Below are 230686 nucleotides of genomic sequence, written 5' to 3'. Positions count from 1 at the left end.
CCAGATTCTGTATCCAGCGTGAACATTACACCAGCAGCACCAGTTTCTGAACGAACCATACGTTGTACGCCAGCAGAAAGGGCAACGATGTCGTGTGCGAAGTTTTGGTGTACACGGTAAGAAATCGCGCGGTCGTTATATAAAGATGCGAACACTTCTTTGATCGCGATCAGAACGTTGTCGATACCACGGATGTTCAGGAATGTTTCTTGCTGACCAGCGAAAGAAGCATCTGGTAAGTCTTCTGCAGTTGCAGATGAACGAACAGCAACAGCGATGTCTGGGTTGCCGTTAGATAGTTCCGCAAATGCTGCACGGATTTCTTGTTCTAGTGCAGGAGTAAGTGGAGTGTCTACAATCCATTGACGGATTTTTGCACCAGTTTCAGCAAGAGCGTTGACATCATCAACATCTAGTTTAGCAAGCTCTGCATTGATTTTAGCGTTTAGGCCGCTTTGCTCGAGGAATTCACGATATGCACCAGCTGTTGTTGCAAAGCCACCAGGTACTGACACACCAGCATTTGATAAATGGCTGATCATTTCACCGAGCGATGAGTTTTTCCCACCAACAAGCTCGACGTCGTGCTTCCCTAATTTTTCTAGACCAATTACGCGCGCTTCCAAAGTTGTTACTCCACTTTTGCAGTATTAATCACTATCTAGGCATGAGAGTATAGCAAATCATAGGTTAATGATTTTACTAAGCGACAGTCATGTAAGATCGGTTTACTATAAAGATTATACCGTGTGATGACAAATATTTGAGGAGAATTTTAATGTCGGAAGGTAAACAGATAAAGCGCAGTGTTTTCTTCATTTCTGACGGTACAGCGATTACCGCAGAGACCTTGGGGCACTCACTTTTGGCACAGTTTCCTCATGTCGATTTTGATATACATATCATTCCGTATATAAGCACCGAAGAAGCTGCGACCAACGTCGTAGCCGAGATCAATGAGCGTGCTGAACTGGATGGGCAGAAGCCGCTGGTATTTGATACCCTGGTTGACCCCTATGTACGTGACATTATTAATACGGCGAATGCTGTAAATCTTGATGTATTTGAAGGTCTTATCAGTAAATTATCAGAAGAGTTAGGGACTGCGCCAACGACATTGGTAGGCCAGACTCACGCAGTCACTAACTCAGAATCCTATAAAGCACGTATTGATGCGGTGCATTTTGCATTGGACAACGATGATGGCGCACGCACCCGCCATTATGACAAGGCTGATCTGATCCTGATCGGGGTATCACGTTCGGGTAAAACTCCAACTTCGATCTACCTGTCATTGCAGTTTGGAATCCGTGTTGCGAACTATCCGCTAACCGAAGAAGATCTGGATGATAACCGCCTGCCAGCCGTGCTGAGACCGCATAAACACAAGCTTTTCGGCCTGATGATTGAAGCAGATCGACTGGTTGCAATTCGCACCGAACGTAAGGCAAATAGTCGTTATGCCAGCTTTAACCAGTGCCAGATGGAGCTGCGTGCAATTGAAGGAATTTATATTTCGGAGGGGATCAAATACCTCAATGTGACGGAAATGTCGATTGAAGAAATCTCGACACGTATCCTGCAAATGACCGGTTTAAAACGTCGGATTGGCTAAGACCTGAAGATGGGGTCAAAGCCATTTTTTGGCTCCATTTTTAAACTGCAGACATCCATTTTTTAAATAAATGATAGAAAATTTCTATCATTCTATTATTAAAAGCTAATTGCATTATTTCGCTACGAAATACCATATAGAAAAAATATAAACGTGATTGAATACTAAAATTGACTAAAAAATAAACGTAGCAAAATTGTCTTATATTCCTTTTTAGCATTTTTTTTGAAATATATATCTAAAAAAAATAAAAAGAATTCGCTTAGTAAGTCTGAATAATCACATCAATTTCATGCTCATCGCCATTTACACAATGGATCGAATGTTCAGAGATTTTCAAAATTGGCCAGGTAATCAGTTCGCAGTTTTCCCGTTGCAGGGCAGTATAAAAATTATCTGACTTTAAATAGGTGCGGTTTGATGCTGCCAGATTGGGCATGAGTTGGCGACGTAACCAAGGGTTTTTGACCTGATGTTCCAGGAAGCGCAATGAAAGTAAACCTTTTATTCGGCTACTGACGAGATTGCGGTTTTTACTGATCAGGGGATGATTGAGCAAGCGTTGCAGGCTACGACTAGTACTTGGGATGACGAATTTTGGTTCGATCTGGAACACTTTAACAGATGCAGCCTGCTGGCAAACCTGCTCCAGATGGCCCACTGCAGCCTGATTCAGTCCGACCACGGCAACGCGTAAATCATGAAAATCAGCATCCTTTAGTTTAGCAGAATCGATGCGTTGCCCGGTGAAATGGGTAAAATGTTCCGGTTGATTTTCAAAAATGCCAACATTTGCATCCTGCTTAACGCCCATGATGTTTTCCTGTAATTGCTTAATTTTTATTCTGATGACACAGATATAAACAATCTCGGCAGGGGCGTAAAGCACCTTTAATAGAATAACAAGTCATCTCTAAAATTGTGTTATAGCTATTTGGAATAGCTGATCTGCAAATTTTGATCTCAATAAGATATTTCAGTTTTCTTTGTCGCCATTGTTATAAAAAAACCGCTGACAGGCAGCGGTTTTTGATTTCTATACTTCTATATAGCAAGTAGTTAAAGACCTTGTTTAATTTGCATCAACAGATCAAAGTTCTGCAGACGCTTTTCGATATCATAAATATCACAGGTAAAGATAAACTCGTCCACCTCATATTTTTCTAGCAGTTGTTCTAGGCCAGCTTTGACTGTGGCTTTGGAACCGATCTGCGCCATGGCATAGAACTGTTGAACCGACATTCTCTCCGCAGGCGACCAGATTTCTTCAATATTATCGATCGGTGGTCTTAATTTGCCTCGCTGGTTACGGAACATTGCAATAATGCGCTGATAAGGGGAGGTTGCTAAATAGTGCGCTTCTTCATCGGTTTCAGCAACGACGGTAGGAACCCCCATAGACACATAAGGTTTATCCAGATATTCCGAAGGCTCGAAGTTTTCACGATACAGCTGAATTGCTTGACCCAGCATGCGCGGTGCAAAGTGTGAAGCAAAGGAATATGGCAGACCGAGTTTAGCTGCAAGCTGCGCACTAAACAGGCTAGAACCCAATAGCCAGACTGGTACATGAGTACTGTGACCTGGCGTCGCGATAATGCGTTGGCCGGGTTCCGGATCTTTAAAGTATTGCAGGATTTCTAAGACATCCTGAGGGAACTGGTCTTCAGTTTCCTGACGACCACGACGCAGTGCACGCATGGTCATCTGATCGGTGCCCGGTGCACGACCTAAACCTAACTCGACACGGTTTGGGTAGAGTGTTGTCAGAGTACCAAACTGTTCAGCAACAACCAGTGGAGCATGGTTAGGTAGCATGATACCGCCGGAACCCACACGTAAAGTTGTAGTATTGGCGAGCAAGTAACCGAGCAGAACTGCCGTGGCTGAACTGGCGATCCCAGACATATTGTGATGTTCAGCTAGCCATAGACGGTCATAACCTAATTTTTCGGCATGGCGTGCCAAATCTAATGCATGGTGCAATGAAGATTGAATGCTTTTATTTTCACGTACTGGAACCAGATCCAGAATAGCAAATTTAGTGTCAGCAAGAGTCGTCATGCGTAATCCAGGTAACAAGTCATTGAATTGAGGATACGACAATCAGTCAGATTTGTATATCGAAAAAAAACGATATAAGTGTAAACAAAAGCAAAGATAAAAACGCGGGCAAAAAAATAAGCATCCGAAGATGCTTAAAAAGAGGGAAGAGTTGTAAAAGAGACTACATTATTTTAACTATTAACGACGATAGCCACGGTTGTTGTAGCTGTAACCTTTAGTGCGGTAGTTACGAGATGAGTTGTAACGACGGTCATAGCGGTCATCATAACGGCGGTCTTCGCTGACTTTTTTACCTAAAGCTGAACCACCAGCAGAACCCAGTGCTGCACCAATCAGACCGCCATTGGTACCTGCCATGTTTTTACCTACGGCATAACCTGCACCACCACCTAGAGCACCACCGATAATGGCGCCATTACGGTCACGTTTGTTTGCAGATACTGCAGCACCTGCACCACCGCCGATTGCTGAACCGATGGTTGCGCCAGTGGTACCACCAATTTTATTACCAACCACACCACCTACGACACCACCGAGGGCAGAAGCCAAAGCTGTGTTGGTTGTATTACCCGCATTTGCAGCAGTCATACCCATGGCTGAAGTGGCAACAACTGCGATCATTAGAGATTTATAGTTCATGAGTACACCTTTTCATTTCTAGCTGTATTTGTCGATGAGTTCAATTTACGGGAGCAACAGTCAAACAGCATGAAGAGTCTGTAGATGAATTGTGATTTTTTTCTCCTTAATTTATTCATAATCATGAAGCTATAAATTTCATATATTACAGCCTATTGGAACTATTTAGAAAGAATTAAAAAAAGCACCCGGAGGTGCTTTTTAAGTCAAATGTAATATTGCGATTTCGCAGAGAACCGTTGACTATTAACGGTGACGTCTCCAGTGTTTTGAGCGTTTTTCAGCAGCTTTGTCTTTAGAGATTTTATTACCTAGTGCTGCACCACCTGCTGCACCTAATGCTGAACCGATGTAACCACCGCTGGTGCCACCCATGCTTTTACCTACAGTGTAGCCTGTACCACCACCTAATGCACCACCAATAGCAGAAGCAGTACGGTTTTTCTTGTTACTTGCTACAGCAGCCCCACCAGCGCCACCTAAGGCTGCACCAATGGTTGCACCGGTATTACCACCCATATTTTTACCCAATGCAGTACCTGCAACACTACCTAAAGCACTTGCTGCTGCCACACGCGCTGTACTGTCTGCGTGTGCGTTAATAGTCATCATTGAGCCAGCAGCCAAAGCGGTACTTAATAAAACTGCTTTCAGTTTCATGTTAGAACTCCGTATCCGTGGTCGGATTGTGTTGTGTTTTGATGCTGGAAAAGGTAACAAAATATTGTCATTACAATGTGAAGAAAAATCTCCATATTTGCCCGCTTTATTTGCGACTTTGTAAAATAAGTAAAGAATAAGGATTGAAACGCTGGAAAAATCAGCAATTATGCAGGGAAAATAGGGGGTTGCCTGTTTTTTCGGCATTCATGTGAGAGATAGAGCTCGATAGCAATAAAGATGTTCTTTAGGGCTGAGAATCGTTAAACTAGGCGCAATTTTTGAATTCGCTGTGCTAAGCCCTTTATTTAGACACAGCCTTATTTTGAGAAACTTTGAAAAATGAAAGAATCGTTACGTTTACGATTAGACCAACTCTCCGACCGACACGAAGAACTGAATGCCTTGCTGGCAGATGCAGAAGTCATTTCTGATAACAAACGTTTTCGCCAGTTATCTCGCGAACACAATGACCTGACTGAAATTACCGAAGTCTGGACCAAGTATAAGCAAGCAGAAGAAGATATCGAGACTGCACAAGCAATGCTGTCTGATCCTGACTTTAAGGAAATGGCACAGGAAGAGATCAAGGAAAATAAAGCACTGCTGGAACAGCTCGAAGCTGACCTAAACATCCTGATGATTCCGAAAGATCCGAATGATGCCAATTCAGCTTATCTGGAAATCCGTGCAGGTACTGGCGGTGATGAAGCAGCGATCTTCTCTGGTGATTTGTTCCGTATGTATAGCAAGTATGCGGAATCTCAGGGCTGGCGTATTGAAATCCTGTCTGAAAATGAAGGCGAACATGGTGGCTATAAAGAAGTCATCTGTCTGGTCAATGGTGAAGGTGTTTATGGTCGCTTGAAATTCGAAAGTGGCGCACACCGTGTACAACGTGTACCTGCAACAGAATCGCAAGGTCGTGTGCATACGTCTGCTTGTACAGTGGCAATTCTGCCAGAAGTGGATGTGGATACTTCCGTGGATATTAATCCGGCAGATTTGCGTATCGATACTTACCGCGCATCAGGAGCCGGTGGTCAGCACATTAACAAAACAGATTCTGCGGTGCGTATTACCCACATTCCAACCGGTACTGTGGTGGAATGTCAGGACGAACGTTCCCAGCATAAGAACAAGGCCAAAGCCATGGCACTGCTTGTTTCCCGTCTGGAAAATGCCAAACGCGCAGCAGCAGATGCAGCGACTTCGGAAATGCGCCGTGACTTGGTCGGTTCGGGTGACCGTTCTGAACGTATCCGTACCTATAACTATCCACAAGGCCGTATGACGGATCACCGTATTAACCTGACTTTATATAAGCTGGATGCGATTATGGAAGGTGATCTGACTGAGCTGCTGGATAGTCTGCACCGTGAATATCAGGCCGATCAGCTGGCTTTACTTGCACAGCAGAATGGTGGCTAATGAATATTGGACAAGCCCTCGCATTGCGGGGCGAACCTGAAAGCTACGAGCGTCAGGAAAATGCCTGGTTGCTGGAACACATTACCAAGATCGATGCTTTTGATTTGATAATGAAAAAAGACCGGGAGCTGACGCCAGAACAGGAACAGGCCTATGTTGAAGGACTAGCTCGAATTCAGGCGGGTGAACCATTGGCCTATGTGACTGGTTCCCAACCATTCTGGACTTTAGATCTCAAAGTCACCAAAGACACTTTAGTACCACGTCCAGATACGGAAGTATTGGTTGAAACTGTACTGAAACTGGATTTACCAGAAGATGCTCGAATCGTCGATTTGGGTACCGGTACTGGTGCGATTGCTTTATCGCTGGCATCGGAACGTCCCCATTGGTCAGTTACTGCTTCAGATATTTACGAGCCAACGCTGGAAGTGGCTAAATTTAATGCTGAACAGCATGGCCTGGATCAGGTGCAGTTTGTACTGGGTTCATGGCTCAAACCCTTTGGTCGCCAGTTTTTTGATGTGATCATTTCCAATCCTCCGTATATCGATGCGGATGATGAGCACATGCGAGATCTGGCAACTGAGCCGGTACGTGCGTTGGTGGCGGAAAAAAATGGTTTAGCAGATTTAGAACAGATTATTCTGCAAGCCAAAAAGCATCTGACCGTTAATGGTTGGGTTGTACTCGAACATGGCTATGATCAGGGTGAAGCTGTACGCCATTTATTTACCCAGGCAGGCTATAAGCAAGTACGGACGGTGCGAGATTATGGGGGTAATGATCGGGTAACTTTGGGGCAATGGCCACATTAATGTTCGTGATTGGCTGAATAAAAAAGCGACCACCTGAGGTCGCTTTTTTATTGGTTAACTTATTACATTGGATAGTCTTGCAGGCAGTCAGATACTTCGATCTGATCCAGTGCATTGGTTTCCATCGCCAGACCCAAAGTCACAATTTTCAATGTGTCTGCGATCAGTTGCTCGCCTTTCAGTGCAATCCCTTGTTTTAGGCTTTCAATACGTTCCGGTGCGATTTCCAGTGCAGCCGCAGCTTCATTGATGTCAATACGGTTTAAAAATGCCACCACAGCATCTTTGAGCGCAGCATCAGAAGCATTCAGAATCTCTTGGCTTAACTGTTCAGAAAGCAGGTCAGCTGAATGAGATAAAGCATTAGAGAAGTTTTGAACCAGATTTTGGCCAAGAACATCAGTCATCTTTAACATAAGAACACCTTAAGCGGGAGAGAAAGCACTTACGACCTAAGCCGTATTGAGTGAAAAGTAATCTAAATTAACTCTAAATACAAAGAGTATAGAATGACCCTAGAGTTTCATTTTTTTTAGTGATAAAGCTTGAAAACAAGATGTATTGGAAAATTAATCCTTTAAGAAATATTTAAATATATTAATCGTTTTTGAATCTTAAAATGAATGAATAGACAATAAATAAACTGTTGTGTTCATAGTTCAATTTGCTTCGGTTTTGGGCAAAGATTAGTCTTAGGAAAACGAAAAAGACTAGGGGTGAAAATGGAAATTAAACAAAAAGTATTTGTAGTCACGGGTGGGGCTTCTGGGTTAGGTGCAGCAACTGCACGTTATCTAGTTGAACATGCTGCCCGTGTGGTCATGGTGGATATGAACCGGGAATTGGGGCAAAGCCTGGCTCAGGAACTTGGCGAAAATGCTCAATTTCAGCAACTGGATGTGACTAATGAAAGCGCTGGTGCAGCCTTTTTTAAGAATCTGGAACAAACTCATGGTCAGCTCAATGGTCTGATTAACTGTGCCGGGATTGCGCCGTCGGCGAAAATTCTAGGTCGTGACGGATTACATGATCTGGCGATGTTCCAGCGTGTGTTAAATATTAATGTCACTGGTACCTTTAATATGCTTCGTTTTGCTGCCGAGCTGATGGCGAAATATGAATTAAAGGAAGGTGAGGAAGAGCGCGGTGTGATTATCAATACAGCATCGGTAGCCGCTTTTGAAGGGCAGATCGGGCAGACCGCGTATTCTGCTTCCAAAGGTGCGGTGGTTGCCATGACTTTGCCATTGGCACGTGAGCTGTCTAAAAATGCGATTCGTGTCATGACCATTGCGCCTGGGATCATGGAAACACCAATGCTGAAAGGCTTGCCACAAAATGTGCAAGATTCATTAGGACAAATGGTGCCATTTCCACCACGTTTAGCCAAGCCGGCAGAATATGCCAAACTGGTCGGGCATATTCTTGAAAATACGTATCTGAATGGAGAAGTGATCCGTCTGGATGGAGCAATACGTATGGCTGCAAAATAGCCTAAGCTTTCAGGGAGTTTCTTTCCTATCTGTTCAGTGACACTTATATAAGAGATTGATCTTAATTATTTAATTTTAGAGTTAATAAAGAACTTTTGGGTATCATGCAACAGATCTACTTATTTGAATTTTCCAAAAATTAAGCCTCTTATTGAAGAGGCTTAATATATTCCCCATACAGATTCTTTTATAAGTTTAGTTTTTCATGTTCTGTATCTGGCTCTTGAGGTTTGCCAGTCACATTGCCCTTCAGGACTTTGAATAGGTGAGTGACCTTATTATCTTTCACATCCCAGTATTCGGCACTGACAGCACGCGCGATGAGTACACGTACACTCGGATCATCTTTACCCTGAAACCAATTTTCTGCCCACGGGTTCCATAACTTATCAATCAAAGCGCGATCAGTACTGATTTCACCATGTGCACTAATTGATATATAAGTATCATCCGATGGTTTGGCGAAAGACAGGCCTAAATGCGTATGACCAGCATTGATTGCTTTTACAATGTCATTGGTATCTTTCATGATGAAATACAGATTTTGACGTTCATTGAGCTGTTCTGAGTTGAGCATGGTCATTGGTTGGGAATGAATTTCCTGCTCCTCAGTCTGATGGCTAATCATGGTAAAGCGTACGTCTTTGATGAGTTCCCATAATTTTTCACGTTGATTATGTTCTATATGTTGTTCTGCCATGAGTAATCTCCAATTTTATTTAAAGTTAAACCTGGATCGTGATAGCAGCTTAAACATAATTGGAAAGGCATGCTGACAGTCTCACTGAACCTATACAGATCCATACGCAAGAGCAGGGAGTTACTACAGAAAACGTGAACAATAGCGTTGTGATTACATGCTGGTAAAATCATTTGGGGATTGAAAATAGTTGTTGGAATAAAATAAATATATGAATGAAATTGAGAGTAAGGCTTCGAAGTTAAAAATTTTAGAATAAAGCTGAATGATGATTAACAAGGATAAAAGAACGAATAGATAAATGATTTACATTTAAGTGTTGTTAATGAAATGACAATGCAATTACATTTTTATAAAGTTTCTCAACTTGGTTATTGGGATTGCATTCGTAATAAAGTCAACCGTCTTTATACATAGTGGATTGAATAAAAACTGGGTGTTATTTGCTAATGGATATACATGTGGATTTAAAGAGGCTGATCATCTTCAGGGATTCAATAACCAAATGCATTGCATGATTAGTGGTTACTGTCATAATTCAGTCAAGGCTATTTAAGAAAATGGCACCTAATCAAACTAAAAATATTCTTTAGCTAAGAGTAGTGACTATGACAAAAGTAGGCCGACCAGTAGTAATGACAGCAGAGGTACGTCGCAAGGAAATATTAAATGCGGCAGAAAAGCTCTTTTGTGAAAAAGGCTTTGAGCAGGTCACCATGTCGGAAATCGCTGAAGCTGCGGGCATGTCCAAGAAAACTCTGTATGTGCATTTTGCCGACAAGCAGGAATTGTTTAAGTCTTTGGTAACGTCTTCTTATGTCTGGTCAGATAATGTTTCGGTGAATATGAGTGATGATCCAGTCCAGCAGTTGAAAGAATGCCTGTATGGGATTGCTAATCATGTGCTCTCAGATCGACATATCAAGTTATGCCGTCTGGTGATTGTTGGTCAACTTGGAATGGAAGATCTTTCCAATACATTTTATGAAGCGGCTATTTCTATTGCTCGGAATAATTTAATTGATTGTATTCAGCGTATTCCGGAAAATCAGCGCCGTATTCAGCTATCAAGTGAAGGCCTAGCCGATATGCTATTTGGTGCGAGTATCAATAAATCATTTATCGATTCTTTATTTATGAAAAAAACTATCGATCCGAAAGAGATTTATGCATTGATTGATCGTTCAGTTGATGCATTATTTCATGCTTAAATCTTGCAACTTGATTCTAAGTACTCAACAAATACTTAGCTGATTAAAAAATTACTTATTTTAATTTATGGACTGGATAATAATTGTCGTTATCCATCTATAAATAAACACGGACGGTATTGTGGTAGACGCTTCAAACGCTGAATATGAACTGAACGATGCAGAAATGCATGTATATGCACGGCAAATCCTTTTAGATGGTTGGGATATTGACGCTCAGGAAAAGCTGAAATATTCCAATGTCCTGGTTGTGGGCTGTGGAGGGATTGGTTGTGCTCTAGCAGAATTATTAGCCCGAGCCGGAGTAGGAAAAATTACCCTGATTGACCCGGATACTATCGAGATCAGTAATCTGCAGCGTCAGCTGGCGTTTACCCCGCAAGATATCGGCTTTTATAAAGCAGAAACCTTGGCCAAGCGTTTACAACAGATCAATCCACATATCCAGGTGGAATATCATAACCAGGCGATTTCCCAAGCTAATGCTCAAGTATTGATTCAACATCAGGATTTGGTACTGGATGGTTGTGATCAGTTTGAGACCCGTTATTTGGTTAATCAAACCTGCCGTCAGTTTGATGTGCCGTTAATCAGTGCTTCTGCGATCGGTTTGCAAGGGCAGCTATTTATGTCTGAAGGCGATTCAGCCTGTTATAACTGCCTGTTCCCGAAGGAAGACCAAACCGATACAGCCATGCGCTGTGCTGATTCCGGAGTATTGGCAACCACGCCAAATGTGATGGCTAGTCTGCAAGCGCACCACGCTTTGTTATATTTAGGTTTAGGTCAGATGCCGCTGCGCCAGAAGCTGTTATTATGGGATGGCAGCACCATGCAGCAACGCATTCTCAAATTTGAAAAAGATGCGAATTGTCCAATTTGTCGGGCAAGATAATCCTGTTAAGCCCGAATATTTGCTACACTCGAGAAAATTTGAAATTACCTAGACATTATGAAAAATAATATCTTCCTTGACGGTTTGCGTTCTGTGAAGCGGGTCGGTGAAACGGCTGTAATCGCGGCGCGTGCAGGCATTAAATATGCCACAGAAAAACCAAGTAATGCCAAGTTGATGCGCGAAACCTTTGAATCTTTGGGCTCGACGTATATCAAGCTCGGTCAATTTATTGCCTCTACACCATCTTTATTTCCTCGTGAATTTGTTGAGGAGTTTCAGGGGTGTCTGGATCAGACGTCAAGCCTGCCATTTAGCTATGTGCAGCAGGTACTGGCATCCGAGTTTGAAGGACGTAACCTGGATGAAATCTTTGCTTCCATTGAAGAAAAACCATTAGCTTCTGCTTCCATTGCACAAGTACATGCCGCCAAACTGGTGTCTGGTGAGGATGTAGTAATCAAGGTGCAAAAGCCGGGTGTAGAAACCATTCTCTATACCGACCTGAATGTACTGCACTGGGCGACCAAGCTGCTTGAAAAAGCAGTGCCTAAAGTCAAATTCGCATCTTTGGCGGATATTGTAGAGGAAATCAAAACACGTATGGTGCGTGAAGTTGATTTTATCGAGGAAGCCAAGAATCTGGATGACTTTGTCAATTACCTGAATATTACCCAGAACCGAGCAGCGACTGCGCCGAAGGTTTATCACCAGTATTCAACCCGTCGTGTGCTGACCATGCAACGTCTATATGGCGTGTCACTGACTGACTTTGAGGTAGTTAAAAAAGTGGCAAAAGACCCATCTCAGGTACTCATCACTGCCATGAATACCTGGTTTGGTAGCCTGATGATGTGTGAAAGTTTCCATGCCGATTTGCATGCCGGTAACCTGATGTTATTGAAAGATGGGCGTGTTGGCTTTATCGATTTTGGTATTGTCGGTCAACTGAAGCCAGAAGTCTGGACAGCATGTATTGCCTTTATGGATGCATTGCAAAATACCAATTACACATCGATGGCAGAAAACATGCTGAAAATGGGCATGACTGCAGTTGAGATCGATACTAAAGTACTGGCAGCGGATCTTGAGCGTCTGTTTAGTGGCGTAATCATGGCGGATCCTCAGGAACTGCTCAGCTCAAATCCGGGCGATTTGAATGACATCATGATGGATATGGTGGCGGTGGGTGAGCGTCATGGTATCCGTTTCCCGCGTGACTTTGCCTTGCTGTTTAAGCAAATGCTGTATTTCGACCGTTTCATGCGTGTGTTAGCGCCATACACGGATATCTATGCGGATCAGCGTTTGCAGATGATTCAGACCATAGATCCAAATCTATTGTTGAAGAATTAATTTTTAAATCCCTCCCAACCTCCCTTTATAAAAGGGAGGAGTTCCTTATTGATCATTAACATCTAAGGGAATAAGTCCCTCTTTATTAAAGAGAGAGTTAGGGAGATTATTTATACTTGCTATACTCCTGAGTGAAAAATGGACGCAATTATCATTGAAGGTTTGAAAGTTGAGACAGTGATTGGCTGTTTTGACTGGGAACGTCAAATTATTCAACCTTTAATGCTCGATCTGGAAATTCAGACCGATCTCGAACAAGCTTCAAATTCAGATGCCTTGGAAGATACGCTGAATTATGCCGAAATTTGTGAAATATCAGCGAAAACCATTCAGCAGGCGCAACCAGAATTGATTGAACATGCGGCAAAATTGGTACTGAATGCACTTTTTACTACCTTTGCAGCAATTGAATCGATTAAGATTACAATTCGTAAGCCTGCCATTATCGCGCAAGCCAATTCTGTAGGGATTCGTCTTGAACGCCACCGAAACGATATTCGCATTAGCACTGGCGAGTAATTGTCATCCTCAGCAACATTTTCAAGCTGCACAACAACGTATTGCTACTTGGGGCGAAGTTCAGTTTTCTCCCATCTATATCATTCCGTGTCGTGACGGGATTGGAGCAGATTACTGGAACTCTGCCTGTCTGCTTAAAACCAACATGACCGAAGATGAAGTGATTGTACAGCTGAAACAGATGGAATCAGATTCAGGACGTATTCGTCCTTCACATCAGATCAGTCTGGATGTTGATCTGATAGCTTGGGGCAGTAATTTAAACGAGATGGAATTTAATCCGAAAAAATTGCCACTGGCTTTGGATGTGAAAATCCCGATGCATGAGATTTGGCGACATCCTGCCTTTGAATATGATCCTCAGTATCAATATCCTCAAGTCCAAACCTAGCTAAAAGTCTAGGGATGAATCCGCCGATTTCCTATGGATGAACTGGTGTAAATCCAATATAGTCTTGACTGAATTAAATATTGAATTATCAATCAGAATTTGGGGATAGTGGATGCGTTTGCTGCCAGTTTTATTGTCTGCTGCATGTGTTGGATTAAGTGGCTGTGCTGTGATGTCGGTCAGTGAATGTCAGGTAGCAGACTGGCTGGATGTAGGGCAGAGAGATGCATTCGCTGGACGCCAAAAACGCTTTGCTGAATATGAAAAAGCCTGTGCCAAAGCCAATATTCAGCCAAATCAGGCACTCTATGACACTGGTTATACCAAAGGTCGTTTTGAATATTGCCAGCCTGAGGTCATCTTTCAGTCCAGTTTAGAAGGTTCGGGTTCTTATCAAATCTGTCCGGTGGCGCAGCATGCTGAACTGAAACCTTATCATGATGTTGCTGCACAATATTACCAGGCGAAAAAAGTCAAAGATCAGCTATTTGATGAATTGGAACGTTATCAAGGTTATTTGCTCGATCCAAAACTGAGCAAGGAAAATCGGGAAACTTATACTCGCCGGATTCGTGAACTGAAAATCAAACAGGAACGGATTGAATTTGACTATTTTGATGCGGAACACAAACTGGCACGATTTAAACGTGAGCGTGGTTTAAAGTAAGGAATAAGATTGATAAAAATCCGATGTGTCAGAGTTGATCTTCAAAAGTTATCAAAATAAAAAGCCCACTGTCTTGTGGGCTTTTATCACATTGTTATCCAATTAAATGTAATAACTGGTTTTGGTCATCAACTTAGAAATGGCAGTCATGGTGATTTTCACCGGCAGAGGTAAGTCAACACCACCTGCAGCCAGAGCCGTGTCACGGTGATGCAGTTCATCTTCATTCATCTGTTCCAGAATACGACGTGAACGTTCATCTTGCGGCGGTAACTGATTGATATGATGTTGCAGATGCAAGCTGACCTGGCGTTCAGTTTCTGCCACAAAACCCAAGCTATATTTATCACCGGCAATACCGGCAATGGCACCCATACCAAAAGACAGGGTATACCAGACTGGGTTGAGCAGACTAGTATGGCTATCCAGTTCTTTCAGGCGATCTTCACACCATGCCAGATGATCCTGCTCTTCAATGGCAGCCTGTTCCATTTCACGGCGTACATTTGGCAGTTTTGCGGTCATAGCCTGGCCATGGTACAGCGCCTGGGCACAGACTTCCCCGCTATGATTAACACGCATCAGACCAGCCACATGACGGGCTTCGGAAACCGCCAGTTGGGCATCAGTTTTTTCAGCAGGATTTTCTCGATGTGCCGAGGTGGTTCCTGGAACAAGACTACGCAATGCCTGGTCAAAAGAATGAATGAGCTTATCGACACCTGAATATTGACGCATGCATTAATCCTCCAATGATGCTGGTGTAGCGTTGAGCATAGGTTTAATTCGAAGCAGTAGCCACAGGGTGAATATGCCGCTCAAGACCGCCGTAATACAGAAAAGTATTTTAAGATCAAAATTTAAGACGCTTAAAATAATAATTGAGAATATAGCAGAAGATACCATGAAAACAGCATTCAGAATGTTATTTGCTGCCACTACTCGCGCACGATGTGAGCGGGGAGAATGCGCCTGCATCATGGCATACAGCGGTACGATATAAAAACCACCACTGATCCCCAGCAAAGTCACGGCAAACATCACGTGATAATAGCTCCAGCCTTGCTGAAACACATCCGCAAGCCCGAGCAGTTCACCCGTGCGGGTTGGAACCATTGCCATACTGGCTGCCAGGTAAAATGCAAATACAGTTAAACCTACTGCACCGATCGGCACCATACGAATATTCACTTCACTACCACCGAGTTTACGGCATAGATATGAACCCAAACCAATCCCGATCGAGAAAAAGGTCAATAGCAGGCTGGCAACATTTTCAGATGCATGCAAGTTTTGCATGGTGAGCTGTGGAATTTGGGTTAGATAGGTTGCGCCGTAGAACCAGTACCATGAATTTCCTAACAGGATCATAAATACCAGTGGCAGGCTTTTGGCATATTTAATCGTCTGAAAACTGGTACGGAAGAAATTCCAGTCCACCTGAAGCTCGGGTGCTGGTGAGTCTTGTTTTAGAATAAAACGACTAGAGAAATAGCCGATGATCGCGATACTCAGGACGGTCAGGCTGATCCATAATAAATTTCCAGCTGATGCAGCAATCACGGCACCACCTAGAATCATACCGAACAGAATGGCTAGTGAAGTCCCCGACTGGAATAGCGCATTCCCCGACATCAGTTCATTCGGCTTTAAGATTTCTGGTAAGATCGCGTATTTAATTGGGCCAAAGAATGTAGACTGCGTTCCCATTAGAAATAGTGCAAACATCAGAATCCATAAATTCCCTGTCAGGAAGCCGGTTGTTCCTAATGCCATCACTACAATTTCTAGAATTTTCAAATAACGAATGAGTTGTGAACGTTCGTATTTGTCGGCAATCTGCCCGGCAGTCGCGGAAAAGATAAAGTAGACGCCAATCTCAACTTTAAATAAGCTTTTCAAATTGAATCGGTGAATAACCACATTTTTTATTCATAACGACGCAGACCGTATGTGACAAAATCTTTCTGATAAAACGATGCGATAAGTGCCATAAATCTCTTGCCCTTACTTTTTGAATATTAAAGCGATCAGTTAATTGACCAATGACCGTTTCAATTTTCCTTCGTGCTCTCATAAGCAACCTCATTGATTCTTGAGATCTAGAGTCCGGCATATTCTTTCTTAAAGGAGTTTGTAGATCAACATACTGAAATTTATAGTATTCTTTCAAGCTGGGTCTTAAGTAACCTTTATCTGCACCTAGTAACCCATGAATATTTTCTGTGATTTCTGGTGCAACATCACGCTCATCTACATTTGCTGGAGCGAAAGTATAGCCAGTAATCATACCCTCCAAATTAATTACAAGATGCCCTTTAAAACCATAGTATTTCTCTTGTTGTGCAGCACAATAACTAAAACCTGCATGTTCTTTGAAATTCTTGTGTCTTTTTGCTCGACTATAACGACAAACAGGTATAGGAAATCCATCAATAAAATGAATATGATCCTGACCATAATGTGCAGTTAATTGGGCTGTGATTTTTTGATGAACTTGCCATAAGTTTGCACAATGCTTACAAAAGTTAGGATATGAACCTAAATGAGGGAACCAACTTAAGTAATTGTTTTTAAAAAACATCCATATGCTTTTATCCGTATCCATTTTGAGACACTCACCAACAATTTGCATTGTGATAATTTCAATATCGGTTAAAGCAGGTGGAAAACCACGTTTTCTTAATGGTTCAGAGACTATAGTTGGGTAAATTTCCTCTATGATTAAATAGACAATGATGATAAATTCTTCAGTGGACATAACTGTAATTTTATTTTCATAGACGGATTTAAAATGAGGTTATGTCCTTTTTATTTCAATGACTTAAAAAGTTGAGATTGGCGTAAAGTAGGGTAAGATAAACAGTAACGCGGCCAGATTGTTCAGGGTGCTGATACTGGCGGTTTGCTGAATCCAGCCATAGGTAATGACAAGCAATAAGGCCTGCTTAAAGACATTATCGTTTAACGCACCAAAGAACTGCGTCATAAACATCGGTAAAAAGCGACGCGTACCGAGTAGGGGTTCATTATTGTTCATGTGGGATGGGCTACATTAAAATTTATTAAGAAATGTCAATGATGCGTAAACATCCTGAAAATTCATGTAAGATACTTTTGACCATGGAAATGGCAAAAACCTATAGATTCGAGTTTCTTAGCTTATATTTTTCGGTCAAATAATCAATTAAAGAATGTATTTGTTTAGAGTTTTCTATGCCTGCAAAGAAAAAATTTAAAGAAACACTGCTCAGCCAGAGTATGAGTATGCTCATACCGGCGCATACGGGAAGCCGTCTATGTATGAGTATGTTTTTCATGATGTTCACCCAGCACAGCATGGCACAAACTCCCCAGACTGAAACGCCGGTGGCGCTTACCCAAGCTGAAATGATCGAAGGGCTGTCTCAGCAAGCCGTTCAGCAGGGGTTGGCAAGTACTGAAAATGAAGCGACTGAGAAAATCGAACAGGCGATTCAGCCAGAAGTGAATGTCGACAGCCTGCAGATGCTGCGGGAGCAGGAGCAGGCTGGTCAGCAATTCGAAGCATTTAAGCCGATTGAATTTGAAGATCTAGAAGAATTGCCTATTCAGGCGGTCGATCAGGCCATGGCAGATGAAATTTACCGTGTTGCTGAAGAAGCCAAGCGAGAAGCACAAGCCTACCGTCAGACTCAAAATACTGAAATTGTAGTGAATGATGTCAGTCAGCAGGAACTGCTGGAAATTAATCAGGCGCCGGTAAATGTCGACCAGCTGATGCAGAATATTGAGTCGGATAGCCAGATTCTGGTACAAGCCAATGAAACTGGCGCGACCTTACCCGAGTTATCACCCCAGCAGTTACGCCCGGAAAATGCGACACAGCCAAATATTTTTAAGCGCTTGTTTTATAAAGTCCGTCCACCACGTCGAATCATGACAGCGAAGGTGCCACGGATTGATGCAGATGTAGTCATTGTCAAAACCAATGGCAATGGTACCAGTCAGCAGCTTTCAGCAGAAGCGCGCGATGAAGCTTATAAAAATTTAGAAGCCAATATTGAAAACAAGCTGTCCAGTTTTACCCAAGAATCCTTTAGTGATTTTCAGTCTGCCTTGCCACAACTACGTACCTTGTCGAATCAGGCAGCGCAAGCAGTCGGTTTCTATAACGCCTCATTCCGCTTTGAAAAACTGTCTGATTCACGTGTCCGGGTCTATGTCACCCCAAATGAACCGGTACTGGTGCAGAGCCAGAATATTGAATTTAGTGGCGCCGGTGCCAATACTCCACAGTTCCAGGTAATTGGGGTATTGCCTGAACTGGAAGAAGGCGATGTGTTTCATCACGGTAAATATGAACGTACTAAAGAGCGTATTGTCGAGGCCGCGAGCAATAACGGTTATTTCGATGCTTACTGGCGCTTGCATGATGCCAAGGTGGCACAACCCCAAAACACCGCTGACATTAACCTGCGTTATGAAACCGGTAATGCCTATAAATTGGGTGCAGTAACTTTCCGGATGAGTGATCCGACTAAAGAATTCCCATTGGATCCAGATGTATTACAAAGTCTGGTGCCGTGGCAAGAAGGTGCAGATTATCGTTTCTGGCGGGTAAACTCCTTAGCCAACAACCTGACCAATACCCGATATTTTAACTATACCCTGGTCGATGCAGTTAAACCGGATCCGATCGAACAACCTTTGGAATTACCACCAGACATTCAGCAGCTTGTGGATGAACAGCTGATTTCTGAATCTTCCTTAGCTGTACAGGACAAAAAGCAGGTGGCTTCTAACGAAGAAGTCACCCAAAACGTGGTCGATGAAAGCCAATTTGCGGGCAGCCAGGAACAGGATCAGGCAAACTTACGCGCATTACGCACAGCCCAGGAAGCCAAAGAAGCTGAACAGGAGCGCTTGAAAGCTCAGGCCCGTGAAGAAAAAGTCATTCCGGTGTTGGTTACTTTGAATGCCGATACCTTGAATAGTGCTGAACTGGGTCTCGGTTATGGTACGGATACCGGTATGCGTGTCCGTGGACAGTATCGCCGTGCCATCGTCAACAAACGTGGACATTCTTTTGATGCTAACGTGGAATTATCAGAAATCCGTCAATCCATTGATGGTCGCTATAATATTCCTTATAAGCATCCATTGAATGATTATTTCAGTATTGTTGGCGGTTATGAGCGTGAAGAACGGGATGATGTCGCACGAGGCAATGGTCTGTTAATTGAGTCTGCAGTTGTAGGTGCAGACCGTTTTATTAAAAATCCACGTGGTAGCTGGCAGCATACCTATGGGGTACGTTATCGTCTGGATCAGTTAACCCAGCAAGGCGAAGTCAATGCCAATAATATTCCAGATGCTTTCCTAGTGAGTGCAGCGGAAACTCAGGAATCTTTATTATTCGGTTATGAGCTTTCCCGAACAGTCAGTGATAAACGGGTTAACCCGACCAAGGGCTTTAAACAAACCTATAAACTAGAAGTCGGTAGTGAAGCTTTACTGTCTGATGCGGATATGGCGATTGCTAATGCTGGCTGGCGTTTTATCTATTCATTAGGTGAAAATGCCGATCATCAGTTTGTGGGACGTGCTGATGCAGGCTATATTTTTACTGAAGATTTTACTAAAGTGCCGTATAACCTGAGATACTTTACGGGTGGTGATCAGAGTATTCGTGGCTTTGACTATAAGAGTCTGTCACCAGAAATTAATGGTTATAAGGTGGGTGGCCAAGCGCAAGCGATTGGCTCATTGGAATATAACTACCAGTTTAAGGAAGGTTGGCGTGCAGCAGTATTTGCTGATGCGGGGAATGCCTATGACAAGGACTTTAGCAATCCGACTGAATATGGGGTAGGTTTGGGTGTGCGCTGGGCATCGCCGATTGGTCCAATTCGTATTGATGTGGCTTCCGGTATTTCCGAGGATAATCATCCGATCCGGCTGCATTTCTTTATTGGCTCACAGTTATAACATTCACTGATTTTAGAATTTTTAGATATTTGGGACGAACATGGTCGAAGAGAACCAGCAACCACAAGACGCAGAACCGGAAAATACGCCGTTGCCGAAAAAACGTCGCATTTTAAGAAGCATCTTATTGTCGGTCCTATTTTCGATCATTTTTCTGCTGGGTGCACTGGCGGTAATGTTCTCAACCGATCGCGGCAGTAAATTCCTGCTGGATCAGGTGCTCGAACGTCAGCAGATTATTCATTATGAATATGAGGGCGGGAACCTGTGGCGCGGGATTATCCTGCGTAATGTTCTGGTCAGTCTGAAACCTGTTGATGTCAAAATTGACCGGGCCGATGTTACCTTGGGGTGGCGCGCCATTATCAAAAGAGAAATCCACCTCAATCGAGCCGATGTACGAAATCTGCAGATCATTACCAAGAATCCGCCAAATGACAAACCATTTGCTTTTAATGATATCCGGTTACCATTTGTACTGCGTGTTGATCATCTGGATTTAGATCATTTGCTGATTAAAACCCATAGCAGTAACGTAGATTTCTATGATGTGGTGATCAATGAAGGCTTATGGTCAGGCACTGAACTGACTTTTGAAGATACCAGCATGAACATGGGCTATCTGTCAGTGCGAGAAGCCAATGGGCGCATGGATTTTCATGGTAAATATCCACTGAATGCCACCGGGATTGTGAATCTACCATCCTTAAATGACAGCCTGAACATTCGTGACATTCACGTGGATGCGCGCGGTTCCCTAGATACCATTCAGGCGGGAGTAGCGACCAATACCCCAGATTTGCTGACAGGCTGGGCGGTGGTTCATCCTATGCGTCCAGATGTTCCCATGTTTGGTCAGCTCAAGTTTAAACAGTATCACTGGCCGATTCTGCAAGATCAAAAACTGTTTACTAAAGATGGTATTGCTGATTTCAAAGGTGATATTAAGCGCCTAGACATTAATTTGAATACAGATTTGAGCGGTCAAAATATTCCGGAAGGTCAATATAGTGTGCTGGGCTATACCGATCTGGTGAATCAGTTGAATATTAGCGATTTTAATGGTCAGCTGATGAAAGGCTCGGTGAGTCTGGCTGGTGTAGTCGGCTGGCATGAGAGAGTTACCTGGGATATTGCGGGACAAGTCAATAAACTCAATCCTAAAGACAAGGTGATTCCGCAAGTGGTACAGGACTTCTTGCCACCTATGCTTGATGCCAAAGTTGCATCGAAAGGGACACTGGAAAAAGGTTTGCATTTAACCGGTCTGATCGATTTTGATAAATATGAAACCTGGAACATCAAGTTGGATCAGGCTGAGGCGAAAAATAACAAAGCTCAGCCGATGTTGATGAATGTGGCCTGGAAAAATATTGATCGGGCTGTACCTTATGTGGGTTGGCTCAAGAGTGAATCTGGGAATGTCAATTTGGCCCTGACTGATGGTCAGCAGGATATTTTTGTGGCCACCGGTGTTTCTGCACATGAAGGGGCTTTACTTCCACCGGGGATGTACCAGGCCAAACTCAATCTAAAAAATAATATCTTAAAAGTTCCAAACTTTAACTACAGTGCACAAAGTGGCAGCCTGAGCGGTAACGCCGTTGTGGAATTGCCCGACCAAAAGCGTCAACTGAAATGGAATGCAGTCCTGGATGCCAAGGATTTAAATACCCAGACTATAGCTCCAGCATTACCAGTCGATCGCCTCAATGGTCGGGTCACTGCCAGTGGTTATGCCAAACCGAACCAGCAGATTATCAATCTTAAAGGGATTGACCTGACTGGTCGATTGGCGGGTCAGAATGAAACGGTACATCTGACCGGAAGCAGTACTGCAGCCTTACTTTTCCATGACGAGAAACAGGGTGGCGGTTTTAAAGGCTATGCGGTGCATTATGATGGTAACCTGAATGCCAGCCAGTTTGCAGCAAGTAAAGGCCTGTTACAGTTCAAGGTTTCTGGCACTCCAAGCTTGTTACGTGTGGATGAATTCAAGCATGATGGTATCGCTGGCAAAATCAATGCCCATGGTCTGGTGAATATGGCCAATGGCATTGGCTGGGATCTGAATGCTTCGCTGGTACGTTTCAAGCCACAATATTTTGCTTCGAGTGTTAAAGGTGAATTGTCTGGAAATGTCAGAACCCGTGGCCTGTGGTCGGATGCACTGAAACGGATTCAGATCGAGAAGCTGAATCTGGCCGGAATGCTGAATAATAAACCGGTACGTGGTACGGGTAACCTGTCGATGATCATTGACAATAAGCAGAGCGGTTTTGTGCCACGTCATTTTGAAGCCAATAACCTGTTCCTGTCTTATGCTAACAACCAGCTGCAGGCGACTGGTAATGCACAGAATCTGCAGTTGAAAGTTAATGCACCAGCATTATATGAGATTTATCCAGGGTTACGTGGTCGCGCTTATGGTTATGTGAATATGCAGGCTCAGCCACGCCTGCGTGCTTCAGCCAATTTGGCCGTGGATGACTTTGCATTTAATAATGTTTTCAGTGTGCAGAAAATCCGGGTACAGGGCCAGTTGCCAACGTCACAAAATACTCCGACCTTGCTGACTGCCACTATGGAGAACTTGCGTAGTGGTAACCGTCAGATTACCAAGGGGCAGATCTCACTGGCGGGTACTCGTGCTGCACATGTGCTGCAATTACAGGCTGAGAACAAGCTGACTAGCTTTTATGTGCAGCTGGCAGGCGGCTTTAACGCGCAAAATAACTGGCTGGGTCAGATCCAGAAAGGGGATTTTGACTCACTACGTACCCGGTTGGTACAGCGTCAAAGTGCTTCAGTGATTTATAACACGGCTCAATCAGATCTGTTTGTCGGTGCACATTGCTGGACCAGCCAGCAAAGCCAGCTGTGTTTTGATCAGCCAATTCGTGTAAATAAAAATCGTGCCAGCGTGTCCTTCCAGACACGAAATGTCGATCTGGATGATTTCAGTGCCTTTATGCCTGAGGGTATTGCGATCACAGGTAAAGTGAATGGTTATGCCAAAGCCACTTGGGCCAAAGGGGCGCGACCAAAAATTGATGCCAAACTAGTGACCCGTAATGGTGTGGTCGGTCTCGCTGCTGAAGATCCACAGTATCTGGGCCAGACCATGAAATATGATGAAGTGGGCCTGGTGGCGAAGAGTGTGGCTGAAGGTCTACAAATTCGTTTGGATGTGAAAGCACCAGAAATCGGTACCGGTTATGCCAATGTCATCATTGATCCATATCGTGACAACCTGCCAATGCGCGGTGAGGTTGCCTTTAACCAGGTTGAGCTGAAAGTCTTTAAACCATTTATTCAGGATGTGCGTAGCCTGAGTGGTACTTTGTCTTATGCCGGAAAGATTAGTGGGACTTTAACCAAACCACTGCTCAATGGTCAGGTGCGAGTCAAAGATGGTGCAATTAGCATGATTTCGCTGCCAGTCAATCTCACCAATGTACAGCTGTATTCTGCAGTGAGTCAGGATCATGCCACAATCAATGGCGCATTTAACAGTGGCCGTGGTGTAGGCCGTTTGACTGGTTCAGTGGACTGGAAAAATGAAATGCGAGTGCAGCTGCATCTGAGAGGCGAGAACCTGTTAGTCCGTCAAGCACCTCTGATCACAGCAGTCGTGACTCCAGACTTAACTCTGGATATGTATCCATTTAATAAAAAACTGAGCCTAAATGGTTCGGTGCAAGTACCACGTGCGCTGATTTCGATGCCGGAAGCTTCGAAACCGGTGGTGGGGGTATCTTCCGATGTGCGAGTGGTACGCGAAGGTCAAGATCAGCTAGCCATTCTTCGCGCAGCGCGTCCTTGGGATATTCGTGCTGATATTTCCGTTTCACTGGGCAATCAGGTGATTTTCCAGGGCTTTGATAGCCGTATTCCATTGTTGGGTCGTGTGAATCTGTCTCAACGTGGTCTGGAAACTGCAATGCGTGCCAATGGTGCAATTGGTGTCTCTCAACGTGTAAAGATTGAAGCTTATGGTCAGAGTCTGGATTTGAACCGTGCCATTGCCCGTTTCAATGGCCCACTCTCCAATCCAACTCTGGATATTGATGCCAATAAATCCGTTCAAGGTAACGTCGTCGGTGTACGTGTTACCGGTTCAGCTGCCAGCCCGGCGATTCAAGTCTATAACGATGCTGGCTTGTCCGAGCAGGAAGCATTAAATGCGCTGATTACAGGTCGTATCAATGAAGGTAGTTCCGCACTGAGTCAGACTGAAAGCTTTAGATCGGATGTGAACAATACTATTGCTGCAGCCGGCATTAGTCTGGGCTTGGGCGGAACACGTGCCTTGACCAACCAGATCGGGCGTACTTTTGGTTTAAGTGGTCTGGCCCTGGATGCGCAGGGTACTGGTGATGATACACAGGTATCCGTAACGGGTTATATTACGCCAGACTTGTTTATCCGTTATGGTGTTGGTGTATTTACTCCGGTAAACAAACTGACCTTGCGTTATCAGATCAATCAGCGTTTATATATGGAAGCCAGTCAGTCACTCGAACGGGCGATCGACTTGTTCTATAACTGGCGTTTCTAAAACAAAAAGCCCTCAGTTGAGTAATGCCAGTCAGTTAAGCAAATATTAGCAAAATGTAGTAAAAATGAGTGTATGTAAATACGCTCATTTTTTTATGTCTTTATCTGAACATTTAGAATCCACTCTTGAACATGCTCTCCCATCACTTAGCCATTTTTGTGAACTTATTGACTTAAATTGGATTGAAACATCTCTGCATCAAACAGGTAAGGCATCGATCAGAAGGAGAAAATTACCTGCTGAGCACGTGGTTTGGCTTGTTCTTGGGCTTGCCTTGTTTCGCAATCAACCCATCAGCTATGTGGTAGAACAATTAAAACTCGTGTTTGGTACAACAGATTATTGTGTTCCTAGTGCAGCTGTCCAAGCTCGACAACGTTTAGGTCGAGAACCCTTAGCCGCCTTATTCTCCTTAATCAGCCAAGCATGGTTTGATGAATCACAACAACAATATTCAACCTTTCAAGGTCTTAGTGTATGTGCTGTTGACGGGGTGGTTTGGTCTATGCCACTGACCAAGGAGAATTTTAATCATTTTGGCTCATCTAAAGGTAAAACTGCTGTAGCACCTTACCCACAAGTTAGAGCCACGTGTCTAGTGAATACCAATACTCATGAAATCATAGATGCCCAAATAGGCAGTATGGATCAAGGTGAACTCACATTAGCAAATCAATTATCTCCTCCAGCACAAAGTATTACTTTGTTTGATCGAGCTTATTTCTCTGCTGATTTTTTAATAGGCTGGCAAACACGTGGAGAATCAAGTCATTGGCTGATGCGAGCAAAAGATAATTTACGTTATGACATAATTAAACGGAATTCCCCACATGATTTTCATATCAGGATGCCAATATCAGCAAGAGCCAAAAAACTTAATCCAGCATTAGGAGATTACTGGGAAGCACGTTTAATTGAAGTTGAGCAGGCAGGAAAAATCAGACGTTACATTACTTCATTATTAGATTCAAAGACATACCCACTTATAGCCTTGGCAAAGTTATATGCTCAGCGTTGGGAAATTGAAATGTGTTACCGAGAAATTAAAAGCAATTTACAGGAAGGTAAGCACTTAAGGAGCAAACAGCCAGACTTAATTTATCAAGAATTATGGGGTGTCTTGATTGCTTATAATGTTCTAAGAAGACAAATGAAATATATGGCTCAACGTGCCAAAGTAAGCCCGTTGAGGATCAGTTTTCATATTGCATCTATTGCCCTTCTTAATTTACTCAGATTCGACTCTTTGGCTTCTGCAGGTAATCTACCCAAACATCTGGAAAGTTTAATGGAGAAATCTAATCGGTATGTTATACCTGAGAGAAGAGTGAGGAGTTATCCAAGGGTTGTAAAAGGAAAACCTCAAAAATACCCAAGAAAAAGCCAGTCAATCTCTTAACTGACTGGCATTACTCAGTTGAGGGCTTTTTTATGCACAAATTTTAGAAACCTTTGGATTGGATAAACATACACAACATTTCTTATCTTGAGCTTATTTCCCAATCTGTCATATCTATGATCTAAATAGAACTAAAAAAGGGAAGGTGTCTATCACTGCTGTCCCATAGTTTGCTTTAAATAAAAAAACCTGAGTCTTAACAGTTAAAATATGAGTGCAAACAAACACTTTAACGACCAGGATTCAGGTTTTGTCACATCAGAATACCGTATTTCATGAGCTAATTAAACCTGTTGTGCGACAGGATTTTGAACAACTTGCTAAAGTACACCATGTTGGACAGAAATTTAGAGCGGCTTCCCGGTGGGATCAGTTTATTGCCATATTGATGTCTCAATTCTCTTGTAGGCAAAGTCTGAGAGATATTCAGTCCAATTTGGAGTGCCAACAGGAAAAGCTAAGTCATCTCGGAGCAAAGTCTATTCCCCGAAGCACGCTGGCACGAATCAATGAGCAGCAGCCTGCTGCCTTGTATCAACAGCTATTTTACAAGTTGCTTAAATACTATGAACACTCAAAAGTAGCTCATAAATTTCGCTTTAAGAATCCCTTGTATTCCTTGGATGCCAGTCATATTAACCTGTCGCTTTCCTTATGTGAATGGGCCAAAGTTCACGACTCAAAAGCCAGCATGAAACTCAGCATAGGATTGAATCACAGCAATGATATTCCTGAGTTTGTTGCAGTTGAAAATGGCAAAGAAAATGACATGGTACAAGGCCGCAAATTCCAGTTTCCTGCTGGCAGCATTGTAGTTTTTGATAAAGGCTATGTCGATTACCAATGGTATGCAAATCTGACTGCTCAAAACATTGGATTTGTCACACGTTTTAGGCCTAAATCTGTGTATCAGGTAATCCAGCAACATCCAGTGCTTGAATCCAAAGGTATTCTAAAAGATGAAACCATTCAGCTGAATAGCGCACATGCTCTAAAAAGAAAAGCCCCAGTGTTAAGAAGAATTGAATATAGAGATCAGCAAAGTGGCAAGCACTTTAGCTTTCTCAGCAATAACTTTCATTTAGCCGCCTCCACCATTGCGGCGATTTATAAAGATCGTTGGAAAGTTGAGCTGTTCTTTAAGGCGATTAAGCAGAATCTCAAATTAAAAGCGTTTCTAGGCCGCAGCAGGAACGCAATTCAGACACAAATCTGGATTGCGATGATCGCCTATTTATTGGTGAGTTTCGCTCAACATTTAGGGAAAACAGGTTGGACAGTTCAACGTTTACTCAGAATAATTCAAGTGAATTTGTTTGAAAGAAGAACTTTAAAAGCTTTATTTTCACCCGATAAAATACCCATAAAACAAGAGGAAGCTCAAATGAGCTTCCTCTTGTGAAAAATTGTGGGACAGCAATGAGGTGTCTATGACCAAGTTATCCGAGCAATCCGACAAAGATGTGACGCCACATAAAGAATCGAATGACGACAAAGGTAACCAATCTTCTTACAAAAACGTCAAGCCAGAAAAGAAACCCAATGCAGAGCCTGAGCATCCATTAAGAGAACAAAAATAGGCATTCAAAAGATAAAAGCCTTCAATAATGGAGGCTTTTTAATGATAGAAAATAGCCTAAGCAGTATTGGCTTTCATTATTGCACTATTAAAAACATAAAAGAGAAATTATTTTATTCCTTAAAAGTTTCATCTAGTGCCTGTTGTACGGCATCCACACGTGTTTTACAGGCTTTATAAGCAGTCATAGATTCCTCAACAATTTTCATCAGATTATCAATATCCGGTTCCTGCTGGGCATCAAGCAGTTCTGCATTTCGTTTTAGGATTTCATAGCCTTCTTTAAAGCTTAAAGTGTTGTCATTGCTCATGGGGATTTACCTGGGTAATGTGGGCTGTAAAGGTACCATCCTGCATTTCGACCTGAACCTCGTGTTCCAATTCCTGCACAGAACGGATGGCATGGCCTTGCTGACGGACAATGGCATAACCTTTGGACAGTACTGTTTTTGGATTCTGAATCAGGGTTTCACGTAGCAGGGCTTCAATCTGCTGTTGTGCCATGCGGGTTTGTTGACGAGCCAGATTGCTAATACTGGTTTTAAGTTGAGAAATTTCTTTTGAAGCTTCCGTCACTTTTGCATTGGCGATACTTTGAATCAATGCCATCAATTGATCATTCTGGCGTTGATAAGCTTGAATTTGCTGCCGGGAAGCACGTTGAATGGTTTGTAGATAGGACATGACTTCCTGCACACGCTCGACGATATGATTACGGATCCCGGCAATCACCTTGCTTGGGGTATCAAAGGATCGATGGGCAATTTCATCCAAAATAGTCCGGTCTTTTTCATGACCGATACCGACCCAGATCGGGACGCTGCGTTTACACAGCAGGGCAGCCAGTTCATAGTCGTTTAGGTATGCCAGATCATTAACTGCACCACCACCACGAATAATCACAATCAGGTCGGGCGCCGTAGCATAGTCTTCCGCCCATTGCTTTAAGCCTTGTGCCAGACTTTGCCGGATACTTTGTGGCGCGGTATTTCCCTGAAAAGTTGCAGAGTGATAAATAAATTCACAAACCTGTGCGGCTGCCAGTGCATCGGCATCCTTTTTAAAGTCACCCAGACCAGCCGCATTTTCCGGTGCAATAACTAGGATTCTATTCAAATCAAATGGTGCCGGGAGCTGTTTATTACGTTCTAGCAAGCCTTCAGCGGTCAGTCGCTGTACGATTTCCTGATAACGCCGGGCAATGTCACCTAAGGTATAACTCGAATCGATTTCAACAATATTTAGAGAAAAGCCATATTGCGGATCAAAATTGGCTTTGACCTTGATCAGGACATTCAGGTCACGACTAAATTCGATGCCACTTTCACGTTCAAACTGGCTAACGATCTTCTGCGCTGCATATTTCCAGATCGTAGCGCGACAGCTGGCAATCACCTGATCATTGTCCGGGTCTTTTTCTGCCAGTTCTAGATAATAGTGTCCGCCCTTGATGTTCAGGTTACGGATTTCTGCCTTGACCCAGACCGGGGTATCAAAGGTGAGTTTGACTACCTCTTGTACGGTCGCGAGGTATTCTTTCAGGGAGAACTGGGGATCTTGCATGGCGGCAGAAAAGTTTAATATTCAAACAAATGGTAGCGCAAAGCAGGGTAGTACTCAAATCTGTTTAATGCGTCATCCTGTAATAAATTTGCCTTAAGTAAATTACCGGTTTAATAGATTGATTTAAAATACCCTTTAGCTTTAATTTTCATACATTTGTATAAAGTTTTTTTAGTATGAATATGCTAAATTGGCCGAAATGATCCTACAGAAGAAGATCAGCCATGAAAAAATTAATGTGTCTAGGCGTACTGGTTACAGCATTGACAGGGTGTGCAGCACAGCCGCAGGAAGAAAAAGCACCGAAAGTGGATATGCCGAATCCAGCCAGTGCCTTTTGTATCGAGCAGGGTGGCAAGCTGGAAATCCATAATGAAGTCGATGGTCAGGTCGGTTATTGTCATCTACCAGATGGTAAAGTCATCGAGGAATGGGCTTTTTATCGCAGTCATCAGGACATCTGCCTGTCTGAAGCGGCACATAGCCTGATCGGTCAGTCTGGCTTAAGCGAAGCAAAGATTAAGGACAAAACCAAAGCCAAAGTTGTGCGTATGGTGCAACCAGGCCAGCCTGTAACCATGGACTTCCGTGAAGATCGTGTCACAGTAACGACTGATCCGAAAACTGGAAAAATTGTACAGGCCACTTGCGGTTAAAACCCCTGAAATAAGAAAGCCCTGTATGGGGCTTTTTTTATAGCTAGGGGGATATGCAAATTAAATGACAAAAGTGTCGTGATCTTTTATATTGACCGGCGTAAGGAGAAGTTCATGAAAAAGTTACTCGCTTTATCTGTCTTGGTCGCGCTGGTTGGTTGTGCCGAGAAAAAACCACTCACCCCTGAAGAGCAGTGGCAAGGCTATTGCCGTAGTGTGGGGAATGCTGCACGTAGTATTATGCTGGATCGTCAGAATGGTATTGAGAAAGACAAAGCTGTTGAACATGCCGACAAGATTGAGGATGAAACCACCAAGGGCTTTATCATGACCATCATTGATGATGTCTATAAAATGCCACTGGCTGAAATCACCAAAGATGTCGATGCTTCCCGTGAAGAAGTTCGAGTCAAATACACCGAAAAATGTACTGCGACACCACACGATGAAATGCCAGATTACAAACCGTTCTAAGGAACTAATGCCAGTCAGTTAAGCAAATATTAGTAAAATGTAGTAAAAATGAGTGTATGTAAATACGCTCATTTTTTTTTATGACTTTATCTGAAAATTTAGATTGCACCCTTCAACATTCTTTACCTTCACTTAGCCATTTTAGTGAATTTATTGATTTCAACTGGATTGAGGAAAGTCTGAATCAAACAGGTAAGGCATCAATTAGAAGAAGGAAGTTACCCGCTGAACATGTGGTATGGCTTGTCATTGGACTCGCTTTATTTCGAAATCAACCTATCGGATATGTCGTAGAACAACTAAAACTTGTATTTGGTACAACAGAATATTGTGTTCCTAGCGCAGTAGTACAAGCACGACAACGTTTAGGATCAGAACCTTTAAATGCGCTATTTTCTTTACTTAGCCAAGCCTGGTTTGAAGAATCTCAGCAGCAATACTCAAACTTTCACGGTCTGAGTGTGTGCGCTGTTGATGGTGTTGTTTGGTCTATGCCTTATACAGATGAGAATTTTGCACACTTTGGTTCATCTAAAGGAAAAACTGCTGATGCTCCTTATCCACAAGTGAGAGCAACCTGCTTAGTAAATACCGCGACCCATGAAATTATAGATGCTCAAATAGGCAGTATGGATCAAGGTGAACTCACACTGGCAAGCCAATTATCTCCTTGTTCACACAGTATTACCCTATTTGATCGAGCCTATTTCTCTGCAGATTTTCTCATCGGGTGGCAAAAACGTGCAGAAGAAAGTCATTGGCTTATGCGTGCAAAAGATAATTTACGGTATGAGATTGTGGAGCGTAATTCGCAACATGACTTTCATATTAGAATGCCGATATCAACAAGAGCTAAAAAACTTAATCCAGCCTTAGGAGATTATTGGGAAGCACGTTTAATTGAAGTTGAGCAGGCAGGAAAAATCAGACGTTACATTACTTCATTATTAGATTCAAAGACATACCCACTTATAGCCTTGGCAAAGTTATATGCTCAGCGTTGGGAAATTGAAATGTGTTACCGAGAAATTAAAAGCAATTTACAGGAAGGTAAGCACTTAAGGAGCAAACAGCCAGACTTAATTTATCAAGAATTATGGGGTGTCTTGATTGCTTATAATGTTCTAAGAAGACAAATGAAATATATGGCTCAACGTGCAAAAGTCAGTCCTTTGAGAATGAGCTTTCATATTACCTCTATTGCTATCCTTAACCTATTGAAGTTTGATTCTTTGGCTTCCGCAGGCAATTTGCCTAAACATCTAGAAAGTTTAATGGAAAAATCTAAAAGGTATGTTTTACCGAAAAAAAGAAGTAGAAACTACCCACGAGTTGTGAAAGGGAAACCACAGAAATACCCAAAAAAATGCCAGTCAATCTCTTAACTGACTGGCATTAGTTCTAAGGAACGGTTTTTTTATGCCGATTTAAAATAAAATACTGCAAATGCCTAATCGAAATATATTCGAATTCGGATTTTAAAAATACAAATAGCCTAAGCAATTAATCAGTACAAAAATCCAACAAAATCTAAATCATAAATATAGAAATGCTTATCTTTATATTGAATAATGGATTCAAGATAAAACAAGAAAAGGAGCAGGATGATGAATGTCGTTGGATATTTACACCATGCTGATCTGCTGCTCGAAGATGAGCAAGGCATGGCCATTATTGGTGGGGGACACTATGTACTCAGTAAAGGCGATAAAGTTAGCCTGAAACGTGTGCTGGATGAAAATAAAAAACTGTATCTGGTGGATATTTCCTTTGCCAGTAATAACCATGAAGGCTCTTATGAAGACGAATGTATCGTCAAATTTGAGGGCTGTCGCGACGCATTACACCAATATTTGCACAGCTGCACTGTCCACTAAGGTGGAGTATCTTTTTCAAAACAATTCAGGCAACATTCGTGTTGCCTTTTTTATAAGAGAAATTCGGCTAAAAGTGCCTCTGTATGGGGTGAATCTATGCAAGAAAATGGAATTCTGATTATCAAATAATCATTATGCACATCATTTATTTACAAAATAATGAGCATCACAAAGAAACACTTTGCTTGCATTAACTTTTAACAGGAATTTTAGTAAAATTTTGGAGTCCATATTATCTGTGAAGCTTTTAGAAAGCTGGAATTCACAGATAATTTTTTAAAAAAGAGGAATAACACCGTGCTAGAAGCTTACCGCCAACACGTTGAAGAACGTGCCGCACTCGGAGTCCCACCGAAGCCACTTGACGATGCTCAAACTGCTGCATTAGTTGAATTATTAAAAAATCCACCAGCGGGTGAAGAAGCATTCCTTGTTGACTTGCTTGAAAACCGTGTTCCTGCAGGTGTTGACCAAGCTGCATACGTAAAAGCTGCGTTCTTAGCTGCTGTGGCAAAAGGCGAAGCGACTTCTCCACTAGTTTCTAAAGAACGTGCGGTTTACTTACTGGGCACTATGCTTGGTGGTTATAACGTTGCTCCTTTAGTAGAACTTTTAGATGACGCTGCTCTAGGTGAACTTGCTGCTGAAGCGCTGAAAAAGACTCTGCTTGTATTTGATGCATTCCACGACGTAGCTGACAAAGCAAAAGCTGGCAATGCAAATGCAAAAGCAGTTCTTCAATCTTGGGCTGATGCTGAATGGTTCACTAGCCGTAAAGACGTTCCTGAAGAAATCAAACTGACAGTTTTCAAAGTAACTGGCGAAACTAACACTGATGACCTTTCTCCTGCGCAAGACGCTTGGAGCCGTCCAGACATTCCATTGCACGCTAATGCAATGCTGAAAAACGAACGTGACGGTATCAAACCTGAAAAACCAGGTGAAGTTGGTCCATTAAGCCAAATCAAAGAACTGATCGCGAAAGGCAACCAGGTTGCTTACGTAGGTGACGTTGTTGGTACAGGTTCTTCTCGTAAATCTGCAACTAACTCTGTACTTTGGTTCTTCGGTGAAGAAATCCCGCACATTCCTAACAAGAAAGAAGGCGGCTACTGCTTAGGCGGTAAAATTGCTCCGATCTTCTTCAACACTATGGAAGATGCTGGTGCGTTACCAGTTGAGATCGATGTTTCAAACATGAACATGGGTGACGAAATCACTCTGAAAATCGATCGCGAAGCAGCTAAAGTAACTGCGTTCAAAGCTGGCGCTCAAATCGCTGAAGCTGAACTGAAAACTCCAGTACTTCTAGACGAAGTTCGCGCTGGTGGCCGTATCAACCTGATCATCGGTCGTGGTCTGACTGCTAAAGCACGTGAAGAGCTAGGTCTTGCACCTTCAACTCTGTTCCGTACTCCAGTTCAACCTGCTGACAACGGCAAAGGCTTCACTCTTGCTCAAAAAATGGTAGGTCGCGCTTGTGGTCTTCCAGAAGGTCAAGGTATCCGTCCAGGTACTTACTGCGAACCTAAGATGACTACAGTTGGTTCTCAGGATACAACTGGTCCTATGACTCGTGACGAACTGAAAGACCTTGCATGTCTTGGCTTCTCTGCTGACCTTGTAATGCAATCTTTCTGTCACACAGCTGCGTATCCAAAACCAGTTGACGTTGAAATGCAACACACACTGCCTGACTTCATCATGAACCGTGGTGGTGTTTCTCTACGTCCAGGCGACGGTATTATCCACTCTTGGTTAAACCGTATGCTTCTTCCAGATACAGTGGGTACTGGTGGTGACTCTCACACTCGTTTCCCAATTGGTATCTCTTTCCCTGCAGGTTCTGGTCTGGTAGCGTTCGCTGCTGCAACTGGTGTAATGCCACTTGACATGCCTGAGTCTGTACTTGTGAAGTTCAAGGGTAAAATGCAACCTGGTATCACTCTACGTGACCTGGTACACGCGATCCCTTACTACGCAATCAAAGAAGGCGACCTGACTGTAGAGAAGAAAGGTAAGAAAAACATCTTCTCTGGCCGTATCCTAGAGATCGACCTGACAGAAATGGAAACTGACCTGACTGTAGAACAAGCATTCGAACTTTCTGACGCTTCTGCTGAACGTTCTGCTGCTGGTTGTGCGATCACTCTTTCTGAAGAGAAAGTTGCTGAATACCTTCGTTCAAACATCACTATGTTGAAATGGATGATTTCTGAAGGTTATGGCGATGCTCGTACAATGGCTCGCCGTGTTGAGAACATGGAAAAATGGTTGGCTAACCCATCACTTCTTAAAGCTGATGCTGACGCTGAATACACTAAAGTGTATGAAATCGACCTTTCAGAAATCACTGAACCAGTTCTTTGCTGCCCGAACGACCCAGATGACGCTAAACTTCTTTCAGAAGTTCAAGGCGCGAAAATTGATGAAGTGTTCATCGGTTCTTGTATGACTAACATCGGTCACTTCCGTGCAGCTGGTAAACTTCTAGACAAAGTACCTGGTGGTTCTTTATCTACTCGTCTGTGGTTAGCTCCTCCAACTCGTATGGACGAACGCCAACTGATGGAAGAAGGTTTCTACAACACTTACGGTAAAGCTGGTGCGCGTACAGAAATGCCAGGCTGTTCACTGTGTATGGGTAACCAGGCACGTGTAGCACCTAACACTACTGTAGTATCTACTTCTACTCGTAACTTCCCTAACCGTCTAGGTCAAGGTGCAAACGTTTACTTGGCTTCTGCTGAGCTTGCATCTGTTGCTGCGGTTCTGGGTAAATTACCTTCTCCAGAAGAATACCAACAGTACGCTTCTCAAATCGACAGCATGTCTGCTGACATCTACAAGTACCTGAACTTCGACAAGATGGGTACTTACACAGACGCAGCTGAAACTGTTGATACTAAGAAAATTGCTGCTGCTCAATTGTCTTAATTGATTAAGTAGTTGAAAATAAGGGCTGATTTATCAGCCCTTATTTTTTATGACAGAAAATTCATTTGCGTTCTATGAAGAACAATTAAATAATTTGAAAAATAAATTGATTGAAGATAATCGTACCAAGCTAGAAATTATAGAAAAAACTTTTTAGCTAAAGGAATAATGGTAAAAAGTTTAGATTACTCTCATGCAACTGGTCTTATACTAAAAACTCATCGAAAAATAGATAAGATAATTTCTCTAAAACAAGATAAAGATGGTTTGTATAATTGGAATGATTTAAAAGAACGAATCCCTAATATTTTTGGAGTGGGTTATTTTGTTTATGAAAATTATTATTTGATGGTTAGTCATTTTTTTCAGAAGAGGATATGATCAATTAAATAATTTTACGCCTTCATTCATTGAGGAGTTTTATAAGCTAGACAAAAAATATATTAATGCTTCTTTATCTTTGGATAATGACATAATTCGTATTGATGAACCAAGACCTTATTTTGAGGCCGATGCTTGGTTTGGTGCTGCGTTTAGAAAAGAAATTTCTATGATTAAGGATGGAATAATTAAATATAGACCACCAATACATGAGAAACCTAACTTTGTTAGACGCTTATACAATAATAATTACTCTCTTGATATGAAATGGAGCACAAAAGGTAATATAAAAACATTTCAATTATCTGAGTTTAAGGATGAGTCAGTTATCATTAAACTAGAAGGGAAAATTAAGCATCCAGTAAGATATATTCATGCAGAATATAATCTAGAAAATAATTCCTTTCAGCATTTTGATGGTGCTATACATTTTTATGATAGAAATCATTATTTGAAAAAAAGAGATAGGGATTTGGATTATGAATCAAAATATGGAGCAAATTCTAAAGCAAAATCGAAGAAATTATTTAGACTAGATGGTTCTATAGTAAGCGTCCGCTGAACCCCATGCCTATTTTTTTAATTTGAGTTGGATTTCCAGCGATGTGGTAGTAATTCTTCTATTTGGGTCGCTTTATGCGTCGGCAGCCTTTTCAGCACATCACTTAAATAGGCATACGGATCCAAGCCATTCAGCTTTGCTGACTGGATTAAAGTCATGATATTTGCCGCTCGCTGTCCACTGCGCAGCGAGCCAGCAAACAGCCAGTTCTTGCGCCCTAAGGCCCAAGGTCGCATTTGATTCTCTACCCAATTATTGCAAATCGGTAGATTGCCATCATCCAAATAGCGGCTTAAGGCTGGCCAACGCTTCAGAGTGTAATTGATCGCCTTGGCGGTGGGAGAACTCGATGGCACCGTCAGATGATGTTGGTTGAGCCATTCATATAGTTGTTGCATCACTGGTTGACTATGCTGTTGTCGGTATTCGCGGCGGTCTTCCGCTGTACCATCGGTCTTTTTCCTGAGCTCTGCTTCTATCGCATACAGTTTCTGAATCAGCACTAATGCCTGTTCAGCGACCTGACTTTTCCCGGTCACATGCAGTTCATGGAATTTACGACGTGCATGGGCCATGCAGCCCACCTCTATGACCTGGCCTGATTTAAAGCGTGCTTTATAACCACTGTAATCATCACAGACTAGATAGCCCTGCCAGCCTTTCAAGAACTCTGCAGCATGCTGGCCTGAACGACTATCCTGAAAGTCATAGATCACTGCCTGAACTGGATTGTACTGTGTAGTGGCATAGGCCCAGACATAACCTTTCTTCGGTTTTTTATCATTCTCACCCATCCGCATGATGGTGACCGGTGTTTCATCTGCATGCAGCACCTGCTGTTGTAGTACCACCTCTTTTAAGGCATTGGCCAGAGGTTCCAGTTCTACACCGCAGCGACCTATCCAGTCAGATAAAGTTGATCTAGAAAGTTCGATTCCCGCCCGCTGATAGATCAGACGTTGACGGTACAGCGGCAAATGATCGGCATATTTCGATACCAACACATGGCTGAGCAGTTCAGGTGAAGCAATGCCTTTATCAATCACATAGGCAGGCATCGCTTGCTGAGTCAGGGTGTCACACTGATCACAGACCCATTTGCCACGGACATGCTGTTCCTTATAGAACTGTGCCGGTCTGAAATGCAGTTTTTCACTGATATCTTCGCCGATACGACGTAACTGGCAGCCACAACTGCATTGGGTTGATGCTGGTTCATGCTCAATACGAATGGTGTGTAGATGATCGGGCAGCAGTCGACGTTTAGGTTTGTTGACTGTGGCTTTCTCTGTCGCTGCATCGGTTTTATCTGCATTTAATCGTTCTAATTCTAGATCAACGGCTGCAATATCTTCTTCGACCGCTTCGTCCCACAGGTGGATTTGTTTGGTCGTTAAGTGTTCATTCTTCTGGGCGAACTTATGCCGTTTAAACAGCGCCAGTTCATGCTCGTATTTTTGATTGAGAATAGAAAGATGTTGAACTTGAGCATCTAATTGCTGATTGGTGACTTCAAGATGTTGAACTCTGGCATCTAATTGCTGGTTTGATTGTGCCAGAGACTGATGCTGCAGCGCCAACTGCCTGGTGAATTCCAGCAGTTGTTCATGGGTCAGTTGGCTTAAGTCAGGCAGCGTATTCATGACCGCAGTATGCCTGAGGTCATGAGAAGAATGAAATAGAACGTTTGGAGAATAGCAGAATGGAACAGCCTGGTTTAAAGCATCGTCACCACCTGCTGTCGTCCAATGCGCTGCCAAGGTAAACCCTGGATCAGTGCCTGTAACTGTTCCGGACTGATCGCCATGCTTTCACCCTGGTGAACCTGCGCCCAGTGGAATTTTCCCTGTTCCAGCCGCCGGGCACACAGCCAGATGCCCAGTCCATCATGTACCAGCACTTTCATGCGATGGCCACGTTTATTACAGAACAGGTAAGCACAATGCGGTTTAATGTAGCCAAAGGCTCTCACCACCTGAGCCATGATAGTATCCATCCCTGCTCGCATATCCAGAGGTTGGGTGGAGAGCCAGATTTCATCAATGCGGATCATGTTGCAAGTACCTTGAGTAATTCTGCTAAAGCAGATATTTCTGATACTTGCCATTTCAAGCCAATTTCTGCTTTTGAGTGGGGTAAAGTAATTTGAACCGTTAACATGTCAGTAGGAGTAGGATCTAATGGTGCAGAGCAAGATAAGGCAATAAATGCAGGTTTATTCGGTAGTGGTGAGCGATCATTCCCTGGCTTACCATCAATTAAGCGAATCCATTTGGATACAAGATTTGTATTCAATCCATGTTGCAAAGCGACCGAAGCAATTGAAACGTCCGGTGCTTTACAAGCCTGAACGATCTGCTGTTTAAATTCAGCACTGTATGTTCTTCGTTTTTTCGCAAGAGATGCGATGGATGTCTGGTGATTTGTAGTCATAAATTTTAGTCCCCACTTGTTTTTAAGTGGGGACTAAATTAAGGCTTATAGGATGAATTCATAAGGTGTGTTCAGCGGACGCTTACGTTCTATATCAGTGGATCAATGGTCAAATTTAATTACACATTTTTTACATGAAAATCCTTTAATTATTGAATATTTTACTGGTGACTACCCACAATATATTAGGAAAATATTGAAGATCTAATTTTAAAACCAAAATTTTCACACTTTAAAAAATAAGCCTTCATTATTATGTTGTGCTTTATAGCTTAATAAATAAATCTTTTAATCCGTACATTGAAAAATGAACTAGAAAGTTGATGTAATAATAATGCTCTTACAATCCCGCTTCCTCTGTATTGGCGGCTTCCTCAACGGAACCCAAATTAAAGACCAAGGCGACAGCTTTGTATACGTTGAAAATGGCAAGCGAATTATCTACCGTAAACAGGTCATTTTCCATCAAGAAGCTTGGGATCATGACTACTATGTGTGTGAAAACGTCACCGACCAACAAGCAAAAGATTGGGTGTTTCAAAAATACGGAGAAACAGTCATATATCGAAAAACAAAGACCATAAAAAAGCCCCGTAATCTCGAAAATTAACGGGGCTAGTCGTACCACTCGCGTGATACTCATATAAGGCTCATCTCATACTAAGTGCATTAGAACATAAAACCCCAGTAAAAGATAATGAAACTTCTGTTCTAAGTAATACTAAATAAAAAGACCATCAGGCCGAATTACGAACCTGATGATATAAAGCACAAATTTGAATAATTATTGAATCGAAGCAATTTCCTGTTCGATCATCGGCCATAAATTCTGGTGGCTGCGTTTAAACATCAGCATATGACCAATCGCCTGATGACCCAAAGCAGCAGGATTCAGTTCCTTATGGCTGGTTTTGGCATTTGGATATAAACGGATCAGATCTTTCACATTGACTTCAGTAGCAATCTCATCATCCGAACTCCATAGGACTGTAATTGGGCAGGTGATCTGTTTATGATGATCTTCTGTTTTTGGCACCGCTTTACCAATCGCATTGATCACATAACCTGGCTTGCTACAGAACTGAGCCCATTGTTTGGCTACGTCTTTCGGCAGATTCTCACCCATGCCAATCTTACTGGTAGGGCCATAACCCAAAGTCAAACGTGATAGGGGAAAGATCACATCAAACATAACCGGGGCGAGCAGTTTGGTACGGCCTTTTAATCCTTTAATATGCCCAGTTGAACCAGATACCGCCACGACTTTGGCAACTTTGTCATAATTCGGCACGATCCCCAGCAACTGACCACCAGCACTATGACCCACCAGAATCACTTTTTCAGCTTGCGTTTTATCCACTAAAGCATCAATCGCAGCAGGAATATCATACTGACCCCATTGTACAATACTGGCAGTCGAATGCTTCAGCGGGCCATATAAAGACTTGCCAATACCACGGAAATCAAAACACAAAACAGCGTAGCCTTGCGCCTGTAGCCATAAATTAAAGCTGTGATAAAACTGTGTGGTAATTCCGGTGGCTGGACAGACCAGCACCGGGTAGGACTTTGCTTCGGCTGCTGAATTGGCTGCATAGAAGCGTGCAGCCAATGGGTAGCCATCCTTGCACGTGATAGTCAATGTTTCGAATTCTGACATGCGTTACACTTATTCTTGGACTTATAACCATGAATAATGTACAGAAGTTCCCAAAAGAAACGTGTGATAACTATGACCCAAAAGTCAAAAAAGAAATGAATGGAATCAGCTATGCAGCCAATTGAACTTAGCCTTGCAGTCAGAATCGCAATTATTTTTAGCGGGATATTTTTATGGGTGGGGATGCTGACGGGCATCTGGAAATACCTGCAAATCCGTAGATCATCGCAGTCACGTGCGCACTATTATGTTGATATTGCTCATCGCAGTAGTCTGCTTTATGCACCGGCAACCCTGATTTTGGCGGTACTGGCGCATTATTCAGCCTTTTCAGAACAGGTGAATCTGATTTGCGTGGTTGCAAATGTAGCCTTTTTTACCTTTGCGATTAGTGCCTATGCACTACATGGCTTTTTAAAGGACACTACCAACCAGTTCAAGCAACCCCATCAATTAGGTAAGTTTCATTTGCCGGGCTTTGTTTTGACACTCTTCATGATTGGGCTGATTGTTGCGGAGTTTGGAGGAACCAGTATTTTACTTTTGGGTGTAATTCAGGGACTTTTTTAGGAGGAATTGGAGATATTTATAGGAGGTGTTTTGCTGGAAATTGGCCTTAAATTTTTTCTACCATATGGATGAGTGGCCAGGTCATCCATATGGCTCAATATTCTTATTGATTAGCGATATTTCTGGTCAATGACCACCCACAGATAAAATGCAGCCGAGACGATCAGCGCATATGCTAAGTACTCTGGCTTTAAATTTCCTTGAATTACGCAGTGCACAATTAAAGTCAACATAAGCGCAAAGGTAGTGCTTAAAAACACCACAAGGTTAGAATTGGCTTTAAGAGCGTCAATGAAGACTTGCTTATTGAAATGTACTGATAACATCTCCATCCCTCCTATTTTTTAGTGTTATTGGTATTCAAAACTGAGCTTTTTAATCAGAATTGAATATACAGTTGTACTTCGAATATCGAAACTTTTCAATAGCTCCCTATAACTGGAACGGCGTTATTGCCTCTCTTTAGTCGTAGATTTAGATGAATTATTTCGACTCTACAGTTCACTTATACTATTTCAGTCTCTAAAAGCATTAAAAACTGATAAGTACACTCAGAAAGAAGCAAATACTACGCCAAGAATGGGCATTGAATGCGAAGGGAATGTAAAAATAGGTATGAGCTCGATAGCAGAAGCTTCACTTGTGTAGGCTTATTACGATAAATTTTTAAAAATAAATAACTTAATCAGGAAATATTTTTATTTTTGTTATTCAGCTCAACCTTTAAAGGCAGTTTATTAAGATGGGTGTATGAGCAAATTAAATTTTTAGACTGAACTTGAAACAGTGATTTGAACCAATAAGTGCCAGTTTGGGTAAAACATGACAATTATTGATCACGCTTAAATCGTATCTTGGGTAAAAATCCGATTTATCGACACTGCACGGAAAGATTAGTTTCTGATGCGGTCAATGACAGCTGTAATCACAAGAACAATCAGGGCAGGGATGAGCCAGGCCATATTTTGTTCAGAAAGCGGTAAATTCTGGAGTGCTGCAGGTAATTCAAATCCAGCGACTTTCAAACCATCAAAAATACCGAAAATAAAGGCAACCAAAGTTGTCGGTGCGACTACATGTGCAGGCTTTTTAAAGAAATGTCCGCAAAAGCTCAGCAGGATCACTGCAATTGCAGGCGGATAAATTGCACTCAGCACAGGCACAGATACGGCAATTAGTTTGGTCAAGCCTAAGTTCGAAATCACCAGTGAAAATCCAACCAGAATAAACACAAAGGCTTTATAAGGGATGCGGGTAATCGACGAGAAATATTCCGCGCAGGCACAGGTCAGGCCAATCGCAGTCACCATGCAGGCAATAAAGATCATGGTTGCAAGGAAATAAGCGCCCATATCACCAAAAGCATGTTGTACATAGGCATGTAGAATAATCGCGCCATTCTCGGCATTTGGAGCAATATCATGACTGCCCAAGCCCAGTTTAAACAGACTCAGATAAACCAGTGTCAGGCCAATACCTGAAATCACGGCTGCATTGACTGCATATTTGGTGATCAGCTTACCGTCAGTCACGCCACGAGATGTAATCGCACGCACAATCACGATCCCGAATACCAGGGCACCCAGTGTATCCATGGTCAGATAACCATTCACAACACCTTCAGTTACAGGACTAGATACATAGTTGCCGATGGCTGCCGGCGGATTGCTTGTCGGTAATACAAAAGCGGTCACACCCAGAATGATCAGGGCAATGATTTTCAATGGAGACAGGAAGTAGCCGACAGTATCCAGAATTTTATTTGGATATAGGGAAACCAGTGTCACGATCGAAAAATAGATCACGCTATAGATCAGCAGGCTGCTGGGTGCCGTACCGAAATGCGATGAGAAACCGATTTCATAGGAAACGGTTGCAGTACGCGGAGTTGCGAATAATGGGCCCACAGCTAGATAGCAGACCACGGTTAGTAGCAGACTGGCTGCCTTACCGAGAGGTGAACTTAAGATCTGGATAGAACCTTCAACACGGGATAATGCCACAATGGTGATGACAGGTAGGCCAACTGCCGTAATCAGAAAACCTAAGGCAGCAAACCATACGTGCTCACCGGCTTGTTGAGCCACAATCGGTGGAAAGATAATGTTGCCTGCACCAATAAATAAGGCAAAGGTCATAAAACCTAAAGCAACAATATCTCGAGTACGGAGACTTGTCATAGAGGGAGATGGATAAAAAAGAAAACGATTTTAGTAGAAAAGGAGTATTTTTTGGAGTCTATTTTCTAGCTGAAAGCCTTGATTTTACTGATCTCCATGATCGAAAAAATGATCATTTAAAATTTGGTAGAAATATATAATTGAAATTTATTAATAATTAAACTTTTAGTAAGTTTCAAGCTTCAAAAAGCTTAAAAGCAGAGAGAATTTAATTGTACAAATCGTCATCGATTTTATCTTTCAGCCGAATCGTGCTACACGATAGTGCTAATTCATGTGCGACATTGTTCACAAAAAAGGACTATAATTCATGGATTCAAATTGAGGATAAGCACATGAGAGTTTCTACGATTACTCTTAAAACTGAACAAGATATCGAAAAACTTCGTATATCTGGCCGTCTGGCTGCAGAAGTTTTAGCGATGATCGGGGAGCATGTGAAGCCGGGTGTCACGACAGAATATCTGGATGATCTCTGTAATGACTTTATTGTAAATACCCTGAAAGTGATTCCTGCGAATGTGGGTTATTACGGTTATACCAAAACCACCTGTATTTCACCGAATGAAGTGGTTTGTCATGGTATTCCATCGCCAAACGTGGTGTTAAAAGATGGCGATATCATTAATATCGATGTTGCGATCATTAAAGATGGTTACTTTGGTGATACCAGCCGGATGTACTATGTCGGTAAGCCATCAGCAGAAGCGAAAAAACTGGTGGAAACCACTTATGAAGCCATGGTGGCTGGGATTCATGCAGTAAAACCTGGAGCAACTTTAGGCGATGTTGGTCATGCGATCCAGTCGGTTGCACATCGTGAAGGTTATAGCATTGTACGTGAATATTGCGGTCATGGTATTGGTAAGGTCTATCACGAACAGCCAAACGTATTGCACTATGGTCAGCCGGGTCAGGGCATTGTGTTGAAAAAAGGTATGGTATTTACCATTGAGCCGATGGTGAACCTGGGTAAAGCTCGCGTGAAAGAGCTGAAAGATGGCTGGACTGTGGTGACTGCCGACAAATCATTATCTGCACAATGGGAACACATGGTCTATGTGACAGATACCGGTTTTGAACTGTTATCTCCATGGCCAGAAGGTACAGGTTCTTATCCTGAGATTTAAAAAAACGTTATAAGTCCAGTTTTAAAAAAAAGCATTGATTTAGCCCAAGTCAGTGCTTTTTTTAATGTAAACGAACCTATACAAACACTTGCAAGAACACACAAAAGCTTACAGGCTGTAGTGGTGTAAATGAGATTCATTCTCTATATTTGAGTTCATGAAGTTGCAACACCTCTCACTGATTCGGTTATTCAATCATGGTGAATGACTAGAAAAGTGAAAGGTTAGAGCAGACATTCACCTTGTCTCCTCCAGAGAAATTGAATTGTTTTAATGCTGTAGTGACTCTGAACGGCTCATCCCTTGTGGATGGGCCTTTTTTGTATTTACGATATGTAGCTGATCTAACCTTTAAGCGTGATGTAAATGTGCTACCAGATAATCAATAAATACCCGCACAGCTGGTAATAGTCCACGACGGGATGGATAGACCATATGGAAAATCCCATGCGCTGCTTTCCATTCCGGCAATACTCGTACCAATTCACCACGTTCCACATATTGCTGCACCACGTTATCCGGTAACAGGGTAATGCCACAACCAGATGCCGCCAGTTGGGCCAGCATGTTTAGGTCAGAGCCGAGGACTGTTGGCGTAATCCGAATCTTTTTCTGTTCCTGCGTGCTGTTATGGAGCACCAAGTATTGTTCAGTATGTTCTTCCGCCATACTCAGGATTTTATGCTCAGAGAGCTCTTCCGGATTTTTCAAGTGACCAAATTCATTCAGATAACCTTGACTGGCAAACAGATGCTGCTCGATCTGGTCGAACTGACGGATCACCAGATTTGGATCATCATCCAGACTGGAACGAACACGTAGGGCAATATCAAAACCTTCATTAATAATATCGACCCGACGGTTGGTGACCATCATCTGAATCTTGATTTCAGGATATTGTTTTAAAAAGGCTGGAAGGATCCGTGCCATTTCGTTTTGTGCGATGGAAACGGGCAGGCTGAGTTTAATCGTGCCGCGTGGTTCTGTACTTAGATGATCGACCAGATCATGGGCTGCTTGGGCGGCATTCAGCATGACTTGGGCATGACGGTAAATATTCATGCCAATATCAGTCACGGCAAAATGGCGAGAACTGCGCTGAATCAGACGGACACCCAGACGTTCTTCCAGATTATAGACCCGGCGACTGAGTTTAGATTTCGGAATGTCTGTGGCACGTTCTGCAGCACTAAAACCGCCATGTTCGACTACTTGAGCAAAACAATAAAAATCATCTAGGTCCGTCAGCATTAGTTCATTCCATTTACGCAACAATGAAGGGATTAAAAATACATTGTTGCGTGGTGTCAATGCAGACTTTGTTTTTTATCACTTATGCAACTTCATTCAGTAGCTTATCTTTGAGATATTGCATGCCCTGAGTCGCTGTCATGGCAATCTTTTCGAACTGAGGAGGTAAGTGCTGCTGATTGGCTTTGGGATCAATATAGTAAGCCGTGCAATTCGGTGGAATTTCCTGCACCAAACCAGCGACCGGATAGACCTGTAAGCTGGTACCTATCACGATAAAAATATCGGCATCCTGTACACAATCCTGAGCTTCTTCATAAGCTGGCACCGCTTCACCAAACCAGACCACATGCGGTCGTAGCGGATAGCCATCCTTGCAGAAGTGTTTATTGAGATCCAGCTCAGCCCCTTCAATTGGATAAAACTCGGTGGTGTATTGGGCTTTCGGTCCGGAAGTTTTCGCAAGACGGATATTGCCATGCAGGTGAATAACATTCGAACTACCAGCACGTTCATGCAGATCATCAATATTCTGGGTAATTACATGCACGTCATAGGTATCTTCCAATTCAGCAATGAGTTGATGTGCGGCATTCGGTTGTGCAGCAAGGATCTTTTTGCGCCGTTCATTATAGAAACGCTGTACCAATGCAGGATTACATCGCCAAGCATCCGGTGTTGCGACATCTTCTACGCGATGCTGTTCCCATAAACCATCACTATCACGGAAGGTATTAATACCGCTTTCGGCACTCATGCCAGCACCTGAGAAGAACACCAGTTTTTTCATTTTGTTTCCTTACGCTTTCAAGCTGCCTGATTGTTTTGGTTCGCATTGCCTTTTAAGAAGGCTGCGATTTCCTTACCGAATTTGACTGGTTCAGTCAGCAGCGGGGTATGCCCGGATTTTTCAAAACGAACCTGTTTGGCGTGTGGGATACTTTGCGCAACTAGGGTTTGGCCTTCAACTGGATAGAGTTTGGATTGTGCACCACTCAGGAATGTCACTGGACATTGCAGTTTCTGAATTGCAGCACGGTAATCTTCCCTGTGATAAAGATAATTATTGATATACCAAGCCATATAATCGACCCGATTCGATGGCAGTAACAGACTTTGTAGACGTGGCTGATTGAGAATCCATTCAAAGGCTTTCAGGCTATATTTATTGTTATTTTGCAGGCCAATAAACTGTAGCCAGAGTCTGGCGATCTGATGACGGGTGTTGCTGTCCAGATCTTTAATGTATTTCACATCCTGATGCTGTGCCAGTAATTCGGAAATCTGGGTCAAAAGAGAAATAAAGACCGGATGATGTTCTCCAAACAGGCCATAAGCCCAGCTGTCATCGACTGGGATTTTTGGCGTCTGGTCAATATGCAGATAGGCAGTCACATGTTCGGCAAAATCTGCATACTGCATGCCATGCATGGCGGTTGTCGCGCCCATCGAATAGGCGATCACAATCACCTTATCCAGATTTAACTGCTGCATTACGGATTGTACATCCAGCCAGTGACTAGAAATCGCATCCATATCGGGAATCTTGCAATCACTGGAAGCGCCAAAACCGCGCCATTCTGGAATAATAAAGCGGAACTGGTGCCGGTGTGGATACAGGAAAGCGGCCCATTGCCAGCTCAACATCCCAAGACCAGACAACACCAGTACGGGCTGACCCTGTCCATATTCGCGTACAAAAAGCATTTCGCCGTCAGGCATTTTGTAATATGACATAGACTGAGTCCTTTTTGTTCTATGCTAGCTAGTAGCTGCATCATTGAATTGTTTTAATTTTGGAATAATGGTTTCTAACCAGGCAATCCAACCTTCTTCCAGGTCGATGCCGAGTTGCAGAATCATTTTATGAATATACAAGGTGCGGTTCTGTTCGTCAGCTGTTGCAAAATCTTTAGTGAAAATTTGCTGGTAAATATTCAGTTTTTCCCGGTGCAGCTCCAGATGACGTTCTAGTTCCGGCAGAATGGTATTACTGCCAAGTTGGGCTTCAGCGCGTAAGCGCACCATCAGTTCTTCGCGTAGCTGGGCTGGTGGACTTTGTTGCAGCATCCAGTTGGCTAGTTCTTCACGCCCGGGACGTTCGACCTGATAGGTCTTTTTGCGTGAGCCACTGTCCTCATCTTCAATGGTCGAGATCCAGCCTTTTTGTAACATGGCATTCAGTTCACGATAGATCTGCTGATGGGTCGCATTCCAGAAAAAGCCCATCGAACGGTCAAAACGGCGTCCTAACTCAATACCGGTACTTGGTTTTTCCAGCAAACTGGTCAATAGAACATGCGATAAAGACATAAACGTCTCAGAAAAAATGACTCAGGATTATTATGCAACATGTTGCATAAAATGCAATTCTGAACTATAAGTTATTGCAACAAGTTGCATAAAAGCCGATGAATGAGGGTATTTCCATATCGGCAAGGATAAAAATAGCCAGCTAAACAGGCACGCTAAGGAGTCAAAATGTCTAAGTATCCGCATTTACTTGCCCCCCTGGATTTGGGCTTTACTACTTTAAAAAACCGGGTCCTGATGGGTTCCATGCACGTCGGGTTAGAGGAAGCGCCGGGTGGTTACGATCGTATGGCGGCATTCTATGCTGAGCGTGCCAAAGGCGGTGTGGCATTGATCGTAACAGGTGGTATTTCACCGAATGATCATGGCGTGACCTTTCAGGGTGGTTCCAAGTTGGACAGTATTGAAGAAGCTGAAAAGCATAAAGTGATTACCCAAGCTGTGCATGAAGCGGGTGGCAAGATCGCCATGCAGATTCTGCATACTGGGCGTTATTCTTATCAGGCACAGAACGTTGCCCCATCTGCGATTCAGGCACCCATTAATCCGGTCAAACCACATGCACTCACATCAGCTGAAGTACAACAAACCATTGATGATTTCGCCAATTGCGCCCGTTTGGCACAATATGCCGGTTATGACGGTGTGGAAATCATGGGGTCGGAAGGCTACCTAATCAATGAATTTATTGCCGCACGTACCAACCACCGTGATGATGAATGGGGCGGGAGCTATGAAAACCGGATCCGTTTCCCGATTGAAATCGTACGCCGTACCCGTGAAAGCGTGGGTGAGAACTTTATTATTATTTACCGTCTGTCAATGCTGGATCTGGTGGAAGGTGGTTCAACGCTAGAAGAAGTCATTCAACTGGCACAAGAAATTGAAAAAGCGGGTGCAACGATTATTAATACTGGCATTGGCTGGCATGAAGCGCGGATTCCAACGATTGCCACTAAAGTGCCACGTGCTGCCTTTACTTGGGTGACTGAAAAGTTAAAAGGTTCAGTCAAGGTGCCTTTAATTACTTCCAACCGTATTAATACCCCGGAAATGGCAGAATATGTCTTGGCTGCGGGTCATGCCGATATGATCTCTATGGCACGTCCAATGCTGGCGGATGCTGAATTTGTGGTGAAAGCCGAGCAAGGTCGTAGTGATGAAATCAACACCTGTATTGGCTGTAACCAGGCCTGTCTGGATCATATTTTCTCGATGAAGATTGCTTCCTGTCTGGTGAATCCACGTGCTTGTTATGAGACTGAACTGGTCTTTAAGGAAGTGTCTACACCAAAAAATATCGCGGTGATTGGCGCAGGTCCAGCCGGTTTAAGTTTCGCGATTTATGCTGCGGGTCGTGGTCATAATGTCACGATTTTTGAAGCATCGAATCAGATTGGTGGTCAGTTTAATATTGCCAAGACTATTCCGGGCAAAGAAGAATTTCACGAAACCATCCGTTATTTTAAACGTCAGATCGAACTGCAGCAACGTATTCAGTTGAAACTGAACCATACGGCGACTTTCGAAGAGCTTAGTTCAACCAACTTTGATGACATAGTCGTTGCAACAGGTGTGACTCCACGTCGGCTGGATATTCCGGGTGCTGATCATCCAAAAGTGCTGTCTTATCTGGACGTGCTCAAAGAGCGTAAGCCTGTGGGACAACGTGTGGCAATTATTGGTGCCGGAGGTATCGGCTTTGATACTGCGGAGCTACTGAGTCATGAAGGTGAGAGTGGCAGCGTCAATCCACAAAAATTCTATGATGAATGGGGGATTGATACCAGTTATGAACATGTCGGTGGTTTAAAACAGCCGAAAGTGGAACAGTCAAGCCGTGAAATTTACCTGATGCAGCGTAAAGCGGCTTCTGTCGGTTCCGGTTTGGGTAAAACTACGGGCTGGATTCACCGTACTGGCTTGAAACATCGTAATGTAAAAATGCTGCCGGGTGTCAGCTATGAAAAAATTGATGACCAAGGTCTGCATATCACCGTCAACGGTCAGCCAACTGTCCTGGAAGTAGATAACGTGATTATCTGTGCCGGTCAGGAATCCTATACTGCAATGTATGATGACTTGAAACAGGCAGGTAAAAATGTGCATCTGATTGGCGGTGCCAAAGAAGCCGGTGAACTGGATGCCAAACGTGCGATCCGTCAGGGTGCTGAGTTGGCGGCGAGAATCTAATTAATAAGTACTTTTATATGATGATGTTTGTTTCCATACTTATTGTAATGTAAGAAAGTTGCTCCACAACGTTCCCTCTCCTTTATCAAAGGAGAGGGTTAGGGAGAGGATTTAACTATTAAATATATGAATCCCCCTAAATCCCCCTTTTACAAAGGGGCACTCTACTTAATTAAAAATACTAAAATAAAAAAGGACCCCAAAAATGACCCTAGAAACTACCCAAACCTCACTTGCACGCTGGCACGAAATGCTAGAGAGCCGTGACATGAATATCCTGAATGAACTGCTAGCAGATGAAGTGGTATTTCGTTCGCCTGTAGCTTTTAATCCATATTTGGGTAAGCCTGTCGTCTTTTTCATTCTGACTAATGTGATCCAGGTATTTGAGAATTTTACCTATCACCGGACGTCCTATTCGGAAGATGGTAACCATATTGTGCTTGAATTTTCGGCAAATGTGGGGGATAAGAAACTAAAGGGTGTTGATATGATTCAATTTAATGACGACGGCAAAATTATCGATTTTGAAGTGATGATTCGACCGAAGTCAGGACTTGAAGCTCTGGCAGCGCAAATGGGTCAACGCATGATGGCCTTTCAGCAAAAAGTCTGAACAGAAACAACTTGAGAATAAAGGTAGGCGTAGTCAGGAGCAATCATACAAACCGGCATGAAATTTGTTAGTCACTGAAGGATAACTGGATGGAAAGACAAATGAAAATGTTGATAAAAAAAGCAGTTCAGCTTTCAGGTGAGTATTTTGATCGTTTGATCGGCGCAGATACGCCCACGCTTTATTACAATCCAAATGGGGTATTTCAGGATCTGATTGATCGTCTTCCACAGTTGAAACAGAAGTACCGACCGACGCCGTGGCTGTCCAATGCGCATGCCCATATTCTGTATTTCGATCTAATTAGAAAGAAACGCATCAAATTAAAATATGATGCACTTGAACAGCTCAATATGTCGGATGGCGGTATTACCGGGATTGCCTGGTATGGGCTGAACCTGCCAGCAGATACACCAACGATTGTGCTGTTACATACGATTACTGGCACGCCAGAATCCATGGGTGAGCTGGTTCGGGATTTACACTTATACACCGGTTGGCGTGTCGCGCTGTGTTTGCGCCGTGGCCATGCTGATTTGCCAATGCCCGTGCCGAAAATCAATCTGTTTGGTTCTACCCAGGATTTGCGTGAACAATTAAGTTATATTCAGAATAAATTCCCGCAGTCTGACTTATATGGTGTCGGTTCCTCAGCGGGTACTGGTTTGCTCGTCCGCTATCTTGGAGAAGAAGGAGAGAAGACACCACTCAAAGCTGCTTTTGCGCTTTGCCCGGGCTATAACACCGAAACTGGTTTTGCCTATGTGCATCCATTCTATAGCAAGTACATGGCCAAGAAACTGTTAGAAAAATTTATTCATCCCTACCAGGAAGTCTGGAAAAGCATTCCGACTTGGGAACAGCTGCTTTCTGTCAAGGATCTGGCAGACTTCGAAAAGCTTTATTTTCAGTTGGCGGGTTATGATGACTATGAGAGCTATACCAAGGCTACCAATCCGATTTATGTGTTTGAAAATGTCAAAATCCCATTGATGATTCTCAATGCAGAGGATGATCCAGTTTGTCATATCAATAATTTAGAGCCTTATAAGGACAAGATTCGCGCGATGCCAAATATCATGGTGATTACCACCAAGAAAGGCGGGCATTGCGGTTTTTATGAAGGTCTGATGAAAACTGAATCCTGGGCGACCCGTCTGATGGCGCAATATCTATTACAACTGTCATCGAAAGCAATAAAGATAGAAAAAGAAGCTGTGCTTGAGCCAGCTGCTAATTCTGAAGAAGAACCTGTCTATCTCGCATTAAAAAACCCAGCATAAGCTGGGTTTTTTTGCATATCTAATTTACTGGTTTTTAATAAATTAGTTATCCAACGCTGGTGTTGCAGCAGCAATAGCGTCTGCCACGGCATCATCTTCAGACTGTGCTGAACTTGAATTGGTTTTAGGCTTGTATTCAGTCTCAGTATCTTTCGCTTTAGGTGCTTGCGCTGGCTGAGACGCTGCTGGTGCTGATTGCGCTGGAGCAGAAGGCGCTTGCACTGGAGCTAAATTTGATTCTGCAGGGCGGGTTTCGCGACGAATTTCAGTCGTTGTATTTGGAGTTTCCTCACGAATGACTTCAACTGTTTCAGGCACTTCTTCAATTAAAGGCTGATCCTGATCTGCGCTTTGTGTTTCTAATGCAGGTTGTTGTACTGGTGTTGCTTCCGATGCTGCAACTTCAGTCTGTTCCTCTTCCTTTGGAGCTTCTTTCTTGACACATGCCGTGAGTAAAAGTCCGGTTGCAAGCGCGCCACAGATTAAAAGTTTCTTATTCATCATTACTTCATACGTAAATGTAGATGGGATTATTCTATTATAGCAGTAATTTGCATGATAGAAATGATCCGAACTTCCTCTAATTTTTTATCGGAAATGCTGTTAGAATAGTCAATTGTTTATTGTTCTTTGAATTGATGCGGATTGACTTTGCTTTCCTGGTGCAAGGTAAAGTAAAATTGCGCAACATTGCAGGCCGATTTAGGCTCGATTGTACGAGAAACCCAATGACCCATTTTATTTTCGTTACTGGTGGTGTTGTTTCATCACTAGGTAAAGGTATTTCAGCTGCTTCTGTTGCTGCACTTTTAGAAGCCCGTGGTTTAAAAGTCACCATGGTCAAAATGGATCCATACATTAATGTCGATCCAGGGACAATGAGCCCATTCCAGCATGGTGAAGTTTTTGTTACAGAAGACGGTGCTGAAACAGACTTAGACTTGGGTTACTACGAACGTTTCTTACGTCGTGCGAAAATGACCAAACTGAATAACTTCACATCAGGTCGTGTTTACCAGGATGTTCTGAATAAAGAACGCCGTGGTGACTACCTGGGCGGTACAGTGCAGGTTATTCCACACATTACTGACAATATTAAAGAACGTGTACTTCGTGCTGGCGAAGGTTATGACGTTGCCATCGTTGAGATCGGCGGTACAGTAGGTGACATTGAATCTCTCCCATTCATGGAATCTGTACGTCAGTTAATGGTTGAACTTGGTCATAAGCGTACGATGCTTATGCACTTGACGTTACTCCCATATATTAAGTCAGCAGCAGAGCTGAAAACTAAACCAACTCAACACTCTGTAAAAGAACTTCTGTCGATTGGTATCCAACCCGACATTTTGATCTGCCGTACTGAACACGATGTTGATGCAGACACTAAACGCAAAATTGCACTGTTCACCAACGTTGAAGCACGTGCAGTTGTGGTGTGTAAAGATGCACGTACCATTTACCAGATTCCACGTACTTTCTATGAGCAGAACGTTGATGATTTAATCTGTGAACGTTTCGGTTATGATCATCTTCCAGAAGCAGACCTGTCTGACTGGGACAATGTGGTAGAAGCTTTACTGAATCCTGAATACACTGTACGTGTAGCGATGGTTGGTAAATATGTTGAACTTCCAGATGCCTATAAATCTGTGAATGAAGCATTACTGCATGCTGGCATCAAAAACCGTGTAAAAGTTCAGATCGACTACGTAAACGCTGAAGAACTGGAAGGCCAGAACGAAGCAGAAGTACTGAAAGATGCTGATGCGATTCTGGTACCAGGCGGTTTCGGTGAGCGCGGTACTGAAGGCAAAATGAAAGCCATCAAGTATGCACGTGAAAACGGTGTGCCATTCCTGGGCATCTGTTTAGGTATGCAGCTGGCTGTGATCGAATACGCACGTAATGTTGCAGGTATTAAAGATGCAACTTCTACAGAATTTAACCGTTCAACTAAATCACCATTGATTGGTTTGATTACTGAATGGTTAGATGAGCGTGGTGAAGTGCAACAGCGTTCTGTCGACTCTGACCTGGGTGGTACTATGCGTCTGGGTGCGCAAAAATCTGAACTGGTACCAGGTACGAAAACAGCTGAAGTTTATGGTGCTAACGAAATTGTTGAGCGTCACCGTCACCGTTACGAAATGAATAACCGCTATATTCCAGTGCTAGAAGAAAAAGGCATGAAGATTTCAGGTTACTCACCAGTGCAACGTTTAGTAGAAACTGTTGAAATTCCTGAACATCCTTGGTTTATTGCGGTACAATTCCACCCGGAATTTACAAGTTCACCACGTGATGGTCATCCATTATTCGCTGGTTTCATTGACGCTGCGAAAAAACAGCATCAGAAAAGCAAATAATTGGTGTTAGGACACAACTAGGAAGTTTAAATGTCGCAATTAAAACCACAAGAGATTGTACGTTTAGGCGATATACAAATGGCAAACCACTTGCCATTTGTATTATTCGGCGGAATGAACGTACTTGAGTCCAAAGATCTGGCTTTTGAAATCGCAGAAACCTATGTGGATATCTGTAAACGTCTGGAAATTCCATACGTCTTTAAAGCCAGCTTTGATAAAGCCAACCGTTCAAGCCTGAACTCTTTTCGCGGGCCTGGCCTCGAAAAAGGTCTGGAGTGGTTAGCGGACATTAAAAAACACTTTAATGTGCCAATCATTACTGATGTGCATGAGCCGTATCAAGCAGCTCCTGTTGCAGAGGTAGCGGATATTATCCAGCTGCCAGCTTTCTTGAGCCGTCAGACTGACCTGGTTGATGCGATGGCAAAAACCAATGCCATTATCAACATCAAGAAAGCCCAGTTCCTGGCTCCACATGAAATGCGCCACATTCTGCATAAATGTCTGGAAGCAGGGAATGACAAACTGATTCTTTGTGAACGTGGTTCAGCATTTGGCTATAACAACCTGGTTGTAGACATGCTCGGCTTCGACATCATGAAGGAAATGAATGTGCCTGTGTTCTTTGATGTCACACATGCACTGCAAACCCCAGGCGGTCGTGCTGACTCTGCTGGCGGTCGTCGTGCGCAAATCACGACCTTGGCACGTGCAGGTATGGCAACAGGACTGGCAGGTTTGTTCCTGGAAGCACATCCTGATCCAGAAAAAGCCAAATGTGATGGTCCTTGCGCTTTGCGCCTGTCACAGCTTGAGCCTTTCCTGGCACAGCTTAAACAATTAGATACCTTGGTCAAAGGTTTCGAAAAGTTAGATACACACTAAGAATGTACCCCCTTGAGCTGCCGTGAAAACGCAGCTCTTTTAATTAACTGAGGAATTGTTCATGAGCCAAATCGTTGACATCCGTGCACGTGAAATTTTGGACTCTCGTGGTAACCCAACCATCGAAGCAGACGTAATCTTAGCATCTGGCGTAGTTGGCCGTGCATGTGCACCATCTGGTGCTTCAACTGGTTCTCGTGAAGCTTTAGAACTTCGTGACGGCGACAAGTCACGCTACTTGGGTAAAGGTGTTAAAACTGCGGTTAACAACGTAAACACTGTCATCCGTGAAGCTTTGGTTGGTAAATCAGTATTCGAACAAAAAGACATCGACAATACGATGATCGCTTTAGACGGTACTGAAAATAAAGAAAAACTTGGTGCAAACGCGACTCTGGCAGTTTCTCTTGCTGCTGCACGCGCTGCTGCTGAAGAGAAGAAAGTTCCTCTTTTCCAATACATCGCAGACCTGCGTAACAACAGCATTCTGACTATGCCTGTGCCAATGATGAATATCCTGAACGGTGGTGCTCACGCAGACAACACTGTTGACATCCAGGAATTCATGATTGAGCCTGTTGGTTTCACTTCATTTGCTGAAGCACTGCGTGCGGGTGCAGAAGTATTCCACTCTCTGAAATCAGTGCTGAAAAAACAAGGTCTGAACACTGCAGTGGGTGATGAAGGTGGTTTCGCACCTAACCTTCGTTCTAACGAAGAAGCAATCACTGTAATTCTGTCTGCAATCGAGCAAACTGGTTACAAAGCGGGTTCTGACATCATGCTTGCGCTGGACTGTGCATCTTCAGAATTCTACAAAGATGGTCAATACATCCTGGCTGGTGAAGGCAATAAAGCATTCACAAGCAACCAGTTCGCTGACTACCTTGCCGGTCTGGTGAACCAATACCCAATCATCTCAATTGAAGATGGTTTGGACGAATCTGACTGGGAAGGCTGGTCTTATCTGACTTCAATCCTTGGCGACAAGATCCAGTTAGTTGGTGACGACCTGTTCGTAACCAATCCGAAGATCCTGCAACGCGGTATCAACGAGAAAGTTGCGAACTCTATCCTGATTAAATACAACCAGATCGGTACATTGACTGAAACTCTGGATGCGATCTACCTGGCTAAAGCAAATGGCTATACAACTGTAATCTCTCACCGTTCTGGTGAAACTGAAGATTCAACTATTGCTGATCTTGCTGTAGGTACTGGCGCTGGTCAAATCAAAACTGGTTCACTGTGCCGTTCTGACCGTGTAGCGAAATATAACCAATTACTTCGTATCGAAGAATTGACTCACGCTGCATATCGCGGTAAAGCTGAATTCAAAGGTTTGAACTAAGCGACTATCGTCAATGTTAAATGTATTCGACTCTTTGATGAGTAAAGTACTGTTGGGCCTTGCGATCCTTGTGATCGCAGGGTTTCAATATTTATACTGGTTTGGTGAAGGTGGTTATCGTGACCATCAGGCACTGACACAGAAAATACAACAACAAATAGAACTGAATGAAGAACTGAAAGAGCGCAATCGCGTTCTGGCAGCTGAAGTGTATGACCTGAAAAATGGGGTAGAAGCCATTGAAGAACATGCACGTCTGGACCTGGGCTTGATCAAGCCACATGAAACCTTTGTTCAGATGAGTACCATCAGTACTCAATATAAACCGATTTATCTCGATCCAAATTCCAAAGTAGACCTGCGTACCAATGAGTCAGCTGAAACTCCAACCACACCATAAATTATGGGCCATTATTCCAGCTGCAGGTTCAGGTAGCCGATTTTCCAAAACAGAGCTTAAACAATACCAGATGATTCAGGAACGATCCGTTCTTGAACATACGGTCGCACGTCTGAATCAATTGCCGCTAACGGGTTATGTATTGGCGATTGGCAGTCAGGATGATGTAGCTCAAACTTTACCATTTTCGAATAAAGACAAAGCACACTTCTGTGCAGGTGGTGCAGAGCGGGTAAATTCTGTCTTAAACGCGTTGAATTATCTAACCGGGATAGCCTCTGAAAATGACTGGGTTTTGGTACATGACGCAGCACGCCCATGTGTTAGCCAAAATTCCCTGATTGATCTGGTGAATACTGCAATTGCAACAGATCAGGCAGCAATTTTAGCCATTCCGGTACGTGACACATTGAAACGTGTAGTACAAGGACATGATATTGAAGCGACAGTCGACCGTTCGACCTTGTGGCAGGCGCAAACCCCGCAAATGGTTAAACTCGGCCAATTGAAACGCGCTATTGAACAGGCATTATTCGATGGTGCTAACATTACCGATGAAGCCAGTGCACTCGAGCATGTCGGTGAAGCGGTGCAGGTCGTACCAGGTCGGTCGGATAACCTGAAAATTACCTATCCTGATGATCTGGAGCTGGCACGGCTGATTCTTGCAGTGCAGTCTTGAATTTAATTGAACAAATACTTAATTAATCGGGCAGTGGTACTCAATTTGCCATTGCTTTCACTTATAATTTCGCCATTGATTATTTTGAAACTTTAGTCCCCATGATACCTTCACAGCAGTATCGTTTTTTACGGCAGTCCGCACGTGACGGATTGAGTATAAAACACGATTCCTCAAGATGGGCCAAACTCCATCTGGACCCTTGGTTGCTTAGCTTCCTGTTACTGAATGCTGCCCTAGGGTTGATGGTGGTCTATAGTGCCACTTCTGAAGATTCTAGTATGGTGATTCGTCAGGCGATCAGTTTTGGGGTTGGTTTTGTGCTAATGTTTATTTGCGCACAAGTACCACCAAAAGTCTATCAGGCGGCAAGCCCATATTTTTATGCTTTCGGGATCTTCATGTTGTTGCTGGTTTTTGTGATTGGTGAGCGGCGACTAGGGGCAACTCGCTGGATTACTTTGCCCGGTGTGGGGAGCATGCAGCCGAGCGAGGTGATGAAATTTGCCATGCCACTGATGATGGCATGGTATTTTGCACGTAAGCCATTTCCGCCAAAATTCCTGGACATTGTCGGATCTTTAGTGATTTTGGGTGTGCCATTTGTGCTGGTGGCTTTACAGCCGGACTTGAATATTGGCCTGATTATTCCAGGGATTTTTGTACTATTCCTTAGTGGAATGTCATGGCGTCTGATCTTGGGAGCGATGGGAGCGCTGGCGGTTGTTGCACCCTTGCTGTGGATGTTCTTGTTACAGGAATACCAGAAGAAACGTATCCTGACCCTGTTTGACCCTGAATCGGATGCTTTAGGTGCAGGATGGAACATTATTCAGTCCAAAATTGCAATAGGTTCTGGCGGGATGACCGGAAAGGGCTATTCACAGGGAACCCAGTCACATCTGGGTTATCTGCCGGAACACCATACTGACTTTATCATGTCGACCTATGCAGAAGAGTTTGGTTTTATAGGGGTGTTCCTGTTATTCAGCCTGTTTATGGCAATTATTATTCGCTGTTTGATGATTGGCCTAAACAGCTTCCATAACTTTGGCCGTCTATATGCTGGTGCTACCGGTTTAACTTTCTTCTTCTTTGTGTTCCTGAACTCAGGTATGGTCAGCGGGATTTTGCCAGTCACTGGTGATCCATTACCGTTGATGAGCTATGGGGGTACTGCGGTAATTGCCATGCTAGCCGGTATGGGCATTGTGATGTCCATTCATACTCATCGTTGATTTAAAACAGAGTAAGTTTAGAAAAAGTCGGACGAGCTCCGGCTTTTTTATTGCTGAACTATTTGTGTTATAAATAATCAAAAATTAAGAAATGAATTGTTGTATTTGCATCTCAAGGGGAAATGGATGAAAAATTTATTTTTAGCAGTAGGAATAATGGGGATTTCAGTTGCTAGTTGGGCAAAACCACTGACGCAAGCTGAGTTTAAGGCACAGGTGAAACAACATTACGATGCTTTGGAGTTAAAACAGACAGCACTGAATGTTTCAGTCGATCGTCGTGATCATCCATCAATCATGATCGCCAAGGCGTGTGATTATTCAAAAGGTTTAAAACAGTTAAAACAGTTCTCTGAACAGAATCTGCATCTGGCTGAGGCTAGAGATGAACTGAAATTTGTGAGCTCACTGGATACAAATTTCAATCAGTCTTTGCTAGACCTGGGTACAACCTATGAAACCGGTTGCCTAAAGAAATAAACAGCAGGAAAGTTTTTATTGTGACCGCATAAGACCGTTAAAAATTCAGTCCTTATAAAAAATAAGCTCTCAAATTGAGAGCTTATTTTTATCTGAATGATTAGGTCAGGAACCAGGTGTAATAGCCCCAGAGCATCAAGGGCCAGGACAGGATCGGGCTAAATAGCCATTTCCAGACTTTATGGCGTGGCACAAAGCCAACACCATGAATAAAGCCTCCTGAAATCCCGATCATAATAAACATTAATGCGCGATGGCTGTAGGTACCTGAATCATCCAGCATCGCTGCAGGATGCACTAACAGTACAGCAGCAAGTGGAAATGCCAGCAAGCAGGAGATCAGCATCGCAAACTTGTTGGGTTTAGACTCGGGAACTGTATTTTCCATCACGTCATTGCTCATAACTTAGTTCTCATCCAGATCTTGATGATTTTCAATATACAGTGCACTCAGTACACCGGCAAAACATGCCATTAATATGCCGAGAATCCATGCAAAATACCACATAATTTCGTCTCCTTAGGACACAGCCTTAGTACAGGCTGTGTGAATTCTCTTGAATGTGTTTGTTGGTGATGACGCCCCACATCTTGTAATAACACCAAGTGGTGTAAGCTAAGATGATCGGAACAAAGATACAAGCAACCACAGTCATTACCGTTAAGGTATTTTTACTCGATACCGCATCCCACATAGTCAAGCTAGCTGTAGGGTTAATGCTTGATGGCATCAGGAATGGGAACAGGGCAAAACCAGCAGTCAAAATGGTACCTACGATTGCTAGAGAAGTTCCTAAGAAAGTCAGACCTGCTTTTGCTTTAGATGCTGCTGCCACGATAATCAAACCACCTAGAATACCTGCGATTGGTGCAATCATAGTAATTGGGTAATTGCTATAGTTGTTCATCCAGCCAGGGTTAGCATTGGTCAGAACTTCTTTCGCCAATGGGTTTGCTACACCATTCGTATCGTATGGAGTAACTAGGGTATAACCTTGGATACCACCGAAGTACAGCCATGCACCGATCAGAATGAAAGTCACTAGGTAAACAATACCCATGATCTTGGCAGTTTTCGCAGAACGTTCACGTAAAGCACCATCAGTACGTAACATCAACCATGCACCGCCGTGTGCACATAGCATTGACACGCTCACCAGGCCACACACAACCGCAAATGGATTGAGCAGGGCAAAGAAGCTGCCAGTGTAAGTTGAACGTACAGTTTCATCTAGGGTGAATGGTACACCCAGGAACATGTTGCCGAATGCTACACCAAACACCAGTGCAGGCACTGCACCACCTACAGCCAGACCCCAGTCCCAGGCATTACGCCATTTGGTATTTTCCAGTTTAGAGCGGTAGTCAAAGCCAACAGGACGCAGGAACAGGGCAAACAGTACCAGTAATAGTGCCCAGTACATGCCAGAAAAGGCAGTTGCATAAACCATTGGCCATGCCGCGAACATTGCACCACCTGCAGTGATAAACCAGACTTGGTTCCCATCCCAGTGTGGGGCAACCGTATTGATTGCCGCACGACGTTCTTCATCTTTTTTACCTACAAATGGCATGATTGCCATTGCACCCATATCGAAGCCATCGGTCAGGGCAAAGCCAATCAGCAGGACGCCAACCAATACCCACCAGATAATTTTGAGCAGTTCATATTCAATCATGATTGAACCTCGCCAGTTGCGCCTTCTGGAAGAGCTGCGTCTTCATCGGCAGTTGCTTGAGAATTTGGTTTTTCGAAATGGTACTTACCTGTATGCAGTGAGCTTGGGCCAAGGCGGGCAAACTTAATCATCAGGTACATTTCAATGATCAACAGGATGGTGTAGAACGCAGCCAGTGCAAGGATTGAACCCATCACATCACCAGTGCTTAAACTAGATGCAGACAGGTGTGTAGGCAGTACTTCACCAATAGTCCATGGTTGACGGCCTACTTCAGCGACATACCAACCAGTTTGTGCTGCGATCCAAGGTAGTGGCAGAGCAAACAATGCAAATTTCAGTAACCAAGGTTTGTTTTCTGCGTTACGTTTCGCAACAGCAAAGGCAGCCAGCACGAACAGCAACAGCATCAGGAATCCAGAAGCCACCATGGCACGGAATGCCCAGAACAGACTTGGTACGTGTGGAATAGTGTCTTTTGCAGCAGCTTTGATTTGTTCGTCAGAAGCATCGACTACATTTGGAGTGTATTTTTTCAGCAGCAAACCATAACCCAAGTCTTTTTGAGTTTGTTCAAATGCTGCTTTCAGTTCAGGAGACTGATCGCCTGCACGCAGTTTTTCCAGTTGTTCATACGCCAGCATACCGTTGCGGATACGACCTTCGTGTTCAGCCATTAGGTCTTTAATACCCATCACTGGTGTATCGACAGAACGTGTTGCAATGATCCCCATCACATAAGGAATTTTCACTGCATAGTCAGTACGCATAGTTTCTTGATTTGGGAAGCCAAATAAAGTGAATGCCGCTGGTGCAGGTTCTGTTTCCCATTCAGCTTCAATCGCAGCCAATTTAGTTTTTTGTACGTCACCGATTTCATAACCAGATTCATCACCCAACAGGATGACAGATAGGGTAGATGCCAGGCCGAAAATTGCAGCGATCGCAAAAGAACGGCGTGCAAAAGGCAGGTCACGTTTTTTCAGCAGGTAGAAACTTGAGATTGCCAGGACAAAGATTGCGCCTGTGACATAACCCGCAGATACAGTGTGAACGAATTTTACCTGAGCAACCGGGTTGAAGATCAGGGCAGCGAAGTCTACCAGCTCCATACGCATGGTTTCGTAGTTGAAAGCAGAGCCAACCGGGTTTTGCATCCAGCCATTTGCCACCAGAATCCACAGTGCAGACAGGTTAGAGCCAAGTGCCACTAACCAGGTTACGCAAAGGTGCTGAACTTTAGAGAGGCGATCCCATCCAAAGAAGAACATACCAATGAAAGTAGATTCTAGGAAGAATGCCATCAAACCTTCAATAGCCAGTGGTGCACCGAAGATGTCACCTACATAGTGTGAGTAGTAGGCCCAGTTAGTCCCGAATTGGAACTCCATGGTTAAGCCTGTAGTAACCCCTAGGGCAAAGTTAATCCCGAAAAGTTTTCCCCAGAACTTGGTCATGTCTTTATAGATTTCCTTGCCGGAAATCACATAGGTGGTTTCCATAATGGCAAGGATAAAGGCCAGACCTAAGGTCAGCGGAACAAAAATAAAATGATACATCGCGGTCATAGCGAACTGGAACCGCGAAAGATCGACCACGCTTTCAGCAATCATCAACGTGTCTCCTTGATTTGGGAAGGACTGCCGGCAATATGCTCGGCAACTTGAGAGTCAAAATTTTTTGGAATCGTAGGCGCATCAAACCAGATATGTTTGATGGTGAGTAATAAAATTACTTTGATAATTAAAATCAGAGTAATCTCACGGACCACTTTTTGATTTAAATTTTCTGGAACTAAGCTCATATATATAAGCCTGTTTTATTGCTTGATGATTTTATTATTGACTTAATAAAACAAAAAATAAATAGACTTTACAGTTTAAATAAATATATATTTATAAATAATTGAAAATAATAGTTTTAAATTTTATTTTTGGAAAATATATTTAAAATTTTTATGATTATTTTGTGTAGCTGAAGTGATTTTTAAATCCGACTTTTTTGCTTATATTTAATTTTTAAAACCCAATTAAAATGCTTGGATTAATATAAAATGGCGGCAAATTAATACCTGATTATTTTGGTTGGTTTATTATATTTTTAGTGAAACTAAATATTGAGTAAAATACTTGGAATTAATAGACCTCTTGCGAAAGTATCTTTTACTTTATTTTTGAACTGGCTAAAACCTTATTAAATGTAGCTTTAGGCTGTTTAAATTTTGACTAACGCAAGAAGTCTAATAAATATCTATCTTAAGAGTAATATTTTCTATTTGTTAGGTGTGATTAATATTTAAGCTGGATTGGTTTAATCATTCAAAAATGAAACAGAGCATACTTGCATCTGTTCTTTAAGTTAGATTAAAGATAGGCACTAAAATGGGGCGTAATTGCTTTCATTTAGTTCAAAAAAGAGAGTCGCTTTATTTGACGTTACTTTGCAACTAAAAAGCTTGAGACATTGGATCGACTAAAATGCAAAAAACAAAAAAATGGAGCCGAAGCTCCATTTTGATAACTGGTCTGAACCTTAAAGCGCAGCTTTGATTTTTTCAGCCAGTTGCTTGATCTTCTCCTGATCACCCATTTGCGAAGCATGCTTGCCCAGGTTGTGCAGAGATGTTGGTACCAGGTGGAAATGCACGTGCGGAACCGTTTGACCTGCAGCTGCACCAGACAGCTGCATCAGCACGATGCCTTCAACACCTAGGCCTTTTTCAATCGCTTTGGCAATTTTCTGAACGATCTTGATGGTATAAGCCGCAGCTTCAGGATCAAGGTCGAGCAGAGTAATTGCAGGCGTTTTAGGAATGACTAAGGTATGACCGTCTGCCTGAGGCATGATGTCCATAAATGCAAGAACCTGGTCGTCTTCATACACCTTGATTGCAGGTATTTCACCACGCAGAATTCGTGCAAAAATATTTTGATCATCGTAAGTCATAAGAGCATTCCTTGAACGTTATTGAATTAAATTATTTACAGTTTAATTCTTTCTGACGTTCTTTGATCGCGTCAAGACGTTGCTGCTCTTTTTCTGAAAATTTTGGCTTGGTTGTATAGCAATTGTCATTACCAAACTTCGCTTTCGCTTCAGGATCTTTGAAGCAGAAGCCTTTAGATGCATAAATGACATCATGATCATTTTTCAGTTTCTTGCATTCTTGTTCAGAAGCTAAAACAGAAGTTGAAGCTCCTAGCAAAGCTGCAAAACTCATTACTGTCGCAACAGTCAATTTTTTCATGAGGGTTTCCTCTGGATGTTCACCATGTGTCTATTGACACCATATTGGGTTTTCTTCTCTCGGTTCAATGGCGAATTATTACTCAATGGTAATTTTACTCCACGATTCATACATTTTTACTGCAGCAGAAAAGTCGCTATTTTCCTCAGCCTGTAGGCTGGCTGCCTGAATCAGATTCTGCGTCAATGCTAGCAACGGTGCTGCTAATTTGGCATCTCGAACCAGATCCACAGCAATACCGGTATCCTTGGCAAGTAAAGGTAAAGCAAATGTTAATGGGAAGCTGCGGTTTAAAATACGCTGTGGCATCACTGTCTCGGTTAAGTTACTTTTACCGCTTGAAGCATTGATACATTCCAGTGCCTCATTCAGGCTAACCCCATGCGCTTTCAGTGTCGTAAAGCCTTCTGCCACGGCACACAGGTTTACCGCCATTAACATATTGTTTACGGCTTTTACTGCAAATCCCGCGCCAGATTCACCGACATGCTTGATCAGCTTGCCGAATGCCTGGATTGCAGGAAGCGCACGTTCAAAACCAACTGCACTGCCTCCAATCATAACAGTTAATGTGCCATTTTCAGCACCGATCGTCTGACCGCTGACAGGTGCATCCAGGAAAATCACGCCCTGATCGGCCAAAGCTTCTTCTAGGCGACGAGCGGCATCCGGTACACCACTGGTGCAGTCGACCCAGATACTGCCGGATTTTAATTCCAGGCCTTGTAATAGATTTTCAACATCGGCACTGGTCGGTAAACAGGAGAAAATGACATCAGCTTGTACAGCTTGTTCTAGACTGACCGCTTGACTTCCATATTCAGCTGCATGTTGCTCTGCCTTGGCTGCGGTACGGTTCCATACATAGACCGTATCGAAATGCTTCGGTAAATGTGCCGCCATACGATAGCCCATCGCGCCCAAGCCGATAAATGCAACTGATTGAATCATGGTAACCCTCAAAAATTATCTTTGGAATGAATGGTCTTGAGTTGTTTATCCCATTATTGCTATTTGGATTGCTCCAGTCGGGTAGAACGCTGCTCAAGCCAGATGCTTAGTTTAGGCCAAAATGTATTGGCTGTCTTTTGATTTGACATTAGACCAAGGTGTCCACCTGGGATCAGGGTAAATGTAACATCCTTGCTACTAGTCAATTTAGTAAGTGGTTCAGCCGCTTTTCGGGTTACGATCTGGTCACGATCACCGGCACCGACCATTAATGAGCAGCTGATATTTTTTAGCTCAATCTTCTTATCCTCTAAGGTAATTGAGCCATGTTTTAATGGATTTTGTAGCCACAGGTTGAGTACCATGTCCTGATTGATTCCACCCGGATAATCGATCATCTTGTTCAGGAAATTGCCCATGGTGGCATGTTCATAAACATGTTCCGGTTTTTCCAGATTCAGCAAAAACTGTTTCTGGCTTTTAAACCAGCCGACTGGATCCAGCAGTTTGAAGCCAATTGCATTCAGAATGCCTGGCGTATGAATATAGTGTTTTGGAATTAGGCCTTTATGTACGGTGTCACGAATGGCTGGATTCTGTGAAATCAGCTTGTTGGTGGCTTCAAACAGCTTGCCCACACGACCAGAAGTATAACTGTCAATTGGACTACCCATCACCATCAGGTTTTTGACATGCTCTGGTGAATGTAGTGCGGTATATAAAGTAACGAAGATCCCGGCCATACTCCAGCCATGTAGAGAAATATAGTCACTTTCAGAATGTTCGCAGATGCGTTCTATTGCTTCTGGAATGGCTTGATCAATAAAAGACAGGAAATTTAGTTCACGGTGCTTGAAGCTGAAACGGTTCCATTCCACAAGATACACTTCAAAGCCACTGTGTTGAAAATGCTTTACCAGTGATCGGTATGGATATAGGTCATAGATATCCATATTGATGGCCAGTGGTGCAACAAAGACCAGCGGTTCCTTAAACTGACGTTCTGGTGCCGGATAATGCCGGACTCTATAGAGTTCAGTTTCCTTGATGTATACAAACGGGGTTTTCTGCGACAGCACCAAGGCAGAACTGTTAAAAAACCGTGCCCCCAAATGCTTAAGTTTTTTTCGTTGGCGTTGCAGATTTTGTTTTAACTGAATCATAAAGATAATTTGTCCGTGTCCGGTTAGGAATGATCGAAGTCTAAGCAATAATTGCGTATTATGCCTTGACCTGAAATAGTATAGGCGCTCAAAATGTTGGCAATTTTTTACAACAGGCAGCCGTCCGGGCTGAATTTAGAGTCATGAGCCAACAAGACGAGATCGAATACCAACTGGATACTTTAGCCATTCGTACTGGCCATACACGTACTGCAGAAGGTGAACACAGCGAACCAATTTTCCTGACTTCATCTTTTGTCTGTGAAAGTGCTGCTGATGCTGCTGCGAAGTTCTCTGGTCAAATCGAAGGCAATACCTATTCACGTTATACTAATCCGACTGTACATACCTTTGAAAAGCGTCTGGCAGTGCTGGATGGGGCTGAACGTGCGGTAGCAACCAGTTCAGGTATGGCGGCTGTGCATGCTGTGACATTAGCTTATCTGAAAGCGGGTGATCATGTGATTTGTTCGCGTGCGGTATTTGGCTCGATTATTTCTCTGTTTGAAAAATATGTGGCGAAATTCGGTGTAGACGTAACTTTTGTCGATTTGGAAGATCTAGAAGGCTGGAAACAGGCCGTTCGTCCAAATACCCGTTTATTGTTTATCGAAACTCCGTCTAACCCATTGGCTCAGGTGGGTGATATGCAGGCGATCGCGGATATTGCTCATGCAAATGGTGCTCTGTTTGCTGTAGACAATACTTTCTGTACGCCGGTATTGCAGCAACCAATCAAGTTTGGTGCGGACTTAATTGTTTATTCATCAACTAAATACATTGATGGCCAAGGCCGTGCGCTCGGTGGTGCGGTAGTTGGTAATCACAAGCTGCTTGAAGAAATCAACGGCGTTATCCGTACTCTGGGTAACTCTATGAGTCCGTTCAATGCCTGGGTATTCCTGAAAGGTCTGGAGACCTTAAGCCTGCGTATGAAAGCACATTGTGCCAGCGCACAAAAACTTGCAGAATGGCTGGATGCACATCCTAAAGTTGAAAAAGTGTACTACGCTGGTTTACCAAACCATCTTGGACATGAACTGGCGAAAAAACAACAATCCGGTTTTGGCGGTGTTGTATCCTTTGTAGCCAAAGGTGGTCGTGAAGGTGCCTGGACTGTGATCGACAATACCAAGTTCCTGTCAATCACCAGTAACCTGGGTGATGTGAAATCAACCATTACCCATCCAGCGACTACTTCACACGGCAGAATGTCGGCTGAAGCCAAAGAAGCTGCAGGTATTAGCGAAGGTTTAATCCGCGTTTCTGTTGGTTTAGAAGATATTGATGATATCATTCGCGATATTTCACGCGGTCTGGATTTAATTTAAATCTATTCAGTTTTAAATAATCATGCTTGGGTTCGCTGTCACTCGCTGAACTCAAGTCATAAAAAAGAATTTATGTTCGGAGATTTTTATGAACATTAATATGTTGATGCAGCAAGCTCAGCGCATGCAAAAGGAAGTGGAAAACAACCTGAAAAAAGCCAAAGAAGAGCTTGCACAAGTTGAAGTTCATGCAGAGGCAGGTGGCGGTCTGGTAAAAGTGACCATGACTGCACGTCATGTAGTAAAACGTATTCAGATCGATCCTGAACTGCTGCAAGATGATCCGGACATGATCGAAGACCTGATTGCAGCAGCGATGAATGATGCATCTCGTCAGGCAGAAGCGGTATCTGAAGAACGTATGAAGTCTGCAAACCAGGGCATGGGTTTACCACCAGGTCTGGCTGGCTTGTTCTAAGGAAAACTGCGCAATGTTTAGTGATCGTTTTGATCAACTCGTTCAAGCATTACGCATCTTGCCAAGCGTTGGGCCGAAATCGGCTCAGCGTATGGCATTGCATCTGATCATGAAAAACCGTGAAGGTGCGATTGGTCTGGCACATGCACTGACCGAAGCGACCAACTATATTCATGAATGTTCCATCTGTCATTCATTGACTGAAGACGAAGTTTGTAATATCTGTACTTCGACGGATCGTGATGATGAGCTGCTGTGTGTAGTGGAATCGCCTGCAGATGTGATGGCGATTGAGCAGAGTGGCAGCTTCCGTGGCAAGTATCATGTCTTGGGTGGGCATCTGTCCCCACTAGATGGCATTGGCCCGGAAGAAATCGGCATTCCGTATCTGCTAGAGCGTTTAAACAAAGGTCAAATTCGTGAAGTGATTCTGGCGACCAATGCGACGGTCGAAGGACAGGCAACCGCACATTATCTGGTTGAAGCCAGCAAGCATTTACCGATTCAGATCACCCGAATTGCCCAAGGTGTACCTCAGGGTGGTGAACTGGAATATGTGGACAGCCATACCTTGAGTCAGGCTGTACATAACCGCATGCGGATGAAATAAACCTGTTTCTCCTCGGGCGTTTTACTAAAGAAAGAATATTTTAGAAAAACAAAAGAATATTCAATATATTTTTCCAATATTGTTATTGCTTAATTTTATAGCTAAATGTTTAATTATTTGTCATAAAAAATAAAAATATCAGTTAAGATAACGATATTTGAACATCCACACACGCTGATTTTGTCATTTATGTTTCAATTTATTCAAGACCAAGCTGGACTCGATCAAGTGCTTGTAGAAATGGACCAAAGCCCAGTTTATGCTTTGGATACCGAGTTCATCAAGGTCGATACCTTATGGCCTAAACTTGGCGTGTTTCAGATTAATGTTGCTGGTAAAGTTTATCTATTAGATGGCGCAGTACTGGATCTAACCGAATTTTTTAAACGCATTTTTGCTGCACAGCAGAATATCTTCCATGCCTGTGGCGAAGATATTGATCTGATCTATCACTATACCCAGCAAAAATCTCTGAGCAATGTGTTCGATACCCAGGTGGGAATGGCATTTTTGGGTCATGGTTTGCAGGTCAGCTACCAGAATGCCTTGAAGCAGATGCTGGATGTGGAAATTGAAAAAGATCAGACCCGATCAGACTGGCTGGCGCGTCCACTCAGTAATGAGCAATTACTCTACGCAGCCAATGACGTGCATTATCTGGTCAATCTGGGTGATCAGATTAAAACTCAATTAAAGCAGAAACATCTGCTGGACTATGCCTTAGAAGACTGCCGTTTCATGACTCAAGAAATCGGGCAGGAAACACCCATGGAGTTGCTGTATCAGGATGTGGGGAATTACCGTCATTCACGTCGTCAATTGATGCAAATTAAGCAATTAACCATCTGGCGTGAAGAGCTGGCCAAAGCACTGAATATTCCGCGCAGCTTTATTTTGAAAAACTCTACCATGATCAATCTGGTAGAAAAGAATCCTAAAAACATGTTCCAGCTCAGCACAATCAAGGATATTCGTTCCAATATTGTGCGTGATCACGGCAAGATGATTCTGGATCTATTGAAATTCCTGCCAGATCAGTCTGAATGGCCACTACGTTTGGCACGTCCAATCCGCCATTCTTCCAACGAAGTAGGGCCGAAAATAGATGCAATTATCCAAAGTGTTGTAGATGAAACCACCATTCCCAAAGAAGTGCTGATGCGCAAGAAATGGATGAATGCCCTGTACCAGCACGTGGTGTTTCATAATGATGAACAGGATCTACCAGATTATCTACTCGGCTGGCGCTATGAGCTGCTGACCAAGCCATTGGTAAAGCTGCTGCGTAAAGATGAAACTTATCTTTCTACACAAATGAAAGTCTTGGATTAATTCCGGGATTTTTAATTTCGTGTTCAAATAATTTGAGTTTGATTAAAGAAAGATCAACTATACAAAATCACGACTGATGCGTTAATTATGGCTAATGTCGTGAGGCGTATTTTGATGTATCCTTGCCACTGATTTTTTAAATAGTTGTCTGAATCAGAACCATGCAAGTGTCTATCTACAAATCCAGCAAAAAGGATGAAATGTACCTTTATGTGGCTCGTCCAGTGGAAGAAAATGAAGCTGAGAATAATGATCCATTAGAAGTACTGCCAGATCCAGTGCGTGTCGCATTCGGTCGTGCGACTTTTGTCATGCATCTGGAATTGCATGAAGAACGTAAACTGGCGCGTGCTAACGTTTTGCATGTCATGGATTCGATTGAAACACGTGGCTTCTTCCTGCAAATGCCACCGGAAGGTCTAATTAATCCGAATGCACCGGCACCAGAAGGTCTACGTGGCGCTTAAACTCAGTTCAGGAGTTGTACAATGAATGGTTATGTGACTGTATTAGATTCAATTCCTGAAGAAACTATTGCTGTCCTGGTTTATCTCATCGGTAGTGCAATTGCACTGTGGTGCTGGTATGGCGTGACCAAACGCCTGCCAAAACCAGCCGGTGGCTTTTTGTGGATTCTGGGTTTTGCTGTTCTACTTACACCAACAGTTTCTGAAGGGCCGAATGCCTCATTGGCACCTGCGATTTTTGGATTGTTGTTTGGTGTGCTGACCAAAGAGCAGGATCTGATCTGGATCAATGCTTCCCTGATTTTATTTGTGATTGGCATCGCGTCTTTGGTGGGTTACTGCTGGTCAACTTATGTCACCAATAAAGCAAAAACTGCTGTAAATACTGTAAAGAAAAATACTTCACCACTGTAAATAGAAAAATAAGGTTAAATCATGTCTGTGGATCATCAACAGTTTTCGGCTACCAGTCAGTACATTGCGACTGACAGTTTAAAATTGGCGGTTAAGGCTGCACGCAGCCTACAAAAGCCGCTACTGGTCAAAGGCGAGCCGGGCACAGGGAAAACCTTGCTGGCAGAGCAGGTGGCTGAAAGTCTGGGGATGAAACTCATCACCTGGCATATCAAGTCCACCACCAAAGCACAGCAGGGCCTGTACGAATATGATGCAGTTTCGCGTCTGCGCGACAGCCAGCTCGGTGATGACAAAGTCTATGACATCAAAAACTACATCAAGCCGGGAAAACTGTGGGAAGCCTTTGCCAGTGAAGAACGCTGTGTATTGCTGATTGATGAAATTGACAAGGCAGACATCGAATTCCCGAATGACCTGTTGCATGAACTCGATAAGATGTCGTTCTTCGTCTATGAAACAGGTGAAACTATTACTGCCAAGCAGCGTCCAATCGTCATTATTACTTCCAATAATGAGAAAGAGCTGCCGGATGCCTTCCTGCGCCGTTGCTTCTTCCATTATATCGAGTTCCCGGATGAAGCAACCATGCGTGAAATCATCAATGTGCATTTCGAGAATATCTCGACCACTTTGGTGAACGAAGCACTACAAATCTTCTTTAAGCTACGTCAGGTGCCAGGCCTGAAAAAACCACCTTCTACTTCAGAGCTGATCGACTGGCTCAGCTTGTTGATGGCAGATGACATGCCGGAAGATATACTGCGCAATGTTGACAAAACCAAAGCCATTCCACCGCTGTATGGCGCACTGATCAAAAACGAGCAGGATGTCCAGCTGCTTGAACGCCTAGCATTCATGTCACGCCGTTAAGGGAGAAGCACGCATGTTTGTGCGCCTGTTTTATACCCTACGCAAATATGGCGTACCTGTGTCGACTCGTGAGCTGATTGATCTGAATCAGGCGGTCGCGGCCGGACTGGTTTTTGCCGATCTGGATGAGTTCTATCAGTTGGCCAAAACGGTGATGGTCAAGGATGAACGTTATTTCGATAAGTTCGACCGTGCCATGAAAGACTACTTTGATGGCATTCAGACGTTTGATATTGATGAACTGATCAATCAAGTACACAAACTGCCAAAAGACTGGTTTAATCTGGAATTGCTGGAAAAGCACCTAACTCCGGAACAGCGTGAAGAACTGAAAAAAGCCGGCTCGCTGGAAGAGCTGATGAAAATGCTGGAAGAACGCCTGCGCGAACAGCATAAAAAGCATCAGGGTGGCAACCGCATGATCGGTACTGGTGGAACTTCACCCTTTGGTGCCTATGGAGATCATCCCGAAGGTGTGCGTATTGGTGGACCAGGGCGTAAACGTTCTGCGGTAAAAGTCTGGGAGCAGCGCCAGTATCGTAATCTGGATGATGACCAGATTCTGGGCAGTCGCCAGATGCAGCTGGCTTTGCGCCGTCTGCGTAAATTTGCCCGTCAGGGTGCCGCCGAAGAGCTGGACATTGACAGCACCATTCGTGAAACTGCCAAACAGGGCATTCTGGATGTGCAGATGGTGCCAGAACGTCGTAACCGCATCAAAGTGCTGATGCTGTTTGATGTCGGTGGTTCTATGGATACACACATTGCTCAGTGTGAAAAGCTATTCAGTGCTGCCAAGACTGAATTCAAGACTCTGGAATATTTCTATTTCCATAATTGTCTGTATGACTATGTCTGGAAAGATAATTTCCGTCGTTCCAGTACCCGCATGAATACTTGGGATCTGTTGAATACTTATGGCCGCGACTATCGGGTCATCGTGGTTGGTGATGCCAGCATGGCACCGTATGAGCTGCATTCGGTGGGTGGTTCAGTGGAATATATGAATGATGAGCCGGGACAGGTCTGGTTACAGCGTCTGCGTCAGCATTTTGAGAAAACTGCCTGGCTGAATCCGGAAGAAGAAAAATATTGGCACTACACTCAGACCATCGGAATGATTCAGCAGATCTTCGAAAATCACATGTATCCAATGACTTTAAAAGGCATTGAAGAAATGACCAAGTATCTGGCACGTTGATTCCATTTATCTATTGCTTACTTTACTTATAATCATTAGTTGTTTAAAACAAAACATCTTAATATAAAGTGACAAGATCAATTAAATCCAGATTTTTAGGGGTCGTGAATGGATCATCAAATTAATGGCATTGCGTTGCCAAATGAAGAGGGTTTTTTTGGGCAATATGGCGGTCAGTTTATTCCGCCTGACCTGAAAAAGGCGATGGATGATATCAATATTGCTTACCAGCAAATCCGTCAGACCCCTGAATTTCAGAATGAACTGAAAGACCTGTTTGCCAACTATGTTGGTCGTCCAAGCCCATTATTCTATGCGAAACGCTTGTCTGATCAGCTTGGCGGCGCGCAGATCTATCTGAAACGTGAAGACTTAAACCATACCGGTGCGCACAAGATCAATCACTGTTTAGGCGAAGCATTGCTTGCCAAATACATGGGTAAAACCAAAGTCATTGCTGAAACAGGTGCAGGTCAGCATGGAGTGGCACTGGCAACCGCGTGTGCTTTAGTTGGTATTCCTTGTGAAATTCACATGGGGCAGGTGGATATCGAGAAAGAACACCCGAACGTGGTGAAAATGAAGATTCTCGGTGCCAATCTGATTTCAGTGACTCGCGGTACAGCAACCTTAAAAGATGCTGTAGATAGTGCTTTTGAGGAATATCTGAAAGACCCGAAAAACTTCATTTATGCAATTGGTTCGGTAGTCGGCCCACATCCATTCCCGATGATGGTGCGCGATTTCCAGTCGATTATCGGTGAAGAAATCAAGACTCAGTCCAATGACCGTTTTGGTGCCAACCCTGACTATGTGGTGGCTTGTGTTGGCGGTGGTTCGAATGCGATGGGTGCTTTCTCAGCTTTCCTGAATGATCCGGACGTGAAACTGGTCGGTGTCGAACCAGCAGGGCATGGTCTGGATACAGATAAACATTCAGCGACCTTAACTTTAGGAAAACCAAGCCAGATTCATGGTATGGCCTGTTATGTACTGGAAAACGAGCAGGGCGAACCTTTACCAGTACATTCAATTGCTTCTGGTCTGGATTATCCAGGTGTTGGACCACAGCACAGTTTGCTAAAAGACTTAGGTCGTGTGGAATATACCACTGCAACGGATCAGGAATGTCTGGATGCCTTTATGACCCTGTCTCGTGTCGAAGGGATTGTACCAGCACTGGAAAGTTCACATGCTGTGGCATGGGCGATTCGTGAAGCAGGGAGGTTACCTAAAGACGTGAGGATTGTAGTCAATGTTTCTGGTCGTGGTGACAAGGACTCTGATTATGTGGCTGAAAAGTTAGGCCTGAACTGATTCTATACTCATTAAAAAACCGCTCAACTGAGCGGTTTTTTATTTCTTTTAAGTTATTTGTAAATGCCTTGTAATTTATATGTCATTACAAGTTGAATTTTCAACTAATTATTAACCGGAAATATACTGTTGTAGCTGATCAATCAGTTGTTGCTGATCATTCATGGCAGCTTTGACCAGGTCGCCAATCGACACGAGGCCAACCAGTTTGCCATTTTCAACTACAGGCAGGTGACGTAGATGTTTGTTGGTCATTAAGCTCAAGCAATCCGGGACCGTGGTATGACAATCTACGGTGATCACATTTGAAGTCATGATCTGACTGACTGTGGTATCAAAAGACGTTCGTTCCATCAGCACAATTTTACGGGTGTAATCACGTTCAGACAGAATACCAACGACCTTGTCTTCTTCAGTGACTACAATGGCACCGATTTCTTTATCAGCCATTAAGGTAATCGCTTCTAGCACAGTGGCTTCTGGATGGATGGTATAAATTTCTTGCGATGGCTTGTCTTTAAGTACTTGAGCTACATTTGTCATTATGAAGTCCTTAGCTGTTATTATTTATCCTGAAGTTTAAGCTGGTTGATCTTCAGGTGATTGTTGTCCTGACTCTATAAATAGCATGTTATGAGGCAAAGTACAGCCCTTGTTCTGCAAAAAAGAAGTGACGCATCTGTCCAATTGTGAGCTTGATTTGTTTACCGCTACCACGAACCAAGACAGGCGTGACATTAAAACGCCTTAAGATAGGAATGAGTGACTGTTCAAAGTCTTCCGGGGTAATTTTCCGCGGTGTATAGTTTGGCCAGTGCTTGCTGGCATAGTTGGTTGCATGGGAAGAGTTGAGCCAGAAGGGGAACAGGGTTTCATCATGATCGCGCATCATAGCCCAGCCTTCGTGGAATAGTCCCCAAAGTACCCCGCAGTACATCATCGATTTTAAAATTGTCAATTTGACCGCGAGATCGTTAGGTAAAGGGTGAATTTCTTTAATATTTGGCATTTTGTTTAAGATTAAGCTCGTATGGAACAACGCTGTCATTGTAAGAAAACTAGATGAAATTATTGTTTCAGCTTTGCAAGTAATCGTTATAATTTATTTCAAAATCATGCATCAATAAGATAAAAAGGGATTAAAAAACGCCACCGAAGTGACGTTGTTAGGCTTGCATGGTGGCTAAATTCTGCCAATATTGCGCCTTCAATGAGTCACGTTCCACACGGAAACCTTGATAATAAAGTTCAGCTAAAAAAAGCGCCGCTTTGCCGTGACCAGCACGCGCAGCATCTTCTAACTGTTTAACTGCGTCAGAAAAGTTCATTTGAGACTGAATGGTATTCACCGCTTCAGCGTACAGATGTTCCAAGTCATGTTGAGAGAATTGTTGAATCATATATAAACTCCTTAATTTTAATTATGATTACAGGATAGACTTATTAGTCTAACTACAAATATAACTGAGTAATGTTAAACTAATATTACAAAATGCTGGAATAGTCAAGCATTCCATCTGATTTATACACATTGTGTACAGTTTATATGATTAAACTATGTGCAATTCTAATTTTTATTACTATATAAATTCATTATTAAGCTAACAATAAAGGAGAATAACATGTCACGTACATTAGATGGAATAGATTTTGATTTTCCGCCGACCGCCGGTCAAGTCATGGCTTTAGCTCAGTTGCACCGCAAAAAACTCGATGCAGCCATTTTCCATAAAGAAATTCATTTGGGGAATTATAGCCTGGCACAGCGTAAGGCAGTCTATGACTTTACTCGTCAGCTGGATGAGAATCAGCGTGAACAGTTTTATAAACTATATAATGCTGAACTGGTCCGTTTGGCCGATCCAGACCGTCTGCATCCGGCCAGTGCTGAATCCGCAGTTAGCAAGTTTGCGATTTTCCTGACTTTACTGATTATTGCTGGAATGCTGGGTGGAACCGTATTTGTAGGCCTGTTTAAATAAAAATCTGCAGGGATATCAGTCTGCTAATGGTCTGTAAATAGGGTGAATTTGCGGTCATTCTCTTGAACTTATGTAATTACAGCCATACACTACTTTGAACTAGAGGTAGTGTATGGCTATTGACGTAGAAAAAATCCGGACATTTTTGTCCAATTTAACGCTAGAACAGATTTATAACAGCGTTTTTATTTTTATTGTTTTACTGATTCTTATCCTGGCCAGTATTGCGCTTTATGGCCCTGTCACTACAGATCAAACTCAACAGGTTCGGCAGCTTGCCTCACAACAGCGTCTACCACAGACTCAAGATATGGCACTGGCTTTATTGGAACAGCGACCTATTTATCGTGGACAATATCTGAAACTGATGCAGGCTTACCAGCAAGAATCTGTGCGTGCCCATCAGTTACCAGCTGTAGATGCTGATCAACCTGAAAATTAAGGTGCTGTTCCTGTATTTTGGGAATCATTTACTGTTGGCAGATTCTGTTTTAAAGCCGCTTTCAAGGCTTCTTTATCCAGCTTTTGACTCACCACAATGACTGTTAACCGGTCTGGGTGCCAGTGCTTGCGCACGGCATTTTCCACATCCTGAGTACTGATATTCTTTAACCTTTCCGGATAAGTGCGCAGATAATCCTGAGGTTCCCCATAAAAGCCAATGCTCCCCAGCTGGGCATTAATGGTGGCATTGTTATTGTAATGGTTTGGGAAAGCACGCAGCATCCCGGCCTTGGTGACTTCCATACGTTTCTGATCAATCGGCTGATTGACAAAATTGACCAAGGCTTGATGTGCCACCTGAATGCTGTCTAGAAGCTGATCCTGACGGGTAGAATAGCTAAAACTGAATACGCCCGGTGCCTGGGTAAAACTCATGGAACTATAAGCACCGTAGGTATAACCCCGTTTAATCCGTAATTCCTGCATTAGTACGGCATTGAAGCCATTACCACCAAACATTTTATTCGCGACATCCAGCGCCAGCTTGTCTGGAGTAGACCGGCTTGGTCCGATATGTCCAAAAATCACATGGGCCTGACTCGATTTATAAGGAATATGCACGACTTCAATATCATTTTTTAATTCAGCATATGGCAGCCTCTGTGCTGATGAACCTTGTTTCAGAATACCTGCAATCCGTTCAGACAGCTTCTGTGCTTCTTTGCTGGTTAGATTACCGGTAATGGCGATATTCATGTTTTGTGCAACAAGAAATTGATCACGAAATTTTTTCAGATGCTCAGGCGTCACACTTCGGGTGCCGCCAATGGTGCCGGTCACCGGATAGGCATAAGGATGAGTGCCATAGACGGTACGATAGAAACGAATATCTCTCAGGCGACTCGGATTTTCCTGTAACTGTTTCTGACCAACATTGGTGTTGCTTACCGTCAGGCTGATGCTTTGCTTTTGGAATGATGCATGTTTCAGGATTTCAAGCATCATGGCTAAAGCTGGCTCTAGCTTGTCAGGATCAGACAATACGCGTAAACGTACGATAAACATGTCACGATAGGCCTGCGCACTGAAATGCGCTCCGGTCTGGTCAAACACATCCGCGACTTCTTGTGCGGTATATCTATCTGTACCTTCACGAATCAGTTTGGCAGCCATGCTGGACAGGCCAAACAGTCCTTTCTGGATTTCTTCATCGCGTGCTGAACCGGCATTAAAGGTCAGCTGGATATCTACCATTGGCAGGTCTTTGCTTTCAACAAACAGTGTACGCACCTTATAGCGGTTATTCAGTTCTTGCACATAAGGTGCCTGTAATTGATATTCAGTATCTATGTTTCTTAAGCTTTGCAGTAATGGAAGGGACTGCAACTGGTCTGGATTATCGATAGGATCTGATTCCTGAGCCAGGTCATCTTCTGCCTGGACTTGAGAAATAGACAAGGATGCCAGCAGAAAGCATGTTGAAAGTAGCGCTGTATATTTCAGTTTCATTGGGCTTTTGCTTCCGGCATGAGATAAAGCGTGCTCAGGTTGTCGCGAACAAAATAATGCGTCGCTACGCGCTGGATCTCTTCGGCACTGACATTTTCATAATGACGAGGTAATTCATCCATCAGTCGGTAGCTCAAGTCATTCACTTCCAGATTCCCCATGGTTTTCGCCTGGCTGGCAATATTGTCCTGATTGTAAATCAGGTTGGAAACAAAGCGGGTAATGATGCGTTGTACTTCATGTTTGGACGCTTTCTCTGTTTTTAGTGCATTCACTTCGGCTTGAATTGCTTGTTGTGCTTCTTCCAAACTGATGCCGGGAGCAGGCAAAGCAGAAATACTAAACAGGCTGTCACCACGGTTATAAGGATCATAAGAAACACTGATGGAAGTCAGGATTTTACGATCCCGTACCAAACGATCCTGCAAACGTGAAGAAATCCCGCTATCCAGCAGGCTGCGGATAATGGCAAGGGCATAAGCATCCTGTGGATTTTTGGCCGAGCTCAGTGATTTGACATTCCAGGCCATATACAGGTTTGGTACCTGTACATTGCTATGAATCTCCATATGCCGATAGCCGATACGTTCAAATTCCAGCACATCATTCCGTGCCGGTGTTGCTCGTGATGGAATATCGCCAAAGTATTTTTGTACCTGAAGTAAAGCTTTTTCCGATTCCACATCACCGACAATGATCAGAATGGCATTATTCGGGGTGTACCAGGTTTTGTACCAGCGCTGCACATCACTGAGCTGGAGACTAGTTAGGGTTTTCATATGCCCAATCACAGGCTGGCGATAATGGCTGGTCGGATAGCTGATCCATTTAAAACGTTCCGATGCCAGTGCACGCGGATTGTCATCCGTCCGTTGGCGGCGTTCTTCCATGACCACCTTGATTTCCGTTTCAAAATCCTGCTGACGTAGTAGCAGATTGCTCATTCGATCAGCTTCCAGCTCCAGTGCCATCGGGAAATAGGCTTTCGGATAGATCTGGTAATAACTGGTGTAATTGGTCGAAGTAGAGGCATTCACGCTGCCACCGTAAACCCGGCTGATACGGGTGAACTCATCATTCGGCACTTTGTGGGTACCTTTAAACATCATATGTTCCAGTACATGCGATACACCAAGCATGTTTCCAGATTCATCTGCGCTGCCAACCTTGTACCAGATCTGAGTCATGACCATCGGTGCACGATGATCTTCCCGGATAATCACTTTCAGGCCATTGTTTAAGATGGTTTCAAAGGTGCTGCGTGCCAGTTCTGAAGTGCTTTTTTGTGTGGATTGAGCATAAAGCTGACTACTCCCGATGCAGAACAATACGACACTCACCGAGACTAGATAAGGTTTTCTGGAAAGGGAGAAACTGAACCACAAGGACTTGGACACGGTAGATTCCCAAGATTTAAATATAAATTTATGGATTATTTTAAGCGCTCTAATATCCAATGCAACGTGCAGCTATCGTGATTAGATCGAAGCGAAATGGAATTTTAATCTAAAGCTAAAACTTTATAACTTATGGTAGAATCCTTGTTTTTAACGCAATGCTTTTCAAGGATTCGGCATGCAACAACAATCTAATGGGCAAAACAAATTTTTGATTGATGCTGATATCGGAGATGACGATGTCACATTACCGAGTTTACCTGCGGTTAATGTGCCAATTGTAGAAACACCGCGTGAACAAGCAGCGGCTATTTCTGCACCTGCCGCGACGGAAGAAACCTCAAGTGAAGCACCAGCTGCCAAAGGTGGTTTCTTTAGCCGTATGAAGGAAGGTTTGACCAAAACCCGTAAAAATTTTACCGATGGTATGGTCAACATCCTGATTGGTGGCAAGGAAATTGATGACGAATTACTCGAAGAAGTAGAAGAGCAATTACTGGTTGCCGATATCGGTGTAGATGCAACTAAAACTATTATTGCCAACCTGACTGAACGTACAGCGCGTGGTGACCTGATTTATTCACACTCGCTGTATAAAGCGCTGCAGGAAGAACTGGTAGCTTTACTAGCACCACGTGTGAAACCATTACATATCGATCCAAACAAAAATCCGTATGTGATTCTGGTCGTGGGTGTGAATGGTGTAGGGAAAACCACCACCATTGGTAAGTTAGCGAAACGACTGCAAGGCGAAGGCAAGAAAGTCATGCTGGCAGCGGGTGATACCTTCCGTGCAGCGGCGACTGAACAGCTACAAATCTGGGGTGAGCGCAATAATATTCAGGTGGTGGCACAAGGTCATGGCGCTGATTCGGCTTCTGTAATTTTTGATGCTTTTGAAAGTGCCCGTGCCAAAGGGGTTGATGTCCTGATCGCCGATACCGCTGGTCGTTTGCATAACAAGAGTAACCTGATGCAGGAATTGACCAAGGTAAAACGTGTGATGCAGAAGATTGATGCGACTGCACCACATGAAGTGATGCTGGTGGTTGATGCTGGTACTGGTCAAAACGCGATTAATCAGGTGGAAATGTTCGATGAAGCAGTCGGTCTGACCGGCATTACCATTACCAAACTAGATGGTACTGCCAAAGGTGGTGTACTGTTTAATATTGCCAGCCGTACCCATGTGCCAATCCGCTTCATTGGTGTTGGTGAGAAAATTGACGACTTACGTCCATTCTCGGCGAAATCATTCGTTGCAGCATTGTTTGAGACTGACAACAAGTAATTTTGTGATGTTTCACATAAACTCCGCCTAGTGCGGAGTTTTTCCTTTTTTGCATGATGTGATTGTTGTAAAAAGCAGCGGCCGTGAAGGCTAATGCCATAAGGCTTTCAACTTAATCCCTTACAATAAATATGCTTTTATGAGCCGGCGAGTTGATTGGGAAAAGTTGAAATGGCGTTGTTAGAGAAGATTGGGCATGTGTTGACGACCGACCTGACCAAAGATTTTAAATTTTCAAAAAAGAGTAAAACCGAAGCGGATGATGAGCTGACTTTTATTGATCAGTTAAAGAAGCGCCGTAGTATTTATGCCTTGGGTAAAAAGGTCCATTTTAGTCAGGCCTATATTGCGGAGTTAATTCAGTCTGCAGTTAAGAGCTGTCCATCGGCCTTTAATTCAAACAGCTCACGCATTGTGATTTTATTTGGTGATTCACATTATAAATTCTGGGGAATTACCAAAGAAGTAAAACGTCAGGAAGTGCCGGCACAGATCTTTGAAGGTGTGAAAATCAAGATTGATCAATGTGCTAGTGCTTATGGCACGGTATTGTTTTATGAAGATCAAAACGTGATTCACGACCTGCAGAAGAAAATGCCGATGAGTGCGGAAGATTTCCCAATTTGGTCTGAGCAGACTTCCGGTATGGCGCAGTTTGCGGTATGGACGGCACTGGCAGATGCGGGCCTAGGTGCATCATTACAGCATTATAATCCATCAGTAGATCAGACTGTGGCTGAGCATTTTAAGCTGGATCCAAACTGGTTGCTGCGTGCGCAGTTGTGCTTTGGTTCAATTGAACAGCCAGCCGAACCACGTCCAGATTATGATTTCCAGAACCGTTTCCGGGTATTTCATTAATATAAAAGCAGGAAACCCTGATCTTACATATCAGGGTTCCCATACAATAGATAAACGTTAATATTTTTCTGATTGTTCTATAAATAAAACACTCTGTTTTTGATATGCGCCTGATTTTAACGCATAAAGCATTTAATCTTTCCTTATTGATTTTAAACAATACAAGATATACACGAGGTTCTCAGATGGCATTTCTAGATCAGATTAAACAGCGCCGTACTATTTATGCAATTGGCAAAAATGTAAGCCTAGATAAAACAGAGATCGAAAAGATTATTAAAGAAGCCGTACGAAATAGTCCATCTTCTTTTAACTCACAAACTTCACGTGTGGTGATTCTGTTGGGTGAGTCACATCAGAAATTTTGGGAAATTGTACGTGAAACTTTAAGAAAAATTGTACCAGCTGATGCTTTTCCAGCAACAGATAACAAAATTAGCGGTTTTGCGGCAGGGTTTGGTACAGCTTTATTCTATGAAGATCAGGAAGTTGTTCGAGACCTGCAACGACAGTTCCCGGCATATGCAGACAATTTCCCGATCTGGTCTGAGCATTCTTCAGCGATTGCGCAGTTTGCTACCTGGACTGCTCTAGCAGAACAAAACATTGGTGCATCTTTACAGCACTATAATCCGATCATCGATGATGAGGTCGCGATTGCCTTTGATGTGCCATCAAACTGGAAGCTGCGCGCACAGCTGGTATTTGGTTCAATCGAAGCCCCTGCTGGTGAGAAAACCTTTATGGATGATGCAGAGCGTTTCAAAACATTTGACTAATCTGTATTGAATTGTAGGAAAGGAGCATGATGATGCTCCTTTTTTTATTAGGTTAAACAGAATATGATTTAGATGAATATGTCAAAAGGATATCTGTATATATGCTTGAAGTACTGGCTGTTTGTCTAAGTGATTTGTCATAGAATTGTCTTCTATACTGAATATCGTACATACAAACTTAAATAATCAGGAAGAATGGATCGAATGAATTTACGTATCGCGATTGCGGCAGCAACATTTATGGGGGCAACTTCAGCTTTTTCTGCAGTAACCCTGAGCACACCTGAAGAAATTAATATTGTTGCGGTCAATGATCAGGAAGTAAATAGTGGGTTGCTGCGTAAAAACCAGACTTATAAGCTAGATCCAGGCAGTAATAGCATCAGTGTACGTTATACCGAATTCTTTGAGCATAATGATGGCAATCACGATATCTTAAAATCTGGTGTAGTCACCGTAAAAACATCTGATTTAAAAGATGGTGAAAGCTATCGTCTAGCGTTAATTGATGCCCCGAAGAACTTTGAGGCAGCGAAAAAATATAAAGATCAGCCTGTAATTGGTCTTTATGATGCCAAGAATCAGTTGCTGTTGCAGCAGGTAGGGGCAAATAGTGAAGCTAAGCCATTACTCGGTGGTAGTGTTCTATCCAAAGCAGTGGATTTAACCACTAAAATTCGCACACCAGCGAATCAGCCGGCGCCAGTTTATACTCAGGCAGCTGTAGTACCTACGGTTGCAAATGTGAATACTGCACAAAATGTAGTTGCAACATCAACAGATCAGGCATTGATTCAAATTTGGCAAAAAGCATCTAAAGCAGAACGTCAGAAATTTAGGAGTTGGCTGGCTGAACAGGCTGATTAAAAAGAAATTAATAATCACATGAAAAAGACCAAAGCTATTTGGGTCTTTTTTTATTTTGTAGTGGTTACATTTTGAAAATACATTTCAGGCTAAAATGATGGAATTATGGGCAGAAAGCTGCTAAAAATACGGTTCTGGGATAAAAAATGAACGACTAAATCATAATTTCATATATTTTTATGAAAAGCCCTTGCACTCGTTCTGAAACTGTATAGAATACGCAGCACACCAACGCAATGCATGAAACGAAACAGTTAAATGATTGAGTTGGAGCTTAAAACTGACGAGGTTTTAAGTGAGATCATTAAGAGATTATGAAGAACAACTTGTGTGGATTTTTACCGGTTGATCGATTGAATATATTTTCATTGATTAATGGTAGAAATTACTCGAAGTTTATTTGAGCGAATTTTTGTCAGTAATTGATGAGCCAGAATTAAGTACTTTGTCTTAACTAAAGTACAAAATGATTTTAACTGAAGAGTTTGATCATGGCTCAGATTGAACGCTGGCGGCAGGCTTAACACATGCAAGTCGAGCGGAGATAGGTAGCTTGCTACCGATTCTTAGCGGCGGACGGGTGAGTAATGCTTAGGAATCTGCCTATTAGTGGGGGACAACGTTTCGAAAGGGACGCTAATACCGCATACGCCCTACGGGGGAAAGCAGGGGATCTTCGGACCTTGCGCTAATAGATGAGCCTAAGTCGGATTAGCTAGTTGGTGGGGTAAAGGCCTACCAAGGCGACGATCTGTAGCGGGTCTGAGAGGATGATCCGCCACACTGGGACTGAGACACGGCCCAGACTCCTACGGGAGGCAGCAGTGGGGAATATTGGACAATGGAGGCAACTCTGATCCAGCCATGCCGCGTGTGTGAAGAAGGCCTTTTGGTTGTAAAGCACTTTAAGCGAGGAGGAGGCTTACCTGGTTAATACCTGGGATAAGTGGACGTTACTCGCAGAATAAGCACCGGCTAACTCTGTGCCAGCAGCCGCGGTAATACAGAGGGTGCAAGCGTTAATCGGATTTACTGGGCGTAAAGCGCGCGTAGGCGGCTTTTTAAGTCGGATGTGAAATCCCCGAGCTTAACTTGGGAATTGCATTCGATACTGGGAAGCTAGAGTATGGGAGAGGATGGTAGAATTCCAGGTGTAGCGGTGAAATGCGTAGAGATCTGGAGGAATACCGATGGCGAAGGCAGCCATCTGGCCTAATACTGACGCTGAGGTGCGAAAGCATGGGGAGCAAACAGGATTAGATACCCTGGTAGTCCATGCCGTAAACGATGTCTACTAGCCGTTGGGGCCTTTGAGGCTTTAGTGGCGCAGCTAACGCGATAAGTAGACCGCCTGGGGAGTACGGTCGCAAGACTAAAACTCAAATGAATTGACGGGGGCCCGCACAAGCGGTGGAGCATGTGGTTTAATTCGATGCAACGCGAAGAACCTTACCTGGCCTTGACATACTAAGAACTTTCCAGAGATGGATTGGTGCCTTCGGGAACTTAGATACAGGTGCTGCATGGCTGTCGTCAGCTCGTGTCGTGAGATGTTGGGTTAAGTCCCGCAACGAGCGCAACCCTTTTCCTTACTTGCCAGCATTTCGGATGGGAACTTTAAGGATACTGCCAGTGACAAACTGGAGGAAGGCGGGGACGACGTCAAGTCATCATGGCCCTTACGGCCAGGGCTACACACGTGCTACAATGGTCGGTACAAAGGGTTGCTACTGCGCGAGCAGATGCTAATCTCAAAAAGCCGATCGTAGTCCGGATCGCAGTCTGCAACTCGACTGCGTGAAGTCGGAATCGCTAGTAATCGCGGATCAGAATGCCGCGGTGAATACGTTCCCGGGCCTTGTACACACCGCCCGTCACACCATGGGAGTTTGTTGCACCAGAAGTAGGTAGTCTAACCGTAAGGAGGACGCTTACCACGGTGTGGCCGATGACTGGGGTGAAGTCGTAACAAGGTAGCCGTAGGGGAACCTGCGGCTGGATCACCTCCTTAACGAAAGATTGACGATCGGTAAGAATCCACAACAAGTTGTTCTTCATGACGATGTATCTGAGGGTCTGTAGCTCAGTTGGTTAGAGCACACGCTTGATAAGCGTGGGGTCACAAGTTCAAGTCTTGTCAGACCCACCACTACTGACGAAGCGTTAATTGCAGAGCGAACAGAAACGGAACGATACATTGACTTATTGATAAGCTGGGGACTTAGCTTAGTTGGTAGAGCGCCTGCTTTGCACGCAGGAGGTCAGGAGTTCGACTCTCCTAGTCTCCACCACGTATTCGTTCGAATACGTAATAAGCAAACAGTTTGATAGCTTATAGAGATTAGTGAAATGGAAGCGTATACTACGCACCACTTACTAATCTCTGTGATTTATCACAGTAACGTAGTCTGACGAAGATACGTTAAATCATTAACAGAATATATTTGAGTTGAAATAATTTGTTCAATCTCATAAGAGAGCGGAAACGACACAACTTTGGTTGTGAAGTTGAAGTGATTGAATGAGAACTAGCGAAATTAACTGAATCAAGCGTTTTGGTACGTGAATCTAATTGAAGCTGTACAGTGCTTAAGTGCACAGAACAACAAACTGTAAGATAAGCCGGTTTACTGGTAGATCTTGTTGCTACACTGACTTGTAGGTGTAACGACTGTTTGGGGTTGTATAGTCAAGTAATTAAGTGCATGTGGTGGATGCCTTGGCAGTCAGAGGCGATGAAAGACGTGATAGCCTGCGAAAAGCTTCGGGGAGGCGGCAAATATCCTGTGATCCGGAGATGTCTGAATGGGGAAACCCACCGGCTATAAGGTCGGTATCATAAACTGAATACATAGGTTTATGAGGCGAACGCGGAGAAGTGAAACATCTCAGTACCCGTAGGAAAAGAAATCAATTGAGATTCCCTCAGTAGCGGCGAGCGAACGGGGAACAGCCCATTAAGTCATATCAGTTTTAGTGGAATGCTCTGGGAAGTGCAACCATAGTGGGTGATAGTCCTGTACACGAAAGGGCTGATATGATGATGTCGAGTAGGGCGAGGCACGTGAAACCTTGTCTGAATATGGGGGGACCATCCTCCAAGGCTAAATACTCCTGACTGACCGATAGTGAACCAGTACCGTGAGGGAAAGGCGAAAAGAACCCCTGTGAGGGGAGTGAAATAGATCCTGAAACCGCATGCATACAAGCAGTGGGAGCCACTTCGGTGGTGACTGCGTACCTTTTGTATAATGGGTCAGCGACTTACATTCAGTAGCGAGGTTAACCGTGTAGGGGAGCCGTAGAGAAATCGAGTCTTAATAGGGCGTATAGTTGCTGGGTGTAGACCCGAAACCGGGTGATCTATCCATGAGCAGGTTGAAGGTTGGGTAACACTAACTGGAGGACCGAACCCACTGTCGTTGAAAAGCCAGGGGATGACTTGTGGATAGGGGTGAAAGGCTAATCAAACTCGGTGATAGCTGGTTCTCCCCGAAAGCTATTTAGGTAGCGCCTCGGACGAATACCATTGGGGGTAGAGCACTGTTTCGGCTAGGGGGTCATCCCGACTTACCAAACCGATGCAAACTCCGAATACCAATGAGTACTATCCGGGAGACAGACTGCGGGTGCTAACGTCCGTAGTCAAGAGGAAAACAATCCAGACCGCCAGCTAAGGTCCCAAAATCATAGTTAAGTGGGAAACGATGTGGGAAGGCATAGACAGCTAGGAGGTTGGCTTAGAAGCAGCCACCCTTTAAAGAAAGCGTAATAGCTCACTAGTCGAGTCGGCCTGCGCGGAAGATGTAACGGGGCTAAAACTATGTACCGAAGCTGCGGATTTACGCTTATGCGTAAGTGGTAGGGGAGCGTTCTGTAAGCCAATGAAGGTGTGTTGAGAAGCATGCTGGAGGTATCAGAAGTGCGAATGCTGACGTGAGTAACGACAAAACGGGTGAAAAACCCGTTCGCTGAAAGACCAAGGGTTCCAGTCCAACGTTAATCGGGGCTGGGTGAGTCGACCCCTAAGGCGAGGCCGAGAGGCGTAGTCGATGGGAAATTGGTTAATATTCCAATACTTCAGTGTAATGCGATGAGAGGACGGAGAAGGTTAAGTCAGCCTGGCGTTGGTTGTCCAGGTGGAAGGAAGTAGGCATGCATCTTAGGCAAATCCGGGGTGCTCTATGCTGAGATCTGATAGCAAGCCAGTTTACTGGTGAAGTGGCTGATACCATACTTCCAGGAAAAGTCTCTAAGCTTCAGTTACACTGGAATCGTACCCGAAACCGACACAGGTGGTCAGGTCGAGTAGACCAAAGCGCTTGAGAGAACTCTGCTGAAGGAACTAGGCAAAATGGTACCGTAACTTCGGGAGAAGGTACGCTGTCGATGGTGATAGGACTTGCTCCTTGAGCTGTTGACAGCCTCAGAAACCAGGCCGCTGCAACTGTTTATTAAAAACATAGCACTCTGCAAACACGAAAGTGGACGTATAGGGTGTGATGCCTGCCCGGTGCTGGAAGGTTAATTGATGGGGTTAGCGTAAGCGAAGCTCTTGATCGAAGCCCCAGTAAACGGCGGCCGTAACTATAACGGTCCTAAGGTAGCGAAATTCCTTGTCGGGTAAGTTCCGACCTGCACGAATGGCATAATGATGGCGGCGCTGTCTCCAGCAGAGGCTCAGTGAAATCGAATTCGCCGTGAAGATGCGGTGTACCCGCGGCTAGACGGAAAGACCCCGTGAACCTTTACTGCAGCTTGACACTGAACTTTGATCTTACTTGTGTAGGATAGGTGGGAGGCTTTGAAGTAGCGACGCTAGTTGCTATGGAGCCAATCTTGAAATACCACCCTGGTAATATTGAGGTTCTAACTCTGTCCCGTAATCCGGGACGAGGACCGTGTCTGGTGGGTAGTTTGACTGGGGCGGTCTCCTCCTAAAGAGTAACGGAGGAGTACGAAGGTGCGCTCAGCGTGGTCGGAAATCACGCGTAGAGTATAAAGGCAAAAGCGCGCTTAACTGCGAGACCCACAAGTCGAGCAGGTACGAAAGTAGGTCTTAGTGATCCGGTGGTTCTGTATGGAAGGGCCATCGCTCAACGGATAAAAGGTACTCTGGGGATAACAGGCTGATACCGCCCAAGAGTTCATATCGACGGCGGTGTTTGGCACCTCGATGTCGGCTCATCTCATCCTGGGGCTGAAGCAGGTCCCAAGGGTATGGCTGTTCGCCATTTAAAGAGGTACGCGAGCTGGGTTTAGAACGTCGTGAGACAGTTCGGTCCCTATCTACCGTGGGCGCTGGAAATTTGAGAGGATCTGCTCCTAGTACGAGAGGACCAGAGTGGACGAACCTCTGGTGTACCGGTTGTGACGCCAGTCGCATCGCCGGGTAGCTATGTTCGGAAGGGATAACCGCTGAAAGCATCTAAGCGGGAAGCCTACCTCAAGATAAGATTTCCCCGAGACTTTATGTCTCCTAAAGAGCCGTTGAAGACTACGACGTTGATAGGTTGGATGTGGAAGTGCAGTGATGCATGAAGCTGACCAATACTAATTGCTCGTGAGGCTTGACTATACAACACCCAAGCAGTTGTATATAAAGCATCAATTGATTTCATATTGATCTAACGATCAGACGAAGCCTTGATTTGGTTAAGCTAATCGAACAAACTACTGCAACTCAGATACATCTGTTAATGAACTCTATTTGAAGAAAGCTAGGCAAACGAAGCGTAAGCAACGTAGATAAGACCATAGCGAGTAATCATACCAGTTGTGCTGGCGACCATAGCAAGAGTGAACCACCTGATCCCTTCCCGAACTCAGAAGTGAAACCTCTTCGCGCTGATGGTAGTGTGGGGTATCCCATGTGAGAGTAAGTCATCGCCAGCTCATTATTCCAGACACCCCCTGACCAAATCAGGGGGTGTTTTTTGTGCATGCGTTTATATTATTCAATAAAAAACCAGCACAAGGCTGGTTTTTTTGGATACCTAATAATTCATAGCGAACTTTTTAACTTTTTCTTATGGCTTAAAACCTGTTTCGCATACTTTTTACCTTGTTTACGCATTTTGCGGTTATTTTCATAGGCATTTGGACCGACATTGTAATAGCCTAGTGCTTTTTCCAAACTACCACTAGATTGATGATAGCGAGATAGGATATAGCTACCGCATCCGATATTTACTGCGTCATTATATAGGTCATTACCACAGGTAGATTGCCAGTAACGTGGTACCACCTGCATGAGGCCTACAGCACCGGCTGGAGAAGAGACTTGACTGCGATAAGTAGATTCTTGGCGAATGACAGCAGCTACGAGTAATGGATCAAGATTGTGTTTGTCTGCATTTTGAATAATTAAAGGTGATACACGTTGAGCCGTGGTCGCTGGTACGGCATAGGCTGTTTGAATACCTTGAGCTAGTTTGACAGAACGTTTCTCGAGTGAGCTACCGCCAAAAGATGAGCAGGCACTGACCAATACAGTACTTAAACTAACTATCCCCAGTTTAAAAATTGTTTTATTTATTACCCCAGATAAAGTGTATTTTTTGACAGAAAACGTGCCGAACAATTTTTAGCATCCCTGAATTTAAAAATTAGATTGATCTTAGGAAGATGTATAAAATTGGTCAAGAAATTAAATGAATTGTTTACAAAGACAAAAATGAGTCATAGGGATTGTGAAGACTTTATGAAGTTTTTGGATATTTCGTCTCCAATTAGAAAGCCCTAAAGAAATTTAGGACTTTTCTGATTCAAAACGTCTTGAATAAATTTTAATCGAGTGTTTTAAGCATCCAGATTTCACAAGCTTCACTATGTCCGGTGTTGCCTTCAGGTTGGTCTAGATGTTTAAAGCCTAATTTTTCATACAGTTTTACTGCTTGCCAAAGGCTTTTAGTGGTTTCCAGATAAATTCGTTTGAAATTTTGCTGACGGGCAAAGTCAAAAGCTACATTCAAAATCTTTTTAGCAAAGCCATGTTGGCGAATGGCGGGTAAGAAATACATTTTTTGAATTTCCAGAATGCTAGGGTCACCTTTTAAAGGTGCAATCCCACCACCTCCATAGACTTGATCTTGTTCATCTACAATGACCCAATAAGCAGCATTAGGTTGCTCATATACTTCATACAAATTATCCAAAATTGAATCACCTACCGCAAAACCGGATTCGGCAGCGAGACCAAATTCAACAGAAACTTCACGGATAATTTTGGCGATCTGAGGATTATCTTTTGGCTGGATTAAGCGTATCGAATACATAAGTCATAAAGTGAAAAAAGATGGAAATTTTATAGTCAGAAAACCGTAAAAAATCCATCTTTTTCGCTTACATATCCTACAAAAAAAATTCTCAATTTGAGGATTCTGAAACTTATTTCAGTTCACTAGAGGATTTACCAAGTTCACGACGTGCGATGATCAATTGCTGGATCTGCTGGGTACCCTCAAAGATATCCAGAATCTTGGAATCACGTGCCCATTTTTCCAATAGCTCCGTTTCGTTATAGCCGACAGAAGACGCCAGTTCGACACATTTTAAGGTGATTTCATTGGCGATACGTCCAGCTTTAGCTTTGGCTATCGAAGCTTCACGAGAGTTTGGTTTGTGGTTATCTGCCATCCAGGCTGCTTTCAGCATTAACAGGCGTGCTGCTTCCCATTCTGCTTCCATACGGTAAATCTGGGCAGCAATATTGGAAGTTTGTAGATAAGGCGTACTGTAGTTTGGATTGAGCTGGTCCTTAAAGATTTCCTTAATGCGCTCTAGAGAGGCTTTAGAACAGCCGATTGCCATGGCAGCAACCAGTGGACGGGTATTGTCGAAGGTTTCCATAACCCCGGCAAAGCCTTTGGCGACATCAATTTCGGCATTTCCCAGCAGGTTTGATGCGGGAACGCGGCAATCCACAAAGCTGATCGCGGCAGTATCCGATGCCTTGATACCAAGTTTGTGCTCAAGACGCTCAATTTTCATGCCTGGGGTACCTTTCAGCACCACAAAGGATTTGATTGCTGCACGTCCCAGACTTTTATCTAGCGTTGCCCAAGCCACGACAGCATCAGCACGTTCGCCCGAAGTGACAAAGATCTTCTCGCCATTCAGGATATAGTCATCACCATCTTTAGTCGCGGTGGTACGAATTGCAGCAGAGTCGGAACCACAGCCCGGTTCAGTAATTGCCATGGCTGCCCAGATACCGTCAAAACGTTTTAGCTGTTCATCATTTGCAACTGCTGCAATTGCTGAGTTACCTAAGCCTTGACGTGGCATGGACAGTAATAGCCCGGTATCGCCATAACACATTTCAACGATACTGAGAGCAGTGGACATGTTTACGCCATTTTTATTGGAATCGTCGGTATCGCCACGTTTATTCACTGCAGCACCAGCATTCATGCCTTCACTGCCCGCATTCATGCCATCAACCACTGAAGCCAGCATATCCAGTTCTTTCGGATAGGCATGTTCTGCCTTGTCATATTTGCGTGAAATTGGACGCAGTACATTCAGTGCAACTTCATGAGCCTGATCAATCAGTAACTTAAATTTTTTAGGATTCTGTAAGTTCATTATCGTTATTCCTTATCCATCGTTTCTGAAATCAGGCATGTAGCCCACTATGTACCACTGCAGTCGCGCGCAGGTCACGATACCAGCGCTCTACCGGATGCTCACGGGTAAAGCCATGACCTCCAAGAATCTGTACGCCATCGGTGCCAATTTTCATGGATTTTTCAGCACAGAGCAGACGCGCCAAATAGGCTTCGCGATGGAAAGGTTGTCCTGCTTCGGCCAGGCTAGCCGCATTCAGCACCAGCATACGCATAGCATCGGTTTCAATTGCCATATCTGCAATCATGAAAGCTACGCTTTGACGATGTGAAATTGGTTCACCAAAAGCTGTACGATCGTTGGCATATTGGATACAGTATTTACGCACGGCTTCGCAGGTACCAACTGCCATGGCACACCACATTAGGTTGCCCAAATCAATAAAGGCAGAATAATCAAAATCATCATCACCCAAGCGCTGTGCAGGTGTATTCTCGAAATACAAAGTCGCGGTTTCAGTGGCTTTTAGGCCCATGGCAGGGGATTTCTTGATGGTAATACTTGGATCACGCTGTACCACAAATACATCCGGCTGACCGTTGTTCATGGCACTGACCAAATAAAGATCTGCAGTTTCAGCCAACATGACCATGGTTTTTTCACCATTAAGCAGATACTGGCTACCATTTGCAGTGGCTTGGGTTTGCAGATGGAATGGATTAAATGCAGGTGTATTTTCCTGTACGGCAAAAGTGGCACGAATCGCAGCATCTTCAGCAAAAGAAGGTAGATAATCGGACTGGATCTGCTCAGAGCCCCATTGGGTGATGGCATTGATTGCGCTAAATGTAGAGAGCATGCCTGCAGTTAGGCTGAAATCTCCTTTGGCTAGATGTTCTGCGATCAGCACATTACTAACGATATTTTTTTCTACAGCAACACCACCTAGTGCTTCAGGTAGGGCATAGAAATTTAGTCCCAAATCAATGCTGTGCTGCCAAAGCTGTTCAGGAAAGGTTTCATTGTAATCCGCATCATTTGCCAAAGGATAAAGCACATCAGTAGCAAACTGTTCCATGGCATCTACCGTCATACGCTGATCATCATTCAGGCTGAGATCAAACATGGACTTGCTTTGATTCGGCAGGCGCTGTTTATCAATTTTCTGACCTGATTTCAGCAATTTCTGGGTTTTGCTCAGAGTTTTAAAGCCAGCCTTTGAGCTTTGATATAGCGACTTTTCGACAAATTTACGTAGCTTGAATTGATCCAGCAATTCACTACCTGCAATTTTTGTCAGTATGGATAAGCCAACTCCTTGGGCTTTGTTCACCATATTGCTCATGTTGATTGTCCTTTTATTTTTGACTGTTATAGATATTTTCCGAACTATGCTGACAGGTTACAGATAAAAAAACCATGTCAAAGATGACATGAAACATTGTCAAAAATAAAGACGATTTTAGAGGGAAGAAAATGACTTATATTCTTGAATTTATTAAATTATTTAAAAATTAAAAAAAAGATTACTGATAAAAAATTGACCTGAATGACAGTAATCATTCAGGTCAATCTAAATTCAGGATTTAGTTGATTATAGATGACGTTTCACCATGGAACGCACATCTGTCTTGGCTTCGATTACGGTCATAAAGGTATAGGCACCGATAAATTTACGGCTGATAAACATAAATTCTTTAGGTGGTACACTGAAATAACGTGAGGCCATGGATTTAGAAGCCTGTTGCATGACACGGCTATGCAGTTGACTTTTTTTCCAGTCATAACGATAAAATTCATCCATCACACCGGGAGGCAGGTCTTTATTGTTCATTGGCGAACTGAAGGCTTCAGTCGCTAGCAGGAAGACCTTCGCCATATCCGGTTTGATGCTCTGTGGAATGGAATCAAAGAATTCATAACCAGTCATGGCACGTACCATCATATCCGGATCATGGTGATAGCCGGCTTCAATCAGGTTACGTGCAACTTTAAGTAGATGGGCATCGAATTGACGGATTGCGCCAAAGTCGAGCAGGACAATTTTATCTTCAATATCGGCACCGTTGCCCAGACGAACCAAATAGTTGCCGAAGTTTGGATCGGTCTGCATCTCACCCCATTCAAAGATTTCACGTACCGCGATTTCCAGTGAAGCTTCACCAAGACGGCTACGACGTTCCTGTGGCAGGGATAACATCACCGGGCTATTGATCGGTACGCCATGTTCATAGGTCATGCACAGCACGCGATCAGTTGAGTAATCATCAATAATGGTTGGGACGATATAGCGTGAATCATTTTGCAACCGCTGACCAAAGCGACGTGTGGTTGCTGCTTCGATTTTATAGTCTACTTCACGGTGCATCATGTCGCGGACCTCATAGAACCATTCATCAAATTCACGGGTTTGCGGTACCATGCGGGTCAGCTTGAGCATGTTTCTAAACAGGCTCATGTCTGAATCAATCGCGTCTGCCACACCTGGATATTGAATCTTCAGTACCAGTTCCAGGCCGTCAGACTTACGACGTGCACGATGGACTTGTGCCAGTGAAGCTGTACCTAAGGGTTCATGATCAACAGTGAGATCATCCAGTTTAGAACCGAGTTGGGCTTGTAGTTGAGCTTTAATCGCAGGCCAAGCTAAGGCCACAGTCTGGTTATTTAAGGTATTTAGCGCTTGGGTAATTTCTTCAGGTAGAAAATGTTCGCCATATAGGGCCATCATCTGGCCAATTTTCACAATCGAGCCTTTCAGTTTGCCGATTTCAGCAACCAGATAGTCCGCCTGTTCTTTCATGGCCTTTTTGCGTTTTTTCTCTTTTTCTTCTTCACTAGAGAACATTGAGGACGCATTCGATGCCGCCCAACGGGTGCCTGCAAGTAAGGATGCCTTGGCGATCGATAAGCGTCGATCCATAGATGAAGTTTTTAGTTGTTTGAGCTTATCGTTCTGATCTGACATGTAGAGTAAATCCTTTCCCAGCATAAAGCAGAATAAATTATTCTAGCGGATATTAACCTGTCTGCACGTATTAAAAAAGTTTAACCTGCTGAAATACCGCTAAACATTGACAGCTGATGATGCAACTGCCTGCCTGTTAGGCTAAGGCATTTGATAATGGATTTTGAGTTCAGTTCTTTGTTGTAACTGTTGGATATTTGTTTGAATGAATTTCTGGATCAGGCCTAGAACAGATTCATGCTGGAAGCCGACCGCATAGCCACGCACAATGATAATACTTGGCAAGCAGAAGAACAGATAACGGGCATCGTCTGGTGTGGCTTGAGGGAATACGCCTGATTGAACCAGAAGGTCCTGTAAGAAAGCTTTTTCCTGCTGTACATGCGGAGACTGTTCATCATTCCAGTAATTAGTACGCATGGCCATCAGGTTATTGTGCTTGTAACTCATTGCAAATCCAAAAAGAGATTTATAAATCAATTAATGGAGTCGAATATATAAAATTAAAGGTAGTTGACCAAGTTGAGATTGATAAATGAATGTTTATTCAGTTCATTTTTTTGTAAAGAAATGAAGTTAGGTCATCTGTAAAAATTGAATGAATAGGGTAGATTATGGAACTTTCCCTTTAATTTTCTGATCAATTGAATAATCGGCTATTTGGGTAATCTCTGTACTTTGATTTTCTTTAGTTTTGGGCAATTAACAATAATTTTTAAAATAAAAGAGTGAATTCAATCACGAAAGTAATTCATTCATAAAAATAATTCTTCTTTCTCATACTCTTATGTCGAGATAAAGGATTAGAATATTATTCTGGACTCAGGTAGTATCAGAACATAACTTAAAACAAAATCGATGATTGATGATTGTGAGTACAAGCCGTTTGGCAAAGGGGAATGTATGCGTTTTGGATCACTATTGATCGCAGTTCTGGCAGGTGTCGCAATTCAGGCTCATGCTGCACAGGATTATTCCAAGGAATATCAGCAATGTATGAAGTTTACTTATGGCAATAAGGATAAAACTGAAAAGTGTATTGCCCAAGAACTGAAATTACAGAAAAAGGTCTTGAAAAAGAGTTATAAAAATTATCTGAAAATTAATGCCAAAAATGCGGCAATTATCAAGAATCAACACAAAATGTTTGAAAGCAAAGTTCAGCAACAATGTGGCCGTATTCGCGCGGGGAATTACACTAAAATCCAGCAAGGACAATGTCAGCTATCGATGGTGTTGGAACAGACTAATTATTATCAATCGCGTTCATTTGTCGCTAAAAAATAAACATTTTCAAACATGGGCATAAGCTGTCGACTAGAGCAGCTATGTCCTGAACTGATTTTGATTCAGTCCTATATTCACTTTGATACATTTCTCTAATGCTAAATATCGATTGATCGTAAACATTATTTTCTGATTTTTATCTCAGTCTAGCGATGTTGATTTTAGAGATTTTAACCTGGTCAAAAGCTGTCTAAAGAATGGCTTTTAAGCCAGTGAACTCCGCTGTGTTTTCGTATTTTTCATGGTTTTAGCATTATAAAAGCAGGCGAAACTAAGGTATCATAAGGCGTTTTAAAATATGACCTCTGGAGACGCCTTAAGTGGATCGACCGACTATTAGCCCTGAACATTTGCAGGAAGCCGCTGAAAATTTAACAACCATTCGTGATTTTATTCGCTTTGGTGTTACAGCATTACGTCAATACGATGCGCACTTGGGCCAAGGCACAGAAGATTATTTTGCTGAGAGTTCAGCACTGGTATTACAAACCCTTTCTCTGGACTGGAATGCTGATCCGGAAATTCTGGACTCGAAACTGCTTCCAAGCGAAAAAGAAGAATTTTTAAATTTGTTAGAACGTCGCATCAATGAAAGAATGCCGACGTCTTATCTACTCAACCTAGCATATTTCTTTGGCAAACCGTTTTACGTGGATGAGCGTGTACTGATTCCACGCTCGCCAATCGTTGAGCTGATTGAAAACCGTTTTGCACCATATTTCCTGGGTGAAAATGGTGAAATGGGCGCAGCAGTGAATAAGCTGCCAGAAAATCCAAATCCAAAAACACCACAGCGTATTCTGGATATGTGTACCGGTTCAGGCTGTATCGCGATTGCATTGGCTTATGCTTTCCCTGATGCGGAAGTGGATGCAACGGATTTATCTAAAGATGCGTTAGAAGTAGCACAAATCAACTGTGAACATCACAACAAACAGTATCAAGTGGCATTGCTTGAATCGGATCTGTTTGAAAAAATTCCAGCTGAAAATCAATATGACCTGATCGTGTCTAATCCTCCGTATGTGGATGCTGAGGATATGGCAGATCTTCCAGATGAATTCCAGCATGAGCCTGAAATGGCTTTGGCTGCTGGTCAGGATGGTCTGGATCTGGTACGTAAGATGCTGGCTCAGGCTGCAGATTACCTGACTGAAGATGGTCTGATCGTGATCGAAGTGGGTAATTCTGAATGGGCAATGCGTCAGAACTTCAATACTGTTGATTTCTACTGGCTGCAATTCCAGCGCGGTGGTTCAGGTATCTTTGCATTGACTGCAGCACAATGCCGTCAATACCGCGATTTATTTATTCAATCTGTTAATTCATAAGGAGTCGTTAAACATGGCAGGTAATAGTATAGGGCAACTCTTCCGTGTAACGACTTGTGGTGAATCTCATGGTGTTGGCCTGATGGCCATCGTTGATGGAGTGCCACCGGGGATTGAACTGTCTGAAGCTGATTTGCAAAAAGATCTGGATCGACGTAAGCCGGGTACATCCAAGTTTGCGACTCAGCGTAAGGAACCAGATCAAGTTGAGATCATTTCTGGGGTCTTTGAGGGTAAAACCACAGGTACGCCAATCGGCTTGCTGATTCGTAATACCGACCAAAAATCGAAAGACTACGGTAATATCGCTCAAACTTTTCGTCCAGGTCATGCGGACTATACCTATACGCAAAAGTATGGTTTCCGTGATTACCGTGGTGGTGGTCGTTCAAGCGCACGTGAAACTGCAATGCGCGTGGCTGCTGGTGCAATTGCCAAGAAATTCCTGTTTGAAAAATTTGGTATCGAAATCCGCGGTCATGTCACTCAAATCGGTCCTGAAAAAGCGGAAAAGCTGGACTGGAATGAAGTGCCAAACAACCCGTTCTTCTGTGGCGATGTGGATGCAGTTCCACGTTTTGAAGCTCTGGTAACTTCTCTACGTGAACAAGGAACCAGCTGTGGCGCAAAACTGGAAATCATTGCCTCTAAAGTACCAGTAGGTTGGGGCGAACCAGTATTTGATCGTTTAGATGCAGATATTGCCCATGCCATGATGTCTATTAACGCCGTTAAAGGCGTGGAAATTGGCGATGGTTTTGCAGTGGCGGAACAGTTTGGTCATGAAACCCGTGATGAATTGACCACTCAAGGCTTTTTGGCGAACCATGCGGGCGGTATTTTGGGCGGTATTTCGAGCGGTCAGGACATTCGTGTTTCGATTGCACTAAAACCAACGGCTTCAATTACCACTCCGGGTAAAACCATTACCATTAACCGTGAAGATACTGATGTACTGACCAAAGGTCGTCATGACCCTTGCGTAGGTGTACGTGCAACGCCGATTGCTGAAGCGATGCTGGCAATTGTGTTAATGGATCATTTCATGCGTCATCGTGCGCAAAATGCTGATGTGGTTGCGCCGTTTGAGCCGATTGAACCAAAATAATTTGCTTTATCGAAGTGAATAAAATGAGAGTCAGATTTCGGTCTGGCTTTTTTATTTATACAATAAAAAATAACCATATTCGTTTAGCACAAATTACTAATGTTCAGAATATTGTCACCTAAATGGCTATTCATTCGAAATACTCTAGGGTCATTCCGCTCTATTATTTAGACTAGATTTTTGTGGTTGTTGGTCAATGATGAACAATTTTAGAAGTTAATGAATATAGAAAAGTAGCCATTCATCTTTTATTAGCTAATTGATTTTTCCACTATTTTTATTCCAACCTTTAAAAGTTAATGTATGCTGTATTTCATTCGTAGATAGTACTTTTTATCCCGAGACATTTTATGCTTCAGACCATCCTGACTGTGCTTTTTCCGCTGATTGCTCTAATTGCCTTGGGGTATGTGTTGAAGCAAAAGCAATGGTTAACAGATGGATTCTGGAGTGGAGCGGAAAAACTCAATTACTATATTCTGTTTCCAATCATGCTGTTTCTAAATCTGGCTTCTGCCCAGATTCAAATAAGTATTATCCGGGAAGTATTATTTGTTTCTTTACTGATCACAGCGCTAGTGTGTGTCGTACTGTATAGTTTAAAAGCGATTTATCACATCGGTATTTCCCGCTTTGGGGTCTATGTCCAAAGCATTCTGCGTTTTAACACCTATATCGGCCTTGCAGCAATTAGTACCTTGTTTGGACAGGCGGGAATGACCATTTTTGCTGTGATCATGGTGTTGCTGATACCCGTGGTGAATATTGTTTCTATACTGGCATTCACTAAACCTGCTGATATGCAGATCGGTAAAATTTTCATTTCTCTTATAAAAAATCCTTTAATTGTAGGTTGTCTCGTTGGTGGTCTATATAACTTATCTGGTTTAGGGATCTGGCAGGGCATGAATCAGTTGCTGAAGCAGATGGCGGCTTGCAGTTTGCCTCTGGGCTTGATGTGTGTAGGTGCAGCCTTAAAGTTTGGTCAAATCAATCTGGATTTATGGCGAATTATCTGGAGTACCACTGGACGTTTAATTTTTATGCCGTTGCTGGGATTAGGTGTATGCAAAGTCCTTGGAATTTCAACTTTAACAACACAAGTATTAGTTCTATTTTTTGCCTTACCTACGGCTTCAGCTTCTTATGTGTTGACTAAAGTTTTGGGTGGAGATAGTGAATTAATGGCAAAAGTGATTAGTGTACAAACAGTGGCTGCAGGGGTCACATTACCCATACTTTTAACTATTCTAATCTGATTGCAAAATCTCTGCCATTTTCTATAATTTACGCCAATCTCAACTTTAAATAAGCTTTTCAAATTGAATCGGTGAATAACCACATTTTTTATTCATAACGACGCAGACCGTATGTGACAAAATCTTTCTGATAAAACGATGCGATAAGTGCCATAAATCTCTTGCCCTTACTTTTTGAATATTAAAGCGATCAGTTAATTGACCAATGACCGTTTCAATTTTCCTTCGTGCTCTCATAAGCAACCTCATTGATTCTTGAGATCTAGAGTCCGGCATATTCTTTCTTAAAGGAGTTTGTAGATCAACGTACTGAAATTTATAGTATTCTTTCAAGCTGGGTCTTAAGTAACCTTTATCTGCACCTAGTAACCCATGAATATTTTCTGTGATTTCTGGTGCAACATCACGCTCATCTACATTTGCTGGAGCGAAAGTATAGCCAGTAATCATACCCTCCAAATTAATTACAAGATGCCCTTTAAAACCATAGTATTTCTCTTGTTGTGCAGCACAATAACTAAAACCTGCATGTTCTTTGAAATTCTTGTGTCTTTTTGCTCGACTATAACGACAAACAGGTATAGGAAATCCATCAATAAAATGAATATGATCCTGACCATAATGTGCAGTTAATTGGGCTGTGATTTTTTGATGAACTTGCCATAAGTTTGCACAATGCTTACAAAAGTTAGGATATGAACCTAAATGAGGGAACCAACTTAAGTAATTGTTTTTAAAAAACATCCATATGCTTTTATCCGTATCCATTTTGAGACACTCACCAACAATTTGCATTGTGATAATTTCAATATCGGTTAAAGCAGGTGGAAAACCACGTTTTCTTAATGGTTCAGAGACTATAGTTGGGTAAATTTCCTCTATGATTAAATAGACAATGATGATAAATTCTTCAGTGGACATAACTGTAATTTTATTTTCATAGACGGATTTAAAATGAGGTTATGTCCTTTTTATTTCAATGACTTAAAAAGTTGAGATTGGCGTATAATTTATAAAATAGCCTAAGCAATATAAATATTTCTGAAAATAGTATTTTTTAATTATTTTCTTTTTACAACTTTGTACAGTAATTCGTCACCCACCTGTAATAGCATGGTATATAAATTGCTAAACAACAGATATGCACATTATTGCAGGAGAGAAATGCATACGCATTCGCCGAAGGAGCAACGACCCCGGAAACTCTCAGGCAAAAGGACTGTAATAATGCCAAGCTCTGGAGAGAAGTGTTAAATCACTCACCGAAGGGGAAGGTTGCGATCTTGAGACCCGGAATCGCAATCAAAGCTCTCAGGTACCTATGACAGATGGGGCGGACATCATAATAAAAGGAGATGTCTATGCGTCATGTGATTGTGATCGGGGCGGGTATTACCGGTGTAACCACAGCCTATGAGCTGGCTTTGTTCGGTTATCAGGTGACTGTGGTCGACCAGCATCTTTATCCTGCTATGGAAACATCTTTTGCCAATGGGGGGCAACTTTCTGCCTGTAATGCCGAAGTCTGGAATCAGAAAGCCACAGTACTGAAAGGCTTGAAATGGATGTCGCAGAAAACGGCGCCTTTACTGCTCAACCCGTCTTTTAGCCTGCATAAATATGGTTGGCTGATGGAATTTATGGGGCATATCAAACACTATGAAGCCAATACGCGGGAAACGGTACGGATGGCTTTGCTCGCGCGTAAACGGTTATTTGAAATCGCTGAAATTGAAAAGATTGAGTTTAATCTGGAAAAACGTGGCATCCTGCATTTTTATCATACCGAACAGGATTATAAGATCGCAATTAAAGTTAATGATTTGCTCTGTAGCGGAGGATTGGAACGGCATGCAATTTCTAATGCAGAGATTAAGCAGATTGAACCGACTTTAACCGGAAATTATTATGCAGGCTTTTATTCTCAAAGTGATGCGACTGGCGATATTCATAAATTTACGACTGGACTAGCCAAAGTCTGTAGAGACAAAGGCGTACTGTTTTTATTTGGTCAGAATGTACAGTCTGTAGAGCAAAATGATGCCTATATTCGCATCACCTGTGCACCAAGTAGTGAAAATATGCGTGCCAATCCAGACGAGCGTTTAGAACTCCAGGCAGATGCAATTGTCGTCTGTGCGGGAGTGGGGAGTTATCAGTTATCTTATCTGTTGGGTGATCGGGTGAATGTCTATCCGGTCAAAGGCTATTCCATCACGGTGATGCTAAATGATGAGCAAAGCCAACAAAATGCACCCTGGGTCAGTCTGCTGGATGAAAGTGCCAAGATTGTCCTTTCACGGTTGGGTAAAGACCGCTTGAGAATTGCCGGAACAGCCGAGTTTAATGGCTATAACCGTGACATTCGTGCTGACCGGATTCAACCGTTGATTGACTGGGCCCATCGGAATTTTAATATCTCGACTGAGCATGTGATTCCTTGGGCAGGGTTAAGGCCAATGATGCCAAACATGATGCCGGTCGTGCGCCGTGGCAAAGGTGAGCGGGTATTTTACAATACCGGACATGGCCATTTAGGCTGGACGTTATCGGCAGCAACAGCAGCCATGATTAGCCAGCAAGTGGCACAAGCCTATCCAGTCAATGAATGAGATCTATAAAAAAGACCATCAGAAGATGGTCTTTTTTATTGGGATTAGTCATAAAGCCGGTACACACCACTAAAACGTTCACAGCCTTTTTGTTGGGTCTTGATCAAGAGAATCGCCTTCGTATACTGAAATTCATATTTGCAGTCGTGTTCATTATCGGTGATTTCACTTTTAGCATCCGGCGTGGTATAGGCCAGAAATGGAATGGTCTGGGTTTCGACGCGGTTATTCGGATTGCGATAGGCAATGCCTTCAATCTTGATCCGGTCTTTGGTCAGCTGGTGAATTTTCAGATGTACGGGCTGTTTGGCGATCTGGCCATCTTCAAACTTTAAATAATGTTGGGTCAGGCTCTGGTTTAAAGAAATAAAGATGTTCAGGTCATCTAGGCGGCTATCAAATTGTTGTTTATAACAGTCGACTGTTTTGCATTGTTGTAAGCGGTTTAACCACAGTTGATGGGTATCTTCTACAATACTGAGTGGTGCATCGGTAATCAGGTAAGCAGTGAGATACTGGTTGGCAAGGCTCTTGCGGGTTTCTTCAAAGCTTACGGAACAAATCGTGGCATTGCTCTTATTTTTATTGGAACAGTCCAAAGGCTGTGTAGAAGCAAAAGCACCTGTTGCCAAAGTACCCAGACCTAGCATCAGACCAAGGATTTTCATCTTATTTATATCAGTTTTCAGCAGCATGATCGCTTATACTTTCACTGTGTTACGCTTGGTCTAACTATAGCGAAATAGAAACGAAGTGTACAAGATTTCAATTGGTTATTTCTAAGGATTAAAACAGTGGTTGCGCAAATTCGTATTGGTCAGGGCCTGGATGTGCATGCATTTGAAGAAGGTGAATTTGTCACGCTGGCAGGTGTGAAAATTCCGCACACGCATGGACTCAAAGCGCATTCTGATGGTGATGTGGTTCTACATGCCCTGTGTGATGCATTGCTGGGTGCATTGGCGCTAGGAGATATTGGCCAGCATTTTCCGGATACTGATCCACAATTTAAAGGTGCGGATAGCCGTGTATTGCTCAAGCATGTTTATCAGCTGATTCTGGATCGTGGTTATGTGCTGAATAATGCTGACATCACTGTGGCATGTGAACGTCCAAAACTGGCACGTTACAATCTGGATATGCGTCAAAGCATTGCGGATGTGATGGATGTGGATGTGACCCAGATCAGTATTAAGGCAACAACAACTGAAAAGCTGGGCTTTACCGGACGTCAGGAAGGGATTATGGCAATGGCGACAGTACTGATCTCTCACGCGAAGTGATCAGGATTGATCATCGCCACTTTAATTTCTTCTGTTGCTTTACGGCCTTGCAGCTGTAGGGCAACGGCATGAATCAGGCCTGTCCAGGTGTCATTTGGTTCCCAGACCTGATGCAGCAATTCCTGCGCCGTGGGCATGTCCATATTCATATAATACTGACGATATAAATAGATTAGGCTGCTGACATGACGGTTCTGGCTGCAGTGTACCCAGACCATTTGCTGCTGTACCAGATGATCAATCATATCCAAGATCAGCAGGCATTGTTCATCTGAGGGCATTTCCCAGGAAATGGGTAGTTGAATGTAATTGAGACCCAGCTCTAGGCAAATTTTATCTTCATGCTCCAGATGCGGTTCTGCATCAGTCAGTGCGACATTGATGACAGTGGAAACGCCGTATTCCTTGATCAGCTGCAGTTCTTCAGCAGTAGGCTGGCCAGAGGTAAACAGGTGCTCATGCACGAATTGAAAATTATTGATTTGACTAAGCGCTGTTTCAATTTCATTCATCAGATCATTTTCCTTTTCTAGAAATAAAAACGCCATCTTGACGATGGCATTTTGATCAATCGCTTAGCGATTTGGTAAAACGTCTTTTAACGCCTCGTGCATTTCAAGCAATGCTTTTTCGGTGGTTTCCCAGTCGATACAGCCATCAGTCACTGATTTACCGTATTCCAGATCACACAGGTTAGCAGGGATATCCTGACGACCACCTTTCAAGTGACTTTCTACCATGATACCAACAATTGACTTATTTCCATCAATAATTTGTTCTGTAATATTTTTTAGAACAAGTGGTTGCAGGTACGGGTCTTTGTTTGAGTTGGCATGGCTGGTGTCAATCATGATCTTGGTGCTGACTTTCGCCTTCGCCAATGCTGCTTCAGCTTCTTGTACTGAGCCTGCATCGTAGTTCGGCTTGCCATTACCACCACGCAGTACCACGTGTGCATACGGGTTACCAGAAGTACGAATCACAGAGACTTGACCTTGGTCGTTTAGACCCAGGAAGCTATGGCCATGTTTCACAGATTGCATCGCATTAGTTGCAACAGTTAAACCGCCATCAGTACCATTTTTAAAGCCCACTGGTGAAGACAGGCCAGAAGACATTTCACGGTGAGTCTGGCTTTCAGTGGTACGTGCACCGATTGCTGACCATGAAATCAGGTCTTGGTAATATTGTGGTGAGTTTGGATCTAGTGCTTCAGTCGCACATGGCAGACCTTTTTCATTCAGCTCAAGGAGTAGTTTACGGCCAATACGCAGACCTTTCTCGATGTCGAATGAGTCATTCATATCGGGGTCATTGATCAGACCTTTCCAACCAATAGTTGTACGTGGTTTTTCAAAATAAACACGCATCACCAGATACAGGCTGTCTTTAACTTTTTCGCTCAGTGCTTTCAGGCGATCAGCATATTCTTTGGCAGCTTCAGGATCATGGATAGAGCATGGACCAATCACGACAAACAGACGCTTGTCTTTGCCATCCAGAATGTTACGGATGGTTTCACGACCTTTCAGTACGGTTTGATAAGCATTTTCAGTCAAAGGTAATTCTGCTTTTAATTGAGCAGGCGTCACAAGAGGAATAATGCTTTGGATATTCACATCATCAATATCTGATGCTGAGATAGGTTTTGACTGTTGTGTATTCATTGCCGTCACTGGTTCGATCATACAAAGGTTGTTTACTAGCCTGAATATAACATGAATGATGCGTCACTTTGTTATAAAAAAGATGAATAAATCTTTGAAAAAAAAGTGATGAATCCGTAATTTAGTTTAAACAGACTGGGTTTTTTCCATCGGTGCTGTGACCGCCGGTTGGGTCGGTTGAGCAGGTTTTGATTTTACTGGATGCAGGATAAAATTCAGCCCTAAGCAGAACAAGGTAATCCCTAGAATTTTACGGATTAATTTTTCTGGCATACGTGAACTGATCAACGTACCAATCACAATGGCAGGAATCGAACCCATGAGCAACCAGCCGAGTAGGGTAAAGTCTACATTACCTGCACTCATGTGGCCCAAGCCTGCGACTAAAGTTAGAAGTACCGCATGCACTACGTCCGAACCGATAATACGGATCATTGGCAGATTCGGGAACAGCAGGATTAGGGCCATTACACCAAATGCACCGGCTCCTACAGAGGATAGGGTAACAAATACACCTAACACTACACCCATGATAATAATCAGTGCGCGTTTTTTGCCTGATTTAAAATCAACTTTAACCAGATCCTTAGTCATATCTGGCAGTTCATTTTTACGGTATTTATTGAAGAATTTTTCAACTGAACTGCGAAAAATAATAGATACACCAGTCAGGGTCAGCATAAAGCCCAGCACCATAGTCAGTACAGCTTTATAGTGAGTGGATTGGCTGAGGTAATTTTCCAGTACCCAATGGGTGATTAATGATGCTGGAATACTACCGACCGCAAGCCAGATCACAATCGGCCAGACAATGTTCATTTTTTTGGCATGCACTAGCGAGCCACAGAATTTGGAAATAGCGGCGTAGAGCAGGTCAGTACCAATGGCAATGTGTGGTTCAACCTTGAGCAGGGTAATCAGAATCGGGGTCATTAATGAACCGCCACCAACACCGGTAATCCCCACACAAAAACCTACCAAAACACCAGCCAAAATAAATTCAATCGGACCTAACATCTATATATGCCAATATCGAAAAACGAGCATATCTTATGACTTTTAAAGATAAGTAGTTGTCTTGATTAGTGATTTGCTTATGCAAAAAAGAGATAAAGAGCGTGAATAAGAGTTTATTAAATGAAGGTTTGGATGGGCCTGAAGGGCTTTATATATAACCTGAGTTCGATATAAAAAAAGAGTAGAAAAAAAGCCCTGTTTTTGTAACATATTGGTTCTCAAGACAAAATGTTATAAAACAAGGCTTCTCAATGGATCATATTACCGAATTATTTTGTATTTTGGATGATTTCTGCAAAAAATTTAATGAATCTTTAGAGAAAGCTTTAATTTCTAATCAAAAAACCAGGTTGAAAAAGTCAGCTTTAAGCTTGTCTGAAGCAATGACCATTGTCATTTTATTTCATCAATCCGGTTTTAGATTCTTCAAATATTTTTATTGCCAAATGATCGTTCCATTCTGGAAATCTGCTTTTCCTAAACTGCTTAGCTACAACCGATTTATTGAAATCATGCCCCGTTGTTTGCAAGCTCTGAGTAGCTTCTTCCATCAGGTGAAAGGAAAAGATACGGGAATCAGTATCATTGACTCCACTAAATTGGTAGTTTGCCATAATCTTCGGATTAAAAGGCATCGTGTATTTAAAGGCTTGGCCGGTCGTGGAAAAAGTAGTACGGGTTGGTTTTATGGTTTTAAATTACATCTCGTTATCAATAATTTAGGTGAAATTATTAATCTCAAGCTGACATCGGGAAATGTTCATGATGTTGCTATATTAGAATCTTTAACTCAAGAATTAAAAGGGATCCTACTCGGAGACAAAGGCTATTTGAGCAAAGCAAAAGCCGAAGCTTTAGCAGCAAGAGGACTGAAAATATTGACCCCATCACGTCGGAATATGAAAAATAAACCCATCCAAACTGAAGAAGAAAAACAATTACTTTGCAGAAGAGGATTGATCGAAACAGTGAATGATCAATTAAAAAATTTACATCAACTTGAACATTCACGTCATCGTTCGGTAAATAACTTCATGGTGAATATCATGGCTGCTGTAGTGGCTTATTGTTTGAACCCCAATAAGCCAACTTTCCAAAATATGCTAAAAGGTTAAGTGGATTTCATCGAACTCAGGTTATATATAAGCTTTACAATGAGTTTTCTTATAGTTAGAAGATGGCTTAAAAAATGATGAGCTCAAATTCACTGAATTTGCTTAAGGGAAGAAAATTTCCTTCTTATTAGAATAAGTAGGTTTGTTTGCGTCTAAAATAAACTTTTGGTGATAAAAACCGGTAGCCATAAATTAGCTCATTTAAAATAAGTAATATCGGAATTTTAAGCTTAAATGTACTTACAATAAACTTGATAAATAGCCTAAGCAAATTTTAATTAGTTCATCAAAACAACTTTTCAAATTTTTTATTGATTTATGAGATTTTTGAATCAGCTTTAAGTTTGCAGTCTTATGCTAATATGCGGTGAGTCATTCTCTGAGGATATTATCTTGCAAAATCGGAAGCTTAAAATTGGAATCGTTGTGGGTGAAGTATCGGGAGATACTTTGGGTGCCAGTCTGATTCGCCGTTTTCGTGAGCAGGGTATTGATGCCGATTTTGAAGGGATTGGTGGTCCACAGATGATGGCTGAAGGCTTCAAAAGCTACTATCCGATGGATATTTTGTCGGTGATGGGTATTGTTGAAGTCCTGAAAGATATCAAGAAACTGTTTGCAGTACGGGATGGTCTGGTTGAAACTTGGAGCAAAGATCCAGTCGATGTGTTTATCGGGATTGATGCACCAGACTTTAACCTGCGTTTATCCAAGAGCTTAAAGCAAAAACAGTTACCGATTAAAACTGTGCAATATGTCAGTCCTTCTGTATGGGCATGGCGTCAAGGCCGTGTGCATGGCATCAAAGCCAGCATTGATCTGGTGCTGTGCCTATTCCCGTTTGAAAAAGCCTTTTACCAAAAATGGCAGGTGCCGGCCGCCTTTGTTGGTCACCCATTAGCTGGACAGTTGCCTTTGCAAAATCCACTGGCGCAAGCCAAGCAGGAACTCAGACTTGATCCGGAACAAAAATACATTGCCTTGTTACCAGGCAGTCGCCGTGGCGAGATTGAACGACTGGGATCATTGCTGTTAGATACTGCTCAGATTCTGCAACAAAAATACCCTGAATATACCTTTCTGATTCCGGCGATCAATGATGCCCGAAAACAGCAGATTGAATCACTGTTAAGTCATTATCCGGATAGCCTGAAAGCGAAGATTAAACTGATGGAAAATACCAGCAGCGATTCCAAAATTGGCCGTCAGGTAATGAATGCTTCAGATATCGTCGCGCTAGCATCAGGTACTGCGACGCTGGAAGCAATGTTGCTGCATCGTCCAATGGTCACTTTCTATAAATTACATTGGCTGACTTACCATATCGCCAAGTTGCTGGTGAAAATTCCATATTATTCGCTGCCAAATATCATTGCTGGCAAGAAAGTCATCGAAGAACTGATTCAGTCTGATGCGACACCAGAACGACTGGCCGCTGAAATTGAAAAGCTGATGAATATCGAAGTCGCTCAGACACAGGTGATGCAGCATATCACTATGCATAAGCAATTGCTGTCAGGTAATAGCGAAGATCCAGTGGCTGCTGTGCTGGAACTGGTCAAATAAGTTCTATTATTCCTTTCTATATTCCTGATGTTGTTGCCGGTACTGGCTCGGCGTCAGTTCAAACTGTTTCTTGAAACTCTGGCTAAATGCAGTTTCGGAAGAGTAGCCAACCCGATGTGCGATCTGCTGCACACTCAGGATATTTTCGCTTAAATAACGTGCAGCAAGGCGCATCCGGTGTTGTTGCAAATACGCCAGAGGCGTTTCACCAACCACCTGGGTAAATAGCTGGGCAAATTTGGAACGCGACATATGACACTGTTCCGCCAGACTTTCTACAGTCCAGTTTTGTTCTGGTTGATCATGAATCGTAGCCAATGCACTAGAGAGTTCCGGATGACTTAAGGCATTGAGCCAGCTCGAGGCATGTGGCGCATTCAGAATATAATCCCGTACACATTCAATCAGCAGAATACTCACCAAATGATCCAGAATCCGGTCACGACCTGGGCGGGTTTCCTGAGTCTCAACGGCTAAAAACTGCAAGCCAATCTGTAGCCATTCTGGAGCTGAATCACTCAGGATATGCCGGGTATGCAAGTAATCGGGCAGTGATGCAATTAGTGGACGTGCCATCTGGATATCCATTTTCGAGCGAATCGCCAGAATAAAGCTACGTTGCTGCTGTTCTATGCCGAAATCAATGTTCTGCTGGGCATGGCTTTGGAAGTAGCTATTAATTTCCGTACTGCTCGTAAACTGATCCTGAGCTGGGCAAGAGAGATGATGTGCCTTGGCCGAAGGCAATAACACCAGATCACCTTGCTGCAATATCACAATATCTTCTGAATCTTCAAAGTTAAGCGCTGCCTGCCCATGCAGAATCACATAAGCCAGCATGGATGGCTCATGGCTATAGCTCAGTCGATGGGGATGATAGACATTCAGATAAATGTATTCTGATCGGGCCAAGTGGATATCATCAAAAATTTTGCTTAGCGCATCCATGCGTATACTGTTCTAAATAAAGGATATTTTTATAAAAATTCGCATGTGAATTGAGGTCAGAAATTGGCAGATCAGGACAAAGACGCTGACATAGCTTTTCTGGACGCTGACAACTGTGCACAGGCGCGGAATTATTCAACTATAACTGCAGGGTAACATAAGACAGGAGAGTTGCAATGAATGCCCCTGCAAAAATCAGAAATATCTTTAACGAGCAGGAAGCTCAGCCTTTAACAGGTCGTCATCTGGACAAGAAACGTTTTGGCTGGTTGCTGAGTCCGGGATTGCCGGTCATTGGCATAGGTATTTTGGCTGGTTACCATTTCGGCCCCAAAGCCACCAAGAAAGTCTTTGCCATGGGTGGGCCTTTATTACTACATGTGATTATTCCGACTTTAGATGCCTTAATTGGTGAAGATGAAAATAACCCAAGCGATGAGCAGATCAAGGCACTAGTCAAAGATCCGTATTATGACCGTATCGTAAAACTGTTTATTCCTTTGCAAATGGCAGCGAATGCCTATGCCGGTTATGTGGTTTCTCGTCCAACTACTCCAATGCTGGATCAAATCCTGCTTGGCATTTCGATGGGGGCGATAAATGGGATTGGCGTCAATACCGCGCATGAACTCAGCCATCGCCCGAATAAATCGGATCATTACTGGTCTCATGCCAGCCTGATGCCACTCGGTTATAACCATTTCCGTATCGAGCATCCATATGGGCATCATAAACGTGTGGCAACACCTGAAGATCCAGCATCTTCGAAAATGGGTGAATCCTTCTATAAATTCTGGCCACGTACCGTTTTTGGTGGAATCAAATCTGCGATTCAGATTGAAAAACGCCGTTTGCAGCGTAAGGGCTTAAGTTTCTTTAGCAAGGAAAATGAACTGTTTCATGGCTGGGCCATGAGTGCTGGTTATCATACATTGATGCTGAAAACCTTTGGCAAGAAGATCATTCCTTATACGCTGACTCAAGCTTTTTATGGCATCAGTCTGTTTGAAATCGTCAATTATATTGAGCATTACGGGCTGAAACGTGAACAGACCGAAGATGGTAAATACGTGCGGACCTTACCGGAACATAGCTGGAACAATAACAATATTGTGACCAACCTGTTCCTATATCAGTTACAGCGCCACTCTGATCACCATGCTTTTCCTAGCCGACCATTCCAAGCGCTACGCAATTTTGAGGAAGCACCGGTATTGCCAAGTGGTTATGCCACCATGTTAATTCCAGCTTTAGTACCGCCACTCTGGTACAAAATGATGGATAAACGCGTGTATCAGCATTATCAGGGTGATCTGAGCAAAGCCAATATCTTGCCATCTAAACGTAAACAGCTTTTTGCCAAGTTTGGCGTGCAGGAAAACGCCGCTTAAGGCTTTTCATATTTCCAATAAAAAATGCGCCTTAAATTAGGCGCATTTTTTATATTTAAAACAGGCTAAGCGTTTGGAAGTATCACTGTTATTTATAAAATGATTTAGCGCGCAACAGCTTTAGCTTTACGACCGTGCAGCAGGTAATACCAGATCAGGCAGGTGAAGGTAATAATCGCACTGTAGATATACAGGTGTTCATAACCAATTTGATCCAGGAAATTCCCGATGAAATAAGGACCAAATCCTAGCGCAGCGTCTAGCGCGATAAAGAAAGTTGAAGTCGCCAATCCCATACGTTCCAGCGTGGTACTTTTCACAGCAATGGTCTGACAGATAGACTGAATATTACCGTAACCAAAGCCGAGTAATGCAGCACTGGTCAATAACATCACCGAGTTATGTGCTTGACTCAGTAAACCAATCCCCAATGCCATCAGCACAATCGCTGGATACATGATGACATTTTCACCTTTACGGTCCATCAGGCGGCCGGTAAATGGACGGGAAATCAGAATCGCTGCAGCATACATCAGGAAGAAGAAAGAGGCTGCCTGTAACAGGTTGATTTCTTTGGCATACAGGTTAATAAAGGACAGTACACCAGAATAACAAGCACCAGCGATCAGGATAATCACTGCAATTGGAAAAGCTTTGGGTTCAACAAACTGAGCCAGGCGAGAAGTGGATTGCGCAGTATGTTGAGGGTTAGGTTTGGCAGCAAGTTTCACTTGTGAGGTATCTACACCAAAACTGAACAGTAGACAGGTTAGTGCAACAAACGAAGTAAAGGCAAAAATCACTTGATAGTCATATTGTGCCATCAGCCAGATCGCCAGGAATGGGCCAATTGCAGTCGCGAGGGTACTACTGGTACTGAAATAACCAATGCCTTCACCACGACGACTTGGCGGAATGGTCTGGGCCAGTACTGTACCAATCACGGTACCGGCAACGCCCATCATAAAGCCGTGCGCAAAACGGAGGGCAATTAGATAGGGCACATCCATCGGAATGAAATACAGGCCAGAAAAGATGAAAAAGCCAATGGCACCCGCAACCAGGCTGGCTTTGGCACCAAGATTCGACATGAATTTCCCGATCAGCAGACGGCCGACTAGAGTCCCCACGACAAAGACACCTGAGATCAGACCCGCCTGGGCTGTGGTGGCATGTAATTCAGCAAGGGCATAGCCCACACTGACAATCACCAGCAGATAGAACACCAGAACCAGCTGGAAATTCATGGCACTGAGCAGGATAAAGTTTTTCGTCCAGAGTTTGGGTTGAGAGTCAGCCATGTTGTTGGTCCTTTCTGCTTTGAAGGGAATTCATAAAATCTAAGATAAAAGCATGCGCTTGTTTCAGTTGGCTTTTGTCAAAACCATGTAGCAATTCGGTTTCTAAATCATCGATCTTGTCGCTACACAGCTGAAACTGTTGCTCACCTAGGGGAGAAAGTGAGAGCAGCTTTTGGCGCTTGTCAGTGGTTGGGAGAGATTCAATCAGGTTCATTTCCATCAAGGTATTTAAACGCTTGGTTACTGCTGGTTTGGAAATTTGCAGTTCGTGGGCAATATCCAGTGCGGTGCAATGATCATTCATCTTGATAATGACCAGGCTTTGCCACAGTGAATAATTCAGTCCATGCTCAAGCAAGACAGCATTGACTTCATCACTGAGCAGCCGGGCACAGCGCAGCAGTGCAAAACGGAATCGGGAGGTGGTATCCATAGGATAATGTTAACCAGGTTAACTAAATGTGTGTAATGTACGCCTATCAGAATGAAATTTCAAGCAATCTATCAGCCGCTCCGATATGGCTTAACAGATATTTGAAGGATGAAATGGGCTAATTTTCTGGGAAAAGACATTGATTTTCTTTAAGATGCGAACTGAGTTGAAACACAAAAATGGGTGAACTGATGCAAGCGCTGAATATTGGAACTTTGGTCAATAATTTATTTCAAAATAGTTCCAAATTAATCGAGGACTTGCAGCCAGAAATCAGTTCAGAAGAACAGTTACTACAAGCAATTCAAGATGCCGCTCAGACGCGTAGCAAGACAGCAACTCAACATCATGTCATGCTGCTCGATCATTTTGATGGCTCAAAACTGAGTTATGTGTTTAGTCCCTTGATCCTGTCAGTACTGAAACATAAAACTATCTTTATCAGTCCAGCCAATGATGAGCTGCAGCAGGTTTTAGGTGAATATTTCCGCGTTGAGGCTTTAAAACTGAAGCATGAACAGGCTTTACAGGAAATGGATATCTGCTTTGATTTAACTGCGAACGATATTTCTATAACAGATTTGCAGCACTATGCCGTACTCAAAACTTTACTTGATCCATATTGCCAGAGCCTGATCGTCATTGGAAATAAACTGGATGAGGCATTGAAAACCTTGCTAGAAGCGTTAGGTATTCAGACCATTCATCAACAATTAACACCGCAAAGTTTTGATTTGAGTGAAATCGAATATAAAAAACTGCTATGGAAGCGTAAGAACGAAACCATTGCAGCGATTTGTGAAGAAATCACAACTGCCAATATTGAATTAGTGACTCAACTCAGTGGCATTCAAAAGGTAGATGCAGAGCATTTGATTGAGGACTTGATGTATAGCGAACACCTGTTTGAAAAAGTCTCTGTTTTTGGTGAATTTACTGAAACCATTTATAAGCATCAGCTGAAATAAAAAAGAGCCGAAAGGCTCTTTTTTCATGCTGTAGATTTTTTTTGTTTACGATAAACGCTGGGACGTATTGGATGCGTACCACGCCACAGTCCTTTCTTATGTTTCTTGGCATTGCTCTGTAAAGCCATCATGTAAGAGAGGTGTTTTTTATCACGGATATATTCTTCATACACCCATGCGGCACCGTGCTTGATCAGTTCTTCATTGACATTTTTACGACGTCGGTAAATCACGCCCACACAGCGGCCATAACGATCAACATCGGTAATTTGCACCCGTACCAATTTGTTCTTGATCATCTTGGAGACAAACTGCTGGGATTCTTTGCCATACGCCTGGCTGGATTCTGGGGCATCGACATAAGCAAAACGCAAGCGGGTTTCCGAACGACGGATATTAAAACGGTAGCAGGTGAGGGTATCTCCATCACTGACCGCACGGACACGACACCAGTATTTTTTACCTTTCTTAAAGGGGCGAAACAGTTCCTGTAAAAACACCACCACTTTGTGCAGCAGATAATAAGAGAAACCCAAAGCCACTAATCCCAGCACAATTTGCCAGGTCGTTGAGAGATGCAACAAAGTCAAAATCCACAAAATAACGTCAGACCAAAATAGCTGACTTTTAATCCCTCTATTTTAGTGGAAAGTCAGATGTGGCAAGGCTTTGTAACTATTCATGTGGGGATTATTTAGGCAAATAAAATAGCCTAAGCATAGTTAGTTATAGCTGAGTTTTTAAATGGCTTGAAGCTGCTTTTTGGGACTGTATTTTCCATTTATTTATAAATAGCCTAAGCAATTCTTAAAAATCCCAATCAAAATAGCCTAAGCAAAAATTTTCTTAATCTCATTTCTTAAAAATTGATGCCTTTTATTCTCTTGCAGATCTCTATACCAATACATCCCCATATTTATTCTAGGCAGTTTAACAGGGACATCAAAAATTTTCAGGTGTTCATCAATACGTAAGTGATTCAATACATTTCGCGGAATTGTGAGCATTGCGGACGGATGCTGCTGCAAAATCTGTAGCGCCGTTGCGTAATGCTGGCAACGCAAAAAAATCTGCCGGGATAGCTGCTTGCGGCTTAAATACAAATCTTCAACCAGAACACCGGTACGGCGTGAAGATACGCCGATATGTGGAGAGGCGAGATAGCTTTTTTCTGTAACTTCTGGCTGCTGGGTACACACCACAAATTCATCTTGATCCAGTAATTCAAACTGGATTTTGTCACCTAAGGACTGTTCCAGATCCACAACAAAATCCACTTGCTGGGTTGCCAGATCAGCCACAATATTTTTTCGATCTAACTTGATACTCATAAATTGAATATTCAGATTTATCTTCTGAAAATGTGCCACAAGTTTTGGCAGGATCATCGGCTCAATTTCATCATGCACTGCAATCTTCAAACTTTGTACCATGCTTGGCTCAAACTGCTGATGTTGAATAGAAATATTCTGGATAGTAACAAGGGCACGTTTAATTTCTGGATAGATCTGTTCCGCAAACGGCGTAGGCTGCATCTTGCTCCCACTACGGACAAATAAATCATCCTGTAAGTGCTGTCTGAGACGTTGTAAGGCATGACTGGCAGCGGACTGGGTAATTGAAAGGATTTGTGCAGCTCTGGAAATACTTTGTTGATCAAAAATAGCCACAAAAAGCGGATATAGGTTGATGTCAATGCGATGGAAACTGCGAAGGTCCATACTGTTTTTATTATGAATATGCTGCATTTAGAACTATGGAATTAAATCATTTTATTCATAATATGTTCTGGGTTAAGGTCTTGTAAAGCAGAATGATTATATCCAGAGGGAAGTTGCCATGTTTGAGCTCTCAGCACGTGCACAGGACTACGTTGAACGTACCAGAAAATTTATTAGAGATGAGATCGAGCCGATTGAAGCTGATTTCTGGCATCAGGTACATGAGTTGAATCAGGGTGGTGACTGGACCAAATGGCAATGGCCGGCAGAACTGGAAACCTTAAAAGCCAAGGCGAAAGCTGCTGGACTCTGGAATATGTTCCTACCATGTTCTGAACTCGGTCAGGGATTATCGGTACAGGAATATGCCCATATTGCTGAACTGTCTGGACGCAGTTTATTGGCACCCACGGTCTTTAACTGTAATGCCCCAGACAGCGGCAATATGGAAGTGTTGTGGCGTTATGGTTCTGAAGAGCAAAAACAACAATGGTTGATGCCACTGCTTGAAGGAAAAACCCGTTCAGTATTTTGTATGACTGAACCAGCGGTAGCATCCAGTGATGCCACCAATATGCAGGCAACGGCAGTCATTGAAGGTGATGAAATTGTTTTGAATGGCCGTAAATGGTGGTCCTCTGGTTTAGGTGACCCGAATGCCAAAATCATCATCTTTATGGCACATACGCCGGATGAAACAAAGGACCGCCATCATCAGCATTCTATGGTTTTAGTACCTGTGGATACTGCTGGCGTAAAAATTGAACGGATGCTACCGGTGTTTGGAGATTACGATGCCCCACATGGCCATGGTGAAGTCAGTTTTGAGAATGTGCGTGTGCCGATTTCCAATTTTATTGGTGGTCCTGGGCAAGGTTTTGAAATTGCCCAAGGCCGATTAGGCCCGGGCCGCATCCATCACTGCATGCGTTGTATTGGTGCGGCAGAAAAATCGCTGGAACTGATGATTGATCGCGGCATGAGTCGGACGGCATTTGGTAAAGAAATTCTGAAACTTGGTGGTAATCTGGAACGTGTCGCAGAAGCGCGTGTCGCGATCGATCAGGCACGACTTTTGACCTTGTATGCCGCCTATAAAATGGATACTTTAGGAAATATGGCTGCTTTGACTGAGATTTCTGCAATTAAAGTTGTGGCGCCAAGTGTGCTGGAAAAAGTTGTGGATATGGCGATGCAGATTCATGGTGGAGCCGGGGTTTCTCGCGATACACCATTGACCGGATTCTTTGCTCAGGCACGTGCACTACGTTTGGCGGATGGCCCGGACGAAGTGCATAAAGGTATGATTGCCAAGCTGGAACTGGCCAAACGTGGCTACAGCACACGCCGTAAAAAATAAGTGCACAATACTTGATAAGATGAACTTGATTAAGATTTGAAGATTTAAAAAGATTTTAAGGAAAGAATATGGCGGTTATTGATGTCGGTGGAAAGATTCGTGAGGGTGAAGAATTAGATATTCAGGCAGTCACCCAATGGCTGCAGAAAAATGGTGTCCAATTACAAGAACCGGTAGAAGTAACCCAATTTTCTGGCGGTGCTTCAAACTGGACTTACCGACTGAAATATCAAAATGCCGATTTTATTCTGCGCCGTCCGCCAAAAGGCACCAAAGCAAAATCCGCGCATGACATGGCACGTGAATATCATGTACAGCAGGCATTAGCACCATATTATCCGGTGGTGCCGGAAATGGTTGCTCTATGTCAGGATGAGTCTGTGATTGGTTGTGACTTCTATGTGATGAAACGCATCGAAGGCATTATTCCACGCGCCAATTTGCCTAAAGAGCTAAGTTTTAGTGAAGCTCAGGTTCGAGAGCTGTGTATCAATGTTATCGACAAGCTAATTGAGCTACATAAAGTACCGTATCAAGGTACTGAACTGGAAAAAATTGGCAAGGGTGAAGGGTATTGCCGTCGTCAGGTCGAAGGTTGGGATAGTCGTTATGACAAAGCCAAGACCCTGAATGTGCCTTCTTTTAAATATGTACGTAACTGGCTGAAAGACAATATCCCGGCAGATTCCCAGATTTGTGTCATTCATAACGACTGGCGTTTTGATAATGTCATTCTGAATCCGGATGCTCCGACACAGGTGATTGGTGTCTTGGACTGGGAAATGGCAACTTTAGGTGATCCATTAATGGACCTAGGTTCAGCCTTGGCGTATTGGGTCGAAGAAACTGATAATGCTATTTTCAAGGCGACGCGCCGTCAGCCGACCAATTTGAAAGGTATGTTCACGCGTCAGGAAGTGGTGGATTATTATTTAGGGAAAACTGAATTACAGCCAGCCAACTGGACTTTCTATGAAGTATTTGGCGTGTTCCGTCTCGCTGTGATTGCCCAGCAAATTTATTACCGCTATTTCCATAAACAGACCAATAATCCTGCCTTTAAGGATTTCTGGATTGTGATTCATGCCTTGCATATTCGTGCTTTAAAACTGATTGGCAAGCAAAAAATTGAAGCAAATGATCTGGCACAGAAATACATCACCAAATTTAAAGAGTTAATGCCAAAATGACGACTATCTATCTCATTCGCCACGGACAAGCTTCTTTTGGGGCAGAAAGCTATGACCAGCTTTCACCCAATGGGGAATTACAGGCAAAACTGCTAGGACGCTATTTTGATTCAATTTTAAAAGAGACGCCACTGGTAGTAGCAGGTTCGATGCAACGGCATCAACAAACGGCGCAACTGTGTCTGGATCAATGTTTTCCTGAAAGTGAAATCATTACCGATTCAGCATGGAATGAATTTAACCATACTCAAGTATTTGCGCGTTATGAACCACGTTTTAACCAGCCGGAATTGTTAAAAGAAGACGTCGCCCAGCACGCTAATCCGCGTGCTTATTTAAGCAAAATCTTTGAAGGGGCAATTGAGCGCTGGACGGGTGGCGAATATCACCATGAATATGAAGAGTCTTGGCCAGATTTTAAAAACCGGGTAGAAACTGCATTGCAAAATCTGTGTGATGATCTGGCTAAACGCAAACCACGTTATGCTCTAGTCTTTACTTCTGGTGGCGTGATTTCTGTGGCTGTCGGAAAAATTCTGGGACTCAGTCCAAGCAAAACTTTTGCCTTGAACTGGGCGATTACCAATACCAGCCTGACCACATTACGTCTAGTCGGTAATGAGCCACAGTTGCTCAGTCTAAATGAACATCATTTTATTAAAGAAAAACAACCAGAATTATTGACCTGGATTTAAGAACCAAAACAAATTAAAGGAATAAAACATGGCAAAAACAATTCTGATTACTGGAGCGAGTTCAGGGATTGGTGCCGGGATGGCACGTGAATTTGCGAAGAAAGGCTATAACCTGGCGATCTGTGCACGACGTTTGGAACGTCTAGAGGCTTTAAAGCAGGAATTGGAAAGCCAATATGGAATTAAGGTCATTGCCAAAGTCCTGGATGTGACCAATTATGATCAGGTTTTTGAAGTGTTCCGTGCCTTCAAGGAAGAATTTGGCACGATTGACCGGATTATTGTCAATGCCGGTGTTGGTGAAGGCCGCCGGATCGGTAAAGGTAACTTTGCGATTAACAAAGCCACCGTGGAAACCAACTTTATTTCGGCTTTGGCACAGTGTGAAGCAGCAGTTGAAATTTTCCGTGCCCAAAATGCTGGTCATCTGGTGATGATTTCGTCCATGAGTGCCATGCGTGGTATGCCAAAACATTTGACAGCGTATGGTGCAAGTAAGGCTGGGGTTGCGCATCTGGCAGAGGGCATCCGTGCAGAACTGATTGATACGCCAATTAAAGTTACGACAATATTCCCAGGTTATATCCGTACTGAAATCAATGAAGGTGCCAAGAAATTACCATTCGAAGTGGATGAAAAGACTGGTTCACGTTTACTGGCTGCGGAAATTGAAAAAGAACCGGTCAAAGCTTATGTACCAAAATGGCCTTGGCTGCCACTTGGTATTGCCATGAAAGTATTGCCATTGAAACTGGTAAATAAACTGGGTTAATGGGTTAAATTCGGTTATCAATAAAGCTTCTAGAGATAGAAGCTTTATTCATTTTTAGTACTTGAAGCTTAGAGGCAAAATAAACACTAAAGTCTGGCAGAATTTAATTTTGATCTATTCAATAAATTTAGAAGATAAAAATAAGATAGATACCAAGTGTAATTTCTTAAAATTTAGTATAAATATTGGTTTAACATAGCTCAAAATAACAGATAGATTGATACAGGCTTATCAATTAATGAAAAAAATAGCTTTTATTCTGGCAATTGTAGTGATGCAAATGTCATCTGTCCAGGCTAGTTCTGAAGAGAATACTCCTGATCTGACCCGATTGTGCGAAGGAAAAGGACCACACGTAAAACTCACTACAAAAATAGAGGGTCGTAAGGTAAAAGGTTCATGTCAGATCGGTTTTAAGCCTGATCAAGCAAATGTATTGGATTATAAAGCTATGAATCAACCAGCAGTACAAAATGTCTGTAAGGGCAAGGCGCGTGGTACTTCTGCTGTTGTGAATATAAAAGGAAAAAATATACCCGGTAAATGTGATCTGGTTTTTAAAGAAAATCGTCGTTAATTCAAGAGTCCTTAACTACGATTCTGTATAAGAGAGTTTGTTAAATTTCTGGTCGAACAAATTCAATCATAACATGCATGATTATAATCAATGCCTAGCCCCAATCTTGATAAATTATTAATTGTTTCTGACCCAAATGTAATCACGTCCTCATGCTGAATATAGCTATCATAACTACACAGTAAATGGGAACCATTAGGTATGAAAAAATCTTTAAACTTTTCTAAAGCATAAAATTGCTTTAAATAGTTATTGATAAATTCATTTTGTAATAAAAATATATAAAATGGCTTAGAAAATTCATCGTATAGATTCATATTTTGGGGATTATTAATAACATCTTTCCAGTCTTTACTTCCTGAAAGGTAATAACGACATGGAATAATATCTAACTCTTTATAGTATGGACTTACTTTTTTAGGAAGATGTCCACCGTCCATTTCAAAATTGATATTGTGATCGAGCAATGCTTTTTCGAATAACTCTTTTTGTTGATATTCAATTCCTATGGTTATGTGAAGTGTTCTAAGCATAAAAATTCCCCATTAAAAAATGATATTTTGTTTTGAAATTAGTATATTTACTCAATTATTTATAAGCCATTTTGATCAAATCAGAAACGATTTTATTTAGTAAAAATTAAATTTGTAACAACCGCTGTTTTTCTATACATCCTGCTTTAAAAACTGGGAATATCAACTTTTATTTTCCGTATTTTCCTTTAATGTACACATGTCCATAAATTAAAGGTTGTACATATGTCTTCATCTTCGGATATGACCAGTCAACAGCGTATTGCTAAAGTCCGAGCTGTCGTTATGCAGGCTGGCGAAGACCTGCGGGCACGTTATCCCATCCTGAAACGTCAAAACTTCATTGGTGCCAGCATTCTACTGTTTGCCTGGACAGGAATGATCACGATCGCATTAGCCTTTTATTATGGATATCTGTCGGCATGGGTGACCATTCCGCTTATTGCGATCTTTGCCTCTTTAACACATGAATTGGAACATGATCTGATCCATTACATGTATTTTAAAAAGATGCCATGGGCTCATCATTTAATGCTGGCTCTCGTCTGGTTGGCGCGTCCAAATACGATTAGCCCATGGGCACGCCGTCGCATGCACTTACATCATCATAAATTTTCAGGCACAGAAAGCGATCTGGAAGAACGTGGTATCAGTAATGGTATGCCATGGGGGATTCGCCGAGTGCTGGTGATCAGTGACCAGTTGATGTCAGTGTATTTGCGTCCATTCCGCATGTATAAAATGATTCAGAAATTTTTGGAAAAACAGCCAGAACATGAACGTAAAAGTGCCCAGATTTCACAATTGTTGGGTTTTATGCCCTTAAGTATTCTCTATTATGGTCTGTGCTATCTGTTTACCGTATTCCATATTTCCAACGCGATTGTACCGCTGTTTGGCTATGAAATGCTGTGGTCACAAGGCGCGCTAGATGCCATGCCATGGGTGAATTTACTGGCAGTGATCTGGGTGTTGCCAAATTATTTACGTTCATTCTGCCTGCAGTTTGTTAGTTCAAATATGCATTACTATGGCGACATCGACCCACGTGATGTGATCAAGCAGACTCAGGTACTAAATCCTTGGTGGATGATGCCGTTTCAGCTGTTTTGCTTTAACTTTGGTGCTACCCATGCCATTCACCATTTCGTGGTAAAAGAACCGTTTTATATTCGTCAGATGACTGCTAAAACGGCGCATAAAGTCATGAAAGAAGTCGGTGTACGCTTTAATGATATTGGCACTTTTCGTCGTATGAACCGATGGAATGAAATTAAAGTTAAATAAAAATGAATCGATGAAATCCCGCTAAATGCGGGATTTTTTATACACTAATAATCACGAAATGATTTGAATATTTGAAAATTCACTAAAATTAAAATAAAAACTGTCACAATCATCAATGTATTGGTCTAAATTTTGTATAAAATTCAGCACTATTCACGTATTTTAGAATTCAATCCATGTTACTCAAGCTTTCGACTTTTGCTCTTATTCCAGCCCTGGTGATCCAAGGTAATCGTGTCAAGAAAAACACTTTAAGGCTGCCAGAACCTGCAGGTGAGCGTGAAGGTGTCGTAGGTGCAGGTAAGCCTTTATCTATTTTGATTGTAGGAGATTCTGCCGCGGCAGGTGTAGGTGTGGATCATCAGGATGAAGCTTTAACAGGAGCAATTCTGAATGTACTTAAACAGGACTTCCAGATTCGCTGGAAGCTTCAGGCAAAAACTGGAGATACAACCTCTAAAGTGATTCGTGTCTTGGATGAAATTCCAGCAGAACATTATGATGTGGTTGTAACTTCGGTGGGTGTGAATGACGTTACCAAGCTGATGCCAGCAGATGTCTGGATCAAGAAGCAAGCACAGCTATATAGCAAAATTGAATCCCGATTTAGTCCAGCACTGGTTATTGCAGCCGGTGTGCCACCAATGAACATGTTCCCGGCTTTACCAAATCCACTGGCATGGTTATTTGGCCGTTATGCCAAAGCCATGAATTGTGAATTAGAAAAATTTGTCAGCAAAAAAGCCAATATGCAATGGATTGAATACGATATTAAACAGTATCGAGCTTTAAATCTGGAAATGGCCAAAGATGGTTTTCACCCGAGTAAAGAAGTTTATACGCTTTGGGGACAGGAAGTCGCTGCAAAGATTCGCCAGAAATTCTAAAATAGCATTTCTGCTCGCCAATTTAGTGGAAGATTATGTCGGATATTGAAACCCATCCTCTGGAACCTTTCCTACCTGAAAATGCCAAGCTACTAATGATGGGAAGTTTTCCGCCACCGCAAACACGCTGGAAAATGCGGTTCTATTATCCAAATTATCAAAATGATATGTGGCGGATTTTTGGTTTAATTTTCTTCCATAACAAAGACTATTTTCTGGATCTGGCTAACAAGAATTTTCAGGAAATGCTGATCCGGGAATTTCTGCTGGAAAAAGGTATTGCCATTTTTGATACGGCGTACCAGATCCGCCGTTTAAAAGGGAATGCCTCGGATAAGTTCTTGGAAATCGTGACACCAACGGATCTCAACAAACTACTGTCACATATGCCCCAGTGTCATAGCATCATGACCACTGGCGATAAAGCCACTGAAACGTTGATGCTGTCTATGCCGGACGGAACAGAAAAACCTGCGATTGGACAACCAAGTGAAACAACCTTTGCTGGACGTGAGCTGAAATTATATCGAATGCCATCATCTTCACGTGCCTATCCACTGAGTTTAGAGAAAAAAGCTGAGGCTTATCGGGAAATGTTTAAGGATTCCGGATTAATCTAGGCTTTTAATAAATTACTTATGAATGGTAAATAACTTTTAGTAAGTTATTTTTTAGTTATTTGGCATCATCTTTGGATATTCCACCCATTTGAACCTATGAATCTGAATCTCCCGAACATGGGTAAACTCAGACCAGATCAGTCGACTGCCTCTAGTCCATTTGAGTGGTTTGATTCTACGATCTATTAAATCCAGTTCAGCTTGGGTTGCAGGGCGCAGCTCACCGATTTCTGCATATAATCTTACACCAGGATAAGTATTAAATTTCCCTTTAATCAGAGATCTTAGCCAGAAGGTACGGCTGCTATTCACTGCTTGAATACAGGCTTTAGTGGTATGCGGAAGATTCTGTTCCAGGCTGGTACAGTAACGGTCAAAGAAGAAACCCGCTGGATTTTGTTCATCTAAAAATAAAGTACCGATTGGACTACTGGTAGGAAATCCATTTGGAGAGATTGTCGATATAGAACAATGCATGGCTGCACGTTGTGCATCTGCAACCACACTACGAATCTTATGCCAATCTTGCATCTGGATATGCGTATTCATTATTTTTTACTTGTTATTATTTTTAAAGTCAGCATATCATGAACAAAATTGGAAATAATTGACTGATATACGACTTGCCATTCATCTCAAAAGATTTATTTTAGTCGATATTAGTCGATAAAAAAGGGCGAGTGACTCGCCCTGAACATCAAACTCTATTTTAGGAATTAACCATCGTATTCTACATAATCCCAAAGATTTAAACGGGATTTAATTTCACGACGGATATTTGGTAATAGTGGCAGCAGGGTACCATCAATCCATAAGCTTAAAGCTTGTGAGGACAATAATTGTTGCTGTTCATCAACCAGTTGAGCACCTTTCACTACTACCAAGGTTTCTTCATTGGCTTCGGTTTCTACACCTTTAAACATTACTTGCAGCTCATGACCAGAATCCTGAATCAGCCATTCCAGTTCAATCTGAATATTTGCATTGGATTGAATGATCGCTTGACCTTCAACAATTTCATTATCTGAAAGACAGTCATGTTCAACCCGGATTTTGGCAAGAAACCATTCCTGACCAGATAATTCTTGCAGTGTTTTGGTGGGCGTTAAAATATCACTCAGTTTGAACTGACGGCTTAAATCAAAAAATTGCATGGTAGTGGGGCGAAAAGTTTCGCATAAAGCTGGAAAAGTATAATTTTAAGACAATCTTAGCTTAGGGTATAGTTCATGACAGTATTGATTGAATAAATGTCTAAATGCTACACAATTTCTAATAAATCAGAAAATAATGGATGGGAAAATTGATGGAAAATTCACTTTTGTCATGCATGTGTCATTACATTGTCCATTCAGCAGGAAAAGTCGTCACCAGATTCATCATAAAGCGCTGGAATTTTGTGGTTTCCGGATCATGTGGATGGGTGATGGTTGTGCCATCTGGTTGCTGGTCAATCCAGATAATTTCACCTTGCTGATTTAATTTAAGCTGATAGGCAATCCGTGGCAGATATTGATTCAGTGCGGTAGTAATTTCCTCCTGTAGTTCCTCAGATTCAACCACCAGACCGACTTCAGTATTCAGCTTGGCCGAGCGTGGATCAAAGTTAAAGGAACCAATAAAGACCATGTCATCAACATCAAAGAACTTAGCATGCAGACTGGAACTGTTTTTATTTTTAGCAGGAATGACATCCCCGGTCAGTTTCTCATACCAGGTCCGTTTGCGGCGTTCGATAAAAGATTTGAATTCCCAGATTTCAATGCCATTTTTGAGCAACTGCTCTCGATATTGCTGATAATAGGCATGCACGACAGTGACATCATTGGCTTGGAATGAATTGGTTAAGATCCGAACTTTTAGGCCATTTTTAGATCGGGTACTCAGGTAATCCGCACCCCATTGGGTTGGGACAAAATAGGCAGAGACCAGTTCCAGATGGTTACTTGGTTCACCCATGACATTCAGCATATGGGTATAGATGTAATCATGCTCTTTGGCTTCCGGACGAGCCTTGTTAGGTGAATCCGCAACAAAATGTGCTTTAGCCCAGCGGACTGGACGTGCCTCTAGCTGCTCTGCCACTTCTGCCTGTGCTTCATTGATTCGTTTTTGAATCTCTTCTGTCTTACCATTTTCATAAACAAAAGTCTGACGGAGTTTGGTTAATTCTTCAGGTCGTGGCTTTTCATTCAAGATCTGTTGAATATCATAACTGAGATCATCATTCCAGAAGCGAATAAAGCTTTGATTGGCATCCTGTACCGCAGTCCCGGCAAAGAAAATATCGACATCGGTAAACTGAAAGTCATTGCTGGCTTCAAAATATTCACTGCTGATATTGCGTCCACCTGTCACCGCAGCCGTGCCATCAGCAATGATCAACTTATTATGCATGCGGTGATTAACCTGTTTCAGTCGCAAGCCATAATCCAATGCCCTGATCTTGCGGAATTTATAAGGATTAAACAGTTTGATCTGGATATTGGGATGCTGGCTCAACGCTAATAAATGATCATCCAGCTGGGTGCCATTCTGGTCATCAATCATGAGTCGAACTTTTACCCCGCGATCGGCTGCTTGGAGCAATTCTGACAGGATCAGCCGGCCAATAAAGTCATCACTCCAGATGTAATACTGCAGGTCAAGATTGTATTTGGCCTGATTGATCAGATGCAGCCGTGCTGCCATGCTCATAAAGCCATCATATAGGGGTAAATAGGCGGTTAATCCCTTCTGAAATTTCTGTCTGGATTCTGTGCTTTCAAACCAGTGTTCAGAATGGACTGGTGTAATATTTGCTTTGGATGAAGTATTGGAATCTAACTCACAGCCTGTCAAAAAAATGGATAGGCTAATAAAACTGATACAGAGCATGTTAGTTCGGTGAGTCATTGAGTTTCCATCAATTATTGGTTTTTTTCATCCTATATTGTGGATGTTAATGGTTGAATCTCAGAATAGAAAGAGGTTACTGTTAGTCATCTGTTAAAACAGCGAACAAAGGAAAGTTGTAAATGAAATCACGTGCAGCGGTAGCGTTTGGTCCAGGCCAGCCATTACAAATTGTTGAAGTGGATGTGGCGCCACCAAAGGCTGGTGAAGTATTAGTCAAAATTAGTCATACAGGTGTATGTCATACTGATGCTTTCACGCTTTCTGGTGATGACCCTGAAGGTGTATTCCCGGCAATCCTGGGCCATGAAGGGGCAGGTGTGGTTGTGGAAGTGGGTGAAGGCGTGACCAGCGTAAAACCGGGCGATCACGTGATTCCACTCTATACTGCTGAATGTGGTGAATGTCTGTTCTGTAAATCTGGTAAGACTAACCTGTGTGTAGCCGTACGTGCGACTCAAGGTAAAGGTCTGATGCCGGACGGCACCACTCGTTTCTCATACAATGGTCAGCCGATCTATCACTACATGGGCTGCTCAACGTTCTCTGAATATACTGTCGTGGCTGAAGTATCTCTGGCAAAAATTAATCCAGAAGCGAACCACGAGCATGTATGTCTGCTTGGTTGTGGTGTAACCACCGGTATTGGTGCGGTGCACAATACGGCTAAAGTTCAGGAAGGTGATACAGTTGCTGTCTTCGGTTTAGGCGGTATTGGTCTGGCAGTGGTGCAAGGTGCACGTCAGGCGAAAGCTAGCCGTATTATTGCAGTGGATACCAATCCGGACAAATTTGAACTGGCGAAAAAATTCGGTGCAACTGATTTTGTCAATCCGAAAGATTACGACAAGCCAATCCAGCAAGTGATTGTAGAAATGACTGGATGGGGAGTAGATCATTCATTTGAATGTATCGGTAATGTTGACGTGATGCGTTCTGCACTAGAATGTGCGCACCGTGGTTGGGGGCAATCCGTGATCATTGGTGTGGCTGGTGCAGGTAAAGAAATCTCAACCCGTCCGTTCCAGCTAGTGACTGGCCGTAAATGGATGGGGACTGCATTTGGTGGGGTAAAAGGCCGTAGCCAGTTGCCAGGTATGGTTGAACAGGCCATGAAAGGTGATATCGAACTTGAACCTTTTGTGACTCACACTATGCCACTGGAACAGATTAATGAAGCCTTTGATCTGATGCATGAAGGTAAATCGATTCGTTCCGTGGTTCATTTCTAAGAACAATTGAACAGTAAAAAGACCGGTTAAAACCGGTCTTTTTTTATGAGTATTTTATTTTAATTTGGATACATTTGACGCTTAGACTTATCAGAGCGGTTATGGAAATTATGCCAATTATGATACCAATACCCATTTTGAAGGTGTCGAATCCGATCTAAAATTAAATAAGAACAGGTCAAAGGCTGAATCACGCCTGACGTGGGAACAGGAGAAATATGCAATTCGAGATGCCTGAAATCGTGTTTCGCATTAATTTTGTTTACGAAAGATACAAGATGAAGGAGGTAAGGTCTGATAGATTTTTGAGGCTTGCCCGTTTTCTATTTTTCTTAAATATGCAGAATGATAAGTAACAGTAAGAAAATTCATCAATATTTTTTTACGCTGGGGACTTGTCAAATCTCCATAGACCGCGTATTTTAAATTTCATATTCACATTTTTATGTATTACATCACATGCTCAAGCAACCTGTAATCTCAAACGCTTATTTTTATTTTTGGCAGTTTAGATAATTGCCTGAACGCGTTCGGGCAATAAAAAGGTTGCCCACCCAGTTAATACCTGATCGGCAACCCTGATCAGGTTTTTTTATGCATGTGATTTTTGAAAAACTTTGGAGACAGCCATGACTTATTTTAACTATTCATACTTTAGCAACTTTTATTGGTTCTGCTTTAACCAGTTGATGAACCTCAGCACACAGACCCATAGACCCATAAAGCTCAAATAAAAGTTCGGACTGTATGCCCAGTCCAAAGGATGAAAGTCATGAATCAAGTTATTACATCACAACAACAGCAAACTGAAACATTATTAAGCCTGCCGGCACAACTCAAGGCACAATTGCCATTGTCTCCACAATTGGCTAAACAGATTGCCGAGCAGCGCCAGACCATACAGAACATTCTCGAGGGTAAAGATCACCGTTTGATGGTGATTACCGGACCATGCTCCATTCACGATGAAACGTCCGCACTGGAATACGCAGAAAAATTAAAACAATTACAGACTCAAGTTGCTGACCAGATTTTTCTGGTGATGCGTGCTTATATTGAAAAGCCACGGACGACTGTGGGCTGGAAAGGTTTCCTGTATGACCCTGAACTGGATGGCTCTTCTAATATGCAGCTCGGTTTAGACAGATCGCGTGCGCTATATTTGAAAATTATTGAAATGGGGCTGCCAATTGCTTCAGAAATCTTGAGTCCGATGGCAACAGCATATTTTGACGATCTACTGGCTTGGGGCGCAATTGGTGCGCGTACCAGTGAATCCCAGATTCACCGTGAAATTTCCAGTCACCTGCCATACTGCATCGGTTTCAAAAATGGCACCGATGGTTCAATCCAGATTGCTCTGGATGCAATTCAGTCTGCATCAAATCCGCATCAGTTCATGGGCATGAGCCAGTCTGGTTTGCCATGTATTCTGCATTCTCAAGGCAATCCAAAAGTACACCTGATTTTGCGTGGTGCAAATAGTGGCCCAAACTACCAGTTATCTGAAATTGCTAAAATTAAGGCTAAACATGCAGGTGAATTGCCAGCTTTGGTGATTGATTGTAGTCACGGCAATAGCTCTAAAAATCCGATGCTGCAACCAGAAGTGTTACAGCAGATCGTGGCAGAGCGTATGGAAACACATGTTCGGGGGGTGATGCTGGAAAGCCATCTGGTCGATGGGAACCAGAAAATTTCCGAGGATATGGTTTATGGCCAGTCCGTAACAGACGGATGTCTGGGCTGGACAAAAACCGAACAGTTATTGTTAAATATAGCTGATTGCTTACGACTTGAAGGCTTAAAGCGCATTGCCTAACACTTTAGGTCTTAACAAACCTTTCCTCAATGCGTTGGGGAAAGGTGGCATTTGCTGAAATTGAAAAGCACTCAGTACTTTAGCAAAGTGACAAATTCGATAATAAGAAATTAGATTTAAAATTATAAAGAATTTAACAATAACAATAATTTATTCATGGTCAATCTTACCTATTTCTATACCCAAGATGATCATGAGCTGAGGATTTTCTTATGTATACTCCTGAACTGCTCGATGAAGCACGTAAATTTATGCACCATATGCTCACTAAAGTGGTGGAATATGGCGGCTCAGACCTATTTATTACTGCAGATTACCCACCGAGTATTAAACAGCAAGGGCTGATGAAGCCTTTTGGTCAGCAGAAACTCACGGCAGATAAAACCAAATTGTTTGCTTATTCTTTAATGAACCAGCGTCAGATTCAGGAATTTGAATCCATTATGGAATGCAATTTCAGCATGAGTGTACCTGATGTTGCCCGTTTCCGCGTCAATGTTTTTCAGCAACAGCATAACGTCGGTATGGTCATCCGAAGTGTCAGCACAGATATTCCAAGCTTTGAGCAACTTGGACTGCCATATTCGTTAAAAAAAGTGATTATGGAAAAACGCGGCTTAGTCCTCATTGTGGGGGCAACGGGGGTAGGTAAATCCACGACTTTGGCTGCAATGCTGGATCATCGAAATGCCAATACTGAAGGGCATATCATTACTGTAGAAGACCCGGTGGAATATGTTTATCAGCATAAAAAATCCATGATTACCCAGCGTGAGATTGGGGTGGATTGTGTGTCCTGGCATAATGCCTTGCTGAATGCCATGCGTCAGGCACCAGATGTAATTGCTATTGGTGAAATCCGCGATACTGAGAGTATGGAGCATGCGATTGCTTTTGCTGAAACCGGACATCTGTGTGTAGCAACACTGCATTCAAGTAATGCGGATCAGGCTCTAGACCGGATTATTAACTTCTTCCCGGAAGAGCGCCGGAATCAGTTATTGTTGGACTTATCAGCCAATCTTAAAGCGGTCATTTCACAACGTCTGATTCGGACGGAAGATGGTAAAGGCCGCCGTGCTGCAGTAGAGTTGTTATTAAATACGCCGCTGGTCTCAGATTATATCCGTAAGGGTGAACTTTATGAGCTGAAAGGTATTATGCAGAAATCGCGTGAACAGGGCATGCAAACCTTTGATCAGGCACTATTTGACCTTTATAACGATGGTTTGATTTCCTATGAAGAAGCACTGTGCAATGCGGATTCCAGTAACGAATTACGTTTGCAAATCAAATTAAAGAGCGGTCGCATCAATCCCGCCCTTCAGGAAGAAGGTGGAAATATGACCATACTGGAACAGTCTAAAGAAACGTTACTATCAAGAAGTTAGCATCTTGTAGTTTTATGAATTTAATTGATTGATAAATTCTCAGTGGTGGTTTCAAGTTTACAAAGCTTTGAGCCACCAAAATCTTTCATTTCTACATAGTCATAAATATTAGATTTTAATCATGCCAAGATTATTTCCCTTTATTAGTATTTTTCTTGAATCAAGTCACAGAATATTTTGAATAATTTATCTTTAGAAATCAAAATGATTTGAGAGTTATTTTAAAACACTGCACAATAAAAATCATAAAAAAATAGTTCTGAACCATGAGTTGGTCAGGTATTTTGCAGTGTGGGGAGAAACAGATGTTCACGGCAGAGTTATTAGAAGAAGCACGTAAATTTATGCACCATATGCTCACCAAAGTGGTGGAATATGGTGGTTCGGATTTATTTATTACTGCCGACTTTCCACCGAGTATCAAACATCAGGGGCTGATGAAACCTTTTGGTCAGCAAAACCTAACTGCAGATAAAACCAAGCTGTTTGCTTATGCGTTGATGAATGAAAAACAGCGTCAGGAATACGAAACTGAGCTGGAATGTAACTTTGCCATTACCGTGCCGGGTGTTTCCCGTTTCCGTGTCAATGTTTTTCAGCAACAGCTCAATGTAGGAATGGTGATCCGTACCATTACTGCAGAAATTCCGAACTTCCAGAAACTGAAATTACCTGAATCACTCAAACATGTGATTATGGAAAAACGCGGGCTAGTATTGGTTGTTGGGGGGACTGGGTCTGGTAAATCGACCTCACTGGCAGCGATGATTGATTACCGGAATGAAAATTCCGCCGGACATATCATTACCGTAGAAGATCCGGTGGAATATGTGCATAAGCATAAAAAGTCCATGATCACCCACCGTGAAGTCGGTGTAGACAGTCACTCCTGGCACAATGCGCTAAAAAATACCCTACGTCAGGCGCCGGATGTGATTCTGATTGGCGAGATCCGTGATACCGAAACCATGGAACACGCGATTGCCTTTGCCGAAACTGGACACTTATGTCTAGGAACACTACATGCCAACAACGCCAACCAGACTTTGGATCGGATTATTAACTTCTTCCCGGAAGAGCGCCGTAATCAGTTGTTGATGGATCTGTCTTCCAATATGAAAGCCATTATTTCCCAGCGTCTAATTCGTACTCAAGATGGTCAAGGCCGTCGTGCAGCAGTGGAGATCATGTTAAATACGCCGCTGATTTCTGACCTGATTTTAAAAGGCGATTTCCATGAGTTGAAAGCAATTATGGCCAAATCCCGTGAACTCGGTATGCAGACTTTCGATCAGGCACTGTTCGACTTGTACAACGAAGGGGCGATTTCTTATGAAGAGGCACTACGTAATGCAGATTCAACTAATGAATTGCGTTTACAAATTAAACTAAAAAGTAGTCGAGCTAATCCTGAGCTGAATAATAATCCTACTTCATTCAGTATGGTTGAAGAAAAAAAGCCGGAAGATGAAGCTGATGGCGAAAGCAAGACTGAAGAACAGACTTCTTGAATCGGGTTCAATCCTAATAAAAAACCGGCAATGAGTTCCGGTTTTTGATTTTAAGAGTATTTAAGCTGTGAGAGAGGTCGACGCTGGACCACCCATTTAAAATACAGCAGACTTAAAGCAGTCAGAATGGCACAGATGATAAAGGCAAAGCTAAAGCTTTGATGAGTAATCATCATACCCACCACCATTGAGCCAATGGCAATCCCAATATCATAGCAGGTATAGAAAGTCGAGGTTGCATAACCAATTCGGTGTTTAGGCGCGCGCTGGATAGCCAAGGTTTGCAAACAAGGCTGAGCAGTACCAAAGCCTAGACCGACCAATACCGCGGAACCCAAAAAACCAATTAAACTTTGAGCCTGACTTAACACCAATAAGCCCAGACTAAACGTTAAAATCGACGGATAAATGACATATTGCGGGCCTTTACGGTCGTAGATTTTCCCGGTAATTGGACGCAGGCTCATCATGGAAATCGCAAAAACCACAAAGAATAATCCCGCATATTGCATCAGATGAATCGAACTGGCAAAAGGTGCGATAAAGGACATGATGCTGGCATAGGAGAAGGAAATCATCATCACCAGTAAGGATACACTGAGTGATTTTTTCTCAATAAAGTCATTGAGGCTAATATGTTTCTTCTCAGTACTGGCAGTCTCAGGTTGTGCAATTTCCTTAACTGGAATAAAGAAACAGAAAGCAAAGCCAATGAAGACCATCGCTACCAGAATGGCCGTAATAAACGTATAGCTAAAATAAGAAATCAGGCTTAGCCCAATCAGCGGTCCTAAAACAATCCCTAAACTCACCGACATGCCATAGTAGCCCATACCTTCACCACGGCGTTGATCCGGAATAAATTGGTTTACGATCGGCACAAAAACTGTCGTCAGAATACTAAACCACACGCCATGCAATAAACGCAGCACATAGAGGCTTGTTAGGTTGCTGATAAACAGATAACCAAAGGCAATAACACTAAATAATGTAGCTGAAAGAATCAGTGTGCGACGTTGCCCCAGTTTTTCAATGATCAGACCACTAAAGGGTCGAATGGCAATCGCCGAAGCCATAAATAGGGTCAAGGTCAGACCAGCTTGTGTGACGTTTCCACCGAGTTCATTAAGGATATAAATCGGCAGAATGGTGGTTTGAGCAAAATAGAAGATAAAAAGAAACAGGTTATTCGCCAGACAAAGCAAAAACGGCTTTGTCCACAACGGCATTGGTGTGGCGTTCATAGTTGTCCTGAAGTTTTAATGTGAGACGCTAGGCCAAAATCAGTCTTATTTTTATGGAGCATGCCGAATACGATGTCCGGCATCGAAGCGAGTCACGATGACTATATGGGAGAATATGTGAATAATACAGTAAAATGCGATGAATGTGGCGTCATTTTGAGCACTTTTAAGTCTCATAAAGCTTTCTGGCATAAAAAAAATCAGCCCGCAGGCTGATTCGTCATTACAAGTATAAATTACAGACCTGCTTCGTATTCCGAATTTGATAATAACTTTTCAACATCGGCAAGATTGTCTGGCTTGATTTTGTAGATCCAGCCTTTGCCGTATGGATCATCATTAATAAAGTCTGGATCATCTTCCAGTGCAGGGTTAATTTCAACCACAATACCTGATACCGGTGCATGAATGTCTGATGCAGTTTTAACAGATTCAACCACACCTGCTTGCTGACCTGCAGTAACGTGAGAATTCAGCTCTGGTGCTTCAACATAGACCAGGTCACCTAACGCATCCTGTGCATGGTCAGAAATACCAGTCACCACAAGATCACCCTCAATGCGTACCCATTCATGTGTACTTGCGTACTTTAATTCTGAAGGATGATTCATTGATAACTCCTTAAATCGCTTAAATTCATTTTTGACATGATTTATACATTCTTTTTCCGTAAAACAAAAGGCTTATAGGTACGGATCTTTACGCCAGTTGCTTGGACTGCGACCACTCCAGCGTTTAAATGCCCGGCTGAAGTTGGCAACATCACTATATCCGAGTTCATCTGCGATCTGTTCCAGGGTGAAATCGGTACGGGATAGCAGGGAAGTTGCATGCCGGTAACGCACTTCATCGACCAGAGTAGAGAAGGATGTTCCTTCTGCAGCCAGCTGGCGTTTCAGGGTGCGATCTGACATATGCAGGCGTTCGGCAACGGCTTCAATACTTAAATAATGCTGCTCTGAATTGGTCAGAATGTCACGTACTCGCATCGCAATCCGGTGCCGTTCACCCAATGCAGACAGTTCAGCTTCACACTGGTTAATCGCAATCTGGCTGGCAATCGGGTCGGCATGTACCAGTTTGTTTGCCATATAGCTTTTATCAAAGCTCAGCAGCAAATGTGGCTGTTCAAAGCGGAACTGGTGATAAGGAAACTTCGCTGTAAAGCGGTCAAAACCTTCCGGTTTTTTAAAGTCGAAATCAACTTCGCCACTTGCATCTTTTACTCCGGTAATTGCTTCTGCCATGCTGATCAGGCCTATCATTAAAGCGATCGAGATTTCCGTGCGTAGTGGTTCCAGTTGAATATCGGTTTGTAACTGGACAGTCGCTTTAGCACCAAAAGTGGAAAAAAACAGCTGCAAGAAAGGTAAGCGTAGCTGAATAAAGCGATTCGCGAGTACCAGCGCTTCGGTAATATTGTTCGCCGTCATGATGGCATAGCCAATAAAGCCATGAATGGAAATGCGCATCTGTGTACCGAGGTGATAACCCAAAGTCGGTTCACCGGTTAGCTTCAGCGCATGTTTGACCATTTCATTGGCCACGGCAGTTGGAATACGGAAATCAGGATCAGCCAGTTGCTCACTGGTCAGATTAAAAGGTTTAAATAGCGACTCATCGTTATAGCCCCAGCGGGAGATAACGTCGAGAAGCAACAGTCCATAGACACCTGGGATGCCTTGGTCCTGGCGTGGAGCAATCGTTTTCATGCGCGATCCGTTGCACTCTGTCAATTTTTTCTATTTATTTGCCCATATTGGCATGAAAAGTTCATTTTTATCAGCAAAATTGTTGGACAAAATGCAGCACCTTGTCCAACGGCTGCTAGCAGATTAGCCCGAAAAGTGGGCAAAAAGCAAACTAAACTATAGAACTATCCCGTTTAAAAACCAGAATATTGGTGGTCGAAGTAAACAACACCATATCATGTTGATTCAGTGCCTGAGTTTCATACCGCACGATGCCACGATCCGGTTTACGTTGCGAAGGTTTGATGTCTGTAATGGTGACGGTGATTCGGATTTCATCATCCGGACGAGTGGGGCAAGGCCAGCGTACGTGTGAGTCTGTACCAATCAGACCATGGGCAATCGGAAAGCATTCACTCCATAAACGCATCACGACTGCTGCAGTATGCCAGCCACTGGCAGCCAGCCCCTTAAATATCGGATGCTTTTGTGCCTGTTGTGCATCAGTATGAAAAGGCTGTGGATCAAATTTTTCAGCAAACTGTAAAATTTCTGCCTTGGTCATCTGATAACGACGGCTTTGAAAAGTATCTCCGACATGCAAATCTTCGAGGTATAACATCGACTATCCTTATTATTTATGTTTTTCCGGTTCTAATAAAAATCCGCCTGTCTGACGCTGCCACAGGTGTGCATAGATACCATTCATGGCCACCAGTTCATCATGCGTGCCTTGCTCAACGATCTTGCCTTGATCCAGTACAATCAGGCGATCCATCTGGGCAATCGTTGAAAGACGATGCGCAATCGCAATCACGGTTTTGCCTTTCATCAAGTCATCCAGACTGCTTTGAATCGCAGCTTCGACTTCCGAGTCCAGTGCACTGGTTGCTTCATCCAGAATTAGAATCGGTGCATCTTTTAGGAATACCCGAGCGATGGCAATACGCTGACGCTGACCGCCAGAGAGTTTTACGCCACGTTCACCCACATAGGCATCGTAACCGCGACGACCACGCAGATCACTGAGCTGCGGAATAAACTCATCTGCCTTGGCCTTGCGCACCGCTTCATACATCTCTTCATCAGCCGCATCCGGGCGGCCATACTTGATGTTCTCAGCAACAGTACGATGTAACAGGGAAGTATCCTGTGTCACCATGGCAATGTTCTTGCGCAGGCTGTCCTGAGTCACATCTTCAATATTTTGCCCATCGATTAAAATACGACCTTGGTCAATAGGATAGAAGTTAAGTAACAGTTGAATCAGAGTCGATTTACCGGCGCCAGAACGTCCAACGATCCCGATTTTTTCACCCGGACGGATAGTCAGGTTTAAGCCATCAATCACGTTCTTGTCGTTATAAGCAAAACAGACATTTTCAAACTTGATTTCACCCTGTTTTAGCATGAGTTCTTTGGCATCCGGCTTGTCCTGAATCTTGATCGGTTTACCGAGTGTACCCATACCATCCTGGATGGTGCCGACATTTTCAAACAGCTGTGAAGTTTGCCACATCATAAATTCGGCGATACTGTTCAGCTTCAATACCATCGCTGTAGTTGCTGCGATAATTCCAAGCTGGGCTTGTCCTTCCATCCAGAGCCAGATGGCCGTACCGAGTACACCGCCGTAGAGCACCACACTGAGCAGCAGAATGCTGATTTCATACTGGGCACCGAGACGCATCTGTTTATATACGGTGACCATAAATTCTTGCATGGATGCTTTGGCGTATTGGCTTTCCCGACCTGCATGTGCAAACAGTTTCACGGTTTGGATATTGGTATAGGCATCGGTCACGCGGCCAGTCATCACAGCACGGGCATCGGCCTGTTCATGGGAAACTTTGCTCAGTCGTGGAATAAAATAACTGGCAGCAATAATAAACAGCACCAGCCAGACCAGTAGTGGCAGCATTAGATAAGGGGAAATAGCACCGAGCACCAAGTTAATGGTGACAAAGTAAATCAGCACATAAGCGACCATATCGCCCAGAATGACCCAGAACTCACGCACAGCTAGCGCTGTCTGCATAACTTTGGCAGACAAACGCCCGGCAAAATCATTATGGAAAAAATCCAGACTTTGTTTCAGTAACAGGTTATGGAACCGCCAGCGCAACCGCATCGGAAAATTACTGAACAGAATTTGATGTTTGATCAAGGACTGGGCACTGGCAAAGAAAATATTGGCCAGCAATATCGCCGTCAGCAGGGTTAAATTACGCGTATGTTCATCTAAAAAAGTTTCCGGCTGGCTGGTACTGAGCCAATTCACCAGATCACCAATACGAGAATACAACAAAGCTTCGAAACTGGCGGCACCGGCGGTACAGAGCACCAGAATCAGCAAATAACGACGTACACCTTTAGCTGCCTGCCAGACAAAGGGAAAGAATTTGGTCGGTAAGGGCTGGTTCAGGTTTTGGGTGGGATAGGGATCCACCAGTCGTTCAAGCCATCGAAACATCTGTGTACTCTTTACTTATGAATTTCGCTTTTCAGGGATTATAATGGATTATAGTTTTTGAAAGCCGATAAAAAGGTGAAATTGCCACAAAAAGATTAACTAAATCAAACTTTAGGTTGCAGAGCCTTTACTTCAAAACGATGAGAATCATTCAGCAGAAAATTAAAAAGTAATGAGCAATGCTTTAGAAAAACGAACAATAAAAAAGCCAGAAACAATGAGTATTTCTGGCTTTGGTCTAGCTATTCAAAATCAGGAAATAATGGGTGAAGCTGGTTTGGAAAATGCTTCTTTTAAATCGCTACCAGATGGTGCCTGATACACTTTCAAGCCAAATTCAGGAATAATCGCCAGTATATGATCCATGATATCGGACTGAATATTTTCATATTCTGCCCAAACGGTCGTGTTGGTAAAAGCATAAATTTCCATGGGCAAGCCTTCACTGGTAGGTTGTAACTGCCGAACCATCAATGAAAAGTTTTTGGCAATGCCTGGATGTTGTCGCAGATAGAACTCCAGATAGGCACGGAACGTTCCCAGATTGGTCAGACGGCGCTGGTTATATTGGGAATGATGCTGCAGTTGCTGGTTAAATTGTTCCAGTTCTTCCTGTTTGGTATTCAGGTATTGATCGAGCAGAATGAAGTTCTTTAACTTGGACTGTTCTTCCTCAGTCATGAAATGCACGCTGCTTTGATCGATATAAATTGAACGTTTGATCCGTCGTGCACCCGCTTCCTGCATCCCACGCCAGTTTTTAAAGGTATCGGTGACCAGTTTGTTGGTCGGAATAGTCGTTACAGTCTTGTCAAAGTTCTGTACGGTCACGGTGTGTAAGGACATATCAATTACATCACCATCAGCATTCAAGGACGGCATTTCAATCCAGTCGCCAATGCGCACCATGTCATAAGAGGAAATCTGTACCGAAGCAACCAGTGACAGGATGGTGTTCTGAAACACCAGCATCAGCACGGCAGCCATGGCACCAAAACCAGCCAGCAGGGTAAACACGTCTTTTTTCAAGAATGTACCCAGAATCATCAAACCACAGACAATAAAAATGACCAGCTTGACCAACTGCAAATAGCCCTTGATCGGCTTGTTCCTTGATTTAGGATTGCGCTGATAAATCAGGTTAAAGATATTCAGTAATTCAGCCAGTGCCAGTGCAATGGTCAGGAAAATAAAAGCTTGTGCACCCATTTGCACAAAAGTCTGAACTTTGTCGGATAAATGAGGCACCGTGGTAATGCCATTCATGATCACGATGGCCGGTACAATATTGGCAATGCGGCGAATGACACTATGCTGGGCAAAAATCGCATTATTGGCAAAAGGCAGTTTGGAAATCAGTTTTCGTATGCCACGCACCACCACTTGTTTGGCAAACAGGTTGGCAATAAATGCCAGTGCAATCACAATGCTTAAAGAGGACAGCATTTCCAGCCAAGGGTATTGGTCTGCCCAATCTTGAAGGTTTTGAATAAAATGAAACTGTTCCAATAAACTTTCCTTAAATGCAAAAAATTTTATGCAGTTTAAAGGTTTAGTGTCTATTTATTAAGCTTGGGTAACGTTTTAAAACATATCTAGGGCAGTACGGCATTTTTATGCTTAAAAAATTTTCTTAGAAAATACAACAAAAACAGATAGCAGGCTTAATTGGCATCTTATTAAACTTTCTTCCTCTAGCGTTCAGTTGTAAAGATAACTGATCCGCATGCTCACTATTGTATAGCAGTAAAGAAATTCATCATGTCAGACAAACAGTAAGCTTTGTCGGTAATTCATAGTAGCTCAGCTACGATCGGGTTATGCTGAAATGAGTAATAGAGGATTACCCTGATCTAAAAATAATAAGGGGCGAATCATGAAAAAACAGTGTGTAGTTGTTGGTCTAGCCTTGGCGTTGTGTGGCTGCGGTGATGGCAGTGATGATATTTTTAGCGGTGTCGATGGTTCATCTTCAAGCCGCCTGACAGGCGTTTACTCTGGCAGTTTTACAGATGAAAATCTCAGTCAACGTTCGGTACTAGGCATCATTGAAAAAAACAGCAATTTCTGGCTATTGTATTCTCCCTCTGGTTCTTCCGGTTATGCAGGCGTGATGCGTGGCCGCTTTTCTTTATCTAGCAATAATTTTAATGCCAATGGAATACGCAATTATAATTTTGACCTTAACACTACCTCTACGGCCGTCTTGAATGGCAGCTATACAGCTGAGCGAAATCTGCAAGGCAACGTTAACAATTCCATCAATCAGCCTTTTAACCTGATTTATAACTCTGAACTAAGCCAAGATCATACAGGCATCTCCAGTCTGGTTGGACGTTATAGCGGTTTAACGACTACTTTGCTCAATAGTGTAACGACCACAGTAAATATTGATAGCAGTGGTGTGATTTCGGGTATTGTGGGTGAACAGGAGAAATGTGCTTTTGCTGGAAGGGTGAGTTCAGAAAATAATGCACCATATTACAAGATTCATCTCGTCTTTACCGGTTCTGCAGGGACGAACTGCCTGATTGGTGAACAGGAAGTCGATGGTATTCTGTTAAATCAGATTGAAAGCCAGTCCATTTATATTGTGACTGAAAATAGCAACCAGCAGGATGCAGCACTCTTTATTGGACGTAAATTGGCAGATTGATAAGCTAGAACAAGCTCCCAATTTGGGAGCTTGTTCTTTTACTGATTACCACATCAGGTCATCAGGAATTACATACGCTGCGTATGGATCTTCTTCATCGGTGGTCTGTTCATTCTTCTCGGAATTATCTACGATAATGAAACCTTCCATCTTGGCATTGATACGTTCTGCCAGTGCTTTAGGCAGATAAGTATAGCTGTCATTTTCACGGGCAATCACCAGACTGCCAGCTACTAATGCATTATAAATTTGCTGGTTGATATAGACCTTTTTTATTTTGTTATTGTCAATAAACTGGTAGGAAATTTCACCGTCGGTGTCACGGATTTTATGCTGGTTGATCATTTGCATGATTGCAGCTTTTAATTCTTTTTCCTGCAAAGCAGCTTTTTTCTGCTGTTCAATGGCCTGGTCTTTGGCTAATTTTTCCTGTTTAGCCTTTTCAATTTGTGCCTTGATTTCAGCTTCGCTGCTTTCGCCGGTACGTTTTTCGTGTACAGCCTGTTTAGACAGTTTTTTCGCTTTTTTATTATCGACCAGACCGGCTTTTAACAATTGTGCCTGTAGTGCATTTTTAACCATAACTATTTCCAAAAATTAATGCTGTGAGCGTCGATAACGTAAATAGATGACCCAGTAAATCAGACTTAAAGAAAGGCTGAGAATGGCTGGGATCAGGAATGAGTTTAATTTTAAAGAAGGATAAATCGCGCTGGCAAGAATACCGCCAATTAAAAATCCGATCAGGATCAGCAAATGCAGAATGGTGCGACGTGATTCCACCGCCAGTCCACGCAAGCGGTAACCCAGTGCCAGTCCGAGGTCAGTCAGTACGCCGGACAAGTGGGTGGTGCGGATAATGGTGCCTTTATAGTGGCTGACCATGGCATTCTGAATACCCATAGCGGTACAAGCCCAAAGCAGGCCATAACGTGGAAAATAAGGCAGCAAAATCCAGCACAGTAGAATGAAAAAAGCCACCAGGCTGAGCGGATAACCATAACGGCGGCCCAGTTGAAAGTGGCTATTTCCCAAAATTAAACCGCTATACATTGAGCCAATCACATAACAGGTCGTTACCAGCACCAGATACACAATATGCTGCGGCTCCCAGTTTACCAAAGCCATGGCCAGCATACTGACATTGCCGGTCATATGGGAGACAGATTGGTGCAGCACGGTAATCAGACCGAGCACATTAATCATACCGGCATTCACGGCAAGGAAAAATGCACCCAGTTGTATCCAGATGGGTAAACGTTGTAATGGCATGATAACTCAACATCTAATAAAAAATATTGAAGAATCAATATTGTATCATTTAGAAGCGTGATCTACAGCAGTTGTAAACAAAACATCCGTTGATGAATTAAGTGCGGTTTCAGTGGAATCTTGTAGAACACTGATGACCATACCAATCGCCACGACTTGCATGGCGATATCGGAAGAGATCCCGAACAGGCCACAAGCGACCGGAATCAGTAATAGTGAACCGCCAGCTACGCCAGAAGCACCACAGGCAGACACAGTCGCCACCACAGACAGGATAATCATGGTAGTGAAATCAACATTGATCCCTAATGTATTCACAGCAGCAAGAGACAGTACGGTAATGGTCACAGAAGCACCAGCCATGTTAATGGCAGCACCTAAAGGAATTGCGACACTTGAAGTCGATTCAGATACGCCCAGACGTTTTGCTAGATCCATGTTCACTGGAATATTAGCGGCAGAACTACGGGTAAAAAATGCAGTGATGCCACTTTCACGTAAGCAGGTAAATACCAGTGGATATGGGTTTTTGCGAGTCACTAGAGCAACCAGTAGCGGGTTAATCACCAAGGCTACAAACGCCATGGTACCCAGTAATACCGCTAATAAGTGGCCATAACTTTCCAGCGTTTCCAGACCTGCTTCAGCAAATGTCACCGCCACCAGACCAAAAATACCGACTGGGGCAAAGCTGATTACTAAACGAATCACGTAGTTAATAGCGTTTGCAGCATCATTCAGCACAGTTTTGGTGGTTTCTGAAGCATGACGGAAGGCAATACCGAGCGCGACTGACCACGCCAGAATACCAATAAAGTTCGCTTCAGAAATTGCAACAACCGGATTCGACACAAAGCTCAGCAACAGGTTTTTCAGGATTTCAGCCAGGCTACCTGGTGGCTGTAAGTCACCTTGTGCGGCAATATCCAGGAATAAAGTGCTAGGGAAAACAACACTTGCTACGACTGCACTAAAGGCAGCCAGAAACATACCAACCGCGTATAAGAGCATGATTGGACGCATGCGAGAGTCGCCCTGACCAACTTTAAAGTTGGCAATAGAGGCCAGAACCAGAATAAATACCAAAACTGGAGCGACGGATTTCAGCGCTTTAATGAACAGGTCGCCAAGCAGGCTTAAGTATGGTGCAAAATCAGGAAAAATCAGTGCAACACCGATACCGAGAATGATAGCGATGATGATTCGGGAGACTAAACTCATACGCGAAAGGGCAGAGAACATAAGGTTGCCTTGTGTAAATTACGAGGGCGAAATGCGGAAAAAATTTGTATTATTTTATACTTAAAATACAAACGGCTTAAATATTAATTTAAAGTTAAATATAAGTTTATGAAAATAAATACTAATTATTAAAAACTTAAGAAAAATGAAGTTCTTTTTTTCATCAAGGACAGCTAAATAATGCCCATTTTGTTTAAAAAATAACAGGCAGTATTTTTTTGGAAAATGGAATAATAAAAGAGATTAATTCCCATGATATTGGATGAATCATGAAAATTGGTCTCTTTAAAAATGGATGACGGATTAGATGGAATAATCTTTACTGTAGTCGCTGAAAATTTCCGGAGATAATTCACGAATCGCCTGATAATGAGTCAGATAGATATGACCACTTAGATGTTTCATCAGTTTGGAATTTTGCAATTTATCCATGACTGGGCCTTTAACTTCGGCTAAATGTAAACGGATTTTCAGTTTCGACAACTCGGTATTGATATCTTCCAGCATTTCCAATGCGCTCAGGTCGATTCCACTGATACTGGAGCAATTGATAATCACATGCTCTAAATGTTGTTTGTCACTGACGGCATTAATCAGGAAGCCTTTAAAAGCATTGGCATTTAAAAACGTTAGATTTTCATCAATGCGTAAAGACAGCACACGATCTGACGTTAAAACCTGATGGCGCTGTACATTCCGGAAATGTTGAGTGCCTTCCAGTAAGCCAACTACCGCGATATGCGGACGACTGATGCGCCAAAGCATCAAGGCAAAGGTCGAGATAATGCCGATAATAAGACCGGTAGTAATATCTATAAATACCACGCCAAAGAAAGTGACCCACATGGCGATGCCATCAGCTCTGGAATAACGCCAGGCATCCATAAACGGTTGGAAATCCACCAGACGCCAGATAGAGACAATAATCGTTGCCGCCAGAATGGTCAGCGGCAGGTCTTCAAAGAAACCAGTAAAGAACAGGCTGACCACGATAATCAGCAGGGAAGACAGCACACCTGCCATTGGGGTACGCGCACCGGCATCGGCATTCACCACGGTCCGCGACAGACTGCCGGTCACTGGAAAGGCTGAACTGATCCCAGCACTGATGTTGGCAATACCTAACGCTATTAGCTCCTGATTGCTGTTGAGCTGGCTTCGTTGTTGCAGCGCCGTCGCTTGAGCAATCGAGAGAGACTCGACAAAACTGATCATGGCAATCATGGTCGCACCGGGCAACAACGTCATCACCAGCTCCCAGTTCCAGTGCGGGAAACTCAGGGGTGGGAAACCGGAAGGAATTGCACCAACTGTTTTAATGCCTTCAGCCTGCAGGTTTAAATACACTGCAGCAATAATACCTAAAGCCACCAGTATTAAAGGTACGGAGCGAACCACATAGTCAGTCGAACCAACACGACTTTGTACGGCTTGGGATTTTAGAATTTTGGGTAGATAAACTAACAGAGCAATTGAAACCAGGCCCAAAACCAGACTTGGCCAGTGCATCAGGTGTATATATTCAAGGATGCTGAGAAAGAATTCCTGCAGATTATCGGCTTTTAGCGGAACATTGACCAGAAATTTGAACTGTCCAATCGCAATCAATAGCGCAGAAGCAATGATAAAGCTGTTAATCACCGGATGGCTGATCAGCTGAATCAGGAAACCAAAACGGCAAAGTCCAAGTAACAGGGAAATGATGCCGACCATCAAAGCCAGCAAAGTCGCTGCTTCGATATAAACCGGAGAGCCAACTTCGAATAAGGGATTCAGGGTTGCAAAGGTCATCATGGAAATGATCGCGACCGGTCCAATCGATAGCGTGCTACTGCTGCCAAATAAGGCATACAGGATCATTGGCAGGATGCTGGCATACAGACCCATGATTGGCGGCAAACCAGCAAGCATGGCATAGGCCATACCTTGTGGTACCAGCATCGCGACGACGATGAGTGAAGCCAGCACATCAGACTTGAATTTGACCGGACTGTAATGACTTAACCAGGCCCAGGCTGGGAGCAATGACAGCAGTTTGGGCTTCGAATTGGACATAAAAAAGTCTAAATCACAAATTTAGATATATTATGCACAATTTGTGCTAAGAAATCTTGAGAGGATCGAAGCCCATCATCGCTTATTGGCAGAAAAACAAGCGATTTCATACTCAGCTAAAGCAAGTTATGGGGAACTAACCTAATTTTGAGAAAACTTTAGCTGAGAGGATTTATATCTCTATGCAAGGGATTCGTTTTGAGTGCAATACAGCTGATATAAAGTTTTTAAGATCACGATCAGGTTCTGGTCTTTAATTGAATAAAAAATTTGCTTGCCATCGCGGCGGGTGCTGACCACATCACTTTTACGTAACATCATCAGCTGTTGGGACAGCGTCGGTTGCTGGATCTTGGTGAGATGTTCAATCTGGGAGACGTTTAGCTCAGCTTGAGAAAGGTGACATAAAATGATGAGACGATCAGTGTTTGCAAGCGATTTGAGGATGCCTACCACCTGATCAGCTGAATCACGCATGGTGGTGATTTCAAGATCGGTATTCATTCAGAATGTCCATAGAGATTTAAATACAGCGCGAGAGATTATAAAGCCCTGAAAGCCTTATAAATCGTTAAGTACAACTTATTTCTATGGTTTTTTATGAATTTAAATATCAAGAAAAATTATATGTTTTCTTTGTAGTAATCAGTTATTTTTATTGCATATGAACGACTTATCCAATAGCGGATTTGCCATAATAGAATGCAAATTCCATTGTCATCTACAAAATTTCAAAATGCTTGTATGATGATAGTGCAATTCAAACATATAACATCAGGGACATACGAATGAGTACAGATTCAGCATTTCCTACTCCCAGCAATCTTGGGATAGCGGTTTACAGTAACAATGCAGAAGCGATTGGCAACACCCCGCTGGTACGTATTAATCGTGCAATTCAAGGCGGGGCGACTGTACTCGCAAAAGTTGAAAGCCGTAACCCGGCATTTTCAGTAAAATGCCGTATCGGTGCAGCACTGGTGGCTGATGCAGAAAAATCAGGCAAACTCAAACCAGGCATGCATATTGTTGAACCAACTAGTGGTAATACCGGTATTGCACTGGCATTTGTTGCTGCAGCAAAAGGTTATCCATTAACGCTGACCATGCCAGCCAGCATGAGTATCGAACGCCGTAAAGTCGTGAAAGCGTTTGGCGCCAACCTGATTCTGACTGAACCAGCAAAAGGCATGAAAGGTGCGGTAGATGAAGCGGTACGTCTGGTGACTGAAGAGCCAGAAAAATACTTCCTGCCACAACAGTTTGAAAACCCAGCCAACCCGAAAATCCACGAAGAAACTACTGGCCCGGAAATCTGGGAAGCAACTGGCGGTAAAGTTGACATTCTGGTCGCTGGTGTAGGTACAGGCGGCACCATTTCTGGTATTTCACGTTACTTCGAAAAAGTACGTAACCAGCCAATCTACTCAGTCGCTGTTGAGCCAGCAGAATCACCAATTATTGGCCAGGCGAAACGCGGTGAAACACTGACTCCTGGACCACACAAAATCCAGGGCATCGGTGCAAACTTCATTCCGGGTAACCTGGATCTCGACCTGGTTGATGAAGTGATCGCCATCGAAAGTGGTGAAGCGGTTGAATGGGCCCGTAAAACTGCAGCTCAGGAAGGTATCCTGGTTGGTATCTCAAGTGGTGCGGCAATGGCAGCTGCAGCGAAACTTGCGGCTCGTCCAGAAAATGCAGGTAAAAACATCGTGGTGATCCTGCCAGACGGTGGTGAACGCTACCTGTCTTCTGTGCTGTTTGAAGACATTTCTGCGGAATAATTTTTAGCAATTATTCAGTAGCACAGCAAAAAGCCCGGATCAATGATTCGGGCTTTTTCTTTGTTAAATACTTGACCTTACAACTATGGGAAGGTTTAAGCTATAAGCCAGATTCAAAGCATCAATAAAATGAAGGAGATGTGCCATGCAGGAACGGTCAGACACTCAGCTGTATCAAACCACTGTACAGATTGAAGGCATGAGCTGTGCATCTTGTGTGGCACGGGTCGAAAAAGCTCTAAAGAAAATCGAAGGCGTGGTTTCGGCTAATGTCAATTTATCTACAGAAAAAGCTTCGATCAGTGCTGAACGCATGATTCCATATGCTGAGATTTTCCAGAAAATAGAGCGCACGGGATTTAGCGTCGCGCAGCAGCAATTCGAGCTAGATATTAAAGGGATGACTTGTGCCTCCTGTGCAGCCCGTATCGAAAAAGCCCTCAAGAAAATTCCGGAAGTTCTGGAAGCGAATGTCAATCTGTCTACCGAAAAGGCTTATGTCACTGCGGTTAGTTCTTTACAGCAGCAAACCTTGGTCAAAGCCATTCAAAAAGCTGGTTTTGATGTCAAAGCGGATAAATTGGAACTTAGTATCGAAGGCATGACCTGCGCTTCATGTGTGGCTCGGGTGGAAAAGGCTCTCAGCAAAGTCGAAGGTGTGACTTCTGCCTGTGTGAATCTAGCGACTGAAACTGCTCAGGTTTATGGCTCCAACCTCAATGCTGCCGATCTGATTCAAGCGGTGAAAAAAGCTGGCTATGAGGCACAGCTGAAAACGGCAAAAGTAAATTTTGCCGAGCAGCAGAACTTTCAGCAGAAAAAAGCCGAAGAAACCGCATCGCTGTATCGGGATTTATGGATTGCACTGGCACTGGCACTGCCAGTATTTATTCTGGAAATGGGAGCGCATCTGATTCCGGCCTTCCATCACTGGATTGCACACAATATCGGTACCCAGAACAGCTGGTATATCCAGTTTGTACTGACCACATTGGTATTGCTGTTTCCGGGTCGGCGTTTCTACCAGCATGGGATTCCAGCTTTACTACGACTGGCACCGGACATGAACTCGCTGGTCACCGTCGGTACATCGGCAGCCTATTTGTTTTCAGTGATTGCAACTTTCTTCCCGTCCTTGCTGCCACAAGCCACGGTGCATGTCTATTTTGAAGCGGCAGCTGTGATTATCGCCTTGATTCTGCTCGGGCGTTATCTGGAAGCACGTGCCAAGGGTAAAACCTCACAGGCGATTCAATACTTAATTGGTCTGCAGCCGAAAACTGCGCGTGTATTGCAGAATGGACAATGGCTAGACCTACCGATTTCTGAAGTACAGCAAGGCATGACCATTGAAATCCGTCCGGGTGAGAAAGTAGCGGTGGATGGCGTGGTCACTTCTGGCCATAGCTATGTGGATGAAGCGATGGTGACCGGTGAACCGGTACCTGTCGCGAAAAATATTGAAGACAAAGTGGTAGGTGGCACCATTAACCAGAATGGTACTTTGCAAATCCGTGCCACTGCTGTGGGCGAAGATTCGGTACTGGCACAGATCATTAAAATGGTAGAACAGGCACAGGGTGCCAAGCTGCCGATTCAAGCAGCGGTAGACAAAGTCACTTTGTGGTTTGTACCTGCAGTGATGGGACTGGCACTACTGACCTTTATCATTTGGTTTCTGGTTGGCCCTGAGCCACAATTGACTTATGCACTGGTCAGCGCAGTAGCAGTACTGATTATTGCCTGTCCATGTGCGATGGGGCTGGCAACCCCGACATCCATTATGGTCGGAACCGGTCGGGCTGCTGAACTGGGGGTGCTGTTCCGTAAAGGGGAAGCATTGCAACTACTCCAGCAAACTAAAGTGGTCGCTGTCGATAAAACAGGAACCCTGACGGAAGGTAAACCCGTCCTCACCGATTTTCAGGTACAAGAAGGTTTAGATGAGCAGCAGGTGTTGCAGCTGATTGCTTCGGTCGAAGCCAAATCTGAACATCCGATTGCCTATGCGGTTGTGCAGGCTGCCAAAGAGTTGCAGATTGAATTACTCGAAGTCAGTGAATTTGATTCGATTACCGGTGCCGGCATTAAAGCTAAAGTTGGTGATCAAGAGATTCAGATCGGGGCAGAACGTTTGATGCAGCAGCTCGATTTAAGCACTGAAAGTTTTGCTGAAATTGCGGCTAAATTAGGGCAAGAAGGAAAAACACCCCTCTATGCTGCAATGAATAGTCAGCTGGCAGCGATTATTGCTGTAGCTGATCCGATTAAAGATACGACCTTTAAAGCCATTGAACAACTGCACCATCAGGGACTGAAAGTAGCGATGATTACTGGCGATAATCCACATACGGCGAAAGCAGTGGCGCAGCAACTTAAGATTGACCATGTCATTGCAGAAGTTCTACCCCATGAAAAAGTTGATGCTGTGAAAAAACTGCAAAAACAGCATGGCATCGTGACTTTTGTGGGTGATGGTATTAATGATGCACCGGCACTGGCTCAGGCGGACGTGGGTATGGCAATTGGTACAGGCACTGATGTAGCCATTGAAGCGGCGGATGTGGTGTTAATGTCTGGCAACCTGCAGCATGTAGCAACGGGGATTGGCATTAGTCAGGCCACCATTAAAAATATTCGGCAAAATCTGTTCTGGGCCTTTGTTTACAATATTGCCTTGATTCCAATTGCAGCTGGAATCCTGTATCCATTCTTCGGCATTTTACTCTCGCCAATGTTCGCTGCAGGTGCGATGGCCTTATCTTCCGTATTTGTGGTCAGCAATGCGCTGCGACTGAAACTCTATCAGCCGGGTTAGGCGAGGAGGCTGTATGAATATTGGACAGGCAGCAAAACGTTCGGGGATTTCCGCCAAAATGATCCGTTATTATGAGGAGATTGGGCTGTTACCCGCGCCGAAACGCAGTGAAAGTGGCTATCGTCATTATACTGATGCAGATATCCGGACGTTGAGTTTTATCCAGCATGCCCGTGAACTGGGTTTCTCTTCGGAACAGATGAAGGAATTACTGGGTCTGTGGTTGAATGAAGTACGGCAGAGCAGTGAGGTGAAAGCTCTGGCACAAAAGCATATTGATATGCTGGAACGAAAAATCCGTGATATGCAGGCGATGGTCAGCATGTTGAAGCAGTCCGTCGCGCGTTGTGCTGGTGATGAACGTTCGGATTGTGAAATTTTAAAAGATATTGAACAGGGTTTAGATACAAATCAATAACCTGCAAAAGTACACACTTCAAGATAAAATTAAATTCACTTTAAGGAGTAAATACATGAAATTTCGTATTGAAAATATGACTTGTGGTGGTTGTGCCCGTAGTGTGACTGCAACGATTAAAGATCTGGATGAACATGCACATGTTGAAATTGATGTGGAGAAAAAACTGGTCGAAGTCGAAAGCGGTGTACATCAGGATGAAATTATTGCTGCACTGACTGAAGATGGCTTTCCACCAGAAGTACTCTAAGCAGTTCGAAATAAAAAAGCCTAACAAGAACGTTAGGCTTTTTTATTGGTGGTTGCAGGGGCAATTATTAGTGCCTGATTCACATACAGTTCAATCAGACGTTCCCGTGAGCCAATGGCTTTTTGATAGCTGGTGGAATTGAGTAACAGCGACGCACCATAAGTCACCGTCCAGATAAAGGACAGGTAATCACGAATTGACATGCTGCTATGGTTGGCATCCAGATAGTCACGGGTAATGTCACGGATACTGAGAATGCGTTCTTCACGTACATGATATAGTTCCTGAAATAATTCCTTTAGACCTTTCTCGGTATTGGTCAGGCGTTCCTCAATCATATGCAGCAGGATGGTACGGTTGGAATTATGCAGGTGATAGAGCATAAATTCCGATACATAGGTACGAAAATCCGCATTAAAACGTTTGGAAATTTCTAAAAGACGCTTTTCATTTAAAATGATCAGTTCCAGATACAACTGGTTTTTGCTTTTAAAATGCTTGTAAATGGTCCCCTTGGCAATATCCATTTCAGCCGCAAGTTCATTCAGCGTAATATCTTCATTATTGTCCAGTAACAAGCTCTCAGCCATGCTCAGGATTTTTTCCTTACGCAGAAGGAAGTTCTGTTGTCTTACACTGGTCATTTTATCTTTACTTATGTGTCGAAAAAGAACATGAACAGCCTAAGTTTTTTTATCGACAATGACTATCAAACTAAGGTCGTGCATGTGGATGTAAATTGAAGAAAAATTATACGGTTAATCAATAAATAATGAAAACAGGACACTATTTTATTAGTGCCTTGAATCTTAAACTTACGCAGTTCAAGCGTAAAAAGCAATTTATTTAAAAGCTTTTTCCAGCACATGCCGGTGAATAAAACGCAGCTTGTCTTTGACTACTTCGGTCAGTTCGAATGGATAGGCATCTTCCAGTCCCATACTACGATTGAGCGCATTCAGGTTGAAGGTCAGGGTGACCCAGTTTTCCAGAATATGTTCAAAATCCTGCCCCCCGATTGGGCATTCTTTAAAGGACATGCTAGCCAGGGTTCTACCATTGCCATCTACGCGCAAACCGGCAAAGAAGGCTGTTTCCAGCGTTTCCATGATGTGCAGATAATGCGCCCAGGTTTCTGCCCAGTCTTCCCAGGGATGCGCTGTAGCATACGTACTAATATAACGTTCCTGCCAGTTTTCTGGGGCACCTTCTTCATAATGGCGTTGCAATGCCGCTGCATAGTCCTGACGCTCATCTCCGAAATAATGTCTAAATTCATCAATGAGTTCCGGATGCAGATGCTGCATCACATTGAAATAAAAATGCCCACTTTCGTGGCGAAAGTGACCCAAAAGAGTGCGGTAGTTTTCGCCCATATTGATCCGTGTAGTTTCCCGATACACCACATCGGCTTCACTGGCATTCATGGTAATCAGGCCATTAGTATGTCCAGTGAGTACCGGTTTACCATCCATAGGCATAAGAAAATGGAAACGTAAACCAAAAGGATCATCATCATGACGTTTAGGACGCGGCATGATGTTCATACGCTGCATAAGATACAGAAAACGCCGTTTAGCGACCTCCAGCCGGCGCCAGTAGGTAATGACTTCAGGATCATCCAGATTGGGAATGATATGGGTTAGCTGGCAGGATTCACAGTAATCTTCATTTGAATCACTCGGGATCATCCAGTTGCAGACCTGGTAATGGGTGTAGTTATAGCAGGGCTTGTAGTGGGTGGCACGATAGTCAGATTTAAACGGCACCCATTCATCTTCACTGACTTTTTCAAAGGTGCACATGTCCTTTTCCGAGGCAATATAGCCAATCGGATATTTACAGTGACGGCATTCAGTTGAAAGGAAAAAAATCTGATGCTCACATTTGGGACATTCAAAATATTTCATCTGCACTCCGTGAAAAGTATGGTGGCTCCATGCCTAAGTCATCTATCTGAATAACATGATCTATTAACCAGTTAATTAAAAATCATTTAATTCAGTTAGTTGTGCAATCCAATGCACATCATTCAATCGACAGATATTGTTCATAGTTTAGCCTGTGTAAAAGATAGGTGAAATGTCATTCGTGCTATTTATGTAAGAAAATTGAACCAGTCTGGTTGGCACGATAAATGCTTTATTTTGATGCAATATTTACCGTTTTTTGATCAATTGTTCCGCTTTGGAACGTGATGGATCAAATTGATGCATATAGGGCCAAGATGAAGATTTTTACCCAACGTCTGGAAAATGTCAGTGAGACTGCTGATATTGAAAGCATTGAACTCAGCTTTGATACGCGTCAAAAAAGCCGCTTTCGTGCGACATTGAAAAATGGCACTGATATTGGTGCAGACCTGCCTCGTACCGGCATTTTACGTAGCGGTTCAATCATTGCGACTGAAAATGGCGAATTATTACGCGTCGATGCCAAGCCAGAAATCCTGATGCGGGTGACTGCTGATACCGATTTCGATTTACTTAAAGCGGCGTATCACCTCGGCAATCGCCATGTACCACTGATGCTGACCCCAACTGCGCTGTATTTTGAGCCCGATCATGTGCTGGCAGAAATGGTGCAAGGACTCGGTTTGAATGTCACTACGGTTCAGCATCCTTTTGAACCGGAAAGTGGCGCTTATGCACAGCATCAGCATGAGCACCGTTTAAGCCCAATCAAGTCGTTGCATCATGTCGCACATTAAGGCTTCTCAGCTCCTCAGCCTGCTGACCCTATCTTCGACGGCGCTGCCGATCGGGGCCTACTGTTATTCGCAAGGGGTAGAAAGCGCGATTGATACCGGCCTGATTCATGACGAAGCCTCTAGCATTGCCTACTTTAATGAAGTGCTGGAAATGTTGTTGCTGCGTTTTGAATTTCCGATTCTAAAACGCCTGATGCAAAGCTATGACGATGAAGCCACTTTTAAATACTGGGCGGAAATTTATCGGGCTAGCCGGGAAAGTCGGGAATTACTGGCGGAGTCACAGCAGCTGGCATTTTCACTGAATGCCTGGATTCGTGATGTATTAAAACGACCAGTCAAAGTCAAAAAACAATATGGCTATGTGCCTGTATATGCCCAGTTATGTGGTGAACTGCAACTTGAAGTCGATGATGTACTCACCGCATATGCCTTTGCAGTGCTGGAGAATCAGGTCTTGGCTGCGGTGAAAACCGTACCGCTTGGACAGATGAGCGGCCAGCGGATTTTATGGGATCTGCATGGAGAAATTCCGGCACTGATTCAGCGTGCTATCACCCTGACTGATGACGAGATGAGCAGTGCTTTACCAAATTACGCCATGCTCAGCATGCGCCATGAAAATCAATATTCACGTTTATTTAGATCTTAAAAATTAAAGGAAAAATTATGTCAGAACGTAGTCCATTACGCGTTGGTATCGGTGGTCCAGTGGGGTCGGGTAAAACTGCTTTAACCCTGAATTTATGTCAGGCACTGCGTGAAAAATACAATATGGCTGTGGTCACCAATGACATTTATACCAAGGAAGATTCCAACTTTTTAACCCGCAATGAAGCAATGTCGCCAGACCGTATTGTCGGTGTAGAAACCGGTGGTTGTCCGCATACTGCGATTCGTGAAGACGCCTCGATTAACCTGGCTGCGATTGATGACTTGTGTGAAAAGTTCGATGGGCTGGAGCTGATCATTATTGAAAGTGGTGGTGATAACCTTGCAGCGACTTTTAGTCCTGAGCTTTCTGATCTGACTTTATATGTGATTGACGTTGCCGGTGGTGAAAAGATTCCACGTAAAGGTGGCCCGGGGATTACCAAATCAGACCTGCTCATCATTAACAAAACTGACCTGGCGCCAATGGTAGGTGCAAGCCTGGAAGTGATGGATCAGGATGCAAAACGTATGCGTGGTGACAAGCCATTCCTGTTTTCCAATATGAAAACCAAAGAAGGTCTGGATCAGATTATCGAATTCATTGAAAAACAAGGGCTGTTTAAGGCTTAACTCAGTCAGGATTAGTGCACAGCAATATGAATAGTGTGGTAGAAGCAGAACACGGATCGGCAACAAAACTCTGGTTTGCACGTTTGCAACTGGGCTTTGAAGCCGATGCCAGCACAGGACGAACCATCCTGCAGCATCGCAGGCATGAAGGGCCAGTGCGCGTGCAGAAAATGCTGTGGCCTGAAAAAACTGGGGTCTGCCACGCCATCATTGTGCATCCACCTGCCGGGATTGCCGGTGGTGATCATCTCAGCTTTGACATGAAGGTTGGAGCGAATGCACATGGTCTGGTCACTACACCGGGTGCAGGCAAATGGTACAAGACCAATCTGAAACAGGCCTATCAACATATTGATATCCGGGTGGAAGAACAGGGCATTTTTGAATGGCTGCCACAGGAAACCATGCTGTTTGATGGTGCCAATGCGCATGCGTCTACCACGATTCAGCTCGATCAAACTGCCAGCTTTATTGGCTGGGACATGCTGGTAATAGGTCGTCAGGCACGTTCCGAGCAGTTTGAGCAGGGCGGTTATCGTAGCCGATTTTTGCTATATCGCGGTTCAAAGCTGTTGGTTGCGGATCAACTGAAATTTGTCGGTCAGGATCGATGGTTAAAATCCTGTCTAGGGATGAATGGTCATGCCGTGATGGGTAGCTTCTGGGCCGTGCCGCCGGAAAAATACCGCGCCAATTTTTATCTGGATGAGCATCTGGATCTGATTCGTGAACTGATTATGCGTATGGATGTGCCAGTGACTTTGACTGCGCTGGATGATGTGGTGACAGCCCGTTATCTCGGAGATGATGTACGTCAATGTCATGATGCATTTGCAGCAATTCGTGCTCGTTTGCGCCGTTACTGGTTTGGGCTGGATGAAGAGTTTCCGAGGATTTGGAGGACTTAGCGAGATTTAAAGAATCCCTCACTCTAACTCCCTCCCAGTGGGAGGGAGAACTTCATGAGTCAGAAGTAAAAATTCCCTCTCCCTATGGGCATAGGTATCTACACAATTTCCATGTTTTGCGTTAAATTGAAGAGCATGCTCTTCAATTTTAACATCTCTCGCTTAGATCAGCGCCTTGTCAAACGTTACAACAACCTCGTTCAACTCAATATGAATCCTCTTGCTTCACTTGCTCCTGCAATCAAAGATATTGCCTCTGCTCAAAAAAATAGTTTCGCAACGACGCAAGCTGTATGGCGGTTTTTAAATAATGATAAAATCTCATTTAAACAATTAAATGAACCTATTCAAAAACTTGCTTGTGATCAGATTAAGACATCGCTGCATCGTTATGCTTTAGTTATTCATGATTGGTCACAAATCCAATATGTGACACATCGTAATAAAACCCAAAAACTCCAAAGGACACATCAGTACGACTCAGGCTATGAATTACAAACGAGCTTACTTGTTGATGCTGCTTCTGGACTACCTGTTGCTCCATTAGCTCAGACCCTTTCTAGTGCTTCAGGTTGCTATTCGACATTCAATGAGCAACAGACCGAACGTAAAACCCATTTAGACTCCCTTTCTGAACAAATTCAAAAAGTTGAACAGTTTCCTCTTGATAAAACCTGCGTACATATTATTGATCGTGAAGGAGATTCCATTGCTCATCTCAGGGAATTAAGCAGTCATGGTTTTCAATGGCTTATTCGAGCAAAGGAAGGAAATCGGATTGAGCATCAGGGTGAAATATGTAAAGTTGGAGAAGTTGCTGAACGTATCGAAATACAGCAAGTGAAACCCATTTCTTATAAGGGTAATCAACATATGCTTTATGTTGGAGAAACCAATGTTCGGCTTACCCGTGCTGCAAAATCAAATAAAAAAGATTGTTTAGGTCAAAGAGTTGCTCCTCAGAAAGGTGCTGCAATTGAGGCTAGACTGATTATTGCGGTGGTTAAAGATATTAATGAAAAGACAGTTGCAAGATGGTCATTGATCAGTAATGTACCAACTGAGATTACCGCAGTAGAACTGACGACTTGGTATTACTGGCGTTGGTCAATCGAATGTTATTTCAAACTTCTCAAGCAAGCAGGCCATGATATTGAGTCATGGCTTCAGACTACGCCAGAAGCGATTTTAAGGCGTTTGCTAATCAGTTGTATGGCTTGTGTGTTGACGTGGAGAGTACAGCGTTGTACAGATGAACAAAATCAGAAAGTCCGTGCATTTTTGACTAGACTTTCAGGTAGACAACAGAAAAGAGGCAAGGTAGAGAGTGCGCCTGCCATATTGGCAGGACTCTCGATTTTACTAAATACTCTTCAACTGCTCTCAGAATATTCAATAGATGAACTGAATGAAATCGCAACTATTGCACTAGGTACCTAAAGATGTGTAGATACCTATGCCCTATGGGAGAGGGTTAGGGTGAGGGTAATTAAATCCCTCCTAACCTCCCTTTCTTGCACCAGGTTTAAAGCAGTGCTTAAGCCTTGTTCAGGGAGGAACTATAACCTTGCACAAAATTTGCTTTAAAAAATTGAAATACATTAGGAAAGAGATATGGAACTCAATCCCACAGAAAAAGACAAGCTACTGATTTTTACTGCAGGACTGGTGGCAGAGCGTCGTAAGGCACGCGGGCTGAAACTGAATTACCCGGAAGCAATTGCTTATATTTCGGCAGCCCTGCTGGAAGGTGCGCGTGATGGCATGAGTGTGAGTGAACTGATGCACTACGGTACAACCTTGCTCAAGCGTGAAGACGTGATGGAAGGCGTGCCGGAAATGATTGCTGAAGTTCAGGTGGAAGCGACTTTCCCGGATGGTTCCAAACTTGTCACTGTGCATCAGCCGATTGTCTAGGAGCAGATTATGATTCCAGGTGAAATTATTACGCCAGATCTGGATATTGAAATAAATGTCGGTCGGCAGACTTTAAAACTCACAGTGTCCAATGCTGGTGACCGTCCAATCCAGGTCGGTTCACATTTTCATTTTTATGAAGCGAATGATGCTTTGCAGTTTGACCGTGAACAGGCCAAAGGCTATCGCCTGAATATTGCTGCAGGCACAGCGGTACGTTTTGAGCCGGGACAAAGCCGCGATGTAGAGCTAGTAGCATTGGCAGGCAAGCGTGAAGTGTATGGCTTTGCGGGTCGTGTCATGGGTAAGTTGGACTAAGGAGATAACAATAAAATGAAAATGTCACGCCGCGCGTATGCGGAAATGTTTGGTCCAACCGTCGGTGACCGTGTCCGTCTAGCCGATACCGAGCTGTTTATTGAGGTCGAACAGGACCTGACCACCTATGGTGAAGAAGTCAAATTTGGTGGTGGTAAGGTTATTCGTGATGGTATGGGGCAATCCCAGTTACTTGCTGATGAAGTCGCGGATACGGTGATTACCAATGCCTTGATTGTAGACTGGTGGGGAATTGTTAAAGCTGATGTAGGCTTAAAAAATGGTCGCATCTGGAAAATTGGGAAAGCCGGTAACCCGGATATTCAGCCAGATATTACCATTCCCCTAGGTGCTGCGACGGAAGTCATTGCCGGTGAAGGACAGATTCTGACAGCCGGTGGTGTAGATACCCATATTCACTGGATTTGCCCGCAACAGGTCGAAACTGCACTGATGTCTGGTATTACCACTATGATCGGTGGTGGTACAGGTCCGGCAGCAGGCACATCTGCAACGACAGTGACGCCAGGCCCTTGGCACATTTCCACCATGCTACAAGCCATTGATGACTTGCCAATGAATATTGGTTTATTGGGTAAAGGTAACTTAAGCCAACCTGAACCAGTAGCAGAGCAAATTAAAGCCGGTGTAGTGGGCCTGAAACTACATGAAGACTGGGGTTCTACACCTGCTGCCATTGACAACTGTTTGACTGTGGCAGATCAATATGATGTACAGGTGGCGATCCATACTGACACACTAAATGAAAGTGGCTTTCTAGAAGAAACTTTAGCGGCATTTAAAAATCGTACTATTCATACTTACCATACCGAAGGTGCGGGTGGTGGACATGCGCCCGATATTTTGAAAGCAATTGGTCAGCCGAATGTATTGCCATCTTCAACCAATCCAACCCGTCCATATACCATCAATACCATTGATGAGCATCTGGACATGCTGATGGTCTGTCACCATCTTGATCCTGCAATTGCAGAAGATGTGGCTTTTGCTGAAAGCCGTATCCGTCGTGAAACCATTGCCGCAGAGGATATTTTGCAGGATATGGGTGCGATTGCCATGATGTCCTCAGACTCGCAGGCGATGGGCCGTGTCGGTGAAGTAGTGATTCGTACCTGGCAAACCGCCCATAAAATGAAGGTACAGCGTGGACCTTTAGAAGGTGATAATGCAACGCATGACAATAACCGCGTGAAACGTTATATCGCCAAATATACGATCAACCCTGCAATTACTCATGGTTTAAGTCATGAAATTGGTTCGGTGGAAGAAGGTAAACTGGCGGATCTGGTGTTATGGAAACCGGCTTTCTTTGGTGTAAAACCTTCAATGATCATTAAAGGTGGCATGATTGCAGCAGCGCCAATGGGCGACATCAATGCGTCAATTCCAACGCCACAGCCAGTGCATTACCGTCCGATGTTTGGTGCGTATCCGCGTGGCGTGCACAACACCTGTATTACTTTCCTGTCACAGGTGGCGATTGATGCTGGTGTACATGAAAAACTAAGTTTGAAAAAGCTGATCAGTCCATGTAAGAACACGCGAAATATCCAGAAAAAGGATATGAAGCTGAATACTTACTGTCCGGTGATGGAAGTTGATCCGGAGATTTATGAAGTACGGGCAGATGGCAAGTTACTGACTTGTGAACCGGCAGAAGTGTTGCCGATGGCGCAGCGTTATTTCTTGTTTTAAGAATCTCCCTAAATCCCTCTTTTATAAAGAGGGACTTTCCTCCCTTTGCCAAAGGGAGGTTAGGAGGGATTTTAATTTGTTATATTTCCTTCTCCCTTTAAGCATAGGTATCTACACATCTTTAGGTACCTAGTGCAATAGTTGCGATTTCATTCAGTTCATCTATTGAATATTCTGAGAGCAGTTGAAGAGTATTTAGTAAAATCGAGAGTCCTGCCAATATGGCAGGCGCACTCTCTACCTTGCCTCTTTTCTGTTGTCTACCTGAAAGTCTAGTCAAAAATGCACGGACTTTCTGATTTTGTTCATCTGTACAACGCTGTACTCTCCACGTCAACACACAAGCCATACAACTGATTAGCAAACGCCTTAAAATCGCTTCTGGCGTAGTCTGAAGCCATGACTCAATATCATGGCCTGCTTGCTTGAGAAGTTTGAAATAACATTCGATTGACCAACGCCAGTAATACCAAGTCGTCAGTTCTACTGCGGTAATCTCAGTTGGTACATTACTGATCAATGACCATCTTGCAACTGTCTTTTCATTAATATCTTTAACCACAGCAATAATCAGTCTAGCCTCAATTGCAGCACCTTTCTGAGGAGCAACTCTTTGACCTAAACAATCTTTTTTATTTGATTTTGCAGCACGGGTAAGCCGAACATTGGTTTCTCCAACATAAAGCATATGTTGATTACCCTTATAAGAAATGGGTTTCACTTGCTGTATTTCGATACGTTCAGCAACTTCTCCAACTTTACATATTTCACCCTGATGCTCAATCCGATTTCCTTCCTTTGCTCGAATAAGCCATTGAAAACCATGACTGCTTAATTCCCTGAGATGAGCAATGGAATCTCCTTCACGATCAATAATATGTACGCAGGTTTTATCAAGAGGAAACTGTTCAACTTTTTGAATTTGTTCAGAAAGGGAGTCTAAATGGGTTTTACGTTCGGTCTGTTGCTCATTGAATGTCGAATAGCAACCTGAAGCACTAGAAAGGGTCTGAGCTAATGGAGCAACAGGTAGTCCAGAAGCAGCATCAACAAGTAAGCTCGTTTGTAATTCATAGCCTGAGTCGTACTGATGTGTCCTTTGGAGTTTTTGGGTTTTATTACGATGTGTCACATATTGGATTTGTGACCAATCATGAATAACTAAAGCATAACGATGCAGCGATGTCTTAATCTGATCACAAGCAAGTTTTTGAATAGGTTCATTTAATTGTTTAAATGAGATTTTATCATTATTTAAAAACCGCCATACAGCTTGCGTCGTTGCGAAACTATTTTTTTGAGCAGAGGCAATATCTTTGATTGCAGGAGCAAGTGAAGCAAGAGGATTCATATTGAGTTGAACGAGGTTGTTGTAACGTTTGACAAGGCGCTGATCTAAGCGAGAGATGTTAAAATTGAAGAGCATGCTCTTCAATTTAACGCAAAACATGGAAATTGTGTAGATACCTATGCCCTTTAAGAGAAGATTGGGAGGAAGGTGAAAGTATTAATTGCTAGCTTGTGATGTTTGCGCGAAAGGTATACAAAAAGAAAAATCTAATGACTTAAAAGAGTTTCTAAACTTGCAAAATATTTCTGAATACCCCTTTGTACATCAAGATCATAACTATATTTACTTATATAAGCATGTACGGTTTTCTAATGGATCGTTGGCTATTTTGAAAGATGGAACGATTCGTTTTACTCCACCTGCTGAATTTAATGACCCATTTGATTGTGTTTATGGTATTTCAGAAGATCACTTTCATTCCGCTACAGAATTGCGATCGATTATACAAAAAGGGGGATTACCAAAAGTTTCTCCTGCTAAAAGAATATTGCTAGCTCGCCAAGTAAAACACGTTCAGAAAAAAGAAATGGATGATCTGAGCTACTTTAGAAAACTACATGAGAATTTTGGTGTTTGTTGTTTAAATCATAATCCATTAAATATTCTCATGTGGTCACATTATGCAGAAAACCATACTGGTTTTTTAATAGAATTTAAATTTTCTAAAAAAGAACTCCAAGAGGGTTTAGAGCTTTTAAATTTTTTACCAATACCAGTCCAATATCTCAGTTCGATACCAATTGTTTCTAAAGTAGATAGGAAAAATTTAGAAAGCCCAGCAATTACAAATAAAGTGTATTTATCAAAGGCTATTGATTGGGAGTATGAAAAAGAATTTCGTATCTTAAAACATGAAATTAAGAATCCAATACAAAAATTTCCTAAAGAAAAATTGCTATGTACTGTTATTTCAGGAATCAAAATCGAAGACTCTAATAAGAAGTTATTAAAGAAGATTTGTGAGGAACAGAAAATTCCATTCTATGTAGCTGAAAGGATACCGAATGGTTACGGGATAAATGTTCCAAACCATCCGCGTTTAGATCTTCTTGGTTTAAAAAGAAATAAATAAGCAATCCAAACTTTCTGCTATTAACCCACATTCCATTTTTAATTAGTCATAACGTCTGCTAATGCATAAAATATTTTACTTTTAATGTATTAGCAGATGACCGTATGGCAATCAGCTGGATTTTCTTTACTTTGATGGCTGCCTTTATGCAAGCCTGGCGAAATGCCTTTCAAAAACAGCTCAGCACCACTGTTGATATCTGGGGCGTGACGCTAGCGCGTTTCCTGTTTGGATTTCCTCTGGCTGGACTTTATATCGCGAGTTTATACCACTTCAAACCGGTAGAAAGTGTGGTGCATTTTACCCCGAAGTATTGGATCTATATCCTGATTGCCGGTATCAGCCAGATTCTGGCAACCGCCTTGATGGTACAGCTGTTTAAACAGAAAAATTATGCGATTGGCGTTGGACTGGCAAAAAGTGAAGCGATTCTGGCTGCCATTATCGGAGTGATTTTCCTGTCAGATCATCTTTCTGTACTCGCATGGATCGGAGTACTGATCGGTGGTTATGCGGTATTTCTGCTCAGTAAAGGCAATCAGCTGACTGGTTTATCCACCATGACTTTAGCCATCGGAATCGGAAGTGGTTTAAGCTTTGCTATTACCTCGCTCTTGGTCCGTGAAGCCAGCCTGGAACTACCGATGTTGCCAACCATACATCGTGCTTCATGGGTACTGATTTCAGTGATTGGTTTCCAGTGCATCAGTATGCTGATTTACCTGAGCCTGTTTAGTCGAAAAACCTTAGTCGCCATGTGGCAACGTTTGGGACTTACTTTTAAAGTCAGTTTTTGTAGCTTTATGGCATCCCTCGGCTGGTTTACCGCCATGAGTATGATGAGTGTGCCAATCGTGAAAACCTTGGGACAAATCGAAATCCTGTTCAGTCTGCTAATTTCCGCTTATTTCTTTAAAGAAAAACTGGCGCGTGCCGAGCACTGGGGCTTGGGATTAGTGGTGATTGCAGCGATGCTGGTGATCTGGGCTTAACCAATACACGAATAAAAGAAAAGCCACGAAATATCGTGGCTTTTTTTTACAACAATGAATCAAGCAGCAAGAAAATTTTGTACTGCCCGATTAAAGGCTTCCGGCTGTTCAATATTTGAAATATGCGAAGCATTGATTTCAAACAACTGGCTATTCGCAATACGTTGCTGCATAAACTGACCATCTGCAACAGTCGTCACCGGATCCTGCTGACCCGCAATAATCAGCACAGGGATTTGAATGCTGCTAAGTTGTTCGCGGACATCCGCCTTAGCCAGAGCTTCACAGCAGTTTGCATAGCCTTCTGGGCTGCCAGCTCCGAGGTCGTTTGAAAGTTCTGCAACGACTGCCGGGTTGCTCTGGATAAAGGGATCGGTAAACCAGCGTGATGCCGCAGTTGCAGCAATCGGAGTAAGACCTTGCTCACGGACAAGCGCAGCACGGTCTTGCCATGCCTGTTCCTGGCCAATTTTGGCTGCAGTATTGCAGACAATCACCTGGCTAAAACGTTCTGGCTTATGAATCGCCAACCATTGACCGGTTAAGCCACCCATAGAAATACCACAGAATGTAGCTTTTGCAATGTTCAAATGATCCAGAAGATTCACGACATCCTGACCCAACTGCTCCAGGCTATATGGGCCTTGCGGTGCTTCCGAACCACCATGACCACGGGTGTCATAGCAGATTACGTAATAATCCTGCTGAAAATGATCAATCTGTGGCAGCCACATGCTGTATTTGGTACCCAGTGAATTGGAAAATACCAATGCAGGTTTGCTAGCATCCCCAAAAGTCTGGTAATTAATCTGGGCATCATTCGATGTAAATGTTGGCATTTGTTATTCCTTTTATTTCCTTCTAAAAGTTCCTCCCTGAACAAGGCATAAGCACTGCTTAAGCCTTGTGCAAGAAAGGGAGGTTAGGAGGGATTTTTAAACACGTTCAATAATCAGCGCGATACCTTGACCCACACCGATACACATAGAGCAGAGAGCATATTTACCGCCAGTCTGTTCCAGCTGGTTTAAGGCAGTGGTCACCAGACGGGCACCGGAAGCACCGAGTGGATGGCCAATGGCAATGGCTCCACCATTCGGGTTTACATGCGCAGCATCATCTGGAAGGCCAAGGTCACGGGTCACGGCTAGTGCCTGTGCAGCAAAGGCTTCATTCAGCTCAATCACATCCATCTGATCTAGTGTCAAACCGGTCTGGGCCAGTAGCTTTTTGATCGCCGGTGCCGGACCAAAGCCCATAATACGTGGCTCTACACCGACCACGGTTGAGCCAATAATTTTGGCACGCACTTTAAGACCATATTCTGCAACCGCTTCATCAGATGCAATCAGTAATGCAGCTGCACCATCGTTAATGCCAGAAGCATTGCCGGCAGTCACGGTTCCATCCGCTTTTACAACTGGTTTTAGCTTGGTTAAACCTTCCAGTGTTGTAGATGCACGAGGATGTTCATCGGTATCTACCACAACCGGTTCGCCTTTACGCTGAGGAATGACCACGGGCACGATTTCATTTTTAAAGAAACCTTTGGCTTGTGCCGCTGCAGTACGTTGCTGGCTGGTCAGGGCAAACTTGTCTTGATCTTCACGGTTGATATTGAACTGTGTTGCCACATTTTCCGCAGTTTCCGGCATGGTTTCCACGCCATACAGTTCTTTTAGTTTTTGATTGATAAAACGCCAGCCCATGGTGGTGTCTTCGATCTTTTGTGCACGGCCATAAGCGGTCTCCGCTTTACCCATGACAAAAGGGGCGCGTGACATGGATTCCACACCACCGGCAACAATCAAATTCGCTTCACCTGCTTTAATGGCACGTGCCGCAATGGCTACCGCATCCAGGGAGGATCCGCAGAGACGGTTAATGGTAGTGGCTGGCACTTGATAAGGTACACCTGCAAGCAGAGCGGACATACGACCCACGTTGCGGTTATCTTCACCGGCCTGGTTGGCACAGCCGAAAATTACGTCATCTACTTTTTCCCAGTTGATACTTGGGTTACGTTCCATCAAAGCCTTAATCGGAATCGCACCCAGGTCATCGGCACGAACAGGTGCCAGTCCACCGGCATAACGACCGAATGGGGTACGAATGGCATCGATGATATATGCGTTTTTCATTTATTAAATTCCTTGTTCCTTTAAATCCCTCTAAATCCCCCTTTATAAAAGGGGGACTTTTTCTCCCTTTCTTGCGCTGAATTTTAAAAGCAGTGCTTTAAAACTTGCTCAGGGAGGTTAGGAGGGATTATTAACCCTGAGTCGCATCAATCAGTTTCGCACCCGTCATCGACTGCAATTCTTTAAATGACAGACCTTCAACTTTTTCAATGACTTTCATACCTTCAGCCGTGACATCAATCACGCACAGATCGGTATAGATACGGTCTACACATTTCAGGCCAGTGGCAGGATAAGTCAGTTCAGCAACGATCTTCGGTTCACCTTTTTTAGTGATGTGATCGGTAGTGATAAAGACTTTCTTGGCACCGACGGCCAGATCCATCGCGCCACCGACAGCAGGAATTGCATCCGGTGCACCAGTATGCCAGTTGGCCAGGTCACCATTTTCAGCGACCTGGAAAGCTCCGAGTACCGCAATGTCCAGGTGACCGCCACGCATCATGGCGAAAGAATCGCCATGGTGGAAAAAGGCACCGCCGGTCAGCATGGTCACAAATTCTTTACCGGCATTGATCAGTTCAGGGTCTTCTTCACCTTTGGCAGGTGGCGGACCGAAAGCCAGCAGGCCATTTTCAGAATGCAGGAAAACATCCTTGTCTGCAGGAAGATAGCTGGCAATCTTGGTCGGCAAGCCAATACCAAGGTTAACATAGGCACCATCAGGAATGTCCTGGGCAACACGTTCAGCAATCTGGTCACGGGTCAGTTTGATATAGCTCATGATTTTGCTCCTGAATTACTGTACCGGTTGTACTTGGACAACGTGTTGGACAAAGATGCCCGGGGTAATGATGTGTTCTGGATCCAGCTCACCGAGTTCAACGACTTCAGCAACTTGGGCAATAGTCACATCTGCCGCCATAGCCATGATTGGACCGAAGTTACGTGCCGATTTACGATAGACCAGATTGCCCCAGCGATCGCCTTTATGTGCCTTGATCAGTGCAAAATCCGCTTTAATTGGATTTTCTAAAACGTAATCTTTGCCTTCATAATTCAGGGTCGGTTTACCTTCCGCCAGCAAGGTACCAAAACCAGTCGGAGTATAGATTGGACCAAGTCCCATACCGGCAGCCTGAATCCGGCAGGCCAGGTTGCCCTGAGGTACCAGTTCCAGTTCGATCTTGCCGGCACGGTACAGCTCGTCAAAGACCCATGAGTCTGACTGGCGCGGGAAAGAGCAGATAATTTTACGAACTGCGCCGGTCTTCAGCAGTTTCGCCAGGCCATAGTCGCCATTACCGGCATTATTGTTAACGATCACCAGATCTTTTACACCAAGCTCGATCAGGCCATCAATCAGTTCAGCAGGCTGACCTGCGGTACCGAAACCACCAATCATGATGGTTGATCCATCTTTGATTTGTGAAAGTGCTTCAACCAGTGAAGCAGAACTTTTATCAATCATAATCTTTCCTTTACTGCCTATCACTCAGGCACGTTTTGAATCAGAAGCTAAATTTGTTTGCAGTGAAGATTTCTTTGGGCTAAGTACAAAGTGCGCCAGCAGGCCGATACAGATGCCCCAGAACACGGAACTCATGCCCAACAGGCTCATGCCAGAAGCAGTAGCCAGAAAGGTAATCAGGGCAGATTCACGCTGGTTTTCGGTTTGCATGGCCACGGTCAGGTTGCTGGAAATTGCACCGAGTAAAGCCAGCCCAGCCAGTGCAGCAACCAGTTCTTTTGGAAACAGGCTAAACAGCAACACAATGCTGCCAGCAAACAGACCACCGAGGATGTAAAACAGGCCATTACAGATACCGGCAATATAGCGTTTGTCTTTGGCTTCATGCGCATCTGCACCCATACACAGGGCTGCAGTAATCGAACCAAGCACTGTAGTAATGGCGCCAAAACAGGCAAAAATCAGTGAGGTGATACTGGCAGTGGTAATAATCGGTTTGGCTGGAACGTTGTAACCGGACAGTTTTAATAAACTCATGCCTGGCAGGAACTGGCCCGACAGACTGACCAGAATCAGTGGGAGTGCCAAGTTCAGGGTAGAATTCCAGCTCCATTCCGGCTGGATGAATTGAGGAATAGCGATACTGAAATTCATGGTAACAGGCTGGAATTTGCCAAAAATCAAACTCAGGACCAGCCCCACACCCAGTACCCAGAGCATGGCATAGCGTGGGTTAAAACGTTTCGCGATCAGGAATACCAGCAGCATGCTGGTCACGATGATCGGCATGTTTTCGGTAGCAGTAAAAAGCCCCAGTCCAAAATTCACCAAAATCCCAGCCATCATCCCGGCAGCGACAGATTGTGGAATCAAGGCCAGTAATTTGTCGAAATAGCCAGTAATACCTATCACGAACAACACCACCGCCGTGGTGATATAGGCGGCAATGGCTTCATTCAGGGAAATTTCCGGAAACAGGGTCACCAGTAGGGCTGTTCCCGGTGCCGACCAGGCCATCACTACCGGGACTTTAAACTTCACCGACAGGTAAATGCTGGAAATGGCGGCAGCAATGGAAATGCCCCAGATCCATGAAATCATCATGGCAGGCGAGACCTGTGCCTGCTGAGCCGCCTGGAAAAAAATAATCAAGGGACCGGAATAGGAAATCAGCACGGCTAAAAATCCTGCCACCGTGGCTGAAATCGACCAGTCATCCTTCAGGGTTTGAAACAGGTGTGTCATTGCAGTTGCCTCCTTGCGGTCAATGAGCCTGTATGCAATCAGGTTTAACCCTGATCGCCGCCACCAACAGGAACTATAGTTCCAGTCATATACGATGCTTCATCTGAAGCCAGGAACAGAATGGCATTGACCTGTTCCTGGATCGTGCCATAGCGTTTCATATGGCTGCGATCCTTGGTCTGGTCGACCACATCCTGCATCCATTGTTCTTCCTGTTCGCTTAGCGGTTTGGCATTGCGTGGAATCTTGCGTGGCGGTGCTTCGGTACCACCTGTTGCCACAGCATTCACGCGGATACCATCTTTGGCATAGGCAAAGGCCAGGGAAGCGGTCAGCGCATTCACGCCACCTTTGGATGCTGAATACGGCGCGCGGTGAATGCCACAAGTCGCAATCGAGGACACATTCACGATGGTGCCATGCTGCTGCTTGATCATTTGCGGTAGCACTGCACGGCAGCACCACATGGTTGGGAACAATGAACGGTTCACTTCCTTGACGATTTCTTCTTCAGAAAATTCTTCAAAAGGTTTCATCCAGATCGCACCGCCAACATTGTTGATCAGCACATCAATACGTCCATAGGTCTCCAGTGCTTTGGCCATGACAGCCTCGGCACCAACATAGGTTTCCAGATTAGCCTTGACGATGATGGCATCACCACCAGTCGCTTCGATTTCTGCCAGGGTTTCCTGCACATAGTCCGAAATATCGGCCAATACTACTTGTGCGCCTTCAGTAGCAGCCTGGATGGCTACACCGCGGCCGATGCCTTGGGCAGCACCGGTCACGATTACGACTTTATTTAAAAATCTTTGACGTTCGGTCATGTCGAAATATCCTCAATCAGTTCGCTGAGAATTTTTCAAACAGGAAATTAGCTGGCTGGATACCTTCTGCTGACAGCCAGTTACGTACGGCATCTACCATTGGTACCGGACCACACAGGTAGATATCGACATCGCCACCATTCAGCCATTCATTTTCAATATGACCAGTGACATAGCCTTTGCGCTCGTGGCTAGATTCCGGGCTAGCGACCACAGTGCGGTATTCAAACCATGGCAGTTTGGCCTGCAGAGCATCTAGTTGTTCCAATGCCACCAGGTCAAAGTCATTGGTCACACCAAAGACCAGACGTACCGGATATTCTGAACCCTTTTCTTCCAGAACTTGGAGCATGGACAGGAATGGGGCTATCCCGGTACCGCCTGCCAACATCACCACTGGACGCACTACATTACGCAGGTAGAAGCTGCCGAATGGACCTGTAAACGTCATCTTGTCGCCGGCTTTGGCATTTTTACTGAGGAATTCACTCATTTTGCCGTTCGGCACATTGCGCACCACGAAACCGGTTAAACGGTTGCCTGGCTTGGAGCTAAATGAATAAGAACGGGTTTCAGTGGTGCCAGGAATGCCGACATTGACATATTGACCAGCTAAGAAGTGAATGTCTGGTTGGCCTTCATCCAGCTGGATATCAAAAGTAATGGTCGATTCAGACAGGTTTTCGACACATGCTAGCGTACCCTGGAACTGGTGAATTTCAGTTTTGCAGACATCAGAAGATGCCTGAATCTGGAATACCGCGTCAGAAGTAGGACGGCACTGACACGCCAGAATATAGCCCTGTTCTGCTTCTTCAGGGGTTAAAGCATCTTCAATATAAGTTTCTTCAGGCATGTCATAGCTGCCAGACTCACAAAATGCGCGGCAAGTGCCACATGCGCCGTCACGGCAATCCAGGGGAATATTGATTTTTTGGCGATAAGCTGCGTCGGAAAGCGTTTCGCCTTGCGCAACAGAGATAAAACGGGTGACGCCATCTTCAAATTGAAGTGCAACATTATGGTTTGACATGGCTGAGTGTCCTTAACAAATCTTTAAATCTGGGAGACCTCCAGCCAACATTCCATTGGGCTGGAGGGTTTTAGGCGATGGATAATTTAAATGTGGTAAATGTCGATCACCTGGTTGATGTAATCGTTTTTCAGCACCACATATTTGCTTAAAATCTGTGGTTGTTCGCCTGAAAAATCGATCACATAACGCGACATACCGAAGTAGCTGTAGCTGGTTTTGTAGCGGTAGCTCAGCGTGTTCCAGTTAAAACGGACAGTAACCTTGTTGCCATCACGCTCAACCACTTCGATGTTATTCACATTGTGGCAGGTGCGGGTATCTGGCATGGTCGCTGAAGAACGTTCAGTCTTGATCCGGAACACGCGGTCTTCTAGACCCTGACGATCTGGGTAATAAATCAGCGAGATTTCAGACTGTGGATCCTGGGTCAAAGTGTCATCATCATCCCAAGCTGGCATCCAGAATGAAGCGGTTGGAGCATAGCAGGTCAGCCATTCATCCCATTGCTCATCGTCCAGCAAACGCGCTTCGTGGTACAGGAACTGGGAAATCTGTTCGATGCCTACCTGGTTCAAATTTGCTGGTGCATTCATGCCACTTCTCCTTGTTGCTCAGCAGCTGCCAATTGTTTTTCCTTTGCAATTGCGTCTTTCATCATGTTCAGCCAGTGCTGGTGCTGCGCCAGATACAGTCCTTCATCTTCAGTTTTGATGCCTGACAGTTTTGGTTTCAGGCCGATTTCATTGGCTGCATCATCTGGACCTTGTACCCAGTGTTTGGCACCACGACACATGTCATTCCATTCCAGTTCGATGCCGGCATAACCTGCCTGGCAGGCACGGAATTCTTCCAGGTCATCCGGAGTAGCCATACCAGAAGCATTAAAGAAGTCTTCATACTGGCGGATACGGCGTGCACGTGCTTCCGGTTCTTCACCGACAGGCGCGATACAGTAAATGGTCACTTCAGTTTTATTGACAGAAATTGGACGTAATACACGGATTTGCGAACCGAACTGATCCATCAAATAGACGTTTGGATACAGGCACAGGTTACGTGAACGTTCGATCATCCATTTCGACATGGCTTCACCGAATTTTTCGGTATATTCTGCTGCTTTTGGATAATTTGGACGGTCTTCTGGATTCGCCCACTGGGTCCAGAGCAGCATGTGGCCATTTTCAAAGCCGTATGAACCACCGCCTTGTTTACCCCATGAACCCGCACTCATGGCACGGATGTTATCACCGGCCTGTTTTTCTTTACGTTGCTGGGTGGTTGCAGCGTAGTTCCAGTGTACGGCAGAGACGTGATAACCATCGGCGCCATTTTCAGCGGTCAGTTTCCAGTTACCTTCATAGGTATAGGTTGAAGAACCGCGCAGCACTTCCAGACCTTGTTCAGACTGACCCACGATCATGTCGATGATTTTGGTGGTTTCACCCAGGTATTCTTGCAATGGCAATACGTCTGGATTCAGGCTGCCGAACAGGAAGCCTTTGTAGTTTTCAAAACGTGCCACTTTTTTCAGGTCATGCGAACCTTCTTTGTTGAAGCAGTCTGAATAGCCGGCATCCACCGGATCTTTTACTTTCAGCAGTTTGCCGGAGTTGTTAAAAGTCCAGCCGTGGAATGGGCAGGTGTAGGTTGCCTTGTTGCCGCGTTTGTTACGGCACAGTTGTGCACCGCGGTGCGAGCAGGCATTGATCATGGCATTCAGTTCGCCATTGCGGTTACGCGCAATGATGATTGGCTGACGGCCAATATAAGTGGTGTAGTAATCGTTATTATTTGGAATTTGGCTTTCGTGTGCCAGGTAAACCCAGTTACCTTCGAAAATATATTTCATTTCAAGGTCAAACAGGGCCTGATCTGTAAATACAGAGCGATGTAACTTAAATTCGCCTGTTTCAAAGTTGTCTACAAGTAATTCATCAATACGATCAAGATGGCTGGTATTAATTACTGGAATACGTGGCATGTCCGTTCTCCGACTTTCCAAATTTTTTGAGAAGCTTCTGAGTGGTGGCATTCCTGCGACCACTCATACGCTCAGGGTATTAAGCGCTTGCGCGGCGGCGTTCTACTTCAGTAGAAGGTGCAGCTTCAGTTTCTTTCACAAGTTCGATGTTGAATTGGATGTGTTTGAATGGTTTGTCTACACCGCGACGCGCGATTTCAGCTTCGTCAGTTACATCTACAGCAGTTGCAACAAGGCCTTCACGGGTTGCGAATGCGAAGTCATCCCACAGGTATTGGTCACCTTCGATATTGAACTGAGTGGTTAGCTTGCGGTAACCCGGTGCAGATACAAAGTAGTGCACGTGAGAAGGGCGGTTACCATGACGACCTAACTTGTTCAGTAATGCCTGAGTGGTACCTTCTGGAGGACAGCCATAACCGACTGGCATCGTCGTTTGCGCAACATAACGGCCATCCTGGTCAGTGAAGATGGTGCGACGCAGGTTAAAGTCAGATTGAGACTTGTCGAAGAATGAGTAGTTGCCCAAGCTGTTGGCATGCCAAACTTCAACTTTTGCACCTTCGATGATGTTGCCATCAGTATCTGTCACGATACCTTCAATAAACAGGGTATCTACCTTGTCTGATTCAGAGCCGTCATCCATACGCGCAAAGCCAACTGATTCAGGTGCACCTGCGACGTATAAAGGACCTTCGATGGTACGTGGCGTACCGCCAGTAATGCCTGCTTTGGCATCTTTTTCATCTGCACGTAAGTCTAGGAAATGTTCCAGGCCTAAACCGGCAGCCAGCAGACCAAGTTCGTTGGCTTGACCCGCATCAGTCAGGTATTCCAGGCCTTTCCATACTTCAGACTGAGACAGATCCAGGTCTTCAATTGCCTGGAACAGGTCGGCTACAAGGCGTACGACTACTTGTTGAACGCGTTCATCCACTGGACCAGTTGCAGTGTCCACGTTCATTTTTTTCACTAGAGCATCGATTTCTTGACGGTTCATACTATAACTCCTTAAGTATGTTTGTTTTTTGGTGGCTGTTGTTTCAAATCACTTTTGAAACGTGGCTGCCACAGTCCTTGTTTGATTTACCCTCTGAATGGATTCAGATTTGGCTGACCCGGAATGCTCCAGGCCTGAGCCACAGTGGATCAGGTATCATCCTCACGGATGGAAGATGGGTGACGGTTAAGTGCCATCACTTCGATATCCATGTATGGATACAGTGGTAAGCCCTGCAAAATGTTGTGTAACTCTTCATTGCTTTCCACATCAAAAATACTGATGTTTGAGTACTGGCCGGTGATGCGCCAGATGTGACGCCATTTGCCCTGGCGCTGTAATTCCTGTGAATAGGCTTTTTCAACAGCCTTGATTTCATTTGCCTTTTCAGCTGGCATATCCAGCGGGATATTTACATCCATACGTACATGAAACAGCATGTCTCACTCCTTGATCCGTGTGCTTATTGACGGCGTAAGTTATCAATCTTGTCTTCGTCCATCTGGATCCCCAGACCGGCACCTTGTGGCAGGTGCAATTCAAAGTCATGGTATTGCAGCGGAGTTTTCAGAATCTCTTCAGTCAGTAGTAACGGACCAAACAGTTCGGTACCAAAGGCTAGGTTTTCAAAGGTCGAGAATAGATGTGCCGAAGCAATCGTACCGACTGCACCTTCCAGCATGGTGCCGCCATACAGGTCGATCCCTGCGAGGTTGGCAATGGTTGCAACATCACGACCTTCCAATAGGCCACCAGACTGGGCCACTTTCACTGCAAATACGGACGCTGCATTGGTTTTCGCCAGCTTATAAGCGGTGCTTGGGCCCATCAGCGATTCATCAGCCATAATGGCAATGTCAAAACGGCGGGTCAGGCGCTGCATGGCATCAATATTGTCAATTGCACATGGCTGTTCGATCAGGTCTACACCACCGGCTTGCAGCAGACTGATACCTTTGATTGCATCCAGTTCAGACCAGGCACGGTTCACATCGACACGGATGGAAACGTCATTGCCCAGAGCTTGCTTGATCGCCAGTACGTGTTCCACATCCGCTTCAACCGCACGTGAACCGATTTTCAGTTTGAAGAAGTTATGGCGTTTGGCTGCCAGCATTTTCTGTGCTTCAGCGATGTCTTTTTCAGTATCACCAGAAGCCAATACCCACAGCACCGGTACGCTGTCACGCAGACGACCACCGAGCAGTTCAGAAAGTGGTAGGCCTAATCGTTGTGCCTGAATATCCAATAGAGCAGTCTGGATTGCGCATTTGGCAAAGCGGTTGCCATTGATGTTCTTTTTCAGAACCTGCATGGTCTGCGCAACATTTTGTACATGGAGTGACTTCAACAATGGGCTGAAGTAAGTATCAATATTGGTTTTGATGCTTTCCGGACTTTCTTCACCATAGCCCAGACCACCAATGGTGGTAGCTTCACCCCAGCCAATAAACCCGTCCTGGGTTTCAATTCTGATCAGCACCAATGTCTGAGTTTGCATTGTCGCCACTGCCATCTTGTGAGGGCGAATGGTTGGGATCTCGACAAGCAACGTTTCTATTGATTTGTACATTTCCACTCTATGCATTCTTGCTTTGTGTATCTGATGTGAGATACCTTAAAAGAATCATAAATGGCTGTCGAAGACCATTTTTGCATTTTAATATATTTAAAAGGTATACATGTCATGGAGCTTAGACATTTAAGGTATTTCGTTGCAGTAGTCGAAGAGCAAAGTTTTACTAAAGCTGCAGAAAGACTTTTTATTGCCCAGCCACCATTAAGTCGTCAGATCCAGAACCTCGAATCCGAGCTTGGAATTTCATTATTTGAGCGGGGCAGCCGACCGTTAAAAACCACCCAAGCTGGACATTTTTTCTATCAGCATGCGGTCAAAATTCTGGCCAATGCGGAAGAAGTGAAGTCCATGACCAAGCGGATTGGTATGGTTGAACGTACCGTGACCATGGGATTTGTCGGTTCTTTGCTGTATGGATTGCTCTCCAGAATCGTCTATTTATATAGACAGCAACAGCCACATTTAAAAATTGAACTGGTAGAAATGACCACCATGGAACAGGTTAAAGCATTGAAGGAAGGGAGAATTGATGTCGGCTTTGGCCGTTTGCGTATTTCCGATCCGGCATTGAAGCGGATGCTGTTACGTGAAGAGCGTCTGGTGCTCGGTACACATGCCAGCCATCCTTTGTCGGCACATAAGGAAGGTGTGTATCTTGCTGATGTTGTTGATGAAAAGTTATTTCTGTATCCGAACCATACGACGCCAAGCTTTGCAACACAGGTACAAGGTTTGTTCGCAGAATACAATCTGGAACCGCAACATGTCCGTATTGTTCGTGAAATTCAGCTGGCTTTAGGACTTGTTGCAGCAGGTGAAGGGGTATGTATTGTGCCGGAAAGTGCGCGCTCAATTCAGTTAGCTCATCTTAACTATATCCCGATTTTGGATGAGAGTGCCGTCACCCCGATTTTCCTGACCATGCGTAATATGGATGAGAGTGAAGACATCATGTCTCTGTTTGATTGCATCTATCAAGTCTATGATTTAGAAGCAATTCGATATGATAGAAACAGTTTCTAAGCTCCATTAAATCGCTTAGCCCTTCCAGGTTTTAGACCTAAGTCTAATGCCTGGGCTAAATACATCTACTACTGCCTGCAAAAGAGATAGCTTCAGCTACGACTTAGGTTCACCCACCCAGTTTTTTAGATCAAAAATGCTTTGATCCTACTCTCTAAAACCTTCCCATCATTGCGCATCTTTATAATCTGACATTTAACCTTTCAGGTCTGATTCCAGTCTGATTTGAGAGATTATTTGTGCTGCTTTTGACAGAAAAATGCATTTTTCGAGTGAAAAAATCCCGCTGAAAGGCAGATTTTGCCTGCAATAAACTTTGAAGGTATAGATATAGATATATTCGGTTTTGGACATTTTTTCGGCCGTAATGCATTGTTGGCGCATACATTGGAACGTTGCATTTGCAGGAGGCAAAAATGGAAGCAACCAAAGTCAATATCAATACCCTGATTGATGAAGCAAAATTTACTCCTTTCCATTGGGGCGTACTGCTCTGGTGTCTGATCATTATTATTTTTGACGGTTATGACCTGGTCATTTATGGGGTGGCCTTGCCACTATTGATGCAGGAATGGGCACTGAGTGCCGTGCAAGCCGGGATGCTGGCCAGTACTGCATTATTCGGTATGATGTTTGGTGCCATGAGCTTCGGTACCTTGTCCGATAAAATCGGCCGTAAAAAAACCATCATGCTGTGTGTGGCGATTTTTAGTGGTTTTACTTTTTTAGGGCCTTTCGCTAGCTCGCCAGTTGAGTTTGGTATTCTGCGTTTTCTGGCTGGTCTGGGCATTGGCGGGGTAATGCCAAACGTAGTGGCACTAATGACAGAATATGCGCCAAAGCGTATTCGCAGTACCTTAGTGGCATTGATGTTTAGTGGTTATGCCATTGGTGGTATGACTTCAGCACTGTTAGGTGCTTGGTTGGTGCCACAGTTTGGCTGGAAAATCATGTTCTACATCGCCGGTATTCCATTCGTGGCTTTGCCTTTAATCTGGAAATTCCTGCCTGAATCACTGATGTACCTGACAGTTAAAAATCAGACCGAGCAGGCACGTGGCATCATTAAAAAGATTTCACCTGCACAAGACGTGACTGAAAATACCCAGTTTGTCCTGAATGAAGTGAAAAAAGGCGATGAAGCACCGCTGAAAGCCTTGTTCCAGAAAGGTCGTACCTTCAGTACTTTTATGTTCTGGATTGCTTTCTTTATGTGCCTGTTGATGGTGTATGCGCTAGGTAGCTGGTTGCCAAAACTGATGATTCAGGCCGGTTATTCGCTTGGTGCCAGTATGATCTTCCTGTTTGCCCTGAATATTGGCGGTATGGTCGGTGCCATTGGTGGGGGCTATCTGGCAGATAAATTCCATATCAAAAAAGTGCTTACCATCATGTTCCTGTGCGGTGCATCAGCCTTGATTCTGCTTGGTTTTAACAGTCCACAGTTTGTGTTGTATACCCTGATTGCCATCGCGGGTGCAGCAACCATTGGTTCACAAATTCTGCTGTATACCTTTGTTGCGCAATATTACCCATCGACTGTGCGTTCTACCGGTATGGGCTGGGCATCAGGCATTGGTCGAATCGGTGCCATTGTAGGACCAGTATTAACAGGCGCATTGCTCACTATGGAACTGCCACACCAAATGAACTTCTTCGCCATTGCCATTCCTGGTGTGATCGCTGCACTGGCAATTTTCCTGGTGAATCTGAAAGCCTCTGTGGATGGTGAAGTCCAGACGGAAACACGAGTTTCAGCTACACCTGTCACTGAATAAAAACTTCAACAAGACTCAAAACCCATTTTATAAACGCCTGAGATAGCCATGATTGGCTATCTCTCAGGAGAGTTTTAACTTTAAAAAATGAGATTAGGATGAAAACCTTCAAACCGAATTTTAAATTAAGCCTGTTAGCCGCGGCTGTGACAGTTTCTATGCCAGCATTTGCTAATACTAACCAGCAAGCAGAAATCGATAGCCTGCGTCAGGAAGTTCAGGCCCTTCGTGCGCTGATTGAACAGCAGCAAGTACAACAAACGCAAACCTCACAAGCTGTGGCACAGATTCAGGAAAAATCGCCTGTAGCGCCTGCAACATCAGTGGCAACTTCTACAGGCACAGCATTTAAAGTCTATGGCAATGTCCGTCTGGACGCGTCTTATCAAACTGAAGGCAGTGCAGTAGATCGGTTATATAACAACATTAATAAAGTACCGCTGGAAGGAAATGGTGAAGCTAGTGAACGTTTTAAATCAACCTTAGCCGCAACCCGTTTAGGTATGGATGTGAAAAGCCAGCTGAATGGACAAGACGTTGGAGGAAAAATTGAAGTCGATTTCCTCGGCGGGGCCAATTTTGATAATTTGCGGATTCGCCATGCCTATATGAATTATGGCAACTGGCTGATTGGTCAAACATGGTCTAATTTCGCCGTACCGGATTATATGCCAGAAACCATTGATGCCTTGGGCTATGTTGGTGGTGCAGTCACCCGTACACCTCAGCTGCGCTATACGCAGAATCTCGGCTCTGATACGTCGTTAGTACTGGCAGCTGAAGACCCGAAGGATAAAATCTCTAATACTCGTATTCCAGCAGTCACTGCACGTCTGAATCATCAAATTAATGAAGATGGGCGTATCAGTCTGCGTGCCTTAGCTAATGAAAAAAGAACCGATGCTGATGAAAGCATGGCTTGGGGGCTAGGACTTGGTCTGCAATACAAATTTGCACCAAGTACGACCTTGAAAGCAGATTATTATCACGTCAAAGGCGATAGCAGCTTTGTGTCTTGGACCAATCCGGGCATCAGTAAAAATGCCGCGGGTGAGATACTGGATGAAAATGAGTTTGACTCCATTACCGTGGGTTTAACCCAGCAATTTAATGAACAGTGGCGTGGCACACTGGGTTATGGCTATATGAAATCCGATGTCAGCGACCGTTATAAAACTGGTGCCGGGTTAAATCTGTTAGAAGTGAACAAAGAACTCTGGCAAGGCTGGGCCAACATTTTCTATAGTCCAACTAAACCTTTAAGCTTTGGCTTGGAATATGTTTATGGAGAGCGTGAAGCTGTTGTGAAAGCAGCAAATGGTAGCAATACAGGTGAAGACAACCGTATTAACGCCGTGGCGATTTATAACTTCTAACAGCTGTTTTATATAGTATTGAAAAAAGCGTGAACTCAGTTCACGCTTTTTTATGGGTTTCAATTTGCTGCACGATCTGATCCACCGCGGCTGCCAGCTTGTCATTCCAGTCAAAAGAACAGTTTAAACGGATAAAGTTTTGGGCCTGATGTTTTGGCCGGAATAACAGACTCGGGGCAATGGAAATATCCTGTGCCAGCAGATTGGTATACAGCTGCTGAGAATCCATATCTGTTGGTAATTCCACCCATAAGAAGTAACCCGTCGGGTAATAGTGAATCTTACAGTCTGTTGGCAGTCGAGCTTTCAGTTCCTGATAAAAGCGTTTCTTGTTCTGATCCAGTGCACGGCGCAGGCTACGCAGATGCTTTTCATAATGATGATGCGCGACAAAATCTACCAAGGCATTTTGCAGCAGTGGGCTGACGGTGAGTGTACTCATCAGCTGTACATGCTGAATGGCATTGGAATATGGACCAGCAAAAACCCAACCGACCCGGGCACCCATACCCAAAGTCTTGGAAAATGAACCGCAGTGCAGCACCAGATGCTGCTGGTCAAAGTATTTCACGGATACCGGTTTTTCCTTACCAAAATTCAGTTCCTGATAGACATCATCCTCAATCAGATGCACATGATATTTGGCCAGTAGCTGGGCAATTTTTTCTTTGATCTCTGCCGATACGGTATAACCAATTGGATTTTGTGCATTTAGCATTAGCCAACAGACTTTAATTGGATACTGTTTTAAGGCTTTTTCAAAAGCTTTCAGATCAAAACCCGATTCAGGATGATCAGGTAGGGTAATCACATTCAAACCTAAACGTTCCGCTGCCTGCCAGGCGCCATAAAACACGGTTTCCTGTAGCAGGATAAAGTCACCTGGCTGAGTCAGGGCTTGTAGTGATAAATTAAGGGAATCTAAAGCACCAGATGTAATGACAATGTCATCTGAATGGCATGATATGCCTTGCAACTGATAGCGTCCGGCAATGATCTGGCGCAGTTCCAAATTACCAGGTGGCATATTTGGATGATTCAGATAACTGTTTTTACGTTTGGCATGCTGGGACAGCAGCTGCATAAATTTGCTGTTAAACAGCAGTTCCGGATTGGGAAATGCCGATCCCAACGGCACAATATCCGGTGCCTGGGTATCTTTCAGGTAATTAAATACCACCGAATTGATCTGTATTTTTTCTTGTGCCGGTGGTGCTTCTTTCTGGGAAATTTCCAGTTCGGCACGTTCTGCAATGTAATAGCCGGATTTATCTTTGGCATATAGCCAACCTTGTGCTTCAAGTTCCTGATAGGCATTCAGTACCGTCATCAGGCTATAGCCGGAAAGTTCGGATTGTTCGCGTAAGGAAGGAAGTTTGTCATGCGCTTTCCAGATGCCTTCTTCAATCATCTGGCGAATACTCTGCGCAAGCTTTTCAAATTTGTACATGCATCAAGAAAAAAGATAAAAATAGAAATTTATCTGCATATATAACATATTTAGTCGGATTAAATATAACAGTTTGGTCAGTTATGCAGCATCTGTTATATTTTTTTAGATCGCTTTTGTATCTACATTTTTTGAATGTGTTCATAGACACTAGAGACAGTCCCAAATCTATTGGCAGGTGAGCAGATGACTCCAGACGAAGAAAAGAAAGCACCGAAATATGCGGACAGCAGCATTTCTGATGAAGCTTTTAAAAAGATGATTATTTGGTTCGCGATTTATGCAGGACTGTTCTGTCTGGGCGTCGCCTTTGTGGTCAATGCAGATAACCTGTTCTTCTCAGGTATCAAATAATTCAAAATCCCGGTTCCATGCCGGGATTTTTATTTCTATGCTTATTTCACCATAAAAATTCAGAATTCTCCTTTCTCATCGCATCCGTGGGTAACTTTGTTTTTGTCACATTTTGCTACTTGATTTCGCCTTTTTCCTTGCTAGATTCAAACATGTGATGAGTTTATGAAGCGCCACTGATTGGCCTGCGGCTCATGCACCAATAACAATGATTTAAACAATACCTAAAACAGTAAATGGACGTATAACAAGGATAAAAAAGGAGCAGACCATGCTTGGAAATATGATGTTTCAGCCGCTACTCATCAGCAACATGATTGAACATGCAGGACGTTATCATGCCGATACTGCAGTCATTTCTAAGAATACCGATCTCAGTATGACTCATACCACCTGGGGTGAAATCCGCAGCAATGCCAAACGCTTTGCCAATGTACTGAATCAGTTTGGTCTGGAACATGGCGACCGCGTTGCGACGATTGCATGGAATAATCACCGCCATCTGGAATCCTGGTACGCGATTTCGGGAGGTGGTTTTGTCTGCCATACCATCAATCCGCGTCTGTTCCCGGAGCAGTTGGTCTTTATTATTAATGATGCAGCAGATCGGGTGATTTTATTTGATAAAACCTTTGCGCCACTTATCAAAGCAGTAAAACCGATGCTCAGCACGGTCGAGCATTTTATCTGTCTGGATGCCCGGGATGAGGCCATCGTAGATGCTATTCCCGAGGTCAAATTCTATGATGAGTTGATTGTTGATCAATCCGACGTTTTCGACTGGCCTGTGTTAAATGAAAATGCAGCCAGCTCGCTATGTTATACCTCCGGCACAACGGGGCATCCAAAAGGGGTGCTGTATAGCCATCGTTCGACGACTTTGCACAGCTTTGCCATCAGCCTGCCGGATTCCTTAAATGTCTCTGCACGTGACATCATGCTACCGGTAGTGCCGATGTTCCATGTCAATGCCTGGGGTACGCCGTATGCTGCTGCTATGGTGGGATGTACTTTGGTACTGCCAGGACCAGGGTTGGACGGCGCTAGTCTGGTGAATCTGATTGATACTTATAAAGTGTCTGTTGCACTCGGTGTACCGACGATCTGGCAAGGGCTGATTGCCGCTGCACAGCAGGCTGGCTCTCGGCTAGAAAGCCTGAAACGAAATGTGGTGGGCGGTTCAGCCTGTCCGCCTTCCATGCTCAAAGTCTTTAAAGAACAGTTTGACTGTGAAACCATCCATGCCTGGGGCATGACTGAAACCAGTCCGCTGGGTTCTGCCAACCAGCTGAAGCCGAAGCATCTTGACTTGAGCGAAGAAGAACAGCTACAAATTCGCTTATCCCAAGGCCGTCCGCCATTTGGCGTCGATCTGCGTCTGACGCATGGTGAAAATGCGATCCATGAAATTGAGCGGGATGGCGAAACTACGGGAAACCTGCAAATTCGTGGTCACTGGATCATCAATAATTACTTTGGCAAGGAAGAATCGGCACTGACCACGGATGGCTGGTTTGATACCGGTGATATTGCAACGCTGGATCAGGACGGTTTTATGACCATTTCAGATCGGGCCAAAGACCTGATCAAGTCTGGCGGTGAATGGATTTCTTCGGTTGAGCTGGAAAATCTGGCCATGGGCCATCCAGAAGTTGCCATGGCAGCCGTCATTGCTGCACAGCATCCGAAATGGGATGAACGTCCGGTGTTGATCGCTGTGAAAAAGCCGGAAAGCCAGCTAACAGTACAGGATCTGCTGAATTACTATGCCCACAAAGTGGCGAAATGGCAGATTCCAGACAAGGTGATTTTTGTTGATGCGATTCCACTTAGTGGTACGGGCAAGATGCTGAAAAAAGATCTGCGTGAACAATTTGGTACAGTCTTGCTGGATCAGGAAGAGGCTTTGACACCAGAAGTTGAATAAGTTTCTCTCCACCCCCAAAGCTGGTTGTATGCTTGCAGCCAGCTCTTTTTTATTTTTCACATTTTTTTTCACCTATTAACCAGCAATTTTCTTCGATGTTCGTTGCACTTTGTCGACCATGCAATTGGCATAAAATGACAACTCAAATTACATTCTGAAACATTGAATGGATCTTAAACCTCTCTTTTTGTCTAACAAAACACACCATTTTGGCTAAATTACACATGATTTGGCCTACATTGATATGGTTTGATTCTGAAAAGCCTATATTCTGAACGCATAATAAATAGACAGATGTACATTAATTCAAATTCTGTCGTGATGCGAGGTAATAAAAATGACAAGCATGCAAAGCTACAAGCCTCATTGGATTAGAGAAGATTTTATTGATTTTATCGCTGAAAAAGTGCATCCAACCTGGGCGCTGAAAAAAGTCAAAGCGGAAGTCATCAATATCCAGCTGATTGGCGATGATTTTTATAAAATCCAGCTACGTCCAAATTTTAACTTTCAGGCGAAGTCATTCCAGCCAGGCCAGCATGTGGCGGTGATCGTCCGTCTGGATGGGGTTTTGCATCAGCGTCATTATTCCATCGTAACCATTCTGAAAAATGGTGATGTCATTATTGCAGTCAAACAGCAGGGCAAAGTTTCCCGTGCGATTACCTCACTACAGTTAGGTGCAGTAGTGGAATTGTCTCAGCCACAGGGTGAATTTATTTTGCTGAATTCGCCAAAACCGGTTCTGTTTCTGGCATCTGGTAGTGGTATTACTGCAATTTATTCTTTGCTGCAAAAAGCTGTGGTGCAGTTCAAGCATCCGATTGATCTGGTGTATTTCACCCGTGATGATGCCTTTCATGCTGAGCTGAAAACCTTGACATTGATGCATCCACATTTTAAATATCACCATTTCAACACGGTCGAACATAAGCAGCACCTGAGTGTACAGTTACTGAACAAGATTGTACCGGATTATGAACAGCGTGAAATTTATGCCTGCGGCGCAGCGGGCATGATGAAAGCAGCGCAGCGTATTGCCAACAAACTCAGTGTGAAATCCAGTTTCCACTCGGAATATTTCCAGATCGTGGTAGATGAAAAGGTCAAGGCACAACCGGTGCAGTTCCTGCGTTCACACCGCGAATTTGAAGCAACCTCTACCATTTTAGAAAGTGCAGAACAGGCAGGCTTGCGTCCGGCAAATGGCTGTCGCATGGGCATCTGTAATACTTGTTCCTGTACCAAGGTCAGTGGCTCAGTCAAAAACATCCTGACCGGTGAAATTGATCACGAAAACAATACTCCGATTAAGTTGTGTATCTCACAGGCAGTAAGCCCTGTGGTGATTAATCTTTAAACCGTATAGAAAAATAAGAAGGTACTCCCATATGAACATGCAAATTGATCTGAAGCGGCACAGTAAATCTCAATATTTAACACCAGAACAAATCGAAGAGTTTGGTGCCAAAGTCGATGCAATCCGTCGTGAAGTGATGGATAACCTCGGTGAAAAAGATGCCGAATATATTTATAAAATCCGTAATTTTGTGCGCTATAGCGAAATTGCTTCCCGTGGCATGCTGATGGTGGCGGGATGGTTACCCCCGGTTTGGCTAGTTGGTACTGGTTTACTGGGTATTTCCAAGATCGTGGAAAATATGGAACTGGGTCATAACGTCATGCACGGTCAGTTTGACTGGATGAATGATCCGACCCTGAACGGCACTACCTATGATTGGGACACCATTGCCACTGGGGATGACTGGAAATATACGCATAACTATATCCACCATACCTATACCAATATTGTTGGCATGGATCACGATGTCGGTTATGGTTTGATCCGTGTCAGCGAGTCTCAGCCTTGGGAACTGCGTTTTATCTGGAATATTCCATTAGCGATTCAGTTAATGGTGTTCTTTGAATGGTATGTGGGTGTACAACGTCTGCACCTGGAAGATGTGATTGCTTATAAGACCAAAACCTGGAAAGAAGTATGGCAAGAGGCAGCACCGCTGCGCAAGAAAATGCGCCGTCAGGTTTTAAAAGATTATGTCTTCTTCCCGCTGATCGCAGGTCCAAATGCCATTCCGGTATTTGCCGGCAATGCCGTGGCGAACGTAATCCGTAGTCTGTGGGCTTCAGCAGTAATCTTTAATGGCCATTTCACTGAAGATGCTGAAACCTTTGAAATGGACAATACCGACAATGAAACCCGTGCGGAATGGTATCTGCGTCAGATCCGTGGTTCAAGCAACTTTAGCGGTACCACCTGGCTGCATATCTTGAGCGGTAACTTGAGCCATCAGATCGAGCATCATCTGTTCCCGGATATGCCGGCGAACCGTTATGCTGAAGTGGCACCGAAAATTAAGGCACTTTGTGCTGAATATGGCATTCACTATAACGAAGCCAGCTTTATGAAGCAGTTCTCCACAGTCTGGGTGAAACTTGCGAAATGTTCATTGCCAAATGAATGGAATTACCAGATTGCAGAGAAAGTGCAAGGTGTGAAATCAGTATTTAAGGGATTAAAAGCGAAACTGTTTGCTTAAAAACGTGTTTCTTTCCAACATCAGGCGCTGATGTTTTTACCAGTTTGGTACTCCTCAATATCTTTGGATGGGTTATTGAGGATTTTTTTTGCCGGCAGTTTTTTCATACTTCAGCATATTTGAATAGCCAATTTCATAAGTTTTTTGCCTTTCTAAAATCACTCAAAATATCCGATTTACAATCCATATAACCAGAATAAGCTCATCATTCTGAATCATGATCCTTAATTTATGGATGAAATATGAAGATTTTTTTCAAAACCATCACTAAAGAAAAATGTATGCGATACCGCTGAAACGCTTTGTCTACAAGGTCGGAATACACTTGAAAAGTGTAGTTTCTATAATGAGCGCGTTGTAAAGCTCAAGGTCTTTAATATTGAAAACTCTAAAATATTGTGCAGGCATTGCTACTGTACTGTTGTTAACTGCTTGTAACCCCACTAAAGCACCAGCACCGGATTATCAGGGTACCTGGAAAAATACTTTGGAAGATCCAAAGCTAGAAAATATTCTGGTGATTAGCCAAAATGGTGAAAATTACTTCATCACCAATACCTTAAAAGTGAAAGAAACAGGTAAAACCGACAAGAAAAATCCAATGCCAGCAGCAGTGGATGAAAATGGTTTCTTGCAGGTAAACACCGGTGCAGGTGAAGTCGACTTTGCCATCGACGAAAAAACTGGCAACCTTGTAGGTTCAGGCTCGATCTACAAAAAAGCCAAATAATGCTCTAATCTAATCACTCTAGAGATAACACACCAAGATGTCATGAAACGGGAATCATTCATGGCATCTTTTTTATTGCGTCAAATTAATTTACAGAAACCATGTTTTATTCGTCACATATAAGCGTGATGATAAAGTCATCAAGATATGCTTAATGTTTAAGCTGAATAGTCAAGCAATCAAATACGGTTTTATGTTCTAATTTTCTCTACCAACCTTAAATAGCTCATAGAAAATCCAATAAGATCTGATCCAATGTACATCCAAATAAAACCGTGATTTTAAATTGCTTCTTAAAACAACTAAATATTTAAGCCATATCTTTATGCACAGTCTTCATACAAGGAAAGCAATATGTCTATTTATAACGCGCCCCTTAAAGACATGGAGTTTATTTTAAATGATGTGTTTAAGGCTGATGAATTCTGGCAGGGTAATGAAAACCTCGCGCATCTGGATATGGCCACCGCCAATGCCATTCTGGAAGAAATGGCGAAGTTTTCGAAAAATGTCATCCTGGACTTAAACCGTACCAGTGATGAAGAAGGCGGCGTCCATTTTAATCATGGTGAAGTAACCACGCCTAAAGGTTTTAAAGACGCATTTAAACAGTTTGCGGAAGGCGGCTGGGTAGGACTTGGCGCACCTGAAGAATGGGGTGGTCAGGGCATGCCAAAAATGCTGACCGTGCTGGCAGATGAAATGATTTGGAGTACCAATCCCTCTTTTATGCTCTATCCGCTGTTGACTGTGGGTGCAGGAATAGCCATCAATGACCTTGCCTCACAAGAACAGAAACAGACTTATCTGCCAAAATTTTATACGGGTGAATGGTCTGGCACCATGTGTCTAACCGAGCCACATGCCGGCACCGATCTTGGCATGATCAAAACCAAGGCAGAACCGAATGAAGACGGCTCCTACAGCATTACCGGAACTAAAATATTTATTACCAGTGGTGAACATGATTTATGTGAAAACATCATTCACCTGGTATTGGCAAAAACACCAAATGCGCCAGCCGGTTCGCGCGGTATTTCCATGTTTATTGTGTCGAAATTTTTGGTCAATGCGTATGGTTCAATTGGTGAACGGAATGCGGTGGCAGCAGGTTCAGTCGAGCACAAAATGGGGATTAAGGGATCTGCTACCTGTGTCATGAATTTTGATGGTGCGAGAGGTTATCTGGTCGGTAATAAAAATGAAGGGCTGGCTGCCATGTTCGTAATGATGAATTACGAGCGTTTATCCATGGGCATCCAGGGCATTGGTGCAGCAGAATTCGCCTATCAAAATGCTGCAGAATATGCGACCAACCGCCTACAAGGCCGTTCTGCATCCGGTACAAAATCTCCAGAAAAACCAGCGGATTCGATTTTGGTGCATGGTGACGTGCGCCGTATGTTGCTCAATGCGCGTGCCAATAATGAGGCATCACGGGCCTTTGCCGTCTATGTAGGGCAGCAGCTCGACATTACCAAATATTCCACCGATACCGAGGCAGTGCGTAAAGCGAATGATCGTGTTGCTTTGCTTACCCCAATTGCCAAAGCCTACCTGACTGACAAAGCACTGGATACATGTCTGGAAGCTCAAATGGTCTTTGGCGGGCATGGTTATATTCGTGAATGGGGCATGGAGCAATGTATTCGTGACCTGCGTATTTCCCAGATTTACGAAGGCACCAATGGAGTACAGGCACAGGATCTGATCGGTCGTAAGACCATCCGGTGTGGGGGCGCTTATATTGCTGAATATATCGCTGAAATTCGTGAGTTTGCGCAAGATATGGATGATGCCTTATCCATTAAAGCTACGGTCTTGGATGTCTCTAAGCAAGTCGAAGAGATTACCCAATTTATTCTGGAACAGGCCAAACAATCTCCAGATTTTAGCAATGCAGTTGCAGTGGATTATTTACATGCAGTTGGTTTGCTGAGCTTTGTATATATGTATGCCCGGATCAGTCAGGCTGCCCAGGCAAAAGACGAAAGCTTCTTTCAGCATAAACTGATTTTGGCGCAGTACTATGCCAGTAAAGTTTTACCTGACTTGGCGGCACGACTACAGCGTATTCAAGCTGGGGCTGATCTGATGATGCAGTTACCAGAAGAATATTTCACTACACAATCTTAAAGTCGACCAAACAAAGTGAAAATGGTAAGGCGCACAGCCGATGTCTAACCACAGACATTATAAATTAGGATGTAAAAGATGACTGTTATTCTGAATGGTGTTCGTACTGCGATGGGCAGTTTCCATGGCTCGCTCTCTGCACTTACCGCACCGGATTTAGGTGCAGCAACCATTAAAGAAGCTGTGGCACGTGCAGGTTTACAACCAAACGATATAGATGAGGTGATTTTTGGCTGCGTCCTGCCAGCGGGTTTAAAACAGGCACCGGCGCGACAGGCCATGCGTCAGGCAGGTTTACCGGATACCACAGGTGCAACGACGGTCAATAAAATCTGTGGTTCAGGCATGAAAGTCGTGATGCAGGCAGCGGATGCGATTACAGCGGGTTCAGCTGAAATTGTGGTGGCTGGCGGCATGGAATCCATGAGCAATGCGCCCTATATTCTGGACAAGGCACGTGCTGGTCACCGCATGGGACATGGCAAAATTATCGACCATATGCTTCAGGAAGGCCTGGAAGATGCTGAAACTGGGCTTTCCATGGGTGCGCTGGCACAAGAAATGGCAGACAAGAAAGGCTATACCCGTGAACAGCAAGATGCTTTTGCCATCAACTCACTGAATAAAGCTTTAAACGCGATTGATCAAGGTTATTTTCACGAAGAAATCGTTCCGGTTACCGTGTCAACCCGTAAAGGTGACACCATTGTGGATACGGATGAACAACCTTTAAGCGCCAAACCCGAAAAAATTCCAAGTTTACGTCCAGCCTTCAAAAAAGATGGGACTATTACTGCCGCTAATGCTAGTTCTATCTCAGATGGGGCATCAGCACTTGTTCTCACTTCCGAAGAAATTGCAGCAGAACGTGGTCTAAAACCATGGGCGAAAATTGTGGCTTATGCCTCTAATTCACGGCATCCATCCGAATTTACTATTGCTCCAGTCGGTGCGATCGAGAAAGTTCTGAAAAAAGCCGGTTGGGATGCAGCAGAAGTCGATCTTTGGGAAATTAACGAAGCCTTTGCCATGGTGACCATGGCTGCGATTGATGCCTTTCATCTGGATCCGGCCAAAGTAAATATCAATGGTGGTGCCTGTGCACTGGGTCATCCCTTAGGTTCTTCCGGCTCGCGCATCATTGTGACCTTATTGCATGCCTTAAAACGTACCGGTGGTAAAAAGGGTATTGCTGCTTTATGTATTGGTGGCGGTGAAGCCACTGCTATTGCCGTTGAACTGATCTAAAACTTTCTAAATGGAGCAATCAATTAAGAACGGGAATGCACAAGTCAAAAGCCATTTTTTCAGCATGCTGGGAGGCTGGCAACCAATAAATTTATTGTTGAGATTCTGATTATGAATGGTTTAGATCGCATCCGCTGTGTCGCTCTCCGCGACAAAGTGATGTCTGCTGAGCAGGCGATTGAATTGATTCAAGACGGTGCTGTCGTGGGTTTAAGTGGCTTTGGCGGTGCAGGTGAGGCGAAAACTGTACCGCTCGCTTTGGCTGATCATGCCAAAGCACATCCGCTAAAAATCACCTTGGCCACAGGTGCAAGCCTGGGTAATCAGATTGATGGCCGACTCAATGAAGCGCATGCGATCGAACGCCGTTATCCTTATCAGGCGGATCCAGACTTGCGCAAGTCAATCAATGCTGGTGAAGTGATGTATATCGACCAGCATCTTTCTGAAATGGCGGATCATATCCGGCATCACAACCTGCCGCCGATCAATGTAGCGATTATTGCAGCCACAGCCATTACTGAAGATGGGGAGATTATTCCGACTGGTTCATGCGGCAACTCGGCCAACTTTGTGGAAATGGCAGAGCAGGTGATTGTGGAAATTGATAACAGCATCAATCCGATTCTCGAAGGCGTACATGATATTTATGTGCCTAAAGCTCGCCCAAACCGTTCACCTATTCCGATCATTCATGCCGGTGACCGGATTGGTACTGGCGGTATTCAGGTCAATCCGGAAAAAATTGCTGCCATTGTGCTAAATGACATTCCGGATACCTCTTTCCATATGGATGAACCGGATGATGATACTTTGGCGATTGCTCGACACCTGATTCAGTTTTTTGAGGGAGAAGTAGCAGCAGGGCGTTTGCCACAACATCTCGGACCACTTCAATCCGGGGTAGGCTCGATTGCTAATGCAGTATTTTCCGGATTTGAACACTCCAATTTTCATCACCTGGAAATGTATTCCGAAGTGTTGCAGGACTGTACTTTTAAGCTGATCGACGCTGGTAAAATGACTTTTGCTTCAGGCTGTTCCATGACTCTATCAGATTCGTGTGCAAAACATGTCATGAAGAATTTTGAGCAATACAAAGGCCGAATTGTGCTGCGTCCGCAAGAAATATCCAATAATCCTGAAATTATTCGTCGTCTTGGGGTGATTGCGATTAATACTGCACTTGAGTTCGATATTTATGGCAACGTCAATTCAACCCATGTCACCGGTACCAAAATGATGAACGGCATTGGCGGTTCAGGCGACTATACCCGGAATGCACATATTGCGATTTTCGTGAGCAAATCTGTAGCCAAAGGCGGGGCGATTTCTTCTGTAGTGCCAATGGTCAGTCATGTTGATCATACCGGACATGATATTGATGTGCTGGTCACTGAAAATGGCCTGGCAGACTTACGTGGCTTGGCTCCGCGTGAACGCGCCCGCAAAATGATCGATATCTGTGCTCATCCCGATTATCGAGATGCCCTGAATGATTACTTTGAACGTGCCTGTGCCCGTGGTGGACAAACGCCACATCTGTTGGAAGAGGCGTTGTCTTGGCATGCAAACTTTGAAAAAACGGGCAGCATGCATAAAACGACATAATATGAAACAAATTCGAAAATCTTGTTAATTAGGTTTGCTCTATAAAAGAGCCTACCAATGCTCTAAGCTAAAGATTCCAGAGATAATATCCCGATGCTATGAATGCCTCGTATTCATGGCATCTTTTTATCCCTTTAGCCGTAAAACCTCGCCCTTCAGGGCATAGGTATCTACACATCTTTAGGTACCTAGTGCAATAGTTGCGATTTCATTCAGTTCATCTATTGAATATTCTGAGAGCAGTTGAAGAGTATTTAGTAAAATCGAGAGTCCTGCCAATATGGCAGGCGCACTCTCTACCTTGCCTCTTTTCTGTTGTCTACCTGAAAGTCTAGTCAAAAATGCACGGACTTTCTGATTTTGTTCATCTGTACAACGCTGTACTCTCCACGTCAACACACAAGCCATACAACTGATTAGCAAACGCCTTAAAATCGCTTCTGGCGTAGTCTGAAGCCATGACTCAATATCATGGCCTGCTTGCTTGAGAAGTTTGAAATAACATTCGATTGACCAACGCCAGTAATACCAAGTCGTCAGTTCTACTGCGGTAATCTCAGTTGGTACATTACTGATCAATGACCATCTTGCAACTGTCTTTTCATTAATATCTTTAACCACCGCAATAATCAGTCTAGCCTCAATTGCAGCACCTTTCTGAGGAGCAACTCTTTGACCTAAACAATCTTTTTTATTTGATTTTGCAGCACGGGTAAGCCGAACATTGGTTTCTCCAACATAAAGCATATGTTGATTACCCTTATAAGAAATGGGTTTCACTTGCTGTATTTCGATACGTTCAGCAACTTCTCCAACTTTACATATTTCACCCTGATGCTCAATCCGATTTCCTTCCTTTGCTCGAATAAGCCATTGAAAACCATGACTGCTTAATTCCCTGAGATGAGCAATGGAATCTCCTTCACGATCAATAATATGTACGCAGGTTTTATCAAGAGGAAACTGTTCAACTTTTTGAATTTGTTCAGAAAGGGAGTCTAAATGGGTTTTACGTTCGGTCTGTTGCTCATTGAATGTCGAATAGCAACCTGAAGCACTAGAAAGGGTCTGAGCTAATGGAGCAACAGGTAGTCCAGAAGCAGCATCAACAAGTAAGCTCGTTTGTAATTCATAGCCTGAGTCGTACTGATGTGTCCTTTGGAGTTTTTGGGTTTTATTACGATGTGTCACATATTGGATTTGTGACCAATCATGAATAACTAAAGCATAACGATGCAGCGATGTCTTAATCTGATCACAAGCAAGTTTTTGAATAGGTTCATTTAATTGTTTAAATGAGATTTTATCATTATTTAAAAACCGCCATACAGCTTGCGTCGTTGCGAAACTATTTTTTTGAGCAGAGGCAATATCTTTGATTGCAGGAGCAAGTGAAGCAAGAGGATTCATATTGAGTTGAACGAGGTTGTTGTAACGTTTGACAAGGCGCTGATCTAAGCGAGAGATGTTAAAATTGAAGAGCATGCTCTTCAATTTAACGCAAAACATGGAAATTGTGTAGATACCTATGCCTTCAGGGCGGGGATATAAGGCTGCAATCCGCTAGTCCCCCTTGTGGGGATTAGCTAGGATTGCTAATGCGGTGTTTGCTGTTGTTGGATATATTGTTTAATAATCCCAATGGGAGCACCTCCACACGATGCAGCGAAATAACTAGGCGACCACAAAGCATTCCCCCATAATTTGTTTTTAATTTCAGGGTGTTTAGTTCTTAAAATACGACTAGATGCACCTTTTAGGCTGTTAACCAAGCTAGAAATAGCTACTTTTGGTGGATAGTTCACAAGTAAATGAACATGATCATGCTCACCATCAAATTCTACCAACTTAGCTTCAAAGTCTAAGCAAATGCGCTTGAATACTTCATTCATAGTTTCGAGCATAGCTTTGGTAAAAACATCTCTACGATATTTAGCCACAAAGACTAAATGAACGTGCATATTAAAAACACAGTGACGACCTGTTCTAATCTCTTGACTATTATCCATAGACCAAATATATTTTAGTGATGAAGACACTTAAATTACGCATAAAAGACAAACATTGCAAGGTGCTAGACCAATTGGCATCTGAAGTTAATTTTGTCTGGAACTATGTCAATGATTTGTGTTTTAAACACTTGCAAAGAAAACAACAATTCTTTTCAGCTTACGATATTGCTAAATACACGAAAGGTACATCAAAAGAGTGCAATTTGCACAGCCAAACCATACAGGCAGTTGCGGAAGAATTAGTTACTCGAAGAAAGCAATTTAAAAAAGCCAAGCTAAAATGGCGTGTCAGTAACAAAAAAAATGCTAGACGTTCTCTCGGTTGGATTCCATTTAAAAAAGTGGCGGTGAAATATGCCGATGGGTATGTCCAATACGGCAAGCATCAATTCAAGCTATGGGACAGTTACGGACTAAGTAAATACAATGTTAAAACAGGCTCGTTTGTCGAGGATAGCCGAGGGCGTTGGTATGTATGTCTTGTGGTTGATTCAATTAAAACAGAGAAAACCACCGCTAAAACCTCAATTGGCATTGATCTAGGACTCAAAGACCTTGCGACTTGCTCAGATGGTGTAAAGTTCAAAGCGCCTAAAATCTATCGTCAATATGAACAAAAACTTGGTATTGCTCAAAGAGCAAGAAATAAAAAACGTGTCAAAGCGATTCATGCCAAGATCAAAAATCTACGTCAAAATATGCTGCATCAATTCAGTCATAAACTGGTGAATGAACATGCAGCCATCTTCGTTGGTAATGTGAATGCCAAAGCATTGGCACAGACAAAATTAGCTAAGTCTGTACTCGATGCAGGTTGGACGACCTTAAGAACCATGCTCAAGTATAAATGCGAGAACGCAGGGGTATGGTATGAAGAAGTCAATGAAGCCTATACCACCCAAACTTGCTCGTGCTGCGGCTCACGCTCCAGTAGTCTGAAAGGTAGAGCAGGACTTGGAATAAGAGAATGGCAGTGTGTGGAGTGCGGTACATTCCACGATAGAGATATAAACTCAGCACTGAATATTCTTGCGCTCGGACATGGGCGTCTCGCAGGAGGAATCTCCGTCCTTTAGGTCGGAGAGGATGTCAAGCAATTGACTCGGCCACATGCATTAATAATTCGGTAAAGTCCTGCACAAAATAATCTGCTTTAGCTTTAATCAGATCCATTTCATGTTCGGAATACTGGTCATAAACAGCGACGACTTCAATACCTGCATTGTGGGCTGCCTCTACACCAATCAGAGAGTCCTCAACAATTAGGCAGTCTTGAGCTTCAACGCCAAAATGCTTTAGTACGTTTAAATAGACTTCCGGATGTGGCTTGATATTTTGTACATTTTCACGGGTCAGCAGCAGGGCAAAGTCATTATGAAAACTGATCTTCTGATTGATGTTTTGATTATTGTCCTGATAACGCTGCACGTTGAACAGGCTGGTGGTTGTGGTCAAGGCCAGTTGTATGTCTTGCTGTTTAAGTGTCTGAATCAGTAAATCAGCTTGTGGTTTAAGTTCGACCACATGATCAAGAAAATGCCGGGAAATGCTGTAGCGTCGGTTTTTGACTTCCTCTTTAGGCAGGTCAAAACCGTATTGCGCTTTGAGATAACCACAATATTCCAGATAAGGATCGGGCAGGTGTCGAACTGCAGTCAGCTGTAGATCGCGTTGTTGCTGGATCTGATTTAAATTGACCTCAATCCCGGAAAGTTCCTGAATTAGGGCAGCATCTACCTGGTTCCAGATGCCGACGGAATCAATCAAGGTACCATCCAAATCAAAACACACCAGCTTTTTACCCTGAAACATCCAATACCTTTCTTAATTCAATCATAAAATTCTACGCGGCCAAGTATAGCGTAGGCTGGATAGGGGGTTAAGCAGTTTTAATCGAACAACAGGAACCTGATCAAAATCAGGATTGCATGACTTTAATCAGGGAAAAATAAAATGATTTTTTTATCAAAGAGGCAGGATCATTACATTGTAAATGCGTGCAAAGTGTTATATTTAAGCATTGGCGCTTGATAATTTTCCGCAGATGATAAGCCAGCCAGACGATTAAAAAGTTAAAGGAAATGGGTTGCTGTGTTTGAACTAGACTGTAAATTGCTCAGTATTTTTTATTATGTGTATAAATTCAAAAATGTATCACAGGCAGCCGATTACCTCGAAATGAGCCAGCCGACGGTGAGTAATCTGCTCAATAAAATCCGTCAGCATTATCACGATCCCTTGTTTTTACGCATCGGCAATGAAATGTTGCCAACTGAACTGTCCAAGCATTTGTTCCCGTTGGTCAGTGAAGCTTTAAGCAAGGTTGAAGCGATTAATAATTTCACCATCGACTTTGATCAGGCCACTTCGCAGCAACAGTTTACCTTGGCCATGACCGATGTTTCGCATCTGGTGTTGCTGCCCAAAATCTCTCAATATTTAAAAGAACATGCCTCACATATCCGTCTGAATGTGCGCCCGATTACCTCGGAAACCAGTTATTTGATGGCCAATGGCGAAATCGATCTGGCGCTGGGTTTTTTACCGAATCTGGAAAATGGCTTTTATCAGCAGAAATTGTTTGAACAATATTATGTGGTGATTGCGGCGAAAGACCATCCGCGTCTGACTGGTGACAGCATGACCACCGAAGACTATCTGCGTGAAACTCATATTGATATTGATGCCGGGATGGGGCATTACCATATTGAAAACGAATTGCTGAATCTGGAACTGAAGCGTGACATCCTGATGCGTCTGCCAAGCTATCTCGGTGTAGGCTTGGTGGTGCAGGAAACCGATGCAATCGCCACCGTGCCATATTATTTAAGTGAAGTGTTGTTGTCCCGCGGCAATCTAAAAATCTTTAATGCACCGATCGCGTTCCCAACCTATGCAGTCAAACAGTACTGGCACATGTCCTGCCATCACAAGATCAGTCATCAGTGGCTACGGCATACCTTGCATGAAATTTTAACGAAATAGCGTTCATGTTTAGTGTTATTTAGAAATGGTTAATCTCAACGTTTAAAAATCCCGGTCTTAAGCCGGGATTTTTTTATTTTTGGTACATCTTGATTCATTAAAAACGTGATTTGCACCTTCATTGTTCATTTCATAAGTCAAATCAGTATTACTTGAATGAAAAATCGTAATACTAAACTGGCACGTCATTTGCATTTATCTACGCATCATAAAGTGATCTAGGGTTCCGGCAGTTGGTTCAAAAAACTGTGCCTGAGACCGAGAGTTCACGGCTCGATTTGAGCTACACGGAGGGATAAAAGCCCGGGAGGTTGGAACAAAAACCTTAGAGAGGTCATGCAAATGGGCGACTATCATAACAATCAAACACTTTGGACTGAAATCCTGCCGGGAGGGCATCATTGGTCCGGGCGCATTCAAAAAGGTGCGGTTCTGCAATTCAAGGCACTCGGTGCCAATGCCAACGTATCGCTGTTCTGTGTCAATGCTGAAGACAAACTAGAACGTTACAACATGCCAGACAGTCTGAAAGGCCAGCATACCGCATACCTCACTGCAGGCAATGTGCTGTATTCCGATCTGGGGCGTGTGATGGCATCCATCGTTAAAGATGAAGCTGGCTGGAACGATACCTTCTGTGGTCCATCTCGTCCTGAACAGATTGAAAAACAGTTTGGTACCCGTACTTTTCAGGATGCCCGCAATGACATGTATCAAAGTGGTTTAGATGGTCTGTTGGTTGAATTATCTAAATTCTCACTCGGTCAGACTGACCTGAGTGCGACCGTAAACCTGTTCTCGAAAGTTACGCCAAATGATGTAGGTGCATTGTCTTATGTCCCTTCAGACAATACTGATCAAATCATTGAACTGCGTTTTGAAATGGACTGTCTGGTGTTCCTGTCTGCTGCACCGCATGGTCTGGATAACAGTGCGGAATATCAACCGGCTGACATCCAATTATCCCTATTTAAAGCCAATAGTTTAGGCGAAACTGATATCTGTCGTGACTCCTGTCCACAGAACCAGCGTGCATTCCAGAACAACGCACGTTACTACGCAATTTCAAACGTTTAAGGCAGGAGAATAACCATGACAGCTCTACAACAATTCGAAAAAACCGTACTTAGCGAAATCTGTCCTGCCGGTGAAGCATGGATGTGCGAAGTCAAAAAAGGCCAGTATTTCCGCATCATTGATCTGGAAGGGAATCAGGCAGTCGATACCTTATTTATCTCAGCTGAAAATCCGGAAGAGCGTTATAGCGCAACCGATACCCTAGCGATGAACCAGCAGATTTATTTGGAAAAAGGCACCACTTTATACAGTAACTTTGGTCGCGCGATTGCCGTAATCAACGACGATAACTGTGGTCGTCACGACACTTTAGGCGGTGCATGTTCATGTGAAAGTAATACCGTCCGTTATGCACATGACAAATACCCAATGCACAGCTGCCGTAACAACTTTATGTATGCGCTGGCGAAGCATCCGGTCGCGAAAAAGTATGGCTTAAACGTGCGTCACATCGGTCCAAACATCAACTTCTTTATGAATGTGCCAGTGACTGCCGATGGTCACCTGAAATTTGATGATGGTATTTCGGCACCGGGCAAGTATGTGGAAATCAAGGCGGAAGTGGACCTGATCGTACTGATCTCGAACTGTCCGCAATTGAATAACCCATGTAATGCCTATAACCCGACACAAATCCAGCTGGTGGTACGTGAAGGCGAGGAGGCATAAGTTATGTTTAATAAAGTTCTGATTGCCAACCGTGGCGCGATTGCCTGCCGCGTGATCCGTACCCTGAAAAAACTGGGGATTCAATCTGTCGCTGTCTATTCCGAAGCCGATCGTGATTCATTGCACGTCACTCTTGCAGATGAAGCTGTGTATATTGGTGAAGCTCCTGCCAGCCAAAGTTATTTAAATATCGAAAAAATTCTGGAAGTCGCGAAACAGACCGGTGCTCAAGCAATTCACCCGGGTTATGGCTTCCTGTCTGAAAACGCAGAATTCTGCGACCTGTGTGAATCACAAGGCATTGCCTTTATTGGTCCAAATTCGGCACAAATGCGTGCTTTTGGTTTAAAGCATACGGCGCGTGAGTTGGCAATTCAGGCCAATGTACCATTGCTTCCAGGCAGTCAATTACTGGCAGATGAAGCTGAAGCACTGACAGAGGCGGCGCGTATCGGTTACCCAGTCATGCTGAAAAGTACTGCGGGTGGTGGCGGGATCGGCATGCGTCTGGTCTGGAATGAAGCTGAGTTGAAAGATGCCTATGCAACCGTGTCTTACTTGGCACAAGCCAACTTTAAAGATGCAGGTCTGTACCTGGAAAAATTCGTACAAAATGCGCGTCACATCGAAGTGCAGATTTTTGGTGATGGCCAAGGCAAGGTGATTGCGCTGGGTGAACGCGATTGTTCGGTACAACGTCGTAACCAGAAAGTGATCGAGGAAACGCCAGCACCGCACATTAGCGATGAGCAACGTGCCTATATCCAGAATGTAGCGATTCAGCTGATGGAGTCAGTGAACTACCGTTCTGCGGGTACAGTTGAATTTGTCATGGATACCGACACACAAGAATTCTACTTCCTTGAAGTGAATACCCGTCTGCAAGTCGAACATGGTGTGACGGAGCAAGTCTTTGGTGTGGACCTGGTGGAATGGATGGTAACGCTTGCCAGCGGTGACTGGACTGCTCCAACCGAGCAACTGGAATCCAAAGGACATTCGATTCAGGTGCGTCTCTATGCCGAAGATCCAATTAAGAACTTCCAGCCAAGTGCCGGTCTGCTAACCTATGTCGAGTTTGATGAAAACGCACGAAACGAAACCTGGGTCGAAACTGGTTCGAATGTATCGTCTTTCTATGATCCGATGATTGCCAAAATCATTGTCACAGCAGATGACCGTGATGCAGCCATTCAGGCGATGACTGATACACTGGCGAAGACTCAGGTTGCCGGTATCGAAACCAACCTGGAATATCTGCAAAATATTATCGACTGTGAGGTGTTTAAGGCGGGAACACAAACCACACGTTTCCTGAATACCTTTGAGTGGAAAACCCAAAAAATCGAAGTGTTACAAGCTGGGATCCAAACTGCGGTGCAGGATGTCACAGGTCGTCTCGGTTATTGGGATGTCGGTGTGCCACCATCAGGTGCGATTGATCCATTGTCTTTAAATGTCGCAAACCAGCTTTTAGGTAACCCAGCAAATACCGCCGGTCTGGAATGTATCCTGCAAGGTCCGACACTGAAATTCCACTGTGACAGCCAGATCGTACTTGCGGGTGGTGACATGCCATCCACCTTAGATGGCGTGGCAGTACCGATGTGGCGAACTGTAAATGTACGTAAAGGTCAGATTTTGAAATGTGGCAAGATCGCGACCGGTTGCCGTACCTATATCGGTATTAAAGGCGGTCTGAATGTGCCTGAATATTTAGGTTCACAAGCGACCTTTACCCTCGGTCAGTTTGGCGGTCATGCCGGCCGTAATCTGCTGATTGGCGATATGCTTCCAATCAACGCATTTACATCTGATGCAGTCAAAGCGCTGACACCTGATCAAGTGCCGACATTCAGCCATGAATGGGAAATTGCGGTGATGTATGGCCCGCATGGTGCACCAGACTTCTTTACCAAAAATGACATCGATACCTTCTTTGCCAATACCTTTGAAATCCACTTTAACTCGAGCCGTACCGGTATCCGTTTGATTGGTCCAAAACCTGAATGGGCACGTGAAGATGGTGGTGAAGCCGGTCTGCATCCATCGAATATTCATGACAATGCCTATGCCATTGGTGCGATCGACTTTACTGGCGATATGCCAATTATCCTCGGTCCAGATGGCCCAAGTTTGGGTGGTTTTGTCTGTCCCGCGGTGGTAATCAATTCGGAGCTGTGGAAACTCGGTCAGCTCAAAGCCGGTGATAAAGTGAAATTTGTTCCAGTCAGCTATCATCAAGCCAAATTGCTGAATGAAAAATATCATGCGCAGCTTGAAGCACTGGATACCCAAGAAGTTTCATTCAATGAATCCTTCTATCCTGAACTAGCTACGTTGAAAAATGCCGTACTGGATACCTTAAAAGGTGAAAATGGTGCGCCAGATGTGGTGTATCGCCCAGCAGGTAACAATTACATGCTGGTGGAATATGGTGAGCTGGTGCTAGATCTGAACCTGCGGTTCCGTATTCATGCCTTGATGCAATGGGTTCAAAAACAGAATATTCCGGGCATTATCGACCTGACACCGGGCATCCGTTCGCTGCAAATCCATTTTGATTCAATCAAGCTGGATCAGCTCGACCTGTTGCGTCTGCTGCAAGTTGCTGAAACTGAATTACCTGATGTGACTGAAATGGAAGTGCCATCACGTACTGTGTATCTGCCACTGGCTTGGGAAGATTCGCAAACCCAGCTGGCAACTGAACGCTATATGCAAACTGTGCGTCCAGATGCACCGTGGTGTCCAGACAATATCGAGTTTATCCGCCGTATTAATGGCTTGAAGGATAAACATGCAGTCAAAGATGTGGTGTATAACGCCAGCTATCTGGTCATGGGCCTAGGCGATGTATATTTAGGTGCACCAGTGGCAACTCCGCTTGATCCGCGTCAACGTTTAGTCACCACGAAATATAATCCGGCACGTACCTGGACCCCTGAAAATGCTGTCGGTATCGGCGGGGCTTATATGTGCGTCTACGGTATGGAAGGTCCAGGTGGTTATCAGTTTGTGGGTCGTACTACGCAAATGTGGTCACGCTACCGTAAAAATGCGGACTTCGAGCAAGGCAAGCCATGGTTATTGCGCTTCTTTGACCAGATCAAGTTCTATGAAGTGTCTGAAGAAGAACTGATGCAAATGCGTGAGGACTTTAAGGCAGGTCGTCTGAAACTGCGTATTGAAGAAGGCGTGTTGAACCTGAAAGAGTACAACCAGTTCCTGACCGACAATGCCGACAGCATTAGCGAGTTTAAGGCAACACAACAGGCCAACTTTGAAGCAGAACGCCGTCGCTGGCATGAAGCTGGACTGGCAGAATACGTGTCTGAAAGTCTGGACGCAGTCGATGATGGTGAAACGGTGGCTATTCCGGAAGGTGGCTGTGCGGTGGAATCGCATATGCCGGGTTCGATCTGGAAAATTGAATGTCAGTCTGGCGATATCGTGGAAGAAGGTGCGACCTTAGCCGTGATTGAAGCGATGAAGATTGAAATTCCAATTATTGCGCCTGAGCGTATGCGTGTAGATGCGATTACGATTGAGAAAGGGCAAACGGTGAAAACAGGACAGGTGTTGTTTACTTTGGCGCCGGTGACTTAAAGAAACCTCCCTAACCCTCCTTTGAAAAAGGAGGGAACTTTTAAAGACCGCCCGTAAGGGCGGTTTTTTATTTGCAGTAAAGAGTGGATATTAGTAATATATAGCTTATAGTCTATATTTTGGTGGTGGTATGTGGACGGTACTGACCACAGATGTATTTAATGAATGGCTTGAACAACAGGACGAATCGACACAGGAAAAAGTCTTAGCAGCTTTGGTGGTATTGCAGAGTCAGGGACCAAGTCTTGGGCGACCTTTAGTAGACACGATATATGGCTCTAGACATACCAATATGAAAGAGCTACGTGTTCAACATAGAGGAAAACCAATTCGAGCATTTTTTGCTTTTGATCCATTAAGACAGGCAATTGTACTCTGCATTGGTGACAAAAGTGGCAACAAGCGTTTCTATACAGAGATGCTGGCAATTGCAGATGAACAGTATTCACTGCATTTGAAATCTTTAGGAGTAACCTGATATGGCTAAAACTTTGCAAGAATTATTGGCGAAACGTTCTCCTGAGAGTCAGGCACGTATTCAGGAAATGGCGGAAGAACTGCTGCTTGAGCAACATCTTCATATGATTCGCGAAGAGCTGGAAATTTCTCAAAAAGAACTAGCTGAAACTTTAGGGATTAAACAACCTTCACTATGTGCAATTGAGAATCGTGGCAACGATCTCAAGATTTCGACAATGAAAAAATATGTTGAAGCCATGGGTGGAAAGCTGCGTATTGATGTAGAGCTGCCTACAGGGAAACATATTGGGTTTAATGTTTAATCAGCTCTAATAGTGAAAACAGGGTAGGTTTTGTTTACGTTGGAACCCGTGGCTTGATGAAATAGAAATAAAAAAGACCACTTAGGTGGTCTTTTTTATTTTTTATAATGAGAAATAATAATTTTTAATTTTTTGTGCCATAAGCTTTCTTCGGTGGTCCAAAAACACAAAATAATTATCTACAGTCATATTTTCAATTTCTTTAGGAATACAATGAGCTTCAAAATTATTTAATAGTTCATTTTCAGTCGTAATACCTGAAATTGTGACTTGATTGGTATCAATTTGATTTCGGATGATTGAGAAATATTCTTTAGGTGATTGTTTTCCTACTTTAATATTAATATCTTGCTGCATATAAACATAATTGGCGATTTGATTATATTTGCTTCGGTCTAACCCAGCATTTTTTAAATACTCTTTTGGAAAAAGATGGTGAACATCACCGCGATGCTCGATCATGTGCCCAACCGTAATATCTTTAGACAAGAAACCTAGATCATTTTCTTTCACTTGTGATGCTAAAAATACGTGAAAATATGGACTGCTTGCGACTGAAGTATCTAAGCTTAGAGGTAACGAGGAATTCCAAAACGCATCTGATAATTCACTTTCTTCTTTTTCATTTAAGTAAACATCAAAAGATTTTTCTGAAATTTGTTTAATGTCATAATCAATTGTACTTTCAGGAGATGCTGAATAGCGTCCTGTTAGAATGCTATAAACTAACCATCGTTTTACATAGCTTTCAATTTTTACAGAATTAACTCCTAAGTCTTTTAATTTTAAATATAAAATATAAGCAAAGTTTAGTGCATTTTGTGAACGTATAAGCTTAGGAGAAATAAAACCTGCAGACTTCACGATCATCAAGAATCTTTTAAAATTAGTTTCATTAATAAAATTTTGTACGCCAACTTTTAATTTTTTATAAGATTCTGTAGAAATATCAGCTTCAAAAGTACGTGTTTCAAAATTACGTCCTGAGAGTAAGCTAACAAGATCAGAGAGACGACCACGATTAAATTGAGAGGTAAAGGCTACTCTTAATAAATCATTGTAACTTGGATCATAAAGGTCTTCATTTTCTTTTTGCAACCATACCATTTTTTGATAGTAGTCTGTTTTTGCAAAATCCGGATCATAGTCTTCAATATGCTTATAAAAGTCCGGAGAAATAGCTAAGTGACAGAAGTAATCAATGGCTTTACGTAAAGTATTACCATCATTTTCTGTATCAGAAGCAATTTTACTCATCGCAAAATCAGCTTGGCTAAGTACAACGCCTTTAGAATTAATTCGAATAAAAATTTCAGTAACAGTTTCAATATCAAGCTCAGGTGCTAATTCAATCATCCCAATAGGTTTTTTAGTAATACTGATTAAACGTGTAAAAGCATTTTCAATTTGATCTTCATCAACATCCGGATTGAGTTTTAAATATTCACGTACAAGTTTGATTAGGCTAATTTGCCCAGAAAACGCATCATGAATATCTGCTAACCATGTTTTATCTTTTAAAATTGCTGGGTTTTGTACTTCAAATTTTTCTTCAATTGGATTAAAAGCGATTTTGATTTTTACACGTTGATAACTTTTATTAATAACGTATTGCCCCAAAATACCTGCAGTTAACGCCGTAATACGTTGCTGTCCATCAATCAGTACTTTTTTACCTTCACTTAGAGTCCCATCTTTCAATTTTACATTTGGATTTTTCCACGCAATTACATAACCAATGGGAAAACCTTGGTAGAGACTATCCATCAAATCACGTACTTTGGAACTATCCCAGACAAAGGGACGTTGAATTTCAGGAATTGCGATTTCGCCTGATGAGACCCATGAAAGTATATTTTCAATTAAATATTGATTAACTGCATATTTTTGCATGAAATTTTTCTAAAATGTATTCATTTAAAGTGTACTAAAACTAGCATATATCAAAATAAATCTGAATATTTTTAATTGAATACTCCAGCAAATTTCTTAGTTATTCATCGAAAATTATAGATTTATTTCCTTACTTAAAATAATAAACTGCCTTTCGGCGGTTTATTATGAAAGTTATTTCTTATCAGTGTTAAAGCTTCACCAACTCCACTCGACGATTCTTCGCTTTACCATCTTCATTCGAATTATTTGCAACAGGCTGAGTATCCCCAAAACCTTTAGCAATTAAACGGTTACTTTCAATACCTGCTTTGGTCAGGGCAGCAACCACACTTTGCGCACGTTGATCAGACAGCTTTAAGTTATGTGCGGCATCACCGGTATTGTCGGTATGACCATAAATGCCCAGTTTTAAATTAGGATTGTCTTTTAATAAGGCAACAATCTGATCAATTTGCGCTTGTGAGTCCGGCAAAATTTCCGTTTTATCCGTTGCAAAATTAATCTGTACACTAACTTTATTGTCCTGATCCAGACTTTGTTTTAGTGCACTTGAAGTCAGCGCTTTGGCAGTCACATTTAAAGGCTTGGATTCAGCCACCATTAGCGAAATATAATTGCCAGATTGGGTCAGTTGGAACCATGCAGACGTATCTTCTTGGCGAACGACATAAGTCTTGGTCGGGTAGTTAAAAATATCCCCCAGACCCGCATAATATTGCACCTGAAAATCCTTCGGAATTTTCTCGATGATATCTTTTGGAATCTGGCTATTGGCAATTTCCACACCGCCCAAATCCTTGATCACACTTTCCAGATTACGCTGAATTTCTAAAAAATTACCTTCTTTATATTCCGGTTTCGAAGTAATGCCTGAACTGAATAATTGTCCTTCCACCCATTCCAGTTGCTGTCCTGTCCAGAATGGAACACGCTCAAAATTGCGCTGTTCAGTATTTTGATAGATATAACCGTCTGGCAGGGAAATATAAGGAAAGTCACCGAGTGTTGCTGTACTTAGCGGAATTTTATTCAGGTCAAAAGCTTGAGGCTGTGCCATTTCGGCAACTTGCGTGGTGTCTTCCTGCCGAATTTCGGTTTTGGTGGTTTCTGCTTGCTCGGTTTTGCTACATGCCGCAAAAATAAAAGGCGTACAAAGAATGGCAGTAGGAAGGAGAGATGAAGTCTTCATTAAATTTCCTTATTGTTCGGCATTTTTATGGAATTTATTGTATAGAAATTCACCTGTAGTGCAAATTTTAATCGAAACCTGAATCTGAGTGGTTTTAGCATTCATAATTAAGGCTACAGAAGGGTAACTGGTGAAGATTCCATTACCGAAAACTGTACCATGAAACCTTATTTGATATCGTTTTGGTGCAAGTTTGATCACTCTTGGCGCATAAATATTTTTCACTGGTATCCATTTGCGCTAAGGCATTGTTTTTTGGAGATGCTTTTATCATCTATATATTTTGTTGGAACTGGTACGTTTTATGCTTCTATTGATATGTAACTCAATCAACAGAGGAGGGCAAATGGCTTGATTACTCGACACTGTGATATTCAGTTGATCCGGTAGGCAGAAAAACAATGATATGACCTACCTATAAATAAAAAGTGCTTAAAATTATTCTCATTTTGGTTGTTAAGACCCTTAAACCAGCCCCAGCTCAGCGCATGGGGCTTTGTTTTTATGTCGTTTTAGTTTTTTCCACGCTCACACATGTCTGATTAAAAGCTGGCACGCTTTCTGCATTTTCCTAAGTAATACGAATTTCTGATTTTGTAATACCTGAGGAGATGCACATGACTTCACATCGCAAAACAAGCAAGCTGCATCCTTTCGCACAATTTTTAGTCGACATACTCAGTGTTCGTGCTGGGCTTCATATCAAGCAAGATTTAGCAAAGGAAAGTAAGCGTGTCTAAACACAAATTGGCACGGATCAGTATCACCTTGCCAGAAAAAACCCTGCAATCGCTGGATCAAAAGATTGTCGAGCAGCACTATGAAAGCCGCTCGCAGGCCATTGTCGACATGATTAACCGCCACCTGATTGATGAGCTGGTTTCTCGTGATGAAGTCATGGTCGGCACACTGACCCTGGTTTATGACGTCAGCCTGAAACCGTTACGTTCCCAGCTGGTCGATCTGCAACAGCAATATCTGGAACAGGTGATCAGCTCGCTGCATATCCAGCTGGATGATCAGAAAGTCCTGCAAGTCATGCTGATGCAGGGCGTGAGCAGTGATTTAAAAGAAATTAGCGAACAATTTATTGCATTAAAAGGGGTGCTCAAAGGACACCTGGAACTGATGGATGCCGTGATGCCTCCCATTCCCCAAAATACCAATAAAGGAGTATTGTCATGAATACTTTATGGACAATTCAAGACTGGCAGAACGCCTACCAACAGCAGCAGATTCAGTTACAGGACCTGATCGATTATGTTGCATCATTTCAGAATGATGATCATGCCTGGATTTCAATTGCATCTGCAGAACAATTACAAGCACAAATTGATGCCTTAACAGGAAAATCACCAGCCGAATTGCCACTCTACGGCATTCCATTCGCAGTCAAAGACAATATTGATGTTGCCGGTTTCTATACCACTGCAGCCTGTAAAGAAGCTTCTTATCTCGCAACCAGCGATGCAACGGTTGTGGCTAAATTAAAAGCTGCCGGTGCTGTTGTCGTAGGTAAAACTAACCTAGACCAGTTTGCGACTGGCCTGGTCGGTGTACGTTCACCCTACGGCGCAGTGAAAAACAGCTTTAATCCGGAATATATCAGTGGCGGTTCAAGTTCGGGTTCATCTGTAGTCGTGGCCAATGGTCAAGTGCCATTTAGCTTAGGCACGGATACCGCTGGCTCTGGCCGTGTACCGGCAGGACATAACAATATTGTTGGCTTGAAACCCACCAAAGGCTGGTTTTCCACTACGGGTCTGGTACCTGCGTGCCGCACCATTGATGTGATTTCCATTTTTGCCTTGACTGTCGATGATGCCTGGCAAGTGGCGCAAATCATGCAAGGCTATGATGCGACAGATGAATATTCACGCCAGCATCCAGCCAATGTGCCAACCCAATTTTCCAAAGGCAAAATTGCCATTCCGGCACAGCTGGAATTTTATGGCGATGCCGAGGCAGCAAAAGCCTTTGAACAGGCAATTAGCCGTGTCAAGCAGCTCGGTTACAAAGTTGAAGCCATTGATTTTACAATTTTTAATCAGCTGGCAGCGGCACTTTATAACAAGGCATGGGTAGCAGAACGAAGCAGTGCCGTGGAAAAACGGGTTTCCCGTGATGTAACCCATCCGGTGATTCACCAGATTATCAGTCAGGCAGACAATTTTAATGCCGTCGATATGATGCAGGCGGAATATGAGCGAGCGCAATTGGCTCGTCAAATCAATCTGGTACTTGCAGACTTTGATGCCTTGATGGTGCCAACAGCGCCAACCATCTACAAAATTGCCGATGTAGAAGCCGATCCGCTGGTAAAAAACAGCCATATGGGGGCGTACACCAATTTTGTCAATTTTGCTGATCTTTGTGCGTTGGCACTGCCAAATACAATTCGTGCCGATGGCTTGCCAAGCGGGGTAACTTTTATTGCCCCCGCCTGGATGGATCAGGCATTGGCGAACTTTGCTCAGACTTGGCAGCAGGCAACGGCGTTGACACTGGGCACATCTGAAAAAACTTATGAACCAACAAGCCAAATCCAGTCACAGCATTCAGTCAAGCTGGCAGTAGTGGGAGCACACCTGAGCGGTATGCCATTGAATTTTCAGTTGACTACACGTGGCGGCACTTTAGTGCAAAAAACCAAAACCGCAGCCAGCTACAAACTGTTTGCACTGAAAAATACCACACCACCAAAACCAGGTTTGCAGCATCACAATAAAGGTCAAGAAATCGAAGTGGAAGTCTGGGAGATTCCGTTTGCCAACTTTGGCCAGATCGTGGCGGAAGTTCCAGCACCGCTGGGCATTGGCAATGTACAGCTGGCAGATGGCAGTTGGGTCAAAGGTTTTATCTGCGAAGGCTATGCGCTTGAAGATGCAACTGACATCAGTCATTTTGGTGGCTGGCGAGACTTTATTAAATCAAAACAACTTTCAAATACACGTTTTAAATGTAATTGCATAGGGGAAATCGCACAATGATCAAGAAAGTAACTTTAGCAGCATCTGTTTGCTGCGCAATTTTTATGAGCGGTTGTGACAATACGGCGAAAGTTCCAGAATCATCTGGTCAGGCCAAAGGCAGTGTAAATACTCAGCCGATTCGTATCGGCTATAGCGACTGGCCAGGTTGGGTAGCTTGGCAAGTGGCGATTGAAAAAGGCTGGTTAAAAGAAGCAGGCGTGAATGTCGATTTTAAATGGTTTGACTATTCAGCTTCATTGTCTGCCTTTGCCGCAAATCAGCTGGATGCAGTCATGGTAACCAATGGTGATAATCTGGTGACTGGCTCTGGTGGTACTAAAGGCGTGATGATTCTGGCGACGGATTATTCAGCTGGAAATGACGTGATCATTGCCAAGAATGGAATTAACTCGATTCAGGATCTACGCGGTAAAACTGTTGCCACTGAAAAAGGTCTGGTCGATCACTTGCTGCTATCGACTGCTCTGGATGATGCAAAGGTTAAACTGAATGAAGTGAAACTGGTTAACACCATGACCAATGAACTGCCACAGGTCTTTGCAACAGCGGATATTGATGCGATTGCAGTATGGCAGCCAGTCGCGAATCAGGCCTTATCTGCGGTTGCCGGGTCAAAAATTATTTTCAGCTCTAAAGATAAAGCTGGTCTGATTTATGACACTTTAACTGTGAATCCTGCGCATTTGGAAGCCAATAAAGAGCAATGGAAAAAGGTCATTCAAGTTTGGGATAAAACCGTTAAATATATCAATGACCCGGCAACTCGTGCAGATGCTGTAGAAATCATGTCGAAACGTGTCGGTGTGGATGCAAAAGCCTATATGCAGTTTGTAGATGGCACACACTTGCTGGATCTGGAAGCCAACAAGAAAGTCTTTACCAAAGGTGATGGTTTCGATTCAATCTATGGTTCAAGCTATCACGTCAACAAGTTCAACGTCACCAACGGCATTTATAGCACTGAAATGAATGTGGATAGTGTGATTGTTCCAACGCTGGTACAAGAGCTGAAATAAGTCGTAATGCAGACAATAAAAATCCCCAGGTTCGGGGATTTTTTATATATACCATTAAAAAATATAAAAATTAAAGTTCAACACTTTTGGAAAAGACATTAATAAAAATAATTCCCACAATCATAAAAGACAGACCAATCAGTGCCGGAATATCCAGATGCTGCTTGAATACCAGCAGTCCAACCGTAGAAATCAGGATAATGCCTGCACCAGACCAGATCGCATAAGCAATGCCCATTGGAATGGTTTTCATGGCCATGGAAAGAAAGAAAATGGCAATCGCATAGCCAACAAATGTGGTAATTGACGGCCAGAGTACGCTAAAGCCATTGGATGCTTTCAATGCAGAAGTCGCGATGACTTCTGCAAGAATAGCAATCGAAAGATATAAAAAAGCCATATTCCTCCTTATAACACCCGTTCTGCATGATGGAGCAGGTGATCCTGTTCTGCGCTCATCCACTGTGCTGCTTCTGTAGTCGTGGTGGTCGTATGTTGAAATTCATATTCAGGTTGATAGATATCAATCTCAAAAATCAGATCGATTGCACGGTCATCCAGAACGACATGCTGAACCAGATGGGTTGCATCCAGAATTTCAAAATTGTCCAGGCCAAAAGCTTGCCCGGTTGCATCGGTACGGGTGCTGTAGGTTTTACTGAAACCTTGAGTGCCAATAGAGACTTCAAAGCTTTGTAATAGATCAAATGAAGTAGTATCGGCTGACTTAATATCTAGTTCTGCAACCTGAGTTTGTACCTCTGGCAAGCGGGTTAGGGCATAGGCAATATGATCATCACAAATGATCAGACCGCCATCCATTTGCAGTTTTGCACCTGATTGGACATCTACCGCAGATTCTAGACGCAGGCCTAAGAACAGGCCTTTCTTCACTTGCTGACGCCAGTCTTCCACATAAACATTGCTCGGTGAAAATTCCAGAATGCAGTTCCCGATCGCGTGCAGTTTTGCGGGTTCAGGCCATTGCACATGGTTCTGGTAATTGGCGTAGTCTTCAACTTCCCAGGACAAGAGCTGTGTTGCATCATCCCATACGGTATTACCAATCCAGCCCTGACGTTCTGTCACCGGCGTGTCGTTTTGACTTTTCAGGCGCAGATCAATGGTAAAGCTGCGTGACTGGAACCAGTACACAATGGTGTTTTGATCGGTCAGGCCATTAAAGAAGCTAATGCTTTTCCTGCGAAATGCCCCGTATAAAAAGCTCGGAACAACTTCAGGTTGAGTAGTTGTTGGCGTTAAGTTTTTTATGGCTTCTAACAGGTTCATGATGCTGCCTCCGCTTTTTCATTCAGCCCAAAGGAAGACAGTGGAACGGCATTTTTTAGCACCAGTTCACCTGCAGCAATGCGTTGTTTCAGATACTGGAACGTCTGTGCGGTCTGGTTAAACAGATGTTCACCACCAATCAATGCTTCATATTTGGAATCATCGGTGTGTACCACCGGTTCAATCACGGTGTCATAGTTGCAGGCACAGAACAGCGGGAAGGAGTAACGTTCTTCGGATACTTTTTTTACGCGGTGTTTGGTCGCCAGGTATTTGCCATTAGACAGGATTTCCATCATGTCCCCAATGTTCATCACTAGCGTATTTTCGATGAGTGGAATATCAATCCATTCACCAGCTTTGTTTAGCACCTGTAAACCTAGCGCGGTAGGCAGCAGCAAGGTAAAGCATTCATAGTCGGTATGTGCGCCAATGCCTTCGGCATCTTTGATATCCGGATTGTAAGGATAATGAATCAGGCGCAATTGACTTGGTGCATCATTAATTTTATCGGCGAAGAAATCTTCTTTGACACCCAGTGCCAACGCAAAGGCTGCAAAAATCTGTTCACTGATGGTGCGCAAGTGACCGTAATATTGGCTGACAATGGTTTTAAAATTCGGATATGCAGGCCATAAGGTTGGGCCTAGCAATGGGCAGTCTGTTCTAGAACCCTGATAGTCATAATTCACATCGTAGGCTTCTTTGAGGTCATAACTGTTGCCCGCGAACTGTTCTTCACCAATTGGCACATAACCGCTATGGTTACTGGATTTGCCAATATAGTGCTGCATTTTTGTGTCCAGATCCTGCTCGAAATAGGATTTGGCCAGTTCAACCAGTGACTTGGCATAAGCAAAATTAAACTGATCTCCTTTAAGATAAAGGAATCCGATATCTTTACAGGCCTGGTCTAAATCTGCCGCAACTTCAAGACGATCGGCCAGATGTGGACTTTGCATTTTAGAAATATCGACGAGTGGGAGTACGTATTGGTCTTGCATTGCAATCACCTTATTGTTGGTCGTCCAACACAGCGATTAAAACCTTTGGGTCGTCCCAAAGGCTCTTTTTTAAAAGGATTATTTAATCGTGCTGACCTTGGTCAAGCGTGGAATCTCTGGAAGATCGGCTAGTGCAGGATCCAGCTCATCCTCCTGAGCATGTACCAGATGATTGACGTGCTCGCGAAGCTGTTTAAATTCCGGAGTCAGCATTAGATCTGGATGGCGTGGACGTGGTAAATCCACTTCAATAATTTCCTTAATTTCACCTGGATTGGCTTTCAACGCCACAATCCGGTCTGCCAGCAAGATCGCTTCATCCATATCGTGGGTCACGAAAATGATGGTAATGTCGATGTTTTGCCACAAATCCATCAGGTGACGCTGCATTTTTTGGCGCGTATGCGGATCCAGTGCACCAAAAGGTTCATCCATCAGCAACACTTTCGGTTCATTGACCAAAGCGCGGGCAATCGCCACACGTTGCTTCATCCCGCCTGAGAGTTGATGCGGATACTGATCCTGATATTTTTCCAGGCCAATGATGTTGATCCATTCACGTGCCTGCGCTTCAGCAGAAGCATTACTTTGGCCTTTCATTTTCGGGCCAAACATGATGTTTTCTTTCACGGTCTTCCATGGGAACAGGGTATAGCCCTGAAACACCATGCCACGCTCCGGACTTGGGCCAGTAATCGGCTTGCCATCCACCAGAATTTCACCGCTGGTATAAGGATCAAGTCCAGCAACAACGCGGCTAAAGGTCGATTTACCGCAACCCGATGGACCAATCACACAGATAAACTCACGTTTATGAATTTTCAGGTCAATGCCATTTAAAATGGTGCGTTCGGTTTTGCCATGCTTGAAAGATTGGGTGAGCTGTTTGGCTTCCAGAATGACCGGACGGCTATAAATCTTGTCAAAGTATTCACGGGTATTAAATTTAGTGTTTTGCATCAGTTGGCTCCCGGTTTCCATTTAAATAAGCGTTGTCCCAATTTCATTAAAATCACGTCACAGAGCAGACCAATTACCCCAATGATCAAGATTGCTGCAAAAACATTGTCAAAATTCTGATAACGGGCCTGCTGGGTGATAAACCAGGTAATACCAGACGTACTACCGATCAGTTCAGCTACGATCAGATATGTCCACGCCCAGCCCAGTAATACGCGCAGATTACGATAAATTTCAGGAAGGGCCGCTGGAATGACCACATGAAACAGGCTTTTTAATTTATTAGTACCCAGGGTGAAACCGGCTTCAATCAGACTGCGATCCACCAGTCGTGTGGTATTGGCAATGATCAGGATTTGCTGAAACAGGGTTCCAATCACAATGATGGCTACTTTTGGTGCATCATTGATGCCTAAAATAGCCACCGCAAGGGCACCAAAGGCTGGGGCTGGCAGATAACGGAAAAACTCAACAAATGGCTCCGTGAGTTGGGAAATTTTGTTAGAGAAGCCACATAAAATACCGAGTGGAATACCGATCAGAGAAGAAATAAAGAAGGCAGTAAACACCAGTTTGATACTATGCCACAGGCTTTCATGAAACCATGGGCATTGGCTTGAGCAGGTTCTGTGGTAAATGCAGTGACCAATGCGATCGCCACTTCATGCGGGGCAGGCAGATAGATCGGATTGACCAGAATACCTTGGGGCGGCGCCAGGCCTTGATCCACGGCGGATTGCGCAGCAGAGAAAAAGATATCCTTATCAATACGACTACCGGCCTGTAAATAGCTAACGCTGCCTGAATCGGCAATCTGGACTTGTGGATGCCAGATAAATGGCAAATAACTGACTGCACACCAAATCAAAATCGGTATTAAAAAAGAGCCAAAGCCAAACAGTATTTTATTTCTTTGACTGAGTTCACGTGCAACGTAACTCATAGTGTTGCCCCTCAATATTACAATTTTTATAAAACGTAATACTGATCAAGCAAAATGGATGCCATGATAAGCAGAAATATTCAAAATGATAAAATAAGCTGATATTTCAAAAGAGAAATTTAAACTGATAGGCAGGATCAACAACTTACCCAAGTTAACAGTTTGATTACATCTAGAAACATAAATAATCTTATTTTAGTCTTTATTGATCAATTTATAGTCAGAACTATTTCATATCTTTACATTAGTTTATTTAATCTCTTATTTTCCTTAAGGTATTGTCCACTTCTTAACTCATTGAATTATAAAAGGGGAGCAATGCTAGAATTTAAAAATCAAATCGTACACGGCGCAATTTTCGATATGGATGGAACCATGTTTGATACAGAACGTTTGCGCTTTCAAACCTTGCAACAAGCTTCACGTGAGCTGATCGGCGTCGAATTTTCTGAAAACTATTTAATGCAGTGCTTGGGCTTAAGTGCCCGTAGTGCCGAGCAGCTGGCCAAAGAGCGTTATGGACAAGATGTTCCTTATGCCGAGATCCGCCAGCGTGCTGATGTACTGGAACTAGAACATGTACGCAATTATGGTGTTCCAATTAAAAAAGGTTTATTACAGGTGTTGGAACGCCTACGCAAGGCAGGCCTAAAAATGGCTGTGGCGACTTCGAGTCGACGCGCGATCGCAGAAGAATATCTGATCAATGCCAATGTCTATAAATTTTTTGATGTGCTGGTGTGTGGCGATGAGATTAAACAGGGGAAACCTCATCCAGAAATTTTTATCAGCGCAGCCGAAAAAATCAATTTAAGTCCGGCTCAATGCCTGATGTTCGAAGATTCTGAAAATGGCCTGCGATCTGCCTATGATGCAGGCGGTATGACGGTACTTTTTAAAGATATTAAAACGCCGAATGAATCAATGCTGGCACAAGCGCAGTATTATTATGAAACGATGGAAGATTTTCTGATAGATCTGAACCAGTTTGTTCCGGTGCTAGAAATGCCAGAACTTGAGACTGCATTTCCGCAAACGCTGAATCAGTTAACAGTTGGGATTCACGGCTTCGGTGCAATTGGCGGTGGTTATCTGGCTCAGGTGTTATCACACTGGGATGGCTATACGCGTCCACGCAAAATTATTGCCTCGACCCGTAATCCACTCTATCAATCTGCCGTAAATGCATTTGGCACCTATTGCATTCGATATGGTCAGAACTCTTTTGACCAGCGTATTGAGAATATGAGTGTGATTGATGCGCATGATCTGGAGCAAATGCAGAACATGTATATTGAATCCAGTCTGGTCGCAGTCTGTGTCCCTGAGGAAGCGCTGGTTTCTGAAGCAGAGGTGATTGCACAGGGTTTATATGCGCGATACCTGGCTTATGAGCAACAGGAGCAGCCGCTGACGCTGTTAATTATCCTGAATAAAATCGGAGCCAAACAGCTGGTGATGCAGCAGATTCTGAGCCGTCTGCAACAGATTACGGACGAACAGACAGCGCAACACATTATGGATCAGCATTATTTCTGTGACACAGTGGTGAACCGCATGGTATCCAAACTGTCTGACCAGAAACTGTACCGTCAGCTGCGCATCAAATACAATATGTTCAAACAGTATCAGCTGGATGAAGATCTGTCCGTAGTTGATCTGGATGATTCTACAGCCCTGAATGCAGAGCAGGAACATCAGGCCGGTTTGTATATTGAAGACTTGCGCCGTAATTTCCAGCCTAGTCATATTCTGCAGTCTATGGATCTGATTCTGTTTAATGCCGAAACGGATATGCCAATCTATGTGGAAAATAACAGTCCATTATTGGCTAAAATGCGCCAGATGATTCTGGTAGATGATATTGCTAATATCCAGCTGATTAAAAACCGCTTATGGAATGGTGTACATGCGATGATGGCGTGGTATGCCAGCCTGCGCGGTCATCAGACCATTGGCGTGGCCATGTCAGATCATGCAATCAGAAAATTCATGCAGCAGGCTTTAGCGCAGGTCAAACATGGTCTCTGCTACCAGATTCCTAAGCATGCTTCAGAACTGGAGCGTCTGGCGCAAAGTTTTACTGAATCCTGTGCCTATGCTTATCAGGACCCATGTGCCCGTGTAGGGCGTGAACCTTTAAGAAAGCTGGAACACAATGAACGGGTTATGGGTTCATTATCGACCTTGCTTAAATATAGTTTGCCATTTGATGTGGTTTTAAAAGGCGCAGTGTTGGGCTATATCTATGCTCTGGAACAGGGTGAATGCGAACAGCAGGAACTGTTGATGCATTTACAGATCCAGTTAAGACATATGGCATTAGAACCGCAGCTATATGAGACTTTGTATGATGAAATGTCACAATTCATCAATCAGATTATCGCTGGAAAATTGTCCTTGCAAAAATTCATGCAACTGGATTTGCAGCAAGCGTTCAGCTAAATCACATAGTAAATAAAAAAGACCCAGAACAATTCTGGGTTTTTTATTGCAATAATTTTAAATCACCACTGAATCTTGCTGATAAATACACTGCTGGGCAATTTGCTGTTGGTCTTCTTGAGAAAGTTCAACATCATCCCATTTCTGGATCTGATCCAGCAGCCAGATAAAATCTGCTAATTTCGGTTCAGCACTTTCACCATGCATATTACGGATAATCTTCTGGATTTTATGGAAGTCATACACATGTTGCTGCGCAGAACATTCAAACTGGATGATCTGGTATTCCACCAGCATCTGCCAGACGTCAGATAAATCTTCCATGTGTTGCAGATCGGCTTGGGCTTTTTGAATCGCGGTCACTAATGCCTTTAAAGTCTGCGGATGCTGTTCAGCCCATTCCTGAGTGACTGCTAATACTTTATCTGCTACTGCCGGAATGATATTTGGACTGGAAGCGACAATAAAACTATGACCTTCAATCTGCGCCTGAATATTCCAAGGTTCACCGACACAAAAACCATCAAAAATATGCTGGGCAATGCCTTTCACCATTGAAGGTGGTGGGGAAGTCAACATATGAAAGCTTTTAGCAAAATCCGGATCGGTGAGTGCTAACCATTCACGTAAGCAAAAATGGTGGATCGAGTATTTATACACATGTGCCAGATTGACCGGTTTATTTTCTTTTAGCAATTGTACCACTTGGTGTGAGCTAAATTTTTCATCACTATTCGGTGGTAAATCCAGTGCATAACACAACTCCTGACGCAGGCTGATAAAGGCCTGATTGATACTCAACACTAATGGCGTTTGCAGATTGGCTTTGAGTTGATCCTGACCTAAAGCTGCTGCAGGTAACATCGCAGACAGACAATGTGCGGCATCCAGAAAGCCATACGCCAGACGGTCTCGCAAGCTAGCCCAAGACGCTTCACGGATCAGGTTCACTTTCAGGCCTTGTTCCTGAAAATAGCACTGTTTTTCTGCCCAGAGAATTGCGACACAATCGAGCAAGGGAATAAAACCGATATTGATTTCATGCTGTTCCAGTTCTGACATTATCTTCTCCTTATTCGCCCGATAATAGTTTTTGTGCATCTAAAAGACGGCGCGCCATTTCACCCAAGGTAATGCGGTGACTCATGGCATTTTTACGCAGCAGGGCAAAGGCCTGTTCTTCGCTCATGGAGTGCAGCTGAATCAACAGGGATTTGGCCTTGTCGATATCGCGTCGGTCTGCCAGCTTGTCTTGTGTTTCCTTGAGATCATCCAGCAGCTTTTTATGCTTACGGAACTGCTCAATGGAAATTTCCATGATGCTTTCCAGCTTGCTGGGATCAATACCATCGACAATATAGGCGGTTACTCCAGCATCTATGGCACTTTTAATGGTGTCCTTGTTGGAGTTTTGGGTAAATAGAACCGTTGGCAACTCATACTGGCTCACGCAGCTTTCGATAATGTCACGATGCGGGTGATCCATATTTAATAAAATGACATCTGCCTGCAGTTTTTTGACATGCACCATGCTCAGATCAGTCACGATCAGGCAGTCCACGACAATGAAATCATGTGCAGTCAGGGAATCCCGGATAAATTCCACTCGCTCGGCATTGTCATCAATCAGGGCAATTTTAAGTTTTGGCATATTGCTGCTTTATTTTGATCCAATGATCAGTACATCTTGGCCGCATTTATATGCAATTTTTGCGCCATAAATAAGGGCGATATAACGTAAATATCAACCTGTTTGTGATTCCTTTTCGTGCATGAGCGTTGAAAGAGTGCAATTCCATACATAAATTAGGGGAATTGATTGTTTATATAGAAGCTTTAAGAGGGCTTTATCCCTTAAAAATAAGAAAAAAATATTATCTATAAAAATTGGCACAGTTCCTGCTAAGTATTTATTGAGAAATTTTTATCGGGTCAAAGGCGACCTGATAATGAAGATGTAGACGGCCAACGACGTCCGTTCTGTTCGATTCTGACCTGCCAAAGCACCAGGCCAGGGTAGTTATAACGTTCAGTTCTGGAGGAAGATGGTCATGTCTTCAAATTTACACGCTCAAAAAGCAACAAAAATAAGTCTATTCAGTTTTTCCAGCGCAGCGATGCGTGCCTTCCACATGAGCTGGTTGGCATTCTTCGTCTGCTTTTTTGCCTGGTTTGCCTGCGCACCGCTGATGCCAGTGATTGCAGGTGAATTCAACCTCACCAAAGCTCAAATTGCCAATATCAATATTGCCGCAGTCGCGATCACCATTCTGGTTCGACTGATTGTCGGTCCGCTGTGTGACAAATACGGCCCTCGTAAAGCCTATACCGCATTGCTGATCATCGGCAGTATTCCGGTATTTGGTGTTGCAGCTTCTAACAGCTACGAATCTTTCCTGTTCTTCCGTCTGCTGATCGGTGCGATCGGTGCCAGCTTCGTGATTACCCAATACCACACCAGCATCATGTTTGCGCCAAATGTGGTGGGTACAGCGAATGCAGCAAGTGCAGGCTGGGGTAATGCAGGTGGTGGTGCGACACAGGCGCTCATGCCTTTAATGCTGGCAGCGATTGTAATGTTCGGTGTTGAACAGGCAATGGGCTGGAGAATCGCGCTGATCGTTCCAGGTGTAATGATGGTGATCGTAGGGTTCTTGTACTGGAAACTGACTCAAGACTGTCCGCAAGGCAACTTTAGTGAGTTACGTGCACAAGGCATTAGCGTCGGTAGTGACAAAAAAGGTGGTATGGCGATTCTGATGCATGCTGCTAAAAACTACCGTGTCTGGATCCTGTTTGGTGCCTATGCGGCTTGTTTTGGTATTGAAATTTTCATTCACAACATCGTGGCAATGTACTACGTAGAAAACTTCGAGTTTGGCCTGAAAGAAGCGGGTATGGCTGCGGGGATTTTTGGCTTACTCGCATTATTCGCGCGTGCTTTGGGTGGCATCGTGTCAGACCGAGTTGCACTGAGCAAAGGTCTGGATGGCCGTACCAAAGTTCTTTTCCTGATGATTCTGCTGGAAGGTGTGTTCTTGGTGGTGTTCTCACAAATGAACAGCGCAATGCTGGCGATTCTGACGATGACTGTATTCGCACTATTTACCCACATGGCATGTGGTGCAACGTATGCGCTGGTGCCATTTATTGACCGTGATGCATTGGGTGGCGTTGCGGGCATTATCGGTGCAGGCGGTAACGTCGGTGCAGTGGCTGCAGGTTTCTTACTCAAAGGCATGCTGGATATTCAAACTACATTGATGATTCTGGGTGGACTGGTAGTGATTGCTGCGAGCTGTGTACTGATGATTCGCTTCTCGGTTGAGCATAAGGAAAAAGAACAGCGTCTTTTTGAACAGGCGATCCAGGATCGTAATCTCGCTGAAGCGCAAAATTAAGACCAAATAATTTAAAATTAGTAGGAAGTAAACATATGAAAATTATCATGATTGGTCATGGCATGGTGGGCCACAAATTTATCGAATCTGTACTTGAACAGGCAGGCGATGACGTTGAAATCACAATTTTGGCCGAAGAACCACGATTGGCTTATGATCGCGTCCATTTGACTGAATACTTCAGTGGTAAATCTTCCAAAGACTTAACTCTATGCCGTGCGGACTTTGCGGATGCTTATGGTATTGACCTGCGTTTAGGTACTAAAGCAGTGTCTATCAACCAAGTAACTCGCACTGTTACGACACAACATGGTGAAGAGTTAACTTATGACAAGTTGATTCTGGCAACGGGTTCATATGCTTTCATTCCGCCAATTCCGGGTAATGACCGTGAAAATTGCTTTGTTTACCGTACCATTGAAGATCTGGATGCGATCCGTGCAGCGAGTTTAAATGCCAAGACGGGTGTGGTCATTGGTGGCGGCTTGTTAGGTCTGGAAGCTGCTAAGGCGCTGCGTGACCTGAATCTGGAAACGCATGTGGTTGAATTTGCTCCACGTCTGATGGCGGTACAGATCGATGATCTTGGCGGCAAAGTATTACGCACCAAAATTGAAGATCTGGGCGTTAAAGTCCATACCCAAAAAGCCACCTCGTCTATTGAAGACGGCGTAAATACTAAACATGTCATGAGGTTCGGTGATGGAGCTGAGCTGGAAACCGACATCATCCTGTTCTCTGCAGGGATCCGTCCACGTGACGAACTGGCACGTCAAAGCGGTCTGGCGATTGGTGAACGTGGCGGGATCATGATCAATGATTATTGCCAGACATCAAATCCGGACATTTACGCGATCGGTGAATGTGCACTGTGGAATAACAAGATTTTTGGTCTGGTTGCGCCCGGCTACGACATGGCACGTATTGCTGCGAAACATGTACTGCAAGAAGAATGTGCCGCATTTACTGGCGCGGACATGAGCACTAAGTTGAAACTGATGGGTGTGGATGTTGCATCAGTTGGCGATGCACATGCCATGACACCAGGTTCACTGAGCTACTTCTATGCCGATGAAGCAGCACAGATCTACAAGAAAATTGTCGTAAACGCAGAAAAAACCAAACTACTGGGTGCAGTGCTGGTTGGTTGTGCAAAAGAATATAACGACCTATTGCAAATGATGCTGAATGGTCTGGAAATCCCGGAAAATCCAGAAAGCCTGATCATGCCAGGCTTTGATCAGGCAGCAGCAAAAACGGGTGGTAGCGGTGTAGATCTGCTTCCAGACAGCGCAACGATCTGTTCATGTAATAACGTTTCTAAAGCGGATATCTGTTCTGCGATTGCCGATGGTTCAACTTCTCTCGGTGCACTGAAAAAATGCACCAAAGCCGCAACGGCTTGTGGTGGATGTGCACCGCTGGTGACGCAAGTTCTGAAGTCTGAATTACAACGTCAAGGTGTTACCGTAAACAACCATCTCTGCGAACACTTTGCTTATTCACGCCAGGAACTGTATCACCTGGTTCGTGTCAATGAGATCAAGACCTTTGATGACCTGATCCAGCAACATGGTCATGGTCTAGGCTGTGATATCTGTAAGCCAACAGTGGCAAACATCCTGGCATCTTGCTGGAATGACTTTGTCCTGAAACCAAGCCATGCCGGCCTGCAAGACAGTAACGACTATTACCTTGGTAACATTCAAAAAGATGGTACTTACTCTGTCGTTCCTCGTATGGCGGGTGGTGAAGTCACTCCAGATGGTCTGATCGTAATTGGTCAGATTGCTAAAGAATATGGTCTGTATACCAAACTGACTGGCGGCCAGCGTGTCGATATGTTTGGTGCGCAACTACATCAATTACCAGAAATCTGGGAAAAACTGATCAATGCCGGTTTTGAGTCTGGTCATGCCTACGGTAAATCGCTGCGTACGGTTAAATCTTGTGTTGGTAGCACCTGGTGTCGTTATGGTGTAGATGATTCTGTGGGCTTGGCGATCTATTTGGAAAACCGCTACAAGGGCTTACGTTCTCCACACAAACTGAAAATGGCCGTGTCTGGCTGTACCCGTGAATGTGCCGAAGCACAAAGCAAAGACGTCGGTGTGATTGCCACTGAAAAAGGCTGGAACCTCTATGTCTGCGGTAACGGCGGTATGAAACCGCGTCATGCTGAACTACTGGCATCAGATCTGGATACGCAAACTTTAGTCCGCTATATCGACCGTTTCTTCATGTTCTATATCCAGACGGCTGATCGTTTGCAACGTACTTCAGTATGGCGCGACAACCTCGAAGGCGGCCTGGATTATCTGAAAGATGTCATCGTCAATGACTCACTGGGTCTTGCAGCAGAATTAGAGCGTCGTATGGAGCATGTGGTGGGTACTTATCAGGATGAATGGCGTACTGCAGTTGAAAATCCAGAAGTCCGTAAACGTTTCAAAACCTTTATTAATGCCAAGGCTGAACAGCAAAACGATCCGCACGTTCAATTTACTGAAGTGCGTGGTCAGATCCGTCCAAAAACTGAAGCTGAACGCAATGCCAGCCGTATTCCGGTAGTTGAAGCCTGATTCAAAGAATAAAGGAGCAAGAATATGACAATGTTTAAAGATATGAATGAACTGAATTGGGTTGAAGTATGTGCACTGGATGACATTACCCCAAATACTGGTGTTGCAGCCTTGGTGGAAGATCAGCAAATTGCGATCTTCCGTGTGGGTTCAGAAAAACGTGTTTATGCACTCAGTAATCAGGATCCATTTAGTAAAGCATTTGTGATGTCACGCGGTATCATTGGTGACCTGCAAGGTGAGCGCGTTGTCGCTTCACCAATTTACAAGCAGCATTTCAGTCTGGCGACTGGCCGCTGTCTGGAAGATAAAGACCAGAAGCTACTGGTTTTTCCAAGCAAGATTGAAAACGGCAAAGTATTCATTAGCCCAGTGCCACAAAAAACTTATATCACCAATAACGGTGTTTCACCTGAAAAAATGAAACTAGTATTGGTGGGTAATGGTTTAGCTGGCATGCGCTGTCTAGAAGACCTGCTGGATATGGCGCCAGACCGTTATGAAATTACTGTGATTGGTGAAGAGCCTTGGGGCAACTACAACCGCATCATGCTGTCGCCAGTGCTTTCTGGCGAGAAAACCATTGATGACATCATGCTGCATCCGCATGTATGGTATGCCGACAAAGGTATTCGTCTGATTGCAGGTGATCCAGCGGTTCGCATTGATCGTCCGCATAAGCAGGTTTATACCGAAAAAGGCGAAGTGATCAGTTATGACCGTTTGATTCTGGCGACGGGTTCCAAGCCATTTGTTCCGCCAATTCCAGGTAGCGACTTAAAAGGCGTACTCAGCTTCCGCGACATTTATGACGTGAACAACATGCTGAACTACTGCAAAACCAAGAAAAATGCGGTCGTCATCGGCGGTGGCTTATTAGGCCTAGAGGCGGCTTATGGCCTGAAACAGCAAGGCATGAATGTCACCGTATTGCATCTGATGGATCGCATTATGGATCGTCAGCTGGATAGCAAAGCCAGCCAGATGCTGAAAACAGCGATTGAGCAGAAGGGCATCACCATCCTGACCGAAGCGAATACCGAATGTCTGATTGGTGAAGAAGGACATGTGACCCAAGTGAAATTAAAAGATGGCACCGTGCTGGCTGCTGATCTGGTGGTCTTCGCAGTGGGTATTCGTCCAAATATCACATTGGCGCAAAGTGCTGGTCTGCGTTGTAATCGCGGTGTGCTGGTAAATGACACCATGCAGACTTTTGACCCAAGTATTTATGCGGTGGGTGAATGTATCGAGCACCGTGGTCAAACCTTTGGTCTGGTTGAACCACTTTGGGGCCAAGCGTTCATTTGTGCATCACATCTGGCCGAGCATGGCAGCCTGACGTTTAAAGCGCCAACGGTTCCGACTCAGCTGAAAGTGAGTGGTTGTGATGTGTTCTCGGCAGGTGACTTCGAACCAAAAGATGATTTTGAAGATATCGTACTGAATGACGAGAAACGTCAGATCTATAAACGCATTATTATTCAAAAGGATAAAGTGATTGGTGCAGTGCTGTTTGGCGATACTGAGGATGGTGCATGGTATGCCGAGCTGATTGCAGATCAGACACCGATCACTTCGATTCGAAATAAACTGCTGTTTGGTCGGGATTTTGCATTAAAGAAAGCAGGGTAATTAGATCTCTGTAATTAGTACTTCATGACAAGGATGTCATAGCCTCAAATGAAGTACTAAAGCAACCATTTACGTGTAGGCACTTCCTTACTTTTGAAAGATCAAAAGTAACAAAAATCTTGGATTCCCATACATTACTTCCTGTAATGATGGGAATCGGTGGCATCCATGCCACCTCACGATAGTGAATGCTTACACAAATTTCGTATTTCAAATAAAGCCAAGATAAAAATCGGAATTACGTGAATTTAGATGATTAAGGAGCACAGCAGCAATGAATAGTATCCCAGTGGTGGAACTGCATAGCTCCACAGAATTAAAAACGATGACGACTCAAACCACCTGTCCATATTGCGGCGTGGGTTGTGGTGTGACTGCACATGTAACGCCGACTACATCAGGTCCGAAAGTGACTGTTGAAGGTGATGCCAACCATCCTTCCAATTTCGGCAAGTTATGTATCAAAGGCAGTAATCTGGCAGATACTTTAGGACTGGAAACCCGTTTACTGCAGCCAATGCTGGGTCGGAAAGATCAGCGTGAAGTCACGAGTTGGGATACTGCAGTTTCGTCCATTGCCAATAAATTCCAGCAATGCATTGATCAATATGGCCGAGACAGTATCGCGTTCTATGTCTCAGGTCAGCTGCTGACCGAAGATTATTATGTGGTGAACAAATTCGTCAAAGGCTATCTCGGTACTGCAAACATCGATACCAATTCACGTTTATGCATGTCTTCAGCAGTGGCAGCATATAAGCGTGCTTTTGGCGAGGATCTGGTTCCAGCCAGCTACGAAGATTTTGAACATACCGATATGGTGGTACTGGTCGGTTCCAATACCGCTTGGTGCCATCCAGTGTTGTATCAGCGCATTATGAAAGCCAAGGAACAACGTGACCTGTTTGTGGTTGTGGTAGATCCGCGTTTTACCAGCACCTGTGAAGCAGCAGATTTGCATTTGCCAATTCTGCCCGGTCAGGATGTGGCGCTGTTTAATGGCTTATTACAGTACTTGCATCAGCATGGTTACATCGATGATGCATTTGTTGCCGCACATACCCAAGGGCTGGAACAGGCTTTGGCAAGCAGTTCAACAGAAGCATTAATTGATGATGTGGCTGCACGTACCGGTATTTCAGCAGTTAAACTCACTCAATTCTTTGAAAAATTTGCCCAGACTGACAAAGTAATGACGTTGTTCTCCATGGGTGTAAACCAGTCATCACGTGGCGTTGATAAAGCCAACAGTATTATCAACTGTCATTTGCTCACCGGTAAAATCGGCAAACTCGGTGCAGCGCCATTTTCCATGACCGGTCAGCCAAATGCGATGGGCGGCCGTGAAGTCGGTGGTCTAGCCAATATGCTGGCTGCACATCTGGATTTAGAGAATCCGGGACATCAGCAGCTGGTACAAAGCTTCTGGCAAAGCCCAACCATTGCGACGCAGGTGGGTTTAAAAGCAGTCGATTTATTTCAGGCGGTTGAAAGCGGCAAGATCAAGGCGATCTGGATTATGGCCACCAATCCGGTGGTCAGCCTGCCAGATGCAGATCAGGTCAAACGTGCCTTGGAAAAATGTGAATTCGTGGTAGTGTCCGATATCTGTCAGGACACGGATACCACCCAATATGCTGATGTCTTGTTGCCCGCTTTAGGTTGGGGGGAAAAAGATGGCACCGTGACCAATTCAGAACGTCGCATCTCACGTCAGCATGCATTTTTGGATGCACCGGGTGAAACCAAAGCCGACTGGTGGGCCATTGCTCAAGTGGCAAAATACATGGGCTTTAGCGGTTTCGATTTCCAGAACAGTTATGAAATCTTTAAGGAACATGCTGGACTTTCCGCCTATCAGAATGCAGAACTATCTAAACGCGTCGACACTCCATATTTCCGTTATTTTAACCTGCAAGGTTTAACTGATTTAACAGCAGAAGAATATGACGAACTCGATCCAGTACAATGGCCGGTTTGGGATAAGCAACAAGATGCGAAATCTGTCGCCCGATTATTTGCTCAAGGCCAGTTCAGTCATGCGGGTGGCAAAGCCAAGTTTATTGCCACCACAGCGATTGATCCGGTGAATCAGGTTTCCAGTGAATATCCTTTAATTTTGAATACTGGCCGGATCCGGGATCAGTGGCATACCATGAGCCGTACCGGTTTATCGGCGAATTTGAGTACGCACCGTGCCGAACCTTACTGCGAAATTCACCCAAATGATGCACTGAAATATGGGATTCAAGATGGTGAACTGGTCGAAGTGTACTCGGAGTGGGGTCTATGTGTTTTACGTGCCCAGGTCAGTGAAGACATTCGCCGTGGCCAGGTCTTTGCACCGATTCACTGGAATGATCAGGTTGCATCCGACGCACGTATTGGCAAACTTGTGAATCCAGTGGTGGATGCTATTTCTGGTGAACCAGAATTCAAGCATACGCCAGTGCTGATCCAGCCATTCCATATTCAATGGCAGGGTGTGCTGTATGTACGTGAAGGTTATGAAAGTTATGTGCAGCCATTTATTGACAAGAGCATCTGGTGGACCAAGGTCAAAGCGGTTCGTGCGACACGTTATGAAATCGCGGATCGTCAGAAATTCAGCACCACGACTGAGCAACTGAAAAGTCTGTTGCCATTTACTGAAGAAGATTTTGAATGGCTGAATCTGGATGACCAGACTGCACATATCAGTCATAGCGTGGTGTTACAAGATGGCAAGCTGATTGCCAGTCTGTATATCGCACCGAAAGCACTGTTACCTGATCGCGACTGGTTATCTGGTCTGTTCCAGCGCGAACGTCTGAGTGCCATGCACCGTAAGGCTTTGCTGGCTGGTCAGCCCATTTCAATGCGCAATAATGAAGGTCCATTAGTATGTAGCTGTTTTAAAGTCGGCAAAAATCGCATCATCCAAACCATAAAAGAAAAAAATATCACCAACGAAAAACAAGTAACCGCATGTCTAAAAGCCGGCGGCAATTGCGGTTCCTGCTTACCTGAAATTCGTGGCTTGATTAAAGCCTGCCAGACGGAGTCCGTATAATGAAAAGAATCCATAAGAATATTAATTATCCACCTACCGATCTCGTGATCCTGGCCGGAGGCCAGGCGCGCCGTATGAATGGCATCAACAAACTGCTGCAAAAGTTTGATGATGAAATTCAGTTGATCAAGATTCACCAACAGCTCAGATCACGCGTTGGTCAGGTCTGGATCAACAGCCACCGGGATCATTCCATCTATGAACGCATTATTCCATCCATCCAATATTTTCAGGATGATGAACCCGGCTTTCAGGGGCCACTGATGGGCATGAAAAGTGCCTGGTCGTATGTACAATCCGACTATGTGCTGTTTGTGCCATGCGACGTGACGTATATCCCGAAAAAAGTCATTTCCAGATTACACCAGGCCATTCAGCGTAATCCGCTTTGTGAAGTCGCTGTGGTGGAAATTAATGGCACTGCACTGTATCCGTTCTGCTTGCTGAAACGGAGCAGTTTGCCAACGCTAGTTCAGCAGATTGAACAAAATCAGCGCAGTTTAAAGCAATGTTTTGCCCAAATGCACATGCAGATGGCAAGATTTAAGAATCACGCACTGTTTTTTCACAGTATTAACTCTTTTGAGGAGTTGCAGCAGCATCAGCAATTACATTTTCTCTAAATGTGAATGAGTTGATGCTTAAAAGCAGGGCAAGAAACCTGTTTAAGACCCACATTTTGCTTAAATTTCAATAAATCGCACTTAAATATTAAAAAACTCTGTTTTCTGCGCAAAAGTGGAACACTTATTGCAAATCAACCTTAAAGAAATCGCAATTTAATAGGGCATAGATCAGTAAAACACTTGCTTAAAAACACAGTGAATGATCCCGCCTCATGGAACATGTAATGAACCGCATTCAACCTTTGCAGCAAACTGAACTGGTTCCAGTATTTCAGGACCAGTTTGGTCGTAACAAGCGCAAACTGCGTATTTCCGTGACGGATCGCTGTAATTTTAAATGTGTTTATTGCATGCCCGAGCATCCAGAATGGATGAAAAAGCACGATTTACTCAGTTTTGAAGAACTCTATCATTTTTGTGAATTCATGGTTCGCCGTGGTATCGAGCAGATCCGGATTACCGGTGGCGAACCGTTAATGCGCCAAGGCGTAGTGCATTTTATTGCCGAATTACAACAACTGAAAAAAATCGGCCTAAAACGTATTTCCATGACCACGAATGGTCATTATCTCAAACAATATGCAGCAGAGCTCAAACAGGCTGGTCTGGATGATCTGAATATCAGCCTGGATAGTCTGGATACTGAACAATTCGAACAGTTAACCGCAAAAAAACTGCAGCCTGTCTTAGAAGGCATTCAAGCTGCACAGCAAGTAGGATTTTTAATCAAGATTAATGCGGTGCTGATTAAAGGCAGCAATGACAACCAGATTTTGCATTTGGCGCACTGGGCCAAACGCGAAAACGTCGAACTGCGTTTTATCGAATTTATGCCCTTAGATGGCGACCAGAACTGGTCAAGTGATCATGTGGTTAGTGAGCAGGACATTCTGGATCAATTGGCCACAGAATTTGAAATCAAGATTGGACAAAGCCAAGGCGCTAATCCAGCACGGACTTATCAGATTGATAACATGCCGATCGGGATTATTTCCACCATTACCAATTCATTTTGTGGCAGCTGTGACCGACTACGTCTCAATGCCCAAGGTGAATTTTTTAACTGCCTATTTTCAACTCAAGGCCTGAAGCTGAAAGACAGTATCCAGCAGTTACGACAGCAATCCCTATCAGCCGAACAAATCCTGCAACAACAGCTGCAAACCTACATCTGGAACAAAGCTGCTGGTTTTCATGCCATCCAAGCTCAGCAAAAACAGTTCAATCTAGAACCTAAATCCAATCCGAATTTCCGAAAAATCAGTATGCATATGATAGGAGGCTAAGATGACCACAGAACTTCAATCATCGATCACCGTCAAAATCGAATCTTTCGGTGCGATCGAACGTCAGTTGCCTCAAGACTTAACCGTGCAATGTCAGGCTGACAGTCTGGTGGCGGATGTATTGTATAAAGTCGTGCAATCCTTTCCTGAAGCCTACAACCTGTTAGAACGCTGTGCCTGTGCCATTGGTGAAGACATCATTTCCCGCCAGACCAAATTGAACCGAGACAGCACGTTAGTGTTGCTCTCACCGGTAGCAGGAGGCTGAAATGAAACTAAAACAGTTTGCCCGTATTCAGGACACCCCATTGCAACTGGATGTTTTTGATGGCATTCAGCATTTTCCTGAATGCGGTGGTATCGGCATCTTTGTCGGAACGGTACGCAACCATCATGAAGGTAAAGCGGTCAAAGCGTTGAAATATACGGCTTATGCGCCTGTGGCTGAAAAGATGATTCGCCAGATCGAACAGGAAATTCAGGCCAAATATGGTGTGTCCTATGTCCGGGTGGTACATCGGATTGGTTCACTGGATATTGGTGATACGGCAATTATTGCCATGGCCTATGCACCACACCGCCGCGAAGCTTTTCAGGCTTGTGAAGAGGCAGTGGAACGGGTCAAACACGAAGTGCCAGTATGGAAAGAAGAATTCTATATGGATGGCACAAGCCAATATGTCGAAGGCTGCTGTATCCGTCGTGACGATGAGGCAATGCTTCACCATCATGCTGAACACTCACATACCCATAGCCATGCCTGTACGGATGCACATAAATCGAAACAATTGTCTCTGAACTCGATCCAGCCAAGTGTTCCTGTTTATTAGTGGCCGCTATACATTAATTTTGAACAGATAAATGAAAAGATGAGAGAAGGATAAGCCATGAAAGATGTCGGAATGAAGCCGGAAAGTTACCGTACCGCGATTGCCACTGGGATTCTGCATGCGCCGCCACACTGCATCGAACTGCTCCGTAATGGCAATACTGACAAAGGCGATGCCTTAAAAACCGCACGTATTGCCGGAATATTAGGGGCCAAACGTACTGATGAGCTGATTCCTCTTTGTCATCCACTACCAATTTACCGGGCTGATGTGGAATATCAGCTGGAAGAAGCTCATGTGGTGATCACAGCTGTGGTGGAAACGATTGGTCCAACCGGGGTGGAAATGGAAGCACTCACTGCTGTCAGTCTGGCAGGATTAACCCTGTACGATATGCTGAAACCGCATTGTGAGCCTGAAGATCTTTGTCTGGATCAAATCAAACTTGAGAAGAAAAAAGGTGGTAAATCTCATTTCACGCGTGTTTTGAAAGCGCCTTTACCCGCTTCTGTGATTGTGCTGTCAGATACCGTGGCTTCTGGAAAGAAAGCCGATACTGCGGGACAAAACGTCGTGGACATTCTGGAAGAAGCCAATTTTGGTTATATCCAATATCAGGTGATTCCAGACAGTCCAGAACAGCTCAAAGCGCTCATTGAACAGCAAAAAAATGATTATCCATTGATCCTGACTGTCGGTGGTACTGGACTTGGACCAAAAGACCTGACCGTAGAAACCATTCAGCCATTATTAACCCGTGAAATTCCGGGACTAATGGAAGCTGCCCGTAGCTTTGGTCAGCGCCGTACGCCGTATGCTGCCTTAAGTCGTGGAGTTGCAGGGTATATCGAAAACAGTTTAGTGCTCACTTTGCCGGGCAGTCGCCAAGGGGCTAAGGAGTCTCTCATCGCCATTCTGCCTGCACTAGTACATCTGTTTGACGTGCAGAAAAATATTCCGCATACAGGAGGCTATCAATGAACCATGCAGTGAATGCTACAGTGCATTCCGCCTGTGGCAGTGAACCCGGCCTGATTTCTGTGGATCAAGCCTTGCAAATGATTCTGGATCATACGGATCATCTCGGGACGGAAATACTGCCACTCAGTCAGGCATTGAATCGTTTCGTTGCCGAAGATGTCTATTCAGAAATTCAGCTGCCGATGTTTTCGCAAAGTGCCGTAGATGGCTATGCCATTTGTATGGATACAGATATGCCATCTCGCAGCACTTTTGAGCTGATCGGTGAAATCCGTGCCGGGCAAGTCGCTAATTTTGAACTGCAACCGAGGCAGGCCGTACGTATTTTTACTGGTGCGAAAATCCCTAAGCAAACCACGACAGTCGCACGTCAGGAAATTGTGCAGTTTGACGGTTCATCCATTACTTTGACCGAAGCTTTGCGACTGGATGCCGATGTCCGTAAAGCCGGTGAAGAAATTACCATTGGACAATGTCTAGCCAGCCAAGGACAGCAGCTTAGCATTGGGACTATTGCTGCCTTAAGCATGGCAGGTGTACGTGAAGTATCCGTTTATCGCTATCCCAAAATTGCGGTCGTCATTACTGGCGATGAAGTCGCCGAAACAGTTGAAGACCTGAATTCCGGCAAAATCTTTGATGCCAATGCGCCTTTGATTCAGGCCTGGTTTCAGTCCAGAAACCAGCAAGTCGATATTCTGCATGTGGCTGATACAGAGCAGGCAGTCTGTGATTTATTTACAAATCTACGCGATCAATATGATTTGATCCTGACCACAGGCGGCGTATCGGTTGGCGATTATGATTTTGTCCGTCCGGTGGCACTAAAACTGGGTTTTGAACAAATCTTCTGGAAAGTGAAACAG

Annotated in this window: 213 protein-coding genes, 2 tRNA genes, 3 rRNA genes, 5 pseudogenes and 2 riboswitches (2 of these 225 cut by a window edge); of the genes and pseudogenes, 126 read left to right on the top strand and 97 right to left on the bottom strand. The window is 43.6% G+C overall.

All coding sequences use genetic code 11. From position 1 onward, the window contains the following. On the bottom strand, positions 1-626 hold the beginning of the coding sequence (gene ppsA, locus ABEF84_RS09115) for a phosphoenolpyruvate synthase (protein WP_034589068.1). The gene continues 1747 nt to the left of window position 1, outside the view; 626 of the gene's 2373 nt are visible here — the first part of the coding sequence; the start codon lies at positions 624-626; the stop codon falls past the left edge of the window. Between the two features lie 152 nt (positions 627-778). On the opposite strand from ppsA, the gene ABEF84_RS09110 reads away from it, so the two are divergent. Continuing rightward, positions 779-1615: a pyruvate, water dikinase regulatory protein gene (locus ABEF84_RS09110; RefSeq protein WP_034589066.1), complete on the top strand. Its 837-nt coding sequence runs from the start codon at positions 779-781 to the stop codon at positions 1613-1615. A 262-nt stretch (positions 1616-1877) separates the two neighbouring features. Here the strand turns inward: ABEF84_RS09110 and ABEF84_RS09105 are convergent, their stop codons facing one another. The 4 genes from ABEF84_RS09105 to ABEF84_RS09090 form a co-directional block, all read right to left on the bottom strand. After that, positions 1878-2429 carry a flavoprotein gene (locus ABEF84_RS09105; protein ID WP_347452765.1) on the bottom strand — a complete coding sequence of 184 codons (552 nt, stop codon included), beginning with the start codon at positions 2427-2429 and terminating at the stop codon, positions 1878-1880. A 245-nt stretch (positions 2430-2674) separates the two neighbouring features. After that, positions 2675-3679, bottom strand: a complete 1005-nt coding sequence (locus ABEF84_RS09100) for an LLM class flavin-dependent oxidoreductase (RefSeq protein WP_347452764.1) — start codon at positions 3677-3679, stop codon at positions 2675-2677. A 180-nt stretch (positions 3680-3859) separates the two neighbouring features. After that, a complete protein-coding gene (locus tag ABEF84_RS09095) occupies positions 3860-4321 on the bottom strand; it encodes a hypothetical protein (protein WP_347452763.1) in 462 nt (153 codons plus the stop codon). 246 nt (positions 4322-4567) lie between these two features. Then, a complete protein-coding gene (locus tag ABEF84_RS09090) occupies positions 4568-4981 on the bottom strand; it encodes a glycine zipper domain-containing protein (RefSeq protein WP_347452762.1) in 414 nt (137 codons plus the stop codon). Positions 4982-5323: 342 nt separating this feature from the next. Here ABEF84_RS09090 and prfA point away from each other — a divergent pair, with 342 nt between their 5' ends. Both prfA and prmC read left to right on the top strand, forming a co-directional pair. Beyond that, positions 5324-6412: a peptide chain release factor 1 gene (gene prfA, locus ABEF84_RS09085; protein WP_347454902.1), complete on the top strand. Its 1089-nt coding sequence runs from the start codon at positions 5324-5326 to the stop codon at positions 6410-6412. Next, positions 6412-7230, top strand: a complete 819-nt coding sequence (gene prmC, locus ABEF84_RS09080; RefSeq protein ID WP_347452759.1) for a peptide chain release factor N(5)-glutamine methyltransferase — start codon at positions 6412-6414, stop codon at positions 7228-7230. Before prfA ends, prmC begins: the two co-directional genes overlap by 1 nt. Before the next feature lie 62 nt (positions 7231-7292). Here the strand turns inward: prmC and ABEF84_RS09075 are convergent, their stop codons facing one another. Beyond that, positions 7293-7646 (bottom strand): hypothetical protein, encoded by a 354-nt coding sequence (locus ABEF84_RS09075; protein ID WP_347452758.1) that lies wholly within the window; start codon positions 7644-7646, stop codon positions 7293-7295. A 306-nt stretch (positions 7647-7952) separates the two neighbouring features. On the opposite strand from ABEF84_RS09075, the gene ABEF84_RS09070 reads away from it, so the two are divergent. Beyond that, positions 7953-8723, top strand: a complete 771-nt coding sequence (locus ABEF84_RS09070) for a 3-hydroxyacyl-CoA dehydrogenase (protein ID WP_347452757.1) — start codon at positions 7953-7955, stop codon at positions 8721-8723. Positions 8724-8910: 187 nt separating this feature from the next. Here the strand turns inward: ABEF84_RS09070 and ABEF84_RS09065 are convergent, their stop codons facing one another. After that, positions 8911-9423: a pyridoxamine 5'-phosphate oxidase family protein gene (locus tag ABEF84_RS09065; protein WP_347456536.1), complete on the bottom strand. Its 513-nt coding sequence runs from the start codon at positions 9421-9423 to the stop codon at positions 8911-8913. Between the two features lie 608 nt (positions 9424-10031). Between ABEF84_RS09065 and ABEF84_RS09060 the strand changes: the two genes are divergently transcribed. From ABEF84_RS09060 to ABEF84_RS09035, 6 genes are all read left to right on the top strand, one after another. Next, positions 10032-10634 (top strand): TetR/AcrR family transcriptional regulator, encoded by a 603-nt coding sequence (locus ABEF84_RS09060; RefSeq protein ID WP_347456535.1) that lies wholly within the window; start codon positions 10032-10034, stop codon positions 10632-10634. 166 nt (positions 10635-10800) lie between these two features. Beyond that, entirely contained in the window at positions 10801-11529 is a 729-nt protein-coding gene (locus ABEF84_RS09055; protein WP_347454165.1) for a HesA/MoeB/ThiF family protein, read from the top strand. Positions 11530-11586: 57 nt separating this feature from the next. Then, positions 11587-12885 carry an AarF/UbiB family protein gene (locus ABEF84_RS09050; RefSeq protein WP_347456534.1) on the top strand — a complete coding sequence of 433 codons (1299 nt, stop codon included), beginning with the start codon at positions 11587-11589 and terminating at the stop codon, positions 12883-12885. Positions 12886-13023: 138 nt separating this feature from the next. Continuing rightward, positions 13024-13404 carry a dihydroneopterin aldolase gene (folB, locus tag ABEF84_RS09045; RefSeq protein ID WP_034589030.1) on the top strand — a complete coding sequence of 127 codons (381 nt, stop codon included), beginning with the start codon at positions 13024-13026 and terminating at the stop codon, positions 13402-13404. Next, complete coding sequence (locus tag ABEF84_RS09040; RefSeq protein ID WP_347452752.1) at positions 13361-13795, top strand: 2-amino-4-hydroxy-6-hydroxymethyldihydropteridine diphosphokinase; 435 nt, start codon at positions 13361-13363, stop codon at positions 13793-13795. Before folB ends, ABEF84_RS09040 begins: the two co-directional genes overlap by 44 nt. A 112-nt stretch (positions 13796-13907) precedes the next feature. After that, positions 13908-14462 (top strand): DUF2799 domain-containing protein, encoded by a 555-nt coding sequence (locus tag ABEF84_RS09035; protein WP_347452751.1) that lies wholly within the window; start codon positions 13908-13910, stop codon positions 14460-14462. Positions 14463-14564: 102 nt separating this feature from the next. Here the strand turns inward: ABEF84_RS09035 and coq7 are convergent, their stop codons facing one another. From coq7 to ABEF84_RS09015, 4 genes and pseudogenes are all read right to left on the bottom strand, one after another. Further along, positions 14565-15200: a 2-polyprenyl-3-methyl-6-methoxy-1,4-benzoquinone monooxygenase gene (gene coq7, locus ABEF84_RS09030; protein WP_347452750.1), complete on the bottom strand. Its 636-nt coding sequence runs from the start codon at positions 15198-15200 to the stop codon at positions 14565-14567. Positions 15201-15203: 3 nt separating this feature from the next. Next, a pseudogene (locus ABEF84_RS09025) lies at positions 15204-16331 on the bottom strand (MFS transporter); the annotation flags it as partial. Positions 16332-16347: 16 nt separating this feature from the next. After that, complete coding sequence (locus ABEF84_RS09020) at positions 16348-17223, bottom strand: IS982-like element ISAba825 family transposase (RefSeq protein ID WP_000102417.1); 876 nt, start codon at positions 17221-17223, stop codon at positions 16348-16350. An 84-nt stretch (positions 17224-17307) separates the two neighbouring features. Further along, positions 17308-17502, bottom strand: a pseudogene (locus ABEF84_RS09015) (MFS transporter); the annotation flags it as partial. A gap of 176 nt (positions 17503-17678) precedes the next feature. On the opposite strand from ABEF84_RS09015, the gene ABEF84_RS09010 reads away from it, so the two are divergent. The 5 genes from ABEF84_RS09010 to ABEF84_RS08990 all read left to right on the top strand — a co-directional run bounded on the left by ABEF84_RS09010 (position 17679) and on the right by ABEF84_RS08990 (position 27972). Continuing rightward, positions 17679-20432: an autotransporter assembly complex family protein gene (locus ABEF84_RS09010; protein WP_347452748.1), complete on the top strand. Its 2754-nt coding sequence runs from the start codon at positions 17679-17681 to the stop codon at positions 20430-20432. A 40-nt stretch (positions 20433-20472) separates the two neighbouring features. Next, on the top strand, positions 20473-24993 hold the full coding sequence (locus ABEF84_RS09005) for a translocation/assembly module TamB domain-containing protein (protein ID WP_347454909.1): 4521 nt from the start codon (positions 20473-20475) through the stop codon (positions 24991-24993). Between the two features lie 94 nt (positions 24994-25087). Beyond that, complete coding sequence (locus ABEF84_RS09000) at positions 25088-26392, top strand: IS4 family transposase (protein ID WP_035269493.1); 1305 nt, start codon at positions 25088-25090, stop codon at positions 26390-26392. 250 nt (positions 26393-26642) lie between these two features. Continuing rightward, entirely contained in the window at positions 26643-27794 is a 1152-nt protein-coding gene (locus tag ABEF84_RS08995; protein ID WP_347452744.1) for an IS4-like element ISAbe18 family transposase, read from the top strand. A gap of 28 nt (positions 27795-27822) precedes the next feature. After that, on the top strand, positions 27823-27972 hold the full coding sequence (locus tag ABEF84_RS08990) for a hypothetical protein (RefSeq protein WP_347452743.1): 150 nt from the start codon (positions 27823-27825) through the stop codon (positions 27970-27972). A 112-nt stretch (positions 27973-28084) separates the two neighbouring features. On the opposite strand, the gene xseB is transcribed toward ABEF84_RS08990, so the two are convergent. Both xseB and xseA read right to left on the bottom strand, forming a co-directional pair. Beyond that, positions 28085-28282, bottom strand: coding sequence for an exodeoxyribonuclease VII small subunit (gene xseB, locus ABEF84_RS08985; RefSeq protein WP_347452742.1), 198 nt, complete (start codon positions 28280-28282; stop codon positions 28085-28087). Beyond that, positions 28272-29534: an exodeoxyribonuclease VII large subunit gene (gene xseA, locus ABEF84_RS08980; protein ID WP_347456532.1), complete on the bottom strand. Its 1263-nt coding sequence runs from the start codon at positions 29532-29534 to the stop codon at positions 28272-28274. Before xseA ends, xseB begins: the two co-directional genes overlap by 11 nt. 224 nt (positions 29535-29758) lie before the next feature. Here xseA and ABEF84_RS08975 point away from each other — a divergent pair, with 224 nt between their 5' ends. The 6 genes from ABEF84_RS08975 to ABEF84_RS08950 all read left to right on the top strand — a co-directional run bounded on the left by ABEF84_RS08975 (position 29759) and on the right by ABEF84_RS08950 (position 36421). Further along, a complete protein-coding gene (locus tag ABEF84_RS08975; protein ID WP_347454911.1) occupies positions 29759-30190 on the top strand; it encodes an I78 family peptidase inhibitor in 432 nt (143 codons plus the stop codon). Between the two features lie 114 nt (positions 30191-30304). Then, complete coding sequence (locus ABEF84_RS08970; protein ID WP_347452739.1) at positions 30305-30664, top strand: hypothetical protein; 360 nt, start codon at positions 30305-30307, stop codon at positions 30662-30664. 80 nt (positions 30665-30744) lie between these two features. Beyond that, entirely contained in the window at positions 30745-32049 is a 1305-nt protein-coding gene (locus ABEF84_RS08965; RefSeq protein ID WP_347473656.1) for an IS4 family transposase, read from the top strand. A 222-nt stretch (positions 32050-32271) separates the two neighbouring features. Then, positions 32272-32541, top strand: a complete 270-nt coding sequence (locus tag ABEF84_RS08960; RefSeq protein WP_347454164.1) for a hypothetical protein — start codon at positions 32272-32274, stop codon at positions 32539-32541. Between the two features lie 297 nt (positions 32542-32838). Beyond that, positions 32839-35478: a bifunctional aconitate hydratase 2/2-methylisocitrate dehydratase gene (locus ABEF84_RS08955; protein ID WP_347452738.1), complete on the top strand. Its 2640-nt coding sequence runs from the start codon at positions 32839-32841 to the stop codon at positions 35476-35478. A 460-nt stretch (positions 35479-35938) separates the two neighbouring features. Then, positions 35939-36421, top strand: coding sequence for a hypothetical protein (locus ABEF84_RS08950; protein WP_347473655.1), 483 nt, complete (start codon positions 35939-35941; stop codon positions 36419-36421). 17 nt (positions 36422-36438) lie between these two features. Here the strand turns inward: ABEF84_RS08950 and tnpC are convergent, their stop codons facing one another. From tnpC to tnpA (ABEF84_RS08935), 3 genes are all read right to left on the bottom strand, one after another. After that, positions 36439-38064, bottom strand: coding sequence for an IS66 family transposase (tnpC, locus tag ABEF84_RS08945; RefSeq protein ID WP_347456849.1), 1626 nt, complete (start codon positions 38062-38064; stop codon positions 36439-36441). Between the two features lie 74 nt (positions 38065-38138). Continuing rightward, complete coding sequence (gene tnpB / locus ABEF84_RS08940; RefSeq protein WP_004691519.1) at positions 38139-38474, bottom strand: IS66 family insertion sequence element accessory protein TnpB; 336 nt, start codon at positions 38472-38474, stop codon at positions 38139-38141. Then, positions 38471-38854 carry an IS66-like element accessory protein TnpA gene (gene tnpA / locus ABEF84_RS08935; RefSeq protein WP_347456530.1) on the bottom strand — a complete coding sequence of 128 codons (384 nt, stop codon included), beginning with the start codon at positions 38852-38854 and terminating at the stop codon, positions 38471-38473. Before tnpA (ABEF84_RS08935) ends, tnpB begins: the two co-directional genes overlap by 4 nt. A gap of 334 nt (positions 38855-39188) precedes the next feature. Between tnpA (ABEF84_RS08935) and ABEF84_RS08930 the strand changes: the two are divergent. Beyond that, a pseudogene (locus ABEF84_RS08930) lies at positions 39189-39392 on the top strand (hypothetical protein); the annotation flags it as partial. 246 nt (positions 39393-39638) lie between these two features. Here the strand turns inward: ABEF84_RS08930 and ABEF84_RS08925 are convergent. Further along, positions 39639-40514: an alpha/beta fold hydrolase gene (locus tag ABEF84_RS08925; RefSeq protein ID WP_347452736.1), complete on the bottom strand. Its 876-nt coding sequence runs from the start codon at positions 40512-40514 to the stop codon at positions 39639-39641. Positions 40515-40625: 111 nt separating this feature from the next. Between ABEF84_RS08925 and ABEF84_RS08920 the strand changes: the two genes are divergently transcribed. Next, positions 40626-41084 carry a hypothetical protein gene (locus tag ABEF84_RS08920; protein WP_347454163.1) on the top strand — a complete coding sequence of 153 codons (459 nt, stop codon included), beginning with the start codon at positions 40626-40628 and terminating at the stop codon, positions 41082-41084. A 110-nt stretch (positions 41085-41194) separates the two neighbouring features. Here ABEF84_RS08920 and ABEF84_RS08915 read toward each other — a convergent pair whose 3' ends face one another. Both ABEF84_RS08915 and brnQ read right to left on the bottom strand, forming a co-directional pair. After that, on the bottom strand, positions 41195-41410 hold the full coding sequence (locus ABEF84_RS08915; protein ID WP_034584023.1) for a hypothetical protein: 216 nt from the start codon (positions 41408-41410) through the stop codon (positions 41195-41197). Between the two features lie 567 nt (positions 41411-41977). Then, on the bottom strand, positions 41978-43264 hold the full coding sequence (gene brnQ, locus ABEF84_RS08910) for a branched-chain amino acid transport system II carrier protein (RefSeq protein ID WP_034584020.1): 1287 nt from the start codon (positions 43262-43264) through the stop codon (positions 41978-41980). Between the two features lie 8 nt (positions 43265-43272). On the opposite strand from brnQ, the gene ABEF84_RS08905 reads away from it, so the two are divergent. Both ABEF84_RS08905 and map read left to right on the top strand, forming a co-directional pair. Beyond that, complete coding sequence (locus ABEF84_RS08905; protein ID WP_347454912.1) at positions 43273-43404, top strand: hypothetical protein; 132 nt, start codon at positions 43273-43275, stop codon at positions 43402-43404. 195 nt (positions 43405-43599) lie between these two features. Beyond that, on the top strand, positions 43600-44394 hold the full coding sequence (gene map / locus ABEF84_RS08900; protein ID WP_347456529.1) for a type I methionyl aminopeptidase: 795 nt from the start codon (positions 43600-43602) through the stop codon (positions 44392-44394). 351 nt (positions 44395-44745) lie between these two features. Here the strand turns inward: map and ABEF84_RS08895 are convergent, their stop codons facing one another. The 4 genes from ABEF84_RS08895 to ABEF84_RS08880 all read right to left on the bottom strand — a co-directional run bounded on the left by ABEF84_RS08895 (position 44746) and on the right by ABEF84_RS08880 (position 47958). Then, positions 44746-45645 carry a LysR substrate-binding domain-containing protein gene (locus ABEF84_RS08895; protein WP_034584015.1) on the bottom strand — a complete coding sequence of 300 codons (900 nt, stop codon included), beginning with the start codon at positions 45643-45645 and terminating at the stop codon, positions 44746-44748. A gap of 82 nt (positions 45646-45727) precedes the next feature. Next, a complete protein-coding gene (locus ABEF84_RS08890; RefSeq protein WP_034584012.1) occupies positions 45728-46435 on the bottom strand; it encodes a Sir2 family NAD-dependent protein deacetylase in 708 nt (235 codons plus the stop codon). A gap of 17 nt (positions 46436-46452) precedes the next feature. Beyond that, entirely contained in the window at positions 46453-47382 is a 930-nt protein-coding gene (locus tag ABEF84_RS08885) for an alpha/beta fold hydrolase (RefSeq protein ID WP_034584010.1), read from the bottom strand. A 24-nt stretch (positions 47383-47406) separates the two neighbouring features. After that, the gene (locus ABEF84_RS08880; RefSeq protein WP_034584007.1) at positions 47407-47958 is read right to left on the bottom strand and encodes a PadR family transcriptional regulator; all 552 of its coding nucleotides are present in this window, start codon (positions 47956-47958) and stop codon (positions 47407-47409) included. Positions 47959-48126: 168 nt separating this feature from the next. Here ABEF84_RS08880 and ABEF84_RS08875 point away from each other — a divergent pair, with 168 nt between their 5' ends. From ABEF84_RS08875 to ABEF84_RS08865, 3 genes are all read left to right on the top strand, one after another. After that, positions 48127-50151, top strand: a complete 2025-nt coding sequence (locus tag ABEF84_RS08875; protein WP_347456528.1) for an NADPH-dependent 2,4-dienoyl-CoA reductase — start codon at positions 48127-48129, stop codon at positions 50149-50151. A 205-nt stretch (positions 50152-50356) separates the two neighbouring features. Next, entirely contained in the window at positions 50357-50767 is a 411-nt protein-coding gene (locus ABEF84_RS08870) for a nuclear transport factor 2 family protein (protein WP_347456527.1), read from the top strand. A 101-nt stretch (positions 50768-50868) separates the two neighbouring features. Continuing rightward, a complete protein-coding gene (locus ABEF84_RS08865) occupies positions 50869-52050 on the top strand; it encodes a YheT family hydrolase (protein ID WP_034584002.1) in 1182 nt (393 codons plus the stop codon). 42 nt (positions 52051-52092) lie between these two features. Here the strand turns inward: ABEF84_RS08865 and ABEF84_RS08860 are convergent, their stop codons facing one another. Continuing rightward, the gene (locus ABEF84_RS08860; protein ID WP_375730983.1) at positions 52093-52554 is read right to left on the bottom strand and encodes an internalin; all 462 of its coding nucleotides are present in this window, start codon (positions 52552-52554) and stop codon (positions 52093-52095) included. 224 nt (positions 52555-52778) lie between these two features. On the opposite strand from ABEF84_RS08860, the gene ABEF84_RS08855 reads away from it, so the two are divergent. From ABEF84_RS08855 to ABEF84_RS08825, 7 genes are all read left to right on the top strand, one after another. After that, a complete protein-coding gene (locus ABEF84_RS08855; RefSeq protein ID WP_034582169.1) occupies positions 52779-54419 on the top strand; it encodes a CTP synthase in 1641 nt (546 codons plus the stop codon). Positions 54420-54449: 30 nt separating this feature from the next. Further along, positions 54450-55307, top strand: coding sequence for a 3-deoxy-8-phosphooctulonate synthase (gene kdsA, locus ABEF84_RS08850; RefSeq protein ID WP_034582167.1), 858 nt, complete (start codon positions 54450-54452; stop codon positions 55305-55307). 61 nt (positions 55308-55368) lie between these two features. Beyond that, positions 55369-56658, top strand: coding sequence for a phosphopyruvate hydratase (eno, locus tag ABEF84_RS08845; RefSeq protein WP_034582164.1), 1290 nt, complete (start codon positions 55369-55371; stop codon positions 56656-56658). 13 nt (positions 56659-56671) lie between these two features. Continuing rightward, entirely contained in the window at positions 56672-57058 is a 387-nt protein-coding gene (locus tag ABEF84_RS08840) for a septum formation initiator family protein (protein WP_034582162.1), read from the top strand. Continuing rightward, the gene (gene ispD / locus ABEF84_RS08835; RefSeq protein WP_034582159.1) at positions 57027-57740 is read left to right on the top strand and encodes a 2-C-methyl-D-erythritol 4-phosphate cytidylyltransferase; all 714 of its coding nucleotides are present in this window, start codon (positions 57027-57029) and stop codon (positions 57738-57740) included. Before ABEF84_RS08840 ends, ispD begins: the two co-directional genes overlap by 32 nt. A gap of 101 nt (positions 57741-57841) precedes the next feature. After that, positions 57842-58978 carry a rod shape-determining protein RodA gene (gene rodA, locus ABEF84_RS08830; protein WP_347452732.1) on the top strand — a complete coding sequence of 379 codons (1137 nt, stop codon included), beginning with the start codon at positions 57842-57844 and terminating at the stop codon, positions 58976-58978. Between the two features lie 126 nt (positions 58979-59104). Next, entirely contained in the window at positions 59105-59458 is a 354-nt protein-coding gene (locus tag ABEF84_RS08825; RefSeq protein WP_171077637.1) for a hypothetical protein, read from the top strand. Between the two features lie 100 nt (positions 59459-59558). On the opposite strand, the gene ABEF84_RS08820 is transcribed toward ABEF84_RS08825, so the two are convergent. The 9 genes from ABEF84_RS08820 to ABEF84_RS08780 form a co-directional block, all read right to left on the bottom strand. Then, positions 59559-59861 (bottom strand): cyd operon YbgE family protein, encoded by a 303-nt coding sequence (locus ABEF84_RS08820; RefSeq protein ID WP_347456526.1) that lies wholly within the window; start codon positions 59859-59861, stop codon positions 59559-59561. Between the two features lie 3 nt (positions 59862-59864). Next, positions 59865-59966, bottom strand: a complete 102-nt coding sequence (gene cydX / locus ABEF84_RS08815; protein WP_034582150.1) for a cytochrome bd-I oxidase subunit CydX — start codon at positions 59964-59966, stop codon at positions 59865-59867. A gap of 25 nt (positions 59967-59991) precedes the next feature. Further along, positions 59992-61137: a cytochrome d ubiquinol oxidase subunit II gene (gene cydB / locus ABEF84_RS08810; RefSeq protein WP_347456525.1), complete on the bottom strand. Its 1146-nt coding sequence runs from the start codon at positions 61135-61137 to the stop codon at positions 59992-59994. Further along, entirely contained in the window at positions 61134-62750 is a 1617-nt protein-coding gene (locus ABEF84_RS08805) for a cytochrome ubiquinol oxidase subunit I (protein ID WP_034582146.1), read from the bottom strand. Before ABEF84_RS08805 ends, cydB begins: the two co-directional genes overlap by 4 nt. Then, positions 62750-62941 (bottom strand): cytochrome oxidase putative small subunit CydP, encoded by a 192-nt coding sequence (gene cydP, locus ABEF84_RS08800; protein ID WP_005222361.1) that lies wholly within the window; start codon positions 62939-62941, stop codon positions 62750-62752. Before cydP ends, ABEF84_RS08805 begins: the two co-directional genes overlap by 1 nt. 728 nt (positions 62942-63669) lie before the next feature. After that, positions 63670-64083, bottom strand: coding sequence for an HIT family protein (locus tag ABEF84_RS08795; protein WP_034582140.1), 414 nt, complete (start codon positions 64081-64083; stop codon positions 63670-63672). Positions 64084-64114: 31 nt separating this feature from the next. Further along, on the bottom strand, positions 64115-64384 hold the full coding sequence (locus ABEF84_RS08790; protein ID WP_034582137.1) for a YARHG domain-containing protein: 270 nt from the start codon (positions 64382-64384) through the stop codon (positions 64115-64117). 78 nt (positions 64385-64462) lie between these two features. Next, complete coding sequence (locus ABEF84_RS08785; protein ID WP_034582134.1) at positions 64463-65335, bottom strand: NAD(P)-dependent oxidoreductase; 873 nt, start codon at positions 65333-65335, stop codon at positions 64463-64465. Between the two features lie 59 nt (positions 65336-65394). Beyond that, positions 65395-66498, bottom strand: a complete 1104-nt coding sequence (locus ABEF84_RS08780) for an alpha/beta fold hydrolase (protein ID WP_034582132.1) — start codon at positions 66496-66498, stop codon at positions 65395-65397. Between the two features lie 143 nt (positions 66499-66641). Here ABEF84_RS08780 and ABEF84_RS08775 point away from each other — a divergent pair, with 143 nt between their 5' ends. The 9 genes from ABEF84_RS08775 (at position 66642) to trpB (ending at position 74461) form a co-directional block, all read left to right on the top strand. Further along, the gene (locus tag ABEF84_RS08775; protein WP_034582130.1) at positions 66642-67829 is read left to right on the top strand and encodes an O-succinylhomoserine sulfhydrylase; all 1188 of its coding nucleotides are present in this window, start codon (positions 66642-66644) and stop codon (positions 67827-67829) included. Between the two features lie 88 nt (positions 67830-67917). Then, positions 67918-68247 (top strand): YbaB/EbfC family nucleoid-associated protein, encoded by a 330-nt coding sequence (locus tag ABEF84_RS08770; RefSeq protein ID WP_034582129.1) that lies wholly within the window; start codon positions 67918-67920, stop codon positions 68245-68247. Positions 68248-68260: 13 nt separating this feature from the next. Next, on the top strand, positions 68261-68857 hold the full coding sequence (gene recR, locus ABEF84_RS08765) for a recombination mediator RecR (RefSeq protein ID WP_034582126.1): 597 nt from the start codon (positions 68261-68263) through the stop codon (positions 68855-68857). Positions 68858-69046: 189 nt separating this feature from the next. Next, positions 69047-70189, top strand: a complete 1143-nt coding sequence (locus ABEF84_RS08760; RefSeq protein ID WP_034582123.1) for an HRDC domain-containing protein — start codon at positions 69047-69049, stop codon at positions 70187-70189. Positions 70190-70350: 161 nt separating this feature from the next. Beyond that, complete coding sequence (locus ABEF84_RS08755; protein WP_034582120.1) at positions 70351-70656, top strand: YcgL domain-containing protein; 306 nt, start codon at positions 70351-70353, stop codon at positions 70654-70656. 21 nt (positions 70657-70677) lie between these two features. Beyond that, complete coding sequence (locus ABEF84_RS08750) at positions 70678-71070, top strand: hypothetical protein (protein ID WP_034582117.1); 393 nt, start codon at positions 70678-70680, stop codon at positions 71068-71070. A gap of 21 nt (positions 71071-71091) precedes the next feature. Continuing rightward, positions 71092-71943, top strand: a complete 852-nt coding sequence (locus ABEF84_RS08745; protein WP_347473654.1) for a MoxR family ATPase — start codon at positions 71092-71094, stop codon at positions 71941-71943. Between the two features lie 13 nt (positions 71944-71956). Next, positions 71957-73144, top strand: a complete 1188-nt coding sequence (locus ABEF84_RS08740; protein WP_034582112.1) for a VWA domain-containing protein — start codon at positions 71957-71959, stop codon at positions 73142-73144. 108 nt (positions 73145-73252) lie between these two features. Next, complete coding sequence (gene trpB, locus ABEF84_RS08735) at positions 73253-74461, top strand: tryptophan synthase subunit beta (RefSeq protein ID WP_034582109.1); 1209 nt, start codon at positions 73253-73255, stop codon at positions 74459-74461. A 111-nt stretch (positions 74462-74572) separates the two neighbouring features. On the opposite strand, the gene ABEF84_RS08730 is transcribed toward trpB, so the two are convergent. From ABEF84_RS08730 to ABEF84_RS08720, 3 genes are all read right to left on the bottom strand, one after another. Then, on the bottom strand, positions 74573-75004 hold the full coding sequence (locus tag ABEF84_RS08730; RefSeq protein ID WP_034582107.1) for a CBS domain-containing protein: 432 nt from the start codon (positions 75002-75004) through the stop codon (positions 74573-74575). Positions 75005-75092: 88 nt separating this feature from the next. Then, positions 75093-75470, bottom strand: a complete 378-nt coding sequence (locus ABEF84_RS08725; RefSeq protein WP_034582175.1) for a DUF2750 domain-containing protein — start codon at positions 75468-75470, stop codon at positions 75093-75095. A gap of 157 nt (positions 75471-75627) precedes the next feature. Continuing rightward, complete coding sequence (locus ABEF84_RS08720) at positions 75628-75861, bottom strand: hypothetical protein (RefSeq protein WP_034582105.1); 234 nt, start codon at positions 75859-75861, stop codon at positions 75628-75630. 222 nt (positions 75862-76083) lie between these two features. Between ABEF84_RS08720 and ABEF84_RS08715 the strand changes: the two genes are divergently transcribed. Both ABEF84_RS08715 and ABEF84_RS08710 read left to right on the top strand, forming a co-directional pair. Further along, entirely contained in the window at positions 76084-76443 is a 360-nt protein-coding gene (locus tag ABEF84_RS08715) for a hypothetical protein (protein ID WP_034582104.1), read from the top strand. A gap of 112 nt (positions 76444-76555) precedes the next feature. Then, complete coding sequence (locus tag ABEF84_RS08710) at positions 76556-76885, top strand: hypothetical protein (RefSeq protein WP_034582103.1); 330 nt, start codon at positions 76556-76558, stop codon at positions 76883-76885. On the opposite strand, the gene ABEF84_RS08705 is transcribed toward ABEF84_RS08710, so the two are convergent. Further along, a complete protein-coding gene (locus ABEF84_RS08705) occupies positions 76882-78396 on the bottom strand; it encodes a pitrilysin family protein (protein ID WP_034582101.1) in 1515 nt (504 codons plus the stop codon). The two genes, ABEF84_RS08710 and ABEF84_RS08705, sit on opposite strands and share 4 nt — an antisense overlap. Next, positions 78393-79724: a pitrilysin family protein gene (locus tag ABEF84_RS08700; RefSeq protein ID WP_347454162.1), complete on the bottom strand. Its 1332-nt coding sequence runs from the start codon at positions 79722-79724 to the stop codon at positions 78393-78395. The genes ABEF84_RS08705 and ABEF84_RS08700 overlap by 4 nt, the downstream gene beginning before the upstream one ends. A gap of 247 nt (positions 79725-79971) precedes the next feature. Here ABEF84_RS08700 and ftsY point away from each other — a divergent pair, with 247 nt between their 5' ends. The 9 genes from ftsY (at position 79972) to rrf (ending at position 89486) form a co-directional block, all read left to right on the top strand. After that, on the top strand, positions 79972-81084 hold the full coding sequence (gene ftsY, locus ABEF84_RS08695) for a signal recognition particle-docking protein FtsY (RefSeq protein WP_034582099.1): 1113 nt from the start codon (positions 79972-79974) through the stop codon (positions 81082-81084). A gap of 171 nt (positions 81085-81255) precedes the next feature. Further along, complete coding sequence (locus ABEF84_RS08690; protein ID WP_347454161.1) at positions 81256-81945, top strand: nitroreductase family protein; 690 nt, start codon at positions 81256-81258, stop codon at positions 81943-81945. A 185-nt stretch (positions 81946-82130) separates the two neighbouring features. Then, on the top strand, positions 82131-82724 hold the full coding sequence (locus tag ABEF84_RS08685) for a nitroreductase family protein (protein WP_034582097.1): 594 nt from the start codon (positions 82131-82133) through the stop codon (positions 82722-82724). A gap of 204 nt (positions 82725-82928) precedes the next feature. Continuing rightward, on the top strand, positions 82929-83591 hold the full coding sequence (locus ABEF84_RS08680) for a DUF2057 domain-containing protein (protein WP_347452730.1): 663 nt from the start codon (positions 82929-82931) through the stop codon (positions 83589-83591). A gap of 473 nt (positions 83592-84064) precedes the next feature. Then, a 16S ribosomal RNA gene (locus ABEF84_RS08675) occupies positions 84065-85602 on the top strand. 61 nt (positions 85603-85663) lie between these two features. Further along, a tRNA-Ile gene (locus ABEF84_RS08670) sits at positions 85664-85740 on the top strand. A gap of 66 nt (positions 85741-85806) precedes the next feature. Further along, a tRNA-Ala gene (locus ABEF84_RS08665) sits at positions 85807-85882 on the top strand. A 396-nt stretch (positions 85883-86278) separates the two neighbouring features. Next, positions 86279-89169: ribosomal RNA gene (locus ABEF84_RS08660) — 23S ribosomal RNA — on the top strand. A 202-nt stretch (positions 89170-89371) separates the two neighbouring features. Beyond that, positions 89372-89486: ribosomal RNA gene (gene rrf, locus ABEF84_RS08655) — 5S ribosomal RNA — on the top strand. The 16S, 23S and 5S rRNA genes sit together here with 2 tRNA genes alongside, the layout of an rRNA operon. Before the next feature lie 109 nt (positions 89487-89595). Here rrf and ABEF84_RS08650 read toward each other — a convergent pair. The 6 genes from ABEF84_RS08650 to ABEF84_RS08625 all read right to left on the bottom strand — a co-directional run bounded on the left by ABEF84_RS08650 (position 89596) and on the right by ABEF84_RS08625 (position 95580). Then, the gene (locus ABEF84_RS08650; protein WP_227504110.1) at positions 89596-90129 is read right to left on the bottom strand and encodes a lytic transglycosylase domain-containing protein; all 534 of its coding nucleotides are present in this window, start codon (positions 90127-90129) and stop codon (positions 89596-89598) included. A gap of 250 nt (positions 90130-90379) precedes the next feature. Then, positions 90380-90868, bottom strand: a complete 489-nt coding sequence (locus ABEF84_RS08645; RefSeq protein ID WP_034582089.1) for a GNAT family N-acetyltransferase — start codon at positions 90866-90868, stop codon at positions 90380-90382. Positions 90869-90980: 112 nt separating this feature from the next. Beyond that, on the bottom strand, positions 90981-92180 hold the full coding sequence (locus ABEF84_RS08640; RefSeq protein ID WP_034582087.1) for an acyl-CoA dehydrogenase family protein: 1200 nt from the start codon (positions 92178-92180) through the stop codon (positions 90981-90983). A gap of 31 nt (positions 92181-92211) precedes the next feature. Then, entirely contained in the window at positions 92212-93507 is a 1296-nt protein-coding gene (locus ABEF84_RS08635; RefSeq protein WP_347452729.1) for an acyl-CoA dehydrogenase family protein, read from the bottom strand. Positions 93508-93756: 249 nt separating this feature from the next. Next, positions 93757-95130 carry an AarF/ABC1/UbiB kinase family protein gene (locus tag ABEF84_RS08630; RefSeq protein ID WP_034582084.1) on the bottom strand — a complete coding sequence of 458 codons (1374 nt, stop codon included), beginning with the start codon at positions 95128-95130 and terminating at the stop codon, positions 93757-93759. 141 nt (positions 95131-95271) lie between these two features. Next, positions 95272-95580, bottom strand: coding sequence for a hypothetical protein (locus tag ABEF84_RS08625; protein ID WP_034582082.1), 309 nt, complete (start codon positions 95578-95580; stop codon positions 95272-95274). Between the two features lie 453 nt (positions 95581-96033). Here ABEF84_RS08625 and ABEF84_RS08620 point away from each other — a divergent pair, with 453 nt between their 5' ends. The 4 genes from ABEF84_RS08620 (at position 96034) to ABEF84_RS08605 (ending at position 100115) form a co-directional block, all read left to right on the top strand. Next, on the top strand, positions 96034-96417 hold the full coding sequence (locus tag ABEF84_RS08620) for a hypothetical protein (protein WP_034582079.1): 384 nt from the start codon (positions 96034-96036) through the stop codon (positions 96415-96417). Positions 96418-96737: 320 nt separating this feature from the next. Further along, positions 96738-97748, top strand: coding sequence for a 50S ribosomal protein L3 N(5)-glutamine methyltransferase (gene prmB / locus ABEF84_RS08615; RefSeq protein ID WP_347452728.1), 1011 nt, complete (start codon positions 96738-96740; stop codon positions 97746-97748). A 13-nt stretch (positions 97749-97761) separates the two neighbouring features. Continuing rightward, positions 97762-98856 carry a chorismate synthase gene (gene aroC, locus ABEF84_RS08610; protein ID WP_034582074.1) on the top strand — a complete coding sequence of 365 codons (1095 nt, stop codon included), beginning with the start codon at positions 97762-97764 and terminating at the stop codon, positions 98854-98856. A 350-nt stretch (positions 98857-99206) separates the two neighbouring features. Continuing rightward, positions 99207-100115 (top strand): AEC family transporter, encoded by a 909-nt coding sequence (locus tag ABEF84_RS08605; RefSeq protein WP_034582072.1) that lies wholly within the window; start codon positions 99207-99209, stop codon positions 100113-100115. A 45-nt stretch (positions 100116-100160) separates the two neighbouring features. Here the strand turns inward: ABEF84_RS08605 and ABEF84_RS08600 are convergent, their stop codons facing one another. Beyond that, entirely contained in the window at positions 100161-101036 is an 876-nt protein-coding gene (locus ABEF84_RS08600) for an IS982-like element ISAba825 family transposase (protein ID WP_000102417.1), read from the bottom strand. Positions 101037-101259: 223 nt separating this feature from the next. Next, a riboswitch (glycine riboswitch) is annotated at positions 101260-101347 on the top strand. A gap of 129 nt (positions 101348-101476) precedes the next feature. Here ABEF84_RS08600 and ABEF84_RS08595 point away from each other — a divergent pair. Next, complete coding sequence (locus ABEF84_RS08595) at positions 101477-102727, top strand: D-amino acid dehydrogenase (protein ID WP_347452727.1); 1251 nt, start codon at positions 101477-101479, stop codon at positions 102725-102727. 44 nt (positions 102728-102771) lie between these two features. Here the strand turns inward: ABEF84_RS08595 and ABEF84_RS08590 are convergent, their stop codons facing one another. Beyond that, positions 102772-103422 (bottom strand): hypothetical protein, encoded by a 651-nt coding sequence (locus ABEF84_RS08590; protein ID WP_034582068.1) that lies wholly within the window; start codon positions 103420-103422, stop codon positions 102772-102774. Positions 103423-103521: 99 nt separating this feature from the next. Between ABEF84_RS08590 and ispF the strand changes: the two genes are divergently transcribed. Continuing rightward, a complete protein-coding gene (gene ispF, locus ABEF84_RS08585) occupies positions 103522-104010 on the top strand; it encodes a 2-C-methyl-D-erythritol 2,4-cyclodiphosphate synthase (protein WP_034582065.1) in 489 nt (162 codons plus the stop codon). Here ispF and ABEF84_RS08580 read toward each other — a convergent pair. The 3 genes from ABEF84_RS08580 to ABEF84_RS08570 form a co-directional block, all read right to left on the bottom strand. Then, entirely contained in the window at positions 103998-104522 is a 525-nt protein-coding gene (locus ABEF84_RS08580; RefSeq protein ID WP_347473653.1) for a protein tyrosine phosphatase family protein, read from the bottom strand. The two genes, ispF and ABEF84_RS08580, sit on opposite strands and share 13 nt — an antisense overlap. Positions 104523-104585: 63 nt before the next feature. After that, positions 104586-105677, bottom strand: coding sequence for a 3-deoxy-7-phosphoheptulonate synthase (locus ABEF84_RS08575; RefSeq protein ID WP_152598505.1), 1092 nt, complete (start codon positions 105675-105677; stop codon positions 104586-104588). A gap of 126 nt (positions 105678-105803) precedes the next feature. Further along, entirely contained in the window at positions 105804-106694 is an 891-nt protein-coding gene (locus ABEF84_RS08570) for a sulfite exporter TauE/SafE family protein (RefSeq protein ID WP_034582062.1), read from the bottom strand. Positions 106695-106945: 251 nt separating this feature from the next. Between ABEF84_RS08570 and ABEF84_RS08565 the strand changes: the two genes are divergently transcribed. Continuing rightward, positions 106946-107809: an IS982 family transposase gene (locus ABEF84_RS08565; protein ID WP_004679438.1), complete on the top strand. Its 864-nt coding sequence runs from the start codon at positions 106946-106948 to the stop codon at positions 107807-107809. Positions 107810-108202: 393 nt separating this feature from the next. Next, positions 108203-109375 carry a lipid-A-disaccharide synthase gene (gene lpxB / locus ABEF84_RS08560; RefSeq protein WP_034588327.1) on the top strand — a complete coding sequence of 391 codons (1173 nt, stop codon included), beginning with the start codon at positions 108203-108205 and terminating at the stop codon, positions 109373-109375. Positions 109376-109381: 6 nt separating this feature from the next. On the opposite strand, the gene ABEF84_RS08555 is transcribed toward lpxB, so the two are convergent. Then, positions 109382-110323, bottom strand: coding sequence for an AraC family transcriptional regulator (locus ABEF84_RS08555; protein ID WP_034588323.1), 942 nt, complete (start codon positions 110321-110323; stop codon positions 109382-109384). Between the two features lie 176 nt (positions 110324-110499). Between ABEF84_RS08555 and ABEF84_RS08550 the strand changes: the two genes are divergently transcribed. Further along, positions 110500-111714 carry an alkane 1-monooxygenase gene (locus tag ABEF84_RS08550; protein WP_034588321.1) on the top strand — a complete coding sequence of 405 codons (1215 nt, stop codon included), beginning with the start codon at positions 110500-110502 and terminating at the stop codon, positions 111712-111714. A gap of 104 nt (positions 111715-111818) precedes the next feature. Here ABEF84_RS08550 and ABEF84_RS08545 read toward each other — a convergent pair whose 3' ends face one another. Together ABEF84_RS08545 and ABEF84_RS08540 are read right to left on the bottom strand one after the other, a co-directional pair. Next, the gene (locus ABEF84_RS08545; protein WP_034588320.1) at positions 111819-113015 is read right to left on the bottom strand and encodes an MFS transporter; all 1197 of its coding nucleotides are present in this window, start codon (positions 113013-113015) and stop codon (positions 111819-111821) included. Then, positions 113008-113448 (bottom strand): MarR family winged helix-turn-helix transcriptional regulator, encoded by a 441-nt coding sequence (locus tag ABEF84_RS08540; protein ID WP_034588318.1) that lies wholly within the window; start codon positions 113446-113448, stop codon positions 113008-113010. Before ABEF84_RS08540 ends, ABEF84_RS08545 begins: the two co-directional genes overlap by 8 nt. Positions 113449-113639: 191 nt before the next feature. Between ABEF84_RS08540 and ABEF84_RS08535 the strand changes: the two genes are divergently transcribed. Beyond that, positions 113640-114416 carry a hypothetical protein gene (locus tag ABEF84_RS08535; protein ID WP_034588346.1) on the top strand — a complete coding sequence of 259 codons (777 nt, stop codon included), beginning with the start codon at positions 113640-113642 and terminating at the stop codon, positions 114414-114416. A 23-nt stretch (positions 114417-114439) separates the two neighbouring features. Here the strand turns inward: ABEF84_RS08535 and ABEF84_RS08530 are convergent, their stop codons facing one another. Next, positions 114440-115000, bottom strand: coding sequence for a thermonuclease family protein (locus tag ABEF84_RS08530; RefSeq protein ID WP_034588316.1), 561 nt, complete (start codon positions 114998-115000; stop codon positions 114440-114442). A 246-nt stretch (positions 115001-115246) separates the two neighbouring features. Beyond that, complete coding sequence (locus ABEF84_RS08525; RefSeq protein ID WP_034588313.1) at positions 115247-116164, bottom strand: LysR family transcriptional regulator; 918 nt, start codon at positions 116162-116164, stop codon at positions 115247-115249. A gap of 91 nt (positions 116165-116255) precedes the next feature. On the opposite strand from ABEF84_RS08525, the gene ABEF84_RS08520 reads away from it, so the two are divergent. From ABEF84_RS08520 to ABEF84_RS08500, 5 genes are all read left to right on the top strand, one after another. Next, positions 116256-117497: an acyl-CoA dehydrogenase family protein gene (locus ABEF84_RS08520; RefSeq protein ID WP_034588311.1), complete on the top strand. Its 1242-nt coding sequence runs from the start codon at positions 116256-116258 to the stop codon at positions 117495-117497. 68 nt (positions 117498-117565) lie between these two features. After that, entirely contained in the window at positions 117566-118687 is a 1122-nt protein-coding gene (locus ABEF84_RS08515; RefSeq protein WP_034588307.1) for a phosphotransferase family protein, read from the top strand. Next, positions 118684-119382 (top strand): histidine phosphatase family protein, encoded by a 699-nt coding sequence (locus ABEF84_RS08510; RefSeq protein ID WP_034588305.1) that lies wholly within the window; start codon positions 118684-118686, stop codon positions 119380-119382. The genes ABEF84_RS08515 and ABEF84_RS08510 overlap by 4 nt, the downstream gene beginning before the upstream one ends. A 28-nt stretch (positions 119383-119410) precedes the next feature. After that, the gene (locus ABEF84_RS08505) at positions 119411-120154 is read left to right on the top strand and encodes an SDR family oxidoreductase (RefSeq protein WP_034588304.1); all 744 of its coding nucleotides are present in this window, start codon (positions 119411-119413) and stop codon (positions 120152-120154) included. A gap of 238 nt (positions 120155-120392) precedes the next feature. Next, complete coding sequence (locus ABEF84_RS08500) at positions 120393-120731, top strand: hypothetical protein (protein ID WP_034588303.1); 339 nt, start codon at positions 120393-120395, stop codon at positions 120729-120731. 62 nt (positions 120732-120793) lie between these two features. On the opposite strand, the gene ABEF84_RS08495 is transcribed toward ABEF84_RS08500, so the two are convergent. Further along, entirely contained in the window at positions 120794-121264 is a 471-nt protein-coding gene (locus ABEF84_RS08495) for a hypothetical protein (RefSeq protein WP_034588301.1), read from the bottom strand. 225 nt (positions 121265-121489) lie between these two features. Between ABEF84_RS08495 and ABEF84_RS08490 the strand changes: the two genes are divergently transcribed. The 3 genes from ABEF84_RS08490 (at position 121490) to ABEF84_RS08480 (ending at position 124058) form a co-directional block, all read left to right on the top strand. Next, positions 121490-122551: a fatty acid desaturase gene (locus ABEF84_RS08490; RefSeq protein WP_347452721.1), complete on the top strand. Its 1062-nt coding sequence runs from the start codon at positions 121490-121492 to the stop codon at positions 122549-122551. Between the two features lie 176 nt (positions 122552-122727). Then, positions 122728-123438: an SGNH/GDSL hydrolase family protein gene (locus ABEF84_RS08485; protein WP_034588296.1), complete on the top strand. Its 711-nt coding sequence runs from the start codon at positions 122728-122730 to the stop codon at positions 123436-123438. Between the two features lie 35 nt (positions 123439-123473). Further along, positions 123474-124058, top strand: coding sequence for a uracil-DNA glycosylase family protein (locus tag ABEF84_RS08480; protein ID WP_347455162.1), 585 nt, complete (start codon positions 123474-123476; stop codon positions 124056-124058). A gap of 51 nt (positions 124059-124109) precedes the next feature. On the opposite strand, the gene ABEF84_RS08475 is transcribed toward ABEF84_RS08480, so the two are convergent. From ABEF84_RS08475 to ABEF84_RS08465, 3 genes are all read right to left on the bottom strand, one after another. Continuing rightward, entirely contained in the window at positions 124110-124607 is a 498-nt protein-coding gene (locus tag ABEF84_RS08475; protein ID WP_034588291.1) for a hypothetical protein, read from the bottom strand. Positions 124608-124774: 167 nt separating this feature from the next. Beyond that, positions 124775-125212 (bottom strand): hypothetical protein, encoded by a 438-nt coding sequence (locus ABEF84_RS08470; protein ID WP_034588288.1) that lies wholly within the window; start codon positions 125210-125212, stop codon positions 124775-124777. Between the two features lie 184 nt (positions 125213-125396). Continuing rightward, positions 125397-126953 carry a phospholipase D family protein gene (locus ABEF84_RS08465; RefSeq protein ID WP_034588284.1) on the bottom strand — a complete coding sequence of 519 codons (1557 nt, stop codon included), beginning with the start codon at positions 126951-126953 and terminating at the stop codon, positions 125397-125399. A gap of 122 nt (positions 126954-127075) precedes the next feature. Here ABEF84_RS08465 and ABEF84_RS08460 point away from each other — a divergent pair, with 122 nt between their 5' ends. From ABEF84_RS08460 to ABEF84_RS08445, 4 genes are all read left to right on the top strand, one after another. Further along, positions 127076-128185 (top strand): S-(hydroxymethyl)glutathione dehydrogenase/class III alcohol dehydrogenase, encoded by a 1110-nt coding sequence (locus ABEF84_RS08460; protein WP_034588280.1) that lies wholly within the window; start codon positions 127076-127078, stop codon positions 128183-128185. 772 nt (positions 128186-128957) lie between these two features. Then, the gene (locus ABEF84_RS08455) at positions 128958-130007 is read left to right on the top strand and encodes a 3-deoxy-7-phosphoheptulonate synthase (RefSeq protein WP_034588278.1); all 1050 of its coding nucleotides are present in this window, start codon (positions 128958-128960) and stop codon (positions 130005-130007) included. A 212-nt stretch (positions 130008-130219) separates the two neighbouring features. Then, a complete protein-coding gene (locus ABEF84_RS08450; protein ID WP_034588275.1) occupies positions 130220-131398 on the top strand; it encodes a PilT/PilU family type 4a pilus ATPase in 1179 nt (392 codons plus the stop codon). Between the two features lie 305 nt (positions 131399-131703). After that, entirely contained in the window at positions 131704-132909 is a 1206-nt protein-coding gene (locus ABEF84_RS08445) for a PilT/PilU family type 4a pilus ATPase (protein WP_034588274.1), read from the top strand. Between the two features lie 50 nt (positions 132910-132959). Here ABEF84_RS08445 and ABEF84_RS08440 read toward each other — a convergent pair whose 3' ends face one another. From ABEF84_RS08440 to ABEF84_RS08415, 6 genes are all read right to left on the bottom strand, one after another. Further along, entirely contained in the window at positions 132960-134153 is a 1194-nt protein-coding gene (locus tag ABEF84_RS08440) for an MFS transporter (protein ID WP_034588273.1), read from the bottom strand. A gap of 236 nt (positions 134154-134389) precedes the next feature. Beyond that, on the bottom strand, positions 134390-134764 hold the full coding sequence (gene gcvH, locus ABEF84_RS08435) for a glycine cleavage system protein GcvH (protein ID WP_034588271.1): 375 nt from the start codon (positions 134762-134764) through the stop codon (positions 134390-134392). 72 nt (positions 134765-134836) lie between these two features. Beyond that, positions 134837-135865, bottom strand: a complete 1029-nt coding sequence (locus ABEF84_RS08430) for an AraC family transcriptional regulator (protein WP_034588270.1) — start codon at positions 135863-135865, stop codon at positions 134837-134839. Positions 135866-136016: 151 nt separating this feature from the next. Further along, positions 136017-136466, bottom strand: a complete 450-nt coding sequence (locus tag ABEF84_RS08425) for a MaoC family dehydratase (protein ID WP_034588266.1) — start codon at positions 136464-136466, stop codon at positions 136017-136019. 12 nt (positions 136467-136478) lie between these two features. Then, positions 136479-138317, bottom strand: coding sequence for an ABC transporter ATP-binding protein (locus ABEF84_RS08420; protein WP_347473492.1), 1839 nt, complete (start codon positions 138315-138317; stop codon positions 136479-136481). A gap of 252 nt (positions 138318-138569) precedes the next feature. Further along, entirely contained in the window at positions 138570-139826 is a 1257-nt protein-coding gene (locus tag ABEF84_RS08415) for a mechanosensitive ion channel family protein (protein ID WP_034588261.1), read from the bottom strand. A 367-nt stretch (positions 139827-140193) separates the two neighbouring features. Between ABEF84_RS08415 and ABEF84_RS08410 the strand changes: the two genes are divergently transcribed. Continuing rightward, the gene (locus ABEF84_RS08410) at positions 140194-140973 is read left to right on the top strand and encodes a hypothetical protein (protein WP_347473493.1); all 780 of its coding nucleotides are present in this window, start codon (positions 140194-140196) and stop codon (positions 140971-140973) included. A gap of 45 nt (positions 140974-141018) precedes the next feature. On the opposite strand, the gene ABEF84_RS08405 is transcribed toward ABEF84_RS08410, so the two are convergent. The 5 genes from ABEF84_RS08405 to ABEF84_RS08385 all read right to left on the bottom strand — a co-directional run bounded on the left by ABEF84_RS08405 (position 141019) and on the right by ABEF84_RS08385 (position 146046). Continuing rightward, on the bottom strand, positions 141019-141555 hold the full coding sequence (locus ABEF84_RS08405) for a DUF2058 domain-containing protein (protein ID WP_347452715.1): 537 nt from the start codon (positions 141553-141555) through the stop codon (positions 141019-141021). Between the two features lie 15 nt (positions 141556-141570). Then, a complete protein-coding gene (locus ABEF84_RS08400) occupies positions 141571-142245 on the bottom strand; it encodes a YoaK family protein (RefSeq protein ID WP_347452714.1) in 675 nt (224 codons plus the stop codon). 45 nt (positions 142246-142290) lie between these two features. Next, positions 142291-143487, bottom strand: a complete 1197-nt coding sequence (gene sstT, locus ABEF84_RS08395) for a serine/threonine transporter SstT (protein ID WP_347452713.1) — start codon at positions 143485-143487, stop codon at positions 142291-142293. A gap of 303 nt (positions 143488-143790) precedes the next feature. After that, positions 143791-145542, bottom strand: coding sequence for a SulP family inorganic anion transporter (locus tag ABEF84_RS08390; protein WP_347452712.1), 1752 nt, complete (start codon positions 145540-145542; stop codon positions 143791-143793). 180 nt (positions 145543-145722) lie between these two features. After that, entirely contained in the window at positions 145723-146046 is a 324-nt protein-coding gene (locus ABEF84_RS08385; RefSeq protein ID WP_347452711.1) for a metalloregulator ArsR/SmtB family transcription factor, read from the bottom strand. A 284-nt stretch (positions 146047-146330) separates the two neighbouring features. On the opposite strand from ABEF84_RS08385, the gene cysK reads away from it, so the two are divergent. From cysK to ABEF84_RS08365, 5 genes and pseudogenes are all read left to right on the top strand, one after another. Further along, positions 146331-147329, top strand: a complete 999-nt coding sequence (gene cysK / locus ABEF84_RS08380; protein ID WP_347454922.1) for a cysteine synthase A — start codon at positions 146331-146333, stop codon at positions 147327-147329. 145 nt (positions 147330-147474) lie between these two features. Next, positions 147475-147636, top strand: a pseudogene (locus ABEF84_RS15635) (cation transporter); the annotation flags it as partial. A 93-nt stretch (positions 147637-147729) separates the two neighbouring features. After that, positions 147730-150147: a heavy metal translocating P-type ATPase gene (locus tag ABEF84_RS08375; protein WP_404798926.1), complete on the top strand. Its 2418-nt coding sequence runs from the start codon at positions 147730-147732 to the stop codon at positions 150145-150147. A gap of 13 nt (positions 150148-150160) precedes the next feature. Next, positions 150161-150565: a Cu(I)-responsive transcriptional regulator gene (gene cueR / locus ABEF84_RS08370; protein WP_347452708.1), complete on the top strand. Its 405-nt coding sequence runs from the start codon at positions 150161-150163 to the stop codon at positions 150563-150565. 55 nt (positions 150566-150620) lie between these two features. Continuing rightward, positions 150621-150815 (top strand): heavy-metal-associated domain-containing protein, encoded by a 195-nt coding sequence (locus tag ABEF84_RS08365; protein ID WP_034588241.1) that lies wholly within the window; start codon positions 150621-150623, stop codon positions 150813-150815. Positions 150816-150847: 32 nt separating this feature from the next. Here ABEF84_RS08365 and ABEF84_RS08360 read toward each other — a convergent pair whose 3' ends face one another. Next, positions 150848-151459: a TetR/AcrR family transcriptional regulator gene (locus ABEF84_RS08360; RefSeq protein ID WP_347454924.1), complete on the bottom strand. Its 612-nt coding sequence runs from the start codon at positions 151457-151459 to the stop codon at positions 150848-150850. A 198-nt stretch (positions 151460-151657) separates the two neighbouring features. Next, complete coding sequence (locus tag ABEF84_RS08355) at positions 151658-152725, bottom strand: putative zinc-binding metallopeptidase (protein ID WP_347454925.1); 1068 nt, start codon at positions 152723-152725, stop codon at positions 151658-151660. 317 nt (positions 152726-153042) lie between these two features. Between ABEF84_RS08355 and ureE the strand changes: the two genes are divergently transcribed. The 8 genes from ureE (at position 153043) to ureC (ending at position 159668) form a co-directional block, all read left to right on the top strand. Continuing rightward, the gene (gene ureE, locus ABEF84_RS08350; protein WP_347454971.1) at positions 153043-153525 is read left to right on the top strand and encodes an urease accessory protein UreE; all 483 of its coding nucleotides are present in this window, start codon (positions 153043-153045) and stop codon (positions 153523-153525) included. Next, complete coding sequence (locus ABEF84_RS08345) at positions 153512-154177, top strand: urease accessory UreF family protein (protein WP_347452705.1); 666 nt, start codon at positions 153512-153514, stop codon at positions 154175-154177. The genes ureE and ABEF84_RS08345 overlap by 14 nt, the downstream gene beginning before the upstream one ends. A gap of 17 nt (positions 154178-154194) precedes the next feature. Next, positions 154195-154809 carry an urease accessory protein UreG gene (gene ureG / locus ABEF84_RS08340; protein ID WP_347452704.1) on the top strand — a complete coding sequence of 205 codons (615 nt, stop codon included), beginning with the start codon at positions 154195-154197 and terminating at the stop codon, positions 154807-154809. Between the two features lie 26 nt (positions 154810-154835). Next, positions 154836-155717, top strand: coding sequence for an urease accessory protein UreD (locus ABEF84_RS08335; protein ID WP_347452703.1), 882 nt, complete (start codon positions 154836-154838; stop codon positions 155715-155717). Between the two features lie 210 nt (positions 155718-155927). Then, a complete protein-coding gene (locus ABEF84_RS08330; RefSeq protein ID WP_168419539.1) occupies positions 155928-157157 on the top strand; it encodes a transposase in 1230 nt (409 codons plus the stop codon). A 174-nt stretch (positions 157158-157331) separates the two neighbouring features. Then, positions 157332-157634, top strand: a complete 303-nt coding sequence (gene ureA / locus ABEF84_RS08325; RefSeq protein WP_034588229.1) for an urease subunit gamma — start codon at positions 157332-157334, stop codon at positions 157632-157634. A gap of 9 nt (positions 157635-157643) precedes the next feature. Next, positions 157644-157952, top strand: coding sequence for an urease subunit beta (locus ABEF84_RS08320; protein WP_347452702.1), 309 nt, complete (start codon positions 157644-157646; stop codon positions 157950-157952). 15 nt (positions 157953-157967) lie between these two features. Further along, positions 157968-159668 (top strand): urease subunit alpha, encoded by a 1701-nt coding sequence (ureC, locus tag ABEF84_RS08315; RefSeq protein WP_347452701.1) that lies wholly within the window; start codon positions 157968-157970, stop codon positions 159666-159668. A 121-nt stretch (positions 159669-159789) separates the two neighbouring features. Here ureC and ABEF84_RS08310 read toward each other — a convergent pair whose 3' ends face one another. Then, positions 159790-161019, bottom strand: coding sequence for a transposase (locus ABEF84_RS08310; protein ID WP_168419539.1), 1230 nt, complete (start codon positions 161017-161019; stop codon positions 159790-159792). Positions 161020-161179: 160 nt separating this feature from the next. Here ABEF84_RS08310 and ABEF84_RS08305 point away from each other — a divergent pair, with 160 nt between their 5' ends. After that, entirely contained in the window at positions 161180-162091 is a 912-nt protein-coding gene (locus ABEF84_RS08305; protein WP_347452700.1) for a DUF2971 domain-containing protein, read from the top strand. A gap of 104 nt (positions 162092-162195) precedes the next feature. Further along, positions 162196-163083 carry a DMT family transporter gene (locus ABEF84_RS08300; protein ID WP_347456833.1) on the top strand — a complete coding sequence of 296 codons (888 nt, stop codon included), beginning with the start codon at positions 162196-162198 and terminating at the stop codon, positions 163081-163083. A 59-nt stretch (positions 163084-163142) separates the two neighbouring features. Here ABEF84_RS08300 and pcaD read toward each other — a convergent pair whose 3' ends face one another. The 12 genes from pcaD to ABEF84_RS08240 form a co-directional block, all read right to left on the bottom strand. Next, on the bottom strand, positions 163143-163922 hold the full coding sequence (gene pcaD, locus ABEF84_RS08295) for a 3-oxoadipate enol-lactonase (protein ID WP_347456834.1): 780 nt from the start codon (positions 163920-163922) through the stop codon (positions 163143-163145). Positions 163923-164018: 96 nt separating this feature from the next. Continuing rightward, the gene (gene pcaF, locus ABEF84_RS08290; protein WP_347454930.1) at positions 164019-165224 is read right to left on the bottom strand and encodes a 3-oxoadipyl-CoA thiolase; all 1206 of its coding nucleotides are present in this window, start codon (positions 165222-165224) and stop codon (positions 164019-164021) included. Between the two features lie 130 nt (positions 165225-165354). Beyond that, positions 165355-166008: a 3-oxoacid CoA-transferase subunit B gene (locus ABEF84_RS08285; RefSeq protein ID WP_347454931.1), complete on the bottom strand. Its 654-nt coding sequence runs from the start codon at positions 166006-166008 to the stop codon at positions 165355-165357. A 15-nt stretch (positions 166009-166023) separates the two neighbouring features. Further along, positions 166024-166695: a 3-oxoacid CoA-transferase subunit A gene (locus ABEF84_RS08280; RefSeq protein WP_347455562.1), complete on the bottom strand. Its 672-nt coding sequence runs from the start codon at positions 166693-166695 to the stop codon at positions 166024-166026. A 24-nt stretch (positions 166696-166719) separates the two neighbouring features. After that, the gene (benE, locus tag ABEF84_RS08275; RefSeq protein WP_347452695.1) at positions 166720-167940 is read right to left on the bottom strand and encodes a benzoate/H(+) symporter BenE; all 1221 of its coding nucleotides are present in this window, start codon (positions 167938-167940) and stop codon (positions 166720-166722) included. 44 nt (positions 167941-167984) lie between these two features. After that, positions 167985-168770 carry a benzoate diol dehydrogenase BenD gene (gene benD, locus ABEF84_RS08270; protein ID WP_347452694.1) on the bottom strand — a complete coding sequence of 262 codons (786 nt, stop codon included), beginning with the start codon at positions 168768-168770 and terminating at the stop codon, positions 167985-167987. 16 nt (positions 168771-168786) lie between these two features. Continuing rightward, positions 168787-169803 carry a benzoate 1,2-dioxygenase electron transfer component BenC gene (gene benC, locus ABEF84_RS08265; RefSeq protein WP_347452693.1) on the bottom strand — a complete coding sequence of 339 codons (1017 nt, stop codon included), beginning with the start codon at positions 169801-169803 and terminating at the stop codon, positions 168787-168789. 86 nt (positions 169804-169889) lie between these two features. Continuing rightward, entirely contained in the window at positions 169890-170399 is a 510-nt protein-coding gene (benB, locus tag ABEF84_RS08260; protein ID WP_347473652.1) for a benzoate 1,2-dioxygenase small subunit, read from the bottom strand. Further along, positions 170396-171787, bottom strand: coding sequence for a benzoate 1,2-dioxygenase large subunit (gene benA, locus ABEF84_RS08255; protein ID WP_034588186.1), 1392 nt, complete (start codon positions 171785-171787; stop codon positions 170396-170398). Before benA ends, benB begins: the two co-directional genes overlap by 4 nt. Positions 171788-171866: 79 nt before the next feature. Further along, positions 171867-172787, bottom strand: coding sequence for a catechol 1,2-dioxygenase (gene catA / locus ABEF84_RS08250; protein WP_347452691.1), 921 nt, complete (start codon positions 172785-172787; stop codon positions 171867-171869). Positions 172788-172936: 149 nt separating this feature from the next. Next, positions 172937-173227 carry a muconolactone Delta-isomerase gene (gene catC, locus ABEF84_RS08245; RefSeq protein ID WP_347452690.1) on the bottom strand — a complete coding sequence of 97 codons (291 nt, stop codon included), beginning with the start codon at positions 173225-173227 and terminating at the stop codon, positions 172937-172939. Between the two features lie 23 nt (positions 173228-173250). Continuing rightward, positions 173251-174360: a muconate/chloromuconate family cycloisomerase gene (locus tag ABEF84_RS08240; protein WP_347473651.1), complete on the bottom strand. Its 1110-nt coding sequence runs from the start codon at positions 174358-174360 to the stop codon at positions 173251-173253. 114 nt (positions 174361-174474) lie between these two features. Between ABEF84_RS08240 and ABEF84_RS08235 the strand changes: the two genes are divergently transcribed. From ABEF84_RS08235 to ABEF84_RS08225, 3 genes are all read left to right on the top strand, one after another. Further along, entirely contained in the window at positions 174475-175389 is a 915-nt protein-coding gene (locus tag ABEF84_RS08235) for a LysR family transcriptional regulator (RefSeq protein ID WP_347452688.1), read from the top strand. A gap of 416 nt (positions 175390-175805) precedes the next feature. Further along, the gene (locus tag ABEF84_RS08230) at positions 175806-177167 is read left to right on the top strand and encodes an MFS transporter (protein ID WP_347452687.1); all 1362 of its coding nucleotides are present in this window, start codon (positions 175806-175808) and stop codon (positions 177165-177167) included. Positions 177168-177265: 98 nt separating this feature from the next. Next, positions 177266-178543 (top strand): DcaP family trimeric outer membrane transporter, encoded by a 1278-nt coding sequence (locus ABEF84_RS08225; protein ID WP_347452686.1) that lies wholly within the window; start codon positions 177266-177268, stop codon positions 178541-178543. Between the two features lie 40 nt (positions 178544-178583). Here the strand turns inward: ABEF84_RS08225 and ABEF84_RS08220 are convergent, their stop codons facing one another. Next, a complete protein-coding gene (locus ABEF84_RS08220) occupies positions 178584-179993 on the bottom strand; it encodes a PLP-dependent aminotransferase family protein (RefSeq protein WP_347452685.1) in 1410 nt (469 codons plus the stop codon). Between the two features lie 186 nt (positions 179994-180179). On the opposite strand from ABEF84_RS08220, the gene ABEF84_RS08215 reads away from it, so the two are divergent. The 8 genes from ABEF84_RS08215 (at position 180180) to ABEF84_RS08180 (ending at position 190557) form a co-directional block, all read left to right on the top strand. After that, positions 180180-180347, top strand: a complete 168-nt coding sequence (locus ABEF84_RS08215) for a hypothetical protein (RefSeq protein WP_171077714.1) — start codon at positions 180180-180182, stop codon at positions 180345-180347. A gap of 271 nt (positions 180348-180618) precedes the next feature. Continuing rightward, positions 180619-182274, top strand: coding sequence for a long-chain-fatty-acid--CoA ligase (locus ABEF84_RS08210; RefSeq protein ID WP_347464301.1), 1656 nt, complete (start codon positions 180619-180621; stop codon positions 182272-182274). Between the two features lie 337 nt (positions 182275-182611). Beyond that, on the top strand, positions 182612-183634 hold the full coding sequence (locus ABEF84_RS08205; RefSeq protein ID WP_347455128.1) for an FAD-binding oxidoreductase: 1023 nt from the start codon (positions 182612-182614) through the stop codon (positions 183632-183634). Positions 183635-183665: 31 nt separating this feature from the next. Next, entirely contained in the window at positions 183666-184832 is a 1167-nt protein-coding gene (locus ABEF84_RS08200) for an acyl-CoA desaturase (protein ID WP_347455127.1), read from the top strand. A gap of 379 nt (positions 184833-185211) precedes the next feature. Further along, complete coding sequence (locus ABEF84_RS08195) at positions 185212-185562, top strand: hypothetical protein (RefSeq protein WP_347452681.1); 351 nt, start codon at positions 185212-185214, stop codon at positions 185560-185562. 354 nt (positions 185563-185916) lie between these two features. Then, a complete protein-coding gene (locus ABEF84_RS08190; protein ID WP_347452680.1) occupies positions 185917-187698 on the top strand; it encodes an acyl-CoA dehydrogenase C-terminal domain-containing protein in 1782 nt (593 codons plus the stop codon). A 78-nt stretch (positions 187699-187776) separates the two neighbouring features. Continuing rightward, positions 187777-188946 carry a thiolase family protein gene (locus tag ABEF84_RS08185; RefSeq protein WP_347452679.1) on the top strand — a complete coding sequence of 390 codons (1170 nt, stop codon included), beginning with the start codon at positions 187777-187779 and terminating at the stop codon, positions 188944-188946. A gap of 111 nt (positions 188947-189057) precedes the next feature. Continuing rightward, on the top strand, positions 189058-190557 hold the full coding sequence (locus ABEF84_RS08180; protein WP_347452678.1) for an acetyl-CoA hydrolase/transferase family protein: 1500 nt from the start codon (positions 189058-189060) through the stop codon (positions 190555-190557). Positions 190558-190737: 180 nt separating this feature from the next. On the opposite strand, the gene ABEF84_RS08175 is transcribed toward ABEF84_RS08180, so the two are convergent. After that, complete coding sequence (locus tag ABEF84_RS08175; RefSeq protein WP_168419539.1) at positions 190738-191967, bottom strand: transposase; 1230 nt, start codon at positions 191965-191967, stop codon at positions 190738-190740. A 185-nt stretch (positions 191968-192152) separates the two neighbouring features. After that, positions 192153-192566: an IS200/IS605 family transposase gene (gene tnpA, locus ABEF84_RS08170; protein WP_075167884.1), complete on the bottom strand. Its 414-nt coding sequence runs from the start codon at positions 192564-192566 to the stop codon at positions 192153-192155. Between the two features lie 20 nt (positions 192567-192586). On the opposite strand from tnpA (ABEF84_RS08170), the gene ABEF84_RS08165 reads away from it, so the two are divergent. Next, positions 192587-193645 carry an RNA-guided endonuclease TnpB family protein gene (locus ABEF84_RS08165; RefSeq protein ID WP_034586922.1) on the top strand — a complete coding sequence of 353 codons (1059 nt, stop codon included), beginning with the start codon at positions 192587-192589 and terminating at the stop codon, positions 193643-193645. A 13-nt stretch (positions 193646-193658) separates the two neighbouring features. Here ABEF84_RS08165 and ABEF84_RS08160 read toward each other — a convergent pair whose 3' ends face one another. Next, positions 193659-194381 carry an HAD family phosphatase gene (locus tag ABEF84_RS08160; protein WP_347452677.1) on the bottom strand — a complete coding sequence of 241 codons (723 nt, stop codon included), beginning with the start codon at positions 194379-194381 and terminating at the stop codon, positions 193659-193661. A gap of 279 nt (positions 194382-194660) precedes the next feature. On the opposite strand from ABEF84_RS08160, the gene ABEF84_RS08155 reads away from it, so the two are divergent. The 6 genes from ABEF84_RS08155 (at position 194661) to ABEF84_RS08130 (ending at position 201691) form a co-directional block, all read left to right on the top strand. Continuing rightward, positions 194661-195554 (top strand): LysR family transcriptional regulator, encoded by an 894-nt coding sequence (locus tag ABEF84_RS08155; RefSeq protein ID WP_034587124.1) that lies wholly within the window; start codon positions 194661-194663, stop codon positions 195552-195554. Between the two features lie 207 nt (positions 195555-195761). Continuing rightward, positions 195762-195866: riboswitch (guanidine-I (ykkC/yxkD leader) on the top strand. A 24-nt stretch (positions 195867-195890) separates the two neighbouring features. Continuing rightward, the gene (locus tag ABEF84_RS08150; protein ID WP_404798879.1) at positions 195891-196631 is read left to right on the top strand and encodes an urea amidolyase associated protein UAAP1; all 741 of its coding nucleotides are present in this window, start codon (positions 195891-195893) and stop codon (positions 196629-196631) included. 15 nt (positions 196632-196646) lie between these two features. Next, positions 196647-197300, top strand: a complete 654-nt coding sequence (locus ABEF84_RS08145; RefSeq protein WP_034587127.1) for an urea amidolyase associated protein UAAP2 — start codon at positions 196647-196649, stop codon at positions 197298-197300. A gap of 3 nt (positions 197301-197303) precedes the next feature. Next, on the top strand, positions 197304-200909 hold the full coding sequence (gene uca, locus ABEF84_RS08140; protein WP_347473650.1) for an urea carboxylase: 3606 nt from the start codon (positions 197304-197306) through the stop codon (positions 200907-200909). Positions 200910-201039: 130 nt separating this feature from the next. Then, the gene (locus tag ABEF84_RS08135) at positions 201040-201387 is read left to right on the top strand and encodes a type II toxin-antitoxin system RelE/ParE family toxin (RefSeq protein ID WP_034587131.1); all 348 of its coding nucleotides are present in this window, start codon (positions 201040-201042) and stop codon (positions 201385-201387) included. Between the two features lies 1 nt (position 201388). Beyond that, the gene (locus ABEF84_RS08130) at positions 201389-201691 is read left to right on the top strand and encodes a helix-turn-helix domain-containing protein (RefSeq protein ID WP_034587133.1); all 303 of its coding nucleotides are present in this window, start codon (positions 201389-201391) and stop codon (positions 201689-201691) included. Positions 201692-201793: 102 nt separating this feature from the next. Here the strand turns inward: ABEF84_RS08130 and ABEF84_RS08125 are convergent, their stop codons facing one another. Together ABEF84_RS08125 and ABEF84_RS08120 are read right to left on the bottom strand one after the other, a co-directional pair. Further along, complete coding sequence (locus ABEF84_RS08125) at positions 201794-203584, bottom strand: DUF262 domain-containing protein (RefSeq protein ID WP_034587135.1); 1791 nt, start codon at positions 203582-203584, stop codon at positions 201794-201796. Between the two features lie 190 nt (positions 203585-203774). Then, a complete protein-coding gene (locus tag ABEF84_RS08120; protein WP_034587137.1) occupies positions 203775-204776 on the bottom strand; it encodes an OmpA family protein in 1002 nt (333 codons plus the stop codon). Between the two features lie 617 nt (positions 204777-205393). On the opposite strand from ABEF84_RS08120, the gene ABEF84_RS08115 reads away from it, so the two are divergent. From ABEF84_RS08115 to ABEF84_RS08100, 4 genes are read left to right on the top strand one after another with little or no spacing between them, the layout of a single operon-like run. Continuing rightward, complete coding sequence (locus tag ABEF84_RS08115) at positions 205394-205516, top strand: hypothetical protein (RefSeq protein ID WP_264673528.1); 123 nt, start codon at positions 205394-205396, stop codon at positions 205514-205516. After that, the gene (locus ABEF84_RS08110; protein WP_034587139.1) at positions 205509-205961 is read left to right on the top strand and encodes a CopG family ribbon-helix-helix protein; all 453 of its coding nucleotides are present in this window, start codon (positions 205509-205511) and stop codon (positions 205959-205961) included. The genes ABEF84_RS08115 and ABEF84_RS08110 overlap by 8 nt, the downstream gene beginning before the upstream one ends. Further along, the gene (gene atzF, locus ABEF84_RS08105) at positions 205958-207766 is read left to right on the top strand and encodes an allophanate hydrolase (RefSeq protein ID WP_347473649.1); all 1809 of its coding nucleotides are present in this window, start codon (positions 205958-205960) and stop codon (positions 207764-207766) included. Before ABEF84_RS08110 ends, atzF begins: the two co-directional genes overlap by 4 nt. Further along, a complete protein-coding gene (locus tag ABEF84_RS08100) occupies positions 207763-208785 on the top strand; it encodes an ABC transporter substrate-binding protein (RefSeq protein WP_347473648.1) in 1023 nt (340 codons plus the stop codon). The genes atzF and ABEF84_RS08100 overlap by 4 nt, the downstream gene beginning before the upstream one ends. A gap of 70 nt (positions 208786-208855) precedes the next feature. Here ABEF84_RS08100 and ABEF84_RS08095 read toward each other — a convergent pair whose 3' ends face one another. The 5 genes and pseudogenes from ABEF84_RS08095 to ABEF84_RS08075 all read right to left on the bottom strand — a co-directional run bounded on the left by ABEF84_RS08095 (position 208856) and on the right by ABEF84_RS08075 (position 212982). Beyond that, positions 208856-209185: an SMR family transporter gene (locus ABEF84_RS08095; RefSeq protein WP_347461107.1), complete on the bottom strand. Its 330-nt coding sequence runs from the start codon at positions 209183-209185 to the stop codon at positions 208856-208858. 8 nt (positions 209186-209193) lie between these two features. Next, on the bottom strand, positions 209194-210075 hold the full coding sequence (locus ABEF84_RS08090) for a hypothetical protein (RefSeq protein WP_347461106.1): 882 nt from the start codon (positions 210073-210075) through the stop codon (positions 209194-209196). Next, complete coding sequence (locus ABEF84_RS08085; protein WP_347461105.1) at positions 210072-211079, bottom strand: 2OG-Fe(II) oxygenase family protein; 1008 nt, start codon at positions 211077-211079, stop codon at positions 210072-210074. The genes ABEF84_RS08090 and ABEF84_RS08085 overlap by 4 nt, the downstream gene beginning before the upstream one ends. 78 nt (positions 211080-211157) lie before the next feature. Then, a complete protein-coding gene (locus ABEF84_RS08080; RefSeq protein ID WP_347461104.1) occupies positions 211158-212039 on the bottom strand; it encodes an ABC transporter ATP-binding protein in 882 nt (293 codons plus the stop codon). Beyond that, positions 212039-212982, bottom strand: a pseudogene (locus ABEF84_RS08075) (ABC transporter permease). Before ABEF84_RS08075 ends, ABEF84_RS08080 begins: the two are co-directional and overlap by 1 nt. Positions 212983-213300: 318 nt before the next feature. Between ABEF84_RS08075 and mtlD the strand changes: the two are divergent. Continuing rightward, entirely contained in the window at positions 213301-215427 is a 2127-nt protein-coding gene (gene mtlD, locus ABEF84_RS08070) for a bifunctional mannitol-1-phosphate dehydrogenase/phosphatase (protein WP_347461103.1), read from the top strand. Between the two features lie 57 nt (positions 215428-215484). Here the strand turns inward: mtlD and ABEF84_RS08065 are convergent, their stop codons facing one another. Then, positions 215485-216489, bottom strand: a complete 1005-nt coding sequence (locus ABEF84_RS08065; RefSeq protein ID WP_034587152.1) for an ABC transporter substrate-binding protein — start codon at positions 216487-216489, stop codon at positions 215485-215487. 10 nt (positions 216490-216499) lie between these two features. Further along, positions 216500-217078, bottom strand: coding sequence for an ANTAR domain-containing protein (locus tag ABEF84_RS08060; RefSeq protein ID WP_347452662.1), 579 nt, complete (start codon positions 217076-217078; stop codon positions 216500-216502). Between the two features lie 400 nt (positions 217079-217478). Here ABEF84_RS08060 and ABEF84_RS08055 point away from each other — a divergent pair, with 400 nt between their 5' ends. The 10 genes from ABEF84_RS08055 to ABEF84_RS08010 all read left to right on the top strand — a co-directional run. Then, positions 217479-218828 (top strand): MFS transporter, encoded by a 1350-nt coding sequence (locus ABEF84_RS08055; RefSeq protein WP_404798924.1) that lies wholly within the window; start codon positions 217479-217481, stop codon positions 218826-218828. 35 nt (positions 218829-218863) lie between these two features. Next, on the top strand, positions 218864-221410 hold the full coding sequence (gene nirB, locus ABEF84_RS08050; protein ID WP_347455114.1) for a nitrite reductase large subunit NirB: 2547 nt from the start codon (positions 218864-218866) through the stop codon (positions 221408-221410). Positions 221411-221434: 24 nt separating this feature from the next. After that, complete coding sequence (gene nirD / locus ABEF84_RS08045) at positions 221435-223045, top strand: nitrite reductase small subunit NirD (RefSeq protein ID WP_347452659.1); 1611 nt, start codon at positions 221435-221437, stop codon at positions 223043-223045. Positions 223046-223319: 274 nt separating this feature from the next. Beyond that, entirely contained in the window at positions 223320-226097 is a 2778-nt protein-coding gene (locus tag ABEF84_RS08040; protein WP_347455113.1) for a molybdopterin-dependent oxidoreductase, read from the top strand. Then, positions 226097-226720 (top strand): NTP transferase domain-containing protein, encoded by a 624-nt coding sequence (locus ABEF84_RS08035; RefSeq protein ID WP_034587164.1) that lies wholly within the window; start codon positions 226097-226099, stop codon positions 226718-226720. The genes ABEF84_RS08040 and ABEF84_RS08035 overlap by 1 nt, the downstream gene beginning before the upstream one ends. Positions 226721-226947: 227 nt before the next feature. Continuing rightward, a complete protein-coding gene (moaA, locus tag ABEF84_RS08030; RefSeq protein ID WP_034587166.1) occupies positions 226948-228009 on the top strand; it encodes a GTP 3',8-cyclase MoaA in 1062 nt (353 codons plus the stop codon). Position 228010: 1 nt separating this feature from the next. Continuing rightward, positions 228011-228277, top strand: a complete 267-nt coding sequence (locus tag ABEF84_RS08025; protein WP_034587168.1) for a MoaD/ThiS family protein — start codon at positions 228011-228013, stop codon at positions 228275-228277. A 1-nt stretch (position 228278) separates the two neighbouring features. Further along, positions 228279-228839 carry a molybdenum cofactor biosynthesis protein MoaE gene (locus tag ABEF84_RS08020; RefSeq protein WP_034587170.1) on the top strand — a complete coding sequence of 187 codons (561 nt, stop codon included), beginning with the start codon at positions 228279-228281 and terminating at the stop codon, positions 228837-228839. Between the two features lie 57 nt (positions 228840-228896). Further along, positions 228897-229820 (top strand): bifunctional molybdenum cofactor biosynthesis protein MoaC/MoaB, encoded by a 924-nt coding sequence (gene moaCB, locus ABEF84_RS08015; RefSeq protein ID WP_034587172.1) that lies wholly within the window; start codon positions 228897-228899, stop codon positions 229818-229820. Further along, a protein-coding gene (locus ABEF84_RS08010; RefSeq protein ID WP_347454110.1) for a molybdopterin molybdotransferase MoeA crosses the window boundary here: on the top strand, positions 229817-230686 show its 5' portion. 381 nt of this gene lie beyond the right edge of the window; only the first 870 of its 1251 coding nucleotides appear in the window; the start codon lies at positions 229817-229819; its stop codon lies beyond the right edge, outside the window. Before moaCB ends, ABEF84_RS08010 begins: the two co-directional genes overlap by 4 nt.

This window comes from Acinetobacter sp. ANC 7912, assembly GCF_039862785.1.
Classification (GTDB): Bacteria; Pseudomonadota; Gammaproteobacteria; order Pseudomonadales; family Moraxellaceae; genus Acinetobacter; species Acinetobacter thermotolerans.
The sequence above is the reverse complement of the archived record's forward strand: the minus strand, read 5'-3'. Positions and strand labels throughout refer to the sequence as shown.

Bases quoted from the DNA above. Each gene is read 5' to 3' on its own strand.
- ABEF84_RS09070 (WP_347452757.1), top strand. From the start codon at position 7,953: ATGGAAATTAAACAAAAAGTATTTGTAGTCACGGGTGGGGCTTCTGGG.
- xseA (WP_347456532.1), bottom strand. From the start codon at position 29,534: ATGCAAGATCCCCAGTTCTCCCTGAAAGAATACCTCGCGACCGTACAA.
- ABEF84_RS08905 (WP_347454912.1), top strand. From the start codon at position 43,273: ATGGATAAAAAAGAAAACGATTTTAGTAGAAAAGGAGTATTTTTTGGA.
- ABEF84_RS08065 (WP_034587152.1), bottom strand. From the start codon at position 216,489: ATGTCAGAACTGGAACAGCATGAAATCAATATCGGTTTTATTCCCTTG.
- ABEF84_RS08235 (WP_347452688.1), top strand. From the start codon at position 174,475: ATGGAGCTTAGACATTTAAGGTATTTCGTTGCAGTAGTCGAAGAGCAA.
- ABEF84_RS08755 (WP_034582120.1), top strand. From the start codon at position 70,351: ATGCAAGTGTCTATCTACAAATCCAGCAAAAAGGATGAAATGTACCTT.
- ABEF84_RS08095 (WP_347461107.1), bottom strand. From the start codon at position 209,185: ATGGCTTTTTTATATCTTTCGATTGCTATTCTTGCAGAAGTCATCGCG.
- ABEF84_RS08035 (WP_034587164.1), top strand. From the start codon at position 226,097: ATGAAAAGAATCCATAAGAATATTAATTATCCACCTACCGATCTCGTG.
- ABEF84_RS08490 (WP_347452721.1), top strand. From the start codon at position 121,490: ATGTCTTCATCTTCGGATATGACCAGTCAACAGCGTATTGCTAAAGTC.
- aroC (WP_034582074.1), top strand. From the start codon at position 97,762: ATGGCAGGTAATAGTATAGGGCAACTCTTCCGTGTAACGACTTGTGGT.
- ABEF84_RS08625 (WP_034582082.1), bottom strand. From the start codon at position 95,580: ATGAGTTACAAGCACAATAACCTGATGGCCATGCGTACTAATTACTGG.
- ABEF84_RS08080 (WP_347461104.1), bottom strand. From the start codon at position 212,039: ATGCAAAACACTAAATTTAATACCCGTGAATACTTTGACAAGATTTAT.
- ABEF84_RS08455 (WP_034588278.1), top strand. From the start codon at position 128,958: ATGAATCAAGTTATTACATCACAACAACAGCAAACTGAAACATTATTA.
- ABEF84_RS08565 (WP_004679438.1), top strand. From the start codon at position 106,946: ATGGATCATATTACCGAATTATTTTGTATTTTGGATGATTTCTGCAAA.
- ABEF84_RS08600 (WP_000102417.1), bottom strand. From the start codon at position 101,036: ATGTCCACTGAAGAATTTATCATCATTGTCTATTTAATCATAGAGGAA.
- ABEF84_RS08640 (WP_034582087.1), bottom strand. From the start codon at position 92,180: ATGAACTTACAGAATCCTAAAAAATTTAAGTTACTGATTGATCAGGCT.
- prfA (WP_347454902.1), top strand. From the start codon at position 5,324: ATGAAAGAATCGTTACGTTTACGATTAGACCAACTCTCCGACCGACAC.
- ABEF84_RS08495 (WP_034588301.1), bottom strand. From the start codon at position 121,264: ATGCTTAGAACACTTCACATAACCATAGGAATTGAATATCAACAAAAA.
- ABEF84_RS08285 (WP_347454931.1), bottom strand. From the start codon at position 166,008: ATGAGCTATATCAAACTGACCCGTGACCAGATTGCTGAACGTGTTGCC.
- prmC (WP_347452759.1), top strand. From the start codon at position 6,412: ATGAATATTGGACAAGCCCTCGCATTGCGGGGCGAACCTGAAAGCTAC.
- ureA (WP_034588229.1), top strand. From the start codon at position 157,332: ATGGAACTCAATCCCACAGAAAAAGACAAGCTACTGATTTTTACTGCA.
- ABEF84_RS08160 (WP_347452677.1), bottom strand. From the start codon at position 194,381: ATGTTTCAGGGTAAAAAGCTGGTGTGTTTTGATTTGGATGGTACCTTG.
- ABEF84_RS08385 (WP_347452711.1), bottom strand. From the start codon at position 146,046: ATGAATACCGATCTTGAAATCACCACCATGCGTGATTCAGCTGATCAG.
- ABEF84_RS08405 (WP_347452715.1), bottom strand. From the start codon at position 141,555: ATGGTTAAAAATGCACTACAGGCACAATTGTTAAAAGCCGGTCTGGTC.
- benA (WP_034588186.1), bottom strand. From the start codon at position 171,787: ATGCCACGTATTCCAGTAATTAATACCAGCCATCTTGATCGTATTGAT.
- ABEF84_RS09100 (WP_347452764.1), bottom strand. From the start codon at position 3,679: ATGACGACTCTTGCTGACACTAAATTTGCTATTCTGGATCTGGTTCCA.
- ABEF84_RS08400 (WP_347452714.1), bottom strand. From the start codon at position 142,245: ATGCCATTACAACGTTTACCCATCTGGATACAACTGGGTGCATTTTTC.
- ABEF84_RS08685 (WP_034582097.1), top strand. From the start codon at position 82,131: ATGGCATTTCTAGATCAGATTAAACAGCGCCGTACTATTTATGCAATT.
- ABEF84_RS08545 (WP_034588320.1), bottom strand. From the start codon at position 113,015: ATGGCTGACTCTCAACCCAAACTCTGGACGAAAAACTTTATCCTGCTC.
- ABEF84_RS08520 (WP_034588311.1), top strand. From the start codon at position 116,256: ATGTTTGAGCTCTCAGCACGTGCACAGGACTACGTTGAACGTACCAGA.
- ABEF84_RS08645 (WP_034582089.1), bottom strand. From the start codon at position 90,868: ATGTATTCGATACGCTTAATCCAGCCAAAAGATAATCCTCAGATCGCC.
- ABEF84_RS08205 (WP_347455128.1), top strand. From the start codon at position 182,612: ATGACAAGCATGCAAAGCTACAAGCCTCATTGGATTAGAGAAGATTTT.
- cueR (WP_347452708.1), top strand. From the start codon at position 150,161: ATGAATATTGGACAGGCAGCAAAACGTTCGGGGATTTCCGCCAAAATG.
- ABEF84_RS08875 (WP_347456528.1), top strand. From the start codon at position 48,127: ATGTCTAAGTATCCGCATTTACTTGCCCCCCTGGATTTGGGCTTTACT.
- ABEF84_RS08505 (WP_034588304.1), top strand. From the start codon at position 119,411: ATGGCAAAAACAATTCTGATTACTGGAGCGAGTTCAGGGATTGGTGCC.
- ABEF84_RS09110 (WP_034589066.1), top strand. From the start codon at position 779: ATGTCGGAAGGTAAACAGATAAAGCGCAGTGTTTTCTTCATTTCTGAC.
- atzF (WP_347473649.1), top strand. From the start codon at position 205,958: ATGAATACTTTATGGACAATTCAAGACTGGCAGAACGCCTACCAACAG.
- ABEF84_RS08125 (WP_034587135.1), bottom strand. From the start codon at position 203,584: ATGCAAAAATATGCAGTTAATCAATATTTAATTGAAAATATACTTTCA.
- cydP (WP_005222361.1), bottom strand. From the start codon at position 62,941: ATGAGCTTAGTTCCAGAAAATTTAAATCAAAAAGTGGTCCGTGAGATT.
- ABEF84_RS08420 (WP_347473492.1), bottom strand. From the start codon at position 138,317: ATGTTTCGATGGCTTGAACGACTGGTGGATCCCTATCCCACCCAAAAC.
- catA (WP_347452691.1), bottom strand. From the start codon at position 172,787: ATGAACCGTCAAGAAATCGATGCTCTAGTGAAAAAAATGAACGTGGAC.
- ABEF84_RS08040 (WP_347455113.1), top strand. From the start codon at position 223,320: ATGAATAGTATCCCAGTGGTGGAACTGCATAGCTCCACAGAATTAAAA.
- ABEF84_RS08145 (WP_034587127.1), top strand. From the start codon at position 196,647: ATGACAGCTCTACAACAATTCGAAAAAACCGTACTTAGCGAAATCTGT.
- ABEF84_RS09000 (WP_035269493.1), top strand. From the start codon at position 25,088: ATGTCTTTATCTGAACATTTAGAATCCACTCTTGAACATGCTCTCCCA.
- tnpC (WP_347456849.1), bottom strand. From the start codon at position 38,064: ATGAATACGCTGCCTGACTTAAGCCAACTGACCCATGAACAACTGCTG.
- ABEF84_RS08200 (WP_347455127.1), top strand. From the start codon at position 183,666: ATGAACATGCAAATTGATCTGAAGCGGCACAGTAAATCTCAATATTTA.
- ABEF84_RS09060 (WP_347456535.1), top strand. From the start codon at position 10,032: ATGACAAAAGTAGGCCGACCAGTAGTAATGACAGCAGAGGTACGTCGC.
- catC (WP_347452690.1), bottom strand. From the start codon at position 173,227: ATGCTGTTTCATGTACGTATGGATGTAAATATCCCGCTGGATATGCCA.
- ABEF84_RS08630 (WP_034582084.1), bottom strand. From the start codon at position 95,130: ATGTCAGATCAGAACGATAAGCTCAAACAACTAAAAACTTCATCTATG.
- ABEF84_RS08450 (WP_034588275.1), top strand. From the start codon at position 130,220: ATGTATACTCCTGAACTGCTCGATGAAGCACGTAAATTTATGCACCAT.
- ABEF84_RS08820 (WP_347456526.1), bottom strand. From the start codon at position 59,861: ATGAGCAATGACGTGATGGAAAATACAGTTCCCGAGTCTAAACCCAAC.
- ABEF84_RS08500 (WP_034588303.1), top strand. From the start codon at position 120,393: ATGAAAAAAATAGCTTTTATTCTGGCAATTGTAGTGATGCAAATGTCA.
- ABEF84_RS08085 (WP_347461105.1), bottom strand. From the start codon at position 211,079: ATGCAAGACCAATACGTACTCCCACTCGTCGATATTTCTAAAATGCAA.
- ABEF84_RS09065 (WP_347456536.1), bottom strand. From the start codon at position 9,423: ATGGCAGAACAACATATAGAACATAATCAACGTGAAAAATTATGGGAA.
- ABEF84_RS08175 (WP_168419539.1), bottom strand. From the start codon at position 191,967: ATGAATCCTCTTGCTTCACTTGCTCCTGCAATCAAAGATATTGCCTCT.
- ABEF84_RS08925 (WP_347452736.1), bottom strand. From the start codon at position 40,514: ATGTCAGAATTCGAAACATTGACTATCACGTGCAAGGATGGCTACCCA.
- brnQ (WP_034584020.1), bottom strand. From the start codon at position 43,264: ATGACAAGTCTCCGTACTCGAGATATTGTTGCTTTAGGTTTTATGACC.
- ABEF84_RS08825 (WP_171077637.1), top strand. From the start codon at position 59,105: ATGAAAAATTTATTTTTAGCAGTAGGAATAATGGGGATTTCAGTTGCT.
- ABEF84_RS08680 (WP_347452730.1), top strand. From the start codon at position 82,929: ATGAATTTACGTATCGCGATTGCGGCAGCAACATTTATGGGGGCAACT.
- ABEF84_RS09020 (WP_000102417.1), bottom strand. From the start codon at position 17,223: ATGTCCACTGAAGAATTTATCATCATTGTCTATTTAATCATAGAGGAA.
- ABEF84_RS08130 (WP_034587133.1), top strand. From the start codon at position 201,389: ATGGCTAAAACTTTGCAAGAATTATTGGCGAAACGTTCTCCTGAGAGT.
- ABEF84_RS08355 (WP_347454925.1), bottom strand. From the start codon at position 152,725: ATGAAATATTTTGAATGTCCCAAATGTGAGCATCAGATTTTTTTCCTT.
- ABEF84_RS08750 (WP_034582117.1), top strand. From the start codon at position 70,678: ATGAATGGTTATGTGACTGTATTAGATTCAATTCCTGAAGAAACTATT.
- ABEF84_RS08150 (WP_404798879.1), top strand. From the start codon at position 195,891: ATGCAAATGGGCGACTATCATAACAATCAAACACTTTGGACTGAAATC.
- ABEF84_RS08185 (WP_347452679.1), top strand. From the start codon at position 187,777: ATGACTGTTATTCTGAATGGTGTTCGTACTGCGATGGGCAGTTTCCAT.
- ABEF84_RS09055 (WP_347454165.1), top strand. From the start codon at position 10,801: ATGCATGTATATGCACGGCAAATCCTTTTAGATGGTTGGGATATTGAC.
- ABEF84_RS08760 (WP_034582123.1), top strand. From the start codon at position 69,047: ATGTTTCAATTTATTCAAGACCAAGCTGGACTCGATCAAGTGCTTGTA.
- ABEF84_RS08410 (WP_347473493.1), top strand. From the start codon at position 140,194: ATGAAAAAACAGTGTGTAGTTGTTGGTCTAGCCTTGGCGTTGTGTGGC.
- ABEF84_RS08920 (WP_347454163.1), top strand. From the start codon at position 40,626: ATGCAGCCAATTGAACTTAGCCTTGCAGTCAGAATCGCAATTATTTTT.
- ABEF84_RS08915 (WP_034584023.1), bottom strand. From the start codon at position 41,410: ATGTTATCAGTACATTTCAATAAGCAAGTCTTCATTGACGCTCTTAAA.
- ABEF84_RS08055 (WP_404798924.1), top strand. From the start codon at position 217,479: ATGTCTTCAAATTTACACGCTCAAAAAGCAACAAAAATAAGTCTATTC.
- ABEF84_RS08535 (WP_034588346.1), top strand. From the start codon at position 113,640: ATGCAAGCGCTGAATATTGGAACTTTGGTCAATAATTTATTTCAAAAT.
- ABEF84_RS08375 (WP_404798926.1), top strand. From the start codon at position 147,730: ATGACTTGTGCCTCCTGTGCAGCCCGTATCGAAAAAGCCCTCAAGAAA.
- pcaD (WP_347456834.1), bottom strand. From the start codon at position 163,922: ATGCCAACATTTACATCGAATGATGCCCAGATTAATTACCAGACTTTT.
- ABEF84_RS08445 (WP_034588274.1), top strand. From the start codon at position 131,704: ATGTTCACGGCAGAGTTATTAGAAGAAGCACGTAAATTTATGCACCAT.
- ureC (WP_347452701.1), top strand. From the start codon at position 157,968: ATGAAAATGTCACGCCGCGCGTATGCGGAAATGTTTGGTCCAACCGTC.
- ABEF84_RS08515 (WP_034588307.1), top strand. From the start codon at position 117,566: ATGGCGGTTATTGATGTCGGTGGAAAGATTCGTGAGGGTGAAGAATTA.
- ABEF84_RS08575 (WP_152598505.1), bottom strand. From the start codon at position 105,677: ATGAATACACAACAGTCAAAACCTATCTCAGCATCAGATATTGATGAT.
- ABEF84_RS08775 (WP_034582130.1), top strand. From the start codon at position 66,642: ATGAGCCAACAAGACGAGATCGAATACCAACTGGATACTTTAGCCATT.
- ABEF84_RS08790 (WP_034582137.1), bottom strand. From the start codon at position 64,384: ATGAAAAAATTGACTGTTGCGACAGTAATGAGTTTTGCAGCTTTGCTA.
- benD (WP_347452694.1), bottom strand. From the start codon at position 168,770: ATGACCGAACGTCAAAGATTTTTAAATAAAGTCGTAATCGTGACCGGT.
- ABEF84_RS09050 (WP_347456534.1), top strand. From the start codon at position 11,587: ATGAAAAATAATATCTTCCTTGACGGTTTGCGTTCTGTGAAGCGGGTC.
- benE (WP_347452695.1), bottom strand. From the start codon at position 167,940: ATGACACACCTGTTTCAAACCCTGAAGGATGACTGGTCGATTTCAGCC.
- ABEF84_RS08555 (WP_034588323.1), bottom strand. From the start codon at position 110,323: ATGGATGCGCTAAGCAAAATTTTTGATGATATCCACTTGGCCCGATCA.
- ABEF84_RS08090 (WP_347461106.1), bottom strand. From the start codon at position 210,075: ATGAACCTGTTAGAAGCCATAAAAAACTTAACGCCAACAACTACTCAA.
- ABEF84_RS08100 (WP_347473648.1), top strand. From the start codon at position 207,763: ATGATCAAGAAAGTAACTTTAGCAGCATCTGTTTGCTGCGCAATTTTT.
- folB (WP_034589030.1), top strand. From the start codon at position 13,024: ATGGACGCAATTATCATTGAAGGTTTGAAAGTTGAGACAGTGATTGGC.
- ABEF84_RS08885 (WP_034584010.1), bottom strand. From the start codon at position 47,382: ATGTCATATTACAAAATGCCTGACGGCGAAATGCTTTTTGTACGCGAA.
- kdsA (WP_034582167.1), top strand. From the start codon at position 54,450: ATGTCGCAATTAAAACCACAAGAGATTGTACGTTTAGGCGATATACAA.
- ABEF84_RS08525 (WP_034588313.1), bottom strand. From the start codon at position 116,164: ATGCAGCATATTCATAATAAAAACAGTATGGACCTTCGCAGTTTCCAT.
- ABEF84_RS08060 (WP_347452662.1), bottom strand. From the start codon at position 217,078: ATGCCAAAACTTAAAATTGCCCTGATTGATGACAATGCCGAGCGAGTG.
- ABEF84_RS08710 (WP_034582103.1), top strand. From the start codon at position 76,556: ATGGCTATTGACGTAGAAAAAATCCGGACATTTTTGTCCAATTTAACG.
- ABEF84_RS08330 (WP_168419539.1), top strand. From the start codon at position 155,928: ATGAATCCTCTTGCTTCACTTGCTCCTGCAATCAAAGATATTGCCTCT.
- tnpA (WP_075167884.1), bottom strand. From the start codon at position 192,566: ATGGATAATAGTCAAGAGATTAGAACAGGTCGTCACTGTGTTTTTAAT.
- benC (WP_347452693.1), bottom strand. From the start codon at position 169,803: ATGTCAAACCATAATGTTGCACTTCAATTTGAAGATGGCGTCACCCGT.
- ABEF84_RS08780 (WP_034582132.1), bottom strand. From the start codon at position 66,498: ATGATTCAGTTAAAACAAAATCTGCAACGCCAACGAAAAAAACTTAAG.
- ftsY (WP_034582099.1), top strand. From the start codon at position 79,972: ATGCAACAACAATCTAATGGGCAAAACAAATTTTTGATTGATGCTGAT.
- tnpA (WP_347456530.1), bottom strand. From the start codon at position 38,854: ATGACTACAAATCACCAGACATCCATCGCATCTCTTGCGAAAAAACGA.
- ABEF84_RS08865 (WP_034584002.1), top strand. From the start codon at position 50,869: ATGAAAATGTTGATAAAAAAAGCAGTTCAGCTTTCAGGTGAGTATTTT.
- ABEF84_RS08190 (WP_347452680.1), top strand. From the start codon at position 185,917: ATGTCTATTTATAACGCGCCCCTTAAAGACATGGAGTTTATTTTAAAT.
- ABEF84_RS08605 (WP_034582072.1), top strand. From the start codon at position 99,207: ATGCTTCAGACCATCCTGACTGTGCTTTTTCCGCTGATTGCTCTAATT.
- ureG (WP_347452704.1), top strand. From the start codon at position 154,195: ATGTCAGAACGTAGTCCATTACGCGTTGGTATCGGTGGTCCAGTGGGG.
- ABEF84_RS08230 (WP_347452687.1), top strand. From the start codon at position 175,806: ATGGAAGCAACCAAAGTCAATATCAATACCCTGATTGATGAAGCAAAA.
- ABEF84_RS09035 (WP_347452751.1), top strand. From the start codon at position 13,908: ATGCGTTTGCTGCCAGTTTTATTGTCTGCTGCATGTGTTGGATTAAGT.
- ABEF84_RS08970 (WP_347452739.1), top strand. From the start codon at position 30,305: ATGAAAAAGTTACTCGCTTTATCTGTCTTGGTCGCGCTGGTTGGTTGT.
- ABEF84_RS08690 (WP_347454161.1), top strand. From the start codon at position 81,256: ATGGCGTTGTTAGAGAAGATTGGGCATGTGTTGACGACCGACCTGACC.
- ABEF84_RS08470 (WP_034588288.1), bottom strand. From the start codon at position 125,212: ATGCAATTTTTTGATTTAAGCCGTCAGTTCAAACTGAGTGATATTTTA.
- ABEF84_RS08855 (WP_034582169.1), top strand. From the start codon at position 52,779: ATGACCCATTTTATTTTCGTTACTGGTGGTGTTGTTTCATCACTAGGT.
- map (WP_347456529.1), top strand. From the start codon at position 43,600: ATGAGAGTTTCTACGATTACTCTTAAAACTGAACAAGATATCGAAAAA.
- cydX (WP_034582150.1), bottom strand. From the start codon at position 59,966: ATGTGGTATTTTGCATGGATTCTCGGCATATTAATGGCATGTTTTGCC.
- ABEF84_RS08460 (WP_034588280.1), top strand. From the start codon at position 127,076: ATGAAATCACGTGCAGCGGTAGCGTTTGGTCCAGGCCAGCCATTACAA.
- ABEF84_RS08595 (WP_347452727.1), top strand. From the start codon at position 101,477: ATGCGTCATGTGATTGTGATCGGGGCGGGTATTACCGGTGTAACCACA.
- ABEF84_RS08310 (WP_168419539.1), bottom strand. From the start codon at position 161,019: ATGAATCCTCTTGCTTCACTTGCTCCTGCAATCAAAGATATTGCCTCT.
- ABEF84_RS08590 (WP_034582068.1), bottom strand. From the start codon at position 103,422: ATGCTGCTGAAAACTGATATAAATAAGATGAAAATCCTTGGTCTGATG.
- ABEF84_RS08570 (WP_034582062.1), bottom strand. From the start codon at position 106,694: ATGTTAGGTCCGATTGAATTTATTTTGGCTGGTGTTTTGGTAGGTTTT.
- tnpB (WP_004691519.1), bottom strand. From the start codon at position 38,474: ATGATCCGCATTGATGAAATCTGGCTCTCCACCCAACCTCTGGATATG.
- ABEF84_RS08320 (WP_347452702.1), top strand. From the start codon at position 157,644: ATGATTCCAGGTGAAATTATTACGCCAGATCTGGATATTGAAATAAAT.
- nirB (WP_347455114.1), top strand. From the start codon at position 218,864: ATGAAAATTATCATGATTGGTCATGGCATGGTGGGCCACAAATTTATC.
- ABEF84_RS08860 (WP_375730983.1), bottom strand. From the start codon at position 52,554: ATGATGAATAAGAAACTTTTAATCTGTGGCGCGCTTGCAACCGGACTT.
- ABEF84_RS08550 (WP_034588321.1), top strand. From the start codon at position 110,500: ATGAATGCCCCTGCAAAAATCAGAAATATCTTTAACGAGCAGGAAGCT.
- xseB (WP_347452742.1), bottom strand. From the start codon at position 28,282: ATGAGCAATGACAACACTTTAAGCTTTAAAGAAGGCTATGAAATCCTA.
- ABEF84_RS08345 (WP_347452705.1), top strand. From the start codon at position 153,512: ATGTCGCACATTAAGGCTTCTCAGCTCCTCAGCCTGCTGACCCTATCT.
- gcvH (WP_034588271.1), bottom strand. From the start codon at position 134,764: ATGAATCATCCTTCAGAATTAAAGTACGCAAGTACACATGAATGGGTA.
- ABEF84_RS08365 (WP_034588241.1), top strand. From the start codon at position 150,621: ATGAAATTTCGTATTGAAAATATGACTTGTGGTGGTTGTGCCCGTAGT.
- moaA (WP_034587166.1), top strand. From the start codon at position 226,948: ATGAACCGCATTCAACCTTTGCAGCAAACTGAACTGGTTCCAGTATTT.
- ABEF84_RS08540 (WP_034588318.1), bottom strand. From the start codon at position 113,448: ATGGATACCACCTCCCGATTCCGTTTTGCACTGCTGCGCTGTGCCCGG.
- ABEF84_RS08430 (WP_034588270.1), bottom strand. From the start codon at position 135,865: ATGAAAACGATTGCTCCACGCCAGGACCAAGGCATCCCAGGTGTCTAT.
- uca (WP_347473650.1), top strand. From the start codon at position 197,304: ATGTTTAATAAAGTTCTGATTGCCAACCGTGGCGCGATTGCCTGCCGC.
- trpB (WP_034582109.1), top strand. From the start codon at position 73,253: ATGGATCATCAAATTAATGGCATTGCGTTGCCAAATGAAGAGGGTTTT.
- ABEF84_RS09105 (WP_347452765.1), bottom strand. From the start codon at position 2,429: ATGGGCGTTAAGCAGGATGCAAATGTTGGCATTTTTGAAAATCAACCG.
- moaCB (WP_034587172.1), top strand. From the start codon at position 228,897: ATGAAAGATGTCGGAATGAAGCCGGAAAGTTACCGTACCGCGATTGCC.
- ABEF84_RS08740 (WP_034582112.1), top strand. From the start codon at position 71,957: ATGTTTGTGCGCCTGTTTTATACCCTACGCAAATATGGCGTACCTGTG.
- ABEF84_RS08300 (WP_347456833.1), top strand. From the start codon at position 162,196: ATGGCAATCAGCTGGATTTTCTTTACTTTGATGGCTGCCTTTATGCAA.
- ABEF84_RS08025 (WP_034587168.1), top strand. From the start codon at position 228,011: ATGACCACAGAACTTCAATCATCGATCACCGTCAAAATCGAATCTTTC.
- rodA (WP_347452732.1), top strand. From the start codon at position 57,842: ATGATACCTTCACAGCAGTATCGTTTTTTACGGCAGTCCGCACGTGAC.
- sstT (WP_347452713.1), bottom strand. From the start codon at position 143,487: ATGTTCTCTGCCCTTTCGCGTATGAGTTTAGTCTCCCGAATCATCATC.
- ABEF84_RS08870 (WP_347456527.1), top strand. From the start codon at position 50,357: ATGACCCTAGAAACTACCCAAACCTCACTTGCACGCTGGCACGAAATG.
- ABEF84_RS08580 (WP_347473653.1), bottom strand. From the start codon at position 104,522: ATGAATGAAATTGAAACAGCGCTTAGTCAAATCAATAATTTTCAATTC.
- ABEF84_RS08975 (WP_347454911.1), top strand. From the start codon at position 29,759: ATGAAAAAATTAATGTGTCTAGGCGTACTGGTTACAGCATTGACAGGG.
- pcaF (WP_347454930.1), bottom strand. From the start codon at position 165,224: ATGAAAAACGCATATATCATCGATGCCATTCGTACCCCATTCGGTCGT.
- ABEF84_RS08720 (WP_034582105.1), bottom strand. From the start codon at position 75,861: ATGATTCAACAATTCTCTCAACATGACTTGGAACATCTGTACGCTGAA.
- ABEF84_RS08165 (WP_034586922.1), top strand. From the start codon at position 192,587: ATGAAGACACTTAAATTACGCATAAAAGACAAACATTGCAAGGTGCTA.
- ABEF84_RS08360 (WP_347454924.1), bottom strand. From the start codon at position 151,459: ATGACCAGTGTAAGACAACAGAACTTCCTTCTGCGTAAGGAAAAAATC.
- ABEF84_RS08135 (WP_034587131.1), top strand. From the start codon at position 201,040: ATGTGGACGGTACTGACCACAGATGTATTTAATGAATGGCTTGAACAA.
- ABEF84_RS08480 (WP_347455162.1), top strand. From the start codon at position 123,474: ATGTCGGATATTGAAACCCATCCTCTGGAACCTTTCCTACCTGAAAAT.
- ABEF84_RS08725 (WP_034582175.1), bottom strand. From the start codon at position 75,470: ATGCCAAATATTAAAGAAATTCACCCTTTACCTAACGATCTCGCGGTC.
- ABEF84_RS08425 (WP_034588266.1), bottom strand. From the start codon at position 136,466: ATGTTATACCTCGAAGATTTGCATGTCGGAGATACTTTTCAAAGCCGT.
- ABEF84_RS08730 (WP_034582107.1), bottom strand. From the start codon at position 75,004: ATGACAAATGTAGCTCAAGTACTTAAAGACAAGCCATCGCAAGAAATT.
- ABEF84_RS08715 (WP_034582104.1), top strand. From the start codon at position 76,084: ATGTCACGTACATTAGATGGAATAGATTTTGATTTTCCGCCGACCGCC.
- ABEF84_RS08990 (WP_347452743.1), top strand. From the start codon at position 27,823: ATGACCAAGTTATCCGAGCAATCCGACAAAGATGTGACGCCACATAAA.
- ABEF84_RS08225 (WP_347452686.1), top strand. From the start codon at position 177,266: ATGAAAACCTTCAAACCGAATTTTAAATTAAGCCTGTTAGCCGCGGCT.
- ABEF84_RS08960 (WP_347454164.1), top strand. From the start codon at position 32,272: ATGAATGTCGTTGGATATTTACACCATGCTGATCTGCTGCTCGAAGAT.
- ABEF84_RS08795 (WP_034582140.1), bottom strand. From the start codon at position 64,083: ATGACTTACGATGATCAAAATATTTTTGCACGAATTCTGCGTGGTGAA.
- recR (WP_034582126.1), top strand. From the start codon at position 68,261: ATGTTTAGTGATCGTTTTGATCAACTCGTTCAAGCATTACGCATCTTG.
- ABEF84_RS08890 (WP_034584012.1), bottom strand. From the start codon at position 46,435: ATGAAAAAACTGGTGTTCTTCTCAGGTGCTGGCATGAGTGCCGAAAGC.
- ABEF84_RS08620 (WP_034582079.1), top strand. From the start codon at position 96,034: ATGCGTTTTGGATCACTATTGATCGCAGTTCTGGCAGGTGTCGCAATT.
- ABEF84_RS08965 (WP_347473656.1), top strand. From the start codon at position 30,745: ATGACTTTATCTGAAAATTTAGATTGCACCCTTCAACATTCTTTACCT.
- ABEF84_RS08840 (WP_034582162.1), top strand. From the start codon at position 56,672: ATGTTAAATGTATTCGACTCTTTGATGAGTAAAGTACTGTTGGGCCTT.
- ABEF84_RS08510 (WP_034588305.1), top strand. From the start codon at position 118,684: ATGACGACTATCTATCTCATTCGCCACGGACAAGCTTCTTTTGGGGCA.
- ABEF84_RS08785 (WP_034582134.1), bottom strand. From the start codon at position 65,335: ATGATTCAATCAGTTGCATTTATCGGCTTGGGCGCGATGGGCTATCGT.
- ABEF84_RS08895 (WP_034584015.1), bottom strand. From the start codon at position 45,645: ATGCTGACGGACCTAGATGATTTTTATTGTTTTGCTCAAGTAGTCGAA.
- ABEF84_RS08210 (WP_347464301.1), top strand. From the start codon at position 180,619: ATGCTTGGAAATATGATGTTTCAGCCGCTACTCATCAGCAACATGATT.
- ABEF84_RS08475 (WP_034588291.1), bottom strand. From the start codon at position 124,607: ATGAATACGCATATCCAGATGCAAGATTGGCATAAGATTCGTAGTGTG.
- ABEF84_RS08115 (WP_264673528.1), top strand. From the start codon at position 205,394: ATGACTTCACATCGCAAAACAAGCAAGCTGCATCCTTTCGCACAATTT.
- ABEF84_RS08335 (WP_347452703.1), top strand. From the start codon at position 154,836: ATGAATAGTGTGGTAGAAGCAGAACACGGATCGGCAACAAAACTCTGG.
- ABEF84_RS09075 (WP_347452758.1), bottom strand. From the start codon at position 7,646: ATGTTAAAGATGACTGATGTTCTTGGCCAAAATCTGGTTCAAAACTTC.
- ABEF84_RS08220 (WP_347452685.1), bottom strand. From the start codon at position 179,993: ATGTACAAATTTGAAAAGCTTGCGCAGAGTATTCGCCAGATGATTGAA.
- ABEF84_RS08180 (WP_347452678.1), top strand. From the start codon at position 189,058: ATGAATGGTTTAGATCGCATCCGCTGTGTCGCTCTCCGCGACAAAGTG.
- ureE (WP_347454971.1), top strand. From the start codon at position 153,043: ATGAAGATTTTTACCCAACGTCTGGAAAATGTCAGTGAGACTGCTGAT.
- ispD (WP_034582159.1), top strand. From the start codon at position 57,027: ATGAGTCAGCTGAAACTCCAACCACACCATAAATTATGGGCCATTATT.
- ABEF84_RS09005 (WP_347454909.1), top strand. From the start codon at position 20,473: ATGGTCGAAGAGAACCAGCAACCACAAGACGCAGAACCGGAAAATACG.
- cydB (WP_347456525.1), bottom strand. From the start codon at position 61,137: ATGATTGAATATGAACTGCTCAAAATTATCTGGTGGGTATTGGTTGGC.
- ABEF84_RS09090 (WP_347452762.1), bottom strand. From the start codon at position 4,981: ATGAAACTGAAAGCAGTTTTATTAAGTACCGCTTTGGCTGCTGGCTCA.
- ABEF84_RS09095 (WP_347452763.1), bottom strand. From the start codon at position 4,321: ATGAACTATAAATCTCTAATGATCGCAGTTGTTGCCACTTCAGCCATG.
- ABEF84_RS08280 (WP_347455562.1), bottom strand. From the start codon at position 166,695: ATGATTGATAAAAGTTCTGCTTCACTGGTTGAAGCACTTTCACAAATC.
- ABEF84_RS09010 (WP_347452748.1), top strand. From the start codon at position 17,679: ATGCCTGCAAAGAAAAAATTTAAAGAAACACTGCTCAGCCAGAGTATG.
- ABEF84_RS08485 (WP_034588296.1), top strand. From the start codon at position 122,728: ATGTTACTCAAGCTTTCGACTTTTGCTCTTATTCCAGCCCTGGTGATC.
- ABEF84_RS08770 (WP_034582129.1), top strand. From the start codon at position 67,918: ATGAACATTAATATGTTGATGCAGCAAGCTCAGCGCATGCAAAAGGAA.
- ABEF84_RS08465 (WP_034588284.1), bottom strand. From the start codon at position 126,953: ATGACTCACCGAACTAACATGCTCTGTATCAGTTTTATTAGCCTATCC.
- ABEF84_RS08240 (WP_347473651.1), bottom strand. From the start codon at position 174,360: ATGTACAAATCAATAGAAACGTTGCTTGTCGAGATCCCAACCATTCGC.
- ABEF84_RS08215 (WP_171077714.1), top strand. From the start codon at position 180,180: ATGACTCCAGACGAAGAAAAGAAAGCACCGAAATATGCGGACAGCAGC.
- eno (WP_034582164.1), top strand. From the start codon at position 55,369: ATGAGCCAAATCGTTGACATCCGTGCACGTGAAATTTTGGACTCTCGT.
- ABEF84_RS08705 (WP_034582101.1), bottom strand. From the start codon at position 78,396: ATGAAACTGAAATATACAGCGCTACTTTCAACATGCTTTCTGCTGGCA.
- ABEF84_RS08635 (WP_347452729.1), bottom strand. From the start codon at position 93,507: ATGAGCAATATGGTGAACAAAGCCCAAGGAGTTGGCTTATCCATACTG.
- ABEF84_RS08120 (WP_034587137.1), bottom strand. From the start codon at position 204,776: ATGAAGACTTCATCTCTCCTTCCTACTGCCATTCTTTGTACGCCTTTT.
- ABEF84_RS08880 (WP_034584007.1), bottom strand. From the start codon at position 47,958: ATGTCTTTATCGCATGTTCTATTGACCAGTTTGCTGGAAAAACCAAGT.
- ABEF84_RS08805 (WP_034582146.1), bottom strand. From the start codon at position 62,750: ATGATTGCTGAAAGCGTGGTCGATCTTTCGCGGTTCCAGTTCGCTATG.
- coq7 (WP_347452750.1), bottom strand. From the start codon at position 15,200: ATGCGTCAATATTCAGGTGTCGATAAGCTCATTCATTCTTTTGACCAG.
- ABEF84_RS08745 (WP_347473654.1), top strand. From the start codon at position 71,092: ATGTCTGTGGATCATCAACAGTTTTCGGCTACCAGTCAGTACATTGCG.
- ABEF84_RS08390 (WP_347452712.1), bottom strand. From the start codon at position 145,542: ATGTCCAATTCGAAGCCCAAACTGCTGTCATTGCTCCCAGCCTGGGCC.
- ABEF84_RS08020 (WP_034587170.1), top strand. From the start codon at position 228,279: ATGAAACTAAAACAGTTTGCCCGTATTCAGGACACCCCATTGCAACTG.
- ABEF84_RS08440 (WP_034588273.1), bottom strand. From the start codon at position 134,153: ATGAACGCCACACCAATGCCGTTGTGGACAAAGCCGTTTTTGCTTTGT.
- nirD (WP_347452659.1), top strand. From the start codon at position 221,435: ATGACAATGTTTAAAGATATGAATGAACTGAATTGGGTTGAAGTATGT.
- cysK (WP_347454922.1), top strand. From the start codon at position 146,331: ATGAGTACAGATTCAGCATTTCCTACTCCCAGCAATCTTGGGATAGCG.
- benB (WP_347473652.1), bottom strand. From the start codon at position 170,399: ATGAATGCACCAGCAAATTTGAACCAGGTAGGCATCGAACAGATTTCC.
- mtlD (WP_347461103.1), top strand. From the start codon at position 213,301: ATGCTAGAATTTAAAAATCAAATCGTACACGGCGCAATTTTCGATATG.